This is a genomic window from Allorhizobium sp. DMC15, assembly GCF_056314065.1.
The window spans coordinates 1248069-1469701 of the sequence record NZ_JBQUZB010000001.1 but is presented as its reverse complement, the minus strand read 5'-3'; the positions used below and the strand labels follow the sequence as shown (position 1 = coordinate 1469701).

The 221633-nt window shown below is 62.6% G+C and carries 230 protein-coding genes, 1 tRNA gene and 2 pseudogenes (1 of these 233 only partly in view); 117 read left to right on the top strand and 116 right to left on the bottom strand.

Translation table 11 applies throughout. From position 1 onward, the window contains the following. The 7 genes from gmk to fabD form a co-directional block, all read right to left on the bottom strand. On the bottom strand, window positions 1-461 hold the 5' portion of the coding sequence (gene gmk / locus ACT53S_RS07265; protein WP_476066443.1) for a guanylate kinase. Its footprint begins 187 nt before the window's first position; only the first 461 of its 648 coding nucleotides appear in the window; its start codon is at window positions 459-461; its stop codon lies beyond the left edge, outside the window. Between the two features lie 3 nt (window positions 462-464). Next, complete coding sequence (locus ACT53S_RS07260) at window positions 465-1355, bottom strand: YicC/YloC family endoribonuclease (RefSeq protein WP_113378051.1); 891 nt, start codon at window positions 1353-1355, stop codon at window positions 465-467. 22 nt (window positions 1356-1377) lie between these two features. Next, on the bottom strand, window positions 1378-2601 hold the full coding sequence (mltG, locus tag ACT53S_RS07255; protein ID WP_113378050.1) for an endolytic transglycosylase MltG: 1224 nt from the start codon (window positions 2599-2601) through the stop codon (window positions 1378-1380). Window positions 2602-2790: 189 nt separating this feature from the next. Continuing rightward, complete coding sequence (gene fabF, locus ACT53S_RS07250; RefSeq protein ID WP_142069735.1) at window positions 2791-4047, bottom strand: beta-ketoacyl-ACP synthase II; 1257 nt, start codon at window positions 4045-4047, stop codon at window positions 2791-2793. A 133-nt stretch (window positions 4048-4180) separates the two neighbouring features. After that, complete coding sequence (locus ACT53S_RS07245) at window positions 4181-4417, bottom strand: acyl carrier protein (protein ID WP_006727438.1); 237 nt, start codon at window positions 4415-4417, stop codon at window positions 4181-4183. 277 nt (window positions 4418-4694) lie between these two features. Continuing rightward, window positions 4695-5432, bottom strand: a complete 738-nt coding sequence (gene fabG / locus ACT53S_RS07240; protein WP_113378048.1) for a 3-oxoacyl-[acyl-carrier-protein] reductase — start codon at window positions 5430-5432, stop codon at window positions 4695-4697. Between the two features lie 31 nt (window positions 5433-5463). Then, complete coding sequence (fabD, locus tag ACT53S_RS07235; RefSeq protein ID WP_476066442.1) at window positions 5464-6408, bottom strand: ACP S-malonyltransferase; 945 nt, start codon at window positions 6406-6408, stop codon at window positions 5464-5466. A 210-nt stretch (window positions 6409-6618) separates the two neighbouring features. On the opposite strand from fabD, the gene ACT53S_RS07230 reads away from it, so the two are divergent. After that, window positions 6619-7662, top strand: coding sequence for an aldo/keto reductase (locus ACT53S_RS07230; RefSeq protein ID WP_476066441.1), 1044 nt, complete (start codon window positions 6619-6621; stop codon window positions 7660-7662). Between the two features lie 59 nt (window positions 7663-7721). Here the strand turns inward: ACT53S_RS07230 and ACT53S_RS07225 are convergent, their stop codons facing one another. Next, entirely contained in the window at window positions 7722-8627 is a 906-nt protein-coding gene (locus ACT53S_RS07225; RefSeq protein WP_476066440.1) for an RTX toxin, read from the bottom strand. A gap of 453 nt (window positions 8628-9080) precedes the next feature. Between ACT53S_RS07225 and rpsF the strand changes: the two genes are divergently transcribed. From rpsF to rplI, 4 genes are all read left to right on the top strand, one after another. Beyond that, the gene (gene rpsF / locus ACT53S_RS07220) at window positions 9081-9542 is read left to right on the top strand and encodes a 30S ribosomal protein S6 (RefSeq protein WP_110793507.1); all 462 of its coding nucleotides are present in this window, start codon (window positions 9081-9083) and stop codon (window positions 9540-9542) included. A gap of 23 nt (window positions 9543-9565) precedes the next feature. Then, complete coding sequence (rpsR, locus tag ACT53S_RS07215) at window positions 9566-9814, top strand: 30S ribosomal protein S18 (protein ID WP_003502063.1); 249 nt, start codon at window positions 9566-9568, stop codon at window positions 9812-9814. A gap of 184 nt (window positions 9815-9998) precedes the next feature. Continuing rightward, entirely contained in the window at window positions 9999-10976 is a 978-nt protein-coding gene (locus ACT53S_RS07210) for a DUF2232 domain-containing protein (protein ID WP_476066439.1), read from the top strand. Between the two features lie 20 nt (window positions 10977-10996). After that, the gene (gene rplI / locus ACT53S_RS07205) at window positions 10997-11572 is read left to right on the top strand and encodes a 50S ribosomal protein L9 (protein WP_113378043.1); all 576 of its coding nucleotides are present in this window, start codon (window positions 10997-10999) and stop codon (window positions 11570-11572) included. A gap of 87 nt (window positions 11573-11659) precedes the next feature. Here the strand turns inward: rplI and ACT53S_RS07200 are convergent, their stop codons facing one another. From ACT53S_RS07200 to ACT53S_RS07190, 3 genes are read right to left on the bottom strand one after another with little or no spacing between them, the layout of a single operon-like run. Next, window positions 11660-12706: an HlyD family secretion protein gene (locus ACT53S_RS07200; RefSeq protein ID WP_113378042.1), complete on the bottom strand. Its 1047-nt coding sequence runs from the start codon at window positions 12704-12706 to the stop codon at window positions 11660-11662. 21 nt (window positions 12707-12727) lie between these two features. Beyond that, window positions 12728-14404: an MFS transporter gene (locus ACT53S_RS07195; RefSeq protein ID WP_476066438.1), complete on the bottom strand. Its 1677-nt coding sequence runs from the start codon at window positions 14402-14404 to the stop codon at window positions 12728-12730. Beyond that, a complete protein-coding gene (locus ACT53S_RS07190) occupies window positions 14401-14856 on the bottom strand; it encodes a MarR family transcriptional regulator (protein ID WP_113378040.1) in 456 nt (151 codons plus the stop codon). Before ACT53S_RS07190 ends, ACT53S_RS07195 begins: the two co-directional genes overlap by 4 nt. A 407-nt stretch (window positions 14857-15263) precedes the next feature. Between ACT53S_RS07190 and ACT53S_RS07185 the strand changes: the two genes are divergently transcribed. Next, window positions 15264-16760, top strand: a complete 1497-nt coding sequence (locus tag ACT53S_RS07185; RefSeq protein ID WP_113378178.1) for a replicative DNA helicase — start codon at window positions 15264-15266, stop codon at window positions 16758-16760. Window positions 16761-16798: 38 nt separating this feature from the next. Here the strand turns inward: ACT53S_RS07185 and ACT53S_RS07180 are convergent, their stop codons facing one another. The 3 genes from ACT53S_RS07180 to ACT53S_RS07170 form a co-directional block, all read right to left on the bottom strand. Then, window positions 16799-17101 (bottom strand): AzlD family protein, encoded by a 303-nt coding sequence (locus ACT53S_RS07180; RefSeq protein ID WP_476066437.1) that lies wholly within the window; start codon window positions 17099-17101, stop codon window positions 16799-16801. After that, on the bottom strand, window positions 17098-17799 hold the full coding sequence (locus tag ACT53S_RS07175) for an AzlC family ABC transporter permease (RefSeq protein WP_476066436.1): 702 nt from the start codon (window positions 17797-17799) through the stop codon (window positions 17098-17100). The genes ACT53S_RS07180 and ACT53S_RS07175 overlap by 4 nt, the downstream gene beginning before the upstream one ends. Before the next feature lie 69 nt (window positions 17800-17868). Continuing rightward, a complete protein-coding gene (locus ACT53S_RS07170) occupies window positions 17869-18732 on the bottom strand; it encodes an AraC family transcriptional regulator (protein WP_113378037.1) in 864 nt (287 codons plus the stop codon). Window positions 18733-18818: 86 nt separating this feature from the next. Here ACT53S_RS07170 and alr point away from each other — a divergent pair, with 86 nt between their 5' ends. The 10 genes from alr to ACT53S_RS07120 all read left to right on the top strand — a co-directional run bounded on the left by alr (window position 18819) and on the right by ACT53S_RS07120 (window position 26998). Next, a complete protein-coding gene (alr, locus tag ACT53S_RS07165) occupies window positions 18819-19985 on the top strand; it encodes an alanine racemase (protein ID WP_476066435.1) in 1167 nt (388 codons plus the stop codon). 86 nt (window positions 19986-20071) lie between these two features. Beyond that, window positions 20072-20311 (top strand): type II toxin-antitoxin system ParD family antitoxin, encoded by a 240-nt coding sequence (locus tag ACT53S_RS07160; protein ID WP_476066434.1) that lies wholly within the window; start codon window positions 20072-20074, stop codon window positions 20309-20311. Beyond that, window positions 20295-20609, top strand: a complete 315-nt coding sequence (locus ACT53S_RS07155; protein WP_142069756.1) for a type II toxin-antitoxin system RelE/ParE family toxin — start codon at window positions 20295-20297, stop codon at window positions 20607-20609. The genes ACT53S_RS07160 and ACT53S_RS07155 overlap by 17 nt, the downstream gene beginning before the upstream one ends. A 3-nt stretch (window positions 20610-20612) precedes the next feature. Next, window positions 20613-22016, top strand: a complete 1404-nt coding sequence (radA, locus tag ACT53S_RS07150; RefSeq protein WP_113378034.1) for a DNA repair protein RadA — start codon at window positions 20613-20615, stop codon at window positions 22014-22016. 90 nt (window positions 22017-22106) lie between these two features. Then, window positions 22107-22727 carry a CvpA family protein gene (locus ACT53S_RS07145; RefSeq protein WP_113378033.1) on the top strand — a complete coding sequence of 207 codons (621 nt, stop codon included), beginning with the start codon at window positions 22107-22109 and terminating at the stop codon, window positions 22725-22727. Window positions 22728-22865: 138 nt separating this feature from the next. Further along, a complete protein-coding gene (purF, locus tag ACT53S_RS07140) occupies window positions 22866-24356 on the top strand; it encodes an amidophosphoribosyltransferase (RefSeq protein ID WP_113378032.1) in 1491 nt (496 codons plus the stop codon). Window positions 24357-24391: 35 nt separating this feature from the next. Next, on the top strand, window positions 24392-25132 hold the full coding sequence (locus tag ACT53S_RS07135; protein ID WP_113378031.1) for an SDR family NAD(P)-dependent oxidoreductase: 741 nt from the start codon (window positions 24392-24394) through the stop codon (window positions 25130-25132). Window positions 25133-25191: 59 nt separating this feature from the next. Continuing rightward, entirely contained in the window at window positions 25192-25419 is a 228-nt protein-coding gene (locus ACT53S_RS07130) for a DUF2188 domain-containing protein (protein ID WP_476066433.1), read from the top strand. Window positions 25420-25432: 13 nt separating this feature from the next. Continuing rightward, window positions 25433-26050, top strand: a complete 618-nt coding sequence (locus ACT53S_RS07125) for a hypothetical protein (protein ID WP_476066432.1) — start codon at window positions 25433-25435, stop codon at window positions 26048-26050. Window positions 26051-26119: 69 nt separating this feature from the next. Then, entirely contained in the window at window positions 26120-26998 is an 879-nt protein-coding gene (locus ACT53S_RS07120; RefSeq protein WP_476066431.1) for a DMT family transporter, read from the top strand. Window positions 26999-27005: 7 nt separating this feature from the next. On the opposite strand, the gene ACT53S_RS07115 is transcribed toward ACT53S_RS07120, so the two are convergent. Continuing rightward, window positions 27006-28250: a GGDEF domain-containing protein gene (locus ACT53S_RS07115; protein WP_476066430.1), complete on the bottom strand. Its 1245-nt coding sequence runs from the start codon at window positions 28248-28250 to the stop codon at window positions 27006-27008. Window positions 28251-28561: 311 nt separating this feature from the next. On the opposite strand from ACT53S_RS07115, the gene cysS reads away from it, so the two are divergent. From cysS to cimA, 8 genes are all read left to right on the top strand, one after another. After that, window positions 28562-30046, top strand: a complete 1485-nt coding sequence (gene cysS / locus ACT53S_RS07110) for a cysteine--tRNA ligase (RefSeq protein ID WP_476066429.1) — start codon at window positions 28562-28564, stop codon at window positions 30044-30046. Window positions 30047-30102: 56 nt separating this feature from the next. Next, complete coding sequence (locus ACT53S_RS07105) at window positions 30103-30345, top strand: antitoxin (RefSeq protein WP_476066428.1); 243 nt, start codon at window positions 30103-30105, stop codon at window positions 30343-30345. 14 nt (window positions 30346-30359) lie between these two features. Next, window positions 30360-30758, top strand: a complete 399-nt coding sequence (locus ACT53S_RS07100) for a PIN domain-containing protein (protein ID WP_476066659.1) — start codon at window positions 30360-30362, stop codon at window positions 30756-30758. Continuing rightward, complete coding sequence (locus tag ACT53S_RS07095; RefSeq protein WP_476066427.1) at window positions 30755-31237, top strand: GFA family protein; 483 nt, start codon at window positions 30755-30757, stop codon at window positions 31235-31237. Before ACT53S_RS07100 ends, ACT53S_RS07095 begins: the two co-directional genes overlap by 4 nt. Before the next feature lie 126 nt (window positions 31238-31363). Beyond that, the gene (locus ACT53S_RS07090; protein ID WP_476066426.1) at window positions 31364-31831 is read left to right on the top strand and encodes a GFA family protein; all 468 of its coding nucleotides are present in this window, start codon (window positions 31364-31366) and stop codon (window positions 31829-31831) included. Continuing rightward, window positions 31828-32316, top strand: a complete 489-nt coding sequence (locus ACT53S_RS07085) for a GFA family protein (protein ID WP_185810974.1) — start codon at window positions 31828-31830, stop codon at window positions 32314-32316. Before ACT53S_RS07090 ends, ACT53S_RS07085 begins: the two co-directional genes overlap by 4 nt. A gap of 1 nt (window position 32317) precedes the next feature. Beyond that, on the top strand, window positions 32318-33277 hold the full coding sequence (gene pip / locus ACT53S_RS07080; RefSeq protein ID WP_476066425.1) for a prolyl aminopeptidase: 960 nt from the start codon (window positions 32318-32320) through the stop codon (window positions 33275-33277). 340 nt (window positions 33278-33617) lie between these two features. Then, window positions 33618-35234, top strand: a complete 1617-nt coding sequence (gene cimA, locus ACT53S_RS07075) for a citramalate synthase (protein ID WP_476066424.1) — start codon at window positions 33618-33620, stop codon at window positions 35232-35234. 42 nt (window positions 35235-35276) lie between these two features. Here the strand turns inward: cimA and ACT53S_RS07070 are convergent, their stop codons facing one another. Further along, a complete protein-coding gene (locus tag ACT53S_RS07070) occupies window positions 35277-36452 on the bottom strand; it encodes an MFS transporter (protein WP_476066423.1) in 1176 nt (391 codons plus the stop codon). A gap of 103 nt (window positions 36453-36555) precedes the next feature. On the opposite strand from ACT53S_RS07070, the gene ACT53S_RS07065 reads away from it, so the two are divergent. Then, on the top strand, window positions 36556-37461 hold the full coding sequence (locus tag ACT53S_RS07065; RefSeq protein ID WP_476066422.1) for a LysR family transcriptional regulator: 906 nt from the start codon (window positions 36556-36558) through the stop codon (window positions 37459-37461). A gap of 221 nt (window positions 37462-37682) precedes the next feature. Further along, the gene (gene rarD, locus ACT53S_RS07060; protein ID WP_113378018.1) at window positions 37683-38579 is read left to right on the top strand and encodes an EamA family transporter RarD; all 897 of its coding nucleotides are present in this window, start codon (window positions 37683-37685) and stop codon (window positions 38577-38579) included. Between the two features lie 15 nt (window positions 38580-38594). Here the strand turns inward: rarD and ACT53S_RS07055 are convergent, their stop codons facing one another. Then, window positions 38595-39215: an LOG family protein gene (locus ACT53S_RS07055; RefSeq protein ID WP_476066421.1), complete on the bottom strand. Its 621-nt coding sequence runs from the start codon at window positions 39213-39215 to the stop codon at window positions 38595-38597. A gap of 158 nt (window positions 39216-39373) precedes the next feature. Here ACT53S_RS07055 and ACT53S_RS07050 point away from each other — a divergent pair, with 158 nt between their 5' ends. Together ACT53S_RS07050 and ACT53S_RS07045 are read left to right on the top strand one after the other, a co-directional pair. Continuing rightward, window positions 39374-41527, top strand: a complete 2154-nt coding sequence (locus ACT53S_RS07050; protein WP_476066420.1) for a LysM peptidoglycan-binding domain-containing protein — start codon at window positions 39374-39376, stop codon at window positions 41525-41527. Between the two features lie 115 nt (window positions 41528-41642). After that, window positions 41643-43532: an ABCB family ABC transporter ATP-binding protein/permease gene (locus ACT53S_RS07045; protein WP_476066419.1), complete on the top strand. Its 1890-nt coding sequence runs from the start codon at window positions 41643-41645 to the stop codon at window positions 43530-43532. Window positions 43533-43548: 16 nt separating this feature from the next. On the opposite strand, the gene ACT53S_RS07040 is transcribed toward ACT53S_RS07045, so the two are convergent. Beyond that, window positions 43549-44832: a GGDEF domain-containing protein gene (locus tag ACT53S_RS07040; protein ID WP_476066418.1), complete on the bottom strand. Its 1284-nt coding sequence runs from the start codon at window positions 44830-44832 to the stop codon at window positions 43549-43551. A gap of 221 nt (window positions 44833-45053) precedes the next feature. On the opposite strand from ACT53S_RS07040, the gene ACT53S_RS07035 reads away from it, so the two are divergent. The 3 genes from ACT53S_RS07035 to ACT53S_RS07025 all read left to right on the top strand — a co-directional run bounded on the left by ACT53S_RS07035 (window position 45054) and on the right by ACT53S_RS07025 (window position 46958). Next, window positions 45054-45752, top strand: coding sequence for a phosphatidylserine decarboxylase (locus ACT53S_RS07035; RefSeq protein WP_113378013.1), 699 nt, complete (start codon window positions 45054-45056; stop codon window positions 45750-45752). An 11-nt stretch (window positions 45753-45763) separates the two neighbouring features. Then, entirely contained in the window at window positions 45764-46624 is an 861-nt protein-coding gene (pssA, locus tag ACT53S_RS07030; RefSeq protein ID WP_113378012.1) for a CDP-diacylglycerol--serine O-phosphatidyltransferase, read from the top strand. Window positions 46625-46820: 196 nt separating this feature from the next. Beyond that, window positions 46821-46958 (top strand): hypothetical protein, encoded by a 138-nt coding sequence (locus ACT53S_RS07025; RefSeq protein ID WP_162750546.1) that lies wholly within the window; start codon window positions 46821-46823, stop codon window positions 46956-46958. 18 nt (window positions 46959-46976) lie between these two features. Here the strand turns inward: ACT53S_RS07025 and ACT53S_RS07020 are convergent, their stop codons facing one another. Further along, on the bottom strand, window positions 46977-47741 hold the full coding sequence (locus tag ACT53S_RS07020) for an SOS response-associated peptidase (RefSeq protein ID WP_476066417.1): 765 nt from the start codon (window positions 47739-47741) through the stop codon (window positions 46977-46979). Between the two features lie 130 nt (window positions 47742-47871). Here ACT53S_RS07020 and ACT53S_RS07015 point away from each other — a divergent pair, with 130 nt between their 5' ends. From ACT53S_RS07015 to ACT53S_RS06975, 9 genes are all read left to right on the top strand, one after another. After that, window positions 47872-48297, top strand: coding sequence for an NUDIX hydrolase (locus tag ACT53S_RS07015; protein ID WP_142069790.1), 426 nt, complete (start codon window positions 47872-47874; stop codon window positions 48295-48297). A 1-nt stretch (window position 48298) separates the two neighbouring features. Next, complete coding sequence (locus ACT53S_RS07010) at window positions 48299-48730, top strand: TIGR02301 family protein (protein WP_142069792.1); 432 nt, start codon at window positions 48299-48301, stop codon at window positions 48728-48730. A gap of 96 nt (window positions 48731-48826) precedes the next feature. After that, complete coding sequence (locus tag ACT53S_RS07005; protein WP_162750548.1) at window positions 48827-49084, top strand: hypothetical protein; 258 nt, start codon at window positions 48827-48829, stop codon at window positions 49082-49084. A gap of 20 nt (window positions 49085-49104) precedes the next feature. Next, window positions 49105-49854 (top strand): hypothetical protein, encoded by a 750-nt coding sequence (locus ACT53S_RS07000; RefSeq protein WP_476066416.1) that lies wholly within the window; start codon window positions 49105-49107, stop codon window positions 49852-49854. Window positions 49855-49960: 106 nt separating this feature from the next. Continuing rightward, entirely contained in the window at window positions 49961-50800 is an 840-nt protein-coding gene (ygfZ, locus tag ACT53S_RS06995; protein WP_476066415.1) for a CAF17-like 4Fe-4S cluster assembly/insertion protein YgfZ, read from the top strand. Window positions 50801-50806: 6 nt separating this feature from the next. Beyond that, entirely contained in the window at window positions 50807-51433 is a 627-nt protein-coding gene (locus ACT53S_RS06990) for an HD domain-containing protein (protein ID WP_113378177.1), read from the top strand. After that, window positions 51430-51966 carry a tyrosine phosphatase family protein gene (locus tag ACT53S_RS06985; RefSeq protein WP_476066414.1) on the top strand — a complete coding sequence of 179 codons (537 nt, stop codon included), beginning with the start codon at window positions 51430-51432 and terminating at the stop codon, window positions 51964-51966. The genes ACT53S_RS06990 and ACT53S_RS06985 overlap by 4 nt, the downstream gene beginning before the upstream one ends. After that, the gene (locus tag ACT53S_RS06980; protein ID WP_476066413.1) at window positions 51963-52943 is read left to right on the top strand and encodes an NUDIX hydrolase; all 981 of its coding nucleotides are present in this window, start codon (window positions 51963-51965) and stop codon (window positions 52941-52943) included. The genes ACT53S_RS06985 and ACT53S_RS06980 overlap by 4 nt, the downstream gene beginning before the upstream one ends. 56 nt (window positions 52944-52999) lie before the next feature. After that, a complete protein-coding gene (locus ACT53S_RS06975; protein WP_476066412.1) occupies window positions 53000-53905 on the top strand; it encodes a mechanosensitive ion channel family protein in 906 nt (301 codons plus the stop codon). Between the two features lie 56 nt (window positions 53906-53961). Here the strand turns inward: ACT53S_RS06975 and ACT53S_RS06970 are convergent, their stop codons facing one another. The 4 genes from ACT53S_RS06970 to nadA form a co-directional block, all read right to left on the bottom strand. Then, the gene (locus ACT53S_RS06970; protein WP_476066411.1) at window positions 53962-54525 is read right to left on the bottom strand and encodes an EF-hand domain-containing protein; all 564 of its coding nucleotides are present in this window, start codon (window positions 54523-54525) and stop codon (window positions 53962-53964) included. Window positions 54526-54758: 233 nt separating this feature from the next. After that, on the bottom strand, window positions 54759-55670 hold the full coding sequence (nadC, locus tag ACT53S_RS06965; protein ID WP_476066410.1) for a carboxylating nicotinate-nucleotide diphosphorylase: 912 nt from the start codon (window positions 55668-55670) through the stop codon (window positions 54759-54761). A gap of 18 nt (window positions 55671-55688) precedes the next feature. Next, entirely contained in the window at window positions 55689-57281 is a 1593-nt protein-coding gene (locus ACT53S_RS06960; RefSeq protein WP_476066409.1) for an L-aspartate oxidase, read from the bottom strand. Window positions 57282-57309: 28 nt separating this feature from the next. Beyond that, a complete protein-coding gene (nadA, locus tag ACT53S_RS06955; protein ID WP_476066408.1) occupies window positions 57310-58380 on the bottom strand; it encodes a quinolinate synthase NadA in 1071 nt (356 codons plus the stop codon). Window positions 58381-58597: 217 nt separating this feature from the next. Here nadA and ACT53S_RS06950 point away from each other — a divergent pair, with 217 nt between their 5' ends. From ACT53S_RS06950 to ACT53S_RS06930, 5 genes and pseudogenes are all read left to right on the top strand, one after another. After that, window positions 58598-61396: a DUF2339 domain-containing protein gene (locus tag ACT53S_RS06950; RefSeq protein ID WP_476066407.1), complete on the top strand. Its 2799-nt coding sequence runs from the start codon at window positions 58598-58600 to the stop codon at window positions 61394-61396. Window positions 61397-61470: 74 nt separating this feature from the next. Beyond that, entirely contained in the window at window positions 61471-62124 is a 654-nt protein-coding gene (locus ACT53S_RS06945) for an HD domain-containing protein (RefSeq protein WP_476066406.1), read from the top strand. Window positions 62125-62132: 8 nt separating this feature from the next. Further along, complete coding sequence (locus ACT53S_RS06940; protein ID WP_476066405.1) at window positions 62133-62978, top strand: MOSC domain-containing protein; 846 nt, start codon at window positions 62133-62135, stop codon at window positions 62976-62978. A gap of 241 nt (window positions 62979-63219) precedes the next feature. Next, window positions 63220-64440: an MFS transporter gene (locus ACT53S_RS06935; RefSeq protein ID WP_142069815.1), complete on the top strand. Its 1221-nt coding sequence runs from the start codon at window positions 63220-63222 to the stop codon at window positions 64438-64440. A gap of 402 nt (window positions 64441-64842) precedes the next feature. Next, window positions 64843-65022 (top strand): annotated as a pseudogene (locus ACT53S_RS06930) (hypothetical protein); the annotation flags it as partial. Window positions 65023-65024: 2 nt separating this feature from the next. Here ACT53S_RS06930 and recO read toward each other — a convergent pair. Together recO and ACT53S_RS06920 are read right to left on the bottom strand one after the other, a co-directional pair. Beyond that, complete coding sequence (gene recO / locus ACT53S_RS06925; protein WP_476066404.1) at window positions 65025-65798, bottom strand: DNA repair protein RecO; 774 nt, start codon at window positions 65796-65798, stop codon at window positions 65025-65027. 53 nt (window positions 65799-65851) lie between these two features. Then, on the bottom strand, window positions 65852-66442 hold the full coding sequence (locus ACT53S_RS06920; RefSeq protein ID WP_476066403.1) for a TetR/AcrR family transcriptional regulator: 591 nt from the start codon (window positions 66440-66442) through the stop codon (window positions 65852-65854). Window positions 66443-66647: 205 nt separating this feature from the next. Here ACT53S_RS06920 and ACT53S_RS06915 point away from each other — a divergent pair, with 205 nt between their 5' ends. Then, window positions 66648-67802 (top strand): AbrB family transcriptional regulator, encoded by a 1155-nt coding sequence (locus ACT53S_RS06915; protein ID WP_476066402.1) that lies wholly within the window; start codon window positions 66648-66650, stop codon window positions 67800-67802. Window positions 67803-67820: 18 nt separating this feature from the next. Here the strand turns inward: ACT53S_RS06915 and era are convergent, their stop codons facing one another. From era to rpoZ, 8 genes are all read right to left on the bottom strand, one after another. After that, complete coding sequence (gene era / locus ACT53S_RS06910; protein ID WP_476066401.1) at window positions 67821-68762, bottom strand: GTPase Era; 942 nt, start codon at window positions 68760-68762, stop codon at window positions 67821-67823. A gap of 9 nt (window positions 68763-68771) precedes the next feature. After that, a complete protein-coding gene (gene rnc / locus ACT53S_RS06905; protein WP_476066400.1) occupies window positions 68772-69494 on the bottom strand; it encodes a ribonuclease III in 723 nt (240 codons plus the stop codon). Continuing rightward, complete coding sequence (gene lepB, locus ACT53S_RS06900; protein WP_113377991.1) at window positions 69491-70234, bottom strand: signal peptidase I; 744 nt, start codon at window positions 70232-70234, stop codon at window positions 69491-69493. Before lepB ends, rnc begins: the two co-directional genes overlap by 4 nt. A gap of 111 nt (window positions 70235-70345) precedes the next feature. Next, the gene (gene acpS, locus ACT53S_RS06895; RefSeq protein WP_113377990.1) at window positions 70346-70750 is read right to left on the bottom strand and encodes a holo-ACP synthase; all 405 of its coding nucleotides are present in this window, start codon (window positions 70748-70750) and stop codon (window positions 70346-70348) included. 1 nt (window position 70751) lies between these two features. Beyond that, a complete protein-coding gene (locus ACT53S_RS06890; RefSeq protein WP_476066658.1) occupies window positions 70752-71333 on the bottom strand; it encodes a DUF2062 domain-containing protein in 582 nt (193 codons plus the stop codon). Window positions 71334-71505: 172 nt separating this feature from the next. After that, window positions 71506-71658 carry a DUF3563 family protein gene (locus tag ACT53S_RS06885; RefSeq protein WP_113377989.1) on the bottom strand — a complete coding sequence of 51 codons (153 nt, stop codon included), beginning with the start codon at window positions 71656-71658 and terminating at the stop codon, window positions 71506-71508. 215 nt (window positions 71659-71873) lie between these two features. Continuing rightward, on the bottom strand, window positions 71874-74099 hold the full coding sequence (locus ACT53S_RS06880; protein WP_476066399.1) for a RelA/SpoT family protein: 2226 nt from the start codon (window positions 74097-74099) through the stop codon (window positions 71874-71876). A gap of 97 nt (window positions 74100-74196) precedes the next feature. Then, window positions 74197-74598, bottom strand: a complete 402-nt coding sequence (rpoZ, locus tag ACT53S_RS06875; RefSeq protein ID WP_113377987.1) for a DNA-directed RNA polymerase subunit omega — start codon at window positions 74596-74598, stop codon at window positions 74197-74199. A gap of 297 nt (window positions 74599-74895) precedes the next feature. On the opposite strand from rpoZ, the gene ACT53S_RS06870 reads away from it, so the two are divergent. Beyond that, window positions 74896-75480 carry a LabA-like NYN domain-containing protein gene (locus tag ACT53S_RS06870; protein WP_113377986.1) on the top strand — a complete coding sequence of 195 codons (585 nt, stop codon included), beginning with the start codon at window positions 74896-74898 and terminating at the stop codon, window positions 75478-75480. A gap of 365 nt (window positions 75481-75845) precedes the next feature. Here ACT53S_RS06870 and ACT53S_RS06865 read toward each other — a convergent pair whose 3' ends face one another. Together ACT53S_RS06865 and smpB are read right to left on the bottom strand one after the other, a co-directional pair. After that, window positions 75846-76265 carry a DUF3830 family protein gene (locus ACT53S_RS06865; RefSeq protein ID WP_476066398.1) on the bottom strand — a complete coding sequence of 140 codons (420 nt, stop codon included), beginning with the start codon at window positions 76263-76265 and terminating at the stop codon, window positions 75846-75848. A 2-nt stretch (window positions 76266-76267) separates the two neighbouring features. Next, on the bottom strand, window positions 76268-76744 hold the full coding sequence (gene smpB / locus ACT53S_RS06860) for an SsrA-binding protein SmpB (protein WP_113378446.1): 477 nt from the start codon (window positions 76742-76744) through the stop codon (window positions 76268-76270). A gap of 268 nt (window positions 76745-77012) precedes the next feature. Here smpB and ACT53S_RS06855 point away from each other — a divergent pair, with 268 nt between their 5' ends. Then, window positions 77013-77942 (top strand): hypothetical protein, encoded by a 930-nt coding sequence (locus tag ACT53S_RS06855; protein WP_476066397.1) that lies wholly within the window; start codon window positions 77013-77015, stop codon window positions 77940-77942. 221 nt (window positions 77943-78163) lie between these two features. Here the strand turns inward: ACT53S_RS06855 and dapA are convergent, their stop codons facing one another. Then, window positions 78164-79048, bottom strand: a complete 885-nt coding sequence (gene dapA / locus ACT53S_RS06850) for a 4-hydroxy-tetrahydrodipicolinate synthase (protein ID WP_476066396.1) — start codon at window positions 79046-79048, stop codon at window positions 78164-78166. 255 nt (window positions 79049-79303) lie between these two features. Between dapA and ACT53S_RS06845 the strand changes: the two genes are divergently transcribed. Both ACT53S_RS06845 and ACT53S_RS06840 read left to right on the top strand, forming a co-directional pair. Next, entirely contained in the window at window positions 79304-81370 is a 2067-nt protein-coding gene (locus ACT53S_RS06845) for a lytic transglycosylase domain-containing protein (protein ID WP_476066395.1), read from the top strand. 104 nt (window positions 81371-81474) lie between these two features. Continuing rightward, on the top strand, window positions 81475-82332 hold the full coding sequence (locus ACT53S_RS06840) for an alpha/beta fold hydrolase (RefSeq protein WP_476066394.1): 858 nt from the start codon (window positions 81475-81477) through the stop codon (window positions 82330-82332). Window positions 82333-82431: 99 nt separating this feature from the next. Here ACT53S_RS06840 and ACT53S_RS06835 read toward each other — a convergent pair whose 3' ends face one another. Together ACT53S_RS06835 and ACT53S_RS06830 are read right to left on the bottom strand one after the other, a co-directional pair. Further along, entirely contained in the window at window positions 82432-83424 is a 993-nt protein-coding gene (locus tag ACT53S_RS06835) for a porin (RefSeq protein WP_476066393.1), read from the bottom strand. A 240-nt stretch (window positions 83425-83664) separates the two neighbouring features. Continuing rightward, window positions 83665-83755, bottom strand: a tRNA-Ser gene (locus ACT53S_RS06830). A gap of 617 nt (window positions 83756-84372) precedes the next feature. Between ACT53S_RS06830 and ACT53S_RS06825 the strand changes: the two genes are divergently transcribed. Further along, window positions 84373-85395, top strand: coding sequence for a porin (locus tag ACT53S_RS06825; protein WP_476066392.1), 1023 nt, complete (start codon window positions 84373-84375; stop codon window positions 85393-85395). A 297-nt stretch (window positions 85396-85692) separates the two neighbouring features. Further along, window positions 85693-86622, top strand: a complete 930-nt coding sequence (locus ACT53S_RS06820; protein WP_113378456.1) for a site-specific integrase — start codon at window positions 85693-85695, stop codon at window positions 86620-86622. A 176-nt stretch (window positions 86623-86798) separates the two neighbouring features. Here the strand turns inward: ACT53S_RS06820 and ACT53S_RS06815 are convergent, their stop codons facing one another. Beyond that, window positions 86799-88016, bottom strand: a complete 1218-nt coding sequence (locus tag ACT53S_RS06815) for an NAD(P)/FAD-dependent oxidoreductase (RefSeq protein ID WP_476066391.1) — start codon at window positions 88014-88016, stop codon at window positions 86799-86801. 230 nt (window positions 88017-88246) lie between these two features. Between ACT53S_RS06815 and ACT53S_RS06810 the strand changes: the two genes are divergently transcribed. The 3 genes from ACT53S_RS06810 to ACT53S_RS06800 all read left to right on the top strand — a co-directional run bounded on the left by ACT53S_RS06810 (window position 88247) and on the right by ACT53S_RS06800 (window position 90439). Next, window positions 88247-88600, top strand: coding sequence for a hypothetical protein (locus tag ACT53S_RS06810; protein ID WP_113378457.1), 354 nt, complete (start codon window positions 88247-88249; stop codon window positions 88598-88600). A gap of 196 nt (window positions 88601-88796) precedes the next feature. Continuing rightward, window positions 88797-89213, top strand: coding sequence for a PilZ domain-containing protein (locus ACT53S_RS06805; RefSeq protein ID WP_113378458.1), 417 nt, complete (start codon window positions 88797-88799; stop codon window positions 89211-89213). Window positions 89214-89326: 113 nt separating this feature from the next. Further along, entirely contained in the window at window positions 89327-90439 is a 1113-nt protein-coding gene (locus ACT53S_RS06800; RefSeq protein ID WP_476066390.1) for a pyridoxal phosphate-dependent aminotransferase, read from the top strand. Between the two features lie 157 nt (window positions 90440-90596). On the opposite strand, the gene ACT53S_RS06795 is transcribed toward ACT53S_RS06800, so the two are convergent. Beyond that, entirely contained in the window at window positions 90597-90863 is a 267-nt protein-coding gene (locus ACT53S_RS06795; protein ID WP_113378460.1) for an SEL1-like repeat protein, read from the bottom strand. 512 nt (window positions 90864-91375) lie between these two features. Between ACT53S_RS06795 and ACT53S_RS06790 the strand changes: the two genes are divergently transcribed. Beyond that, window positions 91376-91711: a DUF2147 domain-containing protein gene (locus ACT53S_RS06790; protein ID WP_113378461.1), complete on the top strand. Its 336-nt coding sequence runs from the start codon at window positions 91376-91378 to the stop codon at window positions 91709-91711. 74 nt (window positions 91712-91785) lie between these two features. Here the strand turns inward: ACT53S_RS06790 and ACT53S_RS06785 are convergent, their stop codons facing one another. Then, window positions 91786-92163: a VOC family protein gene (locus ACT53S_RS06785; protein WP_476066657.1), complete on the bottom strand. Its 378-nt coding sequence runs from the start codon at window positions 92161-92163 to the stop codon at window positions 91786-91788. Between the two features lie 272 nt (window positions 92164-92435). On the opposite strand from ACT53S_RS06785, the gene ACT53S_RS06780 reads away from it, so the two are divergent. Further along, on the top strand, window positions 92436-92576 hold the full coding sequence (locus tag ACT53S_RS06780; protein ID WP_162750568.1) for a hypothetical protein: 141 nt from the start codon (window positions 92436-92438) through the stop codon (window positions 92574-92576). A 109-nt stretch (window positions 92577-92685) separates the two neighbouring features. Beyond that, window positions 92686-94188, top strand: coding sequence for an AMP nucleosidase (locus tag ACT53S_RS06775; protein WP_113378462.1), 1503 nt, complete (start codon window positions 92686-92688; stop codon window positions 94186-94188). Between the two features lie 39 nt (window positions 94189-94227). On the opposite strand, the gene ACT53S_RS06770 is transcribed toward ACT53S_RS06775, so the two are convergent. Further along, window positions 94228-95328 (bottom strand): aldo/keto reductase, encoded by a 1101-nt coding sequence (locus ACT53S_RS06770; RefSeq protein ID WP_476066389.1) that lies wholly within the window; start codon window positions 95326-95328, stop codon window positions 94228-94230. A gap of 106 nt (window positions 95329-95434) precedes the next feature. On the opposite strand from ACT53S_RS06770, the gene ACT53S_RS06765 reads away from it, so the two are divergent. Then, on the top strand, window positions 95435-96319 hold the full coding sequence (locus ACT53S_RS06765; RefSeq protein WP_476066388.1) for a LysR family transcriptional regulator: 885 nt from the start codon (window positions 95435-95437) through the stop codon (window positions 96317-96319). Here ACT53S_RS06765 and ACT53S_RS06760 read toward each other — a convergent pair. Beyond that, window positions 96300-97301 (bottom strand): lysylphosphatidylglycerol synthase transmembrane domain-containing protein, encoded by a 1002-nt coding sequence (locus tag ACT53S_RS06760; protein ID WP_476066387.1) that lies wholly within the window; start codon window positions 97299-97301, stop codon window positions 96300-96302. The two genes, ACT53S_RS06765 and ACT53S_RS06760, sit on opposite strands and share 20 nt — an antisense overlap. Before the next feature lie 67 nt (window positions 97302-97368). Between ACT53S_RS06760 and ACT53S_RS06755 the strand changes: the two genes are divergently transcribed. Together ACT53S_RS06755 and ACT53S_RS06750 are read left to right on the top strand one after the other, a co-directional pair. Beyond that, window positions 97369-98370 carry a glycosyltransferase family 2 protein gene (locus ACT53S_RS06755; RefSeq protein ID WP_476066656.1) on the top strand — a complete coding sequence of 334 codons (1002 nt, stop codon included), beginning with the start codon at window positions 97369-97371 and terminating at the stop codon, window positions 98368-98370. Next, on the top strand, window positions 98363-99859 hold the full coding sequence (locus ACT53S_RS06750) for a glycosyltransferase family 39 protein (RefSeq protein WP_476066386.1): 1497 nt from the start codon (window positions 98363-98365) through the stop codon (window positions 99857-99859). Before ACT53S_RS06755 ends, ACT53S_RS06750 begins: the two co-directional genes overlap by 8 nt. Before the next feature lie 22 nt (window positions 99860-99881). On the opposite strand, the gene ACT53S_RS06745 is transcribed toward ACT53S_RS06750, so the two are convergent. Further along, entirely contained in the window at window positions 99882-100355 is a 474-nt protein-coding gene (locus tag ACT53S_RS06745) for an OsmC family protein (protein ID WP_476066385.1), read from the bottom strand. A gap of 164 nt (window positions 100356-100519) precedes the next feature. Here ACT53S_RS06745 and ACT53S_RS06740 point away from each other — a divergent pair, with 164 nt between their 5' ends. The 4 genes from ACT53S_RS06740 (at window position 100520) to ACT53S_RS06725 (ending at window position 103640) form a co-directional block, all read left to right on the top strand. Beyond that, window positions 100520-101101, top strand: a complete 582-nt coding sequence (locus ACT53S_RS06740; RefSeq protein WP_476066384.1) for a PadR family transcriptional regulator — start codon at window positions 100520-100522, stop codon at window positions 101099-101101. A gap of 2 nt (window positions 101102-101103) precedes the next feature. Next, a complete protein-coding gene (locus tag ACT53S_RS06735) occupies window positions 101104-101391 on the top strand; it encodes a DUF2218 domain-containing protein (RefSeq protein ID WP_113378466.1) in 288 nt (95 codons plus the stop codon). A gap of 197 nt (window positions 101392-101588) precedes the next feature. After that, a complete protein-coding gene (locus ACT53S_RS06730) occupies window positions 101589-102752 on the top strand; it encodes a TMEM43 family protein (RefSeq protein ID WP_476066383.1) in 1164 nt (387 codons plus the stop codon). Window positions 102753-102866: 114 nt separating this feature from the next. Beyond that, window positions 102867-103640: an SDR family NAD(P)-dependent oxidoreductase gene (locus tag ACT53S_RS06725; protein WP_476066382.1), complete on the top strand. Its 774-nt coding sequence runs from the start codon at window positions 102867-102869 to the stop codon at window positions 103638-103640. A gap of 21 nt (window positions 103641-103661) precedes the next feature. On the opposite strand, the gene ACT53S_RS06720 is transcribed toward ACT53S_RS06725, so the two are convergent. The 3 genes from ACT53S_RS06720 to ACT53S_RS06710 form a co-directional block, all read right to left on the bottom strand. Then, entirely contained in the window at window positions 103662-104018 is a 357-nt protein-coding gene (locus ACT53S_RS06720) for a PIN domain-containing protein (protein ID WP_476066381.1), read from the bottom strand. Further along, window positions 104019-104237 (bottom strand): ribbon-helix-helix protein, CopG family, encoded by a 219-nt coding sequence (locus ACT53S_RS06715; protein WP_113378470.1) that lies wholly within the window; start codon window positions 104235-104237, stop codon window positions 104019-104021. A 71-nt stretch (window positions 104238-104308) separates the two neighbouring features. Further along, window positions 104309-105682 carry an aspartate aminotransferase family protein gene (locus ACT53S_RS06710; protein WP_476066380.1) on the bottom strand — a complete coding sequence of 458 codons (1374 nt, stop codon included), beginning with the start codon at window positions 105680-105682 and terminating at the stop codon, window positions 104309-104311. A 192-nt stretch (window positions 105683-105874) separates the two neighbouring features. Here ACT53S_RS06710 and ACT53S_RS06705 point away from each other — a divergent pair, with 192 nt between their 5' ends. The 5 genes from ACT53S_RS06705 (at window position 105875) to ACT53S_RS06685 (ending at window position 112796) form a co-directional block, all read left to right on the top strand. Continuing rightward, a complete protein-coding gene (locus ACT53S_RS06705) occupies window positions 105875-107233 on the top strand; it encodes a glutamine synthetase family protein (RefSeq protein ID WP_476066379.1) in 1359 nt (452 codons plus the stop codon). 245 nt (window positions 107234-107478) lie between these two features. Further along, window positions 107479-109080 (top strand): peptide ABC transporter substrate-binding protein, encoded by a 1602-nt coding sequence (locus tag ACT53S_RS06700; protein ID WP_476066378.1) that lies wholly within the window; start codon window positions 107479-107481, stop codon window positions 109078-109080. Between the two features lie 60 nt (window positions 109081-109140). Further along, entirely contained in the window at window positions 109141-110064 is a 924-nt protein-coding gene (gene oppB, locus ACT53S_RS06695) for an oligopeptide ABC transporter permease OppB (RefSeq protein WP_113378473.1), read from the top strand. Next, entirely contained in the window at window positions 110057-111190 is a 1134-nt protein-coding gene (locus tag ACT53S_RS06690; RefSeq protein ID WP_476066377.1) for an ABC transporter permease, read from the top strand. The genes oppB and ACT53S_RS06690 overlap by 8 nt, the downstream gene beginning before the upstream one ends. 1 nt (window position 111191) lies before the next feature. Further along, the gene (locus tag ACT53S_RS06685; RefSeq protein WP_476066376.1) at window positions 111192-112796 is read left to right on the top strand and encodes an ABC transporter ATP-binding protein; all 1605 of its coding nucleotides are present in this window, start codon (window positions 111192-111194) and stop codon (window positions 112794-112796) included. 51 nt (window positions 112797-112847) lie between these two features. Here the strand turns inward: ACT53S_RS06685 and ACT53S_RS06680 are convergent, their stop codons facing one another. After that, on the bottom strand, window positions 112848-113765 hold the full coding sequence (locus ACT53S_RS06680; RefSeq protein ID WP_142069874.1) for a diacylglycerol/lipid kinase family protein: 918 nt from the start codon (window positions 113763-113765) through the stop codon (window positions 112848-112850). Window positions 113766-114018: 253 nt separating this feature from the next. On the opposite strand from ACT53S_RS06680, the gene ACT53S_RS06675 reads away from it, so the two are divergent. Next, a complete protein-coding gene (locus ACT53S_RS06675) occupies window positions 114019-115236 on the top strand; it encodes an MFS transporter (RefSeq protein WP_142069877.1) in 1218 nt (405 codons plus the stop codon). Here ACT53S_RS06675 and ACT53S_RS06670 read toward each other — a convergent pair. After that, window positions 115225-115623: a winged helix-turn-helix transcriptional regulator gene (locus ACT53S_RS06670; RefSeq protein WP_142069878.1), complete on the bottom strand. Its 399-nt coding sequence runs from the start codon at window positions 115621-115623 to the stop codon at window positions 115225-115227. The two genes, ACT53S_RS06675 and ACT53S_RS06670, sit on opposite strands and share 12 nt — an antisense overlap. A 122-nt stretch (window positions 115624-115745) precedes the next feature. Here ACT53S_RS06670 and ACT53S_RS06665 point away from each other — a divergent pair, with 122 nt between their 5' ends. Continuing rightward, window positions 115746-116768, top strand: a complete 1023-nt coding sequence (locus ACT53S_RS06665; protein WP_476066375.1) for a zinc-binding alcohol dehydrogenase family protein — start codon at window positions 115746-115748, stop codon at window positions 116766-116768. Window positions 116769-116814: 46 nt separating this feature from the next. Here the strand turns inward: ACT53S_RS06665 and ACT53S_RS06660 are convergent, their stop codons facing one another. The 4 genes from ACT53S_RS06660 to ACT53S_RS06645 all read right to left on the bottom strand — a co-directional run bounded on the left by ACT53S_RS06660 (window position 116815) and on the right by ACT53S_RS06645 (window position 121236). After that, on the bottom strand, window positions 116815-117222 hold the full coding sequence (locus ACT53S_RS06660) for a winged helix-turn-helix transcriptional regulator (RefSeq protein WP_113378478.1): 408 nt from the start codon (window positions 117220-117222) through the stop codon (window positions 116815-116817). 304 nt (window positions 117223-117526) lie between these two features. Continuing rightward, window positions 117527-118141: a L,D-transpeptidase gene (locus ACT53S_RS06655; RefSeq protein WP_113378479.1), complete on the bottom strand. Its 615-nt coding sequence runs from the start codon at window positions 118139-118141 to the stop codon at window positions 117527-117529. 142 nt (window positions 118142-118283) lie between these two features. Then, entirely contained in the window at window positions 118284-119414 is a 1131-nt protein-coding gene (locus ACT53S_RS06650) for a low temperature requirement protein A (protein ID WP_476066374.1), read from the bottom strand. 157 nt (window positions 119415-119571) lie between these two features. Continuing rightward, the gene (locus tag ACT53S_RS06645) at window positions 119572-121236 is read right to left on the bottom strand and encodes an electron transfer flavoprotein-ubiquinone oxidoreductase (protein ID WP_476066373.1); all 1665 of its coding nucleotides are present in this window, start codon (window positions 121234-121236) and stop codon (window positions 119572-119574) included. A 333-nt stretch (window positions 121237-121569) separates the two neighbouring features. Between ACT53S_RS06645 and ACT53S_RS06640 the strand changes: the two genes are divergently transcribed. The 10 genes from ACT53S_RS06640 to ACT53S_RS06595 all read left to right on the top strand — a co-directional run bounded on the left by ACT53S_RS06640 (window position 121570) and on the right by ACT53S_RS06595 (window position 128776). After that, window positions 121570-122481: an NAD(P)-dependent oxidoreductase gene (locus ACT53S_RS06640; RefSeq protein ID WP_476066372.1), complete on the top strand. Its 912-nt coding sequence runs from the start codon at window positions 121570-121572 to the stop codon at window positions 122479-122481. A 90-nt stretch (window positions 122482-122571) separates the two neighbouring features. Beyond that, window positions 122572-123339: an FAD-binding oxidoreductase gene (locus ACT53S_RS06635; protein WP_476066371.1), complete on the top strand. Its 768-nt coding sequence runs from the start codon at window positions 122572-122574 to the stop codon at window positions 123337-123339. After that, complete coding sequence (locus ACT53S_RS06630; RefSeq protein ID WP_476066370.1) at window positions 123340-123975, top strand: FAD-binding oxidoreductase; 636 nt, start codon at window positions 123340-123342, stop codon at window positions 123973-123975. 92 nt (window positions 123976-124067) lie between these two features. Next, window positions 124068-124853, top strand: a complete 786-nt coding sequence (locus ACT53S_RS06625) for an SDR family oxidoreductase (RefSeq protein WP_476066369.1) — start codon at window positions 124068-124070, stop codon at window positions 124851-124853. 113 nt (window positions 124854-124966) lie between these two features. Further along, window positions 124967-125215 (top strand): hypothetical protein, encoded by a 249-nt coding sequence (locus ACT53S_RS06620; RefSeq protein WP_142069890.1) that lies wholly within the window; start codon window positions 124967-124969, stop codon window positions 125213-125215. A 93-nt stretch (window positions 125216-125308) separates the two neighbouring features. After that, entirely contained in the window at window positions 125309-125509 is a 201-nt protein-coding gene (locus ACT53S_RS06615) for a hypothetical protein (RefSeq protein ID WP_113378486.1), read from the top strand. Between the two features lie 141 nt (window positions 125510-125650). Continuing rightward, window positions 125651-126943 (top strand): Hsp70 family protein, encoded by a 1293-nt coding sequence (locus tag ACT53S_RS06610; protein ID WP_476066368.1) that lies wholly within the window; start codon window positions 125651-125653, stop codon window positions 126941-126943. Between the two features lie 300 nt (window positions 126944-127243). Beyond that, window positions 127244-128131, top strand: a complete 888-nt coding sequence (locus ACT53S_RS06605) for a uracil-DNA glycosylase (protein WP_476066367.1) — start codon at window positions 127244-127246, stop codon at window positions 128129-128131. A 151-nt stretch (window positions 128132-128282) separates the two neighbouring features. Further along, window positions 128283-128474 carry a hypothetical protein gene (locus ACT53S_RS06600; RefSeq protein ID WP_113378491.1) on the top strand — a complete coding sequence of 64 codons (192 nt, stop codon included), beginning with the start codon at window positions 128283-128285 and terminating at the stop codon, window positions 128472-128474. A 143-nt stretch (window positions 128475-128617) separates the two neighbouring features. Continuing rightward, window positions 128618-128776 carry a hypothetical protein gene (locus ACT53S_RS06595; RefSeq protein ID WP_476066366.1) on the top strand — a complete coding sequence of 53 codons (159 nt, stop codon included), beginning with the start codon at window positions 128618-128620 and terminating at the stop codon, window positions 128774-128776. Between the two features lie 87 nt (window positions 128777-128863). On the opposite strand, the gene ACT53S_RS06590 is transcribed toward ACT53S_RS06595, so the two are convergent. Continuing rightward, on the bottom strand, window positions 128864-129760 hold the full coding sequence (locus tag ACT53S_RS06590) for a hypothetical protein (protein ID WP_113378492.1): 897 nt from the start codon (window positions 129758-129760) through the stop codon (window positions 128864-128866). Window positions 129761-130094: 334 nt separating this feature from the next. On the opposite strand from ACT53S_RS06590, the gene ACT53S_RS06585 reads away from it, so the two are divergent. After that, window positions 130095-131324, top strand: coding sequence for an MFS transporter (locus ACT53S_RS06585; RefSeq protein ID WP_113378493.1), 1230 nt, complete (start codon window positions 130095-130097; stop codon window positions 131322-131324). A gap of 18 nt (window positions 131325-131342) precedes the next feature. On the opposite strand, the gene ACT53S_RS06580 is transcribed toward ACT53S_RS06585, so the two are convergent. After that, on the bottom strand, window positions 131343-132281 hold the full coding sequence (locus ACT53S_RS06580; RefSeq protein WP_113378494.1) for a DMT family transporter: 939 nt from the start codon (window positions 132279-132281) through the stop codon (window positions 131343-131345). A 291-nt stretch (window positions 132282-132572) separates the two neighbouring features. Between ACT53S_RS06580 and ACT53S_RS06575 the strand changes: the two genes are divergently transcribed. The 4 genes from ACT53S_RS06575 to ACT53S_RS06560 all read left to right on the top strand — a co-directional run bounded on the left by ACT53S_RS06575 (window position 132573) and on the right by ACT53S_RS06560 (window position 141894). Beyond that, window positions 132573-133679 carry a methyl-accepting chemotaxis protein gene (locus tag ACT53S_RS06575; RefSeq protein WP_476066365.1) on the top strand — a complete coding sequence of 369 codons (1107 nt, stop codon included), beginning with the start codon at window positions 132573-132575 and terminating at the stop codon, window positions 133677-133679. A gap of 250 nt (window positions 133680-133929) precedes the next feature. After that, a complete protein-coding gene (gene pepN, locus ACT53S_RS06570; protein WP_476066364.1) occupies window positions 133930-136578 on the top strand; it encodes an aminopeptidase N in 2649 nt (882 codons plus the stop codon). Between the two features lie 255 nt (window positions 136579-136833). Beyond that, window positions 136834-139227: a PAS domain-containing sensor histidine kinase gene (locus tag ACT53S_RS06565; RefSeq protein WP_476066363.1), complete on the top strand. Its 2394-nt coding sequence runs from the start codon at window positions 136834-136836 to the stop codon at window positions 139225-139227. Window positions 139228-139680: 453 nt separating this feature from the next. Continuing rightward, entirely contained in the window at window positions 139681-141894 is a 2214-nt protein-coding gene (locus ACT53S_RS06560) for an autotransporter domain-containing protein (RefSeq protein ID WP_476066362.1), read from the top strand. Between the two features lie 103 nt (window positions 141895-141997). Here ACT53S_RS06560 and ACT53S_RS06555 read toward each other — a convergent pair whose 3' ends face one another. The 5 genes from ACT53S_RS06555 to ACT53S_RS06535 all read right to left on the bottom strand — a co-directional run bounded on the left by ACT53S_RS06555 (window position 141998) and on the right by ACT53S_RS06535 (window position 150909). Continuing rightward, window positions 141998-143935, bottom strand: coding sequence for a methyl-accepting chemotaxis protein (locus tag ACT53S_RS06555; RefSeq protein ID WP_476066361.1), 1938 nt, complete (start codon window positions 143933-143935; stop codon window positions 141998-142000). Window positions 143936-144064: 129 nt separating this feature from the next. Continuing rightward, window positions 144065-147019, bottom strand: a complete 2955-nt coding sequence (locus ACT53S_RS06550) for a bifunctional [glutamine synthetase] adenylyltransferase/[glutamine synthetase]-adenylyl-L-tyrosine phosphorylase (protein WP_476066360.1) — start codon at window positions 147017-147019, stop codon at window positions 144065-144067. A 56-nt stretch (window positions 147020-147075) separates the two neighbouring features. Further along, window positions 147076-148500: a sensor histidine kinase gene (locus tag ACT53S_RS06545; protein ID WP_142069909.1), complete on the bottom strand. Its 1425-nt coding sequence runs from the start codon at window positions 148498-148500 to the stop codon at window positions 147076-147078. A gap of 1 nt (window position 148501) precedes the next feature. Beyond that, complete coding sequence (locus tag ACT53S_RS06540) at window positions 148502-149260, bottom strand: response regulator transcription factor (RefSeq protein WP_113378501.1); 759 nt, start codon at window positions 149258-149260, stop codon at window positions 148502-148504. Between the two features lie 95 nt (window positions 149261-149355). Next, on the bottom strand, window positions 149356-150909 hold the full coding sequence (locus tag ACT53S_RS06535; RefSeq protein WP_113378502.1) for a Do family serine endopeptidase: 1554 nt from the start codon (window positions 150907-150909) through the stop codon (window positions 149356-149358). Between the two features lie 218 nt (window positions 150910-151127). On the opposite strand from ACT53S_RS06535, the gene ACT53S_RS06530 reads away from it, so the two are divergent. Together ACT53S_RS06530 and ACT53S_RS06525 are read left to right on the top strand one after the other, a co-directional pair. Beyond that, entirely contained in the window at window positions 151128-151388 is a 261-nt protein-coding gene (locus ACT53S_RS06530; protein ID WP_476066359.1) for a CopG family ribbon-helix-helix protein, read from the top strand. Beyond that, window positions 151385-151702, top strand: a complete 318-nt coding sequence (locus tag ACT53S_RS06525; protein ID WP_142069915.1) for a type II toxin-antitoxin system RelE/ParE family toxin — start codon at window positions 151385-151387, stop codon at window positions 151700-151702. Before ACT53S_RS06530 ends, ACT53S_RS06525 begins: the two co-directional genes overlap by 4 nt. Here ACT53S_RS06525 and ACT53S_RS06520 read toward each other — a convergent pair whose 3' ends face one another. The 13 genes from ACT53S_RS06520 to ACT53S_RS06460 all read right to left on the bottom strand — a co-directional run bounded on the left by ACT53S_RS06520 (window position 151703) and on the right by ACT53S_RS06460 (window position 164810). Next, window positions 151703-152137: a cytochrome c-type biogenesis protein gene (locus ACT53S_RS06520; protein WP_476066358.1), complete on the bottom strand. Its 435-nt coding sequence runs from the start codon at window positions 152135-152137 to the stop codon at window positions 151703-151705. Between the two features lie 161 nt (window positions 152138-152298). Continuing rightward, window positions 152299-154287, bottom strand: coding sequence for a heme lyase CcmF/NrfE family subunit (locus tag ACT53S_RS06515; RefSeq protein ID WP_476066357.1), 1989 nt, complete (start codon window positions 154285-154287; stop codon window positions 152299-152301). After that, complete coding sequence (ccmE, locus tag ACT53S_RS06510; RefSeq protein ID WP_476066356.1) at window positions 154284-154736, bottom strand: cytochrome c maturation protein CcmE; 453 nt, start codon at window positions 154734-154736, stop codon at window positions 154284-154286. Before ccmE ends, ACT53S_RS06515 begins: the two co-directional genes overlap by 4 nt. Further along, the gene (ccmI, locus tag ACT53S_RS06505) at window positions 154733-155962 is read right to left on the bottom strand and encodes a c-type cytochrome biogenesis protein CcmI (protein WP_476066355.1); all 1230 of its coding nucleotides are present in this window, start codon (window positions 155960-155962) and stop codon (window positions 154733-154735) included. Before ccmI ends, ccmE begins: the two co-directional genes overlap by 4 nt. 238 nt (window positions 155963-156200) lie before the next feature. Beyond that, window positions 156201-156614 (bottom strand): hypothetical protein, encoded by a 414-nt coding sequence (locus tag ACT53S_RS06500; protein ID WP_113378509.1) that lies wholly within the window; start codon window positions 156612-156614, stop codon window positions 156201-156203. Window positions 156615-156740: 126 nt separating this feature from the next. Next, on the bottom strand, window positions 156741-158138 hold the full coding sequence (locus tag ACT53S_RS06495; RefSeq protein ID WP_476066354.1) for an ATP-binding protein: 1398 nt from the start codon (window positions 158136-158138) through the stop codon (window positions 156741-156743). Next, window positions 158135-158800, bottom strand: a complete 666-nt coding sequence (locus ACT53S_RS06490; RefSeq protein ID WP_113378511.1) for a response regulator transcription factor — start codon at window positions 158798-158800, stop codon at window positions 158135-158137. Before ACT53S_RS06490 ends, ACT53S_RS06495 begins: the two co-directional genes overlap by 4 nt. 149 nt (window positions 158801-158949) lie before the next feature. Continuing rightward, entirely contained in the window at window positions 158950-159204 is a 255-nt protein-coding gene (locus ACT53S_RS06485; RefSeq protein ID WP_113378512.1) for a hypothetical protein, read from the bottom strand. A 110-nt stretch (window positions 159205-159314) separates the two neighbouring features. Next, entirely contained in the window at window positions 159315-159827 is a 513-nt protein-coding gene (locus ACT53S_RS06480; protein ID WP_476066353.1) for a type II toxin-antitoxin system YhaV family toxin, read from the bottom strand. 3 nt (window positions 159828-159830) lie between these two features. Then, complete coding sequence (locus tag ACT53S_RS06475) at window positions 159831-160163, bottom strand: type II toxin-antitoxin system PrlF family antitoxin (protein WP_476066352.1); 333 nt, start codon at window positions 160161-160163, stop codon at window positions 159831-159833. 78 nt (window positions 160164-160241) lie between these two features. Further along, window positions 160242-160451: a hypothetical protein gene (locus tag ACT53S_RS06470; RefSeq protein WP_476066351.1), complete on the bottom strand. Its 210-nt coding sequence runs from the start codon at window positions 160449-160451 to the stop codon at window positions 160242-160244. 25 nt (window positions 160452-160476) lie between these two features. Then, the gene (locus ACT53S_RS06465; protein WP_476066350.1) at window positions 160477-164256 is read right to left on the bottom strand and encodes a baseplate multidomain protein megatron; all 3780 of its coding nucleotides are present in this window, start codon (window positions 164254-164256) and stop codon (window positions 160477-160479) included. Further along, window positions 164256-164810: an NlpC/P60 family protein gene (locus ACT53S_RS06460; RefSeq protein WP_476066349.1), complete on the bottom strand. Its 555-nt coding sequence runs from the start codon at window positions 164808-164810 to the stop codon at window positions 164256-164258. The genes ACT53S_RS06465 and ACT53S_RS06460 overlap by 1 nt, the downstream gene beginning before the upstream one ends. On the opposite strand from ACT53S_RS06460, the gene ACT53S_RS06455 reads away from it, so the two are divergent. After that, complete coding sequence (locus ACT53S_RS06455) at window positions 164800-165180, top strand: hypothetical protein (protein WP_476066348.1); 381 nt, start codon at window positions 164800-164802, stop codon at window positions 165178-165180. The genes ACT53S_RS06460 and ACT53S_RS06455 overlap by 11 nt on opposite strands. Before the next feature lie 284 nt (window positions 165181-165464). On the opposite strand, the gene ACT53S_RS06450 is transcribed toward ACT53S_RS06455, so the two are convergent. The 3 genes from ACT53S_RS06450 to ACT53S_RS06440 form a co-directional block, all read right to left on the bottom strand. Next, the gene (locus ACT53S_RS06450) at window positions 165465-166079 is read right to left on the bottom strand and encodes a heparin lyase I family protein (RefSeq protein ID WP_476066347.1); all 615 of its coding nucleotides are present in this window, start codon (window positions 166077-166079) and stop codon (window positions 165465-165467) included. A 156-nt stretch (window positions 166080-166235) separates the two neighbouring features. Continuing rightward, window positions 166236-167132 (bottom strand): DUF2163 domain-containing protein, encoded by an 897-nt coding sequence (locus tag ACT53S_RS06445; RefSeq protein WP_476066346.1) that lies wholly within the window; start codon window positions 167130-167132, stop codon window positions 166236-166238. Then, window positions 167129-167761, bottom strand: coding sequence for a phage distal tail protein, Rcc01695 family (locus ACT53S_RS06440; protein WP_476066345.1), 633 nt, complete (start codon window positions 167759-167761; stop codon window positions 167129-167131). The genes ACT53S_RS06445 and ACT53S_RS06440 overlap by 4 nt, the downstream gene beginning before the upstream one ends. Window positions 167762-168069: 308 nt before the next feature. On the opposite strand from ACT53S_RS06440, the gene ACT53S_RS06435 reads away from it, so the two are divergent. Together ACT53S_RS06435 and ACT53S_RS06430 are read left to right on the top strand one after the other, a co-directional pair. After that, a complete protein-coding gene (locus ACT53S_RS06435; RefSeq protein ID WP_476066344.1) occupies window positions 168070-168315 on the top strand; it encodes a type II toxin-antitoxin system VapB family antitoxin in 246 nt (81 codons plus the stop codon). Next, window positions 168315-168719, top strand: a complete 405-nt coding sequence (locus ACT53S_RS06430; protein ID WP_476066343.1) for a type II toxin-antitoxin system VapC family toxin — start codon at window positions 168315-168317, stop codon at window positions 168717-168719. Before ACT53S_RS06435 ends, ACT53S_RS06430 begins: the two co-directional genes overlap by 1 nt. A 216-nt stretch (window positions 168720-168935) precedes the next feature. On the opposite strand, the gene ACT53S_RS06425 is transcribed toward ACT53S_RS06430, so the two are convergent. Next, on the bottom strand, window positions 168936-169544 hold the full coding sequence (locus tag ACT53S_RS06425) for a phage tail tape measure protein (protein WP_476066342.1): 609 nt from the start codon (window positions 169542-169544) through the stop codon (window positions 168936-168938). Between the two features lie 125 nt (window positions 169545-169669). On the opposite strand from ACT53S_RS06425, the gene ACT53S_RS06420 reads away from it, so the two are divergent. Together ACT53S_RS06420 and ACT53S_RS06415 are read left to right on the top strand one after the other, a co-directional pair. Continuing rightward, entirely contained in the window at window positions 169670-169921 is a 252-nt protein-coding gene (locus ACT53S_RS06420; protein ID WP_476066341.1) for a type II toxin-antitoxin system Phd/YefM family antitoxin, read from the top strand. A gap of 1 nt (window position 169922) precedes the next feature. Then, complete coding sequence (locus ACT53S_RS06415) at window positions 169923-170195, top strand: Txe/YoeB family addiction module toxin (RefSeq protein WP_476066340.1); 273 nt, start codon at window positions 169923-169925, stop codon at window positions 170193-170195. 94 nt (window positions 170196-170289) lie between these two features. Here ACT53S_RS06415 and ACT53S_RS06410 read toward each other — a convergent pair whose 3' ends face one another. The 3 genes from ACT53S_RS06410 to ACT53S_RS06400 are packed head-to-tail and all read right to left on the bottom strand — an operon-like array spanning window position 170290 to window position 171372. Next, window positions 170290-170499 carry a rcc01693 family protein gene (locus ACT53S_RS06410; protein ID WP_476066339.1) on the bottom strand — a complete coding sequence of 70 codons (210 nt, stop codon included), beginning with the start codon at window positions 170497-170499 and terminating at the stop codon, window positions 170290-170292. Then, the gene (locus ACT53S_RS06405; protein ID WP_476066655.1) at window positions 170496-170933 is read right to left on the bottom strand and encodes a gene transfer agent family protein; all 438 of its coding nucleotides are present in this window, start codon (window positions 170931-170933) and stop codon (window positions 170496-170498) included. Before ACT53S_RS06405 ends, ACT53S_RS06410 begins: the two co-directional genes overlap by 4 nt. Window positions 170934-170964: 31 nt before the next feature. Next, complete coding sequence (locus tag ACT53S_RS06400) at window positions 170965-171372, bottom strand: phage major tail protein, TP901-1 family (RefSeq protein ID WP_476066338.1); 408 nt, start codon at window positions 171370-171372, stop codon at window positions 170965-170967. 183 nt (window positions 171373-171555) lie between these two features. Here ACT53S_RS06400 and ACT53S_RS06395 point away from each other — a divergent pair, with 183 nt between their 5' ends. Beyond that, window positions 171556-172752, top strand: coding sequence for an MFS transporter (locus ACT53S_RS06395; RefSeq protein ID WP_476066337.1), 1197 nt, complete (start codon window positions 171556-171558; stop codon window positions 172750-172752). On the opposite strand, the gene ACT53S_RS06390 is transcribed toward ACT53S_RS06395, so the two are convergent. From ACT53S_RS06390 to ACT53S_RS06350, 9 genes are all read right to left on the bottom strand, one after another. Next, window positions 172749-173186, bottom strand: a complete 438-nt coding sequence (locus ACT53S_RS06390; protein ID WP_476066336.1) for a HEPN domain-containing protein — start codon at window positions 173184-173186, stop codon at window positions 172749-172751. The genes ACT53S_RS06395 and ACT53S_RS06390 overlap by 4 nt on opposite strands. Before the next feature lies 1 nt (window position 173187). After that, window positions 173188-173544 carry a nucleotidyltransferase domain-containing protein gene (locus tag ACT53S_RS06385; protein WP_476066335.1) on the bottom strand — a complete coding sequence of 119 codons (357 nt, stop codon included), beginning with the start codon at window positions 173542-173544 and terminating at the stop codon, window positions 173188-173190. Between the two features lie 101 nt (window positions 173545-173645). Beyond that, entirely contained in the window at window positions 173646-174056 is a 411-nt protein-coding gene (locus tag ACT53S_RS06380) for a DUF3168 domain-containing protein (RefSeq protein ID WP_476066334.1), read from the bottom strand. Further along, window positions 174053-174283, bottom strand: a complete 231-nt coding sequence (locus ACT53S_RS06375) for a hypothetical protein (protein WP_476066333.1) — start codon at window positions 174281-174283, stop codon at window positions 174053-174055. Before ACT53S_RS06375 ends, ACT53S_RS06380 begins: the two co-directional genes overlap by 4 nt. After that, window positions 174280-174615 (bottom strand): phage head closure protein, encoded by a 336-nt coding sequence (locus tag ACT53S_RS06370; RefSeq protein ID WP_476066332.1) that lies wholly within the window; start codon window positions 174613-174615, stop codon window positions 174280-174282. The genes ACT53S_RS06375 and ACT53S_RS06370 overlap by 4 nt, the downstream gene beginning before the upstream one ends. Continuing rightward, window positions 174615-175184 carry a head-tail connector protein gene (locus ACT53S_RS06365; protein WP_476066331.1) on the bottom strand — a complete coding sequence of 190 codons (570 nt, stop codon included), beginning with the start codon at window positions 175182-175184 and terminating at the stop codon, window positions 174615-174617. The genes ACT53S_RS06370 and ACT53S_RS06365 overlap by 1 nt, the downstream gene beginning before the upstream one ends. A gap of 417 nt (window positions 175185-175601) precedes the next feature. Then, the gene (locus tag ACT53S_RS06360) at window positions 175602-176888 is read right to left on the bottom strand and encodes a phage major capsid protein (protein WP_476066654.1); all 1287 of its coding nucleotides are present in this window, start codon (window positions 176886-176888) and stop codon (window positions 175602-175604) included. A gap of 31 nt (window positions 176889-176919) precedes the next feature. Then, complete coding sequence (locus ACT53S_RS06355; protein ID WP_476066330.1) at window positions 176920-177495, bottom strand: HK97 family phage prohead protease; 576 nt, start codon at window positions 177493-177495, stop codon at window positions 176920-176922. Window positions 177496-177835: 340 nt separating this feature from the next. Further along, window positions 177836-178153: a DUF6107 family protein gene (locus ACT53S_RS06350; RefSeq protein WP_113465116.1), complete on the bottom strand. Its 318-nt coding sequence runs from the start codon at window positions 178151-178153 to the stop codon at window positions 177836-177838. 442 nt (window positions 178154-178595) lie between these two features. Here ACT53S_RS06350 and ACT53S_RS06345 point away from each other — a divergent pair, with 442 nt between their 5' ends. Further along, entirely contained in the window at window positions 178596-179471 is an 876-nt protein-coding gene (locus ACT53S_RS06345; protein ID WP_476066329.1) for a phosphatase PAP2 family protein, read from the top strand. Between the two features lie 575 nt (window positions 179472-180046). Here the strand turns inward: ACT53S_RS06345 and ACT53S_RS06340 are convergent. Continuing rightward, window positions 180047-181210, bottom strand: coding sequence for a phage portal protein (locus ACT53S_RS06340; protein WP_476066328.1), 1164 nt, complete (start codon window positions 181208-181210; stop codon window positions 180047-180049). 84 nt (window positions 181211-181294) lie between these two features. Here ACT53S_RS06340 and ACT53S_RS06335 point away from each other — a divergent pair, with 84 nt between their 5' ends. Beyond that, window positions 181295-181486, top strand: coding sequence for a hypothetical protein (locus ACT53S_RS06335; protein WP_476066327.1), 192 nt, complete (start codon window positions 181295-181297; stop codon window positions 181484-181486). A 410-nt stretch (window positions 181487-181896) separates the two neighbouring features. Here ACT53S_RS06335 and ACT53S_RS06330 read toward each other — a convergent pair whose 3' ends face one another. Both ACT53S_RS06330 and ACT53S_RS06325 read right to left on the bottom strand, forming a co-directional pair. After that, window positions 181897-182202 carry a Dabb family protein gene (locus ACT53S_RS06330; protein WP_142069969.1) on the bottom strand — a complete coding sequence of 102 codons (306 nt, stop codon included), beginning with the start codon at window positions 182200-182202 and terminating at the stop codon, window positions 181897-181899. A gap of 97 nt (window positions 182203-182299) precedes the next feature. Next, window positions 182300-182920, bottom strand: coding sequence for a glycoside hydrolase family 19 protein (locus tag ACT53S_RS06325; protein WP_476066326.1), 621 nt, complete (start codon window positions 182918-182920; stop codon window positions 182300-182302). A gap of 260 nt (window positions 182921-183180) precedes the next feature. Between ACT53S_RS06325 and ACT53S_RS06320 the strand changes: the two genes are divergently transcribed. Both ACT53S_RS06320 and ACT53S_RS06315 read left to right on the top strand, forming a co-directional pair. Further along, the gene (locus tag ACT53S_RS06320) at window positions 183181-183309 is read left to right on the top strand and encodes a hypothetical protein (RefSeq protein ID WP_476066325.1); all 129 of its coding nucleotides are present in this window, start codon (window positions 183181-183183) and stop codon (window positions 183307-183309) included. 350 nt (window positions 183310-183659) lie between these two features. Then, the gene (locus tag ACT53S_RS06315; protein WP_476066324.1) at window positions 183660-184016 is read left to right on the top strand and encodes an endonuclease domain-containing protein; all 357 of its coding nucleotides are present in this window, start codon (window positions 183660-183662) and stop codon (window positions 184014-184016) included. A gap of 237 nt (window positions 184017-184253) precedes the next feature. On the opposite strand, the gene ACT53S_RS06310 is transcribed toward ACT53S_RS06315, so the two are convergent. After that, a complete protein-coding gene (locus ACT53S_RS06310) occupies window positions 184254-185804 on the bottom strand; it encodes a DNA-packaging protein (RefSeq protein WP_476066323.1) in 1551 nt (516 codons plus the stop codon). Between the two features lie 205 nt (window positions 185805-186009). Between ACT53S_RS06310 and ACT53S_RS06305 the strand changes: the two genes are divergently transcribed. Both ACT53S_RS06305 and ACT53S_RS06300 read left to right on the top strand, forming a co-directional pair. Then, on the top strand, window positions 186010-186366 hold the full coding sequence (locus ACT53S_RS06305; protein WP_476066322.1) for an ArsR/SmtB family transcription factor: 357 nt from the start codon (window positions 186010-186012) through the stop codon (window positions 186364-186366). Continuing rightward, window positions 186353-186844, top strand: coding sequence for an SRPBCC domain-containing protein (locus ACT53S_RS06300; RefSeq protein WP_476066321.1), 492 nt, complete (start codon window positions 186353-186355; stop codon window positions 186842-186844). The genes ACT53S_RS06305 and ACT53S_RS06300 overlap by 14 nt, the downstream gene beginning before the upstream one ends. 26 nt (window positions 186845-186870) lie before the next feature. On the opposite strand, the gene ACT53S_RS06295 is transcribed toward ACT53S_RS06300, so the two are convergent. The 9 genes from ACT53S_RS06295 to ACT53S_RS06255 all read right to left on the bottom strand — a co-directional run bounded on the left by ACT53S_RS06295 (window position 186871) and on the right by ACT53S_RS06255 (window position 195405). Continuing rightward, entirely contained in the window at window positions 186871-187317 is a 447-nt protein-coding gene (locus ACT53S_RS06295; RefSeq protein WP_476066320.1) for a hypothetical protein, read from the bottom strand. A gap of 100 nt (window positions 187318-187417) precedes the next feature. Then, window positions 187418-187909, bottom strand: coding sequence for a hypothetical protein (locus ACT53S_RS06290; protein WP_476066319.1), 492 nt, complete (start codon window positions 187907-187909; stop codon window positions 187418-187420). A 213-nt stretch (window positions 187910-188122) separates the two neighbouring features. After that, complete coding sequence (locus ACT53S_RS06285; protein WP_476066318.1) at window positions 188123-188722, bottom strand: hypothetical protein; 600 nt, start codon at window positions 188720-188722, stop codon at window positions 188123-188125. 229 nt (window positions 188723-188951) lie between these two features. Then, window positions 188952-189218, bottom strand: coding sequence for a hypothetical protein (locus ACT53S_RS06280; RefSeq protein ID WP_476066317.1), 267 nt, complete (start codon window positions 189216-189218; stop codon window positions 188952-188954). Between the two features lie 576 nt (window positions 189219-189794). Then, complete coding sequence (locus ACT53S_RS06275) at window positions 189795-190955, bottom strand: GGDEF domain-containing protein (RefSeq protein WP_476066316.1); 1161 nt, start codon at window positions 190953-190955, stop codon at window positions 189795-189797. Window positions 190956-191110: 155 nt separating this feature from the next. Then, a complete protein-coding gene (locus ACT53S_RS06270; RefSeq protein ID WP_142069982.1) occupies window positions 191111-191461 on the bottom strand; it encodes a carboxymuconolactone decarboxylase family protein in 351 nt (116 codons plus the stop codon). A gap of 102 nt (window positions 191462-191563) precedes the next feature. Beyond that, the gene (locus ACT53S_RS06265; protein WP_476066315.1) at window positions 191564-191764 is read right to left on the bottom strand and encodes a heavy-metal-associated domain-containing protein; all 201 of its coding nucleotides are present in this window, start codon (window positions 191762-191764) and stop codon (window positions 191564-191566) included. Window positions 191765-191857: 93 nt separating this feature from the next. Next, a complete protein-coding gene (cueR, locus tag ACT53S_RS06260) occupies window positions 191858-192301 on the bottom strand; it encodes a Cu(I)-responsive transcriptional regulator (RefSeq protein WP_476066653.1) in 444 nt (147 codons plus the stop codon). A gap of 236 nt (window positions 192302-192537) precedes the next feature. Further along, complete coding sequence (locus tag ACT53S_RS06255; RefSeq protein ID WP_476066314.1) at window positions 192538-195405, bottom strand: heavy metal translocating P-type ATPase; 2868 nt, start codon at window positions 195403-195405, stop codon at window positions 192538-192540. A 310-nt stretch (window positions 195406-195715) separates the two neighbouring features. On the opposite strand from ACT53S_RS06255, the gene ACT53S_RS06250 reads away from it, so the two are divergent. Further along, window positions 195716-195952 carry an antitoxin MazE family protein gene (locus ACT53S_RS06250; RefSeq protein ID WP_113379323.1) on the top strand — a complete coding sequence of 79 codons (237 nt, stop codon included), beginning with the start codon at window positions 195716-195718 and terminating at the stop codon, window positions 195950-195952. After that, a complete protein-coding gene (locus tag ACT53S_RS06245) occupies window positions 195949-196272 on the top strand; it encodes a type II toxin-antitoxin system PemK/MazF family toxin (RefSeq protein WP_113379322.1) in 324 nt (107 codons plus the stop codon). The genes ACT53S_RS06250 and ACT53S_RS06245 overlap by 4 nt, the downstream gene beginning before the upstream one ends. A 150-nt stretch (window positions 196273-196422) precedes the next feature. On the opposite strand, the gene ACT53S_RS06240 is transcribed toward ACT53S_RS06245, so the two are convergent. Continuing rightward, window positions 196423-198207: a methyl-accepting chemotaxis protein gene (locus tag ACT53S_RS06240; RefSeq protein ID WP_476066313.1), complete on the bottom strand. Its 1785-nt coding sequence runs from the start codon at window positions 198205-198207 to the stop codon at window positions 196423-196425. Between the two features lie 214 nt (window positions 198208-198421). Between ACT53S_RS06240 and ACT53S_RS06235 the strand changes: the two genes are divergently transcribed. Beyond that, complete coding sequence (locus ACT53S_RS06235) at window positions 198422-199324, top strand: helix-turn-helix domain-containing protein (protein ID WP_476066312.1); 903 nt, start codon at window positions 198422-198424, stop codon at window positions 199322-199324. A 7-nt stretch (window positions 199325-199331) separates the two neighbouring features. On the opposite strand, the gene ACT53S_RS06230 is transcribed toward ACT53S_RS06235, so the two are convergent. Next, window positions 199332-199793: a YcgN family cysteine cluster protein gene (locus ACT53S_RS06230; RefSeq protein ID WP_113379325.1), complete on the bottom strand. Its 462-nt coding sequence runs from the start codon at window positions 199791-199793 to the stop codon at window positions 199332-199334. A gap of 278 nt (window positions 199794-200071) precedes the next feature. Between ACT53S_RS06230 and ACT53S_RS06225 the strand changes: the two genes are divergently transcribed. From ACT53S_RS06225 to ACT53S_RS06215, 3 genes are all read left to right on the top strand, one after another. Continuing rightward, window positions 200072-202324 carry a transglycosylase domain-containing protein gene (locus ACT53S_RS06225; RefSeq protein WP_476066311.1) on the top strand — a complete coding sequence of 751 codons (2253 nt, stop codon included), beginning with the start codon at window positions 200072-200074 and terminating at the stop codon, window positions 202322-202324. A gap of 312 nt (window positions 202325-202636) precedes the next feature. Next, complete coding sequence (locus ACT53S_RS06220; protein ID WP_476066310.1) at window positions 202637-203827, top strand: GGDEF domain-containing protein; 1191 nt, start codon at window positions 202637-202639, stop codon at window positions 203825-203827. A gap of 148 nt (window positions 203828-203975) precedes the next feature. Next, complete coding sequence (locus ACT53S_RS06215; protein ID WP_476066309.1) at window positions 203976-204818, top strand: hypothetical protein; 843 nt, start codon at window positions 203976-203978, stop codon at window positions 204816-204818. A gap of 135 nt (window positions 204819-204953) precedes the next feature. Here ACT53S_RS06215 and ACT53S_RS06210 read toward each other — a convergent pair. Next, window positions 204954-205177, bottom strand: a pseudogene (locus ACT53S_RS06210) (hydroxyacid dehydrogenase); the annotation flags it as partial. A 139-nt stretch (window positions 205178-205316) separates the two neighbouring features. Here ACT53S_RS06210 and ACT53S_RS06205 point away from each other — a divergent pair. Beyond that, the gene (locus ACT53S_RS06205; RefSeq protein ID WP_476066308.1) at window positions 205317-206288 is read left to right on the top strand and encodes a hypothetical protein; all 972 of its coding nucleotides are present in this window, start codon (window positions 205317-205319) and stop codon (window positions 206286-206288) included. 83 nt (window positions 206289-206371) lie between these two features. Here ACT53S_RS06205 and ACT53S_RS06200 read toward each other — a convergent pair whose 3' ends face one another. Both ACT53S_RS06200 and ACT53S_RS06195 read right to left on the bottom strand, forming a co-directional pair. Beyond that, complete coding sequence (locus tag ACT53S_RS06200; protein ID WP_476066307.1) at window positions 206372-207397, bottom strand: hydroxyacid dehydrogenase; 1026 nt, start codon at window positions 207395-207397, stop codon at window positions 206372-206374. A gap of 190 nt (window positions 207398-207587) precedes the next feature. Then, window positions 207588-208058: a cupin domain-containing protein gene (locus ACT53S_RS06195; RefSeq protein ID WP_476066306.1), complete on the bottom strand. Its 471-nt coding sequence runs from the start codon at window positions 208056-208058 to the stop codon at window positions 207588-207590. 361 nt (window positions 208059-208419) lie between these two features. Here ACT53S_RS06195 and ACT53S_RS06190 point away from each other — a divergent pair, with 361 nt between their 5' ends. Next, a complete protein-coding gene (locus ACT53S_RS06190) occupies window positions 208420-209325 on the top strand; it encodes a LysR family transcriptional regulator (RefSeq protein ID WP_476066305.1) in 906 nt (301 codons plus the stop codon). A 74-nt stretch (window positions 209326-209399) separates the two neighbouring features. On the opposite strand, the gene ACT53S_RS06185 is transcribed toward ACT53S_RS06190, so the two are convergent. Next, the gene (locus ACT53S_RS06185) at window positions 209400-209789 is read right to left on the bottom strand and encodes a cupin domain-containing protein (protein WP_476066304.1); all 390 of its coding nucleotides are present in this window, start codon (window positions 209787-209789) and stop codon (window positions 209400-209402) included. 189 nt (window positions 209790-209978) lie between these two features. Between ACT53S_RS06185 and ACT53S_RS06180 the strand changes: the two genes are divergently transcribed. Then, window positions 209979-210611 (top strand): CatB-related O-acetyltransferase, encoded by a 633-nt coding sequence (locus tag ACT53S_RS06180; protein WP_476066303.1) that lies wholly within the window; start codon window positions 209979-209981, stop codon window positions 210609-210611. 229 nt (window positions 210612-210840) lie between these two features. Here the strand turns inward: ACT53S_RS06180 and ACT53S_RS06175 are convergent, their stop codons facing one another. Next, the gene (locus ACT53S_RS06175; RefSeq protein WP_476066302.1) at window positions 210841-211614 is read right to left on the bottom strand and encodes a class I SAM-dependent methyltransferase; all 774 of its coding nucleotides are present in this window, start codon (window positions 211612-211614) and stop codon (window positions 210841-210843) included. 146 nt (window positions 211615-211760) lie between these two features. Between ACT53S_RS06175 and ACT53S_RS06170 the strand changes: the two genes are divergently transcribed. The 3 genes from ACT53S_RS06170 to ACT53S_RS06160 all read left to right on the top strand — a co-directional run bounded on the left by ACT53S_RS06170 (window position 211761) and on the right by ACT53S_RS06160 (window position 213606). Next, on the top strand, window positions 211761-212345 hold the full coding sequence (locus ACT53S_RS06170; RefSeq protein ID WP_476066301.1) for a TetR/AcrR family transcriptional regulator: 585 nt from the start codon (window positions 211761-211763) through the stop codon (window positions 212343-212345). A gap of 78 nt (window positions 212346-212423) precedes the next feature. Next, window positions 212424-212711 (top strand): YciI family protein, encoded by a 288-nt coding sequence (locus ACT53S_RS06165; RefSeq protein ID WP_142070015.1) that lies wholly within the window; start codon window positions 212424-212426, stop codon window positions 212709-212711. A 211-nt stretch (window positions 212712-212922) separates the two neighbouring features. Next, the gene (locus ACT53S_RS06160) at window positions 212923-213606 is read left to right on the top strand and encodes a permease (protein WP_476066300.1); all 684 of its coding nucleotides are present in this window, start codon (window positions 212923-212925) and stop codon (window positions 213604-213606) included. Window positions 213607-213618: 12 nt separating this feature from the next. Here the strand turns inward: ACT53S_RS06160 and ACT53S_RS06155 are convergent, their stop codons facing one another. Together ACT53S_RS06155 and ACT53S_RS06150 are read right to left on the bottom strand one after the other, a co-directional pair. Continuing rightward, window positions 213619-213873, bottom strand: coding sequence for a hypothetical protein (locus tag ACT53S_RS06155; protein ID WP_476066299.1), 255 nt, complete (start codon window positions 213871-213873; stop codon window positions 213619-213621). Window positions 213874-214272: 399 nt separating this feature from the next. After that, a complete protein-coding gene (locus ACT53S_RS06150; protein WP_476066298.1) occupies window positions 214273-215166 on the bottom strand; it encodes an NAD-dependent epimerase/dehydratase family protein in 894 nt (297 codons plus the stop codon). A gap of 149 nt (window positions 215167-215315) precedes the next feature. Between ACT53S_RS06150 and ACT53S_RS06145 the strand changes: the two genes are divergently transcribed. Next, a complete protein-coding gene (locus ACT53S_RS06145) occupies window positions 215316-215795 on the top strand; it encodes a DUF3833 family protein (protein WP_160143193.1) in 480 nt (159 codons plus the stop codon). Window positions 215796-215818: 23 nt separating this feature from the next. Here ACT53S_RS06145 and ACT53S_RS06140 read toward each other — a convergent pair whose 3' ends face one another. Together ACT53S_RS06140 and ACT53S_RS06135 are read right to left on the bottom strand one after the other, a co-directional pair. Next, window positions 215819-216346, bottom strand: coding sequence for a GNAT family N-acetyltransferase (locus tag ACT53S_RS06140; protein ID WP_476066297.1), 528 nt, complete (start codon window positions 216344-216346; stop codon window positions 215819-215821). After that, complete coding sequence (locus ACT53S_RS06135; protein ID WP_476066296.1) at window positions 216343-216621, bottom strand: type II toxin-antitoxin system TacA family antitoxin; 279 nt, start codon at window positions 216619-216621, stop codon at window positions 216343-216345. Before ACT53S_RS06135 ends, ACT53S_RS06140 begins: the two co-directional genes overlap by 4 nt. A 247-nt stretch (window positions 216622-216868) precedes the next feature. On the opposite strand from ACT53S_RS06135, the gene ACT53S_RS06130 reads away from it, so the two are divergent. Together ACT53S_RS06130 and ACT53S_RS06125 are read left to right on the top strand one after the other, a co-directional pair. Beyond that, window positions 216869-217453, top strand: a complete 585-nt coding sequence (locus tag ACT53S_RS06130; protein WP_476066295.1) for a DUF1214 domain-containing protein — start codon at window positions 216869-216871, stop codon at window positions 217451-217453. After that, window positions 217450-218001, top strand: a complete 552-nt coding sequence (locus ACT53S_RS06125) for a DUF1254 domain-containing protein (protein WP_476066294.1) — start codon at window positions 217450-217452, stop codon at window positions 217999-218001. Before ACT53S_RS06130 ends, ACT53S_RS06125 begins: the two co-directional genes overlap by 4 nt. 63 nt (window positions 218002-218064) lie before the next feature. Here ACT53S_RS06125 and ACT53S_RS06120 read toward each other — a convergent pair whose 3' ends face one another. Further along, on the bottom strand, window positions 218065-219018 hold the full coding sequence (locus ACT53S_RS06120; protein ID WP_476066293.1) for an HD-GYP domain-containing protein: 954 nt from the start codon (window positions 219016-219018) through the stop codon (window positions 218065-218067). A 255-nt stretch (window positions 219019-219273) separates the two neighbouring features. Beyond that, window positions 219274-219489: a hypothetical protein gene (locus ACT53S_RS06115; RefSeq protein WP_142070031.1), complete on the bottom strand. Its 216-nt coding sequence runs from the start codon at window positions 219487-219489 to the stop codon at window positions 219274-219276. 387 nt (window positions 219490-219876) lie between these two features. Here ACT53S_RS06115 and ACT53S_RS06110 point away from each other — a divergent pair, with 387 nt between their 5' ends. Further along, window positions 219877-220977 (top strand): DUF2336 domain-containing protein, encoded by a 1101-nt coding sequence (locus ACT53S_RS06110; protein WP_476066292.1) that lies wholly within the window; start codon window positions 219877-219879, stop codon window positions 220975-220977. Window positions 220978-221146: 169 nt separating this feature from the next. On the opposite strand, the gene ACT53S_RS06105 is transcribed toward ACT53S_RS06110, so the two are convergent. Beyond that, window positions 221147-221488 carry a DUF1491 family protein gene (locus ACT53S_RS06105; protein WP_476066291.1) on the bottom strand — a complete coding sequence of 114 codons (342 nt, stop codon included), beginning with the start codon at window positions 221486-221488 and terminating at the stop codon, window positions 221147-221149. Between the last annotated feature and the right edge of the window lie 145 nt (window positions 221489-221633).

Below are 221633 nucleotides of genomic sequence, written 5' to 3'. Positions count from 1 at the left end.
TCTTCCGTATCCTCGGCGCGACGGTGCAGGCGCGACTGAAGTTCGGCCATGGTCGGCGGCAGGATGAAGATCGAGACGACGTCAGCCGACATCTTTTCCTGCAGCTGCTGGGCGCCCTGCCAGTCGATGTCGAAGAGCATGTCGCGGCCCTCGCCCATGGCGAGTTCGACGGCCTCACGCGGGGTACCGTAATAGTTGCCGTGAACCTGAGCCCATTCCAGCAGGCTGTCGCTGTCACGCAGGCGCTCGAATTCGCGCTGTGAGACGAAGTGGTAATGCACGCCCTCGATCTCGCTCTGACGCCGCTGTCGGGTCGTGACGCTGACCGAGAGGCCGATCTGCTGGTCGCGGTCCATCAGCGTGCGCGCGATCGTCGACTTGCCGGCCCCCGATGGGGAGGAGATGACGAGCATCAGGCCGCGCCTTGCGATCTTGACGGAGGTGGGAGCGGCAGCGGCCATGGACTACTCCAGATTCTGAACCTGTTCGCGGAACTGGTCGATGACGACCTTCAATTCGATGCCGGCGGCGGTCACCGCGACGGCATTGGATTTGGAACAGATAGTATTTGATTCGCGGTTAAATTCCTGCGCCAGGAAATCGAGTTTGCGGCCGACAGGACCACCGGCGGCCAACAGTTCGCGGGCGGCTGTCACATGCGCCTTCAGCCGGTCGATCTCCTCGCGCAGATCGGCCTTGGTGGCGATCAGGGCGATCTCCTGGTGCAGTCGGTCCCGGTCGAGGCCAGACGTCGTGTCCATGAGAGCAGCGAGTTGGGCTTCGAGCCTCCGGGCGATCTCTTCCGGAGAACGCGAAGGGTCGGCTTCAATCTGGACCGCAAGCGCCTCGATGCGGGCGATGTGCTCTTCGAGGATGGCGCGCAAGGCTGCGCCCTCTGTCTCCCGCATAGTGGCCAGGGCCGCCACAGCGCCGCCGAGACCGGCAAGGATATCGGCGTCGCGCGCGCTGACGGCATCTTCGTCATCGACAGCCTCGCGCATGTCGACCAGACCACGGATCGAGAGGAGCGTGTCGAGCCGCAACGGTGCCGGATCGAGGATTTCCGGACCGAGCTGATCGCGCAGCGCCAGGACAGCGTTCAGGGCGTCGTGATTGAGCACGGCTTCGACGCGATTCTCGCTGACCGAGAGCGACAGGCCCACCTGGAGGTTGCCGCGCGTCAACCGCTCTCCGACGAGCCGGCGCAGATCGTTTTCGAGATATTCCTGGCCTTGCGGCAGGCGTGAGCGGATGTCGAGCCCCTTGCCGTTCACTGAGCGCAGTTCCCAGGCCCATCGGTAACGTCCCGACGTGCCTTCAACGCGGGCAAAGCCCGTCATGGATTGCAAAGTCATAACCCGGCCCCCTCGGCCTTATTCAATTGCCGGCGCCCGGATCGACTTCCGGTGCCGCATCCAGCGTGGCAGGCGGCGTTTGGGCGCGTTCGGCCTCCATCTTGCGCCAGCGCTTCACATTGGCGTTGTGTTCGGCAAGCGTGGCGGCAAACACATGCCCGCCCGTGCCATCGGCGACGAAGTAGAGATCGTCGGTCTTCCAGGGATGCGCAACCGCCTCCAGCGCCGCGCGGCCCGGATTGGCGATCGGTCCCGGCGGCAGGCCCTTGATCACATAGGTGTTGTAAGGCGTTTCCTTCTTGATGTCGGACTGGAAGATCGGCCGATCGGCCGGCTTTCCGTCACCGCCGAAGAGGCCATAGATGATCGTCGGGTCCGACTGCAGGCGCATGCCCTTCTTCAGGCGGTTGATGAAGACGGAGGCAACGTGAGCGCGCTCGTCGTCCTTGCCGGTTTCCTTCTCGACGATCGAAGCCAGCGTGACGAATTCCTCGCGTGTCTTGATCGGAAGGTCGGGATCGCGGCGCTCCCAGATCTGGTCGATCAACTTCTCCTGGGCGGCGGCCATCTGGGTGACGATCTCGGCGCGCTTCGTGCCGCGGGTAAACTTGTATGTATCCGGGCGCAGGGACCCCTCTGCCGGCAGCTCTGACGGCAAGTCGCCCTCAAGCACGGTATCGTCGGCGAGGCGCTGGAACATCTGTTTGACGGTGAGGCCTTCCGGCATGGACACCGCGTACAGGATCGACTTGCCGGACTCGAGCAGTTCGGTGACGTCCTTCATCGACGATCCGGCCTTGATTTCGTATTCGCCGGCCTTGAGCGTCTGTCCCTCGTCCAGATAGGTCGCGGTGACATAACGATAGATGCGAGCATCGGTGACGATGCCGTTGCGCTCGAGATTGTTGGCGATCTCGGCGAGGCCGGCGCCACTGCGCACGACAAAATTGGTATTGGCGGCAAGCGGACCGGGCTTCCTGTAGGCATCCATCACATAATAGAAGCCGGCAACGGCGACCACACCGACGAAGACCACCATGGTCATCAGGAAGTTCAGGAAGATCACCAGCTGGCTGCGGGCCTTGCGCGAGCGACGCGGTGGCTGGGGCACCCTCTCGGGGCGCAGCGCATCGTTGGGGGATTTTGGAATGAACGGCCCCTTGCCGGTGCTCGTGTCGGCATCGCGACCAAAGGGAACACCGTTGTTCTGGCTACCGCCGTTCTGGCTGTTGTCGGTCACCGGCAATCCTTCTTTGTTTCTGTCGCGGCTGTTTCAGCCAGCAATGCGGCAAAAATCGGAGCCGCTCGCCCGGCGCAAGGCGCCGGACGTGGCCATGATTTCTATCCGCAGAACATTGCTGCGGGCAAGAGCACCCGCAGCGTCATCCACCTGATGAGAGCGGGGCCGCGCAAATGTGCCCGGCGCGCCGGTTCATCAGGCCTCGTAGCGCTTCAAGACCAGCGAGGCATTGGTGCCGCCGAAGCCGAAAGAATTCGACAGGGCGACGTTGATCTCACGCTTGCGCGCCTTGTGCGGCACCAGATCGATCTTGGTCTCGACGTCGGGGGTGTCGAGGTTGAGCGTCGGCGGCGCGATGTTGTCGCGGATCGCCAGCGTCGAGAAGATCGCCTCGACGGCACCGGCAGCACCGAGCAGGTGACCGATCGCCGACTTGGTCGAAGACATGGAAATCTTCGAGGCATGCTCGCCAACCAGACGCTCGACGGCGCCGAGTTCGATGGTGTCGGCCATGGTCGAGGTGCCGTGAGCGTTGATATAGTCGATATCGGCTGCCGTCAGGCCTGCACGCTTCAGAGCCATCGTCATGCAGCGGAAGGCACCGTCGCCGTCTTCCGAAGGGGCGGTAATGTGGAAGGCATCGCCCGAAAGACCATAGCCGACAACTTCGGCATAGATCTTGGCGCCGCGCGCCTTGGCGTGCTCCAGTTCTTCCAGAACGACGATGCCGGCACCCTCGCCCATGACAAAACCGTCGCGGTCCTTGTCATAGGGACGCGAGGCTGCGGTCGGGTTGTCGTTGCGCGCAGTCGACAGCGCCTTGCAGGCGGCAAAGCCCGCGAGCGAAATGCGGCTGATCGGCGATTCCGTTCCGCCGGCGACCATGACGTCGGCATCGCCCAGCGCCACCAGACGGGCGGCGTCACCGATCGCATGCGCGCCGGTCGAGCAGGCGGTCACGACCGAATGGTTCGGCCCGCGCAGCTTGTGGCGGATTGACACCTGGCCGGAAGCGAGGTTGATCAGACGGCCGGGAATAAAAAAGGGTGACAGGCGACGCGGGCCCTTGTCGCGCAGGATGTGGCCGGCCTCAACTATGCCTTCCAGCCCGCCGATGCCGGATCCAATCAGCACGCCCGTGGCGCACTGGTCGTCATCGGTCTGCGGATGCCAGTCGGCGTCCTTCAACGCCATTTCGGCTGCGGCCATCGCATAGATTATGAAGGCGTCGACCTTGCGCTGTTCCTTCGGCTCCATCCAGTCGTCGGGGTTCCAGGCGCCTTCGCCTTCGGTCGGGATGCGGCAGGCAATCTTGGCCGGCAGATCCTCGACCTCGAATTCGGTGACGAGGCGAGCGCCGCTCTGGCCGGCAAGAAGCCGCTGCCAGGTCAGTTCCGTTCCAACTCCCAGGGGCGATACCATGCCGGTACCGGTGATGACGACACGTCTCATCGTGCGAAGCCCACCCAAATTAATCGACCGAAGTCATTGTAAACAAAGGTCCAGATACAACAAGGCCCGCTTCACGCGGGCCCAAGCGGACAGGACGGGCCGAAGAGCCCGCCTTCCGCAGCAGTGCGATCGATCAGGCCTGGGCCTTTTCGATGAACTTGACGGCGTCGCCGACCGTCAGGATCGAGTCAGCAGCGTCATCCGGAATTTCGACGCCGAATTCTTCTTCGAAGGCCATGACGAGTTCGACCGTGTCGAGCGAGTCAGCGCCCAGATCGTCGATGAAGCTGGCGCCTTCGACAACCTTTTCAGCGTCAACGCCGAGATGATCAACTACAATTTTCTTCACGCGTTCTGCGATATCGCTCATGTCGGTTTCCTCGACCTTCTAAATATCAGAGGGAGCCGTAATGGCCACCCTACCCTGTCTTCAACTGGTGAAGCGCAAAGGCGCCACCAGCAAACCCGTTCGGCCCTGACCCAGAGCGGTTTATGCGAATAAAAGCATAAACTTCGGCTCATGAGACGGAGCGACTGCTCACAGTCATGGCCCGCTTAACATGGTTTCAGCGCGCCGCAAAGCCAGAAATTCGCCCCCTCGCCTCGGTCAACAGCCTTTGGCGGAAAGGGCGAACCGGTGGCTCACATCAGATCATCGCCATGCCGCCGTTGACGTGCAAGGTCTGGCCGGTCATGTAGGCGGCTTCCGAAGACGCCAAGTAAAGCACGGCAGATGCCACTTCGGCGCCCGTGCCCATGCGCTTCATCGGAATGGCGCCCATGATGGCGTCCTTCTGCTTGTCGTTCAGCTTGCCGGTCATCGCGCTTTCGATAAAGCCCGGTGCAACGCAGTTGACCGTCACGTTGCGCGTGGCGATTTCCTGGGCCAGCGACTTGGTGAAACCGATCATCCCGGCCTTGGAGGCGCAATAGTTCGCCTGGCCCGGATTGCCGGTGACGCCGACGATCGAGGTGATGTTGATGATGCGGCCATAACGGCGGCGCATCATCGGATGGGTCAGCTCGCGGGTCAGACGGAAGACGGCCGTCAGGTTGACTTCCAGCACGCTGTCCCAGTCTGCATCGGACATGCGGACGAACAGGCCATCCTTGGTGATGCCGGCATTGTTGACCAGGATATCGACACCTTCGAGTTCGGCTTCGGCCTTTTCACCGAGCGCCTTCACCTCGTCGCGGTCCGACAGGTTGGCCGGGAAGATCTTGACGCGGTCGCCGAGTTCGGCGGCCAGCGCTTCCAGCTTTTCGACGCGCGTGCCGTGCAGGCCGACGATGGCGCCCTGGGCGTGCAGCATGCGGGCGATTTCTTCGCCGATGCCACCGGTTGCGCCGGTGACGAGAGCCTTGCGGCCGGTCAGGTCAAACATGATCGCGTTCCTTGTTGATCGTTTGGGGGCGTCAGCCGTTGAGCGCGGCAAGTGCCGCATCGATGTCGGCCGGGCCGTTGACGGCAATGCCGCTGATGTTCTTGTCGATGCGGCGCGCGAGACCCGTGAGAACCTTGCCGGCGCCGATTTCATAAAGTGTGGTGACGCCATTGGCGCCGAACCATTCGACCGTCTCACGCCAGCGGACCTGGCCGGTAACCTGCTGGACCAGAAGGTCGGCGATCTCAGTGGCCGAAGTCACCGGAGCTGCCAGAACATTGGCAACCAACGGCACGGACGGAGCACGCTTCTCGACCGTCGACAATGCCTCGCGCATGGCGTCCGCTGCCGGCCCCATTAATGCAGAATGGAAGGGCGCAGAAACCGGCAACATGATGGCGCGCTTGGCACCCTTTTCGGTGGCAAGGGCTGCGGCCTTCTCGACGGCGGCCTTGCCACCGGAGATGACCAGTTGTCCGCCACCATTGTCATTGGCGATCTGGCACGGACCTTCGGCGGCTGCAGCCTCGCAGATCGACTGCACGTCGCCATGCTCCAGGCCGATGATCGCGGCCATGGCGCCGGCGCCGACGGGAACGGCTGCCTGCATGGCGTTGCCGCGGATGCGCAGGAGGCGCGCGGTGTCGGCGATCGAGAAGGTGCCGGCAGCGGCAAGCGCCGAATATTCGCCGAGCGAATGGCCGGCGACGAAGGAGACCTTGGACTTCAGATCCAGGCCCTTGGCTTCGAGCACGCGGATGACGGCCATGGAGACGGCCATCAGGGCCGGCTGGGCATTGGCGGTCAGCGTCAGCGTTTCCTCGGGGCCGTTCCACATGATGTCGGACAGTTTCTGGCCGAGCGCGTCATCGACTTCCTGGAAAACGGCGCGGGCTTCGGCAAAATTGTCGGCGAGGTCCTTGCCCATGCCAACGGCCTGGCTGCCCTGGCCGGGGAAGGTGAATGCGACTGTCATTGGGCGTTTCTCCCTTGGGTTTTTTCCTGTCAATTCACAATACGTCCCTGCGAGTCAAGCCTTTCAGGCCGCTCAGGACTGCCGGCAGAGCCGCAAATCACAGACTGTTCGGCCGCTTCGCCATCTTGCAGTGCGGCAAATTCCTCTTATTTTGTTCCAGCATCTCCCCCAGCCCTGTTGGGCCCATTTCCTACTCGAGGCATTTCCCCCATGAAGACGAACCGGCTCGGCCGAACCGATATCCTTGTTTCCGAAATCTGCCTGGGCACCATGACTTGGGGCTCGCAGAATTCGGAAGCCGAAGCCTTTCAACAGATGGACTACGCGCTGGAGCGTGGCGTCAATTTCTTCGACACGGCCGAACTCTATCCGACGACACCGCTGTCGAAGGAGACCTATGGCAATACCGAAGCCATTATCGGCAACTGGCTGCAGAAGACAGGCAAGCGCGACCAGGTGGTGCTCGCCACCAAGGTCGCCGGTCCCGGCCGACCCTATATCCGCGAGGGCAGCCCGATCACAGCAGCGTCGCTGCGCGAGGCGCTCGATGCGAGCCTCACGCGGCTGAAGACCGACTATGTCGACCTCTATCAGATCCACTGGCCGAACCGCGGGCATTTTCACTTCCGCGGCGCCTGGAGCTACAATCCTTACAAGCAGGACCGTGCCCAGGCGCAGCACGACATTGCCGAAATACTGGATACGCTCGGCGAGTGTGTAAAGGCGGGCAAAATCCGGGCCATCGGCCTTTCGAACGAGACGACCTGGGGCACGCAGAAATATCTCAGCCTCGCCGAGCAGAAGGGGCTGCCGCGTGTGGCCTCCATCCAGAACGAGTACAATCTGCTCTACCGGCATTATGACCTGGATCTGGCCGAACTGTCGCACCACGAGGATGTCGGGCTGCTCGCCTATTCTCCGCTCGCGGGGGGCATTCTCTCTGGCAAGTATCTCGGCGGCCAGAAGCCGGCAGGCTCACGCGGATCGATCAATGGCGATATTGGTGGCCGTCTGGTCCCGCAGCAGGAGGCGCCGACGCGGGCCTATGTGGACCTGGCCAAGAAGCACGGCATCGATCCCTCGACGCTCGCCGTCGCCTTCTGCCTGACGCGCCCGTTTATGGCGTCCGCCATCATCGGCGCGACGACGATGGAGCAGTTGAAGGTGAACATCGATGCGGCCGATCTGACATTGTCTGACGAGATCCTGCAGGAGATCGCCCGAATCCACCGCGAATATCCCATGCCGATCTAAGATCGTCCTGTGACATAGACTGTGCCGGCACCTCAGGGTGCCGGCATTTTCATATGGTGTCAGCCGATGGTCAGAACCGTCCGACCCTGATCGAAGGCGAAGCCATAGGTCAGCCCCTGGCCCGAGAGGGCGACCTGATCGAGCGTCACCGTGATGCGGTCCGTCGTGCCGGCAAAGGTAGCGGTCAAGGTGTTGCCATCGACGCTGATGGTCACATCTTTCTCGTCGTAACCGGTGAACCGGAGGGCAAGGCTGCCATTGATATTGATGGTGTCCTGGCCGTCACCCCGGGCAAAGCCATATTCGGCGATGGCGTGGTCGGCCTTTACATCGGTGCGCTTGATGGTGACGGTGTCGTCGCCCGTACCGCCCGAGGCGACGATGCGGGTGCCTTCCAGCGTCATGGTATCGTCGCCGCCTCCGCCGTCTATGCCGATCAGGGCCTCGCCGGCAACGGCCAGCGTGTCATTCCCGTCTCCGCCGGTCACATTCATGACAAGCTGGCCAGAGAGCTTCACGGTGTCATCGCCCTCGCCCGCGTCGATCTCGTCGATGTAACCGGCACTTGCGGAGACACTATCCTTGCCGGCGCCCGTGAAAACGGAGGTCAGCGCAGCGGCTTTCGCCGTGACCGTGTCGTCACCGGCGCCTGTATCTATGTTGTAGACGGCCCTGGCGTCGAAGGTCAGCTTGTCGTCACCCACGGTGCCTTGCCCGCCGGTAATATATCCCAGCGTCTCGTCGACCGACGCTTCATCACCCGCCGGTGCGTCACGCAGGGCGAGAATTTCAACGATCCGGGCGAGCGCCCTCTGTCCGGCTGTCTCGGTATAGCCGCTGTCCTCTGGTGCAGCCCAGACGGACGGCGCGCCCTGGTCCGCCCGCAGAGACGATGAAGGCGCAAACAGCTGTGTCGCGTAAGCGAGCGCATTCGGGTTGCGATAGAAGCTGTTGATGACCGTCATCAGGTCCATTCCTTGGATCGCGCCTGGGCAGAGTTCCAGGCGATGCTAACATTCGCGCATTGAGAAAAGCTTACATGAGCGCTTTCACAGGGCGAAACGGCTCTGCCAAACGCGGTAAGCATCCGGTAAAGATCCGTTAGAATTTCGACGAACCGTCCGCCCGCCCCGGCATCGAAAGCGGAAAAGTTGCCTATTGCCCTTGCTTTTCACTCAAACACGGGTATAAGCGCGCCGTTCACAACACCCGGTCCTCTGGCTGGTGGCTGAACGGAGGGCTGGCAGGCTGACAAGGCTTGCAGCAGGAACCATAAGGGTTTCCGGTCTCCCGTGTCTCCGCTCTCGACCGTCTCGAACACAACGCTTTTCTTGCCGCGACCCGTGTCGCACAGGAGCAGTCTGTGAGGCTTAGCGCCGGATCCGGGTGACGACAACCGCAAGAAAGGCAAAGCTGTCATGGCTCTTTACGAACATGTATTCCTTGCCCGGCAGGATATGTCCGCCCAGCAGGTTGATGCCCTCGTCGAACAGTACAAGGGCGTCATCGAAGCGAACGGTGGCAAGGTCGGGCGCGTAGAAAACTGGGGCCTCAAGTCCCTGACCTACCGCATCAAGAAGAACCGCAAGGCTCACTACGCACTCATGGACATCGAAGCTCCGGGTGCAGCGATCCACGAAATGGAACGCCAGATGCGCATCAACGAAGACGTTCTTCGTTACATGACCATCGCTGTGGAAGCCCACGAAGAAGGCCCGTCTGCCATGATGCAGAAGCGCGACCGTGACGACCGTCCGCGTCGTGACGGCGATGACCGTGGCCCGCGTCGCGAAGGCGGCTTCGGCGACCGTGGTCCGCGTCCGGACCGTGGCCCGCGCGAAGGTGGTTTCGAGCGTCGTCCGCGCGAAGACCGCGCGTAATCTGAAGAACAGGAGAAATTACAATGGCTGATGCATCCTCTTCTCAGGCACGTCGTCCCTTCCATCGTCGTCGCAAGACCTGCCCCTTCTCGGGCGCTAACGCTCCGAAGATCGACTACAAGGACGTTCGTCTCCTGCAGCGCTACATCTCTGAGCGCGGCAAGATCGTTCCTTCGCGTATCACTGCAGTTTCCCAGAAGAAGCAGCGCGAACTGGCCCAGGCCATCAAGCGCGCCCGTTTCCTCGGCCTGCTGCCCTACGTCGTAGCGTAATCTGATCCGAAGCCTGCCGATCATCGATCGGCAGGCTTCATCCCTTCCGCGTTGGGCGCGGATCGGAATCACCGCCTTCAGGCGCTTCGATGGCGACTTGAGGCAAAAACCCATGTTGGGGACATTCCTGCCAGACGGCATGAAGACCTTCCCCTAACTGCTTCAACCGGGCAGGACAGCGACCTTGCAGAAACTGGATGCGAAATTGCTGATGACCGGCCTCCTTGCCGGTATTACCGCCGCCCTGCTCGTGCTGGGTGCTGCGGCGCAGCCGACGCTTGCGTCGATCCTTTATGCAGCCTCAGCGCTGCCCGTTCTCATCGTCGGCCTCGGCTGGGGCAACACCGCCTCGATCACCGCCATCCTGACGGCTGCCTTCCTTGGCACGATCAGCATGTCGCCGATGTTCGCCTTCGGCATGGCGATCTTCACGCTGGCGCCTGCCGGCTGGCTCGCGCATCTGTCGAGCCTGGCGCGCCCGGCTTCCGAGATCGGTGGCCCCGATCACCTGATGGCCTGGTATCCCCTTTCGGATATCCTGCTGCAGCTTTGCGTCTTCGTCACCTTCGCCGTCATCGCGCTCGGCGTGATAATCGGCTTCGGCCCTGACTTCACCAACCAGTTGGTGGAGGCCATGACGCAGGCGATGAGCAGCCAGGATCCGGCCATGCTGCCCGACCCGGCAGCGCTTGAACAGTTGAAGCGCACCATGGTCGTGCTGCTGCCGATCATCCAGGGCGGCACCTGGGTAATGCTGCTGTTCCTGATGTATTACGTGGCCCAGCGCATCGTCTCGGCCTCCGGCCGTGCGAAGCGTCCGCGCGAAGATATCCCTTCTTCGCTGCGTATGAACCGCAACGCGGTCTTCCTGTTCCTCGCCGGCATCATCGGCTGTTTCATCGGCGGCGTTCCGGCCATGATCGGCGCGACTGTCTGCGGCACCCTCGGCGCCGGCTTCCTGATGGCAGGCTTTGCCTCCATGCATCTGAAGACACGTGGCAAGGACTGGCGTCTGCCGGCTCTGGTGCTGGCTTACCTGTCGACGATCATGCTGCTGCCACTGATCATACCGCTCATCATCGGCCTGTCGGATACCCGGCGGACCGTTGCACTCACACCGGCCGCCAAGGCCAAAACCGACACTCCAGACAACACTGATTGACCACTGAAAGGACCAAAATCATGGACGTCATTCTGCTTGAACGCATCGCAAAGCTCGGCCAGATGGGCGAAACCGTCAAGGTTCGCGACGGCTTCGCTCGCAACTTCCTGCTGCCGCAGGGCAAGGCGCTGCGCGCCAACGCTGCCAACAAGGCTCGTTTCGAAGCCGAGCGCGCAACGCTCGAAGCCCGTAACCTCGAGCGCAAGTCGGAAGCCCAGAAGGTTGCCGACGTTCTCAACGGCAAGTCCTTCATCGTCGTCCGTTCGGCTGGCGAAACCGGCCAGCTCTACGGTTCGGTTGCTGCTCGCGACGTCGTCGAAATCCTGGCTGCCGAAGGCTTCAACATCGGCCGCAACCAGGTCGAGCTGAACACCCCGATCAAGGCCATCGGCCTGCATCAGGTCGTCATCCACCTGCATTCGGAAGTCGAGATCTCGGTCGAGCTCAACGTTGCCCGTTCGGCTGAAGAAGCAGAACGCCAGCTCAAGGGCGAAAACCTGACCTCGGCCGACGCCATCTATGGCATCGACGAAGACGCTCTGCGTCCGGAAGACTTCTTCGATCCGGAAGCCGACCTCGACGGCGACGACCTGTAAGACTTTCGCCCCTTCGGGCGAATGCAAAAGCCCGGCCTTGCACTTGCAAGGCCGGGCTTTTTTTGTTGCAGACATTACCCTGTCGGCTCAGGCAGGATCGAGGCTCTTGTCGATCCGCACGACAACGGACATGCCCGGGGCGAGAAGAGACGCGGCGTCCGCGGTATCGTCGATGACAATCCGGACACCGGCGCGCTGGGCAATCTTGACGAAGTTGCCCGTGGCATTATCGGGCTTGATTACGGAGAACTCCGAACCGGTCGCGGGCGAGAAGCGCTCAACCTTGCCGGACAGAACGCGTCGATCGAGGGCGTCCACGGTGATCTCGACCGGTTGGCCGACCTTCATGCCGGCCAGTTGCGTTTCCTTGAAGTTGGCAATGATCCACACTTCCGGCGGCACGACGGCCATGAGCTGGGTCCCGGCCGTGACATACTGGCCGACGCGAACGCCGACTTCGCCGAGCTTGCCTTCACGAGGTGCGCGGATCTCGGTGTTTGACAGATCGATCTTCGCCAGTTCGACGGCCGCGTCGGCATTGGCAACTGCGGCCTCCAGAGAGCTCCTGTTGACGATGATGGTCTGCAGGTCCTGGCGGCTGACTTCGACGGCAGCCTTCGCCTGGGCCATGCCGGCACGCGCCCGGTCGAGTGCCGCATGGGCCTGCTCCTGGGCGCTGGTCGCTACCACGCCGCTCCGGATCAGGCTGTCCTGCCGGTCCGCCTGCAATTGCGCCTGCTGAAGGTCGGCGTTGACGGCATCGACGGCGGCTTCGCTGGAGACGATCCGCGCCTTGGCGGCGTTTTCCTGCTGGCGGGAGTTGTCGAGCGAGGCTTTCTGGGTGGCGAGTGCCGCTTCGGCCTGCGCGAGCTTCTGCCGATAGATCCGGTCATCAATGCGGGCGAGAAGCTGGCCCTTTTGGACGGTTTCATAGTCCTTGACCGGGACTTCGACGACATAACCGCTGACCTGCGGGCTCATCATCGTGACATAGCCACGGACATAGGCATTGTCCGTCATCTCGACCGAACTCGCGAAGGGCGGCAGGCGCCAGGCGTAGAGCACCAGGGACGTGCCAAGCACTGCGCCGAGGATGATCAGGATGGTTGCGGGGGTGAATATCTTCTTCAACATGGCGGTAGACTCGTTTCGACGTCAGGATTTGGGGGAAAGCTCGACCTCGCGGCTGCGGTGTGTCCGCAGCCAGCGCCAGGCGAGATGCACGAGCAGAATGGCAAGTGCTGCGGTCGTGACAGCAGCGATCAGGAGAAAGGTATCGGTGTAGGCGAGCACATAAGCCTCTCGGGTTACCTGCTGCGACAGCAGTGTCACCCCTTCGGCATTGATGATGGTCGGATCGGTGATGACTTTGCGGTAAGCCGCGGCGAGCTGGCTCACCCGCTGGGCAACCTCGGGTCGGCTCATCAGGATGTTCTCGACAAGCACGTTCGAATGGAACTTCTCGCGGATCGTCACAAATGTTCCGAGCAGGGATGTCATCAGCAGGGCACCCGTGATCTGGGTGAACAGGAAGATCACGATGAAGTTGACGATATAGGTCGGCCCCTTCTGCAAGGCACCTGCAAACCCCTTTGCCATCACCGGCGGCAGGAACATGGCAGCACCGAAGGCGATCATGCCCTGGCTGAGATACATCTGCTCGGGTCGGGTCAGGTTTGTCGCAAGGCTGTCGAGATAGGCGCCGACGGCAATCAGAGCGAGCGCGATCACATGGGCCGTCTCGACAAAACGCGATGACATCAGCGCCATGCACAGGAGGGCGCCACCGACGGAAGCGAGCAGCACGATCGCCCAGAGGACAAACTGCTGGTCGTTCAACAGGCCGATCTGCTGGAAGAAGCTGACGGCCGTCGACGATTGTTCCGACGACACCGCGCGAAAGACCAGGAGCACGGCCGCCATGTGGAGATTGTCACGAGAGAAGATCCAGCGGAAATCGAGCATGGGGTTGGTGCGACGGGATTCGATGAGCGCAGTCATCGACAGGAAGATGATCGCAGCAGCCAGGATCGCGCCGAGCCACCAGGTTTCGAACCACCAGTAGAGGCGGCCGAGGGTCAGGAAGATGGCGATGCAGCCGATGCCGATCGCCATGAGCAGATAAGAGACGATATCGATTCGCTCGATGACCTTGGCGCGGGGCGGTGGCGTGAGCGGCAGGGCAAAAATGATGGCCATGGCCAGGAGGGCCAGTCCGACTTCAAGCGAATAGAGGGCGTGCCAGCCGTCGAGCTGCAGCAGGCCAGGCGAGACCATACGTGCCAGCGGCGCGGCAAGCAGCGTTCCCATCAGCGCGATATTCAGACCCTGAGTAAGCTTGCGTTGAAGCGGAAAGGCCTCCAGCACATACATGAATCCAAGTGTCGAGATCGGGGCTGCCGCGCAGCCGCTGATAAAGCGGACGACCAGTGCCGAGTGAAGATCATTGACGAACAGATTCAGTGACGACACGAGCACGAAGAGCAGAATGCTCCATTCCGCGAAGGGGCGCAGGCCGTATTGCGTGCGGATCTTGAAAAGCGCGATCGATAGGGTGGCATAGGGCGCCATGTAGGCTGCCGAAAGCCAGGCAGCCTCGACCGCGGTTGCGGAGAACTCGCCTTGCAGCTGATAGAGATTGGCGTTGACGATGTTCATCCCAAGCCCCTGGGTGATGAACAGCAGCAGGCCGGATGCGACATAGATAACGGCAAGCCAGAGCGGCTTCGCCGGCGGGGCGGACGGTGCGGCAGGCTGTGCGACAGCAGTCGGTGCAGACGCCCTGGTTGCCTCTTCCGGGCCGGGGGCGGTGCTTTCGGGGACGGTGCTCATGGCTGCACCTTTTCCTGGTCGAGACGCTGCAGGTTGCGGCTCAGCCGACGCACGACGGAGAGCGCAACCTCGATCTCTTCTTCCGATATGTCAGCCGCAATCTGGCCGCGCAGGTCGGTCGCCAGAACGTGCATTTGGTCAAACGCCGCCCTGCCCGCCTCGGTCATGGCGATGCGCTTGGCACGGCGATCCTTCGCGTCCTCGGTCCGCAGAATGAGGCCCTGCCGTTCCATGCCATCCAGGACACGCACCAGGGTCGGCGTTTCGATTTCCAGTTCTTCTGCGAGATCTTTCTGGGTCAAAGGTCCGCGCCGGGCGATCGCAAACAGAGCGCGGGCCCGTGCGAGCGTTAGCCCCTCCTCGCGCACGGCGGCATCAAAGAAGGCCCGGAGCTTGCGATTGAATGCCGACATCTCATCGAAGAGCTGTTCGTTCTGGGACTGTCGAGACACTTGCGACGCCTCCTATTAATTAGGTCACTATCTATATTTAGCCTAATTAATGCGTCTCAGGCTAAAAGCAAGGGCGCCGCCGCGATAGCTGCCATGCGTCAACCGCATGAAGCCGAGGCGATTCCCGAAAGCCTCCTTCTGCGAGACAGTTCCACGCGGGTTGGGACGTTTCGCTCCCAGCTGCCAATTTTTCGGACCAATCCAGCATCCGGCTCTGCTAGAATACCGACTTCCGAGGCCGATTCGTTGAATGTCACAGTCAACCGAAAAGATCCGAAACCTCGGCTTTTTCTGAAGACGGGATCGGGTGCCTGTGAATCAATGTGGGTTGCCGTGCGAGCGGTTTCGCCGCCCTGCGTCTTCGCTATGGTGCAGCCACCGCCGACACACTGATTGGATGTGAACGAATGAACGATGCTGCGCGCAAACTGAGCCCGGTCCAGCCGACCGAACCGCTCTACCGGGAAGCGCCGAACAATATCGAGGCGGAGCAGGCCCTTCTGGGCGCGCTTCTGGTCAACAACGACGCCTATTACCGCGTCTCGGACTTCCTGAAAGCCGAACATCTCTATGAGCCATTGCACCGGAAGATCTTCGAGGTCGCATCCGAAATTATCCGCATGGGCAAGACGGCAAACCCGGTCACGATCAAGACCTTCCTGCCGGCCGACCAGAAAGTCGGCGACCTGACGGTCGCGCAATATCTCGCGCGCCTCGCCTCCGAAGCGGTCACCATCATCAACGCGGAAGACTATGGTCGCGCTATCTACGATCTCGCTCTGCGCCGCTCGCTGATCCAGATCGGCGAGGATGTGGTCAACATCGCCTATGACGCGCCGCTCGACATGCCGCCGCAGGCGCAGATCGAAGACACCGAACGCCGGCTCTTTGCGCTTGCCGAAAACGGCCGCTACGACGGCGGCTTCCAGTCCTTCTCGGATGCCGTCGCCCAGGCCGTCGACATGGCCGGTGCCGCCTTCGAACGTGACGGGAACCTGTCCGGTATTTCGACCGGCATCAGCTCGCTCGATTCGAAGATGGGCGGATTGCAGCGCTCCGACTTGATCGTGCTGGCCGGTCGTCCAGGTATGGGCAAGACCTCGCTTGCCACCAACATCGCCTGGAACATCGCGGCGGCCTATGAGCCCGAAGTGATGCCCGACGGGTCGTTCAAGGCCAAGAATGGCGGTGTCGTCGGCTTCTACTCGCTCGAAATGTCGGCGGAACAGCTCGCCACCCGTATCATGTCCGAGCAGACGGAAGTCTCGTCGTCGAAGATCCGCCGCGGTGACATCACCGAACACGAATTCGAAAAGCTCGTGGGCTTTTCGCAGACCATGCAGAAGGTGCCGCTGTTCATCGACCAGACCGGTGGTATCTCGATTGCCCAGCTCGCGGCGCGTGCCCGCCGCCTGAAGCGTCAGCGCGGTCTCGACTTTCTGGTCGTCGACTACATCCAGCTGATGACCGGCGCCGGCAAGGCGGGCGAAAACCGCGTGCAGGAAATCACCCAGATCACCACGGGCCTGAAGTCGCTCGGCAAGGAGTTGAACGTGCCGATCGTCGCGCTGTCGCAGCTCTCGCGTCAGGTGGAAAGCCGCGAAGACAAGCGCCCGCAGCTCTCCGACCTTCGCGAATCGGGCTCGATCGAGCAGGACGCCGACGTGGTGCTCTTCGTGTTCCGCGAGGAATATTATGTGAAGAACATGGAGCCCCGCGACCTCGCCGACCCCAAGTATCCGGAATGGGAAGCGCATATGGAAAAGGTGAAGGGCACGGCCGACGTGATCATCGCCAAGCAGCGTCACGGACCGACGGGTACCGTCAAGCTCGCCTTCCAGTCGGAATTCACCCGCTTTGCGGATCTGGCCGACCCGAGCTTCATCCAGTACGAAGAGCCGTGAGATCGAGGGCGCCGAAAGGCGCCCTTTCCGTTTTCGGATCAGAAGCCCATCGCACGCATGAGGGCGACCGATACCACGCCGAGCGCCGCCGCCGGCAAGAGCGACAGACGCAGTGCGGCGGCGACCACCACCAGGCAGCCGATCGTTTCCGGCCAGCCCGTAGCAAAGGCCGTCGGCGCGACAACGGCCATGAGCACCGCAGGCGGCACGGTGGAGAGTGCCTTTTCGGCGCCGAGCCCGACTTTCAAACGACGGACGAGGAAGGCTCCGCAGAAGCGTGTAAAGACGGTCGCCGCCATCATGGCGAGGATCGCGGCAAGGGTTGCGGGATCGAGACTCATGCCGGCTGTTCCTTGTGCGCCAGCGGAAGGAACGCCGCGCCGAGACCGGCGAGCGCACCGGCTGCGATGTACCAGGCGCCGGGGACCAGCGCATGCACCGTGAGGGCCGCAACGCCACTCGCGACAAGCACCAGCCCGGTCTCCCTGCCCTTCCAGAAGCCGGTGAGCAAGACGATGAAGACTGCGGGGAAGGCGAAATCCAGGCCGTAAACGGCGATGTCGCCGATCAGCGCACCGAAGAGCGCGCCAGCGAGGCTCGATGCCACCCAACCGAGATAGAAGGGCAAGGCGAGCCCAAGATAGTAGGCGGGTGTCAGCACCGTCGTCCGCGCCCGCGCTTCCGCCAAAGCCCAGTTCTCGTCCGCCATGACGAAGAGCGTCGGCAGCTTCTGCCAGGGGCTGAAGAGACCGAGGCTGCGCTCCAGCGAGGCACCCATCAGCACGTGGCGAAGATTGACCAGCAGGGCTGCGAAGCCGAGCGCCGTCCAGGATGCCGGGTGGGTCCACAGGTCCATGGCAACGAATTGCGAACCGCCGGCAAAGACCAGCGCGCTCATCAGCACCGTCTCCAGCGGCGAGAGCCCGTTGCCGGTTGCGACGGCACCGAAGACGAAGCCGATGGGGGCGGCGGCAATGATCAAGGGAAAAATGGCGCGCAGGCCGTCGATGGCTTGCCGTCGAAATGTGTGTTCAGTCATGAGACCTCCTGTTCGTGCAGGGTCTATCCCGGGTCGGGAGGTGCGTCTTGAAGGAAAGTGACCCGTGGCTCAGCCGGCGCGAAAGACGGCCGGGGTGAGACCCGTGCGCGCTTTGAACTGGCGCGTCAGATGCGCCTGATCGGCAAAACCGCAGGCCAGCGCGGTATCCGAGGGTGTTGCACCGTGCCGCAAGAGATGGCGGGCATGGCGGATGCGCAGGTCCGTCTGAAAGGCATGCGGCGTGATGAAATACTGCTTGCGGAAGGCGCGGATCATGTGGGCGCGGCTGAGGCCGGCGACCTTGGCCAGGGTCTCGAGACCCAGCTCCTCGGCAAAATGCTCGGCGATGTAATCGCGCACCCGCCGCATGGCCTGCGGCTCGCCATGATCGGGCGCGCGGATAATGTCGCTGCCGTGGCGGGCGAACATGGTGGCGAGAACGCAATACATGCTCTCCTCGCCCTCCAGTGCACTGCGCCCCTCCTCTTCCAGCCTCCGGTGCGCCAGATTGAAGGCGCGAGCCAGATCCGGATCCGTCAGCAGCTGGCGTCCAAAGCTCGGGCTGCCATGGAAGGCCCTGCCGGTCACGTCCTCGATGATCTCGATCAGGAGTTCGGTATCCGGATAGATCATCCGGTAGCGATACCCTTCGGGCTGCCCCGGCTGGCCGTCATGCACCTCACCCGGATTGATCAGGTAAAGCGCGCCAGGTCCGGTATGTTCGCGGGTGCCGCGAATGCTCGCCACCTGGCACCCCTGCTCGATCGCGCCGATGGAGAAGGTATCGTGCGAGTGTGGGGAGAATTCGTGGGTGATGAAAGAGGCTGTCAGGCATTCCATCGCGCGAAAACGGCCGTCACGCCAAAAGCGCGTCCGCTCTGTTTGCGATACCGGATTGGCTTCGGCCGCCTGCTGCTGCGAAACACTGTGCATAGCAGCATAATATCCGGCGGCCACATTTTCGTCTTGAAGAAAAGTGCTAGGGTCCACCAATCCCGCCCCGCAGACGCAAAGATCTCATGACAGACAGATTCACCATCATCGACGCCCCGGACGAATTTCTGGCCGCGCCCCTTCGCCTGACGGTGGACCTTTCCGCCATAGCCGACAACTGGCGTGACATGGCGCGACGCTCGGGCAAGGCGCGCACCGCCGCAGTGGTCAAGGCTGACGCCTATGGTCTCGGCATCGAGGATGTCGGACAGGTGCTCTACAGGGCAGGCGCACGCGACTTCTTCGTCGCCGTGCCAGCGGAAGGCGCCACACTCAGACCCTACGCGCCGGAGGCCCGCATCTTCGTCCTCTCTGGCATCTGGCCGGGCCAGGAAGAGGTGTTCTTCGACAACGATCTCGTCCCGGTCATCGCCTCGGAAGAGCAGCTCGCCTTCTGGATGGCGCTTCTGTCGGAGCGGGGTCCTTATCCATGCGCGCTGCATGTCGACACCGGGTTCAACCGACTCGGCCTGCCCATGGCCGAAGCCATTGCCCTGACTGACGACGTATCGCGTCCAGCCAGCCTCGACCCGGTGCTGGTCATGAGCCACCTCGCCTGCGGAGACGATCCGTCCTCATCGATGAACCGGCGACAACTCGAATCCTTCCGGCAGGTTAGCGCCGCTTTTGAAGGCGTCGAATCCAGTCTGGCAGCGTCCGCTGGCACATTCCTTGGCGCGGATTACCACTTCGACCTCACCCGGCCCGGCATCGCCCTTTACGGTGGCGAAGCCGTCAACGGCGTGAAGAACCCCATGCGCAGCGTCATCAAGGCGGAAGCGCGGATCATTCAGGTGCGGGAGGCCAAGGCCGGCGAGACGGTGAGTTATGGCGCAACCCAAACGCTCTCGCGTGACAGCCGCCTGGCGATTGCCTCAGTCGGATATGCCGACGGCTATCTGCGCAATCTCTCCGGCTCCGGCATTCCGCTGAGGCAGACCGGCCTTGCCGGTGCGCGTGGCGTGCTCGCCGGCCAACCCGTCCCCGTCGTCGGCCGCGTCACCATGGACCAGACGATCTTCGATGTCACCGATCTTGCGCCGAATGCCGCGCGCGCCGGTGAGTATGTCGAATTGATCGGGCCGGCCATGCCGCTCGACGATGTGGCACGGGCGGCCGGCACGATCGGCTACGAAATGCTGACCGGACTGGGGCTGCGCTATGAGCGGCTCTATATCGAGGGCGACGACTGAGCACTGGCGCGGGCAGATTTGTTCTGCTATTGTTCCGAAAATTGTCATTTCTTCACTGAACGGAGCCAAACGTGCGGAACATTCAGTTGAGCAAGCAAGACGCGGAATTCGTCGAGGAACAGATGAATTCGGGCCTCTACCATAGCGCAGACGCGGTGGTGACGGCCGGCCTTGCGCTTCTGCGGGAGCAAGAGGAAGCAACCCTTCGCATGCTGATCCAGGAAGGGATTGATGACGTCGAGGCTGGGCGAGTGCACACCTACGAAAATGCCGAAGCATTCCTCGCCGACATGAAGCACACGTTCGAAGATGCCCGCGAGCCGTAATGTCATCTGGTCCAGTTCGGCGCGGCGTGACATGCAAGGGATATATGTCCACATTGCGCAGTTTAGCCCTTCATCTGCAGACGCCTTCACACTCGATCTTTATCGCAAAATCCAGTCCTTGGCAGAACTCGGCCTCACGGGCAGTCGACCTCCTGGCTTGGGCGATGTACTTCGCGTTTTCACCTATCGAGACCGACGCTTCTTTGTCCGGGTCTCCGATCAATCTCTGACCGTGCTGCGCGTCATGCACGGCCGTCAGAACATCTCTCCCGACGACTTCCCCGAAAGCGATCCGTAATTCATGGCAAAAGCCAAAACCCAATTCGTCTGCCAGAACTGTGGCACGGTACACTCCCGCTGGGCGGGCAAATGTGACGGCTGCGGCGAGTGGAACACCATCGTCGAAGAGGATCCGATGGGCGGGATCGGCTCGGGTCCCGGCAAGATGCCGAAAAAGGGGCGTCCGGTCACCCTCACCTCGCTGTCGGGCGAGATCGAGGAGGCGCCGCGCATCCCGACCGGCATGGGCGAACTCGACCGGGCAACCGGCGGTGGTTTCGTGCGCGGCTCCGCGGTGCTGATCGGCGGCGATCCCGGCATCGGCAAATCGACGCTTCTCATGCAGGCGGCCGCAGCGCTGGCACGAAGGGGCCACAGGATCATCTATGTTTCAGGCGAAGAGGCGGTCGCGCAGGTGCGGCTGCGTGCGCAACGTCTCGGCGCCGCCGATACCGATGTGCTGCTCGCGGCAGAAACCAATGTCGAGGACATTCTTGCCACCATTTCGGAAGGCAAGCGGCCGGACCTCGTCATCATCGATTCCATCCAGACGCTGTGGAGCGACACGGCCGACAGCGCGCCCGGCACGGTCACCCAGGTGCGCACCGGCGTGCAGGCAATGATCCGTTTTGCCAAACAGACCGGGGCCACCATGGTGCTCGTGGGCCACGTGACCAAAGAGGGCCAGATCGCAGGTCCGCGCGTGGTCGAGCACATGGTCGATGCGGTGCTCTACTTCGAAGGCGACCGGGGCCATCACTACCGCATCCTGCGGACCGTGAAGAACCGCTTCGGGCCGACTGATGAGATCGGCGTGTTCGAAATGTCGGACAAAGGGTTGCGCGAAGTCGCCAATCCTTCAGAACTCTTTCTCGGCGAGCGCAACGAGAAGGCGCCGGGGGCCGCGGTCTTTGCCGGCATGGAGGGAACGCGCCCCGTGCTCGTCGAAGTGCAGGCGCTGGTGGCCGCCACCTCGCTCGGCACGCCCCGCCGTGCGGTCGTCGGTTGGGATTCGTCCCGTCTCGCCATGATTTTGGCGGTATTGGAGGCGCATTGCGGGGTCAGGCTCGGTCAACATGACGTCTATCTCAACGTCGCTGGCGGATACCGGATCAGTGAACCGGCAGCCGACATGGCGATCGCGTCGGCGCTGGTTTCGTCACTGGCCGGTCTTGCCCTTCCGGCGGATTGCGTCTATTTCGGCGAAGTCAGCTTGTCGGGGGCCGTGCGGCCGGTGGCTCATACGGCCCAGAGGCTGAAAGAGGCGGAAAAGCTCGGTTTCTCCGCTGCGGTCTTGCCGGCTGCCTCGCCGGACCTTCCCAAGGGTTCGCAGGGCAAATGGAGGGAAGTGGACAGCCTTCCCGATCTCGTGGCGCGGATCGCCGGTTCCCGGCTGAAAGCCCCTACGGATCAGGAGGATGGTTGATCCGGTCCGACGCGTGAAGCCACGCGTTCCGGCGGAAGCGCGGTGACAATCAGGTCGGTTCCGGCCGTCTAAGTCTTGGAGTTGGTTTTTATGCCCATTACGATTTTCGACGGTATCGTCATCGGCGTCGTGCTGTTTTCAGCGGTGCTGGCGATGGTGCGTGGCTTTTCGCGCGAAGTGCTGTCCATTGCGAGCTGGGCCGGCTCGGTCGCCGCCGCCTATTATCTTTATCCGATGCTCGTTCCTTACGTGAAGAACTACACGAGCGACGACCGCATCGCGCTTGCAGGCTCGGCCGGCATCATCTTCATCGTCGCGCTGATCGTGATCTCCTTCATCACGTCGCGCATCGCCGATTTCATCATCGACAGCCGTATCGGCGCGTTGGACCGCACCCTCGGCTTCCTGTTCGGTGCTGCGCGTGGCCTTCTGCTACTGGTCGTTGCCGTCGCCTTCTGGAACTGGTTGATCGATGTCCGCCAGCGTCCGGACTGGGTCAACAATTCGAAGTCAAAGCCCTTCCTGGATTCGCTGGTTCTCAAGCTCGAAGCCGTGCTGCCACAGGATATCGAGCCGCAGATCCGCGAACGCATCCTCGGCCGCGAAGAGCCGCAGGCCGATGCGACCGGCGACAACGCACCGGCCGAGCAGGCACCTGCGGAACAGACGCCGTCCGACGACACCCCGGCACAGCCGGCGACGACACCTTAAGAACACACTGTTCATCGCGCGGCCTTGGTGCCGCGCGAAGCGACACCCATATCATCGCCGCCGGATCGGGACAGACCGGCGGCTTAGCCGTTAGAAGCCCAGAATCCCGCATCTGTCCCCGGAGCAAAGGCCCTCGCCATGAAGCAGATCAGCCCTTCTTATGTCGTGTATGGCAGCCATGACGACAAATATCACGAGGAATGCGGGGTCTTCGGGATCCTCGGGCATCCGGATGCCTCGACGCTGACTGCCCTTGGCCTACACGCGCTTCAGCACCGCGGCCAGGAAGCGGCCGGTATTGTCTCCTTCGATGGACGGCAATTCTACACCGAAAAGCACATGGGGCTTGTTGGTGACCACTACACGAACCCGGTGACGCTGGCGAAGCTGCCGGGCCCGCAGGCGATCGGCCACACCCGCTACTCGACGACGGGGGAAGTGGCGCTGCGCAACGTGCAGCCGCTGTTTGCCGAACTCGAAGAAGGCGGTATCGCCATTGCCCATAACGGCAACTTCACCAATGGCCTGACGCTGCGCCGCCAGATCATTGCGACCGGCGCGATCTGCCAGTCGACCTCGGACACCGAAGTCGTCCTTCATCTCATCGCCCGCTCGCGCCACGCCTCGACCACCGACCGTTTCATCGACGCCATCCGGCAGATGGAAGGCGGTTATGCGATGATCGCGCTGACCCGGACCAAGCTGATCGCTGCGCGTGACCCGATCGGCATCCGACCGCTGGTCATGGGCGAACTCGACGGCAAGCCGATCTTCTGTTCGGAGACCTGTGCGCTCGACATCATCGGCGCCAAGTTCGTGCGCGACGTGAAGAACGGCGAAGTGATCATCTGCGAAACGCAAGCCGATGGGTCGATCTCGATCGAATCCCGCATGCCTGCCCGGCCGCAGCCGGAACGCGTCTGCCTGTTCGAATATGTCTATTTCGCCCGGCCGGATTCCGTCGTTGCCGGCCGCAACGTCTACACCACGCGCAAGAATGCCGGCATGAATCTAGCGCTCGAAGCGCCGGTCGAGGCGGACGTAGTCGTGCCCGTGCCGGATGGCGGCACGCCGGCCGCCCTCGGTTACGCCCAGCAGAGCGGCATCCCCTTCGAATACGGCATCATTCGCAACCATTATGTCGGTCGCACCTTCATCGAGCCGACCCAGCAGATCCGCGCGTTCGGTGTGAAGCTCAAGCATTCCGCGAACCGGGCGATGATCGAGGGCAAGCGCGTCGTGCTGGTGGACGATTCCATCGTGCGCGGCACCACCTCGCTGAAGATCGTGCAGATGATCCGCGATGCCGGCGCCAAGGAAGTGCATATCCGCGTCGCGTCACCGATGATCTTCCATCCCGACTTTTACGGCATCGACACGCCCGACCGGGACAAGCTGCTGGCCAACCAGTATGCAGACGAGGCCGCCATGGCGAAGTATATCGGGGCGGATTCGCTTTCCTTCCTCTCGATCGACGGTCTCTACAAGGCGGTCGGCGGCAAGCCTCGCGACCCGGCCAATCCGCAGTTCACCGACCACTACTTCACCGGTGACTATCCGACGCGTCTTCTCGACAAGGAAAGCGAGAAGCCGGGCCGCAAGGAATCCATGCTCGCCGCCAACGGCTGAGACACACGACCACAGGGCATACGACAGGAATTTCCATGACCATCGACCTCAAGGGCCGGATTGCGCTCGTCACCGGCGCGTCGCGCGGTATCGGCTATTTCACCGCGATCGAACTCGCCAAAGCGGGCGCCCATGTGATTGCCTGCGCCCGCACGGTGGGTGGCCTGGAAGATCTGGATGATGCCATCAAGGCGGTGGGCGGTTCCGCGACCCTGGTGCCGTTCGACCTCGCCGATATGGCGGCGATAGACCAGCTGGGCGGTCATATCTTCGAGCGTTGGGGCAAGCTTGACATCGCGGTGCTCAATGCCGGCGTGCTGGGCGTCATCTCGCCGATCGGCCATGTCGAGGCCAAGGTCTTCGACAAGGTCATGACGATCAATGTCAACGCCACCTGGCGCCTGATCCGCTCGCTGGAGCCGTTGCTGGTGAAGTCTGATCAGGGCCGCGCGCTGATCCTGTCGTCCAGCGCCGCTCACAAATGCAAGCCCTTCTGGGGGCCCTACTCCGCCTCCAAGGCCGCCGTCGAAGCGCTTGCCCGCACCTGGGCTGCCGAGACGCAGCGCCTGCCCCTGCGGATCCTGTCCGTCGACCCGGGCCCAACACGCACAGCCATGCGTGCCCAGGCCATGCCGGGTGAAGATCCGCAGACCGTGCCGCATCCCTCGGAAGTCGCCGCCAAGCTCTTGCCGCTCGTCGGCCCGGAGCAGACGGAAACCGGCAAGCTTTACGTGGTGCGTGAAGGCAAGGTCGTCGACTACCGGATGCCTGAGTAAGCCGCTGGTAGCTTTGATGCGCTTAAGCTATCTTGGTGCAGGTCGGAGCGAATGAACAGATGGCCAAGACAAAAGCGCAGCATGTAGTGCCGAGATCAGGCAAGTGGGGCGTTCTAAGCGCGGGCGCCACTCGCGCCAGCAGCCTTCACCCCACGCAGGGCGAAGCGATTGAAATCGCGAGAGAAATCGCGCGATCCAACCGAACCGAGCTCTACATCCATGGGAAAGACGGTCGGATTCGCGAACGCAGCAGTTTCGGAAACGATCCCGCCCCTCCCAAGGGCTGACGGACGGGCGCGCATGTTTGAACGTTCGGTGTTTATCAATTGCCCGTTCGACAACGACTACGCCCCTATTCTCCAAGCCATTGCCTTCTGTGTCACCTTCCTCGGATTTCGCCCGCGTCTTGCACCGCAGAATGGTGACAACGCCATAAACCGACTGAACCGCATCGGTGACATCGTCAGGACGTCGAAATACGGGATCCATGATCTCAGCCGGAACCGGGCCAAAGCGCGCGGCGAATTTGCAAGAATGAACATGCCGTTCGAGTTGGGAATCGACTACGGATGCAAGACATTCGGGACGGCGCCCCTTTCGACCAAATGTATCCTCGTTCTCGAAGATAAGCGCTATGACTACCAGAAATGTCTTTCCGACATTGCTGGCTGGGATATCGAGGCGCATGGCGGCGATTACCAGACTGCGATCCGCAGGGTTCGCGGATGGCTCGTGAGGCAAGCTGCGGCGTCCCCCAAGGGAGCGACCCTCATAGAAAGCCAATATGCTGTCTTTCAACAATGGTACTGGGCGCGCGAATTGAATGCGGGCGCGTCCGAGGACGATATCCGCCAATACCCAACCGTGGACTTGGTTGACGCCATGCAGCAGTGGATGGATCTCGGGCAGCCGGATTGATTGCTTTGTACCTAGGAATTCGAGCGCTATGAGAGCAAGACAGCTCTCAGTTCGAATCGATCGCCTGTCATGTCCCTCAAAGATTTTGCCGCCTATGCCTATCTGTCTTTGGCATGGGGCCTTTCCTTCCTTCTTCTCCTGCATGTCGTTGACGCCTTCGGCTGGATTGGGGCGGTGACGTTTCGTTGCTTCATCGCGGGCGCCCTTCTCTATGCCATCGCGCGGTTTACGGGGCGGAGGCTCGACTTCAGCGTCGGCTGGCTGCCCTTCGCCATGGTCGGGGCCACCACCGTTGCCGGACAGTTGATCGGTCTGTCTTACGCCACCCCCCGGATCGGGACGGCGATGGCAGCGATCTTCGTTGCCGCCATTCCGCTGTTTTCCATGGTGATCGCGCAAGCCTGGGGGCTGGAACGGATCACTTCGGCACGTGTCGTGGGTCTGCTGCTTGGAACCATCGGGATCATCATGCTGGTCGGCTTTCCGGCGGTTCCGGTCACGTCGTCCTTCCTGATCGGATGTCTGGCCATGGTCGGCTCGACATTTTCCGCTGCCTTCGGCAGCAATTATGCCAGCCGACACCTTTCGGGCACGGGTCCTTGGGAAGTCACCATCGGATCCTTTATCGCGGGCGGCATCATCGCCCTGCCCCTTTTGTGGTTCGTCCCTGTTCCCGCAACGCCGGCCATGGTGGATTATCTTTACCTCGTCGCACTCGCGGGGCTGATGAGCGCGCTCACCTATGTCCTTTACTTCGGACTGGTGAAAAGCATCGGCGCGACAGCGGCGATCAGCGTCGAATTCGTGGTGACGGTCGTGGCCGTTCTGGTGGGTGCGCTGGTGCTCAAGGAGCCGCTTACCGTGTTGCAGATCTGCGGCGGGCTAGTGATCATCGTGGGCTGTGCGCTGGTCCTCGGCATCGTGCGGGTGCCGCAAAACCTGCGCTGAGTTCCCTTCAGGCGCGAAGCCGACGGTGAAGGCGGGCGGTGGGACGGGGCGGCGCCGCGATCGCATGGGCCAGCTTTTCCCCGGCGTCGTCCAGCACCGACACAGGCTCGAACAGCCGGACGCAGTTTCGCCCATCCGCCTTTGCAAGATAAAGGGCTGCATCGGCACTTGCGAGCAAGGTGTCGAGGTCGGCGCCGCGTGTCGTCGCCTCGCTGACGCCGATGCTGACGGTGACGGGGGGCATTAAGGACGGCGAAACGGCCATTTCCGCCACCGCTCGGCGCAGATTTTCCGCGACCGCCACCGCCTTCTGCGCATTCATGCGCGGCATCAGACAGGCAAATTCCTCCCCACCGATCCGAGCAAAGAGCCAGCCTTTCGGCATGCGCTGTTCGATCGCACGTGAAAAGGCGAGCAGAACCTGGTCGCCGGCGGCATGACCATGGGTGTCGTTGACGCTCTTGAAGTGATCAATATCCAGCAAGAGCAAACTGGCGCCGCCATCTTCCGTTTCCAGAACCGCGCGCGCGCCGGCGACGAAAGTGCGACGATTGGCAAGATTGGTGAGCGGATCGCGCTCGGAGGCCAGACGGTAGCGCAGTTCGTCCCGTTCCTTCGCCAGCATCAAAAGGGCTACCAGCGACAGAACGATCATCATGGAATTGGCCAGCACGATATAGGCGAACCAGGGCGCCGTGGTCCCATCCGGCGCATAAGCGGGTGCCACCAAGATGGACAAGGGCGTCGGTGCGAGCCAGACGACGCCGCGCACGATGTTCGAGAACGCGGCGAGCGACCGGGATGGCAGAGGCTCCTGCCGGGCATGTCGCATCATCTCGCGCGCCGTGAGGAAACAATAACCCGCCACCAGTACGCCAAGCACGGTGGTGCGCAGCAGCATCGACTCGTGAAAGATCGGGGTCACCCACAGGGCACTCCAGATGATCGTGCCGAGGGCCGCCTTGCGCAGCGACACGGTGCCGCCTTCGAACGCGACGACAGCCTGCCAGTAGAATGCAACGGCGAGAACCCCAAGTCCAAGGCCAAGGCCGGACGACAGGAACAGCGGCAAGCTATCACGTGCGGAATGCAGCAGCATGGCCGCACAGGCAGCGACACCGGCCGCGACCAGCAGCGGCATGATCCGGCTGTCTCGAATGCGCAACCACATATAGGTGGTTACCAGTGTCGAGACGAGTGTGATCAAGGCATGCATGATCATCACTGTGGGCAGATGCAGGGTGTGGTCCATGCCGAAGGTCATCTCCGAGGGCGGTCGAATGCCACCCTAAGATTGAGGAGTTATCTTGAAAAAGACTTAAGCCGAAGAGCAACTATCCACAGGGATCGTTAAGCCGATGTCCGCATCCTCGGACGCTGCAACCGCCCTTGACCAAATTCGCGACGCGCGCCATAACAGCGCCCATGAAAACGAGCCTCTGCATCATTTGCGGGATCATTATTCGCTAGCGCTTCGCTGGCCTGGCCGTTTTCGTCTCCTGCATAGACCCAGATGACAAACGACCCGGTCCAGCCGGGTAACATTCGTTCTGGGAGTTTCACATGGCCGGCGGCCTCAAGCTTTACAACACGCTCACACGTGAGAAGGTCGACTTCGAGCCGATCGACCCCGACAATGTGCGCCTGTATGTCTGCGGCCCGACCGTTTATGACTTTGCCCATATCGGCAACGCCCGCCCTGTCCTCGTCTTCGACGTTCTCTACCGACTGCTGCGCCACACCTATGGGGCCGACAAGGTCACTTACGTTCGCAACATCACCGACGTCGACGACAAGATCAACGCACGCGCGCTGCGCGATTTCGGCGGACAGATTGCCGACGGTTCGATGAGCCTCAACGACGCCATCCGCGCCGTGACCGGCAAGACGGAGAGCCAGTTCCACGAGGATGTGGCAGCACTGGGCTGCCTGAAGCCGACCTTCGAGCCGCGCGCGACCGACAACATTCCGCAGATGATCGTGATCATTCAGCGGCTGCTCGACATGGGCCATGCCTATGTCGCAACCGGCTCCGAAGGGCATGAAGTGCTGTTTTCGACCGCCTCGATGGCCGATTACGGCATGCTGTCGAAGCGCAAGCTCGAAGACCAGCAGGCCGGTGCGCGCGTCGCCGTCGAAAACCACAAGATGAACCCGGCCGATTTCGTGCTGTGGAAGCAGTCGGCCGATACTGAGCCCGGCTGGCCGGCGCATTTCACCTTCGAAGGTAAGGCGCATGCGATCTTCGGACGTCCCGGCTGGCATATCGAATGCTCTGCCATGTCCGACCGCTATCTCTGGGAAGAGATCAAGGATCGCCTGTCCCCCAAGGCGAAAGCCAAGCCGCACCAGTTCGACATCCATGGCGGCGGGCTGGACCTGATCTTCCCGCACCACGAAAACGAGATCGCCCAGTCTTGCTGCGCCTTCGACAACGACCTGATGGCGACGGTGTGGATGCACAACGGCTTCCTGCAGGTCGAAGGCCGCAAGATGTCGAAGTCGGAGGGCAATTTCGTCACGATCAACGAGCTCTTGGCGACGGAGAAATTCGGCGGGCGGACGTGGCCGGGCGAAGTGCTGCGGCTGGCCATGCTGATGACGCATTACCGCGAGCCGATCGATTTCTCGGTGAAGCGGTTGGAGGAGGCAGAGCGTCTTCTGGCTAAGTGGCCGGCGGGTGACGCTGGCGAGACCGCCCCGGATGCAGCTGTTCTGGAAGCCCTCTGCGACGACCTGAACACGGTCGCTGCCGTTCAGGCGGTCCATGCACTCGCCCAGGCGGCGACTGCTGATCCGTCAAAGCTGCCGCTATTCGTCGCCTCGGCGGCGTTGCTCGGTGTGGCTCCGAAGAAGGCGGAAGTCAGCGACGACCTCTCCGCCGCCGTCCAGGCGCTCGTCGACATGCGGCTCGAAATGCTCAAATCCAAGAACTTTGCCGAAGCCGACAAGATCCGCGACGATCTCGCTGCCAAGGGCATCCAGCTCAAGGACGGCAAGGACAAGGAGACGGGCGAGCGGGTGACGATGTGGGAGGTCAAGCGGTAGTTGCTCGAGGGGGACGGCCGGCATATGCTTGGCATATGCCGCAAACGGAGGCGCGAATGGAACTGGAAAGACATGTCCGGATCTTCAAGAACGGTCGCAACCGCGCCGTCCGCATTCCCGTGGAGTTCGACTTTCCGGGCGACGAAGTGATCATGCGCAAGGAAGGCGACAAGATTACCCTGGAGCCCGTCAAGAAGAAGCAGGAGAGCCTGATCGAGTGGCTTCGTCGTCAGGGACCCCTCGATGAAGACTTCGAATTTGACCTCCGCGAAGCACCGGCACGGGACGTCGAGCTGTGAACACGCCCCGCTACATGCTCGACACCAACATCGTTTCGGACCTTATCCGGAACCCGCACGGCGCTGCCGCGGCGATGGTGGAGCGTGCCGGCGATGACCAGATCTCCATCAGTGCGATTGTCGCGTCGGAACTGCGCTTTGGCATCCTCAAACGCAATTCCGAGCGACTGACCTATCTGGTCGAGTCCATTCTCGATCGCATCGCAATCCTGCCCTACGAGGACAAGGAGGCGGCGCATTTTGCCGAAATCCGCCACGACCTAGAACGTGTCGGCCAACCGATCGGCACGACCGATCTATTCATCGCCGCCCATGCGCGCTCGCTTGAAGTCACCCTGGTGACCGGGAATGTCCGCGAGTTTGGTCGGGTGCCGGGCCTGAAGGTCGAGAACTGGCTGGAGGGAACCCCATGACCTCCCCCCTCACCCACACCGGCGGCTGCCAATGTGGCGCGGTCCGCTTTCGCATGACCGGCCAGCCGAAAGACGTTTCCGTCTGCCATTGCCGGATGTGCCAGAAGGCCTTCGGGGCTTACTATGCACCGCTCGTCGCTGTCGGCGATGCTGAGGTCAGTTGGACACGCGGCGCGCCTAAGCGTTTTGCCTCGTCGAACTTCGTGAAACGTGGCTTCTGTGGCGATTGCGGCACGCCGCTGACCTATGAGGCTCCGGACGGGCTGTCGCTCGCTGCGGGCGCCTTCGATGATCCGTCGCAGCTGCCGCCGACGGTGCAGTTCGGGATCGAATGCAAACTCGCCTTCGTCGACACCATCCCTGCCCTGCCGGAACGTGCAACGCTTGATGATCTTGAGGATGCGCCCTTCCTCACCGATGTCGTGTCCTACCAGCATCCGGACCGGGACACGGAGCAGTGGCCGGAGGCGAAGTTGTGACGCAGCCGAACCCGAACACGAAGATGCCGAAATGGCTGCTTTACGGGCTGATCGCCAAAGGCGTTCTGGTCGCCGCGGTGATCATCGGCGTCACCGTTTATGTGACGATGCAATGAGGACGTCGAGATGAGTGAAATCGAAAGCGGTGGCTGTCAGTGCGGGGCGATCCGGTTCCAGGCGTCGAAGCTTGGGCGACCGTCGATCTGCCATTGCCGCATGTGCCAGAAGCATTTCGGCTCCTTCTTCGGCGCCTTCGTCACCGCCGACCAGGCGCATCTGACCTGGACGCGCGGGCAGCCGATGCTCTACCGCTCCTCGGCCAAGGTGAAGCGCGGCTTCTGCGCCAAATGCGGAACGCCGCTCTCCTATCACCACCCCAACGGCGTGGAACTCGCCATCGGTGCCTTCGATCATCCGGAGCGTTTCGAGCCGCAGATCCAGGTGAACCACCACCAGCGCCTGCCCTGGATCGACCATCTCTTCGAGAAGCCCGCCTTTACCAGCCCCGCGATGGAGGAGTTCTTCGCCTCGGTCGAGAGTTTTCAGCACCCCGATCACGACACGGCCCAGTGGCCGCCGGAGGATGACCAATGACCCGTCAGGTGCATTCCGGCGGCTGCCAGTGCGGCGCGATCCGTTACAAGATCGCGGGCGAGCTCGGCTATCCGCATATCTGTCACTGCCGCATGTGCCAGAAGGCGAGCGGAAACTTCTTCATGGCGCTGGCCGGCTCGCGGCAGGAGGATTTCCTGCTGATGCGTGGCGAACCCAGCTGGTTCCAGTCGTCTGATCCTTGCGGGCGCGGCTTCTGCAAGGACTGCGGCACGCCGCTTTTCTTCCGCACCAAGGGTTCGCCCTATATCAGCGTGACCATCGGCAGCCTCGACAAGCCTGAAATGGCAGAGCCCATCTCCCAGGATGGCGTCGAAAGCCGCGTGCCTTACTTCGACAAACTTTTCGGTCTGCCGGAAAAGCAGACCGACCGCTCGGATCTTCCGGCCGGCAATGCCGGGATCGCCGCCACCTCACGGCAGCATCCCGATCACGATACGGTGGCCTGGCCACCGAAAAGGACATGACATGACGACTGAATTGCGCGGCTTTTATCCCGAAATCGAACCCTTCGACACCGGCGTGCTCGATGTCGGCGACGGGCACCAGATCTATTGGGAGCGTTTCGGCACCAAGGGTGCCAAGCCTGCCGTCTTCCTGCATGGCGGCCCGGGCGGCGCGACCAGCCCATCGCATCGCCGCCTCTTCGATCCCGCGCTCTACGACGTGATCCTGTTCGACCAGCGCGGTTGCGGCAAGTCCACGCCGCATGCCTCGATCGAGGCCAACACCACCTGGCATCTGGTCGCCGACATCGAGCGGCTGCGTCAGATGATTGGCGCAGAAAAATGGCTCGTCTTCGGCGGCTCGTGGGGCTCGACGCTTGCGCTTGCCTACGCCGAAACCCATCCGGAGCGCGTGTCCGAACTGGTGCTGCGCGGCATCTACACGCTGACCAAGGCCGAGCTTGACTGGTACTACCAGTTCGGCGTCTCCGAGATGTTCCCGGACAAATGGGAACGTTTTTGCGCACCGATCCCGGAAGATGAGCGTCATGAGATGATGGCCGCCTATCGCCGTCGGCTGACCGGCACCGATCGGGAAGAACAATTGCGTTGCGCTATCGCCTGGAGCAATTGGGAAGGCGAGACGATCACGCTTCTGCCCAACCCCGACTATTCCGCGCATTTCGGTGAAGCGGAGTTCGCGCTCGCCTTTGCCCGCATCGAAAACCACTTCTTCGTTCACGACGGCTGGATGGAGGAAGGTCAGCTCCTGCGCGATGCCCACAAACTGAAAGATATCCCGGGCGTGATCATCCACGGCCGCTACGACATGCCCTGCCCGGCCAAGTATGCTTGGGCTTTGCACAAGGCCTGGCCGAAGGCGGATTTCCATCTGATCGAGGGGGCAGGCCACGCCTATCTCGAGCCTGGCATTCTCGACCAGCTGATCCGGGCCACGGATCGGTTTGCGGGGAAGAATTGAAATGTCGGTGGCTCTCGCCCCCCTCTGCCCTGACGGGCATCTCCCCCACAAGAGGGGAGAGCGGATTGTGGAAGCGGCGCGCCTTCACCCTCCCCTTGAGGGGGAGGGTCGGAGCGAAGCTCCGGGGTGGGGTGACCTTGGGGAGCTCATTGCAAGTCTGAAGCGCCGAACTCGCCGCTTGTTTCACCCCCACCCGCCGCTTCGCGGCGACCTCCCCCCTCAAGGGGGAGGTGGGGAGTACGACGCCCGCAGCCACCACTCTCCCTCCCTGTGGGGAGATGTCACGCAGTGACAGAGGGGGTAATTCCCCCGCAGCGAAAGTTTTCGTAAGGACAACAGCATGACACGCGACAAGATCACCCTGTTCGATACGACGCTCCGCGACGGCCAGCAGACGCCGGGGATTGATTTTTCCGTCGAGGACAAGATCGCGATCGCGACCATGCTGGACGAGTTCGGCTTCGACTATGTCGAGGGCGGCTATCCCGGGGCGAACCCGACGGACACGACCTTCTTTTCCAGGAAGCGGACGAAACAGGCCGGCTTCGTCGCCTTTGGCATGACCAAGCGTGCGGGTGTCTCCGCCTCCAACGATCCGGGGCTGACCCAATTGCTGCAGGCCAAGGCGGACGCCATCTGCCTCGTGGCCAAGAGCTGGGATTATCACGTGAAGGTGGCGCTCGGCTGCACCAACGAGGAAAACCTCGAAAGCATCCGCGACAGCGTCAAGGCCGTGGTGGCTGCCGGCAAGCTGTCCATGGTCGACTGCGAGCACTTCTTCGACGGCTACAAGGCCAATCCGGACTATGCCATCGCCTGCGCCAAAGAAGCCTACGACGCCGGCGCACGCTGGGTCGTGCTCTGCGACACCAATGGCGGCACGCAGCCGCCGGAGATCCGCGAGATTGTCTCGGCCGTCATCGCCTCCGGCATCCCCGGGTCCTCGCTCGGCATCCATGCGCATAACGATACCGGCCAGGCTGTTGCCAATTCACTCGCGGCCGTCGAGGCTGGCGTGCGGCAGATCCAGGGGACGCTCAACGGCATCGGGGAGCGCTGTGGCAATGCCGATCTCGTCACGATCATCCCGACGCTCTGTCTGAAGGAGACGTATTCGTCGCGCTTCGAGACCGCGATCGACCGGGACAAACTCGTCGGCCTCACCCGCCTGTCTCGCGCCTTCGATGAACTGCTGAACCGTTCGCCGAACCACCAGTCGCCTTATGTCGGCGGCTCGGCCTTTGCCACCAAGGCCGGCATCCATGCCTCGGCGCTGCTCAAGGACCCGAAGACCTACGAACATGTCGAGCCGGAAAGTGTCGGCAATTTTCGCAAAGTCATGGTGTCTGATCAGGGCGGCAAGGCGAACTTCCTCAACGAACTCAAGCGTCGCGGAATTTCGGTTGCCAAGGACGATCCCAAGCTCGACACGCTGATTTCCGTCGTCAAGGAACGGGAAGCCTCGGGTTATGCCTATGAGGGTGCGGATGCGAGCTTCGAGCTTCTGGCGCTGAAGACGCTCGGCACGGTGCCGGACTTCTTCGCAGTCGAAAGTTTTCGCGTGATGGTCGAGCGACGTTTCGACAGCCATGGCCGACTGAAGACGGTTTCCGAAGCCGTGGTGAAGGTTCTGGTCGAAGGCGAGACCGTCATGTCGGTCGCCGAGGGCGACGGCCCGGTCAACGCGCTCGACATCGCGCTGCGCAAGGATCTCGGCAAGTATCAGTCGGAAATCCTCGATCTGGAGCTGGCGGATTACAAGGTGCGTATCCTGAACGGCGGTACGGAAGCGATCACCCGCGTGTTGATCGAATCCACCGACGCCACCGGCGCCCGCTGGTGGACCGTCGGTGTGTCGGAAAATATCATCGACGCCTCCTTCCAGGCGCTGATGGATTCGATCGTCTACAAGCTGATGAAGAACCGCGAACTGGCCGGCAAAATCGCCGCCGAATGAGGGCGGCGATTTCTTCTCTCTGAAGGGCTGGCTGCGACCTGATCAGGCCGCGACGTGTTCCTCACATGACCTTGGTCGGTCGAGACGGGTTGCAGTGATCGACAGGACCAGCGCTGCCAGCGGAAACGCGGCTGCGACCAGCGGCAACAGCGTGAGCCCCGGCCCGCTCTCGATCGCGATGCCGCCAACCCAGGCGCCGATGGCATTGCCGAGATTAAAGGCGGCAATATTGAAGCTCGATGCCAGCGCCTGGCCTGCCCCTTCCGCCTTCTCAAGGACACGCATCTGCAAGGGTGCGACCGTTGCAAAGCCTGCCGCACCGACAAGGCCGACAAAGGCGACGGTCAGGATCTTGTTGTCGAGGACCACGGTCATTGCGGCGAGCGACAGCGTCAGGACACCCAACGTCACCAGCACGGAGCGGTCGAGGTTGCGGTCGGCCAACTTTCCGCCGAGGAGATTGCCGACGATCAGACCAACCCCGAAAACCAGCAGGATTGGTGAGACGGCCGTTGCCGAGAAGCCCGTGACCTCGGTCAAAACCGGGGCGATGTAGGTGAAGACGGTAAAGACGCCGGCATAACCGAGCACGGTGATCGCCAGGCCGGCGAGAACCTGAGGTCGGCCCATGGTGGCGAGATCCGAGCGCCAGTCCTGCGCCTCCGGCTTCTGCGCATCGCGCGGTAGGAAGATCGCGAGCACGACGAGTGCTGCGATACCGACCAGGGCCACGGCCCAGAATGTCGTGCGCCAGCCATATTCCTGGCCGAGCCAGGTGCCAAAGGGTACGCCGGCGATGTTGGCGACCGTCAGACCAGTGAACATCACGGCGATGGCAGATGCCCGACGCTCGGGTGCGACCAGCCCTGTCGCGACGACCGACCCGACACCGAAAAAGGTGCCATGGGCGAGCGCTGCAACCAGCCTTGCGGCCATCAGCATCTCGTAACTGGGCGCGAGCGCACAGGCGATATTGCCGATGGTGAAGATCACCATCAGCGCAATGAGCACCGTCTTGCGTGGCCAACGGCTGGACAAAGCAGTCAGGATCGGCGCGCCGAACACGACACCCAGCGCATAACCGGAAATGAGCAGACCTGCTGCGGCGATCGAGACGCCGAGATCGGCGCCGACGTCGATCAGCAGGCCCATGATGACGAATTCAGTGACGCCGATGCCGAAGGCACCGACGGTCAGGGCATAGAGGGCAAGAGGCATGGAAGTGCGTCCTTGTTGAAATGGGATGCACAGCAGATAGACAGAGCAGGCCGGGTGAAATAGTCTGCGATCAATCACATCATTCATGAATTGAATTCACACTATGGCGCGGCAGGACTTCAATCGATCCGGCGAAATGGAAGTTTTTGTGCAGGTGGTGCAGCAAGGCGGCTTCTCGGCTGCGGCACGCTACTTTCGCATGACGCCCTCGGCGGTCAGCAAACTGGTGGCCCGGATGGAAACGCGGCTCGGGACAAGACTGGTCAACCGCTCCACCCGCAAGCTGCTGCTGACGCCTGAAGGGCGGACTTTCTACGAGCGCTCGGTGCGGATACTCGCCGACATCGAGGAGGCGGAGCGGAGTGCCGCAAATCTCGACGATCCGCGCGGTCTGATCCGGATCAACACCAGTGCCGCTTATGGCACGCATGTTCTTGCGCCGATCCTCGCGCGCTTTCTGGACCTCTATCCCGGTATATCAGTCGAAGTCGTTCAGACGGATCTGGTGGTCGACCTCCTGGCGGAACGGGCAGACATCGCCATCCGCGCCGGCGCCATGAGCAATTCCAGCCTGGTCGCACGAAAGCTCGGCGACACGCCCCTCCTCATCGTCGCCTCGCCGGCCTACATCGCCCGCCATGGCATGCCGGAAACAGCGGCCGATCTGGAAAAACACAACCGGCTGGGTTTCGGCTATGTGCGGGCACTGCGCGAATGGCCGGCACCACAAGGCGAAGCAATCGTGCAGGTCCCGGTCGCGGGACGGGTCAGCGCCAGCGACGGCGAGGCGCTTCGGCATTTTGCCATTGGCGGTGTCGGCCTGGCGCAACTGGCCCGCTTTACGGTGGCTGAGGATCTGAGGGCGGGCCGGCTGGTAACGGTGCTTGATGATCCCCGCACCCGACGTGTCGAGCCGTTTCATGCTGTCTATGTTGGCCAAGGCGGCCATCTGCCGGCGCGCATCCGCGTCATGCTCGACTTTCTTGCCCAGCATGGACGTGTGTCCTGACCCACAGCATTTGCCGCCGCGCCTTGCCTCATCCGCTGCAATCCCGGGCGTTTCGTCTCATGCGCTCATGGCTTTGTCCGGCGGTTCAGATCGGCAGACAGGACATCTGACCCCAGCCATTGATCGCCGCAAGTGAAGGATCCATCAGTGAAATGCATTTGCGCCCGCTACCTCGCGGGCGTATGGCCGTTTCCAAAGCATAACAAAAGTCAGGAAACACCATGGCCGATGCCCCGATGCCCGCAGAGAACAAGGACAGTCTCAACGGCTTCCTCTTTGCCCTCTCCGCCTATCTGCTGTGGGGCTTTCTGCCGCTCTACATGAAGGCGCTGGCCCACATCTCGCCGGCGGAGGTGATCGCGCACCGTATCATCTGGTCCATCCCGGTTGCCGGCCTGCTGCTGATTATCCTGAAACGAACCGACGACCTGAAGAGGGCTATGCGCAATCCGCGCATGCTCGGCATGGCCGCCGTAACCGCGACGCTGATCAGCGTCAACTGGGGTATCTATGTCTGGGCGATCGGGGCCGGCCACGCGCTCGATACAGCGCTGGGCTATTTCATCAACCCGCTGTTCTCGATCCTGCTCGGTGCGGTGATGCTCAAGGAAAGGCTGAAGCAGACCCAGGTTGCAGCCCTTGCCCTCGTCGTCGTCGCCGTCGTCATTCTCACGGTGGAAGCCGGGCGCTTGCCGATCGTCGCCTTGGCGCTGACCTTCTCCTGGGGCTTCTACGCCTTCTTCCGCAAAACCCTGCCGATCGGGCCGAACCAGGGCTTTCTGCTGGAAGTGCTGCTGCTCGCGCCGTTTGCGCTCGGCTACCTCGTCTATCTGAACCTTCAGGGCGGCGGGCATTTCCTGACGGGCAATACGATGGACACGGTGCTACTCGCCTCGGCGGGGCTGGTGACGGCCGTACCGCTGATCCTATACGCCAACGGGGCGAAGCTTCTGCGCCTGTCGACCATCGGCATCATGCAGTATATCGCACCGTCGATGATCTTCATCACGGCCGTCTTCGTGTTCAAGGAACCCTTCAGCCCGGCCAAGGCCATCGCCTTCCCGCTGATCTGGGTGGCATTGGTGATCTACACACTGCCGATGCTGAAGCGCCGTTGAGGCGCTTCTTCGGTCTCAGAGCTTGGCAATGGTTGCCGGGTCGCCTTCCGGTGCCTCGGTCTCTGCCCATCGGGCCTTGATCGCCGGCACGATGTCCTCGATCCGGTCGATGACCATGGGCCGCACGCGGTGCGCCGTATGGATGAAGCCGGAGGCCGACATGTGGTCGACGAGTTCCAGCATCGGCTTCCAGAATTCATTGACATTGGCGAAGACCATCGGCTTCTCGTGACGGCCGAGCTGGCCCCAGGTCATGATCTCGACGATCTCCTCCAGCGTGCCGATGCCGCCGGGCAACGTCACAAAGGCATCCGAGCGCTCGAACATCGCGTGCTTGCGCTCATGCATGTCCTTGGTGATGATCAGTTCGTTGAGCTGGCCCAGTGAATGGCGCGTCGCTTCCATGTCGACGAGGAATTCGGGGATGATGCCGGTCACATGGCCGCCGGCCGAGAGCACGCCCGAGGCAACAGCCCCCATGATGCCCTTGGTGCCGCCGCCATAGACGAGGCGCAGACCGTTTTCGGCCAGCGACCGGCCAAATGCGCGGCCCGCTTCCATGAAGGCAGGATCGCGTCCCGGCTGGGAGCCACAATAGACGCAGACGGATCGAATCGGAGTTTTTTGTTCGCTCATGCGGGCCAAAAAACAGGCTGGCGGCAGCAAGGTCAACAAAATTGGCTGAAAACCCGATGCAAGCCGGGCGGAATCGGGTCGCGACGCTTGTCGAAACAAGCGGTTAAGGCTAGCAATTCCAAGGGATATGGCGGCTGTTCCGCCGGGAGACTTGAGATATGAAGAACCGTGCCCTCTGGGTGGTCCTGCTTGTACTTGCCATCGTGACACTGCTGATGGTGTTTGTCATCATGCCACGGCTGAACCAATCGAGCGATACGGCGCCCGCGATCAGCGCGGCCACCGATGCGGTGAAGTCCGCCGCCGATCAGGCCGCGCAGACCGCCGAGACCGCCACGGCCAACATCGCCGATGCGGCTGCGGAGAAGATGGATCGCCTTAAGGCCGATGCCGTAAAGGCTGTCGACGGCATCACCGCCCTCTTCGCAGACGGCCGCACGCCGAGTGTCGAGGCCTATAGCGCGGCCAAAACGCTGGCTCAGGGTGCGGTTCAGGCTCTGTCTTCGATCGAAATGCCCGAAGGTCTCGATGCCAAGCTCACGGATACGATGAAGGCCCTGCAGGCAGATGCTGCTCGCGCATTGGCGCTGATCGAGCAACTGCCCGACGACCCGGCCAAGGCCGCAGGACTGATTGCCTCGATCAAGGACGCATTGCTCGGCAAGCCGGTTGAGACTGCGGCTGCTCCGGCGGAAGCCGCAGCGTCCGAGTTGCCACGGTTCGACGTCCTCCGTGTCGAGCCGGATGGCTCCACGGTCATCGCAGGCAATGCGGCTCCGGGCGCGAAGGTTGAAATTCTCAACGACGGTGCGGTGATCTCGTCGCAGACCGTCGATGGCACCGGCGACTTTGCTGCCGTGCTCGACAATCCGCTGCCGCCCGGCGACCACGCATTGCAGATCCGGGCAACCGGTGCCGACGGCAAGTCCGTGACCTCGGAGGAAGTCGCGACCATTTCCGTGCCCGAAGGCGGCAAGGGCGAATTGCTGGCCATGGTTTCGACGCCGGGCAAGGCAAGCCGCCTGATCACCCTGCCGGGTGCCGCCGATACGGCTGCCGCGCCTGCCGCGACACCCGCTGCCACGGCACAAACCCAGCCGGCCGTGGCCGCCGCATCGGAGGCCACCACACCGGCCGCCGATAGCGCTGCTCCGGGCGCTACCGGACTGCCGGAACTGCCGGCGGCATCGAGCCAGCTTGCCGGCTCGGCGCCGACCATACCGGCCAGCGGAACGGACGTTTCGGCTGCGCCCGCCGCCGCACCGGCCACCGAAACGCCGGCTGCGAACACGACGCCGGCCGTTACAGCGGCTGAAGTCCAGGTGACCGCCGTCGAGATCGAAGGCGACCGGATCTTCGTTGCAGGCAAGGCACCCGTCGGCTCCACCGTCCGCGGCTTTGCCGACAAGGCGACGATCGGCGAGAGCAAGACCGATGCCAGCGGGCATTTCGTCATTGACGGAACGATGGCGCTGTCTGTTGGCAACCACATCATCGAAGTGGAACTGCTGGATGCCGCCGGCAAGGTGGTCGTGCGCGCTTCGGTTCCGTTCGAGCGACCGGAAGGCGAGCAGGTCTCGGTCGTGGCACCCGCACCCGACGCCAATGCGGGTCAGGCGGCACCGGAACAGGCGGAGTTCGAACGTCTGCGCATCTCGCTCACCAAGGCGCTGACAATTCTCGAAGGCCTTTACGCCAATGGCCAGAAGCCGGCGCTGGAACAGCTGGCAGCGGCGCGTTCGGCGACCGAAATCGGCCTGCAGTCGATCATCGACTTCCGTGCCGGCACAGCTGCCGCGCCGGAATTCAGCGCCTCCGTCGCCGCCCATGGCGCCAAGGCGAAGGAGGCACTGGCACTTCTGCAATCGGTTCCGACGGGTGACGTCGACGGCTTCGGCACAGTCTTGCCCAAGCTCGTTGGGCTGATCCGCGGCCTGCTCGACCAGCCGGCACTTCAGGCTGAAACACCGGCCTCTCCGGCCCCTGCCCCCGCCGCCCCGGCTGCCGCAGAGGCTGTTTCGCCGCCGGCCGCCAGCGCGGATGCATCGACCGAGCCGAAAACCATCCAGCAGGCGCCGCTGGCCAAGAGCGACAACAGCGTGATCATCCGTCGTGGGGACACGCTGTGGCAGATCTCGCGGCGTGTCTACGGCCAGGGTGTCCGCTACACCACCATCTACCTCGCCAATGAAAACCAGATCCGCAATCCGGACCTGATCGCACCGGGCCAGATCTTCACCGTTCCGAAGGATGCCCTGCCGAATGCCGAGGAAATCCACCGCAAACGTCTGCGCGGCGAACCGGTGAACTGAGCTTTCACGATCCGGTCATTGTATTGGGGCAGACAAAACCCTAATTGACGAGAGCGGCGATCCGGCGGGGTCGCCGCTTTTTATCTATCCAGGCAGTGGACTGACGGGGGCGGGCATGGCGGACAAAAAGAAGAAAACCGTATCGGCCGACGCCGGCAATCCGACGGAGACGCTGGTCAATCTCTGGCCTTACATGTGGCCAGCCGATCGCATGGACCTGAAGATGCGGGTGGTCTGGGCCACCGTTTTCCTCATCGTGTCCAAGTTCGTGCTGATCCTCGTCCCCTATTTCTTCAAATGGGCGACAGATGCACTGAACGGCAGGCTCGACATGGCGGGCATTCTCCCCGCCTTCCTGCTTGGTGCCGTCGCGCTCGTGGTGTTCTACAACGTCACCCGCATCCTGCAGGTCGGCCTCAACCAGTTGCGCGACGCGCTGTTTGCCAGCGTCGGCCAGTATGCCGTGCGCCAGCTCGCCTACAAGACCTTCGTGCACATGCACCAGCTGTCGCTGCGCTTCCACCTGGAGCGCAAGACCGGCGGATTGTCGCGCATCATCGAACGCGGCACCAAGGGCATCGAAACGATCGTACGCTTCACGATCCTCAACTCGATCCCGACCCTTATCGAGTTCCTGCTGACGGCTGCGATCTTCTGGTGGACCTACGGCTTCTCCTACCTCGCCGTCACCGCCTTCACGGTCTGGACCTATATCTGGTTCACCATCCGGGCATCGGACTGGCGTATCGGCATTCGCCGCGCAATGAACGACAGCGACACGGATGCCAACACCAAGGCGATCGATTCGCTTTTGAACTTCGAGACGGTCAAATATTTCGGCAACGAGGAAATGGAAGCCAAGCGCTTCGATGCCTCGATGGCGCGTTATGAAAAGTCGGCGACCCAGGTCTGGACCTCGCTCGGCTGGCTGAACTTCGGCCAGGGCGTGATCTTCGGCATCGGGACCGCCGTGATCATGGTGATGTCGGCGCTTGCCGTGCAGCGCGGCGATCAGACGATCGGCGACTTCGTCTTCGTCAATGCACTCCTGATGCAGCTCTCCGTGCCGCTCAATTTCATCGGCTTCGTCTATCGCGAAATCCGCCAGGGCCTGACCGACATCGAGCAGATGTTCGACCTCCTCGAAGTCGAGGCAGAGGTCGTGGACAAGCCGGGTGCGGCTGCACTTTCGATCGACAAGGGCGCTATCGCCTTCAAGGACGTGCATTTCCACTACGATCCCGATCGGCCGATCCTCAAGGGTGTTTCCTTCGAGGTGCCGGCCGGCAAGACCGTCGCTGTGGTCGGCCCGTCAGGTGCCGGAAAATCCACGATCTCCCGTCTGCTCTACCGTTTCTACGATGTGCAGCAGGGATCGATCACGATCGACGGCCAGGATGTGCGCGAGGTGACGCAGAAGTCGCTGCGCTCCGCGATCGGCATGGTGCCGCAGGACACCGTGCTGTTCAATGATACGATCGCGTACAATATCCGCTATGGCCGGCCCGGCGCGTCGGACGCGGAGATCGAGCAGGCGACCGAGGTTGCCCAGATCGCCCGTTTCATCAGAGAATTGCCCGAAGGCTACAACACGAAAGTGGGCGAACGCGGTCTGAAACTCTCCGGCGGCGAAAAGCAGCGCGTGGCCATCGCCCGCACCGTCTTGAAGGCACCGCCGATCCTGATCCTCGACGAAGCGACCTCCGCGCTCGACACCACGACCGAGCACGAGATCCAGTCGGCCCTCGACGTGGTCTCGAAGAACCGCACAACGCTTGTCATCGCACACCGGCTGTCGACCGTCGTCAATGCCGACGAAATCATCGTGTTGAAGGGTGGCGAGATCGCCGAGCGGGGCAGCCATGCCGTGCTGCTGGAGCAGAACGGGCTTTACGCCTCAATGTGGAACCGCCAGCGCGAGGCCACTCAGGCCGAAGAACGTCTGCGGCAGGTGCGGGAAAGCGACGAACTGGGCGTCGTTGTGCGGCGGCCACCGGCGGTCTGATACGACGGCACGTGCTTTACCCGGCAATGTGGAGCTGGTTACGCCCCCCTCGTTTTGCTTGGTAGAGCGCGATATCGGCACGACGTAACGCCTGATCGATCGTCTCGTCCGACGGATTGAAATAAGCCAGTCCGCCGCTGATCGTGCCGGCCGCGCCGGCACCGGTCTGAACCTTGCAATAGCGGGCGATGTCGCTGCGGGCTTTTTCGAGCATGTCACGGGCGGTCGCGACGGATTTTCCAGAGAAGAAGACGAAGAACTCCTCGCCGCCGGCGCGGGCGACCAGCATGCCTTCTGCCTCCTGCTGGCGCAGCGCGTCGACGATCGAACACAAGGTGACGTCCCCTTCCGCGTGACCCAGTTCATCATTGATCGATTTGAAATTGTCGATGTCGATGACGGCGACCGCGAGCACGTCCTCCCGCCCTGCGGCTGCGATCGTTTCGGATGCGACCTGGAAGAACTTGCGGCGATTGGCGGCATTGGTGAGCGGATCCCGCTCGGCGGCGTCCATGAGCCGTGATTCGAGTTCCTTGCGCTCCGTGATGTCGATGACCACGCCGGCGAGGCCGCGAATGTCGCCCTTTTCGGAATCAAGGCGGGCCTTGTGCACCATGATGTGGCGCATGCCCGTATCCGGCAGGCATACATCCGTTTCCGTCCGCATCACTCCGCCCTGGCGCAGCAGTTTCAGATCGGAGGCATGATAGGCTTCGGCGGTGTCCTGCGGCAGGAACTCCTGCAGCCGTCGCCCGAGGATATTCCTTCTGTCCACGCCGAGAAAACGGCCAAAGGCCGCGTTGCAGACGAGATAGCGCCCGTTGACATCTTTCACATAGATGGGCGTCGGGAGATGATCGAGGCCATATTGCCAGATGTCCAGCTTGTCCTGCATTCCCTGCAGCCAGCGTTCATGTTTCTCGCGCAGTTCGAGGTGGCGCTTGGCGCGCATCAGACAGGGGACGAGTTGTTCCATGTCCTGCTCGAACAATATGTCGTCCGCACCCGCCTCGAAGAGATCGCCCTGCAGGGCGGGATCGGCCTCAAGGGCCGTCACCGCCACCAGATAGACGGCGTCCCGATGAACCGCGCGCAGTTCGCCAACTTCCCTGCCGCGCAAGGTCGCATCGGCTGAGACGAAACAGACCGCGCCCTGAGCGACGAAGCCGGGATCGGAGACCGAGACCGCACGCAACGGTTCAAGGATTGCAGGCTGTGCGCGGCCGGTGGCCGAGAACCAGCACAAACCATCTGCAGATCCGGGGTCCGGCAGGTCTTCATTCTTCAAAGCAGGTTGCAATTCGAGATCCTTGGGCGGAAGCGAGACAGCGCTCGCTACAACAGGCACCCTTTTTTTAGGGTGTAATTATTTACAGAATCTCGCCAGCCGGGTGCTTGTGACATCTTTTTTCACAAAGCTTCGAAATCGCGAGGAACGCAGTTGATTTGCCAGCCGGCATTGCCCCTGCCGGTCTTTCGGGGTAGTCACGGGCAACCGTTTTTCTAACGATCGAGGAACTCATGGATCTGCTGGAAACCATACGCAAGACGATCGTGCCGGTGCACAAGGAAGGATATCCTTTCATCGCGGCCTTCTTCGTCGCGTCGCTGGTGCTCGGCTGGCTCTGGGACCCGTTGTTCTGGGTCGGCCTTATCCTCACCCTCTGGTGCGCCTATTTCTTCCGTGACCCGGAACGCGTCACACCGCAGGACGACGATCTGGTGATCAGCCCCGCCGATGGCCGTGTCTCCTCCGTGCAGATGAGCGTGCCGCCGGAAGAGCTTCATCTCGGCCGCGAACCGATGCTGCGCATCACCGTTTTCATGAACGTCTTCAACTGCCATGTGAACCGTGCGCCAATGCGCGGCCGCGTGACGACCATCGCCTACAAGGAAGGCGAGTTCCTGAATGCGGAACTGGACAAGGCGAGCACCGACAACGAGCGCAACGGGCTCGTCATCGAGACGCGGCACGGTGCCATCGGCGTCGTGCAGATTGCAGGTCTCGTCGCGCGCCGCATCATCTGCTGGACCAATCCGAACGAAACCCTCGAAGCCGGCGAGCGTTTCGGTCTCATCCGCTTCGGCTCACGGCTCGACGTCTTTCTGCCGGCGGGCGCTGAACCGCGCGTTTCCGTCGGCCAGACAGCGATCGCCGGTGAAACGGTCCTTGCCGAATTCGGTTCGACCAAGGGTCCGGTCATCAGTCGCCGCGCTTGAGGGAGAGCGAGATGGAGGTGCCGAACAATACGCCTGAGGGCCGCACCGCACCCACCGTGGATCCGAATGCGCGCGGGCCGCGCCTGCGGGAGATTCCACTGCGTCTCGTGATCCCCAACCTGATCACGGTCCTTGCGATTTGCGCCGGTCTGACGGGCATCCGGCTGGCGTTCGAAAACCGGTACGAGCTTGCCGTCTCCATGGTGCTGCTCGCCGCCTTTCTCGATGGCATTGACGGTCGCATCGCACGGATGATGAAGGCAACGTCGAAATTCGGCGCGCAGATGGATTCGCTCGCCGACATCATCAATTTCGGCGTGGCTCCCGCTCTGGTGCTTTATGTCTATGTGCTAGATCAGGCACGCTCCCTGGGCTGGATCGCCGCACTTATCTATACGATCGCAGCCGGTCTGCGGCTTGCCCGCTTCAACGTCATGGCCGACCGCGAGACGAAGGCCCCCTGGCAGTCGGAATTCTTCGTTGGCGTGCCCGCACCGGCCGGTGCGGCTCTGGTGTTGCTTCCGGTGTATATCGGCTTCCTCCAGGTCGAGCTGTCCCAGCCCTTCGCCTATGCAAGTGCAGCCTACACGATCGTGATCGCCTATCTCCTGGTCAGCCGCCTTCCCGTCTGGTCGGGCAAGTCAGAGACCAGCCATATCCGACGCGACTTGGTCTTCCCGATGATCCTGGGTGTCGTGCTCTATGTGGCCCTGCTGATGAGCTTCACCTGGGAGGTGCTGGTGGTGACGGTTATCCTTTATCTCTGCTCGCTGCCGATCGGCGCCCGCAACTGGCACAGGCGCTACGGAACCCTCACGATCGGGGAAGAGAGCGCCGAAAAGGGACTGTCTGAAATCGACCGCGGCGTCTGAAAACCCGCAAAATTTGCCCGAAAATGCCTGCATCCAGCCCCGGCAAGCCGAAAAGCTTGCGCGGGGCTCTCGTTTTGTATCGCTTTTTGCGAAATTTGACTTGAGTCACAGACTCGGTCACGCTTTTGTCATGTTCTCCGCAGAGAGAGCCGCACAACAAAATACCGGGTCAGGAATCATCCAGAGGACAATGACAATGTCGAACGCAAACGAAGCCGAGCAGCAAAAGCCGGCAAACCAGAATCTCGCCGCCAACTACCGACCGCTCGGCTTGAAGGCCGTGGTTGCCGCAGCCCTGATGCTGAAGCGCAAGCCGGCCCCCAAGGTCGCCTGAGGCTTTGGCCTCTCACCGCTAGAACAGGCTCATCTGTCCGTCGCCGGGTTTTGCCGCGGCGGGCTTTTCCTGCCGGGTGCGCGGAACAACCGGCATCTGGAGTTCCGGGCCGACATTGGCCACCTTGTTGACAAGGTCCGATACCGGAATTGCCTCGAACAGGTCCTCCTGCGCCGGCTTCATCAGATCGGCAACGTCGCGCGGCTCGCCGCTGCGGCAATCGAGCCACCGGGTATAATCCTCCGGCGCGATGACGACCGGCATTCGGTCATGGATCGGGCTGATTGCCCTGTTGGCCCCGACTGTGAGAATGCAACCGGTATCGAGCTCGGCTCCATCCTTTGACATGTAGGTTTCCATCAGGCCGGCAAAACAGACGACGCCGCCCTGACGCGGGCGGATCCAGTAGGCTTGGGGCTTTTCGCCGCTTTCCTTCGACGGCCTGTGCCATTCGTAAAAGCCCGACGTCGGCACCAGAATACGCCGATGGCGCATGGCGGCGCGGAACGAAGCCTTTTCGATCGCCGTTTCGGAACGGGCATTGATCAGCAAGGTGAACTCGGCCGGATCCTTCACCCATGAGGGGATCAGCCCCCAGCGGAGGAGAACGGCAAGCCGATCGGGCCTGTTGCTCCCCGGTTCGGTCGGCGGCCCCGCCATAACCGCGAGAATCGGCTGCGTGGGCGCAATGTTGTAGCGTGCCGGGAAGTCTTCCAGCTCCATCAGGCTCAGGATTTCGCGCACCTCTTCCGGGCTCGCGGTCAATGCAAAACGTCCGCACATTTATGTTAGATGGCAGTCCCGGCGGCGAGGGTCAAGCAGCGGTCTGGCTTGCGGGTCCGGCCAAAAGCCGCGATATTCGCCCACGTCGCTGCTTCGTTTGGCAGCCGCCACCGTTCCGGAGCCTTGTCGCATGAGCCAACCCCGCCTCGCCTCGTCTGCCATCGTCGAACGGGCCGGGCGTTATCTTCTCGTGCGCCGCGGCAATCCGCCGGCAGCCGATCTCTATGCCTTTCCCGGCGGTCGCGCCGAGCCCGGCGAAACGCCGGCCGAAACCGCGCTTCGCGAACTCGAAGAAGAGACCGGCATCATCGGGCGGAATCCGCGTCTGTTCGAAACCTACGAACTCCTGCCGGAAGCCGGCGTTGCCGGCAGCCATTATCTGCTGTCGGTCTTCCGCGTCGACGCGGATGGCGACAGCCTGGCCGAGGCGCGCAGCGATGCCATCGATGCCGGCTGGTTCCTTCCTGACGAAATTGACGACCTGCCGGTGCCCCCCAGCGTGCGCGACTGCGTGCAAAAACTCGCTGCGTCATCAACCGCGGAGGCGAGAGGCTGACATGCTGCTTTCTGCAAATCGGCCCGCCATCCTGCTGGCGCTTTCCCTTATGCTTCTGCCGTCTTTCGCCGCAACAGCGCAGGACAGCAGTGTCATCACGCCGGGGCCCGCCGTCGAAACGGAGAAACCGACCCCTTATGACGATCGCCTCGGACGCTTATCGGAGATCGTGGGGGCCGTGCATTACCTTCGCAATCTCTGCAACGCATCCGGCGAGCCTGAATGGCGGCAATCCTTGCAGGCGCTGCTTGAGGCAGAGACCCGGGATGAGCCTAAACGGCGGGCCAGACTGACGGCGGCCTACAACCGCGGATACCGGTCTTTTGCCGCCGTTTATACCTCTTGCACGCCGGCTGCAGTTCGTGCAGAGGAGAATTACCGTAACGAAGGCGCAACACTCGCCACAGAAATTACCGCCCGTTATGGAAATTAACGATTAATTCACCTCTTTTGGCCTCACCCCGTGTCGTTTTGGCAAAAGGCTGATACGGTCGTTAAGACCTGAGTAAGAGTGCTTCGAGGAATGCCCATGGAACCGCGCCGCAACGAGATCGACGACATGATCGTTCACGAGAAGATGCAGGCTGCGTTGGAATACCAGAACGAGGCCTGGGCCGACGGCATGGCGGATGGCATCGAACCTGAAATCATCGCGGATGCCGCCTTTGCGCTGGCGATGCGCGAAACGATCCGCATCCATGGCGAACACGGCGCTGAGGCTATCCTCGACGCACTGAAGACCCGCCTGCTGGCGGGCGAATTCTCGCCCGAGCGTCGGGTCCAGTAAACAGACTGCAGAGGCTTAGAATGACGATTTCTTCGCGGGTCAGGCTCATTTGCTTGACAGGCGCGCTGGCACTATCGGTCACCAGCCTTCCCTTCTCCTGGCCGAGCCCGGCCCATGCGCTGTCCGATATCAAAGACATCACGCCGCATCCGCGGGACGAAGATTCAACCGTCACGCCTGCCCCCCAACCGGGCGAGGACGAAGATCTGACGGACGATGCCTTTCCGGTCATTCCCGATCCCGATCCGCTGATCAAGACTCCGCAGTCGGAAGAGACCGAACCCGCCACTGCCGAGGAGGCTGCGCCCGAGGTCATCTATGACATCGAAAAGGCGCCGGAGCCGGTGCGCCGCATGCGCAAGCTGATCATGGACGCGGCAGCAAGCGGCGATATCCAGGCCCTGAAGCCACTGTTCGATATCGGCCCCGATCAGACACAGATACCGTTGCAAACACCCGAGCAGGATCCGATTTCCGCCCTGAAGGGCCTATCGGGTGACGACGAAGGCCAAGAGATCCTGGCGATCCTGCTCGATGTGCTTTCGACCGGCTTCGTGCAACTGGACAAGGGCACACCGGACGAGGCCTATGTCTGGCCCTACTTTGCAGGCAAGTCACTGGCCCTGCTCTCCCCCCGCGAAAGGGTCGAGCTTCTCAGGATCGTAACCGCAGGCGACGTCGCGGAGATGCAGGAACAGGGCAATTACAACTTCTTCCGGGTCGGCATCAGCCCCGATGGCAAGTGGAAGTTTTTTACCGTCGGTGACTGACGACGTATTCACCGGATCGGCAAACTGTGGGCTGTGATGCCGTGCGCTTGTCGGCTAGACTTGGTGCGCCTAACTGTGCGGGCAGCGCAACATCACGGTGAACCTCATGCCTTCAGCCTTCCTGCCTGACCGATGCTTCATTCATGTTGGCGGTCCGGATGCAGAACATTTTCTGCAGAACCTGATCACCACCGACCTCGGCAGCCTTGCCGAAAGCGAAGCGCGTCCCGGTGCACTTTTGACCCCGCAGGGCAAGATCCTGTTCGATTTCCTGATCTGGCGCACGAGTGACGGTTTCGTACTGGATACCGGTGCTGCGCAGCAGGAGGCTCTGATCCGACGGTTGACGATGTACAAGCTGCGCGCTGCCGTAACGCTGACTGCCGGCGCAGAAACCGGCGCCACCGTCACCTGGGGCGGCGAGGACGAGAGCGGCGTTCTCGATCATCGCTTTGCCCTCGCTGGCACGCCGGTTCGCCGTATGGTCGGCAAGGTCGGTGAGCCCGGCGATGTCTCGGCTTATGCTGCGCTGCGCATTCTCAACGGGGTTCTCGAATCGGGATCCGATTACGCGCTGCAGGACGCTTTTCCGCATGATGTTTTGTTCGACAAGTCCGGCGGCGTTTCCTTCCGCAAGGGCTGTTATGTCGGCCAGGAAGTGGTATCGCGCATGCAGCACCGCTCAACCGCGCGGCGGCGCGCCGTCCTTGTCTCGGCCGATCAGCCGTTGGCGACGACCGGCACGGAGATCACCATTGACGGCAAGCCGATCGGCGCCCTCGGGACCGTTGCGGGAACACGCGGGCTTGCGATCATCCGCATCGACAAGGCCGGCGAAGCCATGGCAAAGGGCGTGCCGGTGCTTGCCGCTGACGTGCCCGTGACCCTTGCCCTGCCCGCGTGGAGCGGTCTCAGCTTTCCGTCCGATGCCGCAGAGGATGCCTGAGGCATGATGGAAACGACCGCCATCTCGGGCCGCGCGTGGCAGCGCATGCTGTCAGGACGCCGACTCGACCTGCTCGACCCCTCCCCGCTCGATGTCGAAATCTCGGATATTGCCCATGGCCTTGCCCGCGTCGCCCGCTGGAACGGCCAGACCTCCGGCAACCACGCGTTTTCCGTCGCCCAGCACAGCCTGATCGTCGAGGACATCTTTCGCCGGTCTTGCCCCAAGGCGACGGCGGACGATCTGATGATGGCGCTGCTGCATGACGGACCGGAATATGTGATCGGAGACATGATCTCGCCCTTCAAAGCGGTCGTGGGCGGTGGCTACAAGGTGGTCGAGAAGCGGCTTGAAGCGGCGATCCATCTGCGTTTCGGACTTCCGGCCCATCCAAAGGCTGCCCTGAAGGACCAGATCAAGAAGGCGGACATGGTTTCCGCCTATTTCGAGGCAACGGTGCTTGCGGGCTTCGCTGAAGCAGAGGCCAGAAAATTCTTCGGTCAACCGAAGGGTTTTACGCGTGACACGATCCTGATTGATCCGCTGCCCGCCTATCAGGCACAGGCAAAATTCCTCGAGCGTTTCGAGGCGATCGAGGCGGAACGGCAGGCTGCAAGCCGGGTTGTTCGATGAGCGCCATCGTCGTTGCCCCCCTTGCCCGCATCGCGGAAATGGCCGTGCGCCACAAGGCGTCGGAGATGATCAGCCTGCTCGCCGCCAACCAGGATTTTCACCGGCCTGCCGTCATTCGCGCGGAGCGGCATCTGAAGCTTGGCATGAATGACATCACCTTTGCCGGCACCGGCGATCTGATCGCGCCGCAGGAAGTGCATGTCAAAGAGATCATCGAGTTTGCCCGCAGTTGGGACCAATCCGCGCCACTCATCGTGCATTGCTGGATGGGGGTGTCGCGTTCGCCGGCCGCCGCGATGATCGCAAGCCTTGCCGTCCATCCTGAGGACGACGACGACGCCTTGGCGCGGCGTCTGCGGGGGGCCTCCCCCTATGCGACCCCCAATATGCGGCTGGTCGAAATCGGCGATGCCATGCTCGGGCGGGAGGGACGTTTTGCTCGCGCGGTGAAAGCGCTCGGCCGGGGCGCGGATACGGACGGCAACCAGCCCTTCGTGCTGCCGCTTCCCGTTCGGGAGCCGGTCGCGCCATGAGTGCGGCGGCCGATATCGAGATCGGCCTCAATGCCGCGATCGTAGCGATCGCAGAGGGACAGCCGCGCCTTCTGGTGGTTCCCGCCGGCCAGAGCGGGCTCGATGCCCTGCCCTTCGGGCCGTTCGACCCCACACGCCACCGAACGATGGAAATGTCGTTGCGCCAGACCGTGGAAACACAGACGGCCTTGCAACTGGGTTACATCGAGCAGCTTTACACCTTCGGCGATCGCGGGCGGCACACCATGCCCGGCGACAGCGGTCCGCATGTGGTCTCGGTCGGCTATCTGGCGCTGACCCGTCTGGAGCCGGAAGGGGTGGCGCGGCTTGAAACCTCGGGGGCTGCCTGGCGCGACTGGTACGGATTCCTGCCCTGGGAAGACTGGAGACAGGGGCGACCGGGCCTGATCGATCAGGTCATTTTGCCGGCCTTGAAAGCCTGGGCCGCAGAACACGTGGACGAGGCGACGCGTGGCCCCGCTATATCCCGCCGTTCTCGGCTCAAACTCGCCTTCGGCCTCGATGACTTTCCCTTCGATGAGGAGCGGGTGCTGGATCGCTACGAGCTTCTCTACGAGGCCGGGTTGCTGGATGAGGCAGTGTCGGACGGCCGTGTCGACCGCCGGCACGTCGCCGTGCCGCTGGGCCGGCCGATGCGACACGACCACCGGCGGATTGCAGCAACGGCGCTCGCGCGGCTGCGCAGCAAGATCAAGTACCGGCCCGTGATCTTCGAGCTGATGCCGCCGCAATTCACCCTCACCGCCCTGCAGGCAACCGTCGAGGCGATCTCGGGCCGCCATTTGCACAAGCAGAATTTCCGGCGGCTAGTCGAAGGCGCCGAACTGGTCGAAGCCACAGGGGAAACACAGGCCGCGACCGGTGGGCGACCGGCAGCCCTGTTCCGCTTCCGGCGGCAGATCGTCGAAGAACGTCCCGCTCCCGGACTCAAACTCGGCGGACGCCCGAGCGGTTGACCCATCGCCTCCGCGCCCCATCTAGCCCTTGTCGTCAACAACACGGGACATGAGGCATGGAGCAACAGGCAAGCGACGTCATACTGGCATCCCAGGCAGCGCTGGCACAGGCGGGCAGGCTTGCGGTCGAATATTCCTTCTCCATCCTCGGTGCCCTGCTGCTTCTTGGCCTCGGCTGGTGGCTGTCGGGCCTTCTCAGCCGGTGGACGCATGCGGGGCTGCTGCAATTGCGCGGCATCGACGAAACGCTCGCTCGCTTCTTCGCGAATGTCGTGCGCTATGCAGCACTGATCCTCGTCTTCGTCACGGTTCTCGGACAGTTCGGCGTGCAAACGGCATCGATCATCGCCGCACTCGGCGCTGCCGGTCTCGCCATCGGCCTTGCCCTCCAGGGAACCTTGCAGAACATCGCGGCGGGCATCATGCTCTTGGTGCTGCGGCCGTTCCGCGTCGGCGAATATATCGACACCGGCTCGATCTCAGGCACGATCGTCGAGATCGGCCTCTTCGCCACCGAACTTCGCACGCCCGACGGGCTGTACCGTCTCGCCCCCAATTCGATCCTGTGGAACGTGCCGATCACCAATTTCAGCCGCCATCAGACGCGGCGTTTCGAGCTCAAGGTCGGTATCGGCTATGAAGACGACATCGATGCTGCGGAAAAGATCATGCAGGATCACGCTGCGGCCGATCCTCGCGTGCTGTCGGACCCGGCCGTTGCCACCCATGTCGATCAGTTGGCAGACAGCTCCGTCATCATCACGATGTGGTACTGGACCAAGTCATCGGACTTCTGGCCGACATCCCGCGCGATGATCAAGAAGGTGAAAGCATCCTTCGACCGGCACGGCATTTCGATCCCCTATCCGCAGGTTACCTATCATGCGGATGCCGCTCTGGCGGAGGGAGGCCCAGCATCGAAAGTCCACCGACCGTCGGACAATCCCCGTACACCGGAGTGAGCCGACTGCCGCCACAGCCGCCCCTCCGGCGTACGAGGATCGAACCCTGGAGACGCTTAGGACTGCTGCGTCTCCCCACTGTTCTCGCGGTAAGCGTCGATGACGCGCTCCATTTCCGCGAGAATGTCGAATATGCTGACAGTATCGTCGGTCGACGCACCGGCTTCTGCCGTGTCCAGCGACCGCGGACCGCTGGCGAAACCGGCGGCGAAGGCATCCTCGGTGAGGAAGCCTGACTTCTCGGCGTCGAGTTCCTCAAAGCGGGCGACGGCATCGTCTTCGCTGATTTCTTCCGGCCGCGCGGCGACGAATTCTTCCTGGGTGATGCGCCCGTCTCCGTCGGCATCGATGGCGCTGAACAGGTCACGAGCGTCGCGGGCCCCTTCGTTTTCCGCTTCCACCGATGACAGTTGCAGAAGCATGGAAATCATGCTGCCGCGCAACTGAGACTGGGCGCCGGTCGCGGCATTCTCGCTCGACACGGTCGGATCCTGGGTGCGGCCTGACTTTGCGGCCTGGAGTTCCTCGTTGCTGATGATGCCGTCACCGTTGGTGTCGAGGCTGGACAGTGAGACACGTCCTGCAGATCCGCTTCCGTTCGATGAAATGATGCCCGTCATGAACCCTCCGAGTATCCGCCAAAATACGCGATTTGCCTGGACAACCGTGCCGTGTCCGCGATTCCGGGGTATGGGATTCTCAAAAAGTGGTCAAAACTATTAATCGTGGATGATAACTATCGAAGGATCGGCTTATATAAAATCAAGTCTATGAGATATCTGCACAAGTTCGGAATCGACAGCGGTCCGGCCAGTGTCGCGGAGATGAGAGGCAAGCAGTATATCTTCCCGGCTCAGACCAAACTTGAGTCCAATCCGATATCCATTGTCGGCGCCGCCATCGTAATCTTCGATGTCGAGACATAATCAACACCGGTTTCGGCAATCGCACGGATCGTTTCGAGCGTGACATTGCCCGATGCTTCCAGAATCACCCGTCCGCGTCCGGCGGCATAGACCTCGGGCGTTTGGCCATGGCGGATACGATTGATCTCGACCGCCTCCGCCAGACGGTCCGGGGTCATGTTGTCGAGCAGGATGACGTCGGGACCGGCATCCAGCGCCTGACGCATCTGGTCGAGCCTGTCCACTTCCACCTCGACCTTGACCAGATGCCCGGCATAGGCACGGGCAGCGGCAATGGCTTGGCCAACACCGCCGGCAACCGCAATATGATTGTCCTTGATCAGGATCGCATCGTCGAGGCCGTAACGGTGGCTGGAGCCGCCGCCGAGGCGGACGGCGTATTTCTCCACGGCCCGCAGCCCCGGCAATGTCTTGCGCGTGCAGGTGACCCGGGCCCCCGTATGGGCGATCGCATCGGCGAAGCGAGCGGTGTAACTGGCGACGCCAGAGAGATGCATGAGAAAGTTGAGTGCCACTCGTTCGGCAGAAAGCACGGCGCGCGCGGGGCCTTCGACACGGGCGAGAGCCTGTCCGGCGTGCACGTGGTCGCCGTCACTCACCAGCGCTTCGAAGCGGATGGCGGGGTCGATCAGCCGGAAGGCGGTTTCGGCCAGAATGAGGCCTGCGATCACGCCCGCATCGCGACCGTTGATCGTCATCCGCGCCGTCTTTTCCGGCCCGATGGTCGCATAGGTGGTGATGTCGCCCGCCCGGCCAAGATCCTCGAGCAAGGCGTCGCGCACGAGGTCCTCGATCATCAGGGGCGAAAGTTGCGGACGGAAGCTTTCCGGTGTTGTCATTGTCTCGTCCTTTCACGGTCAACCGGTGATCTCGGCTGCGATCTTCTCTGCTTCACGCAGCGTCAGATAGGTGCGGCGCCGGAATGCCTCGTCGGATGCCGGATAATCGGAGCGCATCTGCGCGCCACGGCTTTCCCGGCGGCGGAGTGCACCGACCGCAATCAGCCTCGCGGTTGCCGTGATGTTGGAAAAGCGGATACGCGGCCGCTCCCGCTCCAGGCGGGCGATTTCGCGGATGAGGGTCTTCAATTCCTCCTCTTCGCGGATCACTCCGGCATGCCTGCTCATCAGGCGGCGGAGTTCCTTCAATTCGGCGCTATCCTCCAGCGTGACGAGATCGTCGTTCTCGCCGGCCGCCTTGGGCCATTCGTAGAGCGAGGCTTCCGGCAGCATGCCCTTGATGCTGTCGGCGATGCGGCTGGCGAAAACGACTGCTTCGAGGAGCGAGTTGGACGCCAGCCGGTTGGCGCCATGGACGCCGCTGGACGTCACTTCGCCTGCGGCCCAGAGGCCATCGAGCGAGGTGCGTCCGTCTGCATCTACGGCAATCCCGCCCATGTGATAATGGACGGCAGGCACGACCGGGATGGGCTGCATCACGGGATTGATACCGGCTGCTATACACGAGGCGTAAACGGTTGGAAAATGTTCGGCGAACTTCGCTCCGATCGCCCTGGTGCAGTCGAGGAAGGCGCCACGACCGGCGGCGACCTCGGCAAAGACACCGCGGGCGACAATGTCGCGGGGCGCAAGTTCAGCGTCGGGATGCAGGTCCGTCATGAAGCGGTGCCCGGCACGGTTGACAAGGACCGCGCCATCGCCGCGCAGGGCTTCGGTCGCAAGCGGCGCCGGATCATGTCCGATGTCGATGGCGGTCGGGTGGAACTGGACGAATTCCGGATCGGCGATCACGGCCCCGGCTCTGGCGGCCATGCCGACACCGGTGCCGCGTGCCTCGGCGGGGTTGGTCGTCACCTCGTAGAGATGGCCGACACCGCCCGAGCACAGCACGACGGCCCGGGCCGGAAAGGCAACACGCGTCTTCGACTGGCCGGCATCGGGCCTTGCAATGACGCCGGAGACGAAGCGGCCTTCGGCGATCAGTTCCTCGACGACATACCCTTCCATCACCCGGATCGATGGCGTGCGGCGCACCGCTGCGATCAAAGCCTCCATGATGGCGCCGCCGGCGCGATCACCCGCGACACGCACGATGCGGCGTTCAGAATGTGCTGCTTCACGAGACAGCAGGAGATGGCCCTCGAGATCGCGGTCGAAGGGCACGCCATAGGCGAGCAGGTCATGGATACGATCCGGCCCTTCCGAAATCATCAGCCGCGCCATCTTCTCTTCGACCAGACCGGCACCGGCCGCGACCGTATCGGCCAGATGCTTGTCGAAGCTGTCGCCAGGGCTCATGGCGGCGGCAATGCCGCCTTGCGCCCAGGCGGAGGACGCGCCCTGCCCGATCGGGGCCGCAGCCAGCACAGTCACGGGGCGCGGTGCCAGCTTCAGCGCACAGAACAGGCCGGCGAGGCCGCCACCGACGATGACGATATCGTCGATGCCCTGCCAGGACTGTGGGCGCATGGATTCGAGATTGGTCGGCATTCAGCCCTCCCCGGCTGGCAGCACTGCCTCAGTTCTTCAGATTGATCATCCGCTCGACCGCCAGCCTTGCGCGGCCGGCAATCGCGGGATCAACCGTTACCTCCTCTGTCATGAAGAGCAGGCTGTCGAGGATCTTCGGCAGCGTGATGCGCTTCATGTGCGGACAGAGATTGCACGGCTTGACGAAATCGACGTCGCGGACTTCGGCCTGGATATTGGAGGCCATCGAGCATTCGGTGACCAGGAGAACACGGGCCGGGCGCTTGTTCTTGACGTAGTCGATCATGCCCTTGGTCGAGCCGGCATAGTCGGACACGGCCAGCACGCTCGGATGGCACTCCGGGTGAGCCACGATCTCGATGCGGGGATCGGCCTTCTTGTATTCCAGGAGCTCGTCGGCCGTGAAGCGCTCGTGAACCTCGCAATGGCCCTTCCAGGTGAGGATCTTCTTGCTCGTCTGGTTGGCAACGTTCATCGCCAAATATTCGTCAGGGATACAAAGGACCGTGTCGCTGTCGAAGCTGTTGACCACGTCGACGGCATTGGCCGAGGTGCAGCAGATGTCGGTCTCGGCCTTCACGTCGGCAGACGTGTTCACATAGGTGACGACGGGCACGCCGGGATAACGTTCACGCAGGAGGTGGACATCGGCACCGGTGATCGATTCCGACAGCGAGCAGCCGGCGCGGCCGTCGGGGATCAGCACCGTCTTCTCCGGATTCAGCAGTTTCGAGGTCTCGGCCATGAAATGTACGCCGCACTGGACGATAATCTCGGCATCGACACTCACGGCGTCGCGGGCGAGCTGAAGCGAATCGCCCTTGATGTCGGCGACGCAGTGAAAGATCTCCGGCGTCTGATAGTTGTGCGCGAGAATGACCGCGCCACGCTCTTTCTTCAGCCGGTTGATCGCATGGATATAAGGCGCGAAGACCGGCCACTCGATTTCAGGGATGAAGTCGCGAACGCGCTCATAGAGATGCGCTGTCTCTCGCGCGACAGCCGGCGTGTAATCAAGATCCGGGCGCTCCCGGGTTCCGAAACGCTCGGCCGCAGTCGGCATTGCGCCGCCTGCCGTTCGCTGAGTCTGGACTTCCATGGCGACCTCCTCCCATAATTATGCTCACATTGAGCATAACAAGAGCCAAAGAAAACCGGCTGCTGCCGGTCATCCGCATTTAGAAAGTTTCGGCTGCGATTGCAAGTGCGGCGTCGTGGATCACCGTCACCACCACCGACGGTGATCCACGACGCTTCCCCTTGCCGACAAATCCATTAGTTTGTCGGAACAAAATCATGGAACCCCGAGAGGTCCGATGTTCGAAATCCTGCCGCTGATCCTGATCGGTGTCCTGTTCATCAGCCTGCGTGGCGCCGGCAAGCGGATCGACCGTCTGGAACGAGACCTGGGCGCCATGCGCGAAGACCTGTTGCGGCTTACAGAAGGCGGAGCCCTCACTCGGCCCGCCGACGCCCTATCCGAGCGGGAGAATGCGACGGTCGAAGGGATTGCAGCGGAAGAAAATTCCGCAGAACCGACGGCGGTCGGCGCAGACCATAGCCTTCGGGAGGAGCTATCTCCGCCTGCAACCGACGAGGCGCTGGATAAGGCTGCGCTTACAGTCTCCGACGAAACACCGACACTTTCGACCGACGAACCAGCAAGAACTGCCACAGCCAAGCCGACGGAGAGCCTGGAGAGCCTCATCGGCGCACGCTGGGCGGTCTGGGCCGGAGGGCTCGCCTTGGCGCTGGGCGGCGTTTTTCTCGTGCGCTACTCAATCGAAAGCGGGCTGCTCGGCCCGGGTGTGCGGCTGTCGCTCGCCGCGCTCTTCGGCCTGCTGTTGATGGCCGCCGGCGAACTGGTCCGGCGCCAGGCGCTGCCGCAAACCACTGCGCTCTATGCCAATGCCATGGTTCCCGGCATCCTGACGGCGGCCGGTGCCGTCGCCCTGTTCGGGGCAATCTATGCTGCCCACGGTATTTATGAATTCATTGGTCCGGCAAGTGCCTTCGTCCTTCTGGCGCTCACCGCCTTCGCCGTGCTGGGGCTGTCGCTCCTGCACGGTCAGGCTTTGGCAGGCCTTGGCCTCGCCGGATCGATGGTGACACCGCTGCTGGTGTCGTCAACAAGCCCCAACCCGTGGACCCTGTTCATTTTTCTAACGGTCGCACAGATCGCGACTGCCATCGCCTCACGGATGCGCGGCTGGCGGATCGTGCCGGCGCTCGCCCAGGTGGGGCTTGGCCTTTGGGCGCTGATCGGTCTCTTCGAACTCGGTGACCTGACGCCGGTAACGCTCTCGCTTATTGCAATGATCGCCGCCTGGGTGATGATCTGGCCTGGCAACACGCGGGCCGAGACTGTTGACCGGGCTCTGTCCTGGGACGCACTCGGACGTCGGATGGCCTCCGGCACGCTCGGGCTCGACGTCACGCTGTCGCTGTCCATTCTGTTCCCAGCTCTTGCCATGCTGGTGCGGACAGGACCGACGGATATCTTCCCGACCTTCTGCTTTGCCGCGCTGATCGCCGTGCTCGCCTCTGCGGGCGCCGCCCATCGTGGCGCTTTCTGGCCGACCATCCTCGCAGCCATCGGCGCCGTGTTCGGTGCCCTTGTCGAGACGAACATGATCACGCAGGTGCAGACGGTACTCAGCGGCGTCGGCGTGGCTGATGAGACGGTGACGGGCCTCGACCGCATGGTCGTTTTGCTGCTCTTCTATCTGGGTGGCATGTTCACCCTGCTGGGGCTCTCCTTCATCCGCCGGCGCGGTCGCGTCGACACCGTCATGTCGACGCTCTGGGCCGGGCTTTCAGCCCTCATGCCGGTTCTGCTCGCCACCATCAGCTTCGTCTTCTACGGCGTTTATGGCGGCGACTGGCATCACGGGCTTTACGCGCTTGCCATGGGCGCCGTGCTGCTGGCGGCCACAGAATGGCTGGAGCGGACAGGAATGTCGGCAGACTTGCGTCGCGCCGGCGACTTGCTGCTGGCGGGCAGCTTCGCCGCCTTTGCGCTGGCGCTGCACACGCTGACGGACGGCCTGGCGACCACCATTCTGCTCGCAGTTCTGGGCTTTGCCTACCTGATGGCGACACGATTGCGCCGCTGGAGCGGGCTACCCTGGCTCATGGTCGCCGCTGTTTGCGGCGTGCTTTTCCGCATCGCCTGGGACCCGACGCTCGTCGGACCGGATGCGCTGAGCCGGACGCCCTTCTTCAACCAGCTGCTTGCTGGGTACGGGATCCCGGCGCTGCTCACCATTGTCTCGGCTTTCGAAATGCGCAACTTTCCGGGCATCAGGGTGAGGAATGCCCTGCAGGGGCTGGCAAGCCTGCTCGGTCTCCTCGCCATCGCCATTCTGATCCGCCACGGGATGAACGGCGGTGTCCTCGATTCATCAACCCCGACACTCGGCGAGCAATCGATCTACACGCTGCTGGTCATTGGGCTCTCCGGCATCCTGATGACGCTCGATCTGAAATCACCGAGCCCCGTGTTCCGATACGGCTCAATGGTCGCCGGCGCCATCTCCATGCTGCAGGTATTGAGCCTTCATCTGGGTGTTCTGAACCCCTATTTCACCGGCGAGAGTACGGGCTCCTGGCCCTTCCTCAACCTGCTTTTGATCGGCTACCTGCTGCCGGGTCTCGGCTATGCGGGGCTTGCCACTTACGCCCGCGACAAGCGGCCCCTGCCGTATGTTATCCTGCTTGCTATCTCCGGGGCGCTGCTTGGTTTCGCCTGGGTCACGCTCAGCGTCCGGCGCTTCTGGCAGGGCGACTATATCGCCAACTGGAAGGGGTTCGCGCAGGCGGAGACCTACAGTTATTCCGTGGCCTGGCTGGCCATCGGTGTTTCGCTGCTCGCGCTCGGCTCGCGTTTTGATGCCCGGAGCCTGCGCATCGCTTCGGCCGTGGTGGTCATCATCACTGTCGCGAAAGTCTTCCTGATCGACATGGCCAATCTCGAAGGCGTGCTGCGGGCACTGTCCTTCATCGGGCTTGGGTTCGTGCTGATCGGCATCGGGCTGTTTTACCAGAAGATTCTCGGTCCCAAGACAAAATCGGAGCATGCGCCCGAACCGGAGGAGGAGCCGACGGGAATCTGAGCCTCAGCGGATTGCGGCGATGCCGGAGCGCGGGCTAGATGGACGCCTGCCGGGAATCAGCGGGATTTTATGACGTGACAGATCTTCTCACTGCCGACGCCTTTGCCCCGCATCAGGCGCTCGCTGCCCGGCTTCTGGCGCATGCGACGGAAGGTGATGACGGCTCGCATGATCTTGCCCATATTCACCGGGTGTTCCGAAATGCCATGCGCATCCATGCCGGAGAAGGTGGGGACGCCGAAGTGCTGGTCGCCTCCGTGCTTCTGCATGACTGCGTTGCTGTGGAGAAGAACTCCCCGCTGCGGTCACAGGCGTCACGGCTGGCGGCCGAGAAGGCTTCCGGTATTCTTGCCGAACTCGGATGGCCGCAGGAAAAGATTGCGGCGGTTGCGCATGCGGTGCTCACCCACAGTTTCTCCGCCAACATCCCGCCGGAAACGCTGGAAGCCAAGATCCTGCAGGATGCCGACCGGCTGGATGCGATCGGGATGGTCGGCGTGGCGCGCTGTTTCTATATTGCCGGGCGCCTGGGCTCGGGTCTCTACCATCCAGGCGATCCGGGTGCCGACCACCGGCCGCTCGACGATCGTCGCTATGCGATCGACCATTTTCCGGCGAAACTGCTCAAACTCTCCGACGGATTCCAGACGGACACCGGCCGCAAGCTGGCCGAGGAGCGACATCAGCGGCTTCAACAGTTCCTCACCCTCTTTCGCGACGAAATCTGAGGCTCACCATGCTGATCACCGGGCTCTTCATCTATCCGCTCAAAAGCGCGCGGGGCATTGCCCTGCCGCAAGCCCAGATCGGGGCGATGGGTCTGGCGGGCGACCGGAGGATGATGCTGGTCGATCCATCGGGCCATTTCATCACCCAGCGCGAACTGCCGGAACTCGCCCGGCTGACCGCCATTCCCGGCGCCGCCTCGCTGACGCTTCGTCTCGATGACGGACGCGAGGCGATGGTCGCGCCGCCGCATCCGGAACAGCGGATGAATGTGGCGATCTGGAAATCAATCGTCAGTGCCGCTGTTGCCGACGAACGCGTCAATGCCAAGCTCTCCGACTGGTTCGGGCGGGAGATGAGGCTGGTCTTCATCGACAGCGAGAGCCGCCGCATGGCGAGCGCGGAATGGGCGGGCGAGAATTCGCCGATGAGCTTCGCTGACGGCTACCAGATTCTCGTGACCACGACGGGATCGCTAAGCGCCCTCAACGAAGACATGGAAAGACACGGCGAAGGCTCGGTCGGCATGGAGCGCTTTCGGCCGAATATCGTGCTCGATTGCGACGAGCCCTGGGCGGAGGATACGTGGACGGGGCTCGAGATCGCCGGCATCCGCTTCGATTTCGTGAAACCCTGCCCGCGCTGCATCATGACCACGCAGGACCAGGAGACAGGATCACGCGACGGTGCCAGCCCGATGCCGGCCATGGGGCGGATCCGCATGTCCGCCGACCGGCGCGTGCCGGGACCGTTGTTCGGCTGGAATGCGGTGCCGCGTGGCGAAGGTCTGGTGCGCGTCGGGGATGCGGTGACAGTACTGGGGACCCGCGAGGGCTGGGCGATAAAGAAGCGCTGATCGCGGAAACACCTGCCCTCGTCCTTCGAGGGTCGCTACGCTCCCAACTCAGGATGAGGCCTGATCGTTTGCGCCCCTCGTCCTGAGGTGCCCGCGCCAAGCGAGGGTCTCGAAGGATCCGGCCTTGCGCACCAAAGCCCAACTGACTTTCATCAAATCCCTTGATGAGCAATTCATCAAAAGGCGTTTCCCGTCATGGTTTCCCTGAATTAGGGTGATCCCTCGACAGAGGAGAATCCCCATGACCGCGACCGCACGCCACCCGATGCCCTGGCTCATCATCCTTGCCGGATCGCTGATTGCAGTGATGACCTTCGGGCCGCGTTCGGCGATGGGCTTCTTCCAGCTGCCGATGCTTGCCGATCGCGGTTGGGATCGCTCGACCTTCGGCCTTGCCATGGCCTTCCAGAACCTGTTCTGGGGTGTGAGCCAGCCGTTCTTCGGGGCTCTGGCCGACAAATACGGCACCGGCCGGGTTCTCGTCATGTCGGGCGTGCTCTACGCCGCCGGCCTGGTAATGATGGCCTATGCGAGCGCGCCCATCTGGCTGCATATCGGCGGAGGCGTTTTGATCGGCACGGCAATCGGCGCCGGCTCGTTCAGCGTTATCCTTTCGGCTTTCGCCCGCAATGTGACCCCGGATCAGCGCTCCATGGCGTTCGGGATCGGCACGGCTGCGGGATCGGCTGGCATGTTCCTGTTTGCGCCGCTGAGCCAAGGCTTCATCTCCGCCTTTGGCTGGTCAGACAGCCTTGTGATCATCGCCGTCATGATGCTGGTCGTGCCGCTCCTTGCCTTTCCGCTGCGAGGCAATGCGCAATCCGGCAGCCAGGCCGGCAACCAGTATCAACAGACGGTGGCGGAAGCGCTCAAGGAGGCGCTGGCGCATAGAAGCTACCTGCTGCTCACGACCGGCTTCTTCGTCTGTGGCTTCCAGGTCGCCTTCATCACCGCGCATTTCCCGGCCTATCTCGGCGACATCGGCATCGAGGCGCGCTACGCCGTCATCGCCATGGCGCTGATCGGCTTCTTCAACATCATCGGCTCACTTGCGGCCGGCTGGATCGGGCAGCGCTATTCGAAGCCCTATTTCCTCGCCTTCATCTATATCGGCCGGTCGATCACGGTCACGCTGTTCCTGCTTCTGCCGCAGACACCGCTGTCTGTCGTGCTGTTTGCCGCTGTCATGGGTCTGCTCTGGCTCTCCACGGTGCCGCCAACCAACGGTCTCGTGGCGATCATGTTCGGGACGCGCCATCTCGGCCTCTTGGGTGGGCTCGTTTTCCTCTCCCATCAGATCGGCTCCTTCCTCGGCGTCTGGATGGGCGGATATCTCTACGACCACTTCGGGACCTATGATCAGGTCTGGTGGCTGGGCGTGGCTCTGGGAATTTTCGCAGCCGTGGTGCATTGGCCAATCCGCGAAAAAGCTGTCGAACGGCCTGCCATCGCCGTGGCGTAATTTTGCCCAAAGTGAGATCATATTTCGGCATTTCGCCTGTGCCGGATCAAAATTCCTGTGTTTTTGCCTAGGGCAGACTGTCACAGAAAATTATTTTATTTTTCTCCGTTCGCCCGTTGACGGATTCCGAGCCAGCACCTACCTTGTGCGTGCTGGTTCGGACACTGACGACGAACCATGAAAGGCCTTCGATGTCGAAGGCCGGAGCCAACGAAGGAGGTCAGCGAAATGCAAGATGTATTTCATGATGCCATCCGATCCTGGCAGACGACCCCGTGCCTCGTGATGGTGAAACGCCATTACGCCTGCTCCTGTCGAATGTGACACAGCTCAAAGACTGAAACCCACAATCGACTATTGAAACAGCGCCGTGCCGCATGTGCACGAGCGGGGACATTCGTTATGAAGAAGCAAGTCATTGAATATGCCGGGATTCCGGTTGGAATCACCATTCCCGACGGCGATCGGGTCAAGTTCATTGCCGTCAAATATCCAGTCATTGATCTGGACGGCGGGAGCTATCGCAACATCGGCGAACTTCAGGCCGCCATTCATCAGCACATGGCAAAATCGGCCCCGGAAGATCAGGCCGAGTTCTTCGGCGCCGCCAATGCACCGGTTGCGTCCAGCGAACGCAAGGTCTTCAACGCCGCCTGACAGAAGCCCTCCCGTGCCGCGCCCGCTTCCAGCCCGCGCGGCACATAGACGTGGCGATCAAGAAAGTAGCCGGTGAGCCGGAAGGCCGTGGCCAAGCTTTCGGGATCAGCGGCTTCCCGGCTTCCGGATGCCAAGAAATCCGGAAGCGCCAGCATTTTGTCGGCCCAGGGGGCGCCTGCCGCGCGGCTGACCGCCCGACCGGATTTCGGTGACACGTAAGCGAGATCCTCACGCAAACCGGTCGCCGCGCATTCGTCCAGATCCAGCCCAAAGCCAAGATCGTTCAGCAAGGCAAGCTCGAAGCGAACGAAGAGTTCGCCCGCCGTTGCCGGATCCTCTAGATGGTCGAGGATGACATCGAGCGCCTGGAAGAGATGCGGATGAGGATCGCGTTCCGGCAGAAGGCGAAGGAGCGAACCGAGCGCCTGAACACCGTAGACGGCGGTCGCGCTCTCCATCAGGCGCCCTGCTCTCAGCGCCAGCGGCTCCACTCTGTACTCCCCGAGATGTTCATCCAGGCGCGCCCGCCAGGTCACTTCCAGCCGGTTTCCGGGCTGCAGGACCGGTTGCATCGCACGGGAACGCCCGGAACGCACCATGCCGAGATGGCGGCCACGCGTACGCGTCATCATCTCGGCGATGACGCTCGATTCGCCATGCCGGCGCACGCCGAGCAGAATTGCCTCATCTGTCCATTGCATGGTCCGGTTTTAGCCGATCGCATCCTGCAGTAACAGAATTTTCGGCACAGACTTCAGATTTCGGCCAGGTAGCGCCGCACCCAGCCGCGCCAATGGGCAATCGCCTCGGCCTTGCCGGGATAACGTTTCTCTTCATGCAGTTGCACAAGAGACTTCATCGCCTGGAATAGCACGACTGACATCGCCTGCGCTTCTTCCTCCAGCAGCTTGCCGTGCCAGAGCCTGAGGATCTCGGCGATCCGCCGGCGCAGGCTCTCGCGCAAAACGCCGGGGCGAACGCCAGGCTGCTCCCAGCGCGCATCGAGAAGGCTCAAGGCGAGGCTGCGTTCAGCCGCATGGGCGATCAGCACATCGAGCAGACGGTCGGCGAGTTGCGACCCATCGAGATCGGCAACCTGTGCCTTGATCCGATCGAGCGCTGCTTCGACATGTTCGGCATACCGGGCAACCAATGCGTCGGCGAGCACATCCTTGTTGGGAAAGAATTGGTAGAGCGACCCGATCGGCGCGCCGGCTCGGGCCGCAATCTCGGTCATGGTGGCGGCCTTGTACCCCTGCTCGGCAAAAACGCTCGCGCCGGCATCGAGCAGTCGGGCGACGCGGGCGATGCCGCGCTGGCGCTTAGGCTCCTTTGCAACCGCCATAGCCGCCACCTTTGAAGGCCCCGAGGTCGAGGCCGCATCACTCACGTTTGTCGCCGGGGTGGCGTCAGATGTCATGGGCAAACTTGACTTTTGCGAGGACATGCTCATAAAACTCATTTGTGAGGTCAACCTCATTTATTTTACGAATTTCTGCTCTCGTCCAGTGCTTTCAGAAAAGAGGGCGCGGCGAAACCGGGAGATGGACATGGGCGATCAGGCAAGCCTGCCGGACCCAAAGGCCGACACGTCAGAAGTCCGGTCGGACGTGAACACACCCGCACCGCCGCCGGGCATCCTCACATCCCTGCCCGTACCGGTGCGGTGGGCCATTCTGCTTGCCGCGTCGCTGGTCCTGTCGACCATCCTGTTTGCCACGCATATTCCCGGCGCTCTGCTGCTCGGGCCGATGGCCGCGGCGATCCTTGTCGCCACCAATGGTGCGCGCCTTTCCGTCCACCGCTATCCCTACATTTTCGCCCACTCCCTGCTGGGCTGTATCATCGCGCGCTCCCTCGACCTTGAGACCTTGAAGGCCGTGGCAATGGACTGGCCGATCTTTCTGGCCATCGTCGTCGCCGTCATCTCCGCAAGCAGTCTGCTCGGCTACCTCATTGCAAAGGCCGACATTCTGCCGGGGACCACGGCTGTCTGGGGCACGTCGGCAGGGGCGGCCTCCGCCATGGTGCTGATGGCGGAAGCACACGGGGCCGATGCGCGCCTCGTCGCCTTCATGCAATATCTGCGGGTGGTCTTCGTTGCGACGGGCGCCTCGATCATGGCCGCCTTCGTTTTCCGCATCAGCGGCGGAACGCCGCCGCAGACGATCTGGTTTCCCGAGACGGACTGGCTCGATCTCGGGCTCACGCTCGTCGCTGCGGTCACCGCCGCATCTGTCGGCGCAAGACTGAAGATACCGGCGGGCACCATGCTTCTGCCGCTGGTGGTGACGACCATTCTGCATGTTGCGGGATTGATCTCGCTGCATCTGCCGCAATGGCTGCTGGCGCTCGCCTACGGCGTGATCGGCTGGCGGATCGGCCTCACCTTCACCCGGCGGATCCTGCGACACGCGGCAAGCGCCCTGCCCCAGGTGGTCGGCTCGATCCTCGCGCTTATGGCATTCTGCGGCGGGCTCGCTTTCCTGCTCTGGTGGCTGATGGGGATCGATCCGCTGACGGCCTATCTCGCGACCAGCCCTGGCGGCCTCGATTCGATTGCCATCATCGCTGCCTCGACACCGGTGGACATGTCTTTCGTCATGGCCCTGCAGACGATGCGGCTGATCCTGATCATCATCGCCGGCCCGAAGATCGCGAGCTTTGTCGCCCGGCGGATCAGGCCCGCCGGAGCGAAAGGATAAAAGCCCGGTCGTTATCCGTCAGTCGCGCGGGAATTCCAAGCCCATTTCGCGGAAGCGCTCGGGATCATTGCCCCAGTTTTCGCGCACCTTGACGAACAGGAAGAGGTGCACCGGCTGCTCGAGGATCTCGGAGAGTTCCTTGCGGGATGCGGTCGAGATCGACTTGATCGCCTCGCCGTTTTTGCCGAGCACGATCTTCTTCTGGCTGTCGCGCTCGACATAGATGACCTGCTCAATGCGAACCGAGCCGTCCTTGCGCTCTTCCCATTTCTCCGTCTCGACATGCGAGGAATAGGGCAGCTCCTGATGCAGGCGCAGGAAGAGCTTCTCGCGGGTGATCTCGGCGGCGAGCTGACGCATCGGCAGATCGGAGATCTGGTCCTCGGGGTAATACCAGGGGCCTTCCGGTAAGGCCGCCGCGAGATAATCCATCACGTCGTCACAGCCTGAGCCGGTGGTGGCGGAGATCATGAAGGTGCGCTCGAACTTTACCGCCTCGTTGGCCGTCTGAGCCAGCTTGAACAGGTCTTCGTGCTTCACCCGGTCGATCTTGTTCAACACTAGGATCTTCGGCTGTAGCACGTCCTTCAGGGCTTCCAGGATGGCTTCGGCATCGCCGCGCAAGCCGCGCTCGCTGTCGATGAGCAGCAGGATCTGGTCCGCATCCTTCGCACCGCCCCAGGCCGACGTCACCATGGCCCGGTCGAGCTTGCGGCGCGGCTTGAAGATGCCGGGCGTGTCCATGAAGACGATCTGGGCATTGTTGTGGATTGCGATGCCGCGCATCACGGCGCGGGTCGTCTGGACCTTGTGGCTGACGATCGACACCTTGGCGCCGACGAAGCGGTTGACCAGCGTCGACTTGCCGGCATTGGTCGGGCCGATCAGGGCGACGAAGCCGGATCGGGTCGGGATGTTGCCGGTGGTTTCGCCACCGTCATGGGGTTCGGTCTCGGTCATATCTTCCAATCAGTTCGCGTCGGAGGCCTTTGCCCAGACGCCTTCTCGTTCGAGTATCTTCGTTGCGGCCACCTGCTCGGCGGCGCGCTTGGAACGTTCGATGCCGACCTCTGACTTCAGGCCCGGGATTTCGACGATCACCGTGAAGCGGGGATCATGATCCGGTCCGGATCGATCGGCAACCTTGTATGTGGGCGGTGCGCCAAACTTGGCGTGCGTCCATTCCTGCAATTCGGTCTTGGCATCGCGGCGCGCACCATCGGCGCGGGCAGCACGCTCTGTCCAGTATTTCAGGATGAAGCCACGGGCGGCCTCCAATCCCGCATCGAGATAAATCGCGGCAATCAGGGCTTCGACCACATCGGCGCGAACATTCAGCATGTTCTTCGCGGTGATCTTCTTCACATCGGCGCCGGTGCGGATGAAGCGGTGAAGCTCCATCTCGTCAGCCACTGCAGCGCAGGTCTCGGCGCTGACGAGCTGGTTGAAGCGAACGGAGAGCTCCCCCTCCGTCGCCTTGCGAAACGTACCGAAGAGCAACTCGGCCACACAGAGGCCGAGCACACGGTCGCCGAGAAATTCGAGGCGCTCGTAGTCGCCTTCTCCTTTCGACGGCTGGGCGCTTGAATGCGTGAGAGCCCGGGACAGGCGATCGCGGTCGGCAAACCGATGCCCGACCACGGATTCGATCTGTGCCCAATGCTCTTCCGGCGCGCCCTTCTTCCGGTTCATTCGACGACCTTGAACAGACGATCCCAACGCATGTTGGACGGCCACTTCCAGACTTCGCGGAACGACGTGTCGTTGCCGAGCGAGAAGAAGATCAGCGAGGCTTTGCCGATCAGGTTCTCTGCCGGCACGAAGCCGACGTCGAAACGGCTGTCGAGCGAGTTGTCACGGTTGTCGCCCATCATGAAATAATGGCCTTCCGGGACGATGAATTCGCGGGTGTTGTCGCCGCGGGTGTCCGGCGCCTGGTCAAGCGTGTCATAGGTCACGCCGTTGTCCATGGTCTCGCGGAAGACCGGGACGTCGGTGCCCGGGTCCATGCGGTAGTCCGAGGTGAAGACGCCGTCTTCCACTTTCGGCACCGGCTGCCCGTTGATGTTCAGCACGCCGTTGATGACCTGGATCCGGTCACCCGGCAGACCGACGAGGCGCTTGATGTAGTCGATGCTCGGATTCGGCGGGAAGCGGAACACGACGATATCGCCGCGCTTCGGTTCGCTTGCGAAGATGCGGCCCTCGAAGAGGTCCGGCGAGAAGGGCAGCGAGTACTTCGAATAGCCGTAGGAGAACTTGTTGACGAAGATGTAATCACCGACCAGCAGGGTCGGCATCATCGAGCCCGACGGAATCGTGAAGGGCTGAAACAGCACGGTGCGGATGACCATGGCCAGCAGGAGGGCCTGGATGATGACCTTGATGTTTTCCCAAAGGGCACTTGGCTTTTTGGCTTCGCTCACGCGCATCGGTTCCTTCTTGCGAAATTCCTGCTCTCTCTAGAGCCATTCAGTGTCAAATGGAAGCTGTTACGGCCGCCGGCAACGGCCAAGTCCGCGAAACCGGTGCGACCGGATGTATCAGACAGAAAGCGCGACGGCCTCGATAACGACGAAGGCCTGTGCATAGGGAAACTCGTCGGTGATGGTCAGATGTACGACCGGGCGGTGTCCCGCCGGGACCAGTCGTTCGAGAAATTTCGCAGCCCCGCCGGTCAGTTCAAGCCCGGGTTTGCCGTTCGGCAGGTTAATCACGCCGATCTCCCTCCAGAAGACACCTTCGGCGATCCCCGTGCCGAGAGCCTTGGACATTGCCTCCTTGGCAGCGAACCGCTTGGCATAGGAGGCTGCCATGTCCTTTCGTCCGTTCGAACGCGCCTGCTCCTCGTCGGTGAAACATCGTCCTGTGAATTTTTCGCCGAAGCGTTCGATCGATTTCTCGATCCGCCTGATGTCGACGAGATCGCTGCCAATGCCGATGATCATGTCAGACACTCGTCCCTTCGAGGGCTTGCGCAAGGCGTGCCTGCGCCCGTTCTGACAGTCGGCCGCGCCGTTTGCGCTGAAAGCGATCGACGGCAATATAGGTGCAAATATAAACGACAATCGCGCTGATCGCGCCGAGCGGAACAGCCCCGATCAGCATCGGTTTCAGGACGGGCTCCCAGAGGTGGGCAATGCCGAATTCGTGCCAGAGATGGTGAAGATCGGTTGCGCCGGCCGATGGGCCTTGCTGTCCGAGCACGGCGCGGCCGACCTCCCAGGTCGCAGCCCAGATGAACGGAAATGTCAGCGGATTGCCGACCGCCGTTCCAAGTGCTGCCGCGAGCATATTGCCCGAAAACAGATAGGCCAGCGCGAACGCTATGATGAAATGAAATCCCACGAACGGCGTCAGCGACGACACCACGCCAGCCACCAGGCCCGCAGCCACCGCATGAGGGCTGGCAGACAGACGCAGCACACGTTTGCCGAAATACTGGAACGGCCGGGAGAAGCCTTTGCGCGGCCACACCAGCTCGCGCAGTCTCGTGGAATAGGAAAGCGGTTGGCGGCGACGAAACAGCATGGACAACATGTAGTTTATCCGCTGCGTTTCCCGCAAGGGCCACCGTCGGCGGAAGACCCCGATAAACGAAGCGCCGGAAAACACCGGCGCCAGAGACAGCAGTTCAGGCAAGTGGCCATCCTCGGCCAAGGCCTTTCGGATCTTCTCTCAGGCGGAGATGACCGCCGGTCGATCAGAAGCCGCGGCGGAAAATGCCGCGGTCGATTTCGCGCTGGCGGTATTCCAGGTCGACGAGATCGCGGGCGCCATTGAGGTAGCTCATTTCGCGTTCAGCAGCAGTCGGAACGCGGAGTGCACGGGCCAGTTTGCGGATCGGAGTAAACATCGTTTTGTCCTCGGTTCTTTCTCTTCATCTGTTGAGCCGAAGATAATATTGCGCCGCACAAACCACCAGCGCGCATTGGCGAAGCCAGATATGCACCAAGCGCATACCGAAGGGGTCGAGGTTTACGTTTTGGGCAGAAGATGGGCAAAAGATGAGCAATTCGGCCCCGACGGGGCAGATTGCGGAGCTGAAGCCTGTTCAGCTCCGCATGACACTCAATCGTAGACTCGCTTGACCGTGGAGATGCAGTCCAGCTCCTTGAGCTCGCCGAGCAATTGGCTGAGCTGGCGCAGATCCCAGACCTCGAGATCGATCGCCATTTCGGTGAAATCGGTGGCGATGCGGATCATGTTCAAGACGCGGATGTTGATATCGAGACGGGCGACACATTGGGCAACCGTTGCCAGCGTGCCGGGCTCGTTCAGCGCATTGATCAGGATACGCGCGACGAAGCGCGATTTGTTCGCCTCGTCGAGATCCCAGCGCACGTCGATCCAGCGCTCCGGCTGGTCGTCGAATTTCTGCAGGGCAGAGGCCTGGATTGGATAGATGGTGATGCCCTTGTCGTCCTCCATGATGCCGACAATGCGATCGCCGGGCACCGCACCGGCCGGGCCGAAATGCACTTCGGCATTACCGGAGAGGCCGCGGATCGGCAGCGGCTCCGGGCCATCGCCTGCGGTCGGGACATCACCCTTCGGATGGGCGGCACCGGGGATCTTGAAGACCATGCCGTTGGCGCTGTTCATCGCGAACCAGCCACCCTCCGAAGGCTTCACGGTGACGCGCTCATCCTGGTAATCGGGATAGACCGCGCGCAGCACATCGAGCGAGGAGGATTCGCCGCGACCGACCGAGGCGATCGCATCCTCGACATCCCGCTGGCCCAAACGATGGAGCACGGGGCGCAGAGTGTCGCGCGAGAAGACCTTGCCGGCGCGCTCAAAGGTGCGCTCCAAAATGCGCTGGCCAAGGCCGGCATATTGCTTGCGGATCGCCATGCGGGTGGCGCGGCGGATGGCGGCGCGTGCCTTGCCGGTGACGACGATCTCTTCCCAGGCCGCCGGCGGCACCTGCACACCGGAGCGGATGATCTCGACCTCGTCGCCGTTCGACAGGCGGGTGACGAGCGGCATGATCGAGCCGTTGATCTTGGCGCCGACGCAGGTATCGCCGACATTGGTGTGCACGGCATAGGCAAAGTCGATCGGGGTGGCGCCGCGCGGCAGCGCGATCAGCTTGCCCTTCGGCGTGAAACAGAAGACCTGGTCCTGGAAGAGTTCTAGCTTGGTGTGCTCGAGGAATTCTTCCGGATTGTCGCCTTCGGCCAGCGCCTCAATGGTGTGGCGCAGCCAGGAATAGGCGTTGCTCTCACGCTTCAGCGGCTCGTTCGGATCGCCGTTTTCGCCATCCTTGTAGAGGCTGTGGGCGGCAATACCGTATTCGGCAATCTCGTGCATGCGGCGCGTGCGGATCTGCAGCTCGATGCGCTGGCGCGACGGGCCGACGATCGTGGTGTGGATCGAGCGGTAGTCGTTCTGCTTCGGCGTCGAGATATAGTCCTTGAACCGGCCGGGCACGACGCGCCAGCGGGTGTGGACGATGCCGAGCGCGCGGTAGCAGCCGGGGATGTCGTCGACGAGAATGCGGAAGCCGTAGACGTCGGAGAGCTGCTCGAAGGAGAGCGACTTCGACTGCATCTTGCGGAAGACGGAATAAGGCCGCTTCTGGCGGCCCTTGACGCCGGCGTTCAGCAGGCCGTTTGCCACCAGCAGGTCGCGCAACTCGTCCTCGATCTTGGTGATCAGGCCTTCGTTGCGGGTCGAAAGTTCCGCCAGGCGGTTGGTCACCGTCTCATAGGCTTCCGGGTTCATGTAGCGGAAGGACAGGTCCTCCAGCTCGTCGCGCATATCCTGCATACCCATGCGGCCGGCGAGCGGCGCATAGATTTCCATCGTTTCTTCCGAGATACGGGCGCGCTTGTCGTCGCGCATATGCTCGAGCGTGCGCATGTTGTGCAGGCGGTCGGCGAGCTTGACGAGCAGCACGCGCACGTCGTCGGAAATGGCGAGCAGCAGCTTGCGCAGGTTTTCGGCCTGCTTCGCCTTCTTGGTGACGAGGTCGAGCTTCTTGATCTTGGTCAGGCCCTCGACGAGGCGGCCGATATCCTCGCCGAAGAGATCGTCGATCTCCTGGCGGGTCGCCGTCGTGTCCTCGATCGTGTCGTGCAGGAGGGCGACCGCGATGGTCGATTCGTCCAGGCGCATTTCGGTCAGAATGGCGGCGACCTCGAGCGGGTGGGAGATATACGGATCTCCGCTGGCGCGCGTCTGCTTGCCATGTTTCTGCATGGCATAGACATAGGCCTTGTTGAGAAGAGCTTCGTTGGCGTCGGGCTTGTACTTCTGTACCCGCTCCACGAGCTCATACTGCCGCATCATTCAGGCGTCTCCTAAAACGAAAAAAGCGCGCCAGCCGACATGACTGGCGCACGTTATCCAACTGTCAGAAACAGACTAAATTCCGACTGATTGACGATTAGTAATCGTCGCTCTTTTCCGGGGGTACCAGACCTTCGATACCGGCCAGGAGCTCTTCTTCCGACATCTGGTCGAAGGTGAGGGTTTCCGGCAGTTCGTCCTCTTCGTCGCCCTTGCCGGCGGTGCCGACATTGGCGAGCATCGCGCTCGGATCCTGTTCCGGCTCGTCGACTTCCACATGCTTCTGCAGCGAATGGATCAGGTCTTCCTTCAGATCGTCGGGCGACAGCGTCTCGTCGGCGATTTCGCGCAGGGCGACGACCGGGTTCTTGTCCTTGTCGCGATCGATGGTGATCGGGGCGCCCTGCGAAATCTGGCGGGCACGGTGGCTGGCGAGCAGAACGAGCTCGAAGCGGTTCTCGACTTTGTCGATGCAATCTTCAACGGTGACGCGGGCCATTGCCTGTCCTTTGCGGTCATGAATGCGAGGGATTGACGCGTGCGATACAGGCAAAGGACGGCAAATTCAAGTTTTTCGTGACCGAAGACCCGAAAGCCAAAAAAAGACAGGGCGGAAAGCCGCGTTTTGGCGTCGCATGCAACCCTGAGGTGCTTGGATTATCAAGAATCGTATCCTAAATACTTTTATATATGATCAGATCATAATTTAATGCGACGGTCATATGTGGAGAGGCAAGGTATTGTTTTGATTTCCGATTGCCGCATTCGTTGATATTGCACCTGAGGATTATTGAAGATGTTCGATCCGCGCGAAAAAATTGCCCTGTTCATCGACGGCGCCAATCTCTACGCGGCGTCCAAAAGCCTCGGCTTCGATATCGACTATCGCAAGCTTCTGAAGGCTTTCCAGAAGCGCGGCTATCTCCTGCGCGCCTATTATTACACAGCCCTCATCGAGGATCAGGAATATTCCTCGATCCGCCCGCTGATCGACTGGCTGGACTATAACGGCTACAAGGTCGTGACCAAGCCGGCCAAGGAATTCACCGACAGCATGGGCCGCCGCAAGGTCAAGGGCAACATGGACATCGAGCTTGCCATCGACGCGATGGAGCAGTCGGAAACCGTCGACCATCTCGTGCTCTTTTCCGGCGACGGCGATTTCACCACGCTCGTGGAAGCGCTGCAGCGCAAGGGCCGCAAGGTCTCGGTCGTCTCGACCATGGCGACGCAACCACCGATGATCGCCGACGATCTGCGCCGCCAGTCGGACCATTTTATCGACCTGATGACGCTGAAAGCCGAAATCGGACGCGACCCGTCAGAGCGCGGCACACCGCGCGCGCCGGAACCGGTGTCGAGCCACGAGGAAGAGCATTGAGGGTTAGCACCTCTTTCGCAGCAAGAAGAGAATTCCCCTCCCTAACACCTCCCTACAAGGGAGGGGCTTCCATGGGAAACAAAGTCCCCCTCTGGCCTGCCGGCCATCTCCCCCACAAGGGGGGAGAAGACGCGCGGCCACGACCCGGCCCACCCTCCCCTTGAGGGGGAGGGTCGGAGCGAAGCTCCGGGGTGGGGTGACGCCTGAAGCTCATAAAGATCGAGAAGACGACGAATTCGCGCTGGGGCTCACCCCCACCCGCCGCTTTGCGGCCACCTCCCCCCTCAAGGGGGAGGTGGGAGCGCACGGCCGGGTTAAGCCCTCCCCCTTGTGGGGAGGGTTTGGGAGGGGACTTTTTCTCGGGACTACATCGCCTCGAAGGCAATATCCTGTGCGCCCTGCCACAGAACCATTTTCCCCATGGCCTCCAGCTGCTCCTGACCCTTCGTCACCGTCAGGAAATGATTGCCGGCCAGCACGCCCATCTTGCTGGCAAACTGCGAGGAGCCATAGGCGAAGAGCAGTTCGGTTTCGCTGAAGCCACCGGGATAAAGCAGGATGTCGCCACGCGATGGATGGCAGGTGTGGTTCTCGAAACCGGCGCCGAACTGGAAATCGCCCAGGGGCACCCAGACCGCCTCGCCCGACCAGCGCGAATGGATCGCCTGGTTGCGGAACGGCAGGAAGGTCTCAAAAATGCGGCAGGTCTCGGGCGCCTTTTCGCGCTCGAGCCTCGCCTCGAAGACGAAGGGGCCGACGGTGACCTTGAGATGCGAGAGCGCCATGATCAGCCCGTCTTCAACAGGCGGGATTTCTGGCGGTTCCAGTCTCGTTCCTTCTCGGTCTCGCGCTTGTCGTGCAGCTTCTTGCCCTTGGCGAGCGCCAGCTCCAGCTTCGCCCTGCCCTTCTCGTTGAAATAGATCTTGAGCGGCACCAGCGTCATGCCCTCGCGATTGATCGAGGCGCGCAGGCGGTTGATCTCGCGCTTGGACAAAAGCAGCTTGCGACGACGACGCGGCTCGTGATTGAAGCGGTTCGCCTGTAGATATTCCGGCAGATGCGAATTGATCAGCCAGATCTCCTCGCCCTCGTCGGAGGCATAGGATTCGGCAATATTGGCCTTGCCCTCGCGCAGCGACTTGACCTCCGTGCCGGTCAAAACCAGACCCGCCTCGTAGGTGTCGACGATCTCATAATTGAAGCGCGCCTTGCGGTTTTCCGCAACGATCTTGTTGACGACGCGCTGTGAGCCTTTGGGGGCCATGGCCTGATCTTCCGTTTCGCCCGGGATTTTGTGGTGGTTTTCGCCATACGCGGGCGGGGCGTGGCGGGTATGACAGGTATGTAATGGAGGATGGGGGGGAAATAAAGGTGGGGGTGGTGCGGACACCCTCCTCTTGCAGATCAGGACTGTTCGCTCAAGCTCGAACCCCTCGCTGTAAATGCACAGGACGAACGAGCTCAAGAGCCGTCTCGTATTGCCGCGGATATCTCTTCATCGTAATCTAGTACAAGCTTGAGGAGATTAAGAAGTGGTCGAAATTGAGAACACAGGAATGAACAAAAAACCAGCCACCATTCCGGTTGCGAATAAAGAAAACTCAATTGAAACGGAGACACCTCGACCTCCTTCAATTCAGTATTTATGTCTTGAACAAACGCTCTACTCAGATGTTCTGATAGATCAGCATCGCGACAGAGATTATATCACACTTATAAAATTCGGATTTCAGCAATTTGATTCCCATTGTACTTATTGCGGCAAAACAGCAACTTTCCGAACCTTCGGGGACAGGCTTCCCGCCGACATAAAACACGCTGAACATTTCGCGAAATTTAACGCCCCCACAAGAGATCAGCTTAAACGATTGATATTTGAGGAAGGTCAGTTCGCCCTGCATTTGCGCTGCTCGCGTAATCCCAACCACCTATACAGCTATTTTTTCACCTATGATGAAACGAAGCATAAGCTAAAAAAAATCGGCCAGTTTCCGTCGCTTGAGGATATAGCGGGATCTGAAATTGAACGTTACAGAAAGATTTTAGGAAGTGATTTTACGGAGTTAAGGAAAGCGACAGGCCTGTTCGCACATGGGATAGGAATTGGTTCGTTTGTCTATCTACGGAGAGTATTCGAAGGCTTGATCAACCATGCTAGGTCTGTGGCGGATCCGTCCGGACAAAATTCGGAGAAATTCGCAGCGATGCGCATGGCGGAACGTATAGAAGCTTTGTCAGATCACCTGCCAAAATCCGTCGTAAAATACAAACAAACCTACGGGATCCTGTCCAAAGGGGTACACGAATTAACTGAAGAAGAATGCAAGGAATTTTTCCCCGCGGTTCGAGCTGCCGTGTTAATGATGCTGGAAGAACGGTACGAAGCAGCCGAAAAAGCTAAAGTTGAAGCAGAGCTTGACCGGGCGATAGCATCCATTTCGGCGCGTACCACGAAGAAGTGAATGGCCGTAGTTGTCACCAGTCCAACCAACACAAAAAGCCGGCGTCTCCGCCGGCCCAGACTGCTGACAAAGTCCTTTTTGCCCTTGCTGCCGCCACTTTGATTCCGATCCGTTCTCTTTTTGATTCAGAGACGTTCCGTGAATCTTGAGCATCGAGAAGGTGCGTTGGAGGTTTGTCATCAAGCTGAGCAGGCGTCTCCGCCGGCCTCCCGTCATCCCCTTCAATTCACCAATCCCGCATGCTTCAGCGCCGCATCGATCGCGGCTTCCGTCGAAGCCTCCAGCGTGCCCAAGAGCGGCAGGCGGACGGTGCGGTTCATGCCGCGGGTGCGGTTCAGCGCGTATTTCGCGCCGCAGAGGCCGGGCTCCATGAAGATGGCCTTGTGCAGCGGCATCAGGCGGTCCTGGTAGGCGAGCGCCTTGGCATAGTCGCCAGCAAGCGTTGCCGCCTGGAATTCGGCACAGAGGCGCGGGGCGACATTGGCGGTGACGGAGATGCAGCCGACGCCGCCATGGGCGTTGAAGCCGAGCGCCGTTGCGTCTTCGCCCGAGAGTTGGACGAAATCTGCGCCGCAGGTGATGCGCTGTTCGGAGACGCGCTCGATCTTGCCGGTCGCATCCTTCACGCCGACGATGTTCTTGTGCGCCTTGGCGAGCGCGCCCATCGTCTCGGGCGACATGTCGATCACCGAGCGGCCGGGAATGTTGTAGATGATGATCGGCAGCGAGGTGGCTTCGGCAATCGCCTTGTAATGGGCAAACAAACCCTTCTGGGTCGGCTTGTTGTAATAGGGGGTGACGACGAGCAGCGCATCGGCGCCGACGGATTCGGCATGCTGGGCAAGCTCTATGGCTTCCACCGTGTTGTTGGAGCCGGCGCCGGCAATGACGGGCACGCGCTTTTTCGCCACGTCTACGCAGAGTTCGACCACGCGCTTGTGTTCGGCATGGGAGAGCGTCGGCGATTCGCCCGTGGTGCCGACGGGCACCAGCCCGGTCGAGCCCTCGGAAATCTGCCATTCGACATGGGCGGCAAAGCTTGCCTCGTCGACGGCGCCGTCATCGGTGAACGGCGTGACGAGTGCGGGAATGGATCCCTGGAACATGCAGTCAAACTCCTCATGGCCGAGATCCACGCTTCGGCCGCATTCTCGGATTAAATCGGGGGCACATTACTGTGCAGGCTCAAGCCCCACAAGCGCATAAGCGATGGTTTTATGACGCTTTTCAGGCCTCATTCGCGAGGGCCTGCGACAGGCGCCGGGGCGCTGCTCAGAGAAATGTGATCGGGGCTGGCAAGGTTTCATTAACCAGACGCCCGGCTAATGATGAGGGAGAGTTTTCTGGGTTCTGGTGTGTGGATGCATAAGGCGCGCCTCTTCGGCTCCGTTTTCGGTCTCTGTCTGACGGCACTCCTGCCGGCGGTGGAAACGCTTGCGTCCGATGTGCCGGTGCCGGCGGTCAAGCCGCTCGGGTTCGCGCCGATCCAGAAGACGCCGCCCTCCTTCGAGACGACGGGGGCCATTCCGCGCGCCGGCAACCCCGCCGCCGTCAATCCGCAGCTGAAGGCCGGGCTCGACGCGCTCTCGGACAAGGACGGTGCGGCTGCCATCGCCATCCGCAACCGGATGGCCGATGGCCTCGACCGGCACATGCTGACATGGTCGATCGCCATGTCGGGCCTGAAGGACGTGCCGGCCGCCGAAATCGCAGCCGCGCAACGCCAACTCACCGGCTGGCCGGGGCTCAAGGCCTTCCGGGCCAATTCGGAAAAGGCGCTCTACCGCGAAAACCCGCCCGCCCGCGACGTGCTCGCTGCCTTCGGCGATACCCTGCCCGAGACCACCGAGGGCACGATGCTGCTCGCCCGCGCGGAACTGGCTGCGGGCCAGCAGGCAAAGGCCGCCAACCGGCTTCGAAAACTCTGGCGATCGGAGGCGCTGGATACGGCGACGGAAGACAAGATTCTCGGCGAATTCTCCGGCCTGTTGCGGGTCGAGGACCACCGGGCGCGCATGGACATGCTGCTTTACCGCGACCGCGCCACCCAGGCGAAGCGCTTCTCGACGCTCGGCGAGGCGCAGTCGCTCTACAAGGCTTGGGCAGCACTGATTGCGCGCTCGGGCAATCTCGATGCGGCCATCGCCGGGGTCGACGCCAAATGGCGCAAGGATCCGGCCTATCTCTTTATCCAGATCGAGAAACTGCGCCGCGACCAGGATTACGAAAAGGCGGCGGCACTCCTCCTCAAGATGCCGAAGGACAGCGAAAAACTGGTCAGCGCCCGCGACTGGTGGAACGAACAGCGCATCATCGCGCGTGGGCTGGCCGATCTCGGCGATTTTAAAGCCGCCTACCGGATCGTCGCCCAGCATGTGGCCACGGATGCGACCGATGTGGCGGACGCCGAATTCCATGCCGGCTGGTATGCGCTTCGGGGCCTCAACGATCCCAAGACCGCGAGCCGGCATTTTGCCCGCATTCTCGATGTGTCGAACCGGCCGCTTTCGGCCAGCCGCGCTTATTACTGGCTCGGCCGGGCGGCGGAAGTGGCGAAGGACGGCAAGGCGCAGGACTATTTCGTCCGGGCGGCGCGGCATTCGAGCACGTTTTACGGGCAGCTGGCGGCCGCGCGCATCGATAAACCGGGCATCCAGATCCCCTACCCGCGCCCTTCCGAGGCCGAGCGGGCAGAGTTTTCGCGCCGAGAAGCCGTGCAGGCCATTGCGCGTTACGAGGCAGCTGGCCATGGCTGGCGGGCGCAGAGCCTTTACCGGGCGCTGGCCGACCAGATCGACAGCCCCGGCGAACTCGCGCTGCTTTGCGCGCGGGCGGAAAAATCGGATGGCGGGCATCAGCTGTCGCTGCAGATCGGCAAGGCGGCCTATGCGCGTGGCGTGGATGTGCCGGCCCTCGCCTTCCCCGTCGGTGTCATCCCTGATAGCGCCAATATCTCCGGCTCCGGCAAGGCGCTGGCCTATGCGATCGCCCGGCAGGAAAGCGCCTTCAACCCGGCCGCCGTTTCGCCTGCCAATGCGCGCGGGCTGTTGCAGCTCTTGCCCTCGACCGCCAAGGGCGTGGCCCAGCGCCATGGCATCGCCTATCAACCAGATAAACTCACCCGCGATCCCGGTTTCAACGCCACGCTCGGCGCGCATTATCTCGGCGAGCAGATCGACGCCTTTGGCGGCTCCTATATATTGACCTTCATCGCCTATAATGCCGGCCCGCGCAAAGTGCCGGAATGGATCGCGCGTTATGGCGATCCGCGCGGCAAGTCCATCGACGAGGTGGTCGACTGGATCGAGCGCATCCCCTTCCCCGAGACGCGCAATTATGTGCAGCGGGTCATGGAGAACTATCAGGTCTACAAGAGCCGGCTCGGGCAAGAGACCGATATCGTGCATGATCTGCGCTTCGGACGGTAAACTTGTCCGGCGCTATTCTGGCCCGTCGCTATTCTCGCCTTGGATGATGACCAAGCCTCACGTCTCCGCTAGGTTCCTGCAGCGGAGCGAGACGGGAGGCTATCATGGCGAGGATCGACCATTTCATTACCAATGCGGACGGGCTGGCGCTGCATGCGCGTGAATATGGCGCCGACAATCCCGGCCTACCCGTCGTCTGCCTGCCGGGGCTGACGCGCAATCTGCTTGATTTCGAGGATTTAGCCGTGGCGCTCGCCGCCGGCCCGGATGGTCGGAGGGTCATCTCCCTTTCATCGCGAGGTCGCGGCTTCTCCGACCGGGATCCGGATCCTTCCCGCTACACCATTCCGGTGGAGGCGGCGGATGTGATTGCTGTGCTTGACCAACTGGAAATTGCCCGTGCTGCCTTCATTGGCACCTCGCGCGGCGGCCTGATCCTGCATGTGCTGGCGATGACGCATCTCGACCGGATCGAGCGGCTGGTGCTGAACGACGTAGGCCCGGTGCTGGAGGTAGAAGGCTTGCAGCAGATCCAGAGCTATCTCGGCGGCCGGCGGATGCCGCAAAGTTTCGACGAAGCAGCGGTAATCTTGCGGGACATTCATGGCCGGGACTTTCCTGCCCTCAGGGCCGATGACTGGGCCGACATGGCGCGGGCACTCTATCGCGAGACCGATGGCACCATCGCCTCCGACTACGATCCCGCCATCGCGGAAGAGTTTCGCGCCGCCGATTTCGGCCAACCGCTGCCGGACCTCTGGGCACAGTTCGACCTTCTGGCAGACAAACCGGTCATGGTTGTGCGGGGAGAACACTCGCGGCTGCTCTCGCGGCAGACGGTGGAGGCCATGCGGCAACGGCATTCCGGCCTCGTCGCCCTCGAGGCAAAGGGCCAGGGCCATGCTCCGCTGCTGCAACTGGGGAGTTTGCCCGGCGCGATCCGACGCTTCTTGTCTGCATAGATCTCTCAAGACAAAGACCAGGCGCGACGCGTGACGTGACAAAAACGGAAAAAGCCCGGCACAAGGCCGGGCTTTCCCCTATCCGATCCGGAGATCGAATTAGAACGAGCGGGTCAGACGAACGAAGCCGTCCCAGTCGTCGCCGAGGTTGTCTGCATCCTTGTATTCAACCGAAGCAGAAGCCGTCAGGCCGGTAGCGAGCTGGTATTCAGCAAAGATACCAGCGCCCCAGACGTCATCACCCGTGTCGAGTTCCCAGAAGGAAACAGCCGGGGTGATCGTCAGCTTTTCGGTAGCCTTTACAGCGTAACCTGCAGCCAGGGTCCATTCGATGTCTGCACCGAAGAGGGCACCTACGTAGACGTTGTCGCCAGAAGACCAGCCAGCGCCGAGCTCGAGGTTACCCGGGCCGATTGCAGCAGCAACCTTACCGTAGACTGCACCTTCTTCAGCGCCAAAGTCATATACGCCGTAGAGGCTGACGGTAGCGGCACCGAGGGTAGCCGAGGCCATACCCTGAACGCCAACCTGATTGCCAGCATAGTCGGCAAGAGCATCGGCGTCGTTCGAGTCAACGTCCGTCAGGTCATCAATGCCAACGCCAACGGTGAAGGCGTCAGATGCGTAGGTGTAGCTTGCCATACGGAAGCCGGTCAGATCGGCGAAGTCATCGACTTCACCAGCGACGCCGACGTCATCCCAGTAGGTGGTCGTTACACCGACCTTGAAGCCGCCGACAGTGATATAGCCGTCAACAACTTCTACAGTACCGAAATTGTTACCGCCGAAACGAATGTAGGAACCGATGGTGCCGATTTCCGAGTCGTTCTTGGCGTCGAAGAATACACGCGAACGAACAGCCGATTCCCAGTCATCAGACTCGTCGAAGTCGATCGTGACGCGGACTTCGCCGCCAACCTTCAGGCAGGTTTCGGTGCCGGGGATGTAGAAGAAGCCGGTGCCGAAGGCGTCGCAAACGCGAACGTATTCCATGGGCTCGGGCTCAGCAGCGACGATTGCGTCAGCGGCCTGAGCGCCGGAAACTACTGCGAGAGCAGCAGCGGAGCCGAGAAGAAGGCTCTTGATGTTCATTATTGACCTCCAGTCAATTATAGACCGGGGAAGTCGCCCTATAGATGTTTTTAATAGATTTTACAGATACTTAGCGGATTCTATCCCGCGGATCCGGAGGCGATTTTGCGACAGGCTCGATGTCTAGCCTGGTCTGAAGACGAGTTTTTTCACACAGAAATTCGCACCACGAACCAAACGTGGTTCGCGTCCAGAACGGCTTCGATCGAACAAAAAGTGGGAAACCGCAGCTGGCGGTGATGGCGGAGAGGAAGGGATTCGAACCCTCGATACGCTTTTGACGTATACTCCCTTAGCAGGGGAGCGCCTTCGACCACTCGGCCACCTCTCCGGTGCCGCCTGATTATTTGCTTGAATCACTGAATGCAAGGCCTTTTCTCCGCCCTGCACATTTTAAACACCCTCGGCCGCGCACCCCTCTTATAAGAGAGTGACCGCCCGGCCCCCCTTCATCGAGTTCGAATCGAAAAGCCGATTCTCATGTGATTCCATCGAACTTGCCCGTTGCGGCCACCGGAATCGCCGCGCCGCCGAGCTCGCTGATAAATGAATTGGTCAAAACCTGGCGGGAGCGATCCGCGCTCACAGGCCACAAAACCCACCTTTTCCTGTATCAAAATGAAACTCCCGATCGGATACGGCTTTCTGTGACCATCGCGGGAGCCCGGATAACCAGCGGTTTCTAAAGGGCTTTCTTAACAGAGGGTAAAGAATGCGGCGCTCAGGGGGTGGTTTTGTGGCGTTTGAGCAACAGCCCCTTGGTAAGGGTGACCACATTCACCCCTTTCGCTTGTTTGGTGATTGCATGACGGACCACGTTTTGTATTTTCAACCTCGGAAGCGAGGCGGTGGATCGTCCGTCTTCTGAAACCGACGGGGATGGGGCAGGGAATGCTGTCCTTCAGCCAAATTACCCAGACCCATACGAAACTTGACTGGAGGTCAATAATGAACATCAAGAGCCTTCTTCTCGGCTCCGCTGCTGCTCTCGCAGTAGTTTCCGGCGCTCAGGCCGCTGACGCAATCGTCGCTGCCGAGCCCGAGCCCATGGAATACGTTCGCGTTTGCGACGCCTTCGGCGCTGGCTACTTCTACATCCCCGGCACCGAAACCTGCCTCAAGATCGGTGGCGAAATTCGTGCGACTGTCTATGCCAACGAGACTGAATCTGTCGACGGCGACGATTGGGACAGCGAAGTTCGCGCCCGTCTGACTTTTGAAGCCAAGAACGACTCCGAACTTGGCACGATTGGCTCTTACGTCCGCATCCAGGCTACGCAGGGTGCTGACCTTGGGCGCGCTGCTGTTGGTCTTGATCAGGCCTACATCACCGTTGGTGGCTTCAAGGTTGGTCGTTCTCTGACGTGGGCTGATGATTGGGGTCTGGCCGGTGAGTCTGACGACTTCTTCGGTAATGCTCGTTTCAACACGATCTCGTACACCTATAACGCTGATGCATTCACCGTCGGTCTCGGCGTAGATGATCTGTCCGATGAGTTCACCGGCAACGAAGTTGGTCTCGAAGCTGTTGCTTCTGCTTCGCTCGGCGTAGCTACTGTTACGGTCAACGGCGTTTACGATTTCGGCTCTGAAGAGGGTGCGATTGCTGGCGTCGTTTCTGCTGACGTTGGTCCGGGCACCTTTGCTCTCGCTGCAGCTTGGGCATCCGGTCAGTCGGCTGGCTACCGCTTCAACTCCGAGTGGACGGTTGGCGCAGCTTACACCTTCAAGGCCACTGAGAAGCTCTCCATCACCCCGCAGGTCGCTTACTACGGCGATGTTGCTACCGGCTTCTTCGGTGACGCCGACACCCGTGGCGTATTCACGTCTACCGATGCTTGGGGCGCAGACCTGCTCGTCGAATACGCTCTGGCTGAAGGCCTGAAGGCTTCGGCTGACGTTCGCTACATCGACGTCGACGGCGGTGACAGCAACTGGGACGGCTTCGTTCGTCTGACCCGTTCGTTCTAATCCACAGCGGATTAGCGAAAAGGTTTGGGGTCCGGCTTTTTTAAGCCGGACCCTTTTCCGCAAGCGACGAGCAGATGGTTCGGCCGTTGAAAATCCAGAGCATTTGCGCTGCCCGGCTTTGCCCGGGGCTTACGAGAAGGAGATAGGATCGAAGGCATGACGAGGCTCGAGGCGAGCCGCTCCGGAAAGTTTGTGCTGTTTTGCACTATACTTTTTATAAGATATAACGATATGTACGCCCGTGGGGACGGGCGGTGAGCTCGTTCGCGTGCTCGCCAAAGGGAATTTGGGGGATATATGCAGGTGGAAATGCCGGCCGGGATGGGTTTTGACGTCTTTACAGGCGTGCCCGATTATTCGGTTCACTATCACTACAGGCAGGGAACGGTCCTGCATGAGGTGCGCGATACGTCGCTGCGCGAACTGTTCGCCAAATATGGCGACCTGTTATGGATGAACGGCAGCCACAAATATAACGTAACCAATTTCATCGGAGAACTTCACGATCTCCTCGATATTCCGGGCTTCTCGACATTTTCCGACGAGATGCTCGACCAGTTGATTGGCAAATTGCGCAAACGCGGTAACAGCAACGCCACCATCAATCGAAAGATGGCGGCCTTAAGCAAACTGCTGCGAAAGGCGTACAAAATGGGAGACGTTCACAGTCTGCCGGAATTCAAACGACAAAAGGAGAAGGCGGGACGAATCCGTTTTCTCGACCGGGATGAAGAGGATCTCCTGTTTTCAGAGATCCGGGCGCATTCCGAACTCTATTACCGTTTCTGTATCTTTCTCGTCGATACCGGTGCCCGCCTGAGCGAAGGTCTGAACCTGCGCTGGGGCGACATGCACAAGGACCGGGTCACCTTCTGGGTTACGAAGTCCGGGCGCTCGCGTTCGGTCCCCCTCACCCACCGGGCGGCAGCCGCCATTGCGGCATCGGACCGGCGCCATGCCGGCCCCTTCGCCGAGATTGATCAGCAACGGTTCCGCATCGCCTGGCATACGGCCAAGGATGCCGTCGGTTTTGCCGATGACACCGATGTCGTACCCCACGTCTTGCGCCATACCTGCGCATCGCGTCTCGTCCAGGGCGGCATCGACATCCGCCGTGTCCAGATGTGGCTCGGTCACCAGACACTGACCATGACCATGCGTTACGCCCATCTCGCGTCGCATGATCTCGACATGTGCATTCCCGTTCTCGAACGGGCGGCATCCTGAGACCAACCCTTTTCAGAGTGGCACCCCTTCGACGCCAACACTTTGAAAATATTGCATGACCACGTTCTTCATTAAATGCATACCGCACACGAAAAGGCCCGGCGCAATCCGGGCCTTCTTCTTTTCGTGGTTCTTTCCGGTAGCGCCCAGATACACGCCGCCAGGTTGGAACGCGCTTAGGTGAGCAATTGCTTGAGGTCCGCCGAAGGGTCGGCAAGCAGGCTACGGTCCGGCTCCCGTCCGGTTTCGAGCAGTTTCTTTCCTGTCACATAGGCCTTGGCGTCGTTGATCGCATCGACCGCGACGAGCATACCCTGACGGAAATACCAGACGGAAAGACTGCCTTCACGCGCGCCGGGGCGCGACAGCGTTTCGTCATAACCGAGATTGAAGCCGGCAATCTGCAGCTTCACGTCATACTGGTCCGACCAGAACCAGGGCTTGGGTCGATAAGGTTCGTCTCCCCCCGCCAGCACTGCAGCCACGGCCTCGGCCTGATCGACGGCGTTCTGCACCGATTCCAGCCGAACACGAGTGCCGTTCCAGTCCTGAACCGCGCAATCCCCCATGGCAAAGACATCGGGATCGGAGCTGCGGCCATGGGAATCGACGAGGATGCCGTTCATCGTCTCGATGCCGGCTTCGGAGGCCAGTTGATCATTGGGATGAACGCCGATCCCGACGATCACCATGTCGACATCCAGCACCGTGCCGTCGGAGAGTTCCGCACCCTTGACCCGCCCCTCAAGCCCGATCAGCCTGATAAGCCCGGTTTTTTCCCGGATGACGACGCCCTCGGAGGCATGCACCGCCCGGATCGCATCAGCCGTCTCCGGGGCGGCGACACGGGCCAGAATGCGATCGGCCATTTCGATCAGCGTCACTTCAAGGCCGAGCTTGCGAGCGACAGCTGCCGCTTCCAAACCGATATAGCCGCCGCCAATGATCAGCAGCCGCCGACCGGCCTTCATCTCGTCAGCCAGGGCATCGGCATCGGCCTTGTCGCGCACGGTGAACACGCCAGCGAGATCGCCGCCGATGGCGGAAGGCAGGCGCCGGGGCGTGGCGCCGGTCGCCAGCGCGAGCCGATCATAGGGTATGGCGCTGCCGTCAAACAGCCGGACAAGCTTGTTTTCGCGGTCGATCGCCTCGACCGGTGTCGACAAGCGGATGTCGATATCGTTCTCGCCATACCAGCTCTCGGGCCGGAAGGTCAGCCGATCGAACTCCATTTCGCCGAGCAGGTATTTCTTGGAAAGCGGCGGGCGCTGATAGGGAAGGCAGGGTTCGGAGCCGATCATGGTGATTGGACGTTCGTCCTTCAGCGCCCTCAACTTCGCAGCCAGCGCGAAACCCGCCTGCCCTGCCCCGACGATCACAAGCCTGCCTGCCACTTTCCACGCCTCTTGCCATTCATAGTCCGCGCAGGACGCGCGGTCGAGTTCCATCCAAGGCCTAGCTTTGCCCATTGCGCCGGTCAAGGCCACCGCGCCGGCGAGGTGACGACCCGCTCCCGCCACAACCGGAAAGCTGCCTCTCGTGAGAATTTTATCGACACCATTCAGATTATGTCGACGAAGTTGGTTTAATTTGGGACCGTAACAATCGGTCTAGGGAGGGTGACATGCCCTTGCTGCACATACCAGACGCCAAGTCGAACATCCCTCGGGACCAAGCTTTCGAGCGTTTTCAGGTGGACCGCCCCGGCAAGATCATCTTTGTCGGCCATCATCTGACGACCAAGAGTTCGCTGCGCTGCCTGATCCGGACCATATCGCTTTACGGCGCAGATCTCGAAGTCTCGCCCCATGTGGCGGTGCCGAGCAATTTCTTTCTCGAGATCCTCGGCATTCACGACGAGATCGGCTGCACCGTCATCCGTCGCGAGGCCGAGAAGCTCACGGTCGGATTCAATATGCTGATCGATCCCGAATTTCTACATCACGTCGTCAGGCTTTCCTTCGAACTCAGCCACTGACGCATCCCCTATATCTCCTCCCCCGTGGCCGGATCGGATTCTGATCCGGCCTTTTTTCGTTGCGCAACCTTGGGCCGTCGCAGCCGATTTCCTGCGACTCAATTTTAGCCTTTGTTAAAATTTGACGGAAGTTGTTGAGCCTACTGAAAATAATTGGGGACAGAGTGAGGATGTGAAGAGATGAGGAGCGTTTGAAATGCCCATGGAGAATGCAACACATCTGGCCACCGTCAGCTCAGAAATGTACGAGCGCAAGTGGGAGCGCTTCTATGTGCAGCGCCCTGCCCGTATCATGTCGGTCAGCCCGGCGCTCAGCGGCATCACCATTCGCAGCTGTCAGGTCCTGGACATTTCGCGCGGTGGCGCAGGGATCGAGTTGACCACGACCATCGGGCTTTCCTCGCATTATTACCTGCAGATCATCGGGCTTGCCGACCGCATTGGCTGCGCCGAGGTCTATCGCAACGGCAAACGCGTGGGGGTCAAGTTCATCGCCCCGATTTCCGAGCATATGCTGCACAGGATCGTGCGTGCCGATTTCATGCTCGGCGACGAGATCAACAGGCCGATCAAACCTTTCCAAAACGGAAACGGCGCCCGTCTTGGGCGCTGATCGCCCAGGCGGACGACGGCAAGGCGGTGTTAAGGCCGCGTCGTGGCCTTGCGCGGATGTGATCACCTCCTATTGTGAGCCTTCCGTTCTCTTTCCCGGATGGCCTTTGACGCATGACTGCCTTTTCCCGATTTACGCCACTTGCCACATCGCTCCCCGCCACGGTGCCCTTTGTCGGGCCGGAAGCCATAGAACGCCAGCGTGGCCTGAGCGTGCAAGCGCGCATCGGGGCCAATGAAAGCGGCTTCGGCCCTGCCCCGTCGGTGTTGGCGACTATCGCCGAGAAGGCCGGGGAGATCTGGAAATACAACGACCCCGAAAACCATGCGCTGAAGACGGCGCTCGCGGCCCATCTCGGGCTCCGGCCGGAGAATTTCGTCATCGGGCAAGGGATCGATGACCTGCTTGGACTGATCGTGCGCCTCGTCATCGAACCAGGCATGCCGGTCGTCACCTCGTTCGGTGCCTATCCGACCTTCAATTTCCATGTGAGCGGTTTCGGTGGACGACTGGTCACGGCCCCTTACCGCGACGATCGGGAAGACCTTGATGCGCTTCTCGACCTTGCCAAACGCGAAGACGCGCCGCTGGTCTATTTTGCCAATCCGGACAACCCGATGGGAAGCTGGTGGGATGCCGACAAGATCATCGCCTTCGCCCGCGCTCTGCCGCAAACAACGCTTTTGATCCTCGACGAGGCCTATAGCGAGACGGCACCGGCGGGGTCGATCCCGGCGGCGAACGCCCTGATCGATCTGCCGAACGTCATCCGCACCCGCACCTTCTCGAAGGCCTATGGTCTGGCGGGCGCCCGGGTCGGCTATGGCATCGGCACGCCCGGCACGGTCTCGGCCTTCGACAAGATCCGCAACCACTTCGGCATGCCGCGGCTGTCGACGGAGGCGGCGCTCGCCGCTCTCGCCGACCAGGCCTATCTCGTCGATGTCGTCGGTCGGATCAAAGCAGCCCGCGAGAGGATCGCCGGCGTCGCCCAGGCAAACGGTCTTGTGCCCCTGCCCTCGGCCACCAATTTCGTCGCAATCCATACGGGGCGGGACGGCGTCTACGCACGTGCCATCGTCGACGGGTTGATGAGCCATGGCGTCTTTATCCGCATGCCGGGGGTAGCGCCGCTCAATCGCTGCATCCGGGTCTCGACCGGCCTGCCTGCCGATCTCGACCTGTTCGAGCAGGCGCTGCCGCAAGTTTTGAAGGCGCTCGGCTAAACCGCGCGGCACAATAGAAAAAACCGCGCCGGCCTTGTCCCTGCCGGTCGCGGTTTTTTGAAAGTGTTGGCACTGGCCCCGTCCAAAGGTCCCCCGCCACATTCCCCTTTCGGGTTCTTCTTGTGATTTCACTCGCCGCAGACTGCGGCGAAAAGGATCAGTGCATGGTCATCCATTCGCGGGCGGCACGGAGCGCCTCGGCGAGCTGGACCTTGCTCATGGTCTGGGCGAGATCGGCGCGCAGTTCGGCGGCGCGGTCGCAGCCCTTGATCGCGGCGATGTTCAGCCACTTGTGCGCCGAGACCAGATCGATCGGGCAACCGCGGCCGGTCGCATACATCAGGCCCATGTCGCGGAAGACGTCGGCCCGGGTTTCGCCACCCATCGTGGCATTTTCGGAAGAAAGCATTTCAAAGCGTGCCATTGGTTTTGTCCCTGTTTGCCTAGCGGTTACTTATGTCCCTGTTTTCCCTTTCGGGTCCCGTCCGATCCGGCGCCGGCTCTTTGTCCGGTCATTCTCGTTTCGGTCGGGGGCGGCGGGTTTGTCCCTGCTCGTTTGATGAACCCACTATGCCGCACGGCCTTCAAAACTCGCTTAAAATGCATCCTTAATTTGCTGAAAACAAAGTACAAAAGCTTCGTAAACTTGGGTTTTTGTTAAGCACTACACCCCTTGGGAATTAAGGAATCCGCGCGGAAATTTACGAAGTCTTCAACTTTGGAAATCAACGCTTCCTTCACCACAATCCACGAAGCCAAGTCAGCCGACACCCGCAAACACTGGGTTTTCCATCTGCCGGCGGCGGGTCGAAACAGGCGGATTGCATTTTACCTTTACGTGTGCGTAAGATATTTCTTAACCGACGACCGCCTCTGCAGGAGGACCACGGACGCGTTCGCCGGCGGCACCATCATTCCTGGGAGGAGAGATCAGACATGCGGACACTCATCATCGCGGCAGCGCTCGCGCTTTCGGCATTTTCGGCACAGGCGGCAGAGCCGATCGAAGGCAAGTGGAAGACCGCAAGCGGGGCAACGGCGGAAATCGCCCCTTGCGGCGGCAGCTTCTGCGTGACGCTCAAGAGCGGCAAGTTCAACGGCAAGCAGATCGGCAAGATGGCGGGCTCGGGCGACAGCTATTCAGGCGAAATCACCGATCCGGAAAGCGACAAAACCTATTCGGGCTCGGGTACGGTCTCCGGCAATTCGCTGAAGATGAAGGGCTGCGTGTTGGCCGTGCTTTGCAAGAGCCAGACCTGGACACGTCTCTAAGCTGAGCGCCATACCTTCTTTAAAGTAGGCGGCCGGAGCGATCCGGCCGCTTTCTCATTTCGGTAAGGCCGTTTTCAAATCGGCTCACCGACATCAATGCGGTTGCCGTCCGGATCCTCGAAGACAAAGGCCCTCAGGCCATAGTCCTTGTCCTGCAAGCGCTTGACAACCCGCAGCCCCTGTTTCTGGATCAGGTCGTGCAGGGCATCGACATTTTCAACCATCATATGAGCGACGTTGAAATCAGCCGCGCGGTGGGCCGGCTGAAGTGTCAGGTGGATTTCGGCTCCCTCTCGCTCGAGGATCATGAATCCGACCGGATCGCCGTTCTGGAAGACGTTCTGAAAGCCGAGGACGCCGATGTAGAAGTCTGTCGCGCGGGCCATGTTGCGAACCGGCAGCATCGCGGCCACGCGGCCGAAGCGCAGGGGTTTGTCGTCTTTATTGTGCATGGTTGTCACCATGTTGCCGAAGATCTCCGCGCGGCGGAGACGGTGCTCCACCTGCGCGCATCTCTTCGAAGGAGGATTTGGCGGGACGGTGCCCACCGACACCCTTATTGCGTGGATACACAGCATTTGAAAAGCCCGGGATCGCTCAGTTCCGGCTGAACGCCAGATGAATTCGCCTCTCAGGCCGCATTCAGACCGCTTCGTGCATAAAGGCCGCATAGACGAGCGCGGAGGCCAAGACGATGGCAACGGTGATACGGCGGATGACGATCATGACCCTGACCATGGCGGTCTTCGCGATGGCCTTCAGCCATCTGGTGGTCAACAACCAACCGGTTGTCCGCCATGCATCGAACGGGCTCGTTGCCAGCTGCGCGCCCGTCGGGCTCAATGCCTGCCGGCCGACCTTCTGACCGAGGGCTCCACGTCCCGACGCAGCGGCCAAGAGAGGATCGCGGCACATTTCTCCACGACGGTGTGCGACGTCGTTTGCTTGTCAATGTTCCTCTTCTATAATGTGGCATGAACACACGAATCTCTTCTCCCGTGCCGCTGAACTCCATCAGTCCCGAAGCCTATGAGCCGCAGACCTTCACCGACGCAGTCGCGGCTGTCGATGCGCTCACGGCTCTCTACGAGCGAAACACGCGCTTTCTTAACGAGGCCTTTTCGGCGCTTGCCAATGGAGGGGCGATCGAGGGACGCTACCGCGCCTTCTACCCGCAGGTCAGCATGGAGACGACGAGCTTCGGCCACGTCGACAGCCGCCTGTCCTACGGCCATGTCACGTCGCCCGGAGTCTACACGACGACAATCACCCGGCCAAAGCTGTTTCGCCATTATCTGAAGGAACAGCTGGCCCTTCTGATGCGCAATCATCAGGTGCCGGTGACGGTGTCGGAATCGACGACGCCGATCCCACTGCATTTCGCCTTCGGCGAAGGCGCCCATGTCGAAGCCTCGGCCGGCGGGCTTGCCGACATGCAGCTGCGCGACATCTTCGATACGCCGGACCTGACCGTGACCGACGACGAGATCGCCAACGGCGAGTACGAGCCGAAGCCGGGCGAGCCGCATCCCCTGGCGCCGTTCACCGCGCAACGCATCGACTATTCGCTGGCGCGCCTGTCGCATTACACGGCAACCAGCGCCAATCATTTCCAGAACTTCGTGCTGTTCACCAACTACCAGTTCTATGTCGACGAGTTCTGCGCCTATGCCCGGCAGCTCATGGCCGATGGCAACAGCGAATACACCGCCTTCGTCGAGCCCGGCAACATCATCACGCCGGCCGGCCACAGCGCGCCCACGGAGGGTGTTTCGCTCGGTCGCCTGCCGCAGATGCCGGCCTATCACCTCAAGAAGAAGGGCCATGCCGGCATCACCGTGATCAACATCGGCGTCGGCCCCTCCAACGCCAAGACGATCACCGACCATGTCGCGGTGCTTCGACCGCATGCCTGGCTGATGCTCGGCCATTGCGCTGGCTTGCGCAACAGCCAGCGCCTCGGTGACTACGTTCTCGCGCACGCCTATGTGCGCGAAGACCACGTGCTTGACGACGACCTGCCCGTCTGGGTCCCGATCCCGGCGCTCGCCGAAGTGCAGCTGGCACTCGAAGACGCGGTGGAGGAAATCACCGGCTACGAGGGCTTCGAGCTCAAGCGCATCATGCGCACGGGAACGGTCGCGACGATCGACAACCGAAACTGGGAACTGCGCGACCAGCGCGGACCGGTTAAGCGCCTGTCGCAGTCGCGCGCCATCGCACTCGACATGGAATCGGCCACCATCGCCGCCAACGGCTTCCGCTTCCGCGTGCCCTACGGCACCCTGCTCTGTGTCTCCGACAAGCCGCTGCACGGCGAACTGAAACTGCCGGGCATGGCGACCGCATTCTACAAGACGCAGGTCAGCCAGCATCTGCAGATCGGAATCCGGGCACTCGAAAAGCTCGGGGCGATGCCGACCGAAAAACTGCATTCACGCAAGCTCAGGAGCTTTTTCGAGACGGCGTTTCAGTGAGGCAGGCCACTCGGACGCCCACGGGTCGTCCGAGCCGTTTCAGCCTTGCCAGGCTTCCACCGCCTGATCTCCGAAGAACATCGCCCTCGGCATCTGAAAGATGAAATACGGGTTGAGCAGCGGCAGTTCGCTTGCTGCATCCAGCTTTGCAAGGTGTTCGCCATCGAGCTTAATGTCGAGCGACGCGAGATTTTGCGTAAGCTGCTCCGCCCGGCTTGCACCGATCAGTACGGACGAGACGGTCGGACGCCCGACCACCCAGGCGAGTGCCACTTCCGCCATCGAGCGACCGACCTCATCGGCAACCGCGCGCAATGCATCGACAATGGCGAAGTTGCGCTCGGTGAACAGCATCCCGCCGAAAGGATTGTTGCCGGCGAGTCGACCCGCCGACCGCTCCGAATTCGACGCCTCCGCCTCGGTCGGCATGGCCGGTGGGCGCGCGACCTCCGCCAGCATCTCGCGACCGTATTTGCCGGTCAAAAGCCCGGCAGCAAGCGGGCTCCAGGGGACAAGTCCGAGACCTAGTTCCCCGCCTGCGGGCACGAGTTCCAGTTCCGTTGCACGGTCGATCAGGGAGTAACCGTATTGCAGGCCGATCGGTCTCGGCAGCCCATGGGTCTCGGCCAGGGTCGCAAGCCGTGTCACATACCAGGCGGGGGTGTTGGAGAAACCGTAATGCAGGATCTTGCCGGCTTTCACGGAGTCGGCCAGCGTCTGCAACACCTCTTCGATCGGCGTGGTGCGATCCCAGACATGGATCCAGTACATGTCGACGTAATCCGTCTGCAGTCGCTTCAGCGAAGCGTCCAGGGACTGACGAATGTTCTTGCGGCCATTGCCGCCGAGATGCGGATGTCCGGCACCACGGGCGAAGCCGGATTTCGTCGCGATCACCAAACGATCCCGAACTTCGCGTTCTTTCATGAACTGCCCGAGCATTTCCTCGCTGCGCCCGCCGGAATAGATGTCGGCGGTGTCGATGAAATTGCCGCCGGCCTCGACATAGGCATTGAAGAGGTCGCGGGAGACGGTTTCTCCGGCACCCCAGCCGGCGGCCCCGAAAGTCATGGTACCGAGGGCCAGCGGGCTCACGGAAAGGCCGGATCGGCCAAGCGTGCGATAGTTTGTCAGGCTCATATGTCGAGCTCCTTCAGGGATGGTGAGTTGCCCCCAGGAGATAGGCCGAAAAACCGAACGAGATTAGCGCTTGCCCACAGCATGGGTTTGTGAGCAATTTGCAGGAATGGAGCGAAATGAACTCAATGATCTGATGGCGTTCGCGACCGTTGCCCGCGAACGCAGCTTCACGCGCGCCGCTGCCAAGCTCGGCATATCCGCCTCTGCCCTCAGCCATGCCATGCGCAACCTTGAGGCGCGGCTCGGCGTACGCCTTCTGTCCAGGACGACCCGCAGCGTCGCGGCCACCGAGGCGGGCGCCAGATTGATGGACGCGATCAATCCCGCATTTGCCACCATCGAGGCCGGACTGGCCGCCCTTGACCAGTGGCGCGACACAGTCTCCGGCTCGGTCCGGATCACGGCCTCCACCTATGCCGCCCAAACCGTTCTCCTGCAAAAACTTCCGACCTTCTTGCGGGCCTATCCGGAGGTCAAGCTTGAGGTGAACGTGGAAGACCGGCTGGTCGATATCGTTGCCGAAGGGTTCGATGCGGGCATCCGTTTTCATATGTCGGTCGACAAGGACATGATCGCGGTTCCGATTGGGCCCGCGCTGCGGACGGTGGTCGTCGGTACGCCGGAGTATTTCGAGCGGCATCCGCCACCGCAGACGCCTGCAGATCTTGCGAACCATGTCTGCGTGAATTTTCGCCTGAATACGGGCGCCATCATGGTGTGGGACCTTGAGGAGAACAGCAGGGAAATCCGGGTGCGACCACCGGGCCAGTTCATCGCCAATGATGGAAACCTGATGGCGGCGGCCGTGCGCGCCGGGGCCGGCTTGGGCTACATGATGGAGGAGGAGGTTGCCGAAGAGATTCGAGATGGACGGCTGATACAGGTACTCGACGCCTGGTGCGTGCCGTTTCCCGGCCTTCACCTCTATCATCCCAGCCGTCGCCAGTCGCCGCAGGCGCTGCGGGCGTTGATTACAGCTCTGCGGGCTTAGGGCCGACGCGGGGTGCCGCCAGCACAGCAAGCCCCGTGCCGACAAAGGCCGACAGCAGGATCAGCAGGTGTGCATTGACAGCCGCCTTGCCGAGGATGCCGAGGAACTGTGCCGTCGGAGCGGCTCCGAAGCCTAGGCCGCCCGCGACGATGCCGGCGGGATAGGTGCCGACGCCGCCCGGTGCATGGACCGGCAGGACCGAGGACAGTTCGCCGCCGAGCGCTCCGCCAAAACTCGCCGATAATGGATGCACGCCCATCAGCGTCAGGACCCAGGCAAGCACCACGACCTTGGTACCCCAGTTGACCACCGTGGCTAGCCAGGCGCGGACGAAGGCAGCAGCGTTTACCGGCATGCCGCGCTCCAGTTCCTCGACGATATGCCTTAGCCGGCCTGGAAGCCTTCGCGCCAGGGCAAAGAGCGGGCGCTTGAGCATGTAGGCGGGAAGCGGAGCTGCGAGGAAAAGCAGCCAGAGAGGCCAGCCCCATGCCGGCCGGTCCGGGCCGATCACCAGCCCCAGCCCGGCAGCTGCGAGCAAGGCGTGCAGATCGAGAAGCCGCATCACGAGCAAAGCCGCCGTGGCTCGGGCGAGCGGCATGCCGAATTCCGTGCGCATCAGAAGCGGAAAGCTCGCCTCGCCGGTGCGCATCGGCAGCATGATGTTGAGGAGATTGTGGACGAGCGTCAATCGCAGCAGGCGCAGGAAAGCGCCTTTTGTTTCTCGGGGAAAATAGTCGCGGATGCGCCAGCCACGCACGACATAGGTCGCGACGAGCAGGATGAGCGCAATGCTTAAGGGGCCGGGGCCGATATCGCGAAATTGGCCGACCAGGGAAGGCCAGCCGAACGCCCATTGGAGAAAGGCGCCATAGGCGAGCACGACCGCAACCGCCACAAGGCCTATGCGGTTGCGGAATATCCAGGATCTGCGGCTGGCATCCGTCTCTGAATTCATATAGTCGTGCGCCCGAAGATTGCTCATCGCGGCCTCTAGCATGAATTGGTGAGCCTGTACCATCGGCCGTCAGGGAGTTTGATACGTGAATGCGATGATGGAAACGCACCACCGATCCGAGGCAGAGACCGCCGGGATCGAGCTGTCGCTGGTCGTGCCGGTCTTCAACGAGGAAGACAGTATCGGCCCGCTGATAGAGCGCATCTGCGACGCAATGACGGCCTTCGCGGCGACATGGGAACTTGTGCTGGTCGATGACGGTAGCGCCGATCGAACGCTTCTCAATGCCCGCAAGTTCATCGGCCGTGCGGGGCTCGATCTCAAGATCGTTGCCCTGCAGCGCAACTTTGGTCAGACGGCAGCCATGCAGGCCGGGATCGACACCGCCCAGGGACGGCTGATCGCGACGCTCGACGGCGACCTTCAAAACGATCCGAAGGACATCCCGACCATGGTCGCGGCGCTGGAAGAGCGCGAACTCGACCTGCTCGTCGGCTGGCGGAAGAACCGCCAGGACGGGTTGCTGCTGCGCAAGATCCCGTCCTGGTGCGCCAATGCCCTCATCGGCCGGATCACAGGCGTGAAGCTGCACGACTATGGCTGCAGCCTGAAAATCTACCGTGCCTCGATCATCAAGCAGGTCAAGCTGATGGGCGAGATGCACCGTTTCATTCCGGCCTGGGTGGCCGGCGTCGTGCCGAGCTCGCGCATCGGCGAAATGGAAGTGACCCATCACGCGCGGCAGCACGGCACGTCGAAATACGGCATCTCGCGTACCTTCCGTGTGATCCTCGATCTGCTCTCGGTGATGTTCTTCATGCGCTACAAGGCGCGGCCGGGACACTTCTTCGGCTCGCTGGGCCTCGGCACGGGTTTCCTCAGTGGGCTCATCCTGTTCTGGCTTTTCATCCAGAAGGTTGCCTTCGGCGAAGATATCGGCGGACGCCCTCTCCTCATCCTCGGCTTCATGCTGTTCCTGTCGTCGGTTCAACTCATCACCACCGGCATCCTCGCCGAGATGATCGCCCGCACCTACTATCGGGACGATGCGTCGCCGAACTACATCGTGCGGCAGGTTTTTGATAAAGATGCCTGACATACGACGGCTGACTGACGGATTGACGCGCAACCCGACAGGCATTCTGTTGGTTTTCTGCGTCTATTACGTCGCTCAGTTCATCGTCCGGCTTCTGGTTCCGCATGGCCTTCGCATCGACGAGGCGCAGCAGGTGTTGCTGTCGCAATGGTTCGCTGCCGGATACGATGCCCAGCCACCGCTCTACAACTGGCTGCAACAGGCGACATTTGCGATCGCCGGCGACTATCTGGTCGGACTGTCCGCACTGAAATCGGCCATTCTGCTGGCCGTGGTCTCTTCCTACTACTGGCTTGCGCGGCTGTTGGTCCGTCAGCCTCAGTCAGCGGCCATTGCGACCCTCGCCTTCGTGCTTATTCCCCAGACATTCTGGCAGGCGCAGCGCGATCTGACCCATACGACGGCAACGATGTTGATGACCAACCTGCTGTTGATTGCGGCCGTGGTCACGCTCCGTTTGCCAACGCTGCGAAACTACATCCTGCTTGGCGCCGCTGCCGGCCTCGGCATGTTGACGAAGTACAATTTCGCCCTTGTCTTGCCGGCGCTGGCAGTTGCCTGCCTCTCGCAGCCAAACGGGCTCAAGCGGCTGCTGAACCCAAGAATTCTGGCAGGCATGGTCATCGGCGGCCTGATCGTGCTGCCGCATGTGCTTTGGTTCGTCGACAACCTCGCGGTCGCCTCGTCAGTCACCGCTGCCCGCATGGCCGAGGATGCAGGTGACAGCAGCCGCCTTCAGCAGATCGTGCTGGGGCTTCGCGAACTCCTTCAGATGAGCATTGTGATCTGTGCTCCGGCAGCCCTGGTCATCGGCCTTGCCTTCGGGTCGACCTCGCTTTCGGCGTGGCGGGCGAAGAATGCGGAAAGCCGGTTCCTCGGTTCATTTCTCGCCGCCTTGTTCGTGATCCTGACGTTGATGATTATTGTCTTCACCTTCACGACCTTCAGGGACCGTTGGCTATTGCCGCTTCTGCAGGTCGTGCCGATCTTTCTGGTACTCAAGCTCGAAGCTCAGGGGACCGATGCCGAGGCGGCATTTCGCCGCCTGCTGCCTGGCGCACTCGTCGTGCTGGCGGTCATTCCATTCGCGGTCGTTGCAGCCGGCCATATGGGACGTCCGTCCCACTACCAGCAGCCTTACTCGGCGTTCCACGACAGTTTCGTTGCGCAAGAAGCGCATGCACCGTCGCTGATCGTCACACCGGACTGGCTTTCTGCCGGCAACATTAAGAAGGAGTGGCAGGAGATTGCGGTCATTACGACGCAGTTTCCAAACCTCACTCTGCCTTATCGGTGGGAGCATGATAGGCCCGTGGCCCTGATGTGGCGGGGAGAGGCGCAAACCGCGCCAAAGGCCCTGCAGAATTGGGCCAAGGGCAACCTGGGGGACGCCGTTGTCATCCCGGAAGCCGAAAGGGTGACACTTCCGTTCGAGGGCAATTCTGGAATTGCTGCGCCGGGTTTCAATTATGTGCTGATCTATCCGTGAGGCGCAAAATCGATCGAGAGCATCACGCCTCTACGATCTCTGCCTCACACCGCACCGGGAAATTTACCGAATTGGCGATGAAGCATTTTTCGTGCGCATCCTCGTGCAACTCCAGAGCAAGCTCTGGATAGGTTCCCGCCTTGATAGTCACGCGCGGTTTCAGCACGATTTCCGTAAATCGGCCACCGCCATCCGCGTCCATCTGCATGGTGCCTTCGGCGCTGTCTTCATAAGCCGTGACGATCACGCCGGAGACCGCGCAGAAATGCAGGTACCAGAGCTTGTGACAGGCGCTGACCGAGGCGATCAGCAGTTCCTCCGGGTTCCAGCGTGCGGGGTCGCCGAGAAAATGGGGGTCGGCCGATCCGGGGATATCGGGCTTGCCGGGCGCTGCAATCCGATGATCCCGGCCATAGGCGCGGTAGGAGGATGTGCCGGTGCCGCGATCGCCCTGCCAGGTGACCGTCAGACGATATTCGTGGCGATGTTCCGACATTCCTGTCTCCGCAGAGGTATATTTGAGTCTCAAGCCGTGATGATAGGCCTGGAGCCCGCAATGTCCAATCCCAGGATCCAAAGAGAAAAGTTTGCTCCGCCTCTTGCGACGGACGCTTTAAGATATATCTTAGAGTCATCGAAACCGATTTAAGGAATTCTAAGATGAGACATCATCATTGTGACAGAGACCATGTCCAAGGCTTCAGGCATATGATGGCCATGGCCATGCGCGGCGGCCCGTTCGGCGGCCCGATGGGTGGCGGCCCGCGTGGACGGGGCGAACGGCGCCGGATGTTCGACGGCGGAGAACTGCGCCTCGTGCTGCTCAAATTGATCGGCGACCAGCCGCGCCACGGCTACGACCTGATCCGCGAAATCGAATCGCTGTCCGGCGGCGCCTATGCGCCCTCTCCCGGAGTCGTCTATCCGACCATGACCCTGCTCCTCGACATGGGTCTGGCGGAAGAACAGGCGAGCGAAGGCCCGCGCAAGCTCTTGGCCATCACAGAGGCCGGACAGGCACATCTGTCGGAACGCGCCGATGACGTCGCCGTTGCGATCGGTCGCCTCACCGCCCTCGCCCGTGTGAGCGAACGCACCGATGCAGGCCCGGTCCGGCGTGCCATGGGCAATCTGAAGCAGGCCCTTCACGACTGTCTGTCGCGCGAAGGCACGACACGCGATACCCAGTTGGAAGTCGCCCGCATTCTCGACGAAGCGGTCGGCAAGATCGAAAGGCTCTGAACATGGCAAAGGCAATTGCGGTCGTCCCGACCGAAAGCGGTTGGAAATATCTGCAGCAGCTTTGCAAACATTGGGCGCACAAGCTGGAGGTGGAACTCACCGAACAGAAGGGCGTGGTGACATTTGCCGAAGCCATCGCCGTGATGCGATCGGACGAGCGTGCACTCACCGTCGAAATCGAGGCGAACTCGCCCGAAGTGCTTGAGCGGATGAAGGGCGTGGTCTCAAGCCATCTCGACCGTTTCGCCTTTCGCGAGGCGCCGCTGCCCTTTGCATGGCAAGCTGTCTGATTGCGAGCGACGCCGATTTTCCAACCAGAAAACGTATCGATCGGTCAGTCTCCTACTGGAGATTGGCCGATCCGAGGGTTACGTAGCCATCTATGCTCGGCTTTGGCCAGTCTCCCCAATATAAGAACTTTCCCTATCGATGAAACTTGCTAGAACGCCGTCTTAATAGACACTGGCACGAAGCAATGGGGGTTGCCATGAATGTGGTGACAAAGACATCGACATCCTGGTTTTCACGTCTTGGCGGGGCGTTGACGGGCGCGTTATTTGGTTTCGTCCTTTTCATCGCGGCCATCGTCGCGTTGTTCTGGAATGAAGGACGCTCGGTCGCTACCTATAAATCGCTGGTCGAAGGCCAGTCGATCGTCGTCACCGCCGATGCATCGCGGATCGACCCGGCCCTCGAGGGCAAGCTGATCCACATCGAAAGCGATGTGAAGCCCGAGGGCGACGTCGTCGATGCTGAAACAGGGATCACCGCCTCCGGCGTCGTCGGGCTCAAGCGCACGGTCGAGATGTACCAGTGGGTCGAGGAAAAGAGCAGCAAGACCGAGAAGAAGCTCGGCGGCGGCGAAGAGACAGTCACGACCTACACCTATTCCAAGGAATGGAGCGAGGTCGCCCAGGACTCCTCGAAATTCCAGGAAACGACGGGTCACGAAAACCCCGATTTCTGGCTGTCCTCGCAGGAGACACTGGTCGAGAAGGCGCAACTCGGGGCCTTCAACGTCGAGGGCTCGCAGATTGCGTCAGTCGGCGCACGCGAAACGCTGCCGATCACCGACGAGACCGCCGCCGAAGCCTCCGATGCGCTGGGATATCCGGGCGAAGGCCGCGCCGTGATGCAGGCGCTGTATTTTGGCGCCAACGAGAAAGCGCCCGAAATCGGCGACACCAAGATCCGCTTCGAAAAGATCGTCCTGCCCGAAGTCAGCATCGTGGCCATGCAGCACGGCGACAGCCTCAAGGACTATACCACGCAGAACGGATACACCCTGTTCCTGCTGGCTTCGGGTCGCGAACCCGCCGCCAAGATGTTTGCCGACAGTCAGGCCGAAAATGTCGTGCTCACATGGGTCATCCGTGTCGCGGGCATTGTCGGTTTGTTCGTCGCCTTTGCATTGATCTTCCGGATCTTCAGCGTGATCGGCGACGTCGTCCCCTTCATCGGCTCCCTGATCGGCTTCGGCACGGGGCTCATCTCCTTCGTCCTGGCACTGGCCATCGGCGTGACCGTGATCGCGATCGGCTGGTTTGCTGTGCGGCCGCTGCTGTCGATCGGCCTGATCGTCGGCGTTGCCGCACTCGTCTTCGCCTATACGAGATATGTCCGCAAGCAACCGGGCGCGCCTGCGGCCTGAACAAGGCTCTTGCGGTCCTTCGCGGCGCAGACATCGTGAACGAACGCGCGGAGCGGCCTTGCCAAATGGTGGTGGGGCCGCTCTAAATTTGTCCGACAACAGGAGGACTTCGCCATGACCACACTCACCATCCCCGATCTCGCCGGCAAGGCCGTGCTCATCACGGGCGCATCGAGCGGCATCGGCGAGGCGCTGGCGCGCGCCTTCGCCGCCCAGGGGGCGCTGGTCGGCCTGCACTATAATTCGAATGCGGAGGCAGCCCACGCGATCGCCCGGGACATCGAGACCGCCGGTGGCAACGTCGTGCTGGTCAAGGCGGATGCAGCCTCGTCGGAGGCCATGGCCGAGGCCGTCGCTCATGTCGCGAAGACCTTCGGACGGCTGGACGGAGTGATCAACAATGCCGGCAGCATGATCGCCCGCGTGCTCTACGAGGACATGACGGACGCCCAATACGACAAGGTGATGGACGTCAATGCCCGCTCGGTTCTGTCGACGACCCAGGCCGCAATCGCCCACCTCAAGGTCCAAGGCGGCTTCGTGATCAACACGACCTCGGTCGCGGCCCGCACCGGCGGCACGGCAGGTTCGGGCGTCTACGGCTCGTCGAAAGCCTTCGTTGGCGCGGTCACCAAGGGCATGGCGCTGGAATTCGGCAAATACAATATCCGCGTCAACGCGGTGGCACCCGGCGTGATCACCACGCCGTTCCAGGACAAATACGCCCTGCCAGGCCAGCTCGACCAGGTGGCCGGCAGCGTGCCCCTGAAGCGCACCGGCACGCCACAGGATTGCGTCGGCGCCTATCTCTTCCTCGCGTCGGAAAGCCTGTCGGGCTACATCACGGGGCAGACGATCGACGTGAATGGCGGGCAGTTCATGCCGTGATGGCCCTGGGACGGCGGCACATCAAAGTTCGTAAGGTATGACGATATCGGGATGCTGACGCGGAAAGCCTCTGGCGTCGCGCGTCAGCAAGCTCAGCCCATTCACTTTGGCGGTGGCCCAGATCACTGCGTCCGGCAATTTGAGCCTATGAACCTTCCGTATGATAACGGCCTGCTCGGCAACGTCTTCGTCAAGGCCGATCAGTCCAAATCCTCTCAGAAAGTCTCGGGTAGCGTCAGTCAGAGTGGCGGGTGTGCCGACCATGACTTCCATCCAGGTTATGATACTGATTGCCCGCTGTGGATAATCGCTCAGCACGTGCCGTGCGGCTGAAACGCCCTTCAGCACGTCGATCACGATATTCGTGTCGAAAAGCATTCACCATTCGGCACGAAGTTTACGCTGAATGACGAGGCCGTCTTCGGCCTCGGATCCCGCCCATAGTCCGAAACCGTTCAGGACAACATCATCCTTGTGTCGGTCCAGCAGGTTACCCACGGCTTCCCTGATTAATGAAGCACGCGAGACCTGTTTTTCGGCAGCGATCCTGTCCAAGGCTTCAATGTCAGCGTCTGGAATGTCCACCAATGTGCGCATGCCATCCTCCGAGTGATATCGCTCATATATATCACCATACGGCGGAGCGTACCAGAGATGGACCGCCAGCCTCAGCCCTCGCCTCTGTTATCCTTCAGCCAGTCCAGCCCTGCCCGCAGCGTATCGACCGCCTGGTCGATCTCGGTGCGTGAGATGATCAGCGGCGGGGAGAAGAGCATGCGGTCGCCGGTGGCGCGGAGCACGACGCCTGCGTCGACGCACTGGTTGCGCACGGCAGTGCCGGTATCGTCCGGCTTCTTGAAGCGGCGGCGGGTGGCCTTGTCGGCGGTGATCTGGACGGCACCCATCAGGCCGACGCTGACGGCTTCGCCGACGAGCTCGTGGTCGGTCAGCGAGGCCAATGCCTGGGCGAGATAGGGGCCCGTGTCGTCGCGGACGCGCTCGACTAGGCCTTCTTCCTCGATGATGCGGATATTTTCAAGGGCTGCGGCAGCGGCCACCGGGTGACCGGAATAGGTGTAGCCGTGGTAGAAGTCGCCGAGCTCGTTGACCATGACTTCCGCCACGCGGTCGGAGACGAGAACGCCACCGATCGGCAGATACCCGGAGGAGAGCCCCTTGGCGATCGGCGCGAGGTCCGGCTCGAAATCATAGTACTGGTGACCGAACCAGGTGCCAAGGCGACCGAAGCCGGAGATGACTTCGTCGGCCACCAGTAGGATCTGGTATTTGGCGCAGATGCGCTTGATCTCCGGCCAGTAGGTGGACGGCGGGACGATGACGCCACCGGCGCCCTGGATCGGCTCGGCAACGAAGGCTGCGACATTTTCCTCGCCGAGTTCGAGGATCTTTTCCTCGAGTTCGCGAGCGACCTTGATGCCAAAATCTTCCGGCGAGAGATCACCACCCTCGGCATACCAATAGGGCTGGTTGATGTGGTGGATGCCCTCGATCGGCAAGTTGCCCTGCTCATGCATCCACTTCATGCCGCCAAGCGAAGCGCCGGCCACCGTCGAGCCATGGTAGGCATTCTTGCGGGCGATGACCTGCGTCTTGGTCTCGTGACCCAGCGCCTTCCAGTAGACGCGCGCCATGCGGAACCAGGTGTCGGAGGCTTCCGAGCCGGAATTGGAGAAGAAGACCCGGTTGATCTTCGGGCCGGTCTTTTCGGCAATCTTCTGGGCGAGCAGGGTGGTCGGCGGGGTCGTGGTGCCGAAGAAGGTGTTGTAATAGGGCAGTTCCAGCATCTGGGCATAGGCGGCATCTGCGATCGACTTTCGGCCGTAGCCGACATTCACGCACCAGAGGCCGGCAAAGGCATCGAGATACTGCTTGCCGGTCGCGTCCCAGATATGCACGCCATCCGCCCGGGTGATGATCTTGGTGCCGGCGGCGTTCAGCTTCTTCATGTCCGAAAAAGGATGAAGATGGTGGGCAGCATCGATGGCACCGAGGTTGGAGACGGCGGTAAGCGGCTTGTTCATGGGTCGGATCCTTGGTCGGGGCGATAGCGCTCGGCGTGACGGCCAAACATGGTCGGTGTGCCCAGCTTACCCCGCATTGAAAGGCGGAACATTATCGGCTACGACCATGACGATCCAAAACGCGTTTGGCAAGGCACCGATTGCCGCGTTCCTCCGGCCAAATTCGCCCTGAAAGCCAGCGAGAGTTTTTCCATGACAGCATCGACCGAGGCCGCCCATCAGACCGCAGCCGATCCTTCCGCGCGTATCGAGGTGCTGCTCGTCGGCATGAACGGCGACCTGCGCGGGAAGATGATTCCGCTGAAGGCCGAGGACAAGGTTTGGAAAAACACGGTGCGCCTGCCCGCCTCGACGCAATCGCTCGACATCTGGGGCGACGACAATGACGACATCACCAAGATCTCGCTGACGCTGGGGGATCCGGACGGGATCTGTACCCCGGACAAGAACTCGCTCACCACCTTGCCCTGGGGTCCCGCCGGTTCCAAGCAGGTGCTTGCCACCATGCACACGCTTGAGGGAGAGCCGCATTACGTCTGCCCGCGCGCCATCCTCGCAAACGTCCTGAAACGCTTCGAGGAGAAGGGTCTGACGCCTGTTGTCGCGACCGAACTCGAATTCTACGTGATGGAGCCGGATTTCCGCGAAACCGGCGTGCCCATGCCGCCGAAGGCGCTCGTGATGAACGGCGAGGTCGAGGGCTACCAGCTCTATGACATGCGCGCGACCGCTGCGATGGAAGACTTCCTCGAGACCGTGCGCGAATATTGCGATCACATGGGCCTGCCGGCCGATGCGACGACGGCCGAATTCGGCCCCGGCCAGTTCGAAGTTAACCTCTTGCACAAACCGAATGCGATTTCGGCCGCCGACGACTGCATCTATCTGAAGCGCGTCGTCGACTTCGCCGCGCGCCGCCACGGCTTCAAGTCGACCTGCATGGCCAAACCCTATGGTGATCACGCCGGTTCGGGCCTGCACGTGCATGCCTCGATCATCGACAAGGATGGGAAGAACATCCTCGACGCCAAGGGCGGCGATCCGGTGAAGCTGAAATCGATTACCGCCGGCATGCTGAAGAGCATGCAGGATGCCCAGCTGATCTTCGCCCCCTTTGCCAATTCCTATCGCCGCTTCCAGCCAGGTTCGTTTGCACCCGACAAGATCGACTGGGGTTTCGGCAATCGTGGCACCGCGATCCGCATCCCGGACAAGGATGGCCCCGCCGCCCGCATCGAACACCGCGTGGCCGGTGCGGACGCCAATCCGCATCTGCTGCTCGCCGCCATCCTCGGCGGCATCCTGCTCGGCCTGGAAGAAGACCTCGATCCGGGTCCGGTCACGACGCCGGACAGCGCACCCGAAAACCCGGATATGCTCACTTACGACTTCCTGACCGCCGTCGAGCGTTTCCGCGCATCCGCCTTCATCAAGGACATCTTCGGCGCCGAATACCAGCGCATCTATGGCGATACCAAACGCAAGGAAGCCATGGCCTATCTGCGCACCGTGTCGAGCTTCGACTACCAGACCTATCTGCCGCGGATTTGACGCCTAAACTATATCTCTCATGCCATCGCGGGCGGTGCATCAGCGCCGCCCGTCGCATTTGGACGATAAAATGGCGCGCTAATATTCTTTCGTCATAATGTCGTCACACGAAATCTTCGAACCAAGTCACAGGGTTACAATACAAAACCACCCGAATTTTGGGGTAGCGCCGTACGATAAGACTTGCCACCGCGAAATGAATGCTCTTCTCTCCCGTTTCCGTAAACGTAACTGGGAGAACAGTCATGACAATCCAGACCCGCCGACTTCTCGGCACGGCCCTGCTGCTCGGATCGCTGCTGACCGGTGCCAGCCAGGCGCTGGCCGAAGCGGTGCTCCATCGTGGCAATGCCGGCGAGCCGCAGACGCTCGACTACGCCCATATCTCGATCGACATCGAAGGCTTCGTCGTCCGCGACATGTTCGAGGGCCTGACCATATTCAACGCCAAGGGTGAAGTGGTTCCGGGGTCTGCCGAAAGCTGGACGGTGTCCGACGACAACCTGACCTATACTTTCAAGATCCGCGAAAACGCCAACTGGTCCGACGGAACGCCGGTGACCGCCGAAGACTTCGTCTTCTCGATGCGCCGCCTGGAAGATCCGAAGACCGCAGCCGAGTATGCCGGCATCCTCTACCCGATCAAGAACGCCGAAAAGGTGAACAAGGGCGAAGTCCCGGTCGATCAGCTCGGCATCAAGGCCGTCGATGCCAAGACCGTCGAGATCACGCTTGAGCGTCCGACCCCGTTCTTCCTGCAGCTTCTTGCCCACTACACCGCGTTGCCGATCAGCAAGGCCAACTTCGAGAAGTTCGGCGACCAGTTCGTGAAGCCCGGCAACATGGTGTCCAACGGCGCCTTCAAGCTTGAAGCACACGTGCCGAACGATACCCTGACCGTCGTCAAGAACGACAAGTACTGGGATGCCGCCAACGTCAAGCTCGACAAGGTCATCTTCTACCCGATCGACGACGATGCCGCTTCTGTCCGTCGCTTCGAGGCCAAGGAAATGGACCTCGTCTACAACTTCTCCGCAGACCAGATCAAACGCCTGCGCGAAACCTATAACGACCAGGTCCACGTGACCCCGTCGCTCGCCACCTACTACTACGTCTTCGACAACCGCGAGCCGCCATACAACGACGTCAACGTCCGCCGCGCGCTCTCCATGGCCGTCGACCGCGACTTCCTTGCCCAGGAAATCTATGCCGGCGCCCAGCTTCCGGCCTACAACCTCGTGCCCCCGGGCATGCCGGGTTATGGCGACGGACCGGTTCCGGATTTCGCCTCGATGTCGCAGATCGACCGCGAAGACAAGGCCGTCGAGCTGATGAAGGCTGCCGGTTACGGTGAAGGCGGCAAGCCGCTCGAAATCGAGATCCGCTACAACACCAACGCCAACCACGAACGCGTCGCAACCGCCGTCGCCGACATGTGGAAGAACACGTTCGGCGCCAAGGTGTCGCTGGTGAACCTCGATGTGGCCTCGCACTACGCCTATCTGCAGGAAGGCGGCAAGTTCAACGTCGCCCGCGCCGCCTGGTCGGCGGATTACGGCGATCCGGAAAACTTTCTGGCGCTGAACGTCAGCACCAACACCACGTTCAACTACGGAAAGTACAAGAGCGAAGAATACGACGCGCTGATGAAGCAGTCCTATGAGGAGCAGGATCCGGCCAAGCGCATGGAAATCCTGAAGAAGGCTGAAACCGTCCTCAACAACGACCAGCCGATCGCGCCCTTCATGAACTCGGCCAACCTGTGGCTGGTCTCGTCGCGCGTCTCCGGCTGGGAAGACAATGCGGTGAACGAGCACCTGTCCAAGTTCCTCAGCGTTTCCGAATAACGAACAAAAGGGATCGGCGCGCGGCAGCATGATGGCTGTCGCGCGCCGGCTTTTATCACCATGATCTCATTCGTCCTGCGCCGGCTCATGAGCGCCGTGCCCACCGTGTTCGTCGTCGTGACGATCTCGTTCTTCCTGATGCGCTTCGCGCCTGGTGGTCCGTTCAGCCTCGAACGTCCGCTCCCGCCGCAGACCATGGCCAATGTCATGGAAACGTACAAGCTCAACGACCCGCTCTGGAGCCAGTACCTGCATTATCTCGGCAATGCCTTTAAGGGCGATTTCGGCCCGAGCTTCATCTACAAGGACAACACGGTCGCCGAACTCATCGGCAAGGCCCTGCCCTATTCCGTCGAGCTCGGCCTCTACGCGATCCTGATCGCGCTGATCGGTGGCGTCATTCTCGGCACGATCGCGGCGCTTCGCCAGAACAGCGCGCTGGACTTCGGCCTGATGGCCTTCGCGACCATCGGCGTCACGGTGCCGAACTTCGTCGTCGGACCTGTGCTTACCCTGATTTTCGCCGTCATGCTCTCCTGGCTGCCAGCCGGCGGTTGGGGCAATGGGGGCTTCCAGAACCTGATCCTGCCGATGACGGCGCTGGCGCTGCCGCAGCTTGCCGTCTTTGCCCGCCTCACGCGCGGCTCGATGATCGAAGCCCTAAACGGCGACCACATCCGCACGGCGCGCGCCTATGGCCTGCCGCCGCGCGTCGTGGTCATCACGCACGCCCTGCGCGGCGCGATGCTGCCGGTCGTTTCCTATCTCGCACCGTGTGCTGCAGCCCTGCTCACCGGCTCTGCCGTGGTCGAGAGCATCTTCACCATTCCCGGTGTCGGTCGCTATTTCGTGCTCGGCGCGCTCAATCGCGATTATCCCCTCGTCATGGGCACCGTCATTCTCGTCGCCGTGTTCGTGATCTTCTTCAACCTCCTGGTCGACATCGCCTACGGCCTGCTTGATCCGAGGGTCCGCAATGACTGATACTTCCGCAACCCAGGGCCTTGCCCCCGCCGAAGTGGCCGGCCGCAGCCTGACCCAGCTCGCCATGATGCGCTTCAAGCGCAACAAGGCGGCCATGGGCGGCTGCATCATGCTGGCGCTGATCGTGCTCTTCTCGTTCGCCGGTCCGTTCTTCGTGCCGCACACCTATGACCAGGTCTTTGCCTCCTACGTCACCGTGCCGCCGAGCCTTGAGCCGCGTCCGGATCCGGAATCGCTGCAGGAAGTGGCCGAAGGCATTGCCAAGCGCGCGCGCGTCGAGCTCAAAAGCCTGGAAGTCGCCGATGGCGGGTTTACCGCCGTCCTGACAGCCTCCAAGCCGATCGACCCGCGCACGATCCGCTATTTCGACCGGACGAATGAGTTCAAGGAGACGACGATCCAGGAGACCAGCGCCGACGGCTTGCAGGTCACCGTCACCGGGAAGGTCGACCAGGTCACCTTCCCCTTCGGCACCGATACCAATGGTCGTGACCTTCTCGTCCGCGTCATGCTCGGCGGGCAGATCTCGATTGCCGTGGGCCTGGCCGCGAGCCTCGTCTCGCTCGGCATCGGCGTCATCTACGGCGCGACCTCGGGCTATCTCGGCGGCCGCATCGACAACGTGATGATGCGTTTCGTCGAAATCCTCTATTCGCTGCCCTTCGTTTTCCTCGTCGTCGTGCTCGTGGTCTTCTTCGGACGATCGGTCATACTGATCTTCGTGGTGATCGGGGCGGTGCAATGGCTGGAAATGGCCCGCATCGTGCGCGGCCAGACGCTCTCGCTCAAACGTCGCGAATTCGTCGGCGCGGCGGAGGCGCTCGGCCTCACCGACTGGCAGATCATCCGCCGGCACATCATCCCGAACACGATCGGCCCCGTCATCGTCTTCGTGACCGTCGTCGTGCCGCAAGTCATCCTGACCGAGAGCTTCCTGTCCTTCCTCGGCCTCGGCGTCCAGGCGCCGCTTGCGAGCTGGGGCACGCTGATTTCGGAAGGCACGAAGAACATGCAGAGCGCACCTTGGCTCCTGATCTTCCCGGCGATCTTCTTCGTCGCGACGTTGTTTGCCCTCAATTTCGTCGGCGACGGCCTGCGCGACGCGCTCGACCCGAAGGATCGCTGAGATGGAGACGAACCAGATGACACCGGTCCTCACCGTCAACGACCTCAAGGTCACTTTCCAGACGCCCGACGGTACCGTCGAAGCGGTCAAGGGCATCAGCTTCGACGTGAAGAAGGGTGAAACGCTCGCCATCGTCGGCGAGTCGGGTTCCGGCAAGAGCCAGACGATGATGGGCATCATGGGCCTGCTCGCGAAGAACGGCAGCGTCACCGGCGAGGCGCTCTATGGCGGCACCAACCTGGTCGGCCAGCCGCTCTCGACGCTCAACACGGTGCGCGGCTCCAAGATCACCATGATCTTCCAGGAGCCGATGACCTCGCTCGATCCGCTTTACAGGATCGGCCGGCAGATCGCCGAACCGCTGATCCACCATCGCGGATTGAGCAAGAGTGCGGCGCGCGCCCGCGTTCTGGAACTCCTGAAACTCGTCGGCATTCCGGACCCGGAACGCCGCATCGACAGCTACCCGCATGAAATGTCCGGCGGCCAGCGCCAGCGCGTGATGATTGCCATGGCACTTGCCAACGAACCCGACGTGCTGATTGCGGACGAGCCGACGACGGCCCTCGACGTCACCATCCAGGCGCAGATCCTGACGCTGCTCGCCGAGCTGCAAAAGCGGTTCGGCATGGCGATCGTGTTGATCACCCATGACCTCGGCGTGGTCAAACACGTCGCCGACCGCGTCGCCGTCATGCGCAAGGGCGAGATCGTCGAACAGGGCACGCGCGACGAAATCTTCGGCAATGCGCAGCACGACTACACCAAGATGCTGCTCGCCGCCGAACCATCAGGCACCAAGGCGCCGCCGCCTGAAAATGCGCCGATGGTGCTGGAGGGCCGCAACGTCACCGTCGATTTCGACATCGGTGGCGGCGGGTTGTTCGGCAAGGCACGCACCTTCCGCGCCGTCGACCAGGTCAGCATTCGGCTTCGCCAGGGCCAGACGATCGGCATCGTCGGGGAATCCGGTTCAGGCAAATCGACGCTCGGCCGTGCTCTTCTCAAACTTCTGCAGGCCGATGGCGCTTTCCGTTTCGGCACGAACGACATCTCGGGCCTCGACAGGGCCGGCATGCGCCCCTTCCGCAAGCAGATGCAGCTCGTCTTCCAGGATCCCTATGGTTCGCTCTCGCCCCGCCAGACGGTCGGCGAGATCATCACCGAAGGGCTCTACGTGCATGAGCCTCAGCTTTCCCGCGCCGAACGCGACCAGCGGGCGATCGCGGCCCTCAAAGAAGTCGGCCTCGATCCGGCGGCGCGCAACCGCTATCCGCACGAGTTTTCCGGTGGCCAGCGGCAGCGCATCGCAATCGCCCGCTCGATCATCCTGAAGCCGAAGGTGGTCATCCTCGACGAGCCGACTTCGGCGCTCGACCGCTCGGTGCAGCGTCAGGTGATCGAACTCTTGCGCGACCTGCAGGACCGCTACGGCCTGTCCTACGTCTTCATCAGCCATGACCTCTCCGTCATCCGGGCGATGTCGGACCATGTGGTGGTGATGAAGAACGGCAAGATCGTCGAACAAGGCGATACCGAGGCGATCTTCGACCATCCGGTGGAAGACTATACCAAGGCGCTGATTGCCGCCGCCTTCACCCACTGAGGCGGGCAAAAACTGAATCAGGAACGGCGCCTCATCCGGCGCCGTTTTCTTTTACGCCGCCGACTGAGGTGGCGGCACCAGCACCTTCAGCTCACCGGGATGGATCTTCAGCTCGACATCGGCCGGCATGCGCAACAGTTCGCCATCGAGCACGCAGGCCGCCCCCTTGCGATGCTTGGGGAAATGCAGACGGACCGTCCGGGCGGTCGAAGCCGTCACCGCCTCGTTCTCCTTGAACTTACCCCGCAGAATGTCGAAGGCCAGCTTTCCGACACCCGTCGGTTCCAGTGGGTCGGCGAGGTAAACGCCGAGCTCACCCGTATCGACGCGATCGGCGAAGAAGAGCGAATTGTTGCCGAGCGGATTGTTGGAGACCGAGATGGCCGAGACCGGGCGCTCGTCGCTGCGGCCGTCGCCGTCGATGTCGAAGATGACCTCAAAACGGGGCGGATCAAGCATCACGCCGAAGGCGGCACTGGTGCTCGCCCTGATTTTGCCGAGCCGTGAAGCGAAGTTCATCTGGTTGCGCATGCGCACCATGCGGGCATGCAGACCGGCAGAGAACTGGTGGACGAAGGGGCGGCCGTTGGCGGTGGCGATATCGACCGAGGCCACCTCGCCTGCCGCCAACACGTCCACCACCTTCCAGATATCCAGTGGCAGCTTCAGGGAGCGGGCAAAGAGGTTCATCGTGCCTGCCGGAACGACACCGAGCGGAAGGCCAGCTTTCCAGGCGATTCCGGCTGCGGCCGAAATGGTGCCATCACCGCCCCCGGCAATGACCGCATCGACGCCTGATGTCGCGACCGCCGTCTGCAGCGCCTCGACAATCTCGTCGCCGGCCACAACATCACAGACCAGTTCGTGCCCCTTCGCAGCAAAGGCGCGGGTCGCGCTTTCACAATAGGACTGCATGTCGGTGGTCTTGAACGTGCCACCGTCGCGATTGAGTACCGCCTTGATCTTCATCTCGCCCTTTCAACGGCCCCAGCGGGCCAAAGCTCAAAACGTGCCGTGCGCTCAAAAGTTTCGGCATATGTCTGCAGATCGATAGAGCGCGAGCAATTTTCAAGGTCGCGGGCAAAAGCCTTTGCCGCAGCGCACACAGATATGATAAACAACAATTCTTCTTCCCAGCAGCCTGACGGCTTTCCTTTTCATCCCGGCTTTTCCGGAAGCGCATTTGCGCCGCGCGATGTCAGCGCGGTCCCATGGTGTTTTGATGACCGATATCGCTCCTTCCCTTCCTTCGAAGATTCAACTGCCTGCGGCGTTGAACCCGACGACGATCGCGCTGATCGAACTTGCTCTGGCTGCCGGCGGGTTCGGGATCGGCACCGGGGAATTTGTCATCATGGGCCTTCTGCCGGAGGTGGCGCAGACCTATGGCGTGACCGTTCCGCAGGCCGGTCACGTGATCAGCGCCTACGCGCTCGGCGTCGTCATCGGTGCACCAATCATCGCTGCACTCGCGGCCAAACTGCCGCGCAAGACGTTGCTTCTGCTGTTGATGGGCCTCTTTGCCATCGGCAATTTCGCCAGTGCGCTGGCCACCGAATTCTCCAGCTTGACGCTGCTGCGCTTCATCACGGGGCTGCCACACGGCGCTTATTTCGGCGTTGCGGCCCTGGTTGCGGCCTCCATGGCACCGCCGAACCGGCGCGTCAGGGCCGTGGGGCGCGTGATGCTCGGTCTCACGATCGCAACGCTCGTCGGCACGCCGATTGCAACCTTTCTCGGACAGTTGATGAGCTGGCGGGCAGCCTTTCTGATGGTGGCCGTGATCGGCGCGATCACCGTGGCCCTGATCGCGCTCTACCTGCCGAAGGACGAGGTGGCCGAAGGCGCCAGCATCCGCCGTGAGCTGTCAGCCTTCGGTCGGCTGCAGGTCTGGCTCTCGTTCGGCGTGGCAGCGGTCGGCTTTGGCGGCATGTTCGCCATCTTCAGCTATATCGCCAAGACCGTGACGGATACCGCCGGCCTGCCGGCGAGCATGGTGGCCGTGGTGCTGGCGCTCTTCGGCATCGGCATGAATGTCGGCAACGTGGTCGGCAGCCGAATGGCTGATTACTCGCTGAAGGGCACGATCGGCGGTATGCTCGCCTTCAACATCGCCTTGATGGCCGTCTTCTCGCTGACGGCTCACAACCCCGTCATGCTCTGCATCTGCGTCTTCCTCACGGGCTGTGGCTTTGCCGCCTGCCCGGCCGTGCAGACCCGCATCATGGACGTGGCGGCCGACGCCCAGACGCTCGCGGCGGCGACCAACCATTCCGCCTTCAACATCGCCAATGCGCTCGGCGCATGGCTCGGCGGCATCGTCATTTCCGCGGGTTATGGCTACGGTGCCACCGGTTACGTCGGCTCGGTGCTTTCGGCCTTCGGCCTGGTCATCTTCCTGATTTCCGTTGCGATCGAGAAGAAGACGTCACGCGGCTGAGGCGGTCTCCTCGATCGTCGCGGGCTCGATCACGCGGCGCTGACCGTCCTTGCATTCCACGTGCCGGCTGCCCCACTGCTCGAGCATCATGACGACAGGGCGCAAACTCTGGCCGAGCGGGGTCAGCGCATAGTCGACGCGCGGCGGGACCACAGGATAGATGGTGCGGGTGAGAAGCCCTTGCTCCTCCAGTTCACGCAACTGCTTGGTCAGCATGCGCTGCGTGACCGCCTGCAGCCGGCGGCGCAGTTCGCTGAAACGCAGCGTGCCATCCGTCAGCAGGTGATAGAGGATCACACCCTTCCATTTCCCGTCCAGAAAGCTGAGCGTGGTTTCGACCGGGCAACCCGGAAAATTGTTCGTCATCTTGGCGCGGGGGCGCGACATGGTGGGTATCCTTTTTATACTGAGGCTCCATTTGGTGCCTACAAACAAAAAAAGTGCATTCTTGCGGAATTCAAATCTATGCTCTTAATGGGCGGCGTGCAAACACCAAACAGGAGCTTCCCATGCGCGCCATCGGTTTTCACCACCCCCTGCCCATCACCTCTGACGCGGCACTCGTCGATCTTCACCTGCCCCAGCCGGTTGCGACCGGTCACGACATTCTGGTCCGGATCGAGGCCGTCTCGGTCAACCCCGTTGACACCAAGGTTCGCGCCGGTTTTACGCCTTTGGCCGGCGATGCGCGCATCCTCGGCTACGACGCCGCCGGCGTGGTGACGGCTGTCGGCACCGACGTGACGCAGTTCAAGCCAGGTGACGAAGTCTACTACGCCGGCGCGATCAATCGGCCCGGCACCAATGCCGAATACCATCTCGTCGACGAGCGTATCGTTGCCCTCAAGCCGAAGACATTGAGCTTTGCCGAAGCCGCCGCGCTGCCATTGACCGCAATCACGGCATACGAGGCGCTATTCCACCGCATCAGGGTGCAAGAGCGGGTTGTCGGCGCCGAGCGGGCGATCCTCATTACCGGCGGCGCCGGCGGCGTTGGGTCGATCGCCATTCAGCTTGCAAAGCAGTTGACGAATCTGACCGTCATTGCCACCGCTTCCCGACAAGAAACTGCGAATTGGGCACGGTCTCTCGGTGCCGATCACGTGATCGACCACAGCAGACCGCTTGCCGAGGAATATGCAGCATTGGGGATAGGCGCACCGGGCTTCATCTTCTCGGTAACCCATTCCACCCAGCATCGCCTTGCGCTGGCCGAGATCATCGCGCCGTCCGGACGCATTTGCCTGATCGACGATTTCGCAGATGGTTTCGACATCATGGCCTTCAAACCGAAGGCGGTGTCATTGCATTGGGAGATGATGTTCTCGCGGCCGATGTTTCAGACGGCCGACATGATCGAGCAGCACAGACTGCTTACCCATGTCGCCGACCTCATCGATGCCGGCAAAGTGCGTACAACGCTTGACGCCACCCTGGGACAGATCACCGCGAAAAACCTGCGCGAGGCGCATCGGATCATCGAAAGCGAGCGGGCGCGTGGTAAGATCGTGCTCGAGGGATTTCCGGTCTAGGCCGACTTCGGGGCCGCCTTCAATCGGCGGCCTCGCTCGACTGAGGCTAGGCTGCCGACCGCATGATGGCGGCGCTGCCCGTCGGGCCTTCGCTTGGCTTCAAAGCGGCCCCCTCGACGGCGACGAGGTTTTCCTGGCCCCAACGCCCGATGGCATTGATGACGGGCTCCAAACTGCGGCCAAGCGGGGTCAGCGAATAGTCGACACGTGGCGGCACGACTGGATAGACCGTGCGGGCGACGAGGCCGGCGACTTCCATGTCGCGCAACTGCTTTGACAACATGCGGTGGGTAATCGACGGAAGGCGCTTTGCCAGTTCGTTGAAACGGAGGATCTCGTCTTTCAGAAGATGGTGGAGGATGACACCTTTCCACTTGCCGTCGAGAAGCTGGAGCGTCGCCTCGATCTGGCACCCGCCGAGATCCGAAAGTTCCAAATTGGTTTCGCGGCCCATACAAAATTCCTTCTCACATCTTCGACGCAACCGGCACCCGGCGCGTCTGGTTCCCACATAGCTCCCGGCGGGCGGAACGGAAAGCCGTGGCCCGATCGGATTTTGGTCGACACAGCGTCAACAGGTTGTTTGACGCGCGAGGGCGCCGGAAAGTTTCACTGCGGGGAAATGGTGGCCAGTTGAGGAGTGAACAAGACCTATGGCGTCATTGTGAGAAGGCCGTGTGCCAGCCGGCCAATGTGCAATGAAAAAAGGGCCGCCGAGAGGTCTCGGCGGCCCGTTTCCATATCCGTGTCACGGGCTGTCAGGCCTGCATCACCACGACTTTGGTGCCGACCTTCACGCGTTCGTAAAGATCGATCACGTCGTGGTTCATCATGCGCACGCAGCCAGACGACATGGCCTGGCCGATCGACCAGGGCTGGTTGGTGCCATGCAGGCGGAACATGGTGTCGTTGCCATCCCGGTAGAGATACATGGCACGCGCGCCCAGCGGATTGTTAGGGCCACCGGGGAGGCCGCCGGCATATTTCAGGTTCTTTTCCGGATCGCGGCGGATCATGTTCGGCGTCGGCGTCCAGGTTGGCCATTCGGCTTTGCGACCGACATAGGCATTGCCGGCCAGCGCATAGCCATTGCGACCGACACCGATGCCGTAACGCATCGCGCGTCCGTTGCCGAGAATGTAATACAGGCGCCGGGCCGGCGTATCGACGACGACGGTGCCGGCGGGATGCCCGGTTTCATAGGCCACTTCCTGGCGACGCAGCTCCGGCTTGATCTTCTCCAGCGGAACCTTCTTCAGCGGATGCGGCTCATCGGGCAGATCGCCATACATGGCCTGCTGATTGGGCATGGACTGGCAGCCGGCCAGGAAGAGCGGCAGGCCGAACAGGAGACCGCGGCGGGAAATGGTCATGATTCAGGCGTCCTTGGGATACGATTCGATGCCGAGGAGCCTAGGAATTTATGGTTAATCAGCGGTTAAAACCGGACAGAGCGGTTAAGAGAGATGGCGAAGATGAGGCACGCCTCCCCTCGGGCTCCCTGCCCCTCCAGGTTCAAGGGGGAGTATCTGCCTCAATCCGCCCCTCTGCGAAAAGCATGACGATCATCAAAACCACGGCGGCGGCAAGCATGGGGATGCCATGAAGCGGTGCGACCACGGCCACGGTCAGAGCGACAACTGCCCCCATCAGACGCGCTCCGAGTGGACGAAGGCCCAGCTGCGCACGAAAGGCCGTATCGAAGGCAAGATAGAGCGCGAGCCCGTAAAGCAGCAGGGCATCATTGCCATGGGCGGCATGCGCCTGGCCCGCAGCACCTGGATCAATCTGGGCGGCGATCAGGGCCTTCAATCCTGCAGCCACAAGGATCAAACCGGCGATCATGAAAAGATGCGCACCATTGTAGCCGAAGAGGGCGATGCGCGTACGGCGGCGGTTGTCGGCAGCGGCCATCCTGTGTTCGGCCCGCTGGTCGTCGCGGTCGAAATAACTCCACCAGAGAGTGCCGATCAAAGCGACGGCGAGAAAGAGGCTCGCGAAGTCTCCGGGGCTGTGCGGCAGGGCGGCAAACCCGCTGCCGGTTGCGATGACGATCTCGCCCAGCACGATGATCAGCAGCAATCCGTGCCTTTCGACAAAGTGCCCGACATCGAGCGCGAAGCCCTCGCCGGTATTCAAGACGCTGACTAAGACATAGAGCAGTGCGGGCGACAGCAGCAGGATCCAGCTCCAGCTGCCTTCAATCAGGGAGGAGCCGATGACCAGAGCAGCGGCCGCGAGGTTGAACGGCACAATGCGCAGCATGGCGCGCGCAGCCGACGGGCCGCCCTGCCAGACGAAGGCGGCAAAATGCAACAGCACGATTGCCAGATAGGCGGCACCGAACAGCAGCCTGCCATCCCCTGCACTCTCCGGTATCGCCAGCGCCATCAGCAGGAAACCGGCCAAGGCGGCCATGAGAACGAGACGCATGCTCTTCGGCGTATGGGCGTGGTTGGTGAGCCAGATATAGCCGCCATACATCCACCAGACGAGCATCAGCACGGCCAGGGCATGCAAAAAATCGACTGCGCCGTGGGCATGTTCAATGAGGTGGGTGATCTGGGTGATGGTGAAGACGAAGACCAGATCGAAGAAGAGTTCAATCGTCTGGGCTCGAAACGGCCCCGGCTCTGTATCGGTCATGGCTGCCACCCCTCATAGCCCTTTGACGGCGGCAGCAGACACCGGTTGTCCGTATCCTGTCCAGTGCGAGATTTGACAGAAATCGAGAACGAAAAAGGGCAGTCGCGAGACTGCCCTTTTGAACTGTCGATCTTGTTTCCAGCCCGATGCCGAACATTTACATGTTCGGATAGACCGGCCCTTCGCCGCCTTGTGGCGGGACCCAGGTGATGTTCTGGTTCGGATCCTTGATGTCGCAGGTCTTGCAGTGGACGCAGTTCTGGGCGTTGATGACGAAGGTTTCCTCGCCATCTTTCTCCACCCATTCGTAGACGCCCGCCGGACAGTAGCGGGTCGACGGGCCGGCATAGACGCCAAGTTCGGAGCGCTTCTGCAGATCCATATCCTTGACCTTGAGGTGGACCGGCTGGTCTTCCTCGTGGTTGGTATTGGAGAGGAATACCGAGGAGAGACGGTCGAAGGTCAGAACGCCGTCCGGCTTCGGATAAGCGATCGGCTTGTGCTTGGCGGCTGGCTCGAGCGAGGCGGCATCGGTCTTGCCGTGTTTCAGCGTGCCGAAGAAGGAGAAGCCGAAGAGCTGGTTGGTCCACATGTCGAGACCACCGAGGCCGACGCCGAGCGCCGTGCCAAGCTTCGACCACAGCGGCTTGACGTTGCGCACCCGCTTCAGGTCCTTGCCGATATCGGTCGAGCGCCATTCGTTCTCGATCTCGATCGGCTCGTCATTGGCGCGACCGGCTGCGATCGCATCCGCAATCTTCTCAGCTGCCAGCATGCCGGACAGCACGGCGTTGTGGCTGCCCTTGATGCGGGGAACGTTGACCAGACCGGCGGAACAGCCGATCAGCGCGCCGCCCGGGAAGGAGAGCTTCGGCACGGACTGGTAGCCGCCTTCGGTGATGGCGCGGGCACCATAGGAGAGACGCTTGCCGCCCTCGAAGGTGTCGCGGATCGCCGGATGGGTCTTGAAGCGCTGGAATTCCTCGAAGGGGAAGAGATAGGGGTTCTTGTAGTTCAGGTGCACGACGAAGCCGACGGCGACCATGTTGTCTTCGAGATGGTAGAGGAAGGAGCCGCCACCGGTCTTCATGCCGAGCGGCCAGCCGAAGGAGTGCTGCACGAGGCCCGGCTTGTGGTGCTCGGGCTTGACCTGCCAGAGCTCCTTCAGCCCGATGCCGTACTTCTGCACGTCGCTGTCGCGAGCAAGATCGAACTTGGCGATCAGCTGCTTGGCGAGCGAGCCACGAACACCTTCCGAGATCAGCACATATTTGCCGAGCAGCGCCATGCCGCGGGTATAGGCCGGACCCGGCTCACCGTTCTTCTCGATGCCCATGTCGCCGGTCGCGACACCGATGACGGCGCCTTCGTCGTTATAGAGCACTTCGGAAGCGGCAAAGCCTGGATAGATCTCGACGCCGAGCGCTTCCGCATGGGCGCCCAGCCAGCGACAGACATTGCCGAGCGAGACGATGTAGTTGCCGTGATTGTTCATCAGCGGCGGCATCAGGGCGTTCGGCAGGCGGACCGAGCCGGCAGGACCGAGGAAAAGGAACTGGTCGTCGGTGACGGGCGTCTTGAAGGGATGATCGGCCTCTTCGCGCCAGCCCGGGATCAGCCGGTCGATGCCGATGGGATCCACCACGGCACCGGAGAGGATATGGGCGCCGACTTCGGCACCCTTTTCGAGCACGACGACGGTCAGATCCGGATTGACCTGTTTCAGCCGGATCGCTGCCGACAGACCCGCGGGGCCTGCGCCCACGATCACGACGTCGAATTCCATGCTTTCGCGTTCAGGCAGTTCCATCTCGGTGCTCATTCGTCATTCCTCGCCAGGCGGTGCGTTCCGCCATCCTCCTTGACAAAACCCAACCGGATTGTCGAGCCGAAGCGCGACGCGCCAAGGCGCAAATTCCGGCAGGGCGGTGTGAGGACCAAGAATATCTTACGTGCACGTAAGGGTCAATGCAACGTTTTTGCCGCGCCCGCCCGTCTGTTCAGCGCCTTCCCCCTGACCAAAGCGTGTCGTCCGAACAAAATTTCCGCGCGCCTGTTCCGCCTGCGGCAAATCCTGTCGCTGACCAAAATCTGCCTTTGAACACGTCTGCTCTTTGTCGCAGTCTCAGCCAAAACGCCAGCAGGGGAACGCGACATGGCACTCACATATGGTTTCATCGGGCTTGGACATCTCGGCCGCCACCTCGCCGGCAGTCTGGTGAGGGCCGGCTTCACCGTCGTGGTCAACGATCTCGATCCGAAGAATGCCGACGAACTGGTCGCGGCGGGTGCCCGGTTCGCTGCCGATCCGCAAGCCGTGGCGGAAGCCGTCGATGCCGTGATCACCTGCCTGCCCTCGCCCAAGGTCAGCGAGCGAGTGCTGACCGGCGAGCGGGGCATCCTCAAGGGGTTGAAGCCCGGCGCCACCTGGATCGAGATGAGCACGCTCGACGAACAGGAAGTCCTGCGCCTCGGCAAGGTCGCAGCCGACGCTGGGATCCGCATGCTGGAATCGCCCGTCACCGGCGGCGTGCATCTGGCGGCCTCCGGTGAAATTACCGTCATCATCGGCGGCGACGAAGATCTCTACGACCTGCATCTTCCGGCCTTCCAGGCCATGGGCAAACGGATTTTTCGCGCCGGGCCGCTCGGAAAAGCTGCGGTGATCAAGGTGATCACCAACATGCTCGCCTTCATCCACCTGATCGCCACCGGCGAAGCCTTGATGCTGGCGAAGAAGGGCGGCATCGATCTCACGGACGCCTTCAACATCATCAAGGCCTCCTCTGGCAACAGTTTCGTCCACGAGACCGAGGGCCAGGTGATCCTCAACGGCAGCTACAACATCAACTTCACCATGGATCTCGCGGTGAAGGATCTCGGCTTCGCACTCGGCTTCGGCCGCGAGTTCGGCGTGCCGCTCGACTTGGCCTCGCATGCGATGCAGACCTTCATCCGCGCCCGCTCCGCCTATGGCGGTGACGCCTGGTCGTCGCAGGTCGTGAAGCTTCTGGAAGATGCCACCGGCACAGATCTCAGGGCGCCGGGCTTTCCGGCGGAGCTGTGAGAGGGGCCGACAGGTCGGGAAAGGCCGAGGGGTGACTTGCGGCGACAAAGCTTTGCGGCGAAGAAGGCGCAAACAGATCAGGCTTGCCCCATGTCTTCGCATCCGACTTTTTCGCCCCACGACCTTGCCCGCTCACTCGACGGCCTGCATCCGGATCTCCGGATCCTTGGCCCCGACGCCCTTGCGGGGCGACATCCCGGAGAAGACCTGGGCAATCTGAACGCCGGCGTGATGGCGCAGCCTGCCTCGACGGCAGCGGCCGCCGCATTGATTTCCTGGTGCCGAGCCAACCATGTCGCCATCGTCCCGCAGGGTGGCTTGAGCGGCCTGGTCGGCGGCGGCACAAGTCAGGCCGGAGAGGTCATCCTGTCCAGTGCGCGGCTCAACCGCGTCGTGGCCATCCATGCCGAGGAGGAGGCCGTGGAGGTCGAAGCCGGCGTTACGCTGGAGGCCCTGCAGGCTGCGCTCGCACCGCTTGGCCTGATCACCGGCATCGATCTCGGTTCGCGCGGATCCGCCACCATTGGAGGCATGGTATCCACCAATGCCGGCGGCATTCTCGCCTTCCGCAACGGGGTGATGCGCCACCAGATCCTCGGGCTGGAAGCCGTGCTGCCTTCAGGCGAGGTCTTTTCGGATATGACCCGCGTGGTGAAGGTTTCTGCTGGCCCTGACATCAAGCAACTGTTCATCGGCGGAGAAGGCGCCTTCGGCTTTGTCACCCGGGTCGTCATGAAGGTCGAGCCGATCCGGCCGCATCGCGCTGTCGCCCTTCTTGGCGTCGAGAATGCTGCCCGGGCGCTCCAGGTCGCGGCGCGACTGCGCCGGCATCCGGCACTTCTGCTCGAAGCCGCCTAGATGATGTGGCCTCGCTACGTGCGCGATCATGCGGCCCTGAAAAGCTTCGACCTCTCCTGGCTTGAAGACGATGCCGCCGTGCTTCTGATCGAAGTCTCCGGTGAGACGATGGAAGCGGCCACGACATTGCTGGAAGAAGAGCTTGCCACCCTCTGGGAAGAGGCGGATCTGAAGGGCGGGATCGTTGCCCAGTCCTCCGACCAGGCGCGCCGTTTCTGGGACCTTCGTGAGGATTCGGGCTTCTATTTTGCGCAATTTCCCAATGCGCCCTCCTTCGACGTCTCGATGCCGCCGTCGGCGCTCGACACCTATGTGGCGCACCTCACCGAAAACCTCGCCGCCATCGGCAACGGTCTCGGCGCCTATGTCTACGGCCATATCGCCGATGGCAATCTGCATATCGCGATCGCAGAGGCCGGCCCCCTGCCCCCGGCGATGAAGACGCAGGTCGAAAACGCGGTCTATGCGGGTATTCAAAGCTCAGGCGGCAGTTTCTCGGCTGAACATGGCGTCGGCCTCGACAAACGGTCTGCCTATCTCGCCCATGTCGATCCGGTCAAACAGGCGCTTTCCCGGCCGTTCAAGGCGATGCTTGATCCGGACATGCTGTTCAACCCGGGCAAGGTCCCGTTCTGATCACCGTTCATCCACAGATGGTCGGGCTTCCGATCCCGTCGCCCGCCCGATAGACTGCGGACACAGACATTACATCAAGGAAGGATACTCCCATGGATCTCGGCATTTCCGGCAAACGTGCGCTCGTGCTCGCCGCCTCGCGCGGCCTCGGCCTCGGCATCGCCAAGGCACTCACCGCCGAAGGCGTGCATGTACTGATCTGTGGCCGAACCGAAGAGCGGCTGAAGGCCAATGTCGAGGCCATGCGCGCAGCCGGCGGCAAGGCGGATTATGTGGTCGCCGACCTCGCGGACGCCCATTTCGTCGATCAGATGCTGCGTGCCGTGCACGACAAGCTGGGCGGGATCGACATCCTCGTCAACAATACAGGCGGGCCGACGCCCGGCACGGTCGAGGACATGGATGCGGACAAGCTCTACACCTTCTTCCAGTCGATGGTCGTGCGCGTCATCACGCTCACCAATGCGCTCGTGCCGCTGATGAAGACGCAGGGCTTCGGCCGCATCCTCACTGTCGCCTCCTCCGGCGTGTTCGAGCCGATCCCGAACCTTGCTCTCTCCAACACGCTGCGCGGCGCGCTGGTCGGCTGGAACAAGACCTTGTCCTCCGAAGTCGCCTCCTATGGCGTCACCGCCAACATGCTGCTGCCCGGCCGCATTCATACCGACCGGATCGACGAACTGGACGGCGCCAACGCCCAACGCTCGGGCAAGTCGCTCGACGAAGTGCGCGCTGCCTCGGTCAAGTCGATCCCGGCACAGCGGCTCGGCACCGTCGAGGAATTCGCCGCCGCCGGCGCCTTCCTCTGCTCGGCGCAAGCGAGCTACATCACCGGCACGATGCTCAGGGTCGATGGCGGGGCGGCAAAGTCGAACTGAGGTTGCGGGCGGTAATTTGCCACCTTCCATCCGCATCCGCTAAAATTCTATCGACTGCATGAACGGGCTCTCAATCTCTCGCGGTTAAGGCTGACCGCGAAGACTGCTGGGAGATGAGAGATCCCGAAATGATCGAAGCCGGACATGATGACCGGACGCTGCTCGACACGTTGTCGCCGCGCCAGGAGGAAGACATTTTCGACCCCGAGGAAGCCGAGCCGCAACGCGTGGCCGGGCCGCTGCTGCGGATTGCGGCACAGGGCCTGATCATCGGCCACATGCTGCCACAACTCGCCGATCGCGAGGCCGCTGAAAGCCTCGATACGCGGCCGGGCCTCACCCGGCATTACTTCGAGGTCTGAGGAACGGCCGGACGACACCGAGCAGGGGTGCAAATGCCGCTGGCCTACGCCACCCGTTCGACCTAAGCTCAGGCGTCCAACGGAGCACTCCTCATGTCCGCCTTGCGCATCGTCCTCAAAATAGTCGCCGTGCTCGCCATCCTGATGGGTGTGATCTGGATGGCCCAGGGCACTGGCATTTTTCCCTATCCGGCATCGAGCTTCATGATCAACCAGAGCCCTTGGATCCTCAATGGCGCACTCCTGGCGCTGGCGGGGCTTGCCGGCCTTTACGTCCTTCGCCGCCGTAGCTGAGCTGATCGTCACGCTTTTGCGCTTGCCCTGACGCTGACCCTGTGGCATCTGGCGCCCTCTTCATCGACGCCGGCCAGGCCGGCGCAGGACCGGGCCTGCCCGGCCTTCACTGACATCTGCACAAGACAGGGAGCAACGGCCATGGCACAGGCGCTTGGGCTCGATTTCGGCACGACCAATACCGTGATTGCCGTGGCTGATGATGGCGAGCACACCCATTCGGTGGCCTATACGTCGCCCGCCGGCACCTCCGACAGCATGCGCACGGCGCTCTCCTTTCTCAAGGACCGACAACTCGGCGCCGGTGCACTGCAAGTCGAAGCCGGCTTGGCCGCAATCCGCGCCTTTATCGACAATCCCGGCGAATGTCGCTTCCTGCAATCGATCAAGACCTTCGCCGCCTCGCCCCTGTTCCAGGGTACGCTGGTGCATGCCCGCCGCTTCCAGTTCGAGGACCTGATGGAGGTTTTCCTCAAGCGGCTCGAGGCGTATGCCGGTGATGGCTGGCCGACCGGGGCAAAACGCCTCGTAGCCGGACGCCCGGTGCATTTCGCTGGCGCCAATCCCGATCCCTCGCTGGCAACCGCCCGTTACAACGAGGCCCTGACCCGGCTCGGCTTCCCCGAGATCCACTATGTCTACGAGCCGGTCGCGGCCGCCTTCTACTTCGCCCAGAACCTCAAAGCAGACGCGACCGTTCTCGTCGCCGACTTCGGCGGCGGAACCACCGACTTCTCACTGATCCGCTTCGAGACCGAAGGCGGCAAGCTGAAGGCCACCCCCATCGGCCAGTCCGGTGTCGGCATTGCCGGAGATCAGTTCGACGCGCGGATCATCGACCAGCTGGTGGCGCCGGAGATCGGCAAGGGCAGCCAGTTCAAGAGTTTTGGCAAGCTTCTCGACGTTCCCAGCAACTACTACCTCGCCTTCTCGCGCTGGAACCAGCTCTCCGTCTTCAAGACGCTGAAGGAATTCACCGATCTCAAATCGCTCGTGCGCCAGGCGGAAGAGCCGGAAAAGCTCGAACTCTTCATCGACCTGATCGACCATGACGAGGGCTACCCGCTCTACCAGGCGGTCTCGGCCGCCAAAATGGTTCTCTCCTCTTCCGAAGAGGCCGAATTCCGCTTCGCCCCCCTCGGCAAGGCCGGGCACAAGACCGTCACCCGCACCGCCTTCGAAAGCTGGATCGCCGACGATATCACCCGCATGGAAGAGGCGCTGGATCAAGTCCTCGTCTCGACGAACACCTCCGCCGAAAGCATCGACAAGGTCTTCCTCACCGGCGGCACATCCTTCGTACCCGCCGTCCGCAACATCTTCCGCCGCCGCTTTTCCGAAGACAAAATCGAGACAGGCGGCGAACTGGTGTCGATCGCCCACGGCCTCGCTTTGATCGGCGAGCGCGACGATATCGAGCAGTGGGTGGCGTGAAGGTCTACCCTCCCCTTGAGGGGGAGGATCGGAGCGACGCTCCGGGGTGGGGTGATCTGGTACCGGAGACACAGGGCATCAGTTGACTAAAGCTCCCTTCAACGTCCGTTGCGACGCAAAGGGCTGCCCCTCACCCTACCCTCTCCCCAAGCGAGGAGCGGGATTACCAGCGTCGGCCGTCTCGGCCTTCTCCCCGCCTGCGGGGAGAAGGTGCCCGAAGGGCGGATGAGGGGCGATCTCAACGCCCACCCCCACCCTTTCCATTTGCCATCGCCCGCCGATTGGCACTAGAACGGACCCATGATCCAGGCCAGCGACATGACGCCCGCAGAACTCGCCGCCCTTCTCGCATTCCATGCGGAAGCGGGGGTCGAATGGCTGCTGGAAGACGATCCGGTCGATCGGATCGCGGCTTTTGCCGCGGAGAAGGCAGCGCGGCAAGTCAATCGCCCCGCCGCGGCGGCAACGGCGCCTGCGGGTCCGGCCGCAGCAAGCCGAAACGTCCCCGTGCGGGCCGCCGGCGATCAGCGTCAGCAGGCCCGGCCGCAACCGTCGCAGTCCTCCGCCCTTCCCGCCATTCCGGACGAGAATGCGATTGCCGAGGCGCGTTTTGCCGCGGAATCGGCGCGTTCGCTTGCGGAACTCAAGACAGCCGTCGAGGGCTTTGCCAGCTGCAACCTGAAAACGTCCGCCCGCTCGACCATCACGGCTGCGGGAAGCGCCAGCTCCGGCATCATGGTGATCGGCCCGATGCCAAGCGCCGACGACGATCGCGAGGGGCTGCCTTTTTCCGGCCGGGCCGGCCTGCTGCTGGACCGGATGCTGGCCGCCATTGGCCAGTCGCGTGAGACCGTGTTGATCACCACGATCATTCCCTGGCGCCCACCGGGCGACCGCATGCCGTCGGGACCGGAAACCGCCATCTGCCGCCCGTTCATCGAACGACAGATCGCGCTCACCGAACCACGTCAGGTTCTCGTGCTCGGCAATTTTGCCGCCCGTTTCTTCTTCGGCGAGACGGGCACGATCCATGCGCTCCGGGGAAAGTGGCGCGAGATCGGCACCGGCGGCGGCAGTCTGCCCGCCATGGCCACCCTTCATCCGCAGGAATTGCTGACGGCACCGGCCAGCAAGGCGCTCGCCTGGATGGACCTTCTGGCGTTTTCGGAACGCCTGCCAAAAGCGTAAATGACCAAATAAGCGCCATTGTAAACAAATGATGAAACCAGCCATGCGTAATATGCAAGGCAGGGCCGCATCCGCGCGACTTGCCGACTCAATGCTGCACTGCGATATACGAAGGGCAAAGTGGGAGGGACACTTTACAAGGAAGACCGCCGTGAGCCTTCGGACCCGCCCCATCCACTGCAAGTTCGAGACCCTGCGCCTCGCTGGCGAGCAGGGCCGGACCAACAGCCCCTACAACCGCATCGGTGCCGCCGTATCGCTGGAACAGCTGAGCGCCCGCCATGCCGGCCACGCCGGACGCATTGCGCGTCCCGCGACAATCTTCTCTGATTTTCGCGCCTGACCTCGCCGCGCGGGCAGTCCGCAACCAGCGCCTTGCACCCGTCGCATATCAGCCCCGTCGAATTGTGCGTTGCACAAGTGGTTCAGCCATGAACTAATAAGCGGGCAAACACAGACATGCGCGAAAAGCAGAGGACACGCCCCATGACCATTCGTTTTCATCCCGTCCGCACCCTGCGCCAGGCCATGCACCAGATCGGCCATGCCGTCAGCGCGTCGGCGGAATATTCCCAGGCCGCCCAGCAGCGACAGGCAGCCCTTGCCCGCGGGGAAACGCCTGCGATCCAGCCCCTCGGCTTCTGAGGACGACATTCGCATCGATCGCCGTACCGGCTCGCCCTTGGCGGGCCGTTTTCGTTTCGGCATCCCCGCTTCACAATTGAGGGCGTCTCAGGCCTCGCGCACCGCGCCCAGGCGCGGCTCAGGCTTTTCCAGGCGAACGGGCCCGCAAATCTGTTCGTAGGCGCGGTCAACGATCGAGAACTTCACGGCCTGCCAATGGCAGTATTCCCGGAGGAATTCGCGGTTCAACAGGCAGTTTTTGCGGGTGTCATCGGGCCAGGACAGGCAACCGGCATCCACCGCGCGCCGAAACAACCGCTGCAGGTGGGTGCGCGAAATCATGAATTGCTCGGCGAGCTGACGCGCATCGATGCGACCGATTTCATAGGCCTCGCCGCCGGGGACCGGCTCGACGGCCCGACGCACCAGCTCGTCCATGACGAGCCCGCCGGCCTCTGTCCAGAGGAACAGGGCGACACGCGGCGGCGGCTCTAGCCAGCGCGGCTCCAGGCAGGCGCGCCGCGCGATCTGCGGCTGGACCAGCCGCAACAATTCCGGCCGGCCGCGCAGGGTGGCGACCCTGTCGCCACCATCCAGCCGGTCCAGCACGAGCAGGTTGGCAAGCAGCCAGAGATAGACGGCCTGGTAGGTGACCTCGGTCGCCTCATATCGCTTCGGGCGGCGCGTCGGATCCCCCACGATGCGGACAAACTTGTAGCTCAACAGCTGGTCGAGGAAATTGAGCACCGTGTTGCGGCTCGCCGCATTGTTCGAGGTGATGATCTCGCGCAGATTGGTCGTGGTCAGGCCGCTGCCGGGCTGGCTCGGGTCATATTCCAGCTGCAGGGCAAAGGCTGCCTGGCTCAACAGCCAGCGCTGATGCGACGCCAGCATGCGCGACAGTCGCGGGCTGTCATCGAATTGCTGACGCAGAGACGCCGCGAAGTCTCGCAGGGCTTCCACGAAGTTTGGATGCTCGGCAATGTCCTCAGCAGAATACGCCATGCTTCACCTCAGTTGCCCAGCCTCAATCCCTGAGGACCTGTCAGCCCGCAGAGAAGACTGACGGCCGCAAACTGCGGAGCCGGCGCTGGCTTGTGATCTCTACTCGATACCCTCATGAACCCCTTTCGGCGCGCCTCGTCGGATTGACGCCAGATCACCAAGTGACGAATGACAAGGTAAACGATTTACTTAGGCAATTTCAATCAATTATTAGTTCCTAGCGCCAGTATGCTTGCTTGCAACCCCGCTTTTGCGACGCTGGACGTCGGTTTCGAAATTCCTTAAACGCTCCGATCGGGGCAGTATCGCCCTTCCATGCGCCCGAGGGGTCTTCATGCTGTCCAGTCTCGCCTCGATCGCCACCCTCATGCTGTCCACGCTGCTGATGATGGCCGGGTTCGGTCTTATGGGCTATATGCTGCCCATTCGCTCGTTGAACGAAGGCTGGTCGACCTTCATCATTTCCGTCATCGCCACGGGCTACACCTTCGGATTCACGGTGTCCTGCGTGGTCACGCCGATCTTCGTCCGTAGGGTCGGCCATGTTCGCGTCTTCGGCGCGCTGATCACGCTTCTCACGGTTTCCATCCTGCTCTGCGCCCTCGTGGTCGAGTGGTGGGCCTGGATGATTTTCCGTGGCATGGCCGGTTTCGCCATCGCCGGCGCCTATCTCCTGATCGAGAGCTGGCTCAACGAACGGGTGACCAACGACAATCGCGGTGCGCTGTTCTCCGTCTACATGATGACCTGCCTGGTCGGCTCGATCGGCGGCCAATACATCGTTCCGCTCGGCGATGTGAACGGGCCCGAACTCTTCATGGTGTGCGCGCTTATCTTCTCGCTCGCGCTGTTTCCAGTCGCACTGTCGACCGCCCAGTCGCCGACACCCATCGCGGAAGCCCGCTTCGATCTCAAACGGCTTTATCGCCGCTCGCCGATTGCATTTTTCGGCTCGCTCCTGTCGGGCGCGCTCTCGGGGACCTGGGGCAGCCTGGGTGGCGTCTATTCCCAGACCATTGCGATGACCACCACCCAGGGCGCAACACTGCTCGCCGCCTTTCTCGCAGGGGGTGCCATTTCGCAGATGCCGATCGGCCGCCTCTCGGACCGCATCGACCGGCGCCTGGTGATGATCGGCTGCGGACTGTTCGGCGTCGCTTCGTGCCTCGCCATGACGCTCTTCGACGCGGAGAATGCGACCGCAATCTATGTCGCCGGCTTTTTCGTCGGCACCGTCCTCTACCCCGTGTATTCGCTGAACGTGGCGCATGCCAACGACCTTGCGGAACCGGACGAGTATGTCACGCTCTCCAGCGCCATCATGATCCTTTATGGCCTCGGCACCGTCACCGGCCCGGTCATGGCCGGGTCGCTGATGCAATGGCTCGGCCCCAATGCGCTGATCTTCTTCCTGGCCACCGCCTTTGCGCTCTATTCCGGCTATGCCGCCTGGCGCATCTCGCGCCGCCCGGACACCAACAGCGACAAGACCGACTTCCAGGCCGTGGCCCTGCCGATGCAGGGAACGGACGGGGCATCGCCGCTCAACGATCCCGATCGCTGACCCGCTTTCAGGCCGCGGTCAGCTCTGGGGTGTCGACGCCTTGCGGGCTGCCCGTCGCTCCAGTCCCAGTTGATGCTCGCGGAATATGATGAAGATGCCAGCTCCGACCACGATCGCGGCGCCGAGGACCGTCGTCCAGGTCGGCACGTCTGCAAACAGGAGATAGGCTGCGATCGAGCCGAGGATGATCGAGATGTATTCGAAGGGGGCGATCGTCGAGACGTCGGCGTACCGATAGCTTTCGGTGAGCAGGATCTGTCCGAGCCCGCCGAAGAAGCCTGCCATCGCCAGAAGGCCGAGCGCCCGCCAGGAAAGATCCGGCCAGCCGAAGAACCAGGTCAGCGCCGACAAGAGCGACGCGGTCACCGAGAAAAACAGGACTATGGTCGCAGTCTTCTCTTCGCGCACCAACTGGCGCACCTGCAGCATGGCTGCCGCCCCAAGCGTTGCGGAAATCAGAACCGCCACGGCCCCGACCGCCGCCTCCGACCCCAGCCCCTCGTCGGCAAACAGGGTGAGCTTCGGATAGGAAATGATCGACACCCCGACCAGCCCGACGAACACGGCCGTCCAGCGATAAAGCCGCACGGTCTCCTTCAGGAAAAGCGCCGCGAAGACGACCGCAATCAGGGGCATGGCGTAGCCGATCGCGATCGCGTCCGGCAGCGGCAGATGAACGAGGCCGAAGAAGCCCGCGCCCATGGCACAGACGCCGAGGAAGCCGCGCTTCACATGGCCGAAGGGGTTGTCTGTCTGGATTGCCTGGCGCAGTTCGCCCCGCCAGGCGAGATAGACGACGATCGGCACGATGGCGAAGGCCGAGCGGTAGAAGCTGATCTGTCCGGGCGCGATACCGGAGCCGGCGAGCTTGATCGCGGTCTGCATCGCAACGAAGACGGTGACGGAGAGCACTTTCAGCAGAATGCCGCGCAGGGGATTGGGGTCGGCGAATGCCATCAGGTCAACGATTTCATCTGCAGTTTCGGGCCGGCTCTCACCCGGGGCTCGATCGGATCGTCGGAAGGGTATCGCCAGATTCGGGCTTACTCTTCCCGCGTGCATCACCATGCACCTCCACCGGGCCAAAACAAGGCCAACAAAGCCCAAAAATGGCCGCGCCGCTTCAGTTTTCTCGCAATAGCGCGTTAACCATGCCTTCAATCTCAGTAAACTATGTTTCCTGCAGATACTTCTTTGCTTTGCATTCTCCGTTGCCCATCACCAAAACCTTTTCAGCCGACGACCGCCATGACATCAACGGCAGCAGAATCGAAACAGGCAGAAAATCGAGCCACGCCGCGCTCGATGCGGCTGGTCACGGAAAGCATCGGCCGGGACCTTGAGACCTACAGCGCCGACAATGCCCTGATCGTCCGGCAGATCAGGCTTCTTGCCATCAATGCCCTGATTGAGGCGGCGCGGGCGGGCGAAGCGGGCAAGGGCTTCGCGGTCGTCGCCAATGAGGTGCAGCGGCTGGCACAGGGTGCTGCCGACATTTCCGAACGCTTCCAGGAAAACGTGCTCGACCGCATCCGCCTCAGCCGCAGCATGGCGGATGCGCTGGTCGAGGACATGGAAGGCGTGCGCCTCATCGACCTTGCCCAGACGCTGGTCCAGTTCATCGTGCGCAACCTCTTCGAGCGCACGGCGGATGTCCGCTGGTGGGCGACCGACCATGCGCTCTGGTCGGCACTGGAAGACCCTTCGACTGATGCGGCAAGCCACGCCGCAAGCCGGCTCGGCGTCATCAACCGCTTCTATACCGTCTATCTCGACCTCGTCATGACCGATGCTACCGGCCAGGTGATTGCTTCCGCCAATCCGCGGTACCAGCGCAACCTGAAGGACAAGAACCTCGCCGCCGAGGACTGGTTCAAGGCGGCGCGTGGCTGTCGCAGCGGTGACGACTATGTTGTCGACCGCGTGCGCCGCAGCCCCCTGCACGATCAGCGCGACGTGCTCGTCTATGCCACCGGCATCCGGGCCGGGGGACGCTCGGAGGGCGCGCTTGTCGGTACGCTTGGCGTCTATTTCGACTGGCAATCCCAGGGGCAGGCGATCGTCGAGAAGGAGGCGAACCTTCCGCCGGCGGTGGCAGAGCGCACCGAAGTGCTTCTGCTCGACGGCACCAACATGGTCATCGCCTCCAGCCGCCCCTCACGCGTCTATACCCATTTCGCGCTGTCCAATCCGCAACAGGCACCGCGCGGGAGCTACCAAGACGCCAACGGCGCCATTGTCGCATTTGCCAAGACGCTCGGCTACGAGGACTATGACGGTCTTGGCTGGTCCGCCGTGATCATCCAACAGTCCGACAGCGACGAACTCATTCGCGCCCAGCTGAAGCTGAAGTAGCCGTAGTCGTCGTCGGCAACAACGAAGCAAAAGAGTTCACGCTCCCGCTATTCTTCAACGGCGCGACTTAGGCTGCCCACGGTCAATCGCTGATCTTGGCCAAATCCCAAAAAGGGCCGGCGAAAAATATCCCGTGTTTTAACAATCGTTCAGATTTTGCTGCAATCATCGACACCAACTTGACCCAGATCGGTGCAGAGTAAATCTGCTTGCGCCGTCGCGGCCAACCTCGAAGCGACCAGGATATACAATGCGCACAGATACGGGCCGGATCGTTCATCTGGCAGACTACCGCCCCACCGACTTTGTTCTGGAACGGGTTGATCTGACCTTCGAACTGGACCCGACTGAAACCAAGGTGGAAGCGCGTCTCATCTTCCATCGCCGCGAAGGTGTCGACGCGAATGCGCCGCTGGTGCTCGATGGTGACGACCTCGTCATGACCAGCCTGCTCTTCGACCAGATCGAGATGGATCCGGCGCGCTACACCGCGACGCCCGAAAGCCTGACGATCCGGGATCTGCCGGAATCGACGCCCTTCGAGATCACCGTTGTCACGATGATCAATCCGGAGGCCAATACCCAGCTGATGGGCCTCTACCGCTCGAACGGCATCTACTGCACGCAGTGCGAAGCCGAAGGCTTCCGCCGCATCACCTATTTCCCTGACCGCCCGGATGTGCTGGCCGTCTATACGATCAACATCATCGCCGACAAGGCTGCGAACCCGCTCCTGCTCTCCAACGGCAACTTCCTGGGTGGCGCCGGCTTTGGCCCGGACAAACATTTTGCCGCCTGGTTCGACCCGCATCCGAAGCCGTCCTACCTCTTCGCGCTCGTCGCCGGTGATCTCGGCGTGGTCGAGGACACCTTCACCACCATGTCCGGCCGCGAGGTGGCGCTGAAGATCTATGTCGAGCACGGCAAGGAGCCGCGCGCGGCCTATGCCATGGATGCGCTGAAGCGCTCGATGAAGTGGGACGAAGAGGTGTTCGGTCGCGAATACGATCTCGACATCTTCATGATCGTCGCCGTCTCCGACTTCAACATGGGGGCCATGGAGAACAAGGGCCTCAACATCTTCAACGACAAGTATGTGCTCGCCGATCCCGAGACCGCGACCGATCAGGATTACGCGAATATCGAGGCCATCATCGCGCATGAATACTTCCACAACTGGACCGGCAACCGCATCACCTGCCGCGACTGGTTCCAGCTCTGCCTGAAGGAAGGCCTGACCGTCTATCGCGACCACGAATTCTCCGCCGACATGCGCTCGCGCTCGGTGAAGCGCATCGCGGAAGTCCGTCATCTGCGTTCGGAGCAATTCCCGGAAGATGCAGGCCCCCTCGCCCATCCGGTGCGTCCAACCCAGTATCGCGAGATCAACAACTTCTACACGACGACTGTCTACGAGAAGGGCTCTGAAGTCACCCGGATGATCGCGACCATTCTCGGCCGCGACGGTTTCAAGAAGGGCATGGATCTCTACTTCGAGCGCCACGACGGCGACGCCTCCACCGTCGAGGACTTCGTCAAGTGCTTCGAGGATGCGAGCGGCAAGGACCTTTCGCAGTTCTCGCTCTGGTATCACCAGGCCGGCACGCCGCAGATCACCGTCTCCTCCAGCTATGATGCCGGCGCCAAGACGCTATCGCTGTCGCTCGAGCAGATGATCCCCGCGACACCCGGCCAGAGCACCAAGGAGCCGATGCATATCCCGCTGCGCTTCGCCCTGATTACGGAGAACGGTGCAGAGGCGACGGCGTCCGCGATATCGGGCGGCGATGTGACTGATGACGTGCTGCATCTGACGCAGCGTGCCCAGACCTTCACCTTTTCCGGCATCGGCGCCCGTCCGGTGGTTTCTCTCAACCGTGGCTTCTCCGCCCCGGTCACACTGCATTTCGCCCAGGCCAAGGACGATCTCATCCATATCGCCCGCCACGACAGCGACCTCTTCGCTCGTTGGCAGGCGATCACCGACATCGCCCTCCCGATCCTGACATCCGCCGCCAAGACCGCGCAGGCCGGCGGTTCGGTCGAGGTCGATCCCGCCTTCATCGACGCCCTGCTGACGGTTGCCGCCGACGAGGCGCTGGAGCCGGCCTTCCGCGCCCAGGCCCTGTCCTTGCCCACCGAGGCCGATATCGCGCGCGAACTCGGTGGCAACAATGATCCCGACGCCATCCATGTCGGCCGGCAGGCCGTCCTTGCGGCCATCGCCAAGGCCGGCGTCGAGGTGTTCCGCACCCTTTATGCCGCCCATTCAGCCTCTGGCGCCTTCAGCCCGGATGCGGAGGGTGCCGGCAAGCGCGCGCTGAAGAACAGCGCCCTGGCCTTCCTGACGCTTGCCGAGAACACACCTGCCCTTGCGGCCGAGGCTTTCGCCAAAGCCGACAACATGACCGACCTTTCGCAGGCGCTCACGCTGCTTGCGCATCGCTTCCCCGATGCTGCAGAAACCAAGGCGGCGCTCTCGTCCTTTGAAAGCCGCTTTGCCGAAAACCCGCTGGTGCTCGACAAGTGGTTCACCATCCAGGCCACGATCCCGGGTACAGAGGCTCTTGCCCGTGTGAAGGGTCTGATGGCGAACCCGAACTTTGCGTCGACCAATCCCAATCGCGTCCGCTCGCTGATCGGCACCTTCGCCTTCTCCAATCCGACCGGCTTCAACCGGGCGGACGGTACGGGCTACGCCTTCTACGCCGAGCAGATCCTCGCCATCGATCCGCGCAATCCGCAGCTTGCCGCACGGCTTCTCACCGCTCTGCGCTCCTGGCGTCTGCTGGAGCCGGTTCGCGCCGGCCATGCGCGAACGGCGCTTGAAACCATTGCGGCCGCCCCCTCGCTGTCGACCGATGTCCGCGACATCGTCGAGCGCGTGTTGAAGGGCTGAACACCCCACCTGTCGCCCCGCTCCAGACGCCGGTCCCTGACCGGCGTCTTTGCGTTTCCGGAGCAGCTGAAGGGACGATTCCTGCATCAGATTCAGCCGCTTGCCGCAGTCGCGTTAAAAAAAGCGGAGTCGGCGTAAGGGGTTAATATTTTCTTTACCCGGCAGCTCTGGACAAGGCGAATCGGGCATGATTCCTTGACCCTAGATTCGGGCGAGCGGCGCTTTCGAATCACACGAGGGATCGAGGCAGGGACGATGTCTGACGCGCAGCGGGTGACCGCAGCCGATGAGCGGTTGCGCACTAAATTTCCCGATGTAGGGACATATCTGGGAAAATTGGCACGCAAGTACGGCCCCACACCTTCCGGCGGAAACGGTGCGCGGGGACATGCGGCGGCGACCGCGACGAGCCCGGCATCGCAGCAGGTGGAAACCCTTCTGCGCCGCGCGATCCCGGTGTTGATCCTCGCTTTCCTCGCCGTGGTTGCGCTTTCGCGCACGGTCGGCATCCTTTCCGAACAGCAGCGCATGGTCGATGCCATCCGCGTGTCGACATCACTGATGGCGGCCACGGCGGAGGCTGCCTTTTCGGAGAAGGCCGCGCTGTTTGCAGAAGGCGACCGGGCAGCGGCGGAAAGAATTCTCTCCACCTATCTCGATGACGACCACCTCGCCGACGGCGCCTTCGTGCTGCTGGTCGATCCGGCCGGTCGCATTTTTGCGGCCTCGCCCGCGGCTGCCGGCCAGGTCGGCCTGATGCTCTCGGCGGTCCTTCCCGAGGTGACCACGATCCAGCGTTCCGTCAGCCAGACCTCTGCCAAGCGTGCCGGTGCCATCGAGACCGTCTTCAACGGCGAGCCACATTATGCGATCGTCGCGCCTGTCGGAACCGAGGGTGCACTGCTTCTCACGGCCCATTCCATGCAGGGCGTCGACGATTTCTGGCGCAGCGAGATCTCGCTGAACGTCACGCTGTTTTCCGGCATTTCCCTGATCCTGCTGGTCATCCTCTATGCCTATTACCAGCAGGTGAAACGCGCCCGCGACGCCGACGACATCTTCCTCGAATCCAACATGCGGGTCGAAGCGGCGCTCGCGCGCGGTCGCTGCGGCCTCTGGGATTTCGATCTCGAAAGCCGCAAGCTCGTCTGGTCGCGGTCGATGTACGACATGCTCGGGCTCGCCCCGTCCACCCAGCCGCTCGCCTTTGCCGATGCGGCCCGCCTGATGCACCCCGACGACGGCAATCTCTATGCGCTTGCCCGCTCCGTCGGTCGCGGCAAGTCGCGACACATCGACCAGATCTTCCGCATGCGCCACGCGCTCGGACACTATGTCTGGATGCGCGCCCGTGCCCAGATCATCTGCAGCAATACCGGCGACCTGCATGTCATCGGCATTGCCATGGACGTCACCGAGCAGCATCGCCTGGCTCAACGTTATGCCGAAGCCGACCAGCGTCTGGCAGATGCCATCGAATGCACGTCGGAAGCCTTCGTGCTCTGGGACAAGAACGACAAGCTGGTTGCCTGGAACGGCCATTTCCAGAAAGTCTACGGGCTGCCGGACGACGTGTTGCTGCCGGGTACGGAGCGCTCGCTGGTGCTGGCTGCCGCCGCCCGTCCGATCATCCAGCGCCGGATTGCCGATGCCGACGACGGCACCAATTCGCGCACGTCCGAAGTGCAGCTTGCCGACGAGACCTGGCTGCAGATCAACGAGCGCCGTACCCGTGATGGCGGCCTCGTCTCCGTCGGCACCGATATCACGCTCCTCAAACGCCACCAGGAGCGCCTGCGTGACCAGGAACGCCGCCTGATGGCCACCATTGGCGACCTCTCGGCCTCGCAGAAGATCCTGGAGCGCCAGAAGACCGAACTCTCCGACGCCAACGAGAAATATCTCGCCGAAAAGCAGCGCGCCGAGGCCGCCAACAAGGCGAAGTCGGAATTCCTCGCCAATATGAGCCATGAGCTCCGGACGCCGCTCAACGCGATATTGGGCTTCTCGGAAATCCTGCTCGCCGGCATGTTCGGTCCCATCGGCTCGCCGAAATACGAGGAATATGCCAAGGACATTCACGAAAGCGGCAAGCACCTCCTGAACGTCATCAACGACATTCTCGACATGTCGAAGATCGAGGCGGGGCAGATGAAGATCCGTTGCGAAAACATCGATCTGTCGCCCTTGATCGAGGAGAGCCTGCGCCTGACCGCCATTCCGGCGGAAGACAAGGCAATCCGCATCGAACAGCGCGTGGCGCCCGGCCTTTCGATGGTCGCCGACCGCCGCTCGATGAAGCAAATCCTGCTCAACATCCTGTCGAATGCCGTCAAATTCACCGAGCCCGGCGGCCGTATCGAGCTGCGGGCCCGGAAGGTCGGCGGAAGCGTCGCGATCACCATCGCCGACACCGGTATCGGCATCCCGAAATCCGCGCTCTCCAAGATCGGCAATCCGTTCGAACAGGTGCAGAGCCAATATGCCAAGAGCAATGGAGGCTCGGGCCTGGGGCTCGCCATCTCCCGCTCACTGGTCACCATGCATGGCGGTCGCCTGAAGATCCTGTCCCGCGAGGGCAAGGGAACCGTTGTGTCGGTGGTCATCCCGGAAGCCAGGCTGGTGGAAGCGGCACGGCGGCGCAGCTGAACATATCCCCGGCCCGCCACCGAAACCGCCTTGCCGCTCGGGCAGGGTCGGTTCGGGCGGTGGCCCGCCACGACCTCAACTGCCGTCCGTCGACCTCTTCCTGCGGCAGCAGGTTGCCTTCACCCTCAGTCCCGCAGCGTGCAGCCTCGCCACGGTGACCGATCCGTATCACGACAGATCATGGATCTTGCGGCTGACGTCCTGGACCTCCCAGCCGCCATAAATTCGTAACTTATGAAACCATAATATATTTGTACCTTTTTTGGTGGCGCCCATCCGAAATGCGGTCGCTCCATTGCAGGCGTTTCCAAGCTCATGTAATCAAAGCCATTACTTGAGTCATATTTCTCGGAATACTGCTCACCACAAGACAAGCCTTCGCTAATTAAAGTCACCACTTAATCCTGGAGCACTATACTCTGCCGTCTTACGACGCCAGTGTGCGATCTCACCATGCCAGCACCCAAACACGCCTCTTCCCTTCGTCTCCGCTCTCTTTCTCTCGCCGCCGCCTCGGCACTTCCGCTGATCGCAAGCATCGGACTTGCCGGCACAGCTCAGGCCGAGATTCTGGTCAACAAAGACATTTCCCGACTGCTGCAGACCGGCCAGATCGGCACATCGAGCGGGTTCACCCTCTCGCCGATCGACCTCGGCTCCGCCAGCGGCGTTACGCTGCATGAATATGACCAAGACCTGGCCGACGGGCCGAACGCGGTGACCGCGCCCTACGACCTCTACGTTGGCGGCATCAGCGGGGATGGCACCACTGTCATCGGCACGCGAGCGAATGGCGATGGGACAAACACCCCCTTCGTCTGGACGGCAGCCTCCGGTCTGACCTACCTCGACACCGGCTCGCTCACCGGCAATTTCAGCGTCAATGCGGTGAGCGACAACGGCACTGCCTTTGCCGGAATCCTCGAAGGGGTCGCCTTCTACTGGAACAACGGCATGACCAGGCTTGGAACCATGGACGGTGCGTCGAGCAGCGTTGAGGCTTTGAGCGGCGACGGGAGTACGGTCGTCGGTTACGTGCAGTATGAACAGGACGGTCACATCCAGGGCTTCGTCTGGCAGCGCGATTCCGGCGACATGACTCCGTTCGGCTTCCTGGAAGGCGGTACGTTCAGTTGGGCCTTCCTCACAAGCTATGACGGCTCTGTCGTCGGTGGCATGTCCACCGACGCAACAGGCAACGACCGCGCCGTTCGCTGGACGGCGGCAGACGAGCGCCTCGTCAGCCTCGGCACCCTTGAGGGCGACGGGCAGGTGCGCTTGAACGCCATGAACCGCGATGGCAGCGTCATGGTTGGCAGGGCCGGCTACCAACCCGATGGTCAGGGCGCCAGCAACCATGCTTTCCGTTGGTCCCTAGCAGACGAAACCATGCACGACATCCACGGCACCGGCTTTATCGAGTCGGAGGCAAGGGCTGTCAGTGAAGACGGGGCGGTCGTGGTCGGCTCGGCCAGCATGTTGCAGCAGAGCGACAGCAGCACGACTCCGCCGCCGGCGCCCGGCGGTGGCGGTGCCTCCACGGTGGAGCGCGGTTTCCGCTGGACCCAGGAAACCGGCATGATCACGGTCGATCAATGGCTGCGTGACGCCGGCGTGACCGTCGCAGACGATTTCAGCGGAGACGCGTTCTTCGTTTCCGCCGATGGCAAGACGATCGTCGGCAACAAGATCTTTAGCCGAGACGTCTACATCGCGCATGTCGGCGACACCTCGGGCGCCATTACAATCGGAGATTATATCACCTCCGCTGCGCAGACCAACTCGGTCGCCATCGGTCTCCAGACCTCAAGCGCCAGCACGATCATGTTTGGCGCCCAAGGCAGCCCGATGCGCAATCTGCTCGAGGTTGGCCGCCGCTCCGCCTGGGGCACGGTCGACACCGGCTATGACAGCGGCAGCAAGTCCGAAGGCGGTCTTGTTCTCGGTGATTTCGGCTTCGGGTACGGTCTGATGGACGGCATCACAGTCCGTCTTCAGGGTGGTGCAACGCATACCGATCAGGATCTCTACGACGGTGGCGATTTCCAGGCCAACAGCTGGTATGTCGCGCCCGAAGTCACCGCCAATCTGCTTGGTGATCTTTATCTGACGGTCGGCGGGCTCTACGGCCGGGGCAAGCTCGACATCAATCGCGGTTATCAGAACGGCACGGGCCTCGACTTCTCGAGCGGTGACACCAACACGGAAACACTGGCCGGCAAGCTGCGTTTCGACTGGCTGAATGCCGTCTCGCTGGGCGATGCCGCGTTCACGCCCTATTTGGCCCTGTCACGCACTCTGGCCAAGACCGACGCCTATGTCGAAACCGGCGGCAGCTTTCCGGCAACTCATGATGAAGCCAGCGAACACGCCACCATCGCGCGCCTCGGTGTCGATGGCGCCTACAAGCTGAACGACAGCGTCACCCTCCTCGCCCGCGCCGAAGCCGCCTATCGCTTCGAAGACCAGACGAGCGGCACATCCACGGAAGTGGCTGGCGTCAAGCTTTCGGTGGCTGGCGAAGACATCAAGCAGTTCTGGCTGCGCGGCGGCATCGGCACCGAAATTGCCATCGGCGGCGGGGTGGCCTCCTTCATGCTCAACGCGACCACGGAAAGCGAAGACCCGGATGTCTGGCTGCGTTCCGGCTGGAAGGTCGATTTCTGAAACGACCAGTGGCTGAATTCCGGACAACAAGAAAGGGCGGCCCGTTCCAAACGGGCCGCCCTTCTCTATTGGGTTAAACGAGGTTTAGGCGCGGTTCAGCAACTCAGAATTCCTCCCAGCTGTCTGCCGGCTTGGCACCGCCCATGCCGAGTGCGCCGGCCACCTTCTTCATCATCCGACGGGCGGGTGACGCGACCGGCTGGTGGTCGGCAGAGGCCGTCACGGGGGCACGAGGATTGTCCTGAGCGGCATTGCCCAGCTGGAACTGGGAGATCAGCTGGCGCAGGCGATCGGCTTCTGTTGCCAGCGACGCGGAGGCTGCGGTTGCTTCCTCGACCATCGCGGCATTCTGCTGCGTCGTCTGGTCCATCTGGTTGACCGCCGTGTTGACCTCCGAGAGGCCGACCGACTGTTCACGCGCCGAGGTCGCGATCGCATCCAGTTGCCCGTTGATGGCGATGACGTGATCGCCGATGACCTTCAGCGCCTCGCCGGTTGCCGTCACCAGCTTAACGCCACTGTCGACTTCCTGGGCCGATTTGCCGATCAGTTCCTTGATCTCCTTCGCCGCCTGGGCGGAGCGCTGCGCGAGCTCGCGGACTTCCTGGGCAACGACTGCGAAACCCTTGCCTGCTTCGCCTGCACGGGCCGCCTCAACGCCCGCATTCAGTGCCAGGAGGTTCGTCTGGAAGGCGATTTCATCGATCACGCCAATGATGTTGGAGATCTGGCTCGACGAGCTTTCGATCCGCTGCATGGCATCGACCGCATTGGCGACAACCTCGCCCGACTTCTTGGCCGATTCGGTTGCCTTCATCGCAACGCTGCGGGCCTCTTCCGTGCGCTTCGAGGAGTTCTGCACGTTGGTGGTGATCTGGTCGAGGGCGGCTGCGGTTTCCTCAAGCGACGCCGCCTGCTGTTCCGTACGCTTCGAAAGGTCGGAAGCGCTCTGGCTCAACTCACGAGAACCGCCATCGATCGCACCGGTTGCCTGGGCGACCGCACCCAGCGTGCGCCGGAGCTTGTCGACCGCCGTGTTGAAGTTGGCGCGCAGATTTTCGAAGTCGGAAGCAAAGGGCGTGCTCAGCTGGAAGCCGAGGTCGCCGTCGGACAGACGTTCGAGACCTTCGGCGAGGCTGGAGGTCGCCTGAGCCATCTCGGCTGCCCGCTTGCGGTCGGCTTCCTCGCTGCGCAGACGTTCGGCTTCGGTTTGGCTACGGGCGGCTTCTGCTTCGCTCGCCAGTTCCCGCGCCTTCAGCCCGGTGTCCTTGAAGATCTGGACGGAGCGCGCCATCAGGCCAACTTCGTCGCGGCGCTCTGTGCCCTCGACATCCACCGAGAGATCACCGCCGGCAAGCGTCCCCATGGTGTCGGAGAGCGAGCGGATCGGGCGGACAAGCCAGCTACGAATGGCAACGAAACCCAATCCGAGCACGATGGCAATGCCTGCAATGACGCCGATGAGGCTATTGCGCGCCGTGGCGGCGGTCAGGTCGGTCAGGCTTGCGCTGGTTGCTGCTGCCTGCTCGGTCATCTTCGTTGTGACCTCGGTAAATTTCGGCGCGATCGCCGCAAACTGCGGCTGGCATTCCTTCAGGAAGATGTTCTGGCTGGCAACCACCGACGCCTCGTCCGAGGCCGCACGTCCTGCCGTGATCGCGTTACCGCAGGATTCGTCAACGATCTTGAGAACGGCTGTCTTCAAGGCTGGAATCTCGGCATTTGAAGGCACAGCCTTCGCAGCGTTGTCGATAAACTTGACGAAGCTCTCCTTGGCCGTACTAATTTCCTTGTCGGCGGCTTTACTCAGTTCCGGCGACCGCAGCAGCACCAGATCGGCAATTGCAGCCCGCATGTTCTGCATCGACCGGTTGGATCGCGCCAGGTACAGCGCGGCGTTCGATTCCCCCTCCAGCAGACTGCTGTAGTTGCTGTCGATCGCTTTAAGCTGCGCCCCCGTGTAGAATGCGACGCCGATCGAGAAAACCCCGAAAACGGCCATGATGGCAATGAATTTGCCGACGATTGGTATGTTTTTCATCTTCCATGTCACCCATGAATGCGCCCGTGCGCGACCTCGACTAGACATGGACTATGTGAGATGTCAGTTAATTAGATTTTACTGCATTAGATCCTTCGCGACTTTTTTTGACCAGCTGTCCGCCGGCGCTCAGGTGGTGGCAACAACGCGCTGGAACACCCTGCGCACCGCTTTCGAATGCCGCTTCAATTCCGCCTCGACCGATTTGAGATCGGGGCATTCGGCGGCCCGAACGACCCGGTCGATCAGGCCGGACGGAACGGAGGCGGGATCGAAGGCTCCGTCGATACAAAGCCTGATGACCTGGGACAGGTCGGTATAGAGCTTCAACGCCTGCAGGCACTGGTCCCGGTCGTTTTCATTCATCGCTGCACCCAAAGCCTTCAGCGCTTCGGCCGTGGAGAGGCCGGATGTTGCCACGGCACCGCCGCGCGCGGGTCCGACCAGCGCCAGGAACTGCGCGATGAATTCGATGTCGATCAAGCCTCCGGGGATCAGCTTCAGGTCCCAGATGTCCTTTGCCGGTTTCTCCTGCTCGATGAGCGCGCGCATCTCGGCCACATCCTTGACGGTCCGCGAGATGTCGCGCGGTGCACTCAGCACTTCCGCCATGATCTGCTCGGCTTCGTCCTGCAGCCCGGCATCGCCGCAGACCACCCGCGCCCGCGACAGAGCCATATGCTCCCAGGTCCAGGCCTCCTCGCGCTGGTACTTGGCAAAGGCCCTGAGCCGTGTCGCAACCGGTCCCTTGTTGCCGGAGGGGCGCAGCCGCATGTCGACCTCGTAGAGCACGCCTTCCGCCGTCGGGGCGGAGAGTGCTGCAATCAGCCGCTGGGTCAGGCGGGTGTAGTACCGCAAGGTGTCGAGCGGTTTGGCTCCGTCGCTTTCGCCCGCGTCGTCGTCGTGTTCGTAGAGCAGGATGAGATCGACATCGGATCCGGCCGTCAGTTCGAAGGAGCCGAGTTTTCCCATGCCGAGCAGCGCCACGCGGCCACCCGGCACACGGCCATGGGCGGCCTCCATTTCAGCGACTACGGCATCGAGTGCCGCCTCGATGACGAGATCCGCCAGGTCCGTGAAAGCACGGCCCGCCTGGGTTCCGCCGATCGCGCCGGTGAGCAAGCGGATGCCGATCAGAAAACGCTGTTCGGCGGCAAATATCCGCAGCCGGTCGAGGATCTCCTCGTAATGGCGGGCACTCGACAGGAAGGCCTTCAGCCGCCTGCCGAGATAGTCGCGGGTGGGAAGTTCGACCAGCAAACCGGGATCGAGCATGCCGTCGAAGACATGCGGGCGCGCGGCAATGATCTCGGCGAGCCTGGGGGCCGCCGCCATGATGTTGACCATCAACTCTAGCAGCGCCGGGTTGTTGCCGAGCAGGGAAAAGAGCTGGATGCCGGCGGGCAGGCCCGAGAGGAAATTGTCGAAGCGCAGCAGCGCCTCGTCAGCCCTCCGGCTCTCGCCGAAAGCTCTCAACAGGTCCGGCGTCATCTCGGTCAGCCGCTCGCGCGCCTCCACCGATTGCGTGGCGCGATACCGACCGTAGTGCCAGGTGCGGATCACCCGCGAAATATCCTCCGGTCGCTCGAAACCCAGCCCCTTCAATGTCTTCAGGGTATCTGGATCATCCTTCTGGCCGGTGAAGACGAGGTTTCCCGTCGCACTCGACAGGCCCTCCTCCTTCTCGAACAGGCGCGCATAGCGCCGCTCCACCGTCTTCAACACGCTGTCAAGGGCGGTCGAGAAGGCCGTGGTGTCGATGGAACCGAGCATGAAGGCGATGCGCTTCAGCTCCGCCTCGGTCTCGGGCAACACATGGGTCTGCTCGTCATGCACCATCTGGATGCGGTGCTCGACATCGCGCAGGAACCAGTAGCATTCGGTGAGTTCTTCCGCTGTCCGCGCATCGATCCAGCGCGCCTCGGCCAGCGCCTTCAGCGCCTCCTCCGTCGGGCGGCAGCGCAGATCCGGCATGCGGCCGCCGGCGATCAGCTGCTGGGTCTGGGCGAAGAACTCAATCTCGCGGATACCGCCGCGTCCGAGCTTGACGTTGTGCCCTTTCACCGCGATCGCGCCATGGCCCTTGTGCACATGGATCTGCCGCTTGATCGAGTGGATGTCGGCGATCGCCGCGTAGTCGAGATATTTGCGGAAGACAAAGGGCGTCAGTTCCCGCAGGAAGCTTTCGCCGGCCTTCAGATCGCCGGCCACCGGTCGCGCCTTGATGAAGGCCGCGCGCTCCCAGTTCTGCCCCCTGCCCTCGTAGTAGATCAATGCCGCCTCGACGGGGACGGCCAGCGGCGTGGAGCCGGGATCGGGGCGCAAGCGCAGGTCGGTGCGGAAGACATAACCATCGGCCGTGCGCTCCTGCAGGATGCGCACCAGCCGGCGCATCATCCGGCCATAGGTCTCCATGGCGTCGTCCGGATCCTTCAGGATGCCGGCGTCCGGATCATAGAAGACGACGAGATCGATATCGGAGGAATAGTTCAGCTCGCGCGCGCCATGTTTGCCCATGCCGAGCACGATCAGGCCGCTGCCCTCTGCCGGATTCTCCGGGTTCTTGAGGGTCAGTTTCCCCGCCTCCTGACCCGCGAGCAGCAGATGGTCGATCGCCGCCCCCACGCTCGCATCGGCAATCGCGGTCAGCCAGGCTGTGGTATCGCGGGCGGTGAAGATCCGGGCGAGATCCGCAAGCGCGGTGACGAAGGCGACCTTGCGCTTGGCCCGGCGCAGGCGTGCCATGACTTCGCCTTCGGCGGGCAGCACGCCGAAGGCGGCTCGGTGGGCTGCGCGGGCCTCGGCCACGGCCGCTTCAAGTATCGGCTCTAGTGGTCCCGAAAGCGCCTCGACCAGCAGGCCCGGACGCACGCTCGCCACCTCGCGCAGATAAGGTGAAAGCGTGAAAGCCGAGAGCAGAAAACTGCGCAGAGGACCCTCCGCAGCCATGCTTCCCGCCAGTTCGGGCTCCTGCCGGACCAGATCCTTGAGGAAGGCGGTGACGGATTTCAGCTCCGTCTGGTTCAACGGCCGGATCACGCCCTCGCCCACGTCGGCCAGACGTTTTGCTGTCATTTCCGCCATCGATGCCTCCTCTCGCCCGCCGGAGATCTCTTTTCGAATCTCACGGCGGGGACAGGTTAGGGCTTCGTTCCCGGAAAGACCATGGTTGCCGTCAGGCCGGGATAATCGGGATGGTCGCGGGTATCGGAAAGAATGAGCCGGCCGCCGTGCAAAGCCATGATCGCCTCGACCAGCGAGAGGCCAAGACCCGTGCCCGGCTTGGAACGGCTCTTGTCCAGCCGCACGAAGCGCTTGACCACATCGTCCCGCTTATCCGCCGGCACCCCGGGCCCCTCGTCGGAAACGGCGATCTCGACCCCTCCGGCGGACCGTGTGACGCGCACGCGGATGGTCGACCCCTCGTCTCCCTGGCTGCCATATTTGATCGCGTTGTCGATCAGGTTCGACATCGCCTGGCCCACCAGTTCACGATTTCCGCGGACCGACAATCCAGGCGCGATATCGCAGACCATCGTCTGGCCCGCCTCCTCCGCCACCGGCTCGTAAAGTTCGGCGCTGTCGGCGGCGATGGCGGAGATGTCGATGTCGGTCAATTCGGCGGCGATCGAACCCGCTTCGACGCGGGAAATCATCAACAGTGCATTAAAGGTGCGGATCAGCTGGTCAGATTCCGCGATAATGGTCTCCAGTGCCGCCCGGCGCGCCGCGCCGTCATCCTCTTCCAGCGCATCGGCCGCCTTGTTGCGCAGCCGGGTCAGCGGCGTCTTCAGGTCATGGGCGATGTTGTCGGAGACCTGGCGCAGGCCTTCGTTCAGTTGCTCGATGCGTCCCAGCATGCCGTTCAGCGAGGAGGACAGACGGTCGAACTCGTCGCCCGAGCCCGACACGGGAAGCCGTTGCGACAGGTCGCCAGCCATGATCTTCTGGCTCGCCGCCGAGACCCGGTCGATACGCTTCAGGGCATTGCGGCCAATGGCAAACCAGATGACCACGGCGCCGATGCCCATGATCAGCAAGGCCACCATCAGCGCCTGGCGCACCAGGGAGCGCAGCTTGCTCGGCTCGCCGAGATCGCGACCAACCAGCAGACGGAAGCCGTTGTCGAGGAAAAAGACGTGAGCGGTCGCCAGATGCCGCTTCACCTTGCCGGTATCGCTGTAGCGCTCGTAGCGGAACGGGAACTCGGTCCAACCCTCCTCATCGAAGATGCCCGGCTGGACGGAGGCAACATTGCCCGCAAGGATCTCGCCGTTCGGTCCGGCAATCACGTAAAGATTGGCGCCGGGCTGGCGGGCGCGCCGCTCCATGGTGCGCAAGAGCTGGTTAATGCCGCCCCGCTGATAGGCGCCCTGGATCTCCTGGACTTCCTGGCTCAATGCCTCGCGCGTCTGGTTGTTCAGGATGCGCTCGGAAAGGCCCGTCACGTAGAAGACGAGGAAAGCGGCGCATACGGCAAACAGCACAATGTAGAGCGCCGACAGGCGCACGGCCGTCGACCGCAGCACGACGCCCAGCCTCGACCTTGCCGGCTTGCGAGCCATGTCAGCCTTCGTCCTTGATCATGTAGCCCGCTCCGCGCACGGTCTTCAGAAGCGGCCGGTCAAAATCCTTCTCGATCTTCGAGCGCAGGCGCGAGACGTGCACGTCGATGACATTGGTCTGCGGGTCAAAGTGATAGTCCCAGACATGTTCGAGCAGCATGGTACGGGTCACCACCTGGCCGGCATTCTTCATCAGATATTCGAGCAGACGGAATTCGCGCGGCTGCAAGAGGATTTCCTTGCCGGCGCGCTTCACCTCGTGGGACAGCCGGTCGAGCTCGAGATCGCCGACGCGGTAGACCATGTCCTGTTCCGGCTTGCCCTTGCGCCGGCCGAGCACCTCGACGCGTGCGAGCAGTTCGGAAAAGGCGTAAGGCTTCGGAAGATAGTCGTCGCCACCGGCGCGAAGCCCCGTGACACGGTCATCGACCTGGCCAAGCGCGGAGAGGATGAGCACCGGCGTGTCGATGCCGCGCTTGCGCAGTTCGCTGATGACCGAAAGGCCATCCCGACGCGGAAGCATGCGATCGACCACCATCACGTCATAGGTATTTTCCGACCCCATGAAGAGGCCGCTCTCGCCGTCGCTCGCATGATCGGCGACAATGCCGGCCTCGCGAAAGGCCTTGGTCATATAGGCTGCGGCTTCCAGGTCGTCTTCGATGACAAGTATTTTCATGTGGGCGACATTAGCGTCGGTGTTTGCCAGCGTATAGCCGGTTTCACCGCTAGACGTCTGTCCCTGTTCCACGATCCCCATGCTTCGTCCTTTCCCTGGTGGTGGCGGTCAATCCGCCGGACACGAAAAAGGGCGCCGCCGGTCCAAGACCGCCGGCGCCCTCGTTCAATGCAGCATCAACCCTGGTTGATCGGCAGGGCCACGAAGCGGCTGCCAGCGTCCGATTCCACCTGGAACAGGGCCCGGGTACGACCGTCCTTCTTGGCCTGGTCGATCACCTTCTGAACATCGGCGACCGAGGAGACTTCCTGGTTGTTGACCGAAGTGATGGTCTCACCGGACTTCAGACCCTTGTCGGCGGCATCGCTGTCGGGATCGACATCGACGATCGCCAGGCCCTTGCCGCCGTCAGCGGGGCGAACGGAGAGACCGAGGCTCGACAGTTCCTGCTCTGCTTCCGGAGCGGGCGCGGCATTGTTCTCCGTTTCGGCGCTCGCCGACTGGTCAGCCGGCAGTTCGCCGAGCTTCACCTTCACTTCGGTCGCCTTGCCGTCACGCCACAGCGACACATCGACCGTGGTATCCGGGGCAAAGGCGGCGATGCGGCGGGCGAGATCACGCGGATCCTTGACCGGATCGCCATTGACGGCGGTCACGACGTCACCCTGCTTGATGCCGGCCTTTTCGCCCGGAGAGCCCGCCTGCGGGGCGACCACGAGGGCGCCACTGTCTTCGGCCAGGCCGAGGCTATCGGCGATGTCCTTGGTGACCGGCTGGATCTGCACGCCGAGCCAGCCGCGCGACACCGTGCCGGTGTCCTTGAGCTTGGCGATGACATCCTTGGCAACCGAGGCGGGAATGGCAAATGCGATACCGACATTGCCGCCGGAGGGGGAGAAGATCGCGGTATTGATACCGACGACCTCGCCGTTCAGGTTGAAGCCGGGGCCGCCCGAATTGCCACGGTTCACCGCCGCGTCGATCTGCAGGTAGTCGTCATAGGGGCCGGAGCCGATATTGCGGCCACGGGCCGAGATGATGCCGGCGGTCACCGTGCCGCCGAGGCCAAAGGGGTTGCCGACGGCGACGACCCAGTCACCGACGCGGACCTTCGAGTCGTCGGCAAACTGCACATAGGTGAACTTGACCTTGGGCTCGTCGACCTTCAGCAGCGCGAGATCGGTGCGGCTGTCCTTGCCGACCAGCTTGGCGTCATATTCCTTGCCGTCGTTCAGCACGACCGTGAAGGCTGCGCCATCGTCGACGACGTGGTTGTTGGTGACGATGTAGCCGTCTTCGGAGATAAAGAAGCCGGAGCCCTGAGCGGTCGGGCGCAGACGGCCGGGGCCATGGTCGCCATGCGGCGGACGGCCGGGACGGCCTTCTTCCGGACCGGCGCCGGGGCCGCCGAACTCACGGAAGAAGCGCTTCAGCGGATGATCGTCCGGCAGTTCGTCGAAACCGCGACCGCCGAAATTGAAGGAAAAATTGCTTTCATCGTTGGAGGCCGGCTGCACGTTCGACTGAACGCGGACGGAAACGACGGCGGGAAGGACTGCCTGCACAACATCCCCGAAGCTCGGCACCTGCGGCGCGTTGACTTCAACCGGGGCGGCAAATGCCGGGGCGGCGGCGAAGGGGGCTGCGGTCAAGAGCGTGACGGCCGCAAGGCCGGCGGCGGTGGAGGACTTCAGGATAGAGCGGAAAGAGCGGCCTTTGATCTGCGACATGGGATCTACCTTCATCTGTTCTTCTGACTGGAGCCGCCGGACTGTCCGGCGGTTGGAAGCGGTGGATGAGGAGAGATATAGGCCGCGTCACGTTACGGCGAACTGTACGGCGGATGAATTGTTGGTAATGTTGGCGAAGGTTCAAAGGCCGAGCATCCCGGATTTGACGAGGGGAGTGATCGCAGATATTCTTCGTATTACAAATTGGAGAAAATATCGTGACAAAACAGAACTTGTCCGATCCTCTCACCCTTCGTCTCCCGGTCGACTTGCTGGCAGAGGTCGAAGCGGTCGCGCGCGCCTGCGAGCGCAGCCGCAGCTGGATCATGGTTCGCGCCTTGAAGGCTTACATGGCCCAGGAGGGCCGTGAAATCCTGGAGTTGGCGGAGGCTCGCGAGTCCGTCGCCAATGGTGAGGGCATAGACGCTGAAGATGTGCTCGCCGAGCTCGACGCCATCATCAAGGGCGCTGCGGCGTGAAAATCACCTTCTCGCCTAATGCCAGAGCCTATGTGGCGCGGGAAGGAGCTTACTTAAGAGAACGAAACCGGGCAGCAGCCGACCGGTTCCGCCACGACTTGAACCAGTTCGTCAAAGCGCTCGCGCAATTTCCACTGATGGGGCAGGAGGCGACAGATCTCCCCTTCCGAAACGCAAGGCGCTTCGTCCTGGGCGATTATCTCATTCACTATGAGATGGACACTTCCAGGATCGTGATCCTGACGATCCGCCACGGTCGAGAGAAACCGCCCGAACTGCCGCTCGACGACGACACAGACTTCGAACTGCCCTGATCATTCCCCGTCGAGCAATTTGCCAAGCCGGGCTTCCTCTTCCGCCGAAAGCTTTGCCGACGGCTGTACCGCGCGACGTCTCGCGGACACGAAGGCGACGATCAACCCCACCAGCACCAGCGCCGCCGGAGCGCCCCAGAGTGCCAGCGTCTTGACACTCAGCCGCGGCTTCAACAGCACGAATTCGCCATAGCGCGACACGACATAGTCGAGCACCTGCTCGTCCGTATCACCATTCACCAGCCGCTCGCGCACAACGACGCGCAGGTCGCGCGCCAGTTCGGCATTACTGTCGTCGATCGACTGGTTCTGGCAGACCATGCAGCGCAGTTCCGCCGAGATGGTGCGCGCCCGGTGTTCGAGCACCGGGTCGGCCAGCACCTCGTCCGGGTTCACGGCAAAGGCATGGATCGGCGTGAGCAGGAGCGCGAGCATGAGGAACGCGGCCCTAAGTCCCCCTCTGGCCTGCCGGCCATCTCCCCCACAAGGGGGGAGAAGACCCGTGGAAGCCACGCTTCTCGCCGTCGAAGCCAGCACGCGGCGCAGAAACTCCTCCCCCTTGTGGGGAGGGGTTGGGGAGGGGTTCTTGCCCACACTCATTCCGCCGCCTCCAGCGGAGTCTTCACCGCAACCTTCGCCCGCTTCGGCGCGCCAACCCTCAATCTCCGATCGGACAGCGAGACGATCCCGCCCGCCATCATGACCAGCGTGCCATACCAGATGCAGAGGATCCACGGCTTCCACCAGATGCGCACGACGATACCGCCATCCGCCATGGGATCACCCAGCGAGACATAGAGCTGGCTGAAACCGAAGGTCACGATCCCGGCTTCCGTCGTCGGCATGCGCCGTGCCGGATAGAGCCGCTTCGACGACCAGACATCCGCCACCTCGACCCCCGCCTTGCGGATGGTGAAATGACCCTGGTCCTCGGTATAGTTCGGCCCCTTGGCGGCGCGCATGCCGTCGAAAGTCAGAACGTACCCGCCCGCTTCCGCCGTCATGCCGGGCTTCATCTCCACGACACGCTCCGTCTGGAAGGTCGAGACCGCGACAATGCCGATCACGGTGACGCCCAGGCCGAGATGCGCGAGCGCCGTGCCGAAGGCCGAGCGCGGCAGGCCCTTCAGGCGGCTCCAGGCGGTAGTCAGAGGATGTTTGCCGAAACCGGCACGGGTCCAGAGATCGGCGAGTGCCCCGCAGATGACAAAGAAACCGAGTGCCAGGCCGAAGACCGCCATGACCGGTCCGCCGTTCTGGACATACCAGAGGGCGAGCCCGAGCACGAGCGACAGCGCGGCCGCCACATAAAGCCGCTGCAGGGCCGCCAAAAGGTCGCCGCGTTTCCAGGCGAGGAACGGTCCGAAGGGCACGGCCAGCAGTAGCGGCACCATCAGCAGGCCGAAGGTGAGGTTGAAGAAGGGCGGACCGACGGAAATCTTCTCGCCCGTCAGCGTTTCCAGGAGCAGCGGATAGAGCGTGCCGATCAGCACGGTCGCCGTCGAAACGGTCAGAATCAGATTGTTCAACACCAGCGCGCCTTCGCGCGAAATCGGCTGGAACAGGCCACCGGATTTCAGGCTCGGGGCGCGCAGCGCAAAGAGCGAAAAGGCCCCGCCGATGAAGATCACGAGAATGCCGAGGATGAAGATGCCGCGCGTCGGATCGGTGGCAAAGGCATGCACCGAGGTCAGCACGCCGGAACGGACCAGGAAGGTGCCGAGCAGCGACAGCGAAAAGGCGATGATCGCAAGGAGCACCGTCCAGATCTTCAAGGCGTCGCGCTTTTCCATCACCAGCGCCGAATGCAGCAGCGCCGTGCCGGCCAGCCAGGGCATGAAGGAGGCGTTTTCAACCGGGTCCCAGAACCACCAGCCACCCCAGCCGAGTTCGTAATAGGCCCAGTAAGAGCCCATCGAGATGCCGGCCGTCAGAAACACCCAGGCCGCCAGCGTCCAGGGCCTGACCCAGCGCGCCCAGGCTGCATCAATGCGCCCGTCGATCAGGGCGGCAATGGCGAAGGAGAAACAGACGGAAAAGCCGACATAGCCGAGATAGAGCAGCGGCGGGTGAATGGCGAGACCGATATCCTGCAGAACCGGATTCAGGTCCTGCCCCTCGGCCGGGATCGGCGACAGGCGGATGAAGGGGTTCGAGGTCAAGAGGATGAACAGCGTGAAGGCGGTGGTGATCCAGGCCTGGACGGCCAGCACATTCGCCTTCAAACGGTCCGGCAGATTGGCGCCAAACAGCGCCACCATGGTCGAAAACAGCGTCAGGATCAAAACCCAGAGCATCATCGAGCCCTCGTGGTTCCCCCAGACGCCGGAGATCTTGTAGATCATCGGTTTCAGCGAATGCGAATTCTCGAAGACGTTCTTCACCGAGAAATCGGAGACGACGTAACCCCAGGTCAGAACGCCGAACGAAAAGGCGATCAGCAGGAACATCGCATAGGTGCCCGTCGTCGCGACGCCCATCATGGCGGCATCGCCGCGCCTCACCCCGACCACCGGCAGGATCGACACGACGAGGCTGGTCGCGAGCGCCAGCACCAGGGCATAATGGCCGAGTTCGATGATCATTGGACCACTTCCTTGCCGCCGAGTTCCACCCCTTGCGCCTTCAGGCGGTCGGCCACATCCTTCGGCATGTAGGTTTCGTCATGCTTGGCCAGCACCGTGTCGGCGACGAAGATGCGGTCTCCCTCGCGGAACACGCCTTCCGCCACCACGCCCTGCCCTTCGCGGAACAGGTCCGGGAGGATGCCGGTATAGGTCACCGGCACCTCGCCGATCGTATCGGTCACAGTGAAAGTCACCGTAGAACCCTCGCCGCGCTTGACGGAGCCGTTCTCAACAAGACCGCCGAGCCGGATACGCGTGCCGGGTGCGATTTCCGTCTTCTGCAGGTCGCCGGGCACGTAGAAATAGGCGATCGACTGACCGAAGGCGAACATCACCAGCAGCACCGCCGCGACGATGAAGCTCATGCCGCCGGCGATGACGGCCAGACGTTTCTGTTTGCGGGTCATGGGTTCACCTCCTCGACATCAAGGCCGAGTTCACGCGCCATGGCCATGAGTTGCTGGCCCTCGGCACCATCGGCCGGGAAAGCCTTCAGCCCGTCCTTGAGGGCGGCCTCGGCGCGCGCCTTGTCCTTCAGCATGGCATACGAGCGCACGAGCCGCATCCAGCCTTCGAAATTGTTCGGATCGGCCTTCAGCTTCTGGTCGAGGCTTTCGACCATGCCCCGGATCATCTGGCTCCGGTCGCCCTCGGTCATGTCCTGCGCGGCGGCGATGTCGGCCGCCGTCGGATTGCCGGGTGCAGCCGGGTTGGCGGGCGCTGCCGGTCCGGAGCCAGGAGCCGCAGGCGCGTTCGCCAGCGGCATGCCGGCGCTGTTGGTGGCGATGTGACGGTTGATCAGTTCCATCCACGGCGCATTGGCCGGCGAAGCGGCCGCGATTTCCTGGAAGGCTGCGAGGGCTTCGGCCTTGCGGCCGCCCTGCTCCAGCGCCAGCGCCAGATAATAATCGGCGCGCGGATTGTTCGGCTGCATCTTGCGCGCCGCCTCGAAGGCTTGCGCCGCGTCCTCGGTGACGATCCCGTCATTGCGGGTCACCAGCGTTTCACCCAGCCCGTTCAGCCGCTCCGGATCGGCGCCGAGCAGGCGGATCGCATTGCGGAAGGCGAGTTCGGCATCGTCCAGACGGCCAACGCGGAAATAGACAGGCGCCAGCACATTCCAGCCATTGCCGTCGTCAGGCTTGTCGGCCAGATGCCGCTCGACCTTGGCAATCAGGAGATCAACGTCGTCGCCGGGGTTTTCGATGCGCGCGGCGAGCGGCGCGTCCGGCGTTCCGGGACTGCCGATTTCGAGATAGCCGGCGAGGCCGACCAAGGGAAGACAGAGAAGAATGAACGCCTGGGAAAGGCGGTAGCCGCCCCCTTTGCGCCTGGGCTCGCCTTCGGCATCCGGCGCTGTCGCCGCCGTCACCTCGGCGTCGACAGTGCCCGCTCCGGTTCGTCCACTCACCGCCAGCAGGCGTCGTCCGATTTCGGCGCGGGCATACTCCGCCTCCTCGGGTGAAATCAGCCCTTGCGCCTTGTCGCGCTCGAGTTCGCGCAACTGGTCGCGATAAACGGCCGCTTCTCCCTCGTCATAACGCGTCGCGCGGGCCGAAGCCCTCAGCAAAGGAGACAACAGAAGGACGGCAGCGGCGACCGTCAGCAAGGCGGAGAAGATCCAGAACAACATGAAACTCAATTACGGCAAGGGCGGGTGCATTCCAACTGGCAAACGGGCCATGACGCAAAGTTGAGGCGTTTGGCCGCAAACCCGATTACCCCCTCAAACCACGCCTATCCTTGACCCAAGTCAAGTAGGAGAGCGGCAAGCTGCTGCGCCCGTGTAAAAGGGGTCCTTGATATCAAGTGCTTTGCGACCCCGTGCGGCTTCGTCGGAAACGCGTTCTGAGACTGTGAACCCGCGCGGCTCAGGTCAGCGGCGTCCAGGTTCCGTTGGCGTTGCGGCAGGCCGCACCGCGGGCCTCAAGTGTCCGCGTCCCGCTCACCACCTTATGGGTAAACTGGCGGCAGTTTTGCTTGCCCACCTGATAGGGTGCGGCGGCGATCACCTCGCCGCGCGTATCGCTTCCGGCCCAGGTGACGGGTTGGCCGCCGGGAGCGGCTTCCAGCGCCCGATACTCGGCTTCCAGCGCCCGCTGGGTCTCGCTGCGCGACAGTTTCACACCTGTCCGGGAGACGATGCCCCCCTGAAGCGCGGCGATGTAGACGGCGGAGCCCGCCTTGACCGAACCGGCCGATCCGCCACTCGTCGTGGTGCAGCCCGCCAGTGCGAGCGAACCCAGAGCGGCAACTGCCATAGTTCCAAAGCGCGATTTACCCATCAGACCTGCCCAAGCCTAAACGCCATTTCTACCACCCCGGTCAAAGGGCGTTGATGCGGTCGTACCCTACCGCCCCCGCATTTGCGGGCCGTTTTATACAACTATGTAATTTCACAGGAAAATCAATCACGCAGTGTCTTTCGTCACAGCCGGTAGGATCAACTGTGCGCGAAGGCCGCCGATAGCGGCCCGCGAAAGGCCGAAGCTGCCCTGATATTCGCCCGAGATTTCCTTGACGATGGAGAGGCCGAGTCCCGTCCCGGGGCGGCTCTCGTCGAGCCTGCGACCACGTTTCAGGGCCTCGCCGATCTGGTCGGGCGCAAGACCCGGGCCATCATCCTCGACAATAATCTCGATCCAGCTGCGCCGACCATCCGTTGCGCCATCGTCTTCCCGGGCAATCTGGGTCACCCGCGTGACGATCTTCGAGCGGGCGAATCGCGACGCGTTATCCAGGAGGTTGCCGACGACTTCCTCAACGTCCTGCTGCTCCATGGCGAAGGTGAGATCCGGCGCCACGTCCAGCTCGAACTCGACCGCGTCGTTGAGCTTGCGCATGACGCGCACAAGGCGCTCCAGTGCCGGCTGAGCCTCCGTGCGGGCGAGCACACTGTCGCGCTGGGCGGCGATGCGTGCCCTGTTCAGGTAGGATGCCACCTGCGCCTGCATGGCCTCCGCCTGGCTCACCACCACCTCGGCATGCGTCTTGTCCAGCGTGCGCGCTTCGTTGAGCAGCACGGCGATCGGCGTTTTGAGCGAATGGGCGAGGTTGCCGACCTGCATGCGGGCGCGTTCAACAATACGGCGGTTGCTGTCTATCAGCGCATTGATCTCGTTTGCCAGCGGCATGATCTCGCGCGGGAACTCGCCCTCGATCCGCTCGGCCTCGCCGCGCCTGATGCGTTCAAGCCCGCGCCTCGCGCGGTCGACGGGTTTGAGGCCATAAACGATGGCAAGACCGTTGACGATCAGGCCGCCGATACCAACCACGGCCAGTGCGATGTTAAGGCGGTTGGCGAAGAAGGAGATCTCCTCCTCAATCACCGCCAGATTGCCGGAAACGCGGAAACGCGCTGCCCGCCCCTGGTCGTCGAGCACGACTTCCGTCTCGGCGACGCGGATGCGATTGCCGACATCGTCGGTCATCTCGTAATAACGTTCGTAATTCTCGTCGAATGGGGTCTGCTCGACATCGGGCACGGCGAGATTGGCAACGCCGAGCGAGGCCGACGCCAATGGCGCCGTCGCGTAGTTGCCAAGCGGCTCGACCAGCCAATACCAGCCTGTTCCGGGCTGGGAAAACCGGAGATCGCCGAGCGCCGGCGAGCCGGTCAGGCTGTCGCCATCTCCGATCGAGACCGAATTGACGACGTTGTAGAGCTGGGCACGCAGGAGGTTGTTGAAGCCGCGTTCGACGCCCTGTCGATAGAGGGCGGAAATCGCCACCGCGATCGTCACAAGACCGAGCGCCGACCAGATGGTGGCGAGCAGCAGGACGCGCGCGGTGAGCGAGCGGGGCTTCATTTCGTGGGCGCTTGGATGCGATAGCCGAGGCCGCGCACGGTCTCGATCATGTCGACGCCGATCTTCTTGCGCAGCCGGCCGACGAAGACCTCGATCGTGTTGGAATCCCGGTCGAAATCCTGGTCATAGAGATGCTCGACCAGTTCGGTGCGCGACACCACCTCGCCCATGTGATGCATGAGATAGGAGAGCAGCCGGTATTCGTGCGAGGTCAGTTTCAATGCCACGCCGTCAACCAGCGCCTTGGAGCTCTTGGTATCGAGACGAACGGGACCGCAGACGATTTCCGACGATGCATGGCCAGCCGCGCGACGGATCAGCGCCCGGATACGCGCGAGCACTTCCTCGACATGGAAGGGTTTGGTCACATAGTCGTCGGCGCCGGCATCGATGCCGGCCACCTTGTCGGACCAACGGTCACGCGCCGTCAGGATCAGCACGGGCATCACCCTCTGCGCCGCACGCCATTTCTCCAGCACGGTGATGCCGTCCATTTCCGGCAGACCGATGTCGAGAATGACGGCGTCGTAAGGCTCCGTCTCGCCGAGAAAATGGCCTTCCTCGCCATCGAACGCCTTGTCGACGACATAGCCCGCTTCCTGCAGGGCTTCGACCAGCTGACGATTGAGATTGACATCGTCCTCGACGACGAGAATGCGCATGAAATTCCCCTAGGCTGCAGCAGACGGCGATCCGGCCGGCTTAGAGCAATTCCAGCAAAAATGCGAAGCGGTTTTGCGTCCGGAATTGCATGAAAACAAAAAGATAGAGCATTGAAGACGACCCCGTGTCGCCGGAAATGCTCTCGGTATCACTCGGCGACCCGCATCGTCACCTTGCGGGGACGCTCGGAACCATTGCCCGGCACCAGCACGACGATCACGCATTCACCGCCCGATTCGCGCACCGAAAGCAACTGCCCACCGACCTCGGCCACAACCCGTGCCGCCGCCGCCCGGCAATCGGCGGCGATGGCATCGCCCTGCATGACCGGCAAAGCGAACACGCTCAGTGCCAGCGCCAGAGCCTTCAGCTTTTTCCCGGCGGTTTTCGTCAAAGATGCCATTGCCACTTCTTCTGTCTGAACGCCCATTCCGGCAAAATATGTACCTCAAGCGTTCTGAATGGCAAATGAATGCTTGGTCATGGGAGGGATGCGAAAGGTGGGGTGGCACCTCAGTCCCCATCCCCGGTTGACCCCTCGTTCGCCATTTTCGCCCGCGCAAATCGCTTCATAGCCACATCGCTCGACGCGGCTTCCACCAGATGTTTCCAGCTGTCGGGTGGGTTACCGTCATCCAGCATTGCGCGGAAAACTGCGTAGGCATCGTTGCGTGCGCCATAACTCCTGAGCGTTTCCGCGTCGTTCACCCAGGCAAAGACGATGATCTTCGCCGTCGAGCTGTAGCGAAAGAACAGTCGAAACCGGCCATTGCCGAATTTGGCCCGGAACCAGTGCTTGCGCTCCGGTCCAAGCGTCCCCCCTTGGCGGAAGGCCGGCGAGGCCGGATCAGCCGGGATGGTCTCGAACATCAGCTTCTGCAGCGCCGCCAAGAGCTTGGCATTGGCACCCGAGCGAAACGTCTCAGGTCTCTTATGCGCCTCGCGCTCGACGGCTGCGGTCAGGCGCTCCAACTGGTCGAGAAACAACGGATGCGCCCGGATGATCCAGCCGTTGATCATCTCCATCGTTCAGAGCTCGACTTCACCATCGATCGGCGCATCGAGATCGGTCTCGACCCCCGTTGTCAGCGCCGCCATCCGCGCCCGCAAAGCGGGCGGGATTTCGGCAAAGGCGTGCTCCGGTCGAGCGGCCATATCCTTGGCAAGAAAATCGAGAAAGCCATCCAAGACCGGATCCTCTTCCTCAGCGTCGTCGCGTTCGACATAGACCCGGTTCTCAGCATCCAGGCTGAAGGCGATCCGCCCGCCATATCCCACCCCCAACGCATCCCGGATCGACTTGGGGATCGTGGTCTGGCCCTTGTCGGTGATGGTGCTGACCTTGCGCAAGATCCGGTTCATGGCGGCGAACTCCTCTGTGGAGGAGAAAAGTAATGGAAAATCCTTACGCGGTAAAGGGTGACGTCAACGCGCGCATTCTCACCCACCCACCCCCTTCGTCGCCGACAGCCGCCCATACAGTGCCAGCAAGCCGCCCAGCGTGCCCGCCAGCGTCGTCAGCGCATCCGCCAGCTGCGCTTCTTCGGCACTCCCGAGATCAAAACCCGCATGGCGCAAGAGCGGCGAGCCGATCGCGATCAGCGCGCCCCAGACGGTCTTCGACTGGTACCAAGGCTTCATCTCCAACATGGCTTTCTCCTTCGTGGGTTGATGTTCATCGAATGAAAACAAGCGCTTCGGTCGGAATGCCCGCTGCCAATCGGCCAAGCTGGCGAATGCTGAGCTTGAGGCTCTCCTGCGCGCTTCCGAAATCGGCGAGCTCGTCGGCCGCCGCATAGACGCACTGCGGCGCCGTCACCTCGATCGTCCGGCGCACCACCGCCCCATCGAAGATCTCGACCCGATAGCGCTCCGTCTCCTCGTCGAGCGGAATATCGCCCTCGCTCCAGCCATCGGCATCTCTGCGGCCACGCCGGATCCAGGAGACCAGGACGTTGCCGTCGCCGGTCCTCGCCGCCTTCAGATGCACCGGGGAAAACGGCGTCTCCGCCCTCAGGCCGCCGTCGAAGACATGCGGGCCCGAGAGATCCGTGACGAGCCCCATCGGCTCCAGGATCCAGTTCTGCGCCGCCCCGCGCTCGGCGGTCGCCAGCCCCAAGGGCTTCACCGCCTGATCCAGCGCCACGACATCCGCCCCCGCCTCGGCGCCTGCCACCATCGCATCCTCGGTCCCGGAAAGCCCCCGCAGCAAGCCGGTCAGCCGGAAGCGTCCGGCGACCACCTCCTCGGCGTCAGTGAAAGCCAGAACCTCCCAGCTTCCCGAACCCGATCGAACCGCCAGCAGATTGCTGCCCGCAAACACCGCCGTCCGGCTCGCCGATGACAAAGCTCCCGACAGCAGATCGACCAAGACCCCGTTGGTCCGGTCGAAACGCCCTGTCACCCCCGGCGCCAGCGGCTCCACCAGCGCACCCAGCGTCGCCGGCCGATCGAGCGTCAGGCGCAATCGATAGCCCTCGACCTCCGGCGAACTCGACACGGCAAGCCTGACCCAGGGTTTCGCGTAGGCGGCAACGGAGGCATCGCCGGTCGTCGCGGTCGCCTCCAAACGCGGCAGATCGAGAAACACCGCCGTCGGGTCGAAACCCGCCGCCCCCGGATTGTCCACCGCCCGCCCCGGCTCCACGGCCGCCACCTGCGCCGACACCTTCCCAGCAAAGGCCCTGAGCGTCAGCCGCCGCTCGAAGCCCTCATCGATCTCGCTCACCAGAAACCGCCCCGCCGGTCCTTCCGAGAGCCGCAGCACATCACCCGGCTGCACGGCAATCTCGCCCGGTCCCAGCGCCAGTTGCAGCGTCCGCCGTGCCAGCCGGTTGTCGCGCAGCCAGCCTTCGGCGGCGGCGAGTGCCGTCTCCTCAGGCATGACCGCCGGCAGGTCGCGCGCCAGCTGCCGCTCGGTCGCCGCTTCCACCTTTCGCGAGCGCACGCTCGCTTCGGCATAGTCGGCCGCCGGATCGTAGAAGGTCACCAAGGCTTCCGAGGCGAAATCGCTGTCATGCCCGCGTGTCTCGCTCCACAGCGGCTGGTCCGGGATATCCGCCAGCACGGCAATCTCCCTTGCCGGCAGACTGGCGTTACCGCGCGTGCGAAAGCGAAGTCTCCCGCCATCCTCCACCACATCGATCTGAAACAGTTCGATCAGCGGCTCGATCAGATCGCGTGCCGAGGTCAGGTCCCCCTTCACGTACCCACCCAGATCCCCCGCCACCTGCGACACGTCGAAATCCGCAAACCCGTGATCGGCGAGGATCGCGGCGATCGTGTCAGCCAGGGTCGCGGTGCCGAGACGCCCGTTGAGCCAATGCCCGGTGCGCCAGTTGCGCCCGTCCGCCCAAAGCCCCGTCTCCTGCGGAAAGGCCGGATAAGGCCGGGCATCCCAGCTCCAGACGAAGATCTTTTGCGGATCGACCAGCCCCTCCGGCCGGTCTCCATCCGCCCAATGGGAGAGATGCGCCTCGAGAAAGCGCCGTTGCTGGCTGTCGGATCGCGCGCCGCTGGAAAAATGCGGCCGCCCGCTTTCCGCCGATTTGGCGTCGACGAAGACGTTCGGCTGGTTCGCCCCGCGATCGACCGCACCGCAGCCGAGCTCGGTAAACCAGAACGGCTTCATGCGCGGCGTCCAGGCGGTCGGCGCAGCCTGCTCCACCCCGCCGATCCGGTCGTAATGCCGGTTGCTCCACCAGCTTTCCAGGTCCTTGACCCTGTAGACCCAGGGCTTGCCATAGGCGCCGTCGGTGATCGGCGTTCGCAGCCGTGCCTGCCGGTCGGCCTCGCTGGCGTAATACCAGTCGAAGCCCTCGCCCGCCGTCAGCATGCGGGCAAAGCCCGTGGCATCGTCGGCACTGGTAAATCCATCCGGGCTCTCGGCCTCCAGATCCGCGTCGCGCCAGTCGGCCAGGGGCATGTAATTATCGATGCCCACACCCGAAACATCCGGACTCGCCCAGAGCGGATCGAGATGGAAGAACAGATCACCGGAGCCATCCGCCGGCTGATGGCCGAAATATTCGCTCCAGTCCGCCCCATAGGAGATCGCCGTCTCTGATCCGAGAATACCCCGCACCTCACCCGCCAGCGACACCAGCGCCTCGACGAAGGGAAAGGCGTTTGCCGCATCCCGCACTGTCGTCAGCCCCTTGAGCTCCGACCCGAGCAGAAAGCCGTCCACCCCGCCCGCCTCTTCGGCCAGGTCCGCATAATGCCGGATAAACCGCCGATAGCCGTCCGCGCGGGTCACAAATGTCGAAACCTGCGCCCGCGCCGCCGCCGTCTTGTCGGCGCTCACGGGATGAGCCGAAATCCGTCCGCGCCAGGGATAAGCCGCCTGTTCCGCGCCGCCATAGGGATCGGGCAGCCCGTTGCCCGATGCAATGTCCATCAGAAGAAAGGGATAAAGCGTCACCTTCAGCCCGCGCGCCTTCAGGTCGCGGATCGCCTCGATCACGCTCCGGTCATCCGGCGACCCGCCATAGGCCGGCCCACCGTCATGTCGGCTCACCAGATGCGCCTGGCTTCGAGAAAGCCCCGCCACACGCCAGGCCCGGCTCTCCTGCCGCCGCGTCGAAACCTCCACGCCCGGCAGCACCCGGCATTCACCGGCGCGCAGATCGCTGCCGAACCAGGCCACCACCAGTGCCACCTCTTCGAGATTGGGGCAGAGCGCCTGCAATTCGTCGATCGAGGCCTGCCAATCGCTCGAGGCCACCAGCGTGTTGCGGTTCAGCCAGCGCTTTTCGCCGGATTTCGGCGCATCCGAAACCCGCGTCACCGCATAACCATGCTCGGTCGCACCCGGAATGACCGCCACCGCCCGGATTTGATCTTCCAATTGCCCGACCGAACGCATCACCTCGAACTGCAGCAGCGGAATGCGATTGCCGAAATCATCGAGCGGCAAACGCTCGAACACGACATAAGCGAGCCCACGATAGGCCGGCGCCTTGTCCGCCCCTTGCTTGGCCGCGATCAACGGATCGACCGGCTGGCTCCGCGTGCCGCGATAGACGCGCATCTCGATCTCGGTCAGGTCCAGCTCGCGCCCATCCGCCCAGACGCGCCGCACGCCCGCAATCGGCCCTTCGCAGAGCCCCAGCGCCAGATTGGCGTAATACCGATAGGTCGTCGTGCGCGTGCCGCCGCTCGACTTGCCGCCGCTGCGCTCGGTCACCGCCTCTTCCTCGAAGCGCGTCGCCCAGATCAGCGTGCCACCCAGCCGCGCCGTGCCATAGAGCCGCGGGATCGCCGTGCCCTCGCTCGCACCCGCCAGCCGTGCCGAAGACAGCCGCGCCCCGGTCACCGAGGTCGTGCCGCCGATCAGGCTCCGGTCGATCATGCCGCCGACGGCCGCCCCCGCCGCGCGTCCCAGGATCGCGCCAACCGGCCCGAAGACCGAACCGAGGGCGGCGCCCGCCGCCTGCAACAGGATCGTCGCCATCAGAACACCCTTTCCGGAAACCGATAGATGCCGGCAATCCTGCGCTTCCAGCCCGGCACCAGGGCCGAGCGCGTCACCGCCGATTGCTCATAGGCGTGAATGAAGGCATCGGGAGTGCCGTTTTGCCCGCCGTGCGACAGCAAGTCCGCGCCCGGTCCGGCAACCGCGCCGCCGGCCGAGAAATCCAGGTCACCGGCCGACGCGGCGGCGCCAACCGTCGCATCCGCCATCCGCGCCAAAATCCCCGCATGTTTGGCGGCCAAATGCGGGCGAAAACGAAACAGCACGAGATCGCCCGGCCGGCTCTCCTTAAAGGATCCAACGGCCGAAAAATGCCGCTCCGCCGCGTGAAGCAAGCGCTCCTCGCCCGACCGCTCCGCCCAATCGGGCGCATAGGCCGGAACAACCTCCGGCTCTTCGCCATAAAGCTCCCGCCAGATCCCGCGCACGAGGCCCAGGCAATCGCACCCCACCCCTCTCGTCGCCCCCTGATGCCGATAGGGCGTGCCGATCCAGCTCTCGGCAATGCCGAGCACATGCGCATTGACGGACATGGGAGGCTCCAAGGGAGGTGACGATCTAGCAGGCCAGTACTATGCGGGTGTAAGGGGCTCGCCTCGGAGAACCGACTCGACCTCAAGGCAAGGCACCAGTACAACGCAAACACAGCCCGCCCCGCTGATCAAGACGCTCGAGGTTTCGAACATTCTCGTCGCATTGCTCATCATCCTTAAAGCCGCCTATTGGGGATATACCTTTCCCGTCGAAGACGATGGCCATATCTTTATGATCGCGCTCGGCTTTTTATGCGGCATCATTCTCGCAGCCCTTGTCTGCGGGCTCATTGCGACCGTCATCGAATTGGAAAAGCATCTACGCAAGCTCGCTTCGTTGCGGGAGAACATCTCGGCACCATCAGCGTGACGCAGTCTACCAGTTGCGGTCGACCTGATCGCACTGCACATCCCCCGCAGTTGTGCCCACCGATCTCGAAGCGATGATTGCTGAGCCGACCGAGCACTCTCGCCGTTGCGCAGTCGTCTGGGCCTTAAAGATGCATCGGTAGCCGGAACACGCTGACATTCTTGGTTTCCGGCACGGTCTCGATGGGCCGCAACCGGTTAGGCCAACGACATCAATCAGAATTTGAACCCCTACGGCGCAAAGTTCCGGGAGGGGGATGAGGGGCGGAACCTAGCCCCGCCCCCTCACCGCCGGCTGACCGACCGATAACTCACCTGCTGGGCCGGTCCGACCAGCCCCTTCGTCATGTTCCGATAGAGCCCATACTTGAAGTAAACCGAAGTCGCGCTGGCCGGCACCAGCGCCAGTCCGGTCGCCTTGATCACCGTCTTGCCGTTCACCTTCGCCGTCACCGCGCCGGCCGTCGCGTGCCAGACGAAGGTGTAGCTGAAGGTGTTCCACGACCCCTTGTTTACGGTGACGGGGTATTCGACGAAACTGTCGGTGTCGTGGTTGTTGAGGCAGATCGACAATTCGCCGTCCTCATAGCGGTTGTAGACACTGTCATAGGAGCCGTTGTGCCATTGCCCGAGCGTCTGCTTCGGGCTGAACTCGGGATAGTCGGCGGGAATCTTCAGCTGGAACGCATAAGTATGCGTCGAACCGATCGCATCCTCCGTCGTCACCCGCGCCTCGCAGCGCTCGCGATAGTTCAAGGCGTCGCTGCCATCCGGTCCGTTCCAGTAATCGCCGGCCTTGACGAGGAACGTCTCGACGCCGTTCACCCTGATATAGCGGCTCTCGTCGACCGCCTGGACATAATAGGAATAACCGTTTCCGTCAGGGCAAATGATCTTCATCGCATTACCTTTCATTGCTGCTTGCGGGAAATAGGCAAAGGGATGGGGTAACGGACCTTGTCATCCGAGGCCGCCCCTCATCCGCCGGCCGCATTCCTCCTTCTCCCCGCCTGCGGGGAGGAGGTGCCGGCAGGCGGATGAGGGGCGAAGGCGCCTTCACTCGTACAGCACCCCACCATCATGGGTGCTCGCACCGCTGACATAGGAATAGGCGAAGTCGCTGCCCGGCATATGCGGGAAACCCTGAAAATTCCGCTGGTTGGCGAATTTGGTTCGACAGGTGGAAAAACTCTTGTCGCAGCCGACGGTCAGCGTTACGGCATCGCCAGGCGCGGGTACGGCCTCGAGCGGCAGCCAGAGCCCGATTTCGACCACCCCGTCGACAGCCGACACGCTGTCCTCGATCGCAAACCTGCGCCCGGAGAGCACCCCGCCATCAAACCGCAGATGGCCGAGGCGGAAATGCCCCTCGGCCGCCCCCGCCAGCCCCGAGATCTTCAGCCGGTCCGCCGAGATCACCTCCGCCACCTGGCCACTGCGCCGCCGCCCGGCGAAGCCGAGGTCGACGCCGCATCTCCCATGTCCCAGATCCGCATCGCAGCGGCGGTTGTAGATCCGCCCCTGCGGTTGCTGCAGCCGGTGTGCCACGCTGCGCAGCTCGGCCGAAAAGCCGGCGCCCGCGCGGCGCACCTCGCCGATCTCCTGCACCGACAGCAGCAGATGCTGCTCCTCCGGCGCCTGCCAGTTGACCAAGAACAGCTCGACGCGCGCGCCGTCGTAACGGCCGCTCGCGAGGTCGGCTTCGGTGATCGCGTCGCTCGAAAACCCGCCTTCGATCTCGGCGCCGGGTGCGGCGAGCCCGCTTGCCCCGCGCGCCTCGCTGGCGGCAAAGCCGCTCGCCGGTTCGAACACCGTGCCGTCGAAGCCGAGCACCTGATCATGCTCGGTGAAACCGAGCACGACCCCATCCGTCCGCGTCACCCGCCAGGCGCGGCAGAGCGTCGTCTCCCCGGTCGCGATATGGGCGGCGAGCGCCTCCGGAAGCCGTCTCATGGGATCACCTCGATCAGCGGAATGGAAGGGATGCGTCCGGCCCTGAAGGCGTCGAGATCGATCTCGATGCGATCGGTGTCGAACCTGACAGGCACGTCATACTCAAAACCTGCCCGGATCTCGGCGCCGTCATCAGGCACATGGCCGGCCGCGAAGGTCACGATCCCCGTCGCTGCATCCAGGACAAACCCGTCCTCGCGCTCCACGCCATCGACAGCGATCCGCAGGCTGCCCGCCACCGGCTTCAGCACCGGCCGCCGCTCCACCGCCGCGCCGTCGCCATAGGCCTTGACCAGCGGAAACGCCGCCGTCTCGCCATCGCCCATCCCGAGAAACTGGTCGAGCGCCGTCACCGCCTCGCCCGGCCGCGCCGAGGAAAAATCGACCGGATCGCGAAAGCGAAAGCCATGCAGCTGTCCGCCGCGCGCCTCGAAGAATTCCAGGACCGCATAGAGATCGGCCACCGAGCGCAGCGCCGAGCCGACATCGTAGCGACGTCTCGAAAACCGCCAGCGCCGATTGCGCGCCTCGCGTCCGTTCGACAGAGACACGATATCCGTCTGCCGCCCCGGCCCGCCGCTCGATGTCAGCGACAGACGCAGCGGGAAACGCTGTTCATGAAAGGCCATGGCCGGCTCCGTTCGATGACTTGAAGAAGATGGATGCGTCGAGACGGGCGCACCCCGCCACACGCATCAGAACGCTGGTGCACCAGCTTCCCGCAGCCCTGCGCCACGGCGCCGCTGGGTTAAGCCCTCCCCCTTGTGGGGAGGGTTGGGAGGGGGCTTTCTTGCACGGGCAATTACGGGGAGAAGGCGTTTCGACGGGCAGGATGCGGGGGCTTCGCATCTCCGACCGAACGCCGCATCAGCACGGCCTTGGAAAACCCGTCCCTCTGATCTACATTGGCCAAGCAAAAAATCTACATGGAGCCGCCATGGCCATCAATGTCAACAATCCGGAAGCCGATGCGCTGACGCGACAGTTTGCGCAGATCGCCGGCGTCGGCATCACCGATGCCATCGTCATCGCCATGAAGGAAGCGATCGAACGGCGCAGCCGTGCCGAGACGCCGCTCGAAACAGCGGTCCGCCTCCGAGCCAGATACCAGCTGGTACCGGGGGAGCAGGTGCGCCATCCGCTGCCCCGGCAGATCTTCGATGCGATGTGGGACGAGACCTGATGTTCATCGATGCCTGCGCCATCATCGCGCTCCTGTCGGATGAACCCGAAGCGCAGCGCGTCTCCGATGCGATCGCCTCCGCGCGGCAACCGTTCACGTCGCCGGTCGCCGTTCTCGAAACCGTGCTCGGGCTCGCCCGTCCGGAGAAATTCAATCTGCCCGTTCCCGTGGCCGAAAGCCTCGTCGTCGAATTCCTCGAAGCCCGCGGCATCGAGATTCGCGATCTGCCGCCCGCAGCAGAAACCGTTCGGCTTTCGCTGACGGCCGCCCATCGCTATCGCCAGGGGCGCCACGGCCTCAATCTCGGCGATTGCCTGCACTATGGCTGCGCCAAGTTCCACGGCGTTCCGATCCTCGCCACGGCCGACGAGTTCCGCAGCACCGATCTGGAGGTGGTCCCGTAAGGGAGGACGGCCCATCAGGCGTGTGCAGATGCTCGCAAGCGGCTCGCACACAACCATTCTACCCGCCCTCATCCCGAGGCTCTCACTCCCGAAGAGCCCAGCACTATGGGACACACCCCTGCCTCCTGTGGGGACACGTCATGCAGTGACGGGTGGACCGCAATCTCGCCCCCTACCGCCTACTGCCTACTCCCTGATCGCTGCCGCCTCCCCGCCTCACATCGCCCGCCGCCCGCGCCCGACCGAGCGCGCCAGCATGGCGGTGATCTGCCCTTCGCTGCGGGCAAAACTCGCGGCATCGCTCGCCGTCACCTGGAAATGAATGACCGTTCCCGCCCCCGCCCCGTCGGCGGCCACGCCGAGGGCGCCATCGGCCCCGCGTTTCAGCGGCAGGATCGCTTCCGCCCCCGCCTCGCCCATCAGGCCGGTTGCGCCCGCCATCGGGAAATAGGTGGGTGCGGCGACCACGCCGCCGTCGGCAAAGGGCATCACCCGCCCCGGCACGCCGCCATGGGCAAAGGCGGCCACACCCGTCCCGAGCGCCGAGCCGAGACCGGATGTGAGACTGCCGATCAACCCGCCGGCCGCCTGTCCCACCAGGTTTTCGAGCGGCTTCAGCCCGGCCGAGAGCGCAATGTCGGAGAGCCGCAGGCCGACGGTGCGCAGCACCTCTTCCAGCCCCTTGCCCCCCGTCACGGCGCCAGCCAGCGCCGAGGTCAAAGCGCGCCCGAACCGCGCCGAGCGGCTTTCGAGATCGTCGAGTACGGCCAAGGCGGCAGTCCCATCGAGATCGACGGAAAGTGCCAGAGTGTCGTCGTCGGTCATGGGGTTCTCCTTCTGCCTATTTGGGCTTGATGAAACACGCGACTGCGACACCCAACTCCCGGCGGAGATTGACACCACGCGGAAATCTGTACATATTTACGTACATTGCGCCTGGGAGAGACATCATGGCTCATGTCCGACTGACCGAGTTCCGCCAGAACATCGCCACCCATTTCGACAATGTCATCGCGTCGCGTGCGCCGCTGCTCGTCACCCGTCAGGGCTCGGAGGCCCTGGTCGTGATGGCCGAAGGCGAATATGAAAGCCTCCAGGAAACGCTGCATCTTCTGTCGACGCCGGCAAATGCCGAGCGATTGCGGGAGAGCCTGGATCAGCTCGGCAAAGGTGAGCTGATCGAAACGGATCCGACCCTCTGACATGAACCTGCTCTGGACGGCACACGCCTGGGCGGAATACGAATACTGGCAAGCGTCCGATCCGGCCATGATCGAAAAGATCAACGCGCTGATCCGGGACACGAAGCGATCCCCCTTCCAGGGCCTCGGCAAACCCGAACCGCTCAAGGGCGATCTCAGCGGCTTCTGGTCGCGGCGCATCTTGGGCGAACATCGGCTGGTCTATCGCGTCTCAGGCAAGGACGGCACTCAGCAGATCGAAATCGTTCAGTGCCGATTTCACTATCACAAATAGTGCCTATCGAGCCGGACAGCTGGTCCGCGCCCCCTTCTCCCCGCCTGCGGGGAGAAGGTCCCGGCAGGGGGATGAGGGGCATTCTGCAGCCCCCTCAATCCGGAAACCTCACCATCATCCGGTCCAACTCGCCCCGCGACATCGCGCCCGGCCGATCGAACCCGCCGGCCATGGCAACGAATTCCGGCAGGCTCAGCCGCCAGAACGCCTCCGGTGACAGCCGCAGACGATGGAGCCCGAGCGTCATCGCCGTCTCCCAGGGAAACGGTTTTGGCCCGTCGACCCCGCCGCCTGCGGCCCTCAAGGGGAGGCCGTCGTCTCCGTCCGCTCCGATGGGCCGCGCGCCATGCCGCCGGCAGAACCGTTCCCGCCGCCGGCCGGTGCCAACGTGTCGCCGCCCACCCCGCCCGTCTGAAACGTCACCGTCAGCAGTTCCCCGACGATCGCGGCCGCCCCGGCCACGCCGCCCTCGACCGCCATCTCCGCCACATCGGCGTCGGACATCCGATTTCCCCCGCCGCGCAGACCGCAGGCGAGAATACGGATGAGATCGGCACTTTTCAGTCGCCCGGTCGAAAACCGCGCGGCGAGATCCCCCAGACTTTCCGCCCCGAAGGCCGTTTCCAGCTCCGAAAGCGCCCCCAGCGTCAGGCAGAGAATGCGCCGCTCGCCGTCGATCACCGCCTCCACCTCGCCGCGATGGCGGTTGGCGCGGGCGACCGTCACCGGCTCGCGCATGTCCCGTTCATAACCCCGCATGACCATCCCCTCACAGCGCTGCAAACGATACGGCACCGGCCGATTCCAGCGCGATCTCGAAGGTCATTTCGCCATCGTGATTGCCGGCATACTCCAGCGACGTCACCTGAAACGGCGCCGTCACCGCACCGAAATCCGGGATCACCACCTGGAATGTCAGGATCGAGCCGGCAAAGAAGGCGGCCCGCACCAGGGCATCGGAAGCCTGGTCCTTGAACAGGCCCGATCCAGTGAGTGAGGCTCGGCGCACGCCCGCCCCTTCCAGCAGTTCGCGCCAGCGCCCGGCGCTCTCGCTGTCGGTGATGTCCACCGACTGGGCGTTGAACGCCAGCCGCCTGGCCCTCAGCCCCGCCACCGTAACAAACCCCGCCCCGTCCTCGATCTTCAGCAAGAGATCCTTGCCCCTCTGCGCGCCCATGGCTGCCTCCATTGGTGATGTGTGATTGATCTTTTGGGGAGCGAGGCGCTTGCGAACTCATCTCCCCCCTGGGGGAGATGGCCCGAAGCTTAAAGCCCCCGAACACAAGATTTCGCCCTATCGTCCGGGGCCCGACCAGCCTAGAAGGAACACCCCGCCGCTACCCATTCCCCCGAGACCCTCATGAACATGCCCCGCACCGCCCTCGTCGCCGCGCTCACGGTTTCGCAGATCCTCGGCTGGGGCACGACCTATGAGATGCCGGCGGTGTTCGGGCGGGCCATGGCTGCCGATCTCGGCCTTGCCAACGAGACCGCCTTTGCCGGCCTCACCGTGATGATGCTGGTCATGGCCTTTCTCGGCCCCTGGACCGGCCGGCAGATCGCCCGCCACGGCGCCTCGAAGGTACTCGCCATGGGCTCCGTGCTGATGGCTGCGGGTCTTGCGACCCTTGCGCTCTCCACCGGGCTCGTCCTCTATGCGGTCGCCTGGCTCATCCTCGGCGTCGGCGGCTCCTTCGCGCTGACGGTGCCGGCCTTTGCCGCCGTCGTCGAACGCGAGGGCCGCGATGCGCGCCGCGCCATTGGCATTCTCATGGTCTTCACCGGTTTGTCCTCCGCCGTCTGCTGGCCGCTGCTGACGCTCGCCGGCGAGGCGCTCGGCTGGCGCGGGGCGCTTCTTGCCGCCGCTGCCGTGCAGCTCCTCGTCGTCCTGCCCGTGCATCTCGCCATCGGCCGGATCGCCATCACGCGCTCGGACGAAGACCGTGCGGCCGACGCCGTCGAACCGCTTGATCTCAGCCGTCGCATGGCTGTCGTCGCCTTCCTGCTGATCGCGCTCTCAAGTTCGCTCTCCAGCCTGATGACCTTCGGCCTGTCGCCGCAGCTCCTGCATATCCTCGAGCTCTCGGGCGCCACGCCGGCGCTGGCGCTGCAGCTCGGTTCGCTGCGCGCCGTCTTCGGCATCTCCGCCCGCGCGGTCGATCTGGTGCTCGGCAAACGCACGTCGCCGATCACGACAGGCCTTGCCGGCTCCGCCATGCTGACGGCATCGACGCTGCTCCTGATCTTCTTCTCCGGCACCCCGTCGAGCCTTCTGCTCTTCACCGCGCTTTACGGCTTCGGCTCCGGCGTCAGCGCGCTTGCCCGCGCCACCATGGCCCTGTCCTTCTTCTCCGCCAGCCGCTTCGCCCGCCAGTCGGCCCGCCTCGCTTTGCCGCAAAACCTCGCCAATGCCACCGCCCCGGTGCTGATGACATCCGTCATCGACCGCGCCGGCATCGACGCCGGCCTCGTGCTTGCCACGCTGCTGGCCGCGACAGGCTTTGTCGCGATCCTGGGGCTTGCGGTGATTGCGCGGAAAGGGAGGGTGGAAGGCTAACTCCGCGGCGGGCACGACCTCTCCGCCGGAAGCCGATCAGACGCCACCAAATCGACGCCGAAATGAACCGCAAGATCGGCAAGGATCTCCTGCAATATCGCGATGACGCGCACCAGGTCATCCCTTTCAGCCCGCGCGGGTATGCGCCCCGCATCCTTGGGATACCGATAGGTCGTCGCGAACACGGTCAGGAAAGCGAGCGGTGCAAACCGCACCTTGAACGGATTGCCCTCTGGCAGAAGATCGCGCAAGACGTCGATACGATGCGAATCCCGTCGCTCGGCTCGGATGCCTTCTGACGTTAGAAGCGCCAGCAGCATCTTCTCCGCTGTCTGTTGCGCATGGTACGCGTCATTGCGATTGTCCGCCCCCAGGAGCAGCTGTGCCGCCTCCAGATCCTCGCGGGCCAAGCGCAGCGCGTTGGCGATATGCAACTCAGCGGACAATCCGAATGCCGTCGTCGACGATGTGGCTGGCAGCCGAATTGGCCACGTCAAGATCAGCCTGAAAGTCGGAGAGGCGTGCGACAGAGACGTCCGCATAAACACCGGACCCATCTTGCAGTTTCCATCCGAACAAGGGTGAAAACACCGTCTCGGGCGCATCGTCGGAAACGATCACCTTCAGATCCCAGTCGCTTTGCGGTGTCGCCTGGCCGCGCGCCCGACTGCCATAGAGGATGATATCAACAGGATTGCAGCTCGCGTCGATGCGGGCAAGCAAGGTCGCCAGTTCCGGAAACTGTTCCGGATCTGCCATCCTGCCACCCAGGCGCTCAGCAATTACACCCATCGATCGCTCTCATGAAAAGGCAGTGAAGGATACCGTATCACTCCCTCGGTTTCCAGTGCGCCTTCCAGAGCTCCGGCGCCGCCTGGGGTCGGGGATGATCTTCATTCCACCACCGCCCGAAAACTCGCCTCCGCAACGAACAACCCGGCCTTTACCTCGCGCCGGCTGACCGTGCGCCGATGCCTCCAGTTGACCAGGCAAAATCCGTTCGGCCCCATTGACAGCACCTCCGGCAAGGCCTCCGCCACCCGCCTTGCCTCTGAGACCAAGGCTTCCGCCTCGCGCCGCGATGTCGCGCTCCAGGCCTCCAGCGTCAGCAGGATTTCCGCACCCTCGCCGTCGCCGGTCGAATAATCGCGCGTCTCGACCGCGCCCAGCACGAGAGCGGGAAACCGTTGAGGCCGCACCGCCCGGTCGTTGATCCCGCTCTCGCCGAGCAGCGCGATGAGTGAGGCATCCGCCTTCACCGCCTGTTGAAGCGCCAGCACCAAGGCATTGACCGCATTCGTCATTGTTCATTCCCTTCGCGTCCAACACCATCCCGACCCGTCGCCGGGAGATCGCCGGATGCGCCGCCGCCACCGAGGGACGACAGCCCCACCGGCCCCGCTCCCTCCGTCGTGCCGGCAGCCCGTGCCAGCCGTGCGTTCAGGGCCCGCCGCAACATCTCGCCCAGCACCGCCCCGGTCTCTTCCAGCGCCACGCCGGCCCGCACCCGGCCTGCGGCACCCCGCCTCATCCCGTCACCTCGCGGCAGAGCGCCAGCACAAACCGCCCCGTCTCGTCGAGATCGCGCAGCGCCAGAATGGCAAAAACCCGCGCGCCCTTGCGCAATCTCTGCCCAGGCCTCACATCGGCCCGTGCCCTGAGCGTCACGTGATGCGTGACCTCCGATACCAGCCCCGGCCCCTTCATCTCTTCGGCAAATGTCTTCGGCTCGATCAGCGCCCAGACGCGGGCCACCTCGGCAAAGGTGATCTCCGCCCCGCCCTGCCCGTCCTCCGCGGCCTGAGCCTCTTCCAGCACCAGCCGCGCCGTCAGCCGGCCGGCGTCAACATCGAGAAGCGCCATCACAGCCCCCGCCGGCAAAACGGCGCGATCAGCCGGTCATACCCCGGCGGCACCACCGCCGGCTGGGCATCGGCCGCCACCACGCCCCGGCTGGCGAACATCGCCGCAATATGCAACAGCATCGCCCGCTTCAGCGTGTCGGGAACCTCAGCACCGCCCTCGCCAAAGCCGGCGGAAAACTCGATCTCGATCCCGTTTAGGACCCGCCCGGGCTCCGGCACCTCGCGCAGCCAAAGCCGCGCCGGCCGCGCCTCGCCGTCGAGCAGATGCCCGTCCAGCGCCACGGCCGCCGGCTCCCCCTCGCCGTCATAAACCGTCACCGCCGTCACGGCCCGCACCGGCCCGCGCGGGATCGTGACGATCCCGTCGCCGGGCCAGGCGTCGAGACAAAGCCTGAAATCGCGGCTCGCCAGCACCAGCCCGGTCTCCCGCTCCAGATGTTCGCGCGCCACCGTGATCAGCACGCCGAGGAGCGCATCTTCGTCCTCCGTATCGAGCCGCAGATGCGCCCTGATCTCGGCAAGCGTCAGCGGCTCCACCAAAGGCGGAGTAAGGTCGATGATGGTCATGGAAAGTTCCTTGAAAACAGCGGGCAGCCCCTCACCCTGAGGCGCCGGGCCACGCCCGGCCTCGAAGGGCGAGGCCACAGATGGATCAATGCAGAGGGATGCTTCGAGGCCCTCGCAAGGCGAGGGCACCTCAGCATGAGGGGCCGAACTCCGCGCGGGGGTCACCTCCCCCCATGTGGGGGAGGACGGAAAATCGAAGGCTTAGGCGAGCGCAAGCCGCCTAAACTTCAGATTTTCCAGGTGAGGGGATCAGTTCCGATGGCACGGAGATAACAGACACCTTGGCAAGCCTCCATCGAAGGATCCGTGCTCCGTGCCATCATCACCGACCCCTCACCAACACAATCTGAGGTTTAGCCCTGATCGCTCTCAAGCCCTCGATTTTGTACCCTCTCCCACGAAGGGGAGAGGGGTAGGTCACACCCCGAACTTCACCAACTTGATCGCCTCGAAGTTCTGCACACCGCCGCCGACGCGCTTGGTGGTGTAGAACAGCACATAAGGCTTCGCCGAATAGGGATCGCGCAAGATCCGCACGCCGACGCGATCGACCACGAGGTACCCCGCCCGGAAATCGCCGAAGGCGATCGCGGTGGCATTCGCGGCGATCTCCGGCATGACCTCGGATTCGGCGACCGGAAAGCCCATGAGCGAGGCCGGGTCGCCGGCGCGGGCAGGCGGCGCCCAGAGATAGTTGCCGTCGGCGTCCTTCAGCTTGCGCACCGCCCCTTGCGTGCGCCGGCTCATGACGAAGCTGCCGTTCTGGCGATGCCCCGCCTTCAGCGCGTAGACCGCGTTGATCAAGACGTCCGACGCCCCGCTTGCCGCAAAGGCGCCGGCCGCGCCGGTGGCGATCGTGCCGATCTTGCCCCATTCCCAGGCGTCGTCGGCCACCTGCGTGTAGCTCAAAAAGCCTTTCGGCCGGTTGACGCCGTCGCCGGAGACGAAGGCCTGGCCCTCCTGCTCGGCAAAGGCGATGTCGACTTCCGCCGCGATCCAGGCCTCGATGTCGACGGCCGCATCGTCGAGCAGCGCTTGCGTCGCCGCCGGCATGGCATAGAGCTCCATGGTCGGAAAGGCGAGTTCGGAGAGTTCCGGCGTGCCGGTCTGCGGGCGCGCCGCCGTCTCGGCCACCCAGCCGCTCGCAAAACCCGAAGCCGCAAAGGGCTTCTTCAGCACCGAGCCGGAGACCTGCCGCACGGTTGCCAGTCCGCGGATCGGAGAAATGGCTGACAGCCTGCGGCCGATTTCGCCATCCACCTGCGCCGGCACGAGGTAACCGCCGTCGCCGGAGACACCGGCCGAGAGAGCCTTCTGGTCCAGATCACGCAAGGCCTGGTCGTCACCGCGCCTGACATAGGCCTCGAAGGCCGCCTTGTGTTCGGCCGAAGCCGGATCGTCACGCCCCGGCGAAGCCAGCTGCGGACGCCGCTTCTTCAGCACCAGTTCGTCGAGCAGCCGCGCCTGGTCGTCGATCGCCTTGTTGATCCGCTCGACCTTGTCGCGGGTGACGACGTCGCTCGACAGCTTGTCCTCGATTTCCGCCAACCGCTGGTCGTTGCCCTCCTTGAAGGCCTCGAAGGCGCTCATCAGCTCCTCGAAGGCCGCCGTCACCGTATCGGGTGCCGCCTTCACCTCGAGGGGCACACGCGCCGCCGAAACCGGGCCACCCTCGCCCTTCATCCCCGTCCTCTCGTCCGTCATCCCGTCCCGTCCTTTCACCTGTTCCATCTCGTCATCCCTTCGTAAAACGCGTGTTCGCCATTCTCCGGGCCGCCCGGCGCATCAGCCGCACGAGCTCGGTTTCCCTGTCGCGGTAGAACCGCCTGTGTTTGACATTGGAGACGCGCGCCGTCGGCAGCATCGGAAAGGTCACCACCGAGATCTCCCAGAGATCCGCCTCCAGGATGCGGCGGACGCCCGCCTTGCGGTCGGCCCGCGTCTTCACCGCGCGAAACCCGATCGACAGCCCGTCGAGCGCACCGGCCTTCATCAGCGCCAGCACCTCGCGGGCCCGCTCCACATCGGTGGCGAGCTTGCCCTCGACATAAAGCCCGCGCTCGTCCTCGCGCAAAACCGTCCAGCGGCCGATCACCTCGGCCGGATCGTGCTGGAACAGCATGCGCACGCCGCCGGCGCCGCGCTTCACAAGCGAGGCGGCAAAGGCCCCGGGCTCGATCGCATCCCGGCCGAGATCCACCTCACCGAACAGGCTCGCATAACCCGAAAACGTCCCGTCGCCGGCAACGCCCTTCAGCGTCAGCCCGGCATATCTGAAGCTCGGGGCACCCGGCCCCTCCCTGCGCTGCATGTATCTCTCCTCATGATGATGTTTGGTGCGGATCTCACACCTCCCCCTCGAGGGGAGGTCGCCGCGAAGCGGCGGGTGGGGGTGAGCCGCGTCGAACGTCGTAGCCGCTCCGATCACCCCACCCCGAACCTACGGTCCGACCCTCCCCCTCAAGGGGAGGGTGAAAATCCACGGCAAAGCCCCGCCGCAGATTGCCCCTCATCCCCCTGCCGGGACCTTCTCCCCGTGAACGGGGAGAAGGGGCCAAGACGCCGGCCGCCGTCGCCCTTCTCCCCGCCTGCGGGGAGAAGGTGCCCGAAGGGCGGATGAGGGGCAGTTCTCCATACGGAAGCCGCCCACCTCACCCCACCTTTTCCCCCGCCCGCCCGGTGAGTCGCACCAGCACGCCCAGTCCCCACCAGGCGGTGAAGGACGCAAGCGTGGCGCCGGCCAGCATGATCTCGGCGGGCGAGAGTTCCGGTTCGATCCCGAGCCGGGCCGCACCCCAAAGCCCCGTCGGACCGCCGAAGATCAGTCCGCAGGCAACGCCGGTCAGAAAACGCACCGCCGCCTCGCGGCGATGTTTGGGCAGGAGATAGACCAGCGAAATCGCAGAGCCCGCGACAGCGCCGATCAGACGGGCGGACAAAACGCCGCCGTCATGGCTGAAGTCAGTCATTTGTTCATCTTTCGCTGCTAGAATTCCTGTCGCGCCGGCCGGAACGATCCCGCCCAAAAGGCTGCGGCCGGCGCAAACCTTCCCTTCCACAGCCAGGACATCACCGGCCTTCCGGCAGGCTGGCGGCGAATTTTTCCGAATATTCTGAATCTCTTGTCCGCGAATGTTCATACGACGATTGCGCATGTGAACACGCCGCATGAAGTCGCTCACATTCTGATTCAACGGAAGGCACCGCACGCCCTGCGGCCGGTGCGCCGCTCCCCGACACCACCATCCGTTTAGACAACGTCTCCCCTCATCCTGAGGCGCCCTCGCCAAGCGAGGGCCTCGAAGGACGAGGCCCAGACCCGCATTTCCCCCATCCCCACGCGGCCGTCACACGCCCTTCATCAAGCCCTGCTCAAGTGGCCTCGGGGTAATATCTGTCTTGGGGTACATCATGGTCTTCGTCCTCGACACGGCGCGTGCGCCGCGCGGAACTGTGTCGGAAAAACCGCTTCTCTTGGCACTTCTGGTCACGCTGACGCTGTCGGCATTCTTCGTCGCATTTCCGGCGGTGGACCTCGCCGTCAGCCGCCTCTTCTACGTTGCAGGCCAGGGGTTCCCGGCGACCAAAATTACCGCGCTCAACACGTTCCGCGCTTTCGGCCAGTATTTTCCGCTGACGCTGACCATCGTGCTGGTGATCGGCCTGCTGCTGAAGCTGATCTATCCCTCGCGCGCCTCGCTCTTTCCGCCGCGCTTCACGCTCTATTTCGCCAGCCTCTTCCTGCTCGGGCCGGCCCTGATGGTCAACGGGATCTTCAAGCCGCTCTTCGATCGGCCGCGCCCGCGTAGCGTGCTGGACTTTGGCGGCACCGATCATTTCATCCATGCCTGGGCACTCGGCGGCGACTACTTCGACGACCGTTCCTTCGTCTCGGGCGAAGCGGCTGTCGTCACCTGTCTCATCCCGCTCGCCTTCTTCGTGCCGATCGTCTGGCGCCGCTGCGTCTTCTGCCTGCTCAGCGCCTTTGCCGCCCTCACCGCGCTCAACCGCATCGCGTTTGGCGCGCATTTCCTCTCGGATGTGCTGATTGCCGCCGGCCTGATGGCCATTCTGTCGATCGCGCTCGGCTACCTCTTCTACGGTCGTCCCGGCGTGCAGTCCTGCGATGTCAGGCTCGAAGCTGCGATGACCGCGCTCGGCCACCGGCTGCACAACGCCCGTCGCGAGGCCATCGCCCGCCTCGTCACCGTCTTGACCCGCCACCTGTCGCTTTCGCCCGCGATGCTGCAGGCGGCGCCCGAGGCTGCGGCGGAACGAGACGGCTAGAACGGGAAATACTGTTCTTATCGATCACCTCACCAACAAAATCTGAGGTTTAAGCCTGATCGCTCCCAAGCCCTCGGTTTTTCAACCTCTCCCGCAGAGGGGAGAGCCAACATCGCCGCTGGCCGCGTCCACCCTTCCCTTGTGGGAGAGGGGGCGATGCCGCAACCGCGCGCTCCTTCTCCCCCCACTGTGGGGGAGAAAGCGAAATCGAAGGCTTAGGCGAGCGCAAGCCGCCTAAACTTCAGATTTCGCCAGTGAGGGGATCAGTTCCGTTGGCACTGCGCCCTCGCGCCGTTCCGGCTCTCCAAGTGCAATGAGAAGGCCACAAGGCGAACCTATTCGCCCCCTTGCCCGATCCCCTCACCAACAAAATCTGAGGTTTAGCCCTGAGCGGGCTAAGCCCTCGATTTTGTAACCTCTCCCACAAGGGGAGAGGGGCCGTTGCCGCCAGCCCCGCGCTCCTTCTCCCCCCTCTGTGGGGGAGAAAGCGAAATCGAAGCTTTAGGCGAGCGCAAGCCGCCTAAACTTCAGATTTCGCCAGTGAGGGGATCAGTTCCGTTGGCACGAAACCAAACTCAATACCCCACCGCCTCGCGCTTCTCCTCATCCGTCAAAAACGCTGCCGCCCCGACCCTTGCCCAGAGCGCATCGCGTTCGGCCGAAAGCCCCGCGACCGTATCGAGATCCGGCACCAGCCTAACCGTCTCGCCCGTCAGCTCGCCCAGAAACACCGAAAGCGACGCCCCCGTCCGTGTCACCAGCGGCAGCACGGTCAGGCGATAGAAGGCGCGGTTGGCCTCCTGGTAATTGGCATAGGTGTTGTCCCCGGGAATGCCGAGCAGCATGGGCGGCACGCCGAAGGCAAGGGCGATGTCGCGGGCCGCCCCGTTCTTCGCCTCGACGAAATCCATGTCCTTGGGCGACAGCCCCATCGACTTCCAGTCGAGCCCGCCTTCCAAGAGCAGTGGCCGCCCGGCGCGCATCGGGCCGGAATAGCCCTCGTCGAGCTCCACCTTCAGCCGCTGATACTGGTCGGCAGAGAGATTGCCGCCCTCCTTCGGCTGATAGACCAGCGCGCCGGAAGGTCTCGCCGAATTGTCGAGCAGCGCCTTGTTCCAGCGCCCCGCCGCATTGTGCAGATCGAGCGCAACTTGCGCTGCCGCGAGCGGCGCAAATCCCTCGTGATCGTCGAGCGGGTGAAACAGCTTCAGATGCAAGAGCCCGTCGAGCGGTATCCGCCTCGCCTTCGTGCCGGCGCGATAATCATAGGCGGACGGCCAGCCATCGGCGCCTGTCACCACGCTCACCCGGTCCGGCCGCAACAGATGCAGCGCCGCCGTCCCACCCATGCCCACGCGCACCGCTTCGACATAGGCATTGCCCGAGAGCAACAACTGACCATAGAGCGCTTCCAAAAAATCCGCTCCCGTCATCGCCCCGTTCGGCCGCGCAAGCAGAGCAAGGGCCGGATGCCCCTCCCGTTCTTGCGCGCCTTGATAGGCGAGAAAGCCGATGCTGGCGGCCGCTTCCGAAACCAGCCGCACGCAGCGATGCGCCACCGGGTTCTTCATGAACCCCTCGCGCGCCAGCGCCGCATAGGACCTCCCCGTCCACCGCGCCTCCCCCTCCCCCGCAATCAGCGCCAACGCCGTGCCGGGACGGGGATTCAGCGCCTTCTTCTCAGGCACGGAGGTTCGATCCCGGGCTTGCGCCCAGGGCAGACGGAAGGGGAGTTTCATGGGAGTGTCCTCTGGAATGAAGGTCGAGACACGGCCAGCGCCGCAGTGCTCGTCAAAACACCGATCCTGCGCTATAATCCGGCTATGAGTTCAAAAGCGAAAATCGGTCATGTTGACGAGAGCCGGAAGAGCGATGGCCGCAAAGCTGCGGTCGCGTCGTCCGAAAGCGTCGCCCTGAAGGCCGCAAATCCGGTTGCAGCCAGGCCGGATCTCGACGCTTTCGTCGAAGACCTACTCGTCACCGACAGGATCATCCTGGATCATCTGGCCAAGTGAGCGCATGAGCGAGCCCCTCTGGATTGCAATCGAGGATGTGATTGCGATCAACAGACGGCTGCTTCGCGGCACTTCGGAAAACCACTTCCTGCGCGATCGCTCCGCCCTCTAAGGCGCCCTGCATCGTCCGCGTTTCCAGGCAGAGTATCACCAGATATCATCCCTCTCCTGGCTCGCCAGTTGCATCATCCGGTCGATCGGCAAGGCACATGCCTTCGAGCAGGGCAACAAGCGGACGGCCTGGCTCTCAGGCCGTTATTTCATTGCCATCAACGGCTCCCGACTGGTTCTCGATGCAAAACAGCAGGAGAGCCTGAAACATGTGATCGAAGCGCTGATCATCGGCAACGACGATCCGTCCCTGCTCGCGGCCCGATTGGAGCCCTTGCTAAGCCCGGCCTGAGAAGCCCTCACACCCGCGCCGTCACCGCATCCCCCACCACGTAATCCGCCGCAAACCGCTCCTCGCGCAGCGGCTTGACCCGGCGGATACTCTCCTCATAGAGCGGATGCGCCTTGTAGGCGGCCAGCGCCTGTTCGTCCTCGAACTCGCCATAGACCACGAGATCGATGCTGCGGTGAAAACCATCGGTCTTCACGTTGGTGCCGATCTCCAGCCGCGCCGCACTTGGAATCTCGGTGAGAATCGACAGTCCCGCCCGCACCGCTTCGACATTCTCGGGTCTGACCGTGAAGAAAACGATGTGACGGATCATGGGGCACCTGTAGACCTGTTGCGGTGCACAAGCCGATAGCACCGCGCGCCCTGTCGCTCAATCCGCCAATGGGCCGCACGAAGCCTGTTCGCTGCGATCACACCACCAGAGCCACCCGGATCGCCGCATCGAAAATCTGCGCCTTTGCCGCAATCCTGGCCGCCCGATCCCGGCCGTTGATGATGTTTCGCGCGCCCTGCCAATCGGCCTTGATGCCGACGAAATAGTCGGCGAGCCGCGCTCCGGAAAACAGCCCTTCGGTCATGCCGACCACCAGGATCGTCGCCGCCACGTCCAGCCGCAGCGCCAGATCCGGCTCTGCTACCAGATCGTGTCCCACCACCCGGCTCATCCTCGCGTAGTTTTCCCGGTGGGTGATCTGCACCAGCCCCCGGCCATAATAGCTCCGGCCGGCCGCGTCCCGGCGCCAATAGGGTGTCGTCACCGTCGGCAGTTTGCCCGCGCGAAAGGCCCGTTCCAGCCGCGCCACCGCCTCGTCATCATCCGCCGCGAAGGTCTCGCGCACCGCCTGCATCGTCCCGCCCGTTTCGTGATGGGCCGTCGCCAGCATATAGGCGAGCCAGCGCGGGTCGCTCCAGCCCCGCGCGGAAAAGCGCGTCAGCACCGCCTCGATGCCCGCCACCTGCCCTTCCGACAGCCGCCCGCCAAACACGGCATGGCGCAATCCGGCAAAGAAGATCCTGCGATCCATCCGCATCTGAAACCTCGAAAACTGGAGAGAAGACGACAGCCTGCGGCCGGTGCGGAGGCTCCCGAGGGAGCCATGATTGCCTGCAATAGCGGGCGCCCGCTGGCTGCGCCGCGAGGGGCCGAAAAAAATCTTGGATTTTAAAACGATTGAAGAAATTTCAATCGTTTAGAGCCCGTTCCGTTCACATTTACAAAGCTTTAACACTGTGGAACTTTCCGCTCATGCAGACGTTTGGGAGCACAACTTCCAACATGAGGAGGGAAGACATGCAGACGACGACCACTTCGCCCAAGACCGCCGCCCCGACCACCATCCCGGCCCATGTCCTGCAGCGCCTCGAAAACGAATGGCGCCAGGTCCGCCAGCCGGCCCCGCCGACCCCCTCGGCCAAGTAAACCGATCCACCGCATTGCATGACGACCCGGCGTCCGAAGGGGCGCCGGTTTTTATATGGCCAAGTCAGTGCCCACTGAACCGATCCCCTCACTTGCGAAATCTGAAGTTTAGGCGGCTTGCGCTCGCCTAAGCCTTCGATTTCGCTTTCTCCCCCACAGTGGGGGGAGAGGGAGCGCAAGGCCGGCGGCAGCGACCCCTCTCCCCTTTGTGGGAGAGGTTACAAAATCGAGGGCTTAGCCCGATCAGGGATAAACCTCAGATTTTGTTGGTGAGGGGACCCGTTCAGCTGGCACCCCCTTGCCATCACAACCCAAAGGCGCATACTGACCCAATCCAACAGGCCAGTCCCATGCGCCACCAACCCAAACCCCTTGCTCGCACCCGGGCGCGCCACATGCGCGCCGACCCGACGCTGCCCGAGGCCATGCTCTGGCGCGCAATCCGCGACCGCCAGCTCGCCCGCGCCAAATTCCGCCGACAGGTTCCACTGCGCGGCTACATCCTCGATTTCGTCTGCTTCGAAGCCAGGCTGATCATCGAAGTCGATGGCGGCCAGCACGGCGACAGCGCCAGCGACATTGCCCGCGACGCGCTCTTTTCCGCCGAAGGCTTCCGCATCCTGCGCTTCTGGAACGACGAGGTCCTGCAGCATCTCGACGATGTCTGCCGTCACATTCTGTCGGAGCTGCGCAATTCCGGCGAGTGAGAGTGCCCACTGAACCGATCCCCTCACTTGCGAAATCTGAAGTTTAGGCGGCTTGCGCTCGCCTAAGCCTTCGATTTCGCTTTCTCCCCCACAGTGGGGGGAGAGGGACCGCGAGGCCAACGGCAACGACCCCTCTCCCCTCTGTGGGAGAGGTTACAAAATCGAGGGCTTAGCCCGATCAGGGCTAAACCTCAGATTTTGTTGGTGAGGGGATCGGCTCCATGGGCACATACCCCCTCACACCCCCCGTATCCTCGGCTCCCCGCCGCCCTCCAGCATCAGTGCCGTCAGCGCCCAGACCAGCGCATCGAGCCGGTCCGGCGAGCGTCCGTTCGACAATCCCTCCGGGCCGAAATCACACATCTGGTCCTCGAGCTCGACGAACCGCCCCGCATGCAGCACCCGCCCCTGCTCGTACAAGGCCGCCACCGGCTCGGCGCGCAAAAACTTGCCGCGCGTCGCCCGGACCGTCGTCACCGGCAGCCGTGCCTCGATGCCCTCGAGCACGGCGCGCACCATGTCGCCACCCTGGTTGACCTCGGCCACCACCCGGTCGGCCTCGAAGCGCCTGAAGGCGCTCACCACCGCCCGCGCCCAGCCCGCCGGGCCAACACCTTCCACCGAACAATCGGACAGCACCACCGCCTGACCATTCTCCTTCAGCCCCGCCACGACGATGCCGCAGCAGGCATTCACGCCACCCGCCGGCGGATCGACCGCCACGACGATGCGCCGCAGCGGCTCTGACAGTTTCACCACGATCTCGTCGAGCCGCGCCCGCTTCCAGAGCGCATCCGGCCGGTCCTCGATCAGCTCGCCGTCGAGCTCCTGCCGCCCGAGCCTTGTCCCGCCATAGCGGGCGGCAAGTGCTGCCAAAAACCCCGGCGCCAGATGCGCGGCATTGGCCGCCGTCGCCATCTTCGTCAGGGCCATCGCCTCGTCCGCCATCAGCCGCTTCAACAGCGGCACGGGCCGCGGTGTCGTCGTCACCACCTGGCGCGGCGCCTGCCCAAGCCTCAGCGCAAACTGCAGCATGTCAAAAGTCTCGTCGGCATGTTTCCATTTGGCAAGCTCGTCGCACCAGGCGAGATGAAATTGCGGTCCGCGCAGGCTTTCGGGATCCTCGGAGGAGAAGATCTGCGCGATCGCCCCGTTCGGCCAGACCAACCGTCGCCGTGAAATCTCCACCTCCGGCCGCATCCGCCGTGCAATCCTTGCCAGGCCCGAGGCCCCGTCGATCATCACCTCGCGCGCATCGCCGAGCGTCTCCGCCACCAGCGCGATGCGCAGATCCGTGCGTTTCCCCGCGGCCAGCACCTGCGCCTGCACCCATTCGGCACCGGCCCGCGTCTTGCCCGATCCGCGACCGCCCAAAATCAGCCAGCTGCGCCAGTTGCCCGCCGGCGGCCATTGCTCGGGTCGCGCCAGAAGCCGCCAGTCGCGGGCGAGAAAGGCGAGGTCGGCGGGCGTGAGGCGTGCGAGGTCGAGCGGTCCCTCTGGGCGGGCGGCGACACCTGCACCATCCCTCCCCGCTCCTGCCGCGCCGCTTATGTCCCGCACCCGATCGCGTCTGCCGGCCCCTGCATCGTCTGGAGCATCGAGCCCCGCCGCCGCCCAGGTTTCGGGCTCTATCGTCGTGGACAGCGCCTTCACACCGGCCTTGACCCTCCTGACGTTCTCGGCCAGCCCCTCGATTTCCACCGCAGATTTGCCGAGTCCCACAGACGCGGCCCGTTCGGCCTCGACCACCCGATCCCGCATCCGCCGCCCCAGGGATTTCGGCGTCATCGGCAGTCTCCCCGGCGGTCATAGAAAACAACGCAAGCCCTCACGGCGGCCCTCCCGCTGAGATGCTCGCACCAGTCGGCTTCGCCGCATCCATCTGCCCGAACACACAAAGCACGCCCCCGCCAGCGGCGAAGACAAGCACTCCGCATCCCGCTCAAACGTCCAGCCTTGCGGCAAGCCGGAATTCCTGTTAACACTGAACCAAATGGTTCAGCAATTAGAACCCCATCTCGATGCCGCCTTTGCGGCCCTTGCCGACGCCACACGACGCGGCGTGCTGGAAGAGCTCGGCCGATCGCAGGCCTCGATCAGTGCGCTTGCCGATCGGTTCGAGATGAGCCTGACCGGCATGAAAAAACATGTAACCCTGCTCGAAGAGGCCGGGCTGGTGACAACAGCAAAACAGGGTCGCGTCCGCGTCTGCCGGATCGATCCGAACGGGTTCGGCGACGTTGCCGCCTGGATTGCCACGCGCCGAAAGGTCTGGAACGACCGCTTCGATGCGCTTGATACCGTGATCGAAACCCTGATGCAGAAGGACACCCGCGATGGGCAAGCGTGACACCCTCGGCCCGACCACCGTCGAGCGCCTATCCGAAACCGACCTCGTGGTGACGCGCGTCTTCGCCGCCCCGGTCGAGCGCCTCTTCGATGCCTGGACGCGGCCCGAGATCTTCACGCTCTGGTGGGCGCCGCAATCCATGGGCGTGCCGATCCTCGACTGCCGGATGGATGTCCGCCCCGGCGGCCGCTACAGCGTCACCTTCGGCCACGATCCCACGGAAGCCATGACCTTCTTCGGCGATTACGTCGAGGTGGTGCCGAATGCCCGGCTCTCCTGGACCAATGACGAAAGCGGCGAAACCACCCTCACCACCGTCACCTTCCAGCCCGACCCCGCCGGCACCCGCCTCGTCCTGCATGAAGCCTATCCGTCGAAGGAGGCGCTCGATACGGCCTATATCGGCATGGACAGCACGATGCCGGAACAGTTCCTCCAGCTCGACGCCCTGCTCGCCCGGATGGCCGAGGCCGGCTGACGACAGAAGAAGGCGGATTTTACGGATCAGCCAGACCTTCGTCCGAAGCGGCGCGGAATGGTCGATCTGCTCGCCGCCGGGGCCTGATCCGTTGCGTGATGCGCCGGTGGCGTCGCAGGCCGGGCGATGAGCGCGGAGAAAATCAGAGCAAACGAAGCCGTCACCAGCAGGAACGCCGCGACCGGCAGGAATACGAACATGCCGAGCAAAACCGCATAGAAGGAAACGGCCAGCAGAATGCCGTAGATCGCCGAGGCATTGCCGGCATCCGCGCCATGCAAAAGATAGGGCGCCATCAGCAGCAGGATTGCCCCGCACACCGACAGCGAGAAGACCAGGAGGCGCCGTTGTGACGGCACGCCCGTGGTTCGGCTCAAGATGAAGCCGGCGACCAGTCCGATGACGAGCAGCACCGCAAGGGCGACGGCAGGAGAATGCTGGGCCAAATAGACGAAAAACAGAAGCAGCTGCAATTGCAACCCCGAGAGCACATCACTCCGAGCATGCTACGCCCGAATGGACAAAGTCTCCATCCCCAAGCATATATTGACCTTCGGTGGCGCTCGCCGCTCATCACGGCGGCCCCCGCCCCTCAGCCAGACCGGCAACCTCCGCCCTCTGTGCCGCCACCGCCGCCTCGACACGCACGGCCACCATCGCCTCAACCCGGGCGGCAATCAGCGCCTCGACTTCGCCGCGCAAGACCTCGGGGTCTCGCGCCTCCATCAGCCGTTCCTCGGCATCCAGTCGGTCGCGCTCCAGCTGCCGCAGCAGCGCATCGATCTTTTCCAGCGTGCGCACGATCAGCGCAATCGCATCGGTCGCCGCCTTGATGTCGGCGCGCGCCTGTTTTGCCAGCCCCTCGTCGGCGCCATCGATTAGGCTCTCGGCGCCGGCCCGCAAGCGGCGAAACAGGTCGAACTGGGCGCGCATCTCGGCGGTGAACTCCTGCAGCAACCTCTCCAGATCGCCAGCTCCGGCCGCACCGCTCGCACCGGTCGCACCGGCCGCCTTCACCTCGATCACGTCAGGCAGTGCCTCATCGCACGCATCCCCGTACAGCATGGCCCCTCCGAAACGAAAGAAGGGCCCGCCGAACGGACCCTTGCCAAACCTTTCCCGGAACCGCCCGGCCCTTGCGGCCACAGCTTTCCGATCATGGCATAACCCTAGCGAATGACCGTCACGCTGTCAAGGATTATTTTCCTACCTATATACCTGACGTACCAAGGTGCAAAATGGATACTGAGTCGCGACAGGCCGGCCCTGAGATTGAAATTACGGATCAGATGGTGATTGCTGGGACAGAAGTGCTGCGATCAGTCCTCGGTAATTCGGAGGAGTCGAGGTCTGTTCTTGTTGAAAGGGACCCGGAAGCGGTGCGCTTGGTTTATTTGAGGATGCCAGCATTAGAAGCGTGTGCGCCGCGTAAAGTCGCTTTGTGATGGCGGCTACTTCGTCCGCAAATGCCATAATCAGTTGCGGGCTTGCTGGTTCCTTTGAGTAAAGGACGTCTCCTTTTCTGGAGCGTTTCATCTTGTAAATCTCGATTTCACTGTCGTCGGAACTTTTGCCGAATGGGTTGTGGACCCAACCGTTTCTGGCTGCGGCCTTATCTGCAAATGCCTTGACCGCGCCTTTGACTTCCCTTCGTAAATCTTCGGAAAGCCATTCAGTCTCGTCAGCCAAGAAGTCTATGATGTCTCTTTGTGTGCCCACCGATTTGTGGAATGAGAACGAAATGACGGCTTTTCTGTAAGGCATCTCGGAAAGCGCTATATAAATCATCTCTACGCCGATTTCGGCTTGCCCCCAGCGCCCTGCTAGGCGCCCAAGGGCTAAGGCTAGTTTGAAATCTGTTTCAATTGGATTTGCCATGTCTGACCCCGATCAAAAGATTGACGACAAGAAGGGCGACTAGGTCTTGCGGCGCATGCTGAAGACCCCGCCTGAACCGAAAACCCCTCCCAGGCCGAAGCCTGGGAAAGGAGGGACCGATGAAGACCGCCGCGCTTGACTTTGTTTCGTCCCTGCTAGGGGTCACGATTTATATAGGCGAGCGCCCATACGGGCGGCGTCCTCACCATGTCGGCGAAGTTGATACGGACTAGGCGAACCTAGCGTTTATCCAATCATTCGTTCCCTGATAGGCCATGTGATGATAGGGCCTTTGGTCGAACGGCACGACGGCGATAGCGTCGTCATTGTCAATGAACGTCTTGAGATGGTCGCGGAGATCTTTCGCCGTGGTGCTAAGGTCGAGGAAATAGAACGACCTCATGACTTTGAGCCCCTTCAGACGGGTCATTTCAGCCCATAGTTTTGGGTAGTCTTTCTTGTCGTTAAGTTGGTAACTGACTGCGAAAAGAGCCATGTTGGTGGTCCTCAAAATTTTGCCCAAGGACCGACTTGACGTGTCTGCTAGTCAGTTTCAAAGTCAGAATCGAATTCAAACCGGTCCTCTTGGGCTGGGTTGCAGGGATGGCTACCCGCGCCTCTGGCGAGAGAATCAGTGGTTAGCCATCCCTAATGTTCCCGGATTGTTCGCAAGACTGCAATAGGTTGTGTGCGCATTACCCGTTGTTCACAGGTTGCGTTTCTTCCTTTTGTTAAGAATCTTGCGCGCCTTTTGCTTAGGCGTGACCGGCTTGACCAATCCGCCGATAGGTCAAACGCTTGTCGCGAGCCTGACGAAGAAGACCTCCCATGCGTTCTTCCTGGCTTGTATTGTGTTGTCGGCCAAGCAATAACATAATTGAACGGTCGCCGGTCGCACCGGCAATTAAGTCCACCTCAGGGTGGCCGTCTCAGGCGGGTGATCGCAAACCTCCCGGGATGTCAGCAAAACCCCGCCGTTGGCGGGGTTTTGTGTTCGGCGCTGCCGCTCTCCCCTCATCCTGAGGTGCCCCTGCACCGCAGGGGCCTCGAAGGATCGAGGCCACCAGCCCCCTCACCCCGCCTTCGACCTGTTGCGCCCGGCACTCTTCGCCTCATACAGCGCCAGATCCGCGCGGGTCACCAGGTCGCGCGCATCGCGCATGTCGCCCTGCGCCGCGCCGGCATAGCCGACGGAGACGGTGATGGTGGACAGGCCGTCGAGTCTCGCGGGATGGGGGATGGCGAGTTCGCGCACCGAGCGCACCAGCCGGTCGGCCAGGAAGGCGCCGCCGGTTTTCATGTCGGCGGCAAAGAGCAGGGTGAATTCCTCGCCGCCGTAACGGGCGGCAAAGCCGTCATGGCGGGCGGCGAAGGTCGTGAGCGTGGCGGCGATCCGGCGCAGCGCCTCGTCGCCCGCGACATGGCCGAGCCGGTCGTTATAGGCCTTGAAATGGTCGACATCGACCATCAGCAGCAGAAGGTCGTCATGTTGTCCCGGCCAGGCGGCGAGCACCTCGTCGAGGTGGCGGCGGTTGGGAATGCCGGTCAGCGCATCGGTGCGCGTCAGGTCGCGCAGTTCGTCGCCCAGCCGCTCGGCCCGGTCGGCGCGGTTCTGCGCGTCGTATTGCGCGACATAGGACAGACAGCGCTGGCGCTCGAAATGCCAGTTGCCATAGAGCGTGAAGAACAGGCCGGTAATCACCTGCACGGTCAGCGGAAAGACGAGGTTGGGATCGAGATCCGCCTTGTGATGGATCACCCAGAGTGCGGCCAGACAGGTCACGCCGGTGAACAGCAGGGCGAAGCGAAAACGCAGCACGAGCAGCATGTTGCCGAAGAGGAGCACCAGCGGCAGTTCGCCCAGCGTATAGCTCGCATAGGGCGAGGCCGAGACATAGAGCAGATAGAGCGGCAGGAGGCTTGCCACAAACATGCCGGCGAGCAGCAGAACCTCGCGCAGCGCCGGCGGCACGCGCGGCACGAGATAAAAGATCGCCAGCGATCCCGGGACCAGAACGAAAAGCCGCATCGCCACGGTGAAGGGCTGGATGTCGGCCATCAGATAGAGGCTGGTCAGATTGTAGATGTTGTAGACGATCAGGCCGACGATGATCGCGTGGCGCAGATGGCGAATGCGTGCGCTACCAAAGTCGCGCTCGAAGGCCCGCTCGATCTCGGGCGGCATGCGCAACAGCCAGTCCAACCGCCCTCTCGCGTCCGTGTCCGTCCGCATGCTATCGCCAGCCTCCACGGCGGCCTCTTGACCGTGCCGCTCCGGCAAGAGCCTGCCCGATAGCGGCAAATATTTCCCTAAATTAGACAGTACAGAATGCTCTGGCGGACGATCATTTTTGGGCCACGAACCAGCGCATGCCCTGCGCCCTTCGGTCAGGCATCCGGCCCGCCGAACTGGTCCCAGGCCGCCATCGCGTGTCCGGCATACATCAGCGAAGGGCCACCGCCCATGTATACGGCAAGGCCCAGGGTTTCCTCGAACTCCGCTTTGGTCGTGCCGAGCTTGATCAGCGCCTCGGTGTGAAAGCCGATGCAGCCGTCGCATCGGGTGGAGATGGCAATGCCCAGCGCCACCAGTTCCTTGACCTTCTTGGACAAGGCCGCGTCCTTCGTCGCGGCCCCCGCCATGGCGGAAAAGCCGGCCATCACATCCGGAATGTCCTTGCGCAGGGTCTTGATCCCATTCGAGATTTCCTTGGTGATGGCGATGTAGTCCTTGGCCATGGCGGCGCCCTCCTAGATATATACGATACTTTCGGACACTGGGGTTGACCGCATATGTCAACAGAAAAACCCTTCCTGCCTCCGATGGGCTCCCCCTCCTACCTACGCCCGCACCGGCGTATATCCCGCCTCGCGGATCGCCTGCTCGGCAAGAGCCGCGTCGCCTTCGACAAAGGCCTTGCGGGCAGCGAGATCGATGGTCACGGCACGGCCCGGCAGAACGTCGGCCAGCGCCTTGACGATCGTCTTCTCACAATGTCCGCAGGTCATGTCCTCGATCTTGAAAACGGTCTCAGCCGTCATGGTGTCTTCCTTCCCTGTTTTATGCCTCAGGACCAAAGCTCTTCTGGCCGGTCTGCCGGGACTTTCCTTCTGCACCTTCCCACGGGGGCAAGGTCAATCCCCACAGCAGTCTGCCTCGCTGTCTTTTGCGGCGGTCTTTTGCCGCAGCGGGCGCCCCTCGAGATCGGCAAGGATCGGGCAGTTCGGCCGGTCATCGCCCTGGCAGCGCTCGGCGAGGTGGGACAGCGTGTCGCGCATCGCCTGCATCTCGGCGATCTTCTGGTCCAGTTCCTCGACATGGGCGAGCGCGAGCGCCTTCACCTCGGCACTGGCCCGCTCCTTGTCGTCCCACAGCTTCAGCAGCCGCTCCGTCTCCTCCAGCGAGAAGCCGAGGTTGCGGGACCGGCGCACAAAACGCAGCCGGTTGACGCTGTCGCTATCGTAGACCCGGTAATTCGAAGCGGTCCGCCCCGCCGGCGCGATCAGCCCGATCTCCTCGTAATAGCGGATCATCTTGGCGGACACGCCGGAGGCATGAGACGCTTCCCCGATATTCATCGTCATGGTCGTTTCTCCCAAGTTGACCCTACCTCCCCCCATGCGGGGAGGACGGAAAATCTGAGGTTTAGCCCTGACCGGGCTAAGCCCTCGATTTTGCTTTCTCCCCCGCAAGGGGGGAGATGGATCCCCCACCCTCCCCTCGAGGGGGAGGGTCGGAGCAAAGCTGCGGGGTGGGGTGAGCCGGCGGCGCACACCACCATCACCCCACCCGCGCGTTCCGCGCGACCTCCCCCTCAAGGGGAGGTTGAGAAGCCCGTCACCTTTGCCGTCCTCAACCTCAGCGCATTCGTCAGCACAAACACGCTCGACAGCCCCATGGCGGCTGCCCCCAGCATCGGCGAGAAGGTCACGCCTGACAGTGGATAGAGCACACCCGCCGCCACCGGGATCAGCGCCACATTGTAGCCGAAGGCCCAGAAGAGGTTCTGGCGGATATTGGCCATGACCCTGTCCGAGAGTTCGATCGCGTGCAGCGCGCCGAGCAGATCACCGCCGACCAGCACCACATCGGCGCTTTCAATCGCCACATCCGTGCCCGTGCCAATCGCAATCCCGGCCTCTGCCGTGGCCAGCGCCGGGGCATCGTTGATGCCATCGCCGACAAAGGCGACCTTCTCACCCTTCGCCTGCAGGTCCTTGATCGCGCTCACCTTTCCCTCGGGCAAGACTTCGGCGACCACCGCATCGATGCCGGCCTTTCTCGCCACGGCCTCTGCCGTGCGCCGGTTGTCGCCGGTCACCATCATCAGCTTCAGGCCACGGGTTTTGAGCGCCGCAATGGCAGCCGCGCTCGTCGGCTTGATCGGATCGGCCACCGCAATCGCCGCGGCAAGTTTCCCGTCGATCGCCACATAGAGCGGGCTTGCGCCATCGTCGGCGAGGCGGGTCACGGCAGCGGTGAGGTTCGAGGAAGACAAGTCCCCCTCTGGCCTGCCGGCCATCTCCCCCACAAGGGGGGAGAGACCGTGGGGCAGAGCGTCGGCAGCGTCAGCCCCTCCCCCTTGTGGGGAGGGGTTGGGGAGGGGATTTTCCTCTCGCGGGGAGGCTGGAGCAAAGTCCCCCTCTGCCCTGCCGGGCATCTCCCCCACAAGGGGGGAGAGACCGTGGGGCAGAGCGTCGGCAGCGTCAGCCCCTCCCCCCTGTGGGGAGGGGTTGGGGAGGGGTTCTTGCATCACCCCGAGCCTCACCATGAACCGATCGGCACCGGCCGCAACCCGCCGGCCCTCGACCATCCCGGTCACGCCAAAGCCGGCCACTGCCTCCACCTGCTCCACGGCCGCAAGCGCGATCCCTCGCCCTTCCGCGGCGCGCACAATGGCATCCGCCAGCGGATGTTCCGAGCGTGCCTCAAGGCTTGCCGTCAGGCGCAGCACCTCCGCCTCGGCAAAGCCGTCGGCGGTCACGATCTCCGTCACCTCCGGCTTGCCGGCGGTGATCGTGCCGGTCTTGTCCATCACCACCCAGTCGATAACCGACAGGCTCTGCAGCGCCTCGCCCTTGCGCAAGAGCACGCCGAGTTCGGCGGCGCGGCCTGTGCCGACCATGATCGAGGTCGGGGTGGCGAGCCCCATGGCGCAGGGGCAGGCGATGATCAGGACGGCTACGGCGGCCACCAGACCATGCGTATAGGCGGGCTCCGGCCCGAAAATCAGCCATAGGAGAAAAGTCATGAACGCGATGCCGATGACAACGGGCACGAACCAGGCGGTCACCTCGTCGACCAGTTTCTGGATCGGCAGCTTTGCCCCTTGCGCCTCCTGCACCATGCGAATGATGCGCGAGAGCATCATGTCGGCGCCGACGCCGGTCGCCTCGAAGCGGAAGGCGCCGGAACCATTGACCGTGCCGCCGATGACGGTGTCCCCGGCCCCCTTCTCCACCGGGATCGGCTCGCCCGAAATCATCGCCTCGTCGACGGCACTTGCCCCATCGATCACCCGGCCATCGACCGCAATGCGTTCGCCGGGCCGCACCACGATGACGTCGCCATTCCGGACCTCGGAGAGGGCCACGTCCTGCACTGCCCCGTCGCGCTCCACCCGGGCGGTCTTCGCCTGCAGACCGGCAAGCTTGCGGATCGCCGCCCCGGTGCGGCCCTTGGCCCGGGCTTCCAGCAGTCGTCCGAGCAGGATCAGCGAGACGATGACGGTCGCGGCTTCATAATAGACATGGCGCGCATCGACCGGCAGCAGGCCCGGCGCGAATGTCGTCACCAGCGAATAGAGATAGGCCGCCCCAGTGCCGATCGCGACCAGCGCGTTCATGTCGGGTGCGAGCCGCAACAGCGCCGGTATGCCCTTGGCATAGAAACGCCGACCGGGGCCGGCAAGCACCGCCGTCGCCAGGGCAAACTGCAGGAGATAGAGCGTGTTGCCCGGAAAAATCTGCATCAGGCTGTGATGCAGCGGCGGATAGATGTGGGAGCCCATTTCCAGGACGAAGAGCGGCAGGGTCAGGACGAGGGCGATCAGGAAATCACGGCGCAGCCCAGAAATCTCCTTTTCGCGCCGTGCCTCCCGGCCATCGGCCACCGAGCCTGCTGAGCCCTCCGCATGCCCCACGCCCTGAGCCTGTGCAGCACCACCCTGGCCAGGGCCGCCCTGCTCCTCGCCCGCAGCAGTGCTGCCGGGCTGCAAAGCGGTTCCGCCGCTGACGAGCCTCACGGCATACCCGGCCTTGGCAACGGCAGCGGTCAGCGCCGGCAAGGCGGAGACCCCGCCCAGCACCTTCACCACGGCTTCGCCGGTTGCAAGATTGACGCTCGCGGTCTCGATCGACGGCACCGATTTCAATGCCTTTTCGACCCGCGAGACGCAGGAGGCGCAGGTCATGTCCTCGACCTCCAGCACCAGCGTCTCGGCCTTCGCCCCATAGCCGGCCTTCTCGATCGCGGCGAGAAGTGCCTCAGCCGAAAAGCCTGCGCCCGGCGTCACCGACAGCGTCTCGGTCGCGAAATTGACCGCACTTTCGGCCACGCCCGGCAGCGCCGCGACGGCCTTTTCCACCCGCCGCACACAGGATGCGCAGGTCATGCCCTCGACGGGCAGAAGGATCGTCTCGTTCGTGATTTTGGCCCCATCGGGCCTGGACTGCATGTTCATAGCGGTCACCTCCGCCACCTTACATGGACCTTCCCATGATGGGAGGGTCAAGGGGTGGCGGTCAAAATTTGTGGTCAGCTACAGCCAGGCTTCCAAGTGCCCTTCATCGGTGAGCGCCTTCCCATCCGCCGGCGCTCTTGTCCGAGCACGCGCTTGGCCAGACCATCATCATGCAAATCCTGGCTTCCCTCCTCGTGCGCTTCGCATATCTCGGTGCGAAACCAGACGTCACTAATCGTCTGCACTGTCGAGCGGATTGTCAGCGCAGACCGCCGATGTTACATGTAACAAAAAGTTTCAGAGGTGCATCATGGCGACGACAGTTCGACGGCGTGTGCAGAAGCGGCGAGAGAGCCTGCGCGCGCAAGGCCTGCGCCCCGTGCAAATCTGGCTGCCGGATACCCGACTGCCGGGGTTTGCCGAGGAAAGTGCGCGGCAGGCGCGCCTGACGGCGTCTGCGGATCACGGGGACGCGGAACTGGCCGATTTCCTAGACGCCGCCCTGGCTGATCTTGACGACGCCGCGGAGCCGGAGAGCGACGGGTGAAGCGCGGCGACATCGTCACGGTCGCCATGACAGGCGATTTTGGCAAACCCCGCCCCGCCCTCGTCATTCAGAGCGACCGATTTGTCGAAACGGGCACGCTCACGGTCCTCCTGATCACCAGCACGCCGATCGATGCACCGCTGCTGCGTGTTCCGATCGAGCCGACCCCGTCGAACGGGCTTGCCCTCCCCTCCTTCGTCATGATCGACAAGGCCATGTCGGTGAAGCGCGAGCGCGTGGGCAAGGTTACCGGGGCGGCGGATGATGCCGTCATGCTGGTTGTGACGCGAAACCTCGCCGTGTTTCTCGGCATGGGATAGGGCTTTGCGACGCCATAGGCGTCTGCGACATCCAGCGCTGCGTGTCCAACCCTCTCGGACAGCTCTCCGAACGCCGCCCCCAAAAGCAAAGGCCGGTCGCGCGTGACGACCGGCCTCGGTGTTTTTAAGCCTCAGAGAGCGTCACGCCCCTCAGAACTCTTCCCAGCTGCCGCCGCTCTTGACTGCGGCATTGCCGTGGAAGGCCTGGGCGACCTTGGCGGTCATGCGGCGGGCCGGAGAGGGTTGCGGGCGGGACTGGTGGGTGGCGGCAGCGGGGGTGCTGCGGGCCTGGGTGGTTGCACCGATGTTGAACTGACCGAGCAGCTGGAACAGTTCTTCCGCTTCACGCGCCAGGCTGTGGGACGCGGCCGTGGTTTCCTCGACCATGGCGGCGTTCTGCTGGGTGCCCTGGTCGATGGTGTTGACGGAGGTGTTGATCTCCTTGAGACCCGTCGCCTGCTCCTTCGAGGCTTCGACGATGGCACCGACATTGCCGTCGACCTGGACGACCTGGGTCACGATCTCCTGCAGCGCCCGACCGGTCGTGCCGACGAGCTCCACGCCTTCCTTCACGTGTGCGTTGGAGGCGTTGATCAGTTCCTTGATTTCCTTGGCGGCCTTGGCCGAGCGCTGGGCAAGCTCGCGCACCTCCTGGGCGACGACGGCAAAACCCTTGCCGGCCTCGCCTGCACGGGCGGCCTCGACGCCGGCATTCAACGCCAGCAGGTTGGTCTGGAAGGCGATCTCGTCGATCACGCCGATGATGTTGGAAATCTCGGAGGATGACTTCTCGATCCGGCTCATGGCCTCGACCGCATTGCCGACGACATTGCCGGAATGCTCGGCATTCTCCTTGGTCTTGCGCACCAGGGCACCCGCCTCCTGGGCACGCTGGCTGCTGTCGCTGACGGTCGTGGTGATCTCTTCCAGCGCGGCTGCCGTCTCTTCGACCGAGGCCGCCTGCTGTTCGGTGCGCTTGGCAAGCTCGCTGGATGCCTGCTGGATCTGCTGCGAGGCCGAGGCAATCGCGCCGGCATTGCCGAGGATCGACTGGAGCGTGTTGCGCAGCTTCGACGAGGTCTCGTTGTAATCGGCGCGCAGCTTGTCCAGCGCGGGCAGGAAGGGTTTGGCGATCGTCTGCGTCATGTCGCCTTCCGACATGGCGTTCAGTGCCGTGGCCAGCGTCTCGACGTTTTCAACGCGGGTGGTGACGTCGGTGGCGAATTTCACCACCTTGAAGACCTGCCCGTTCATGTCGAAGATCGGATTGTAGGAGGCCTGGATATAGACCTTGCGGCCGCCCTTGCCGATGCGCATGAATTCGTCGGCGATGAACTCGCCGGCTGCCAGCTTCGTCCAGAACTGGCGATAGGCATCGCTGTTCGTGTAGGACGGCTCGCAGAACATCTGGTGGTGCTTGCCCTCAATCTCGGACAGCTGGTAGCCGAGCGTGGAGAGGAAATTCTCGTTTGCCGTGAGGATCTCGCCCTTGGGGGTGAACTCGATGACGGCCTGGGCGCGCGAGAGCGCATCGAGCTTGCCGCCATCCTCGGCGCTCTTCAGCTTCTGGGCGGTGATATCGGTGGCGAATTTCACCACCTTGTAGGGCTTGCCGCCGCGGAAGACCGGATTGTAGGAGGCCTCGATCCAGATCTCCTTGCCGCCCTTGCCGATGCGCTTGTATTGGCGTTGGTCGAATTCGCCGCGACCAAGCTTCGCCCAGAATTCGCGATAGTCCTGTGAAGCAGCCTCGGTCGGATCGACGAAAAGCCGGTGATGCTGACCGATGATCTCGGAGGCCTGGTAGCCGAGCGCCCGACAGAAATTCTCGTTCGCCGCCAGGATCGTGCCATCGAGCTTGAACTCGATGATCGCCTGCGATCTGCTCATTGCCTCCAGGATGGCTTTCGCATCCTGACCACCGAACCCCAGCATGTCTTCCTCCGAATCCCCGCTGACGCCTGAACCGCCACGCGGCCCTAGGGCGCATCCCCAGCATTGCCAGTACAAGATTTCACATGTAGCAATTGAGGAATGGTGAAGAATCCAACGCATTTGTGCTCATTTTGCGTTTTTTTGATCTTTTTTTTGGGCTCCGGTCGGTTGTTTCGTCTTCCGGAGGCACATGTCACCTCCGGAGCTTTCTTTCGTGCCGACCGACGCCCCTCGTGAAATCGAACTGCAGCTCCGCTTCCAGGAAGCCGCCGCCTCATCCGAGACCTTTCTCAGCCACAGCTGGCGCGGCATATCGGTCCAGTATTCCCGCTTCAAGCTGCCCGCCGAATACACATTTTCCTGGCAGGGAAGCTGCGAGTATCTTGCCCATCACGACCTCATCCTAGACGACGGTTCAATGGAGGTGACCGGTGAACGGCCGGTGGCCGGACGCGACCTCAGGGACCGCATGACCTACGTTCCCGCCGGACAGGCGATCCGAGGTTTTGCAAAACCGGCAGACAGGCTGAATGCGTTTACGGTGATCAGCTACGATCCCGGCACCCTGGAAGAGGAAGTGCAGGCGGAACTCCGACGCGGTGACGCGCGCGCCCATCTCCACTTCCGCGAGGACGGCCTCGCCGAGACGATGCGCAAGCTCGGCCGGGTGATGGCGACTCAGGACCGCGCCGCTTCCCGGATCTACATCGAAACGCTGGGGCTTGCGGCGGCGCTGGAAATGTCACGGATCGCCCTTCCGCAGACAAGAGCGCAGAGCAGTCGCGGGTCAGGTGGCTTGAGCAAGACGCAGGAGCAGCTGCTCGCAGACTATATCCAGGCCAATATCGGCGGCGATATCGGACTGGACGATCTGGCCGGTCTCTGTGGTCTCACGCGCTATCACTTCTGCCGGGCCTTCAAGGCGAACTTCGGGGTGACACCGTTCCAGCACGTCACGGCCAAACGGATCGAGAGGGCGCAACAGATGTTGGCGCAGACAAGGCTGCCGGTGTCGGCCATCGCCACGGCCTGCGGGTTCAGCGGCGCAAGCCAGTTCGTCCGCGCCTTCGGCAATGCGGTCGGCATGACGCCGCTTGCCTTCCGGCGCAGCGTCTGAGCGGGGATCAGCCGCCCTCGCCCAGCCGCATCGGCCAGTCGACGATGTAGTTTTCGAGATCCTCGACGTCGAGGCCTTCTTCCGAGATCGTGCGCCCCTTTGCCGAAACGCCCGCCTCGTGGACCGTGCGCGGATCCCCCGACACCAGCGGGTGCCACCAATAGAGATCGCGGCCTTCGTCGATCAGGCGATAGCCACAGGTGGGCGGCAGCCACTGGATTTCGCGCAGGCCCTTCAGGGTGAGCTGGATGCAATCCGGCACCGTCTCCTGGCGATTTTCATAGTCCTTGCAGCGACAGGTGTCGCCGTCGAGCAGCTTGCAGGCGACCGAGGTGAAGGCGATCTCGCCGGTGTCCCAGTCCTCCAGCTTGTTGAGACAACAGAGGCCACAGCCGTCGCAGAGGCTTTCCCACTCGGCATTGCTCATCTCGGCGAGCGTCTTGGTTTTCCAGAAGGGCTCTTGCGTCATCGTCTCGTTCAACTGCCTGTTCCCGGTCCGGCCGGTGCGCCGGGCTTGCGTCCCTGCGGCGCCGGAGCGGATGCGGCGGTGGCAGGGATGCAACGCGGCCACCCAAATGCTCGGGAGGGGCCGCGCCGGGTTCACCATGCCCCGCGAAAGCGCTTGTTCTTTGGCGGCAAATCGCCCATCACTCATGAATGACGACCCGCCCGTTATACTCTGGGTCCTGATCCCAATCGACGGGCGCGTCAAGGGAGCGAAAGACAAGTTTTCGGGAAAAGCCGCACGTGTCCGACAACGACAAGCCTGACGATCTGGAACCGGTGGAGCGCCTCGAGAGCGCCAACGGAGAGGATGGTGCGGGCGCAAAACCGGCTGGCCGCGGCCAAAAACCGCCGAAACTCAAACGCCATATTTTCCTCAGGATCGACAGCTGGCTCGATTCGACGCTGTGGAATGCCGGTTACGACCTGGCGGAGACCTGGGAGGAGATCACCATCTTCTTCCGCCGTTTCCGGGTGCGGGGCCTGAAGAAGCTCGGTTTCGAGATCGCCGGCGAAGCCATGACGCTCGGCACGGCAGGTTTCGTCGTGCTTCTGGCGCTTGCCCAGCCGGCCTTCGAGGAGACCAAGAAGGACTGGCGCAACCACGACAATTTCGCCGTCACCTTCCTTGATCGCTACGGCAACACGATCGGCCATCGTGGCATCATCCATGAAAACTCCGTGCCGGTGGACGAACTGCCCGATCATCTGGTGAAGGCGGTGCTGGCGACGGAAGACCGGCGCTTCTTCGAGCATTTCGGCATCGATTTCTTCGGCCTTGCCCGCGCCATGAGCGAAAACGCCAAGGCGGGCTCGGTCGTGCAGGGCGGCTCGACGCTGACGCAGCAGCTGGCCAAGAACCTCTTCCTCACCAATGAACGGTCGATCGAGCGCAAGATCAAGGAAGCCTTCCTGTCGCTCTGGCTGGAAGCAAACCTCTCCAAGAAGGAGATCCTGTCGCTCTATCTCGACCGGGCCTATATGGGCGGCGGCACGTTTGGCGCGGCGGCTGCGGCGCAGTTCTATTTCGGCAAGAACATCACCGAGGTGACGCTGGCGGAAGCGGCGATGCTTGCGGGTCTCTTCAAGGCGCCGGCGAAATATGCGCCGCATGTGAACCTGCCGGCAGCGCGTGCGCGGGCCAATGACGTGCTCACCAACATGGTGCAGAGCGGGCTGATGACCGAGGGCCAGGTGGTCGCGGCGCGCCGCAACCCCGCCTCCGTCATCGACCGCGACGAAAAGGAAGCGCCGGATTTCTTCCTCGACTGGGCCTTCGAAGAGGTGCAGCGGGTCGCAGCCCGTTTCAAGGATCACACGCTCGTCGTGCGCACCACGATCGATCTCGGCCTGCAGCAGGCGGCGGAAGAGGCGGTTGCCTCGTCGTTGCGGGAATATGGCGAGAGCTACAATGTCCGCCAGGGTGCTCTGGTCATGATCGAAAACGGCGGGGCCGTGCGCGCCATGGTCGGCGGGCGCGACTATGGCGAAAGCCAGTTCAACCGCGCAACGAAGGCGCTGCGCCAGCCCGGTTCGTCGTTCAAGATGTATACCTATGCGCTGGCCATGGAGAACGGCTATACACCGCAAAGCGTCGTGACCGACGGGCCGATCTCCTGGGGCAACTGGAGCCCGCAGAATTACGGGCGCAGCTATGCCGGCCGGATCACGCTGGAGACGGCGCTGGCGAAATCAATCAACACCATTCCCGTGCGCCTTGCCAAGGAAAAGCTCGGTATCGACGCGATCATCCAGACCGCGAAAGCGATGGGCGTCGAAACCCCGATCAAGAAGGATGTGACCATTCCGCTCGGGACTTCGGAGGTGACCGTGATGGATCAGGCGACGGCCTATGCCGTGCTGCCGGCCGGCGGCTATGCCTCGCGCCGCCACGGCATTGCGCAGATCATGAATTACGGCGGCGACGTGCTCTATGACTTCGAGCGCGACACGCCGGCGCCGGAGCGGATCCTCACCGAACAGGCCGCCCGCTCGATGAACCAGATGATGACCAAGATCCCCTATATCGGCACGGCGCGGCGCGCCGCCGTCGACGGGATCCTGACCGGCGGCAAGACCGGCACGACGCAGGCTTACCGCGACGCCTGGTTCGTTGGTTACACCGGCAACTATACGGCCGCCGTCTGGTTCGGCAATGACGACTATACCTCGACCAACAACATGACCGGCGGATCGCTGCCGGCCATGACCTTCAAGAAGCTGATGGATTATGCCCATCAGGGCATCGACCTGAAGCCGATCATGGGCGTCGATGCGCCGATGCCGGAAAAGGACGCCAAGCCCGAGGTGGCGAGCGCCGACGCGGCCGATGCGCTGCCGCCGATGGTGCGCCCCCGTTCGCTCTCGGGTCAATCGACCCGCCTGATCCGCGACCTTGGCCAGAAGATGCGCTCGGCCGCGCCCCTGTCGTTGCTGGCCGGACCAAGCGCGCAACTTAAAGTCGGGCCGGAAACGACAGGCTCGACGGGACGTTAAGACAATCGCAGGTTTTACCGCGCGGTAACGCCGTTTGGGGCAATCGCGACACGCGCATGTCTGATTCGCCCCTGAGCTGTCGCAAAACCCGGACCCGAACCCTGACCCTGCCGCAAAGCGTATCGGGCCGATACAGCCCCGGCATGGCGGCTCAGCCAAAGCGGCCGCGCGGAAAGGGTCTGTTTACCCTGACGGTTACGAAAATCCCGCAATTCCCGATCCGGGACAGATCCTTCACCCCAAATTAAGGGGGTCGCCACTAGGTTGCGGCTGTTTTCGACGTGACGTTTTTCATTCGGCGATTGGACATCCATGAAGAGATGGCTCGGAATTCCGGCAAGACCGCAGATGACTGCGGAGCAATATGAGGCATTCCTCGAATCCCGAGCCTCCATGCGCAACCGCATGCTGCGGATGGCCGTGATCAGCGTCTTCGGCTTCTATCTCTCCTGCTTCCTGTTCGACCTTTGGGTGTTGGGCGACGTCACGGTAATTTCGGCCGTGCTGCGCTTCGGGCTGATCACGCCCGTGACGGGCGGCCTCCTGTATTATCTTTCGGGCGAGCACCCGGTCGCACACAAGGAGGTGGCGGCAATCCTTGTCGCCCTGCTCGCGCAGATCTGCTGGTCGGCGATCGTGGTGTCGAGCCACAATCCGGCGGTGCTCGGCTATTACTACGCCGCCTGCACCTTCCAGATGGCGATCACCATTGCGGCGGCCTCGCCCTTCCGGCCGAGCCTTCATGCCAGCATCTTCGGCTTCTGCCTCACCTATTCGGTGATCTGGTTCCTGGAGGGGGCGAGCCCGCTCTATGCCCTACAGCACCTGTCGGTCTATCTGCCAACCATGGCAATGACGCTGCTCGTTTGTTACCAGCTTGAGGCGGAAGCGATCGCGAGCTTTCTGCAGCAGCAGGAGAACGAGCTGCTGAAACGGGAACTGTCGCGCCAGAACAAGGATCTCGCCCGCCTTTCCGTCACCGATCCGCTGACCCGCCTTGCCAACCGCCGCGGGACCGAGATGGAACTGCTGCGGCTGACCACGGAGGCCAAGACTGAGGCCGAACGGGTCGTGCTGCTGGTGGCCGATGTCGACAACTTCAAGGCCTATAACGACGCCTATGGCCATGGCGCCGGCGACGAGTGCCTCAAACGCGTGGCGCGCGCCATGCGCCGGGCGCTGCCGATCGAGGCGCATTTCGCCCGCCATGGCGGCGAGGAATTCGTCGCGATCCTCTCGGGCACGGATGCCGAGATCGCGGCCAGCGTTGCCGAAAGCCTGCGCCGCGCCGTGCGCCATCTCGGCATCGGCCACGACCACACCGGCGACCGCAACCGCCACGTCACCGTCAGCATCGGGGCTGCCTGCGGCGCGGTGCGCTCGGTCGCCGACTACGAGCGTCTGCTGGAGGCCGCGGACCGGGCGCTTTATGCGGCCAAGGGGGATGGGCGGAACAGCTGGCGGGTGTTCGAGGGGGATGAGGTGGAGAGGGTTGTGGCGTGAGGGGGGGGATACAGTAACGGTATCTTCTGAGCAATTTTGAAAAGGCCAATGTTTCTACCAATGAGCGTTCTTAGCAAAAAGACGCGCTATTTAGGCCTGAATTCTATCATACTTATTGGGACATTCTCACGCGAGGATGGAGTGCCATATGAATGGATCAATACATTCCGGACAAAACAACGCAAAAACACGGCCGCGTACAAAGCCGTTGGTGCGATACATACTGCCGTCAGACCGCCATAGTTTCATTGGGCGGATATACGATCTAAGTATCGTTTCATTGAACTTCGATAGCTATGATGAAATGGCACAGTATCCTGACGTCAAGTACGCGCTTGATGTCGACTTTGCACTGAAGGATCTAGTACGGCGTGTGGAGTCTCTCAATCTGGCGGGAGGACTAATATGGCCTGAGAGGCTTCCTGTGAATTTCGCCGGATTTGCGGTTTCACGATATGAGTGGCTGACCATTGCAACAGATGTATTTCTAATGCGCTATATTTCAGTGGTGGATTGCGCACTGATCTTTGCCAACTGGGTGTATGAGTGTGGGCTGGAACCCCGGAAATGCACGTTCGACCAACTGGAGAAAGCGGGAGTTCCAGAAACAACTCTTTCTATTCTTGAGGGCATGCGAGCAGATCAGGGCAACCTCAGAACCGAACGCAACGCTCGGTTTCACCACGGGGAAGAGCGCGGATTTACGGAAGATAGCCGGACATTTGAAATGGCGGCGCGCTTTGAGCAATGGGGCAGTGGGTTGAGGGGCAAAAACGAGTGCGGCAGGACCATCGATGTCGTGCGCTCTTTTAAAGAGGGACTCGTCGAACTGCAGCGCGAGTTCAACGTATCGACCAAGTCCCTGATACGGCGGCTGGACCATTTCTACGACATTCTTGAGGTTGAGTTTGAGAGCAGGTTCGGTCCTAAAATTCAGGCGGCAACGCATGGATTAAATGCGGCAAGTCGGGCAGGAGGTGAAGCTCAATGATAGAGGCCCTTTTTCGCCGAGCCGGCAGATTGCAGGGCCGCTGAACCAGGCATCTCGTTGCTGTCCAGCCAAAGAATTTGGCCGCTAGGACGATCTAGCTGAAGGAGCAAAGTCTAGGCTTCCGCCCCCTAACCCTCACGACACGGCCACCGGCTTCGAGCGGATCCGCATCGCGGTGGCCGGATCGACCCTGCGGCAGAGCCTTGACGGCAAACCCTTCATGATCTGTTCGGCGTTAGCCACTGCCATTGAGCCCAGCCCATAGAAGGCGTCGCGGATGTCGCCGGTGCGATGGGCGGAGAGGAGGATATTGCGGGCTTGTCGAAGGGGGTGTCGGCGGCCACAGGCTCTTTCGGGAAGCCGCGGTTGCAACCTTGAAGCCTTGTCCAAGTGCGACTTCCACGAATAACTGTGACTAAGGGCGGGCCGGCGGTGTATTTCGCCGGACTCTTTCACTTAAGATGCTCATTGGGGTGTCGAGCTGGCGGATGTGGGGTAATGGCAGACGCGAAATCAAAGCCGAAAGAAGCGGGCGCCGTTGGAGATTGGCCGCAGATAACCGAGAACCAATGGTATGCTCTTGCGATTACGACAGCCATTCTAACGGCTGTTGCAATCGTATTCGCGTTCGGTGCCGTTTTTTTCGACGGATTTGATGGCGAGTCCGACGCTAGGCTCGCACAATCTCTTGCGCCTTTTGGAGTTGCGCTCTTCGCCATGGTCACGTTCTGCACTGTTGCATGGCGCGGCTCTGTCAACGTTAGGCAAGCTGACCAAGCTGAACGTGAGGGCCGGGCGAAGTTATTGCAGGAAGGGGCCAAGTTGCTTGGAGAGGTCGAAAATCCCTCACACCTAAGCGCGGGCATCGCCACATTGGAAATTCTTGTGACTGGGCCGGATGAGAGATTAGCTGTGCAGGCTATGAATTTAGTCGCCGACTTTATCCAGAGACAAATGACGAGCAGCCACAATCATACTTTTCGCGATGAATCCTTTGCGGCGCTGTCTAGCGGAGCAGCGATAGGACGTGAAGCAAGCAGACAGATCGATTTTGACTGCACGGGGGTACAGGGCGCTTCTTACTGGCTCAATATTGACGGCGTAAAACAAGTAAGTTTTAAAGGGGGATGCTTACTAGCAGGGCCTTTGGGAGGCTTCGAAGACAGGAAAAATTATAGATACATTGAGGCTGAAATTTTTATGTTCGATTCAGTCAAAATAGATGGCCGTTTCTACAAGTGCAAATTTAGTTATTGCGACATCCATTCGGTCGAATTGAGATTCCGTGAAAAGGGATACGCGGAGCGCATAGAAAACTGTGACTTCTCAGGGGCAGAATTCCTGTTGGACGAAGATGATGAAATCGAGGATTTAAAGGTAGGCAAGAATTATTTCCACGCATCGCGACCGCCTAAATGCGACGCTAGGCCGGGTTTCGACTGGTCTACGGTTTTGGAAGTTCGAGACTAATTACTCAGCTTGAAGGGGCAGTAGTAGCAAAAACAGCCGCCGGCCACATCTCTGTGTCGCATAGCGCACGCCGGCTACCACACTCACGACACCGCCACCGGCTTCGAGCGCATCCGCATCGCGGTGGCCGGATCGGCCCTGCGGCAGAGCCTTGGCGGCAGGCCTTTCAGGATCAGTTCGGCGTCGGCCACCGCCATGGAGCCCAGCGCATAGAAGGCGTCGCGGGTGCCGCCGGTGCGGTGGGCGGAGAGGAGGAGGCCGGGGGTCTGGCGGACGGGGTCTTCGGCCGGGACGGGTTCTTCGGGGAAGACGTCGGTGGCCACCCTGATGTGGCCGGAGGCTGCGGCTTCGAGCATGGCGGGGAAATCGACGACGGCGGCGCGGCTCATCAGGAGGAAGGCGGCGCCAGGTTTCATCAGGGCGAATTCTCGCGCGCCGATGAAGCCCTCGTTCTCGCTGGTGACGCTGGCGAAGACGAAGACGACCTGGCTTTGGCTCAAAACCTCGTCGAGCGTTGCGGGTTCACAGTCCTCGCGGGTGATGATCTCGCTCGGAAGCCAGGGATCGAAGACGCGGACCCTGTTCTTGAACGGGCGGATGAGATCGCGGAACTCCTGGCCGAGATCGCCAAAGCCGATCAGGCCGACGGGGGCGCCGGCGAAGCGGAAGGTGTCGGCATTGCCTTCGAGGCCATAGGCCTCGGTGCCCGCGCGGAAATCGCGGTCGGCTTGCGTGATGCCGCGGGCGAGATCGAGCGCCATGGCGAGTGCTGCTTCAGCGACCGGCGAGGCAAAGGCAGAGGCCGGCGTGATCACCCAGATGCCGCGCTCGACGCAGGCCTGGTAATCGATATTGGGCAGGAAATTGGATTCGACGTTGATGATGGCTTTCAGCTTCGGCGCGCGGTCGAGGCGTTCCTTCGGCATATCGGTCTGGCCGAAGATCAGCACGGTGTCTGGAAGATGGCGCTCGACCATGTCGGCCGGCATTTGGCGGTCTTCGCAGACGATCACCTCGCCGAGCGCCTCCAGCCGGGCGCGGACGGCGGGCTCCATGATCAGATCGAGCGTCCTCGGCAGCGGATCGACCAGAATGACATCGCGGCTCATCTCTTCCTCCCTGAAGAATCGCAGACGGGCGAGAGCTTAGCGCGAAATGCGGCCGGGTTGGCAAGGTGGGTGGAGGCGTGGCCAGACGGGAACGGGGGACGCCGGACGAGCGCTCGCTGCGTTCATCGGGCGCGAGACGGAGGCAAGATCAGCGCCGCCGTATCGAGGACGGCGGCGCTGTCTTCGGGCGTCATGCGATGGGGGCTCCGAGGAGATCGATGGCATGGGCGCTGCAGATGCGGGCGAGTGCCTGCTGCTGTTCCGGCGTCGGGGGCAGCTGCTCGGGCAGGCCGTCGCTTGCGGCCGGACGGGCTGCGGCGCGGACCATGTCCTCGAAGGGGCCATTGGTGATGGTCAGGCAGCGGCCGTAATCCGACAAGACGCGGAAGCCGTGGACGCAGTCCTTCGGCAGATGGATGGTGTCGCCGACGCCGGCTTCGACGACCTGACCATCCCGCTGGAAGCGGAAGCGGCCTTCGAGGATGACGAAGGTTTCGCTTTCCCGGTGATGGACATGCAGCGGCGGGGCGAAATCCTTGGCCATGCGGTGTTCGATGATGGAGAGGCCGTCGGCATTGTCCGACTGCTTGAGGTGGACGAGGAGCTGGGCGGTCATGAACCAGAGGTTCTCGGGGTTCGCGGTCATGATGTTTGCGGTCATGGGATTTCCTTTCATTCGTCGATCTGCGTGACTGCCACGCGGTCGGGGTTGGTTTTTCTGGATGGGCTCATTCAAAATCGGGGCCGGAGACGGTGAAGCACCGCCTCCACCACGGGAGGGCGCGTTCGTGCCCCCTGCCCCGCGGAGGAGCGTTGTCCGGGGACACGCCCCTGCCGAGGTCGTGATCGGCAAAGGTGCCGACACGACGGAGGCAGGCTGCATGCGGGCGCGATCTTGCGATCGCCAGGACGACCAGCGCTTTCACTGTTGTTCTCCGAAACCAGATTGATGCGCCTGATTTATCAAAGGCGCCCGAAATGATAAGACCGATCATCGAACATCATTATTCGGAATATTGACCATGAAGTCGCTGGATCCGCTGGAAGGCGTCGCCGCCTTCCTTACCGTTGCCAAACATCTGAGTTTCACCCGCGCGGCCGAAGAGCTGAGGATGGGGCGCGCCACGGTGAGCGCGCAGGTGCAGGCGCTGGAGGGCAAGCTCGGTGTCCGGCTCCTGCATCGCTCGACCCGCAGCGTCGTGCTGACGGAGGCCGGCACGGCTTATTTCCAGTCGCTCACCGGCATCCTGCCGCAGATCCGCGAGGCGGAACGGGCCGCGCTCAGCTATCAGGAGGAGGTTGTCGGACGGCTGAAGATGACGGTGCCGCCCGAATTCGCGCAGCTGCACATGGGCCCGGTGATTGCCGAATTCCTCAAGCGCAATCCCTCGGTGTCGATCGACGTCACCTTCTCCCACCGGGCGGTGAACCTGATCGAGGAAGGCTACGACCTGGCCATACGCGGCACCATCGTGCTCGAGCCCAATCTGATCACCCGCCATCTCGGCGATTCACCGCTCGTCATCTGTGCGGCACCGGACTATCTGGAAAGACACGGCACGCCGGCCGAGCCCAGCGACCTTCCGCACCATGCCTGCCTGCATTTTTCCGGCCTGCGCTGGGGCAATGTCTGGGTGATGAGCAAGGACGGGCAGACGCTGCGCGTTCCCATCGTGCCGCGTTACCTTGCCAATGACGGCCTCTCGCTGCGGGACGTGGCCCTGGGCGGCGCCGGGCTGACGCTCTTGCCGATGTTCGAGATCGGCCCGGAGATCCGCGACGGGCGGCTGGTGCGCGTGCTCGAGCGCTGGGAGATCGGCTCGGTTCCCATTCACGCCGTCTATCCCGCCAACAAGAACATCGCCTCCAAGGTCCGGCGGTTCACCGATTTCCTGGCGAAGACCCTGCCGAAGGAGGCCTATTGCTAGGGGCGGTTGCTGACACCGTGACCGTTCAGGTTGCCGCCTCTTGAGCGCGCGATGTGCGGGCCGGTCGATCGTGATCAATCGACGTTCGTATGCAGCCCTTGTGGCAGGGAAATCCAGATCACCGTCTGCGCTTCCGGTGAATGACGCGACAGATGCCCCTTGCCGTGTGTGTCTTCGACCAGCACGAAACTGCCGGCCGCGACATGGCGGTGCTCGCCGTCGCTGGTCTCGTAGTCGACGGAACCGTCCAGCCTCACGGTCAGGACAGGTTCCGGAACCGTGTGCCAGGAAACCTCGCGCATGCCGGCGGGGATATGGGTGAAACGGACGCGCGAGGCCGGATAGCTGGCCGTCACGTCGAAGGGCGTCGCGTCCGCGTGCACGGCGATCTTCGTCGTCGGCAATTCGATCTCGTCGAAATGGGATTCACCATCCGGCGTGGCATAGATGCGCAGGCATTTCATGGCAGGCTCCGGGTGCTGGGCTACTGCCGCTGGCGTAACACGTTGCTGCTATGCCGCTCCAGCCGATTGCGCGTGGAAATCATTCAAACTCTTCATGGGTGCATTCCGGCGGCCCGGTCAATACTGCGCGTCCGAAGGGGTGGCACTCGCCACCCGTGTTTGATCACCTGGTTCTGAACGGTGCCTTCCATGCCTCTACTCGACGCCACCGCCACGCATCCGATCACCCTGCCGGACGGCACGATCTATCGCGATACCGTGCACTTGAAAAACGTCATCGACCATCCGCGCATGGAGATCGGTGACTACAGCTATTTCACCCATGCCGGCGCGCCCGAGGATACGGCGCTCGTGCTCGCGCCCTATCTCGGGCCCGGATGCCGGGAGCGGCTGGTGATCGGCAAATTCGTGCAGATCGCCCGGGGCAGCACTTTCATCACCAGTTCGGCCAATCATCCAATGGCGGGCTTTACCACCTATCCCTTCCGGATCTTCAAGCCGGAGACCTTTGGCTACAAGGATCTGCCGGTTAGGGATACGGTGGTCGGGCATGATGTCTGGATCGGGCACGATGCGACGATCATGGCCGGTGTGACGATCGGGGCCGGCGCGATCGTCGCCGCCCGCGCCGTGGTCACGCGGGATGTTCCGCCTTACGCGGTGGTGGGCGGCAATCCAGCCACGATCATCCGGATGCGGTATCCGGCAGAGGTGATCGAGGAACTGCTCGCAATCGCCTGGTGGGACTGGCCGCTGGACAAGATAGAGGCGAAGCTTCCGGCTCTTGAGAGCGGTGATCTTGAGGCGCTACGGAGCGGTTGAGGCGTGGCGGGTTTGGCGCCGACTGCCCCTCATCCGCCTGCCGGCACCTTCTCCCCGCAAGCGGGGAGAAGAGCGATTGCGGCTGGCGGCGACGCCTCCTTCTCCCCGCGCGCGGGGAGAAGGTGCCCGAAGGGCGGATGAGGGGCAAAACGCGCGATCGGAGCGGCTGAAGGGCGGAGCTCGTCGGAGCGGATGAGGAGACGGATGTGCCGACAGGGGCCTTTCCGCGTTAGTCCGCCACCCGTCCCATGGCATACAGATACAACACCGTCTTGCGCCGGTCCGACAGCGTCCAGGTTTCGTCCGGCTCGCGGCCGGGGACGGCAAAACTGTTGGAGACGAAGAGGCTGCCGGGTTTCATCTCCGTGGAGAGCTTTTGCCAGAGGGCGGGCATGGGTTCGGGGGAGAGGAAGGCGTAGACCACGTCTTCTTTCGAGACATCGGCGCGCCAGAGATCGCCGCGACGGATGTCGCCCGAACGGGCGAGCCGCGACAGGAGGCGGGCGAGGAAAAAGACGGCGGGGGCGTTTTCGATGCCACGGGCCTGACGGCCGTCGCCGTCGAGGGCGCGCACCACGCCGCCGAGGCCGCAGCCGAGATCGAGGAAGCGGGTGGCTTTGCGCTCCGTCATCAGATCCTTCAGGACGGAGGCCGTTTCGCCATTGGTCAGATAGAGCGGCACACGGCCGCGTGCGGTGTTGGAGAAGACGAGTGCCAGCACGAGGAAGGCGAGACCGAAGGGCCAGGCGGGCAGATTGCCGGCGAGAAGGGCGCCGGCCAGCGCCAGCGGGAAGAGAAAGGCGATGACGAGCCACCAGACGGCAAGCCCGAGCAGACGGCAGATCACGGCGGCGAGCAGGCCCTGCAAGAGAACCGCCGCCACGATCAGGAGCGTGCGGTCGACGCTTGCCGACAGAAGTGCGGTGGACATCGCCACCAGCGGCATGGCGACGACCTGGGCCAGGAGCGCACCGATGATCGGCGTTTTGGTGAAGACGGACATGAGCAGCGGCTCCGGCAGCATTGTTCGGCGCCGGACAGTGGCAGGGGGGGCGGCGATTCTCAAGGCTCTTGACCCACTCGGACAATTGTCCTAATTGCAATTTAGGACAATTGTCCGAGTTTGCGGTTTATGGGGAGCGGCGGGCGATGGCGCAGCGCGACACACGGGAGCGGATCGTTGCAACGGCCGACCTCCTCTTCTACGAACGGGGCTATGAGGCCACGTCGTTCGGCGACATCGCGTCTGCCGTGGGCATCTCGCGCGGCAATTTCTACCACCACTTCAAGACCAAGGACGAAATCCTCAGCGCCGTCATCGCCAAGCGGCTGGGCGACCGGCAGATGATGACCCAACGCTGGGAGGCGCAGGAGAGCGATCCGCGCAGCCGGATCGAGCGGTTCATCGACATCCTGCTGGTCAACGGCGAAAAAATCCGCCGCCACGGCTGTCCGATCGGCACCCTGACCAGCGAGTTGGCAAAACTCGACCATGCCGCCCGAGCCGAAGCCGTGCATCTGTTTTCCTTGTTTCGCGACTGGCTCGCGGAGCAGTTTGGACGCCTGGGCCGCCCTGGGGACGCAGACGCGCTGGCCCTCGAGCTCCTGTCGCGCAGCCAGGGGGCCGCGACCCTCTACAATGCGTTTCAGGACCGGGACTTTCTCGACCGAGAGGTCGCTGCGATGAAGCATTGGCTGCAGCAGCTTGCGGTGGATGCCTCGGCCGCAAAATGACAGTTGATCCCTTCCCTTCCCTTACCTTCCCCTCCCTCCCCTCCCCTTCCCTTCACCAGACAGTCTCGGGAGCTTCTCATGTTCATCGTGTTTCTTCGTTTTGCTGAACACCGTGCCAAGGCCGGCGCCCTGATGGCCCAGCACAATGCCTGGCTGGCGCGTGGCTTCGAGACGGGTGTGTTTGTCCTTTCAGGCAGCCTGCAACCGAATGCCGGCGGGGCGATCCTGGCGCGAGGGGTGGACCGGGCCGCACTGGACGCCATGGTGTCGGAGGATCCCTTCGTCGCCGAGGGCGTGGTGACAGCCGAGATCCACGCCATCTCCCCCGGACGGGTTGACGAGCGCCTGTCATTCCTGGCGGCGTAAGCGGGTATTTGCGGGGTCCGGCTTTCGTTCCCCTCTTCGGGCCGCGTCTGCTTGAGCGGAGGAAAAGACGGCGGCATCGCCTCCCCTCCGGCTGGCATCCGGAGGCGGTCGAGGTGATTGCAGAAGCATCACGACCGCTTGCACGGCTTGCGTGATCGATCCGTGGCTGGCATCGTCGGCAACGGGAGCGCAGCACGAGGCGGAGCCATCAATGGATTTCATGAAGGTTCTGAAATCGCTGGAGGAGCTGCTCTACGAGCTCGTGTCCTGGCTGGTCTTCTACCCGCTGACCCTGTGGCGCGCGGTGACATCGCCGCTTTCGATGATGCGGTATGCCGATCTCGAGCTGGCAGACCAGAGTGACGATCAATATGATGACGTCATCAGCCCGCCCCTCTTTCTGCTGATCACGCTTCTCCTGGCGCAAGCGGTCTCGACGCTGATGCCCCGCGAGGCGGCTGAGAAGGCGGCGGAGGCGGCCATCGCCATTTCGGACAGCAACCTTCTCATCGCACGCGGCGTGATCTACGGCATCTTTCCGCTCGCCATGGCGGTCACGCTGCTGATCTCGAAGAAGGTGAAGCTCACCCGCAACACGCTCCGGCCGCCCTTTTTCAGCCAATGCTATGTGGCCGCGCCCTTCGTTTTCCTGGTGGGGCTGGCGACCGATCTGCTTCTCATTCCCGGACGCTCCGCCATTGCCTGGGGGTTGCTCGTGCTCCTGGGGGCTGTCTTGTGGTATGGGCAGGCGCAGGTCCGGTGGTTCCGGCTCGATCTCAATGTCGGCACGTTCAGGGCGGTGCTGTTGTTCGCGGTCGCCTTCCTTGCCGCGCTCGTGCTGGCACTGGGGGTGGCATTGGCGGTCGGCTGGGGTTTCCAGCACTGGAAAGCCTGAGGTGCCGGGGCCTCAATGCCCGCTGCGGGACGGCGCGGGTGTGAGTGCGCTGCCGAGCTGATCGTCGATCAGATGCTGCTCTGCGGGGCAGAAATTGCCAAAGCCATGGATGGCGGCGTGGGACCAGACAATGCCGCCGCTCAGAAGCGGCGCGTCGATCGATGCGATCAGATGGCCGTGCATCGCGACGTCGAAAGACACGAAGCGATGGCCGCGGATCGAGGTTTCGGCAATATTGGCGATGTCGAGACGCTTCTGCGACGCCATGCTCCCTCCCAGATACGCTGCCGGTCTGGTCGGCCGGCGCGTTTCCCCCGTGTGCATCCAGGGGTTTCTTTCGTTTTTGCGCATATCGGCATGGAAGGAAAGGCTGGGGCCACGACTTTTTCGGGCCAAGGGTCAACCGGCTGTGGATAGAACGGCTGCAGCGCGGAAGGGGTGAAGGGCGGTTGCAGCCGGGCAGCGGCGGTCGCCGGAGGATGGCATCTTCGCCTGCCCGGCATGGGCGCGGCACAAGCGGCAGTCGCATTGCTCACGCGCCTGGCCGCCTGCGGCAGAGGCAGGGCGCAGACGGAGAAGAGAGAGTCCGACACCGCCGCCGCTGTCTCAGAGGGGATAGCCCTGCCCACAAGGGGAGAGCTTGGTCCGACGCCCGCCTGAGCTTTGTCAGACCTTCACATATTTGCGCCAGTCGTGCTCTTCCTTGAAGCCCAGAACCTCACGGATCTTTCGGTTCGACAACGGCGCTTCGAAACCGGCGATGTCGCCCGTGATCGGCGTGTTCGGCGCGTATTTCGCCAGAAACTCGCGGGTCGGGATGGTCGCGGTGATCGTGTCGTTGACCGCGTTGAAGACCTGGAAACCGAGTCCGTCCTTCGCCACGCAGAGATCGACGATCTGGCCGAGATCACGGGCATCGATATAGGACCAGGCATTGCGCTTGCGCACCGGCGGGTCGGCAAGATAGCCGGGGAAGGCCGCATAATCTTCCGGCGAGATGACATTGCCGATCCTCAGCGCATAGACGTCGATGCCATAGCGCAGCGCGAAGGCACGCGCCGTCTTTTCGTTGACGACCTTGGAGAGGCCGTAGCTATCCATCGGGTCGGTGTCGTAGTCTTCGGTCAGCGGGAACTCGTGGTAATCCTTGTCGCCTTCGGCAAAGCAGACACCATAGGTGGTTTCCGACGACGCGATGATCACCTTCCTGATGCCGAGCTTGGCGGCTGCCTCGATGACATTGTAGGTCGAGACGGTGTTTTCGGCGAAGGTCTTGTTGTCGGGATGCATGAGGATGCGCGGCACGGCGGCAAAATGCACCACGGCATCCGCCGGCTTCGGGCCGCCGGGCTCTTCGTAGCCGTCATAGCCGAAATGGCAGGACAGCGCGTTATAGACCTGACCGCTGTCGGTGACATCGGTCAGAAGCGTGTGCACGCCCGGCACGTCGAGCACGGCGCGGTCGACATTGAGGACCTTGTGGCCCTTGTCGAGTAGATAGGGCACGACATGGCGCCCCGCCTTGCCGCTGCCGCCGGTGAATACGATCCGCTTGCCCATGGGGTTCCTCCTCGAAATGGGTTGTCGGATGACCAGATAGCGCGCCGCGGGCAAAAGGGTAAGGGGGTCAGGTGCACGGGCGCGGGCCGCCTGGAACCTGGGGCGGGCCGGCGGTGTTTTCCCCGGCAACCCAAGCCAGGAGAGACGTCTTGAAACTCGAGGATTTTGCAGACAGGGAACCAGGATTCGTCCTGGAAGAGTTCTTTTCCGGCACGTTGCGCGGCTTCGGCGTGACGATCGGGCGGCTCGGCGGCTTCCAGAACCGCTTCACCATCGATGCCCGCGGCCGCTTCGACGCTTCCGCCAATGTGCTGTCGCTGACCGAGGATTATTTCTTCGACGACGGCCATTCGGACACGCTGACCTGGACGATCCTCAAACGCGGCGAGAACCGCTACGAGGGGCGCGAAACCCTGATCGACGGCGTGGCCGAAGGCGAACAGGCGGGATCGGCCTTTCGCTGGCAGTATGCTCGTGACGTGCCGCAGGCCGACGGTTCCAAGACCCGCTTCGGCTTCGACGACTGGTTCATCCTGCATGACGAGAAGCACATGAGCGTGCATGCCTCGCTGACGAAGCTCGGGGTGGAGGTGGCGGTGCTGGAGGCGTTTTACGAGAAGGTGGGGTGATGGGGAACGATACCCAGCCCACTTTACAGCAGGCCCTTCGCGCGCAAGGCGGGGGCGAAGGTGGCGAGCGGCATCACCAGCGTCAGAGGCCTATGGCGAAGCGGCTCAGCGCCGAATGAGGCATACCATTGGGCGGCACGATCGTTCTTCGCGTCGATGACGAGAAGGATACCTCCTCCCTCTCCCGCAAGACGCAGACAGCGCAAGGCGGCCGCGGCAAGCAGTTGTCCTCCCAGGCCCTGCCCTGCCACGGACAGGTCCGTGGCCAGGCGTGCCAGCCTGAAGCCCGGCACGTCGTGGCTGGCCAGCCCTTTCGTCATGGGCGCCGGGACGGACTCATGGGCAACAGAGGCTGGCGCGATCGTATAAAAGCCGAGGATGTGGCCGGGCCGTGCGCGCTCGACTGCACAGAACGTTTTGGCCGCATTCTGCTCGTGCCCCTGCCGCGCAAACCGCTGCAGAAACACGTTCATCTCCGTGTCGCCACAGTCGAAGGAAACGCGATCATGCGCTTTCTGGATCGGCTCTTCGAACCACGGCGGCAGTGTCACAGCGTCTCCGGCAAGGCCGATATCGCCGCGCGCAGCCTGTCATTCGGCTTTGGCGGGTTTTCCAGAAGTTCAAGAATGCGCAGATAGTCACTTTCCGCGACCTTGATGGCTTCCGCTTCGGCAATGACGGCTTCCGCTTCCCGTAAGGCAGATTGCGTGACGAAATTGGTGAGGTCGGTGTTGCGCAGCAGGGCCGCGCGCAAGAGCTTGGATTTTGCCTCTGCGGCGATCCGCAAGCTCATGCGTTCATTGTCTTCTTTTGCGGCTCTCGGCATGACGACCTCCAATCGTGACGGCAGGATATCCGAAGGGCGCGATCGCGTCAAACGTACATATTGAAAGCGTACGGACGTCATCGTATTCTTGCAGCATGGCAACGACAATCATTCCTGAAAACTACGCCATAGCGGCCACGTGTCCGCCTCCCCCTCCCCCAAACTTCCCTCTCTCCCGAATCAGTGATACCCGTTCGACCTCACAACCCGTGCGGCATGCCCGCCCGTTTCTAAGGTCCTGCCACCCTTGTTTCGTGTTCCCTTCCTCGTTGCGATCGCGCTTCTCGTCGCCTTTGGCGGGGCGATCCTGTCGGTGCAGTCTATGCTGTCTGCCTCCGTCGGCTTCGGGGCCATCGAGGTTGCCGGTTGGCGGGCCTTTCCGGCGGCGCAGACGGTCGATGCGGACCCTTATGCCAAGGCGCATCGGGCCAAGGCCGGGCGGTTGCTCTATGGGTCTGCGGAGGGATTGCAGTTTACGGCTGCGCGCGATGCCAAGGGGCTTTCTCTGACCGGCACCTGTTCCTACCGGCTTTACGGCCGGACACCCGTGTCGCGGCTCTGGACGCTCTATGCGGCAGACGGCGCCGGTGTGCCGCTGGTCGCGGGGCCGGATCTGCCGGTCGCGAAGAATTCGCAGCGGATCCTGCGCCAGCGTGACGGAAGCTTCGAAATCGCGATCTCGCGCACCGCCACGGCCGGCAACTGGCTGGCGCTGCCCGATACCGGCGCCTTCCAGCTGGTGCTGACGCTCCTGGATACGCCGGCAGCCGCATCGACCGGCCTGTCGGGGCTCGACATGCCCGTGGTCGAGCAGACGGGATGCGGCCAATGAGACAATTTCTCTATGCCCTGGTGACAGGCATCTTCGGCGCGGTTCTCCTGCATATCATCGTCATTCTCGGCGTGCCGCATTTCACGGGCCAGGACGCCTATACACGGGTGACGGAGGAAGGGCCGCCCTTCGTCTTCCATGCGCTCGGGAAGCGGCCCGACAAGATCGGCCTCGGCGGTCTCGACCCCTTTCTCAAGGTCGCCGTCTGCCATTTCGACATTACCCGCCAGCCCTTGTCGCTTGTGGCGGCCGGCGACAGCGTCGATTTCTGGTCGGTCGGCATCTTCGACCAGGACGGCAACGAGGTTTATTCGATGAACGACCGCACCTCGGTTGCCGGCGATCTCGACATGCTGGTTGCAACCCCGGTGCAGGTGGCGCAATTGCGCAAAACGCCGATCGCGGCCTTGGCCGAGACCATCCTTGTCGAACATCGGGGGACGGCGGGGTATGTGGTTCTGCGGGCGCTGGCCGCGCAGGCCAGCGCGGAGCCGGAAGCGGAAACATTCCTGAAGAGCGCCGAATGCCTGCCCTTCACGGGGCGGTAAGAGAAGCGCGACTTTCCAGCGACGGGGGTCTGTTCGAACACCCCGCGCCTGTTCACGCCCGCCTCAAGTGATCGGGCTGTCGACGAGCACGCTGCCGAGACGAAGGACCATCTTGCGGTCAAAGAGTTGCGGCCTCGCGAACATCCATTTCAGGGCTTCACTGGAAGTCCAGGGGCGCTTGTAGGGGCGGACCGATGTCAGCGCCTCAAAGACGTCGCAGACGGTGCTCAGCCGCACGGGGAGGCTCAGCGCGCGCTTCTTCAGGCCCAGCGGGTATCCCGAGCCATCCAGCACTTCGTGATGCAGCCGGCAGATGTCCAGAGCGAGCGGCGGGACGGAGGGATAGGTCTTCAACAACTGGTAACCGGCCTCGGGGTGACCGCGGATCACATCGCGCTCTTGAGCGGTGAGGTCACCCGGCTTGTTGAGGATCTCCGTGGGAATGAGGAGCTTGCCGATGTCGTGCAGCAGGCCCGCAACGCCGAGCAGGGAGACGGCCTCGTCATCCATATCGAGCGCATTGCCTAGCAGGGTCATCATGCCGCTGACCGCCAGCGAATGCACGTAGGTCGTCTCGTCCTTGCTTTTCAGTCGGGTGACTTCCAGAGCGATGACAGCGCTGTCTTTCCAGGTCCGGGCATTGCTGCCGGCCACGGAGGAGAGATCGTCCATGTCGAGAGGGCCGCCGGCGACGATATCGGTGAGGCGCGATTTCAAGGCCTGGCGGGTCTGATCGAGATCATTGCGAACCTTCTGGACCTCGGCGGCATTTGCTCCGCTGCCTGAGGACTGGGGCACACGGCGGGCCGGTGGCCGTGTTTCGGGCGCCCGCCCCTCAGCATCCAGACCCAGGGCGACATTGATCAGCACTTCGCTCGCCGAGCTGCGGGCGATGGCGGCGAGGTCACGGTCACTCGTGAGGATGAAGCGGCGCTTGGCGAACTCTTTGCTGGGGCAGGCGACGCTTTCGATGAACATGCCCTTGCGGATGCGGTCCTTGGTCAGCTTGACGAGCATGGATCAGTTCGGCTCCGCAAATCCCGGCTGGTTCCGTCACGGCCAGAACCGGGCACAACATTCCATTATCTGTTTGGCATATTTTGTTAAAATTATTTATTATACGTAAAAGCACAAAAAAGGTCCGGGACGTCTTTCAGTCGTCGTCCGAGGCAAGCACCGATGGCCGGGTTCCCTGAACAGTCGGCCTTCCCCATGGCAAGGCGTCGGCTGCGCGGCGTGCGGCGACCGGGACGCCTCCAGGCGCTCGGACAGCTAATACGGGCGTCGGTCGGAGCCATTCGGGGCAGGCAGTGCCGGCACCGTGGGCAGTTCGACGCGCGGCCAAATGGCGGCGGTGTCGAGCCGCTCGTGACGGACGCCGGTGAAGAAGAGGATTTCCGCCTTGCGGGCTCCAGCCGGAGGTTTCGACCCGGCCTGAGCGCGGCGCGCTGCATCCTGCCGGTCCTTGATCCTGATGATGTCTGCCATGCTCGTCTCCTTTTCATCAAAAAAGATCGAGAGGGATGAAGAGAGGATCTCACCCTGCCCCGTTTCTGGGGCCGGCACATTCCGGGTCATGTCGGCTGGTTTTCGCCACGCACCGGGGTCATCTGCGCCTTTCTCCGACGCCTGTCCCGTTCGCGGATCCGCCCGCGAAACCGGGCCACGCATATGCCTAATATCGGATACATTGAACGAATCGTCATCTCTGACCATCCATTCGCCATCAAGAAGCCATAGGTTAGTTAACAGCTTGCTAACAAATTCGTTCTAAAGTGACACGTATCTGTATTGCGTTGGAGTGCTTTAGTCGTGAGCGAACAGTTCAGGGAGCTTGAAAGGCCGGCCGGCGCGCGGAACAAGGATGTCGTTCTGATGGCCACGGTCACGAGTTTCCAGGCGCTCTCCCATCCCGGCAAATCCGAACTCCGACAATTTGCCGAACTCTTCCAGCCGCTTTATGCCCATTCCTCGATCGAGGCCCGGCGCGACGCCGTGGCGGCTCTTTCGCAAAGCCCGAACCTGCCGCTTGCGGTCGCCGCCTTCATCGCCAGCCAGCCGATCGCGATTGCCGCTCCCTTCCTCGCCGCCTCGCCTGCGCTCACCGACGACATGCTGATCATGATCGCCCGGACGCAAGGGGCAGAGCATGCGCGCGCCATCGTCAAGCGCGAGAAACTGTCGCCGACGGTGATCGATGCGCTGGTCGGCCTGCGCCATGCATTGCCGCCACGGCCGGAACGGCGGGTTGAACCGAAGATCGCCGATCCCGAGCCGGCGGCCGCACCCTCCAACTTCGACCGGATCATGACCGACCTTGCGATGACGGATCTGCCGGGTGCCGTGATCCCGAGCCAGACGGACCGCCAGGTCGACGACCGGGCGACGCAGCCGGCGGAGAACGAGGCGCGCACGGCACGGGAGGAGGCCCTGCGCCAGACCATCAAGCGGCTTGCCTATCAGCAGAGACCTGCAGATGACGACCGGCTGGGCCGGCGCCAGATCGGACCGGTGCAGGCGGCCCTACTCGTGCGGTTTGCCCGGGCGCGTGACGGCGGCGCTTTCGCCACGACGCTTTCGGACCTGCTCACCTCCAGCCGGTGGCTTGCCGAACGCATTCTGCTCGACATTTCCGGCCGGCAGCTCGCCACCACGCTTTCGGGTGTCGCCATGAGCGAGGAGGATAGCGTGTTCGTGCTCGAGCACCTCTATCCGCATCTGGCCCATAACGAGGCCGGACGGAGCCGGGCGGCAAGCCTGATCGCCTCGATCGATCCGGATGCGGCAGAAGCCCGCATCGACAGCTGGCTGCGCGCCGACCGCTATACCTTCGGCGAAATGGATGGGCCGGAGCTTACACCTGCAGCCGGCGAGCTCAGCGCCGAGGCGCTGGCCAAAACGGCCCGGGCGGCAGGATCGCGCAAGCCGGTCGGCGACGAACATGCACGCCAGGTGCTCAGGGCACGCAAGCGGTAGTCGGCGGGACGCGGAGGGGCGGCGCGAGGCAGTAGGCAGTGGGGCTGATGCGCCTGTCGCACAAGGTGCCGTCGCAATGGTCTACCTCGATGCGTCGCATCGGTCGGTTCGTTCCACGGCAACACTGTGCACGCTTCCGCGCATCATCGCCCCGCCCTCAACGGCTGGGTCAAGCGCCGGCCAGAGCCAGATAATCGCCGATCTCGTCGACCTCGATCTCGACCAGCCAGAGATCGCTGTCGAATTTTGCTTCGCGCGCCACCAGCGCCTCGACGGCTTCGGGCTCGGCGCGGCTGAGGCGGGCCTCAAAGAGCCTGTCGTCGCGATCTTCCCTTTCGATCAGCGCCTGCGGTGCCGGACCAAACAACGTCTCCAGCCCGTCGCGAAAACGCTGGCGCACAAAGATGGCCCCCGAGGCATCCGACCCCCTGCGCACGACCGCCGCATAACCGCCGTCGTTGAAGACGCGGCGGGTGAGTGCGGAGACGAAGATGTCGGAGCGGATGCGCATCGGGCGGTTCTAGGGCATGCGGGGGGACGGGGGAAGAGATGATCGGTATTCATGGTGGGGATGGATCCTTCGAGGCCCTCGCTTTGCGAGGGCACCTCAGGATGAGGGTGGGAGATTGGGGCCAAGTCCTTCGAGGCCCTCGCTT

Excerpts from the sequence above, each read along its gene's own strand:
- ACT53S_RS06350 (WP_113465116.1), bottom strand. The coding sequence starts at position 178,153 with ATGACTGACTTCAGCCATGACGGCGGCGTTTTGTCCGCCCGTCTGATC.
- ACT53S_RS06335 (WP_476066327.1), top strand. The coding sequence starts at position 181,295 with ATGAGTTCAAAAGCGAAAATCGGTCATGTTGACGAGAGCCGGAAGAGC.
- cimA (WP_476066424.1), top strand. The coding sequence starts at position 33,618 with ATGACACGCGACAAGATCACCCTGTTCGATACGACGCTCCGCGACGGC.
- ACT53S_RS06405 (WP_476066655.1), bottom strand. The coding sequence starts at position 170,933 with ATGCGCGAGCCGGTGACGGTCGCCCGCGCCAACCGCCATCGCGGCGAG.
- dapA (WP_476066396.1), bottom strand. The coding sequence starts at position 79,048 with ATGTTCCAGGGATCCATTCCCGCACTCGTCACGCCGTTCACCGATGAC.
- ACT53S_RS06915 (WP_476066402.1), top strand. The coding sequence starts at position 66,648 with ATGGGCGATCAGGCAAGCCTGCCGGACCCAAAGGCCGACACGTCAGAA.
- alr (WP_476066435.1), top strand. The coding sequence starts at position 18,819 with ATGACAGACAGATTCACCATCATCGACGCCCCGGACGAATTTCTGGCC.
- ACT53S_RS06770 (WP_476066389.1), bottom strand. The coding sequence starts at position 95,328 with ATGAGCCTGACAAACTATCGCACGCTTGGCCGATCCGGCCTTTCCGTG.
- ACT53S_RS06735 (WP_113378466.1), top strand. The coding sequence starts at position 101,104 with ATGGCAAAGGCAATTGCGGTCGTCCCGACCGAAAGCGGTTGGAAATAT.
- ACT53S_RS06795 (WP_113378460.1), bottom strand. The coding sequence starts at position 90,863 with ATGGCACGCTTTGAAATGCTTTCTTCCGAAAATGCCACGATGGGTGGC.
- ACT53S_RS06630 (WP_476066370.1), top strand. The coding sequence starts at position 123,340 with ATGATGTGGCCTCGCTACGTGCGCGATCATGCGGCCCTGAAAAGCTTC.
- rpsR (WP_003502063.1), top strand. The coding sequence starts at position 9,566 with ATGGCTGATGCATCCTCTTCTCAGGCACGTCGTCCCTTCCATCGTCGT.
- ACT53S_RS06950 (WP_476066407.1), top strand. The coding sequence starts at position 58,598 with ATGTTCGAAATCCTGCCGCTGATCCTGATCGGTGTCCTGTTCATCAGC.
- ACT53S_RS07070 (WP_476066423.1), bottom strand. The coding sequence starts at position 36,452 with ATGCCTCTTGCCCTCTATGCCCTGACCGTCGGTGCCTTCGGCATCGGC.
- ACT53S_RS06750 (WP_476066386.1), top strand. The coding sequence starts at position 98,363 with ATGCCTGACATACGACGGCTGACTGACGGATTGACGCGCAACCCGACA.
- smpB (WP_113378446.1), bottom strand. The coding sequence starts at position 76,744 with ATGGCCCCCAAAGGCTCACAGCGCGTCGTCAACAAGATCGTTGCGGAA.
- ACT53S_RS07125 (WP_476066432.1), top strand. The coding sequence starts at position 25,433 with ATGTTTGAACGTTCGGTGTTTATCAATTGCCCGTTCGACAACGACTAC.
- ACT53S_RS06485 (WP_113378512.1), bottom strand. The coding sequence starts at position 159,204 with ATGGCATCTTTGACGAAAACCGCCGGGAAAAAGCTGAAGGCTCTGGCG.
- ACT53S_RS06700 (WP_476066378.1), top strand. The coding sequence starts at position 107,479 with ATGACAATCCAGACCCGCCGACTTCTCGGCACGGCCCTGCTGCTCGGA.
- ACT53S_RS06155 (WP_476066299.1), bottom strand. The coding sequence starts at position 213,873 with ATGGCGTCGCAGAAGCGTCTCGACATCGCCAATATTGCCGAAACCTCG.
- ACT53S_RS06345 (WP_476066329.1), top strand. The coding sequence starts at position 178,596 with ATGGTCTTCGTCCTCGACACGGCGCGTGCGCCGCGCGGAACTGTGTCG.
- ACT53S_RS06460 (WP_476066349.1), bottom strand. The coding sequence starts at position 164,810 with ATGTCCGTCAATGCGCATGTGCTCGGCATTGCCGAGAGCTGGATCGGC.
- ACT53S_RS06595 (WP_476066366.1), top strand. The coding sequence starts at position 128,618 with ATGACCATTCGTTTTCATCCCGTCCGCACCCTGCGCCAGGCCATGCAC.
- ACT53S_RS06205 (WP_476066308.1), top strand. The coding sequence starts at position 205,317 with ATGGCAGACGCGAAATCAAAGCCGAAAGAAGCGGGCGCCGTTGGAGAT.
- acpS (WP_113377990.1), bottom strand. The coding sequence starts at position 70,750 with ATGATCATCGGCATTGGCAGCGATCTCGTCGACATCAGGCGGATCGAG.
- rarD (WP_113378018.1), top strand. The coding sequence starts at position 37,683 with ATGGCCGATGCCCCGATGCCCGCAGAGAACAAGGACAGTCTCAACGGC.
- ACT53S_RS06220 (WP_476066310.1), top strand. The coding sequence starts at position 202,637 with ATGAAGAGATGGCTCGGAATTCCGGCAAGACCGCAGATGACTGCGGAG.
- era (WP_476066401.1), bottom strand. The coding sequence starts at position 68,762 with ATGACCGAGACCGAACCCCATGACGGTGGCGAAACCACCGGCAACATC.
- ACT53S_RS06870 (WP_113377986.1), top strand. The coding sequence starts at position 74,896 with ATGTTCGATCCGCGCGAAAAAATTGCCCTGTTCATCGACGGCGCCAAT.
- ACT53S_RS06450 (WP_476066347.1), bottom strand. The coding sequence starts at position 166,079 with ATGAAGATCATTTGCCCTGACGGAAACGGTTATTCCTATTATGTCCAG.
- ACT53S_RS06255 (WP_476066314.1), bottom strand. The coding sequence starts at position 195,405 with ATGAACATGCAGTCCAGGCCCGATGGGGCCAAAATCACGAACGAGACG.
- ACT53S_RS06475 (WP_476066352.1), bottom strand. The coding sequence starts at position 160,163 with ATGAACCGGATCTTGCGCAAGGTCAGCACCATCACCGACAAGGGCCAG.
- ACT53S_RS06380 (WP_476066334.1), bottom strand. The coding sequence starts at position 174,056 with ATGACGAATGCGGTCAATGCCTTGGTGCTGGCGCTTCAACAGGCGGTG.
- recO (WP_476066404.1), bottom strand. The coding sequence starts at position 65,798 with ATGCAATGGACAGATGAGGCAATTCTGCTCGGCGTGCGCCGGCATGGC.
- ACT53S_RS07225 (WP_476066440.1), bottom strand. The coding sequence starts at position 8,627 with ATGACGGTCATCAACAGCTTCTATCGCAACCCGAATGCGCTCGCTTAC.
- ACT53S_RS06175 (WP_476066302.1), bottom strand. The coding sequence starts at position 211,614 with ATGTCCGTCTTCACCAAAACGCCGATCATCGGTGCGCTCCTGGCCCAG.
- ACT53S_RS07230 (WP_476066441.1), top strand. The coding sequence starts at position 6,619 with ATGAAGACGAACCGGCTCGGCCGAACCGATATCCTTGTTTCCGAAATC.
- ACT53S_RS06640 (WP_476066372.1), top strand. The coding sequence starts at position 121,570 with ATGGCACTCACATATGGTTTCATCGGGCTTGGACATCTCGGCCGCCAC.
- ACT53S_RS06625 (WP_476066369.1), top strand. The coding sequence starts at position 124,068 with ATGGATCTCGGCATTTCCGGCAAACGTGCGCTCGTGCTCGCCGCCTCG.
- ACT53S_RS06415 (WP_476066340.1), top strand. The coding sequence starts at position 169,923 with ATGAACCTGCTCTGGACGGCACACGCCTGGGCGGAATACGAATACTGG.
- ACT53S_RS07185 (WP_113378178.1), top strand. The coding sequence starts at position 15,264 with ATGAACGATGCTGCGCGCAAACTGAGCCCGGTCCAGCCGACCGAACCG.
- ACT53S_RS07025 (WP_162750546.1), top strand. The coding sequence starts at position 46,821 with ATGTCGAACGCAAACGAAGCCGAGCAGCAAAAGCCGGCAAACCAGAAT.
- ACT53S_RS06720 (WP_476066381.1), bottom strand. The coding sequence starts at position 104,018 with ATGCTTTTCGACACGAATATCGTGATCGACGTGCTGAAGGGCGTTTCA.
- ACT53S_RS07180 (WP_476066437.1), bottom strand. The coding sequence starts at position 17,101 with ATGAGTCTCGATCCCGCAACCCTTGCCGCGATCCTCGCCATGATGGCG.
- ACT53S_RS06545 (WP_142069909.1), bottom strand. The coding sequence starts at position 148,500 with ATGGCTCGCAAGCCGGCAAGGTCGAGGCTGGGCGTCGTGCTGCGGTCG.
- ACT53S_RS06580 (WP_113378494.1), bottom strand. The coding sequence starts at position 132,281 with ATGGCATTCGCCGACCCCAATCCCCTGCGCGGCATTCTGCTGAAAGTG.
- ACT53S_RS06685 (WP_476066376.1), top strand. The coding sequence starts at position 111,192 with ATGGAGACGAACCAGATGACACCGGTCCTCACCGTCAACGACCTCAAG.
- ACT53S_RS06300 (WP_476066321.1), top strand. The coding sequence starts at position 186,353 with ATGGGCAAGCGTGACACCCTCGGCCCGACCACCGTCGAGCGCCTATCC.
- ACT53S_RS06365 (WP_476066331.1), bottom strand. The coding sequence starts at position 175,184 with ATGACCATCATCGACCTTACTCCGCCTTTGGTGGAGCCGCTGACGCTT.
- ACT53S_RS06115 (WP_142070031.1), bottom strand. The coding sequence starts at position 219,489 with ATGGCAGACATCATCAGGATCAAGGACCGGCAGGATGCAGCGCGCCGC.
- ACT53S_RS06585 (WP_113378493.1), top strand. The coding sequence starts at position 130,095 with ATGCTGTCCAGTCTCGCCTCGATCGCCACCCTCATGCTGTCCACGCTG.
- ACT53S_RS07045 (WP_476066419.1), top strand. The coding sequence starts at position 41,643 with ATGGCGGACAAAAAGAAGAAAACCGTATCGGCCGACGCCGGCAATCCG.
- ACT53S_RS06785 (WP_476066657.1), bottom strand. The coding sequence starts at position 92,163 with ATGCACAATAAAGACGACAAACCCCTGCGCTTCGGCCGCGTGGCCGCG.
- ACT53S_RS07035 (WP_113378013.1), top strand. The coding sequence starts at position 45,054 with ATGGATCTGCTGGAAACCATACGCAAGACGATCGTGCCGGTGCACAAG.
- ACT53S_RS06880 (WP_476066399.1), bottom strand. The coding sequence starts at position 74,099 with ATGATGCGGCAGTATGAGCTCGTGGAGCGGGTACAGAAGTACAAGCCC.
- ACT53S_RS06280 (WP_476066317.1), bottom strand. The coding sequence starts at position 189,218 with ATGGCTCTTTTCGCAGTCAGTTACCAACTTAACGACAAGAAAGACTAC.
- ACT53S_RS06190 (WP_476066305.1), top strand. The coding sequence starts at position 208,420 with ATGAAGTCGCTGGATCCGCTGGAAGGCGTCGCCGCCTTCCTTACCGTT.
- ACT53S_RS06315 (WP_476066324.1), top strand. The coding sequence starts at position 183,660 with ATGCGCCACCAACCCAAACCCCTTGCTCGCACCCGGGCGCGCCACATG.
- ACT53S_RS06670 (WP_142069878.1), bottom strand. The coding sequence starts at position 115,623 with ATGTCGCGCCCCCGCGCCAAGATGACGAACAATTTTCCGGGTTGCCCG.
- ACT53S_RS06385 (WP_476066335.1), bottom strand. The coding sequence starts at position 173,544 with ATGGGTGTAATTGCTGAGCGCCTGGGTGGCAGGATGGCAGATCCGGAA.
- ACT53S_RS06590 (WP_113378492.1), bottom strand. The coding sequence starts at position 129,760 with ATGGCGTATTCTGCTGAGGACATTGCCGAGCATCCAAACTTCGTGGAA.
- ACT53S_RS06250 (WP_113379323.1), top strand. The coding sequence starts at position 195,716 with ATGGCGACGACAGTTCGACGGCGTGTGCAGAAGCGGCGAGAGAGCCTG.
- cysS (WP_476066429.1), top strand. The coding sequence starts at position 28,562 with ATGGCCGGCGGCCTCAAGCTTTACAACACGCTCACACGTGAGAAGGTC.
- ACT53S_RS06985 (WP_476066414.1), top strand. The coding sequence starts at position 51,430 with ATGAGCGCCATCGTCGTTGCCCCCCTTGCCCGCATCGCGGAAATGGCC.
- pip (WP_476066425.1), top strand. The coding sequence starts at position 32,318 with ATGACGACTGAATTGCGCGGCTTTTATCCCGAAATCGAACCCTTCGAC.
- ACT53S_RS06110 (WP_476066292.1), top strand. The coding sequence starts at position 219,877 with ATGGCCACGGTCACGAGTTTCCAGGCGCTCTCCCATCCCGGCAAATCC.
- ACT53S_RS07100 (WP_476066659.1), top strand. The coding sequence starts at position 30,360 with ATGCTCGACACCAACATCGTTTCGGACCTTATCCGGAACCCGCACGGC.
- ACT53S_RS06265 (WP_476066315.1), bottom strand. The coding sequence starts at position 191,764 with ATGACGGCTGAGACCGTTTTCAAGATCGAGGACATGACCTGCGGACAT.
- fabG (WP_113378048.1), bottom strand. The coding sequence starts at position 5,432 with ATGTTTGACCTGACCGGCCGCAAGGCTCTCGTCACCGGCGCAACCGGT.
- ACT53S_RS06620 (WP_142069890.1), top strand. The coding sequence starts at position 124,967 with ATGAGAGATCCCGAAATGATCGAAGCCGGACATGATGACCGGACGCTG.
- ACT53S_RS06800 (WP_476066390.1), top strand. The coding sequence starts at position 89,327 with ATGACTGCCTTTTCCCGATTTACGCCACTTGCCACATCGCTCCCCGCC.
- ACT53S_RS06430 (WP_476066343.1), top strand. The coding sequence starts at position 168,315 with ATGTTCATCGATGCCTGCGCCATCATCGCGCTCCTGTCGGATGAACCC.
- ACT53S_RS06185 (WP_476066304.1), bottom strand. The coding sequence starts at position 209,789 with ATGAAATGCCTGCGCATCTATGCCACGCCGGATGGTGAATCCCATTTC.
- fabF (WP_142069735.1), bottom strand. The coding sequence starts at position 4,047 with ATGAGACGTGTCGTCATCACCGGTACCGGCATGGTATCGCCCCTGGGA.
- ACT53S_RS07010 (WP_142069792.1), top strand. The coding sequence starts at position 48,299 with ATGCTGCTTTCTGCAAATCGGCCCGCCATCCTGCTGGCGCTTTCCCTT.
- ACT53S_RS06605 (WP_476066367.1), top strand. The coding sequence starts at position 127,244 with ATGATCCAGGCCAGCGACATGACGCCCGCAGAACTCGCCGCCCTTCTC.
- ACT53S_RS06665 (WP_476066375.1), top strand. The coding sequence starts at position 115,746 with ATGCGCGCCATCGGTTTTCACCACCCCCTGCCCATCACCTCTGACGCG.
- ACT53S_RS06990 (WP_113378177.1), top strand. The coding sequence starts at position 50,807 with ATGGAAACGACCGCCATCTCGGGCCGCGCGTGGCAGCGCATGCTGTCA.
- ACT53S_RS06715 (WP_113378470.1), bottom strand. The coding sequence starts at position 104,237 with ATGCGCACATTGGTGGACATTCCAGACGCTGACATTGAAGCCTTGGAC.
- ACT53S_RS06635 (WP_476066371.1), top strand. The coding sequence starts at position 122,572 with ATGTCTTCGCATCCGACTTTTTCGCCCCACGACCTTGCCCGCTCACTC.
- ACT53S_RS06780 (WP_162750568.1), top strand. The coding sequence starts at position 92,436 with ATGACCCTGACCATGGCGGTCTTCGCGATGGCCTTCAGCCATCTGGTG.
- ACT53S_RS06240 (WP_476066313.1), bottom strand. The coding sequence starts at position 198,207 with ATGCTGGGGTTCGGTGGTCAGGATGCGAAAGCCATCCTGGAGGCAATG.
- fabD (WP_476066442.1), bottom strand. The coding sequence starts at position 6,408 with ATGACAGTCGCATTCACCTTCCCCGGCCAGGGCAGCCAGGCCGTTGGC.
- ACT53S_RS06555 (WP_476066361.1), bottom strand. The coding sequence starts at position 143,935 with ATGAAAAACATACCAATCGTCGGCAAATTCATTGCCATCATGGCCGTT.
- ACT53S_RS06825 (WP_476066392.1), top strand. The coding sequence starts at position 84,373 with ATGAACATCAAGAGCCTTCTTCTCGGCTCCGCTGCTGCTCTCGCAGTA.
- ACT53S_RS06840 (WP_476066394.1), top strand. The coding sequence starts at position 81,475 with ATGGCGAGGATCGACCATTTCATTACCAATGCGGACGGGCTGGCGCTG.
- ACT53S_RS06765 (WP_476066388.1), top strand. The coding sequence starts at position 95,435 with ATGGAGCGAAATGAACTCAATGATCTGATGGCGTTCGCGACCGTTGCC.
- ACT53S_RS06425 (WP_476066342.1), bottom strand. The coding sequence starts at position 169,544 with ATGACCGACGACGACACTCTGGCACTTTCCGTCGATCTCGATGGGACT.
- ACT53S_RS06420 (WP_476066341.1), top strand. The coding sequence starts at position 169,670 with ATGGCTCATGTCCGACTGACCGAGTTCCGCCAGAACATCGCCACCCAT.
- ACT53S_RS06970 (WP_476066411.1), bottom strand. The coding sequence starts at position 54,525 with ATGACGGGCATCATTTCATCGAACGGAAGCGGATCTGCAGGACGTGTC.
- ACT53S_RS06650 (WP_476066374.1), bottom strand. The coding sequence starts at position 119,414 with ATGACCGATACAGAGCCGGGGCCGTTTCGAGCCCAGACGATTGAACTC.
- ACT53S_RS06865 (WP_476066398.1), bottom strand. The coding sequence starts at position 76,265 with ATGGCGCTCTCGCATCTCAAGGTCACCGTCGGCCCCTTCGTCTTCGAG.
- ACT53S_RS06940 (WP_476066405.1), top strand. The coding sequence starts at position 62,133 with ATGCTGATCACCGGGCTCTTCATCTATCCGCTCAAAAGCGCGCGGGGC.
- ACT53S_RS06975 (WP_476066412.1), top strand. The coding sequence starts at position 53,000 with ATGGAGCAACAGGCAAGCGACGTCATACTGGCATCCCAGGCAGCGCTG.
- ACT53S_RS06575 (WP_476066365.1), top strand. The coding sequence starts at position 132,573 with ATGACATCAACGGCAGCAGAATCGAAACAGGCAGAAAATCGAGCCACG.
- nadA (WP_476066408.1), bottom strand. The coding sequence starts at position 58,380 with ATGGAAGTCCAGACTCAGCGAACGGCAGGCGGCGCAATGCCGACTGCG.
- ACT53S_RS06355 (WP_476066330.1), bottom strand. The coding sequence starts at position 177,495 with ATGCAGCGCAGGGAGGGGCCGGGTGCCCCGAGCTTCAGATATGCCGGG.
- ACT53S_RS06215 (WP_476066309.1), top strand. The coding sequence starts at position 203,976 with ATGAATGGATCAATACATTCCGGACAAAACAACGCAAAAACACGGCCG.
- ACT53S_RS06745 (WP_476066385.1), bottom strand. The coding sequence starts at position 100,355 with ATGTCGGAACATCGCCACGAATATCGTCTGACGGTCACCTGGCAGGGC.
- ACT53S_RS06845 (WP_476066395.1), top strand. The coding sequence starts at position 79,304 with ATGCATAAGGCGCGCCTCTTCGGCTCCGTTTTCGGTCTCTGTCTGACG.
- ACT53S_RS06835 (WP_476066393.1), bottom strand. The coding sequence starts at position 83,424 with ATGAACATCAAGAGCCTTCTTCTCGGCTCCGCTGCTGCTCTCGCAGTA.
- ACT53S_RS06655 (WP_113378479.1), bottom strand. The coding sequence starts at position 118,141 with ATGACCATTTCCCGCCGCGGTCTCCTGTTCGGCCTGCCGCTCTTCCTG.
- oppB (WP_113378473.1), top strand. The coding sequence starts at position 109,141 with ATGATCTCATTCGTCCTGCGCCGGCTCATGAGCGCCGTGCCCACCGTG.
- ACT53S_RS06980 (WP_476066413.1), top strand. The coding sequence starts at position 51,963 with ATGAGTGCGGCGGCCGATATCGAGATCGGCCTCAATGCCGCGATCGTA.
- ACT53S_RS06375 (WP_476066333.1), bottom strand. The coding sequence starts at position 174,283 with ATGAGGCGGGGTGCCGCAGGCCGGGTGCGGGCCGGCGTGGCGCTGGAA.
- ACT53S_RS06790 (WP_113378461.1), top strand. The coding sequence starts at position 91,376 with ATGCGGACACTCATCATCGCGGCAGCGCTCGCGCTTTCGGCATTTTCG.
- ACT53S_RS06890 (WP_476066658.1), bottom strand. The coding sequence starts at position 71,333 with ATGCTGTTTCGTCGCCGCCAACCGCTTTCCTATTCCACGAGACTGCGC.
- ACT53S_RS07155 (WP_142069756.1), top strand. The coding sequence starts at position 20,295 with ATGCCCGCGAGCCGTAATGTCATCTGGTCCAGTTCGGCGCGGCGTGAC.
- ACT53S_RS07085 (WP_185810974.1), top strand. The coding sequence starts at position 31,828 with ATGACCCGTCAGGTGCATTCCGGCGGCTGCCAGTGCGGCGCGATCCGT.
- ACT53S_RS07135 (WP_113378031.1), top strand. The coding sequence starts at position 24,392 with ATGACCATCGACCTCAAGGGCCGGATTGCGCTCGTCACCGGCGCGTCG.
- ACT53S_RS06960 (WP_476066409.1), bottom strand. The coding sequence starts at position 57,281 with ATGCCGACCAATCTCGAATCCATGCGCCCACAGTCCTGGCAGGGCATC.
- ACT53S_RS07170 (WP_113378037.1), bottom strand. The coding sequence starts at position 18,732 with ATGCACAGTGTTTCGCAGCAGCAGGCGGCCGAAGCCAATCCGGTATCG.
- ACT53S_RS07000 (WP_476066416.1), top strand. The coding sequence starts at position 49,105 with ATGACGATTTCTTCGCGGGTCAGGCTCATTTGCTTGACAGGCGCGCTG.
- ACT53S_RS06705 (WP_476066379.1), top strand. The coding sequence starts at position 105,875 with ATGACAGCATCGACCGAGGCCGCCCATCAGACCGCAGCCGATCCTTCC.
- ACT53S_RS07005 (WP_162750548.1), top strand. The coding sequence starts at position 48,827 with ATGGAACCGCGCCGCAACGAGATCGACGACATGATCGTTCACGAGAAG.
- ACT53S_RS06935 (WP_142069815.1), top strand. The coding sequence starts at position 63,220 with ATGACCGCGACCGCACGCCACCCGATGCCCTGGCTCATCATCCTTGCC.
- ACT53S_RS07015 (WP_142069790.1), top strand. The coding sequence starts at position 47,872 with ATGAGCCAACCCCGCCTCGCCTCGTCTGCCATCGTCGAACGGGCCGGG.
- ACT53S_RS07200 (WP_113378042.1), bottom strand. The coding sequence starts at position 12,706 with ATGTTGAAGAAGATATTCACCCCCGCAACCATCCTGATCATCCTCGGC.
- ACT53S_RS06440 (WP_476066345.1), bottom strand. The coding sequence starts at position 167,761 with ATGGCCTTTCATGAACAGCGTTTCCCGCTGCGTCTGTCGCTGACATCG.
- ACT53S_RS06615 (WP_113378486.1), top strand. The coding sequence starts at position 125,309 with ATGTCCGCCTTGCGCATCGTCCTCAAAATAGTCGCCGTGCTCGCCATC.
- ACT53S_RS06435 (WP_476066344.1), top strand. The coding sequence starts at position 168,070 with ATGGCCATCAATGTCAACAATCCGGAAGCCGATGCGCTGACGCGACAG.
- ACT53S_RS07260 (WP_113378051.1), bottom strand. The coding sequence starts at position 1,355 with ATGACTTTGCAATCCATGACGGGCTTTGCCCGCGTTGAAGGCACGTCG.
- ACT53S_RS06445 (WP_476066346.1), bottom strand. The coding sequence starts at position 167,132 with ATGAGACGGCTTCCGGAGGCGCTCGCCGCCCATATCGCGACCGGGGAG.
- rpsF (WP_110793507.1), top strand. The coding sequence starts at position 9,081 with ATGGCTCTTTACGAACATGTATTCCTTGCCCGGCAGGATATGTCCGCC.
- ACT53S_RS06290 (WP_476066319.1), bottom strand. The coding sequence starts at position 187,909 with ATGCTGTACGGGGATGCGTGCGATGAGGCACTGCCTGACGTGATCGAG.
- ACT53S_RS06120 (WP_476066293.1), bottom strand. The coding sequence starts at position 219,018 with ATGCTCGTCAAGCTGACCAAGGACCGCATCCGCAAGGGCATGTTCATC.
- ACT53S_RS06125 (WP_476066294.1), top strand. The coding sequence starts at position 217,450 with ATGAGACAATTTCTCTATGCCCTGGTGACAGGCATCTTCGGCGCGGTT.
- ACT53S_RS06305 (WP_476066322.1), top strand. The coding sequence starts at position 186,010 with ATGGTTCAGCAATTAGAACCCCATCTCGATGCCGCCTTTGCGGCCCTT.
- ccmE (WP_476066356.1), bottom strand. The coding sequence starts at position 154,736 with ATGACCCGCAAACAGAAACGTCTGGCCGTCATCGCCGGCGGCATGAGC.
- ACT53S_RS06920 (WP_476066403.1), bottom strand. The coding sequence starts at position 66,442 with ATGGCGGTTGCAAAGGAGCCTAAGCGCCAGCGCGGCATCGCCCGCGTC.
- ACT53S_RS06105 (WP_476066291.1), bottom strand. The coding sequence starts at position 221,488 with ATGCGCATCCGCTCCGACATCTTCGTCTCCGCACTCACCCGCCGCGTC.
- ACT53S_RS06730 (WP_476066383.1), top strand. The coding sequence starts at position 101,589 with ATGAATGTGGTGACAAAGACATCGACATCCTGGTTTTCACGTCTTGGC.
- rpoZ (WP_113377987.1), bottom strand. The coding sequence starts at position 74,598 with ATGGCCCGCGTCACCGTTGAAGATTGCATCGACAAAGTCGAGAACCGC.
- ACT53S_RS06160 (WP_476066300.1), top strand. The coding sequence starts at position 212,923 with ATGGATTTCATGAAGGTTCTGAAATCGCTGGAGGAGCTGCTCTACGAG.
- ACT53S_RS06675 (WP_142069877.1), top strand. The coding sequence starts at position 114,019 with ATGACCGATATCGCTCCTTCCCTTCCTTCGAAGATTCAACTGCCTGCG.
- ACT53S_RS06660 (WP_113378478.1), bottom strand. The coding sequence starts at position 117,222 with ATGGGCCGCGAAACCAATTTGGAACTTTCGGATCTCGGCGGGTGCCAG.
- ACT53S_RS07115 (WP_476066430.1), bottom strand. The coding sequence starts at position 28,250 with ATGGACCACACCCTGCATCTGCCCACAGTGATGATCATGCATGCCTTG.
- ACT53S_RS06565 (WP_476066363.1), top strand. The coding sequence starts at position 136,834 with ATGTCTGACGCGCAGCGGGTGACCGCAGCCGATGAGCGGTTGCGCACT.
- ACT53S_RS07175 (WP_476066436.1), bottom strand. The coding sequence starts at position 17,799 with ATGACTGAACACACATTTCGACGGCAAGCCATCGACGGCCTGCGCGCC.
- lepB (WP_113377991.1), bottom strand. The coding sequence starts at position 70,234 with ATGCGCGTGAGCGAAGCCAAAAAGCCAAGTGCCCTTTGGGAAAACATC.
- rnc (WP_476066400.1), bottom strand. The coding sequence starts at position 69,494 with ATGAACCGGAAGAAGGGCGCGCCGGAAGAGCATTGGGCACAGATCGAA.
- ACT53S_RS06230 (WP_113379325.1), bottom strand. The coding sequence starts at position 199,793 with ATGACGCAAGAGCCCTTCTGGAAAACCAAGACGCTCGCCGAGATGAGC.
- ACT53S_RS06165 (WP_142070015.1), top strand. The coding sequence starts at position 212,424 with ATGTTCATCGTGTTTCTTCGTTTTGCTGAACACCGTGCCAAGGCCGGC.
- ACT53S_RS06490 (WP_113378511.1), bottom strand. The coding sequence starts at position 158,800 with ATGCGCATTCTCGTCGTCGAGGACGATGTCAATCTCAATCGTCAGCTG.
- ACT53S_RS06535 (WP_113378502.1), bottom strand. The coding sequence starts at position 150,909 with ATGTCGCAGATCAAAGGCCGCTCTTTCCGCTCTATCCTGAAGTCCTCC.
- ACT53S_RS06470 (WP_476066351.1), bottom strand. The coding sequence starts at position 160,451 with ATGTTGGAGATGAAGCCTTGGTACCAGTCGAAGACCGTCTGGGGCGCG.
- ACT53S_RS06360 (WP_476066654.1), bottom strand. The coding sequence starts at position 176,888 with ATGACGGACGAGAGGACGGGGATGAAGGGCGAGGGTGGCCCGGTTTCG.
- ACT53S_RS07055 (WP_476066421.1), bottom strand. The coding sequence starts at position 39,215 with ATGAGCGAACAAAAAACTCCGATTCGATCCGTCTGCGTCTATTGTGGC.
- ACT53S_RS07130 (WP_476066433.1), top strand. The coding sequence starts at position 25,192 with ATGGCCAAGACAAAAGCGCAGCATGTAGTGCCGAGATCAGGCAAGTGG.
- ACT53S_RS06755 (WP_476066656.1), top strand. The coding sequence starts at position 97,369 with ATGATGGAAACGCACCACCGATCCGAGGCAGAGACCGCCGGGATCGAG.
- ACT53S_RS07095 (WP_476066427.1), top strand. The coding sequence starts at position 30,755 with ATGACCTCCCCCCTCACCCACACCGGCGGCTGCCAATGTGGCGCGGTC.
- ACT53S_RS06465 (WP_476066350.1), bottom strand. The coding sequence starts at position 164,256 with ATGGCGACGATCCTGTTGCAGGCGGCGGGCGCCGCCCTCGGTTCGGTC.
- ACT53S_RS06285 (WP_476066318.1), bottom strand. The coding sequence starts at position 188,722 with ATGGCAAATCCAATTGAAACAGATTTCAAACTAGCCTTAGCCCTTGGG.
- ACT53S_RS06740 (WP_476066384.1), top strand. The coding sequence starts at position 100,520 with ATGAGACATCATCATTGTGACAGAGACCATGTCCAAGGCTTCAGGCAT.
- ACT53S_RS06710 (WP_476066380.1), bottom strand. The coding sequence starts at position 105,682 with ATGAACAAGCCGCTTACCGCCGTCTCCAACCTCGGTGCCATCGATGCT.
- ACT53S_RS06540 (WP_113378501.1), bottom strand. The coding sequence starts at position 149,260 with ATGGGGATCGTGGAACAGGGACAGACGTCTAGCGGTGAAACCGGCTAT.
- pssA (WP_113378012.1), top strand. The coding sequence starts at position 45,764 with ATGGAGGTGCCGAACAATACGCCTGAGGGCCGCACCGCACCCACCGTG.
- ACT53S_RS06330 (WP_142069969.1), bottom strand. The coding sequence starts at position 182,202 with ATGATCCGTCACATCGTTTTCTTCACGGTCAGACCCGAGAATGTCGAA.
- ACT53S_RS06680 (WP_142069874.1), bottom strand. The coding sequence starts at position 113,765 with ATGAAGATCAAGGCGGTACTCAATCGCGACGGTGGCACGTTCAAGACC.
- ACT53S_RS06270 (WP_142069982.1), bottom strand. The coding sequence starts at position 191,461 with ATGGCCAAGGACTACATCGCCATCACCAAGGAAATCTCGAATGGGATC.
- ACT53S_RS06810 (WP_113378457.1), top strand. The coding sequence starts at position 88,247 with ATGCCCTTGCTGCACATACCAGACGCCAAGTCGAACATCCCTCGGGAC.
- ACT53S_RS06150 (WP_476066298.1), bottom strand. The coding sequence starts at position 215,166 with ATGGGCAAGCGGATCGTATTCACCGGCGGCAGCGGCAAGGCGGGGCGC.
- ACT53S_RS06495 (WP_476066354.1), bottom strand. The coding sequence starts at position 158,138 with ATGAAGCCCCGCTCGCTCACCGCGCGCGTCCTGCTGCTCGCCACCATC.
- ACT53S_RS06170 (WP_476066301.1), top strand. The coding sequence starts at position 211,761 with ATGGCGCAGCGCGACACACGGGAGCGGATCGTTGCAACGGCCGACCTC.
- ACT53S_RS06775 (WP_113378462.1), top strand. The coding sequence starts at position 92,686 with ATGAACACACGAATCTCTTCTCCCGTGCCGCTGAACTCCATCAGTCCC.
- ygfZ (WP_476066415.1), top strand. The coding sequence starts at position 49,961 with ATGCCTTCAGCCTTCCTGCCTGACCGATGCTTCATTCATGTTGGCGGT.
- ACT53S_RS07105 (WP_476066428.1), top strand. The coding sequence starts at position 30,103 with ATGGAACTGGAAAGACATGTCCGGATCTTCAAGAACGGTCGCAACCGC.
- ACT53S_RS06550 (WP_476066360.1), bottom strand. The coding sequence starts at position 147,019 with ATGGCGGAAATGACAGCAAAACGTCTGGCCGACGTGGGCGAGGGCGTG.
- ACT53S_RS06135 (WP_476066296.1), bottom strand. The coding sequence starts at position 216,621 with ATGCCGAGAGCCGCAAAAGAAGACAATGAACGCATGAGCTTGCGGATC.
- ACT53S_RS07195 (WP_476066438.1), bottom strand. The coding sequence starts at position 14,404 with ATGAGCACCGTCCCCGAAAGCACCGCCCCCGGCCCGGAAGAGGCAACC.
- ACT53S_RS06400 (WP_476066338.1), bottom strand. The coding sequence starts at position 171,372 with ATGGGCGCGCAGAGGGGCAAGGATCTCTTGCTGAAGATCGAGGACGGG.
- pepN (WP_476066364.1), top strand. The coding sequence starts at position 133,930 with ATGCGCACAGATACGGGCCGGATCGTTCATCTGGCAGACTACCGCCCC.
- ACT53S_RS06645 (WP_476066373.1), bottom strand. The coding sequence starts at position 121,236 with ATGAGCACCGAGATGGAACTGCCTGAACGCGAAAGCATGGAATTCGAC.
- ACT53S_RS06725 (WP_476066382.1), top strand. The coding sequence starts at position 102,867 with ATGACCACACTCACCATCCCCGATCTCGCCGGCAAGGCCGTGCTCATC.
- ACT53S_RS07065 (WP_476066422.1), top strand. The coding sequence starts at position 36,556 with ATGGCGCGGCAGGACTTCAATCGATCCGGCGAAATGGAAGTTTTTGTG.
- ACT53S_RS07050 (WP_476066420.1), top strand. The coding sequence starts at position 39,374 with ATGAAGAACCGTGCCCTCTGGGTGGTCCTGCTTGTACTTGCCATCGTG.
- ACT53S_RS06820 (WP_113378456.1), top strand. The coding sequence starts at position 85,693 with ATGCAGGTGGAAATGCCGGCCGGGATGGGTTTTGACGTCTTTACAGGC.
- ACT53S_RS07090 (WP_476066426.1), top strand. The coding sequence starts at position 31,364 with ATGAGTGAAATCGAAAGCGGTGGCTGTCAGTGCGGGGCGATCCGGTTC.
- rplI (WP_113378043.1), top strand. The coding sequence starts at position 10,997 with ATGGACGTCATTCTGCTTGAACGCATCGCAAAGCTCGGCCAGATGGGC.
- ACT53S_RS06180 (WP_476066303.1), top strand. The coding sequence starts at position 209,979 with ATGCCTCTACTCGACGCCACCGCCACGCATCCGATCACCCTGCCGGAC.
- ACT53S_RS06560 (WP_476066362.1), top strand. The coding sequence starts at position 139,681 with ATGCCAGCACCCAAACACGCCTCTTCCCTTCGTCTCCGCTCTCTTTCT.
- ACT53S_RS06370 (WP_476066332.1), bottom strand. The coding sequence starts at position 174,615 with ATGGCGCTTCTCGATGTTGACGCCGGCCGGCTGACGGCGCGGCTGGTG.
- purF (WP_113378032.1), top strand. The coding sequence starts at position 22,866 with ATGAAGCAGATCAGCCCTTCTTATGTCGTGTATGGCAGCCATGACGAC.
- ACT53S_RS06805 (WP_113378458.1), top strand. The coding sequence starts at position 88,797 with ATGCCCATGGAGAATGCAACACATCTGGCCACCGTCAGCTCAGAAATG.
- ACT53S_RS06195 (WP_476066306.1), bottom strand. The coding sequence starts at position 208,058 with ATGACCGCAAACATCATGACCGCGAACCCCGAGAACCTCTGGTTCATG.
- ACT53S_RS06480 (WP_476066353.1), bottom strand. The coding sequence starts at position 159,827 with ATGGAGATGATCAACGGCTGGATCATCCGGGCGCATCCGTTGTTTCTC.
- ACT53S_RS06320 (WP_476066325.1), top strand. The coding sequence starts at position 183,181 with ATGCAGACGACGACCACTTCGCCCAAGACCGCCGCCCCGACCACCATC.
- ACT53S_RS06515 (WP_476066357.1), bottom strand. The coding sequence starts at position 154,287 with ATGATCATCGAACTCGGCCATTATGCCCTGGTGCTGGCGCTCGCGACC.
- ACT53S_RS06310 (WP_476066323.1), bottom strand. The coding sequence starts at position 185,804 with ATGACGCCGAAATCCCTGGGGCGGCGGATGCGGGATCGGGTGGTCGAG.
- ACT53S_RS06200 (WP_476066307.1), bottom strand. The coding sequence starts at position 207,397 with ATGAGCCGCGATGTCATTCTGGTCGATCCGCTGCCGAGGACGCTCGAT.
- ACT53S_RS06340 (WP_476066328.1), bottom strand. The coding sequence starts at position 181,210 with ATGAAACTCCCCTTCCGTCTGCCCTGGGCGCAAGCCCGGGATCGAACC.
- ACT53S_RS06500 (WP_113378509.1), bottom strand. The coding sequence starts at position 156,614 with ATGGGTAAATCGCGCTTTGGAACTATGGCAGTTGCCGCTCTGGGTTCG.
- ACT53S_RS06325 (WP_476066326.1), bottom strand. The coding sequence starts at position 182,920 with ATGCGGATGGATCGCAGGATCTTCTTTGCCGGATTGCGCCATGCCGTG.
- ACT53S_RS07245 (WP_006727438.1), bottom strand. The coding sequence starts at position 4,417 with ATGAGCGATATCGCAGAACGCGTGAAGAAAATTGTAGTTGATCATCTC.
- ACT53S_RS07145 (WP_113378033.1), top strand. The coding sequence starts at position 22,107 with ATGCCCATTACGATTTTCGACGGTATCGTCATCGGCGTCGTGCTGTTT.
- cueR (WP_476066653.1), bottom strand. The coding sequence starts at position 192,301 with ATGAATATCGGGGAAGCGTCTCATGCCTCCGGCGTGTCCGCCAAGATG.
- ACT53S_RS06520 (WP_476066358.1), bottom strand. The coding sequence starts at position 152,137 with ATGCTCGCGCTCCTGCTCACGCCGATCCATGCCTTTGCCGTGAACCCG.
- ACT53S_RS06885 (WP_113377989.1), bottom strand. The coding sequence starts at position 71,658 with ATGTTTACTCCGATCCGCAAACTGGCCCGTGCACTCCGCGTTCCGACT.
- ACT53S_RS06275 (WP_476066316.1), bottom strand. The coding sequence starts at position 190,955 with ATGCGGACGGACACGGACGCGAGAGGGCGGTTGGACTGGCTGTTGCGC.
- ACT53S_RS06610 (WP_476066368.1), top strand. The coding sequence starts at position 125,651 with ATGGCACAGGCGCTTGGGCTCGATTTCGGCACGACCAATACCGTGATT.
- ccmI (WP_476066355.1), bottom strand. The coding sequence starts at position 155,962 with ATGTTGTTCTGGATCTTCTCCGCCTTGCTGACGGTCGCCGCTGCCGTC.
- ACT53S_RS06395 (WP_476066337.1), top strand. The coding sequence starts at position 171,556 with ATGAACATGCCCCGCACCGCCCTCGTCGCCGCGCTCACGGTTTCGCAG.
- ACT53S_RS07120 (WP_476066431.1), top strand. The coding sequence starts at position 26,120 with ATGTCCCTCAAAGATTTTGCCGCCTATGCCTATCTGTCTTTGGCATGG.
- ACT53S_RS06760 (WP_476066387.1), bottom strand. The coding sequence starts at position 97,301 with ATGAGCAATCTTCGGGCGCACGACTATATGAATTCAGAGACGGATGCC.
- radA (WP_113378034.1), top strand. The coding sequence starts at position 20,613 with ATGGCAAAAGCCAAAACCCAATTCGTCTGCCAGAACTGTGGCACGGTA.
- ACT53S_RS07020 (WP_476066417.1), bottom strand. The coding sequence starts at position 47,741 with ATGTGCGGACGTTTTGCATTGACCGCGAGCCCGGAAGAGGTGCGCGAA.
- nadC (WP_476066410.1), bottom strand. The coding sequence starts at position 55,670 with ATGACAACACCGGAAAGCTTCCGTCCGCAACTTTCGCCCCTGATGATC.
- ACT53S_RS06690 (WP_476066377.1), top strand. The coding sequence starts at position 110,057 with ATGACTGATACTTCCGCAACCCAGGGCCTTGCCCCCGCCGAAGTGGCC.